This is a genomic window from Bradyrhizobium barranii subsp. apii, assembly GCF_011516635.5.
In the GTDB taxonomy this organism is placed as follows: domain Bacteria; phylum Pseudomonadota; class Alphaproteobacteria; order Rhizobiales; family Xanthobacteraceae; genus Bradyrhizobium; species Bradyrhizobium barranii.
The window spans coordinates 9,777,278-9,940,904 of sequence record NZ_CP096255.1; the positions used below are offsets into that span (position 1 = coordinate 9,777,278).

Here is a 163,627-nt window from a genome sequence, read left to right on the forward strand (position 1 = left end):
ATAGCCGTTGCTCCGGCAGAAGTCGCGCGTCTCGTCCATGTAGGCGCGGATGCCGGGGAAGCGCTCGAAATACTTCTTGATGTAGGCGGAGGCTTCCTCGCGCGCGATGCCGAGCTGGTTGGCGAGGCCGAATGCCGAGATGCCGTAAATGATGCCGAAATTGATCGCCTTGGCGCGGCGCCGGATTTCGCTCGGCATGCCCTCGATCGGCACGCCGAACATTTCGGAGGCCGTCATCGCGTGAATGTCGAGCCCGTCCTTGAACGCCTGCTTGAGGACGGGAATGTCGGCGATCTCGGCGAGCAGCCGCAGCTCGATCTGCGAATAGTCGGCGGAGACGAGCTTGTGCCCCGGTGTCGCGATGAAGGCGCGGCGGATCTTTCGCCCGTCCTCGGTACGCACCGGAATGTTCTGCAGATTCGGCTCGTTCGATGACAGCCGGCCCGTCGTGGTCGCGGCCAGCGCGTAGGTGGTGTGGACGCGATGGGTCTGCGGGTTGACGTAGGTTGGCAGCGCGTCGGTGTAGGTCGATTTCAGTTTCGAAACCTGGCGCCACTCCAGGATCTTCTTCGGGAAGTCGTGGCCCTGCTCGGCAAGCTCGTCGAGCACCTGCGCGGTCGTCGACCACGCGCCAGTCTTGGTCTTGGTGCCGCCGGACAGTCCCATCTTTCCGAACAGGATGTCGCCAATCTGCTTGGGGCTGCCGACATTGACGGGCTCGCCCGCGATCTCCTGGATCTCGGCTTCGACGCGCGCCGCGGTCTGGGCGAAGTCGCCTGATAGCCGCGACAAGACCTGGCGGTCGATCGAGATGCCGCGCCGCTCCATGCGCGCGAGCACCGACACCAGCGGCCGCTCCAGCGTCTCGTAAACGGCGGTCATGTGCTCGGCGACGAGGCGCGGCTTCAGCACGCGCCACACGCGCAAGGCCATGTCGGCGCCTTCCGCCGACAGCGGTGCGGCCTTGTCGATCGGCACCTGGTCGAAGGTGATCTTGCCCTTGCCGCTGCCGAGCAACTCGCTCTCCTTCAGCATGGCGTGGCCGAACCAGCGCTCCGCGAGCGCTTCGATCGCGTGCGAGCCGCGGCCGGCATCGAGCACATAGGAGATCAGCTGCGCATCGTCGGCGTTGCGCAGCGTGATGCCGTGCTGCGCCAGCATCACGGCGGTGAACTTGACGTCGAAGCCGATCTTGAGAATGCCCGCCGATTCCAGCACCGGCCGCAGTGCTTCGATCGCGTCGGCATGCTTGACCTGGTCCGGCGCGAGGCCCGCGTCGAACAGACCGGCGCCGCCACCGGACTGCTTGTGCGCGAGCGGCACGTAGCAGGCCTCGTTCGGCGCCAGCGCCAGCGCGATGCCGCACAGATCGGCCTGCATCGGATCGATGGAGTTGGCTCTCGTCTCGATCGCGACATAGCCGGCGTCATGGATGCGCGCGACGAAGGCGTCGAGCTCCATGAGCGTCTTGATCGCCTGGTATTTGCCGCGATCGACCGGCAGCTTGCGCAGCGCCTCTTCGCGCGCGGCGGCCAGTGAAATCGGCGAGCCCTTGAGACCGGCCGACTTATCGCCCTTGTCGCCGCCCGTTGCGGTCGCGGCTGGAGCGGCGAAAAGATCGCCGGAGGTCTCTGACGTTCTTGCCTTGGCTGCGTCGCCGCCGGCCCTGGCGCCGCTGCTGTTCGACGCATCGGCATCGACATTGGCGGGATCGATCTGCGAATAGTCGGCGACGCGGCGCGTCAGCGTGGTGAATTCCATCGCCTTCAGGAAGGCAATCAGCTTGCGCGCGTCGGGCTCGTGCACCGCGAGGTCGTCCAGCGGCACCTCGAGTTCGACCTTGTCGTCCAGCAGCACCAGCTTGCGCGAAATTCGCGCCTTCTCGGCATTCTCGATCAGCGCCTCGCGGCGCTTCGGCTGCTTGATCTCGGTAGCGCGGAACAGAAGCTGTTCGAGGTCGCCATATTCGACGATCAGCTGCGCGGCGGTCTTGATGCCGATGCCGGGGACACCAGGAACGTTGTCGGTGGAATCGCCGGCCAGCGCCTGCACTTCGACGACTTTCTCCGGCGGCACGCCGAACTTCTCGATCACCTCGGGGATTCCGATACGACGGTCCTTCATGGTGTCGTACATCATGATCTTGTCGTTCACGAGCTGCATCAAATCCTTGTCGGAGGATACGATGGTCGTGTGGGCGCCGCGGTCGCTGGCCTGCCGCGCATAGGTCGCAATGAGATCGTCGGCCTCGAAGCCGCCCTGTTCCAGGCAGGGCAAGTCGAAGGCGCGCACGGCTTCGCGGATCAACGCGAATTGCGGGATCAGATCATCGGGCGCGGGCGGCCGGTGCGCCTTGTACTCGGGATAGATCTTGTTGCGGAAGGTGACTTCCGACTTGTCGAACACGATCGCCAGATGCGTCGGGCGGTTGTCCGCGGGCATGTCGCGCAACAGCTTCCACAGCATGTTGCAGAAACCGAGCACGGCGTTGACCTGCAAGCCATCGGACTTGCGGTTCAGTGGCGGCAGCGCGTGATAGGCGCGGAAGATGTAGCCGGAACCGTCGACCAGGAAGATGTGGTCGCCCTTGCCGGCCACCTTCGCCGCAACCGGTTTGGCAGCAGGCTTGTCAGCAGCGGGTTTGGTGTCGGCTTTGGCGGCGGTCTTCGGGGATGTCGTTGGGGAGCTTTTGGGCATGGCCGCAATGTATGAATTTTTGCGGGCTTTGACAGCCTTGAGCGGGGGATTTTTGGGCCGCTGGTGCCGCTATCCCCACCGTCGTTCCCCACATCCCCGCTGTCATTCCCCGCGAAGGCGGGGAAACCAGTACGCCGCGGCTTCTCGGCTCGATCACTGGCGTCTCGGCGTACTGGGTCGCCCGGTCGAGCCGGGCGACGACACCGAGAGGGCGGCTATTCCGCCGCCTGCAACACCGGCCCTGCCTTCTTCGGCGCGATCCAGAACGTCTGCGGCCGTTCGAACAGGAAGCGGGCATTGAGCCGCAATGCGACGTACCAGATCGCGAGCGATCCGATCACGCCGACGATGGTGACGATCAGCGACACCGTGCCGATGTCGGCAATGACGCCGGTGCGCAGCAGCAGCGTTCGTGTCGCCGCCATCGGCAGGAAGAAGGCGAGGTAGATCACGATCGAATGCTCGCCGCAGAAGCGGAAGAAGTTCAACCATTGTGCGCGGGCGAGCAGCGTGCCCATCGTGATGATGGCGCAGGCGCCGGCGAAGCCGAGCACGAGCGAGACGATCTTCCATTCGCCGGCGCCGAGCGCGACGAGGCCCGCATTGACCAGCGCCCAGGTCGCGAGCGCCGCCAGCGCGAGTGCGGGATGGTTGCGCGCGCGATCGGACAGCGCGAACACGTATGGTGCGAACAGATATCCCGAATAGAAATAGACGAAGCGCGCGCAGAATTCGTCGATCGCGGTCCAGCCGGTCGAGACCCGCGCCGTCTCCAGCGCGGCAGCGATGAGCCAGATCGCCAGTGGCGGAATACGCCGTGTCAATTTTGTGACGACGAAGAAGATCGGCAGCAGGTAGATGAACCAGAGCGTGCCGAACGGTTCGACGAAGGATTCCAGATACAGCAGGCCGGCCTCGCGCCAGCTCGTCTCCGCCGCGAACGCCGGTGCCTTGAAGCCGAACTGGATTGTCACCCAGACGACATAGAAATAGGCGAAATGCACCACCTTGCGGTCGAGATAGGTTCGCCAGTCCCGATCGATCACCAATGGCAGGAACAGGCCCGAAATCAGGAAGAAGTCCGGCATCCGGAACGGCTTTGCGAAGGCCACGGCGACATGCATGAAACCGGTCTGGCCGGCCGCGATCTCCACCCCCAGCACCGAGTGCATCATCACGACCATGACGATGCAGATGCCCTTGGCATAGTCGACCCAGTCGACACGTGCGGGCGAGGGGGCCTTGGAAAGCCCGCTCGCGGCGATTGTGCCTGATAGTGCCATGGTGTCCCGTTTCGAGGCGCGGTCCGCCCGGCTCTGTGCGGACGTGGCGCAGTGTGAAGCCTTGCGGTTTAAGGTCTCTTTACCGGTACAATTCGCGTGCCGGTTTTTGCATCCGGGCTGTTCTCTCCCCTCAGGAAAATGCTAAACCGCTCGAGTTGGGGTTTCGTTAACCAAGCTGGAACAGGGTTTTTCATGCGCATCGCGATGATCGGAACGGGCTATGTGGGACTGGTGTCCGGAGCCTGCTTTGCGGATTTCGGTCACGACGTCACCTGCGTCGACAAGGACGAGAAGAAGATCGCGGCGCTTCATCGCGGCGAGATTCCGATCTACGAGCCCGGCCTCGACGAGCTGGTCGCGACCAATGTGAAGGCCAAGCGGCTCGACTTCACCACCGATTTGTCGAAGCCGGTCGCGGACGCCGATGCCGTCTTCATCGCGGTCGGCACGCCCTCGCGCCGCGGCGACGGTCACGCCGATCTGTCCTATGTCTACGCCGCCGCGCGCGAGATCGCGCAGTCGCTGTCGGGCTTCACCGTCGTCGTGACCAAATCCACCGTCCCGGTCGGCACCGGCGACGAGGTCGAGCGCATCATCCGCGAGACCAACCCCGCGGCCGACGTCGTCGTTGCCTCCAACCCCGAATTCCTGCGCGAGGGCGCGGCGATCCGCGACTTCAAGTACCCCGACCGCGTCGTCGTCGGCACCTCCGACGAGCGCGGCCGCAAGGTGATGGGCGACGTCTATCGCCCGCTGTCGCTGAACCAGGCCCCGCTGATGTTCACGGCGCGCCGCACCGCCGAGATGATCAAATACGCAGCGAACGCGTTCCTCGCGACCAAGATCACCTTCATCAACGAGATCGCCGATCTCTCGGAAAAGGTCGGCGCCGACGTGCAGGAGGTCGCGCGCGGCATCGGCCTCGACAACCGCATCGGCACCAAGTTCCTGCATGCGGGGCCCGGCTTCGGCGGCTCCTGCTTCCCAAAGGACACCAAGGCGCTGATCAAGATCGCGCAGGACTATGACGTGAGCTTGCGCATCGTCGAAGCCGTGCTGGCCGTCAACGAGAACCGCAAGCGCGCGATGGCGCGCAAGGTCAGCCAGGCGCTCGGCGGTAGCTTGCGCGGCAAGACCATCGCCGTGCTCGGCCTCACCTTCAAGCCCGACACCGACGACATGCGCGATGCGCCGTCGATCCCGCTCGTCACCGGCCTGATCGACATGGGCGCGACGGTCAAGGCCTTCGATCCCGTCGGCATGGAGCAGGCCAAGGGCGAGCTGCCGAACATCACCTATTGCGAGGACGCCTATTCCTGCGCGCAAGGCGCCGATGCGCTCGTCATCGTCACCGAATGGGTGCAGTTCCGCGCGCTCGATCTCCACCGGCTGAAGGCGGCCATGACCCAGCCCGTCGTCGTCGATCTCCGCAACATCTACCCGCCCGAAGAGATGCAAGCCGCCGGCTTCACCTACGAGAGCATCGGGCGTCCGCCGGTGCAGGGCTGACGGTCCATTGCCGCAACGATTTCGTCATGGCCGGGCTTGTCCCGGCCATCCACGTCTGTTTCTAGTCGAAGACGTGGATGCCCGGCACAAGGCCGGGCATGACGAATGGATAGGCCTTGCCCCGCAGCTTCGACACGCCCCTCCCGATCGATGCCGTGCTCGACGATCTCTCGCGCACGCTGGAGGCGCATAACGCCGCCGTGCTGGTGGCGCCGCCCGGCGCAGGCAAGACCACGCGCGTGCCGCTGGCGCTGCTGGATGCGCCCTGGGCCGCGGGCAAGAGGATCATCGTGCTGGAGCCGCGGCGTATCGCTGCGCGGGCGAGTGCCGAGCGCATGGCCAAGTCGCTTGGCGAGCGGGCCGGCGAAACCGTCGGCTACCGCGTCCGCTTCGGCTCTAAGATCTCGCGCACCACGCGCATCGAGGTGGTGACCGAGGGGATCTTCACCCGCCAGATCCTCGACGATCCCGAGCTCTCCGGCATCGCGGCTGTCCTGTTCGACGAATTCCACGAGCGCTCGCTCGATGCCGACATGGGCCTCGCGCTGGCGCGCGACGCGCAAACCGGCCTGCGCGAGGATCTGCGCATCCTCGTGATGTCGGCAACGCTCGACGGCGCGCGCGTGGCAAAGCTGCTCGGGGAAGCGCCCGTTGTCGAGAGCGAGGGCCGCGCCTTTCCGGTCGAGACGCGCTATCTCGGCCGCAAGGCGGATGCGCCGGTCGAGCGGCAGATGGCGGATGCGATCGCGTCCGCGCTACGCGCCGACAGCGGCTCGGTGCTGGCGTTCCTGCCGGGCGCGGCCGAAATCCGCCGCACCCAGAATTTCCTCAGTGAGCGCGTCCAGGATGCCTCCATCGAGATCGTGCCGCTGTTCGGCGCGCTCGACGCTGCCGTGCAGGACCGCGCGATCGCGCCCGCGCCGAAGGGCTCGCGCAAGGTGGTGCTGGCGACCTCGATCGCCGAGACCTCGCTCACCATCGAGGGCGTGCGCATCGTGGTCGATTCCGGCCTCGCCCGCGTGCCGCGCTACGAGCCCGACATCGGGCTGACGCGGCTCGAGACCGTGCGCGCCGCGCGTGCGGCGGTGGACCAGCGCCGCGGCCGCGCCGGCCGCACCGAGCCCGGCGTCTGCTACCGGCTCTGGGACGAGCCGCAGACGGCCTCGCTCGCGCCCTACACCCAGCCGGAGATCCTCAGCGCCGACCTCTCCTCGCTGGTGCTCGACCTCGCGCAATGGGGCGTCGCCGATCCGTCGGCGCTGTCATTCCTCGATCCGCCGCCGCTGCCGGCCTGGAAAGAGGCGAAAAGCCTTCTCTCCGAGCTCAACGCGCTCGATGGCGACGGCCGCATCACCGCCGAAGGCAAAAGCCTGCGTGCGCTGGCGCTGCCGCCGCGACTGGCGCGCATGATCGTGGACTCGCATCGCGTGGGCAGCGGTGAAGTCGCCGCCGAGATCGCGGCCATCATCACCGAGCGCGGGCTCGGCGGCGACAGCGTCGATCTCGAGTACCGGCGCGATCAGTTCCGCCGCGATCGCTCGCCGCGCGCCGCGAGCGCGCGCGATCTCGCGCGGCGCTGGGCTTCGCAGGTGGCGGCGTCGGAGACGGCCGCAACCGGACAAGATGATCTCTCGACCGGCCTGATGCTCGCCTACGCCTTCCCGGACCGTGTCGCGCGCAATCGCGGCAATGGCACCTTCGTGCTCGCCAATGGTCGCGGCGCCGCGGTGGAGCAGACCTCGTCGCTCGCCCGCGCGCCCTACATCGCGATCGGCGAGATGACGGGCACGGCGGCGAGCGGCCGCGTTCTGCTGGCAGCGCCGATCGGCGAGGACGACATCGAGCGGCATTTTGCCGAGCATATCGAGACCGTCGACGAGATCTCCTTCGATCGTGGCGCGATGGCGCTGCGCGCGCGGCGCAAGCGCGCGCTGCATGCGATCACGCTGTCTGAGGCAACACTCGCGGTGTCGCCTTCGGAGGAGACCGCGCGCATCTTCGCCGATGGGCTGATTGCCGCAGGTCTCGACCGGTTGCCCTGGTCGAAGGCCGCAAAGCAGTGGCGCGACCGCGTGATGTTTCTGCGCAAGGCCGAGGGCGACAGCTGGCCCGATTTGTCCGACGACGGACTGATCGCGCGGCGCGACGACTGGCTGGTGCCGGCGCTCTACGACAAGATCGCGCTGAAGGACATCTCGGCCGGCGATCTCTCCGACGCGCTGATGGCGCTGTTGCCCTGGGAGATGCGCGCAAGGCTCGATCGCGAGGCGCCGACGCATTTCGAGGCGCCGACCGGCAGCGTGCTCGCGATCGACTACGAGGCCGAGCAGGGGCCGACCATTGCGGTGCGACTCCAGGAATTGTTCGGGCTCAACACCCATCCGTCGATCGCCGCCGGCAAGGTGCCGCTGGTGCTGGAATTGCTGTCGCCGGCGCAGCGCCCGGTGCAGGTGACGCGCGATCTCCCCGGTTTCTGGCGCGGCAGCTACGCCGCGGTGCGCTCCGACCTGCGCGGCCGCTACCCGCGCCATCCCTGGCCGGAGGATCCGGCGAGTGCGCTGCCGACACGGCGGGTCAAGCCGCGCGGGACCTGAGAAGCCACGAAGGCACATTAACCCTCCGCTCATCCTTTTCGTCAAAATAGCGACGCTCTGACCGCAGCGTCGCTCGCGGCCAGACGTGGCGCGTGGTGAAATCGAGCTTTCCGGCTCGGAAGTGGTGTGATGCGTAACATAATGATCCTCGCGGCCATCATGATCGGCCTCGGCACGTTCATGGCGCAGATGGCGGACAGGATGAGTTCCGCCTCCGCGACGTCAACGCCGCGCACGACGATCGCGGTTGCTGCGACGGCGCCGGCCGGTGGGCGCAGCCTCGCCATCTCCCGCGATGGCCGTGGCCATTTTCAGGCCGAAGGCCGCATCGACGGCCAACGGATCGGCTTCATGATCGACACCGGCGCCTCCGTGGTCGCGCTGAACGAGAGCTCGGCCGCCCGCTTTGGCCTCCGTCCCTCGCGCGGCGAGTACAACGCCGCCGTCTCGACCGCCAACGGCACCATCAAGGCGGCGCGCACGCGCATCGCCATGCTCGAGGTCGGCGGCCTCGTCGTGCGCGACGTCGACGCCATGGTGCTGCCGGATGAGGCTCTGTCGGAGAACCTGCTCGGCCTCTCCTTCCTGTCCCGCCTGAAGCGCTTCGAATACGCCAACGGCCAGATGGTGCTGGAGCAGTAAGCCGCCTCAAAGGCGCTCACAGCGCCGACGAACGGTCGTTCGCGCGGATTTTTTCAGGACGGCATTGGCGGAAGTCTCGCGCCGGGCCGCGTTTTCCCGTTACCAAACTGCCGCAATTATAAGCCATAAGCTGCCATTCCCGCCTTCCGCTGCGGCCCGGCATTCGCTAAGGCTGCATCAATTCCCGCCATTTTCACGAGACCGTCTCAATGTTCCCCAAGCCGAAATCCGTCTTGTTGCCCAACACCTATGCCTTCGAATCCGAGCCGATGGTGAAGGCCACGGGTTTTCGCGAATACGACGCGCGCTGGTTGTTCCAGAAGGAAATCAACCTGATGGGGATCCAGGCGCTCGGCATGGGGCTGGGCGCGCTGATTGCGGAGCTCGGCGTCAAGCAGGAGATCGTCACCGGCCATGATTTCCGCGGCTATTCGGCCTCGATCAAATATGCGCTGATTTCCGGCCTGATGGCTGCGGGCTGCAAGGTGCACGACATCGGGCTCGCGGTAACGCCGATGGCCTATTTCGCGCAGTTCGACCTCGACGTGCCCTGCTGCGCCATGGTCACGGCCTCGCACAACGACAATGGCTGGACCGGCGTGAAGATGGGCGCCAACCGCCCGCTGACCTTCGGCCCCGACGAGATGACGCGGCTGAAGGAGATCGTGCTCAACGCCGAATTCAAGAACAAGGCCGGCGGCTCCTACCAGTTCCACGAGAATTATCCGGCGCGCTACATCGCCGATCTCACCGGCCGTCCGAAGCTGACCCGCAAGCTCAAGGTCGTCGCCGCCTGCGGCAACGGCACCGCCGGCGCGTTCGCGCCGCAGGTGCTGGAGGCGATCGGCTGCGAGGTGATCCCGCTCGACACCGAGCTCGACCACACCTTCCCGAAATACAATCCGAACCCGGAAGACATGGAAATGCTGCACGCGATCCGCGACGCGGTGCTGCATCACAAGGCCGATGTCGGTCTCGGCTTCGACGGTGACGGCGATCGCTGCGGTGTCGTCGACAACACCGGCGAGGAAATCTTCGCCGACAAGGTCGGCGTGATGCTGGCCCGCGACATGTCGGCGATCCACAAGGACGCGCATTTCATCGTCGATGTGAAGTCGACCGGCCTGTTCGTCACCGATCCCGTGCTGCAGAAGCAGGGCGCCAAGGTCACCTATTGGAAGACCGGCCATTCCTACATGAAGCGCCGCACCAACGAGACGGGTGCGCTCGCCGGATTCGAAAAGTCCGGCCATTTCTTCTTCAACAAGCCGTATGGCCGCGGCTATGACGACGGCCTGGTGTCGGCGATCGCGATCTGCGACATGCTCGACCGCGCGCCCGGCAAGTCGATGGCCGACCTCAAGGACTCGCTGCCAAAGACCTGGTCATCGCCGACCATGTCGCCGCATTGCGCCGACGAGGTCAAATACGGCGTCATCGACGCCGTGGTGAAGCATTTTGAGGGCTTGCACGCGAAGGGCGCCAAGATTGGTGGCCAGGCGATCCGCGATCTCGTCACCGTCAACGGCGTGCGCGTCACGGTCGAGGACGGAAGCTGGGGCCTGGTGCGCGCCTCTTCCAACAAGCCCGAGCTCGTGGTCGTGGTCGAGAGCCCGGTCTCCGAGCAGCGCATGCACGACATGTTCGAGATGGTGAACAGCGTGCTCCGCACGCATCCCGAAGTCGGCGCGTACAATCAGACGATTTGAGGGGCATCAGGGAGCACAACCCGCGCCGCAAATCTCCGCTGTCATGCCCCGGCTTGACCGGGGCATCCAGTACGCCGCAGCTTCTCCGTATCCAATCGCCGCCTCTGGAATACTGGATCGCCCGGTCAAGGCCGGGCGATGACAGCTTCCTTGTGGTGAGACCTGAGAACTAAGCCTCTAAGCCGCCACCACCGCCGGGATCGGTAGCGCGGTGACCGACTTGATCTTCTCCATCGCAAAGCGCGAGGTGACGTTCTTCAGCGGCACGGCGCTGATGAGCTTCTTGTAGAACACGTCATAGGCCTGCATGTCGGCGACCACGACGCGCAGCATGTAGTCGACGTCGCCGGCCATGCGGTAAAACTCCATCACCTCGGGCATGGCGCTCACGGCTTCGGCGAATTTTTTGAGCCAGGCATCGGAATGGTCGGAGCTTTCCACCGAGACGAACACGGAGATGCCGAGACCGATCTTGTTCTGGTCGACCAGCGCCACCCGCTTCAGGATCACGCCGTCGGCCTCGAGGCGCTGGATGCGCTTCCAGCAGGGGGTGGAAGAAAGCCCGACCCGGTCGCCGATCTCGGCGACGGACAGGGAGGCATCGTCCTGGAGCACCATCAGGATCTTGCGGTCGATCGCGTCGAGGCGGCGGCTGGTCTCGGGGAGTTGCACAGCGAGGTCAGTCATTTGAAGAACTTTGTTCCATTTCAGGGGCTGATTTCCACGATATAGAGAAAATCTTTCCACGGCAAGCCTATAATCTCGGCGTAACAGTGGAACTTCTCTAGAGCCGGCCTCGTAAAAGCTCTTCAACTTCAACACGTTGTGCGGCAGCCATGCCGCCACCATGGCGGGTGCATTTCAGCGCTGCGGCGGCCGCGGCGAATCGCAGCGCCTCGCGCGCCTCCTCGCCCTCGGCGAGGCGAAGCGTGAAGGCGCCATGGAAGACGTCGCCGGCCCCGAGCGTATCGACCGCCTGAACCGGGAAGGCCGGGGTCTCCTCCAGTTCGCCCGCCTCGTTCAGCCAGATCGTGCCACGCGGGCCGCGCGTGGCGGCGAGAAAGGCCGGCGTCAGCTTTGCCAGGTGCTTCAACGCGCCGCCGTCGTCGGCGACACCGGCCGTCTCCTGCACCTGGTCGCTGGCGAACAGCAGGTGCGAGGCGGCCGTGAGCAGGCCGTCCTGCAACGACATCGCGCGATCGACGCCGACGATGATGGGAATGCCGCGCCGGCGCGCCTCGGCGCAGAGATCGATACAAAGGGCGCCGCAGCGGCTCTCGACGAGGACCGCCCGGCAATCGGCGAGCAGCGCGTCACCGTCCGGCAGCTTCACGCTCCACAGGCCGGGATCGCGATAGATCGTCAGCGTCCGCTCGCCCGAGGGCTCGATCAGGATCGCGGAGACCGGCGTGGTCAGGCCGGGCATGCGCGCGACGTGCGTCGTGTCGATGCCTTCACTGGCCATCTGTTCGAGAATGAAGCCGCTCGACGCTTCCCGTGCATCGCCCATCGGTCCTGCGAAGGAGACCCGGCCACCGAGCCGCGCGATGGCGATCGCAGCATTGAGCGCGTTGCCGCCGCAGATCTCGGCGAGATGCGTGGCGTTGGCCTTGCTGCCGCGCGCGGGCACGGCCTCGACGCGAAAGGTGAGGTCGCGCACGGGAATGCCGATGCAGAGGATGCGCGGCGCGGTCCCTGATGTGGCCACCGGCGGCCCCAGCTTACGCGCCGGTCTTGTCGTGCACCCAGCGGCCGAGCAAATGGTGGGCGATCGCGAACGGATGCGGGCCGGCGAGCCCGTCCGGATGCGTCCGCGTCAGCATCAGCGCGGCCTCCTCGCGGGTGAACCAGCGCGCGTCCTCCAGCTCGGAATGATCGACGACGACGTCCTCGTTGAGCGCCCGCGCGCTGCAGCCGATCATCAGCGACGATGGATAGGGCCAGGGCTGCGTCATGTAATACTGCACGTCGGTGCAGCGGATTCCGGATTCTTCGAGGATTTCCCGGCGTACCGCGTCCTCGATGGTCTCGGCGACCTCGACGAAGCCGGCGAGGCAGGAATACATTCCCGGCGGAAACTGCTTCTGGCGGCCGAGCAGGCACTTCTCGCCCGAGGCGACCAGCATAATCACGACGGGATCGGTGCGCGGAAAATGCTCGGCCTTGCAAGCAGGGCATTCGCGCTTCCAGCCGCCTTCCTTCATCGCGCTCCGCGTGCCGCAATTGGCGCAATAGCCGTGGCGCTGATGCCAGCTCACCATCGACTTCGCCATCGCGATCGCCGAGAGCTCGCCGGGCGGAATCGCGCCCTGCATCGCCATGCCGCGCAGCTCGGTGACGGTGTAGTCCTCGCGGCCGATCAGCTTCTCGGCCGCCGCCTGCGACATCCCCATGCCGAACACCGCGGCGCCGTCGCGCAACCCTAAGAAGATCGTGCCGGGGTTGGCGCCGCATTTCAGCGCCTCGTCTACGCCCAGCAGCGCGCGCGCCTTGTCGCCCTCGCGCTTCACCAGCAGCGAGTCGCGGTAGACGACATAGGCGCGTGACGATGGCTTCTGCTCCATCGCGAACAGCTTCTCGTCGTCGCGGCGCAGATGCGCGGCGCGATCGAGGATGTCGGTGACGAAGGCCGGCTGTCCCAGCGGAAACGAGTCGAATGCTGACATTTCTTGTTCTCAACCCAACCAGATCTTGCGGCGAAGCGCGCTGATGAAAGTTTGCACCTCGGTGGCGTCATGCGCCAAGGGCTTCATCACGCCCCACACCGGCCGCGGCCAGGCGGCGTCGCTGGTCCGGCGTGCGATGATATGGACGTGAAGCTGCGGCACGAGGTTGCCGAGCGCGGCGACATTGAGCTTGTCGCATTTGGTGATCTCTTTCAGCGCGCGCGAGACGCGGGAGATCTCCGTCATGAGTTGCGCCTGCTCCACCTCGTCGAGATCGATGATCTCGACCGCATCGGGCCGCCGCGGCACCAGCAGCAGCCAGGGATAATGCGCGTCCTTGATGACCAGTACCTTCGACAGCGGCAGGTCGCCGATGTCGATGGTGTCCTCTTTCAGGCGGGAGTGCAGCGACCAGGCGGGATCAGACATATGCGTTTCCGGATAGCCCGATGGGGGCGGGCGTGTTTGGCCGGACCATACGATAGGGAGTCCCTGAGGGGAAGGTTAGGGGCCGCGGGGGCGGCATGCTCCGCTGTCGTCCCGGGGCGCGCAAAGCGCGAGCCCGGGACCCATAACCACAGGGAGAAGTTTGGCGAAGATGCGTGGTGACCAGCTCGCGCGACAACCACTTCCTGTAGTTATGGATTCCGGGCTCGCGCTGCGCGCGCCCCGGAATGACGGAATTACGCCTCCGCAAGCACCCGCGCATTGGCGCGGACGGAGGCCTCGCTGACGCGGATGCCGAGGCCCGGGCCGTCGGGCACCACGACATGGCCGGCGCGGTTGGCAACGCGCTCTTCCAGCACGTCCTCGGTCAGCACGTGATGCGGCATGTAGAATTCGCAGCCGAGCGAGATGCCCGGCGTTGCCGCGATCAGCTGCGTCCCGGCGGCAAGCCCGATGCCGCCCTCCCACAGCGTGCCGCCATAGCCGGGCAGGCCGGCGATGTCGGCGATCGCCATGATCGCCTGCGCCTCGAACAGGCCGCCGGCCTTCATCAGCTTGATTGAGACGGCATCGGCGGCCTCGCGGCGCGCCACCTCCATCATGTCGCGGCGGTCGAAACAGCTTTCGTCGGCGAGAACGGGTGTTTCCAGCGCTGCGGTGAGCTGCGCCATCACGTCGAGATATTTTCGCGGCACCGGCTGCTCGATGAAGGTCGGCGCGAATTCCTCGACATCGCGCAAAATCTTGATCGCGCCGAACGGCGCCAGCGCCTGGTTGTAATCGACGCGCAGGTCGACCTTGTCGCCGAATTCCTTGCGGATCGCTTCGAGATGATCGAGGTCCTCGCGATGCGGTTTTACGCCGGTCTTGACCTTGTAGATGACGTTGCCGTCCGGAACCATTTTTCGCATGCGTTCGAGATCGGCGGCGAAATCGGGATCGGCGATGGAGAAGGAGAGGGGAATCGTGTCCCGCACGCGGCCGCCGAGCAGGTCGGCGACCGATAATCCTGACGACTTGCCGACGATGTCGAGCAGCGCCATCTCGATTGCGACCTTGGCCTCGGCATGACCGACCAGCGCACGGTCGAGCTCGGCCATCAGCGCGCGAATGCGGCGCACGGGTTTGCCGAGCACGATCGGCCGCAGATAGATGTCGAGCGCGGAGAAGGCTGCTTCCGGCGTCCCCGTGAACACTTCCCACGGAGCTGCTTCGCCCCAGCCGATCACGCCGTCGCTCGCGGTGAGCTCGATCAGCACGCGCTTCACCGTGCCCTTGACGTTGCCGACGCCCTGGAGGCGCGCCATCTTGATCGGGCTCTCGATCAGGAACAGCCTGATGCGTTCGATGGTTGCTTCGGTCATGTCAGGCCTCCATTGACGTGCCAGACTTGGCCGGTGACGTAGGACGCCTTCGGTGATGCCAGGAAGGCGATGATCTCGGCCACTTCTTCCGGGCGCCCGCGGCGGCGCATCGGGATCAGCGCCTCGGTGGTGGCGATTTGCTCGGGCGAGAGCCGGCTCTCGCTCGGCTTGTCCTTGATGATGAGGCCGGGTGACACCGCATTGACGGTGATGCCGTCTTTTGCGAGCTCGATCGCGGTGAGACGCACCAGCGCTTCGAGCGCGGAGCGGCTTGCCGCCGTTGCGGCAAAGGGTGCGAATTCCGGCCGGATCGCATGCGCGACGAAAGAGGACACCGCCACGATCCGCGCATCGCGCCCGGCGCGCAGCAGCGGCAGCGCGGCGTCGACCAGCCGCGTGAAGGCCAGCGCCGATTCGTCCATCGCCTGCCGGAACTGATCCGCCGGCGTGCCGATCGCGCTGCCGCGACGGGCATGACCGCCGACCAGGATCAATCCGTCGAGCCGTCCGAACGCGCGTTGCGCGGCGGCGACGGCGTCGGTGACGGCTGCTTCCTCGGCGAGATCGCCGAGGCACTTTGCGACCACGGCGCCCTTCGCTTCGGCTTCGGCCGCGGCGGCATCGAGACCTTCCGCGTTCGAGCGGGTATGGAGCAGAAGCGCGGTGCCGGGGGCCGCGAGCAGTTTTGCGGTGGCGCGGCCGATGCCGCTGGCGGCACCGGTAACGAGATAGGCGCGATCGATATCAGGCATCACGGTGCTACGTTGGCCGGCGGCAACGCGCCGGTGCAGTGGAAATGGCTGAGGAAGGCGCGCGTCGCGGCTTCCTGCGGATTGTCGATCACCTGCCGCGCCGGACCTTCCTCGACCACGACGCCGTCGCGCATGAAGATGAGGCGGTCGGCGACCTCGCGGGCGAAGGCGATCTCATGGGTCACGATCACCATGGTCATGCCTTCCGAGGCCAGCCGCTGCATGACGGCGAGCACCTCGCCGACGAGCTCGGGATCGAGCGCCGAGGTGGCCTCGTCGAACAGCATCACGTCCGGCTCCATCGCGAGCGCACGTGCGATCGCGACGCGCTGCTTCTGCCCGCCGGACAGCGTCGCCGGATATTGGTCGGCCTTCTCCGCAAGGCCCACCTTGGCAAGCTGCGCGCGCGCGAGCTTCTCGGCGTCCGCCCTGGCCATGCGGCGCACCGTGACGGGCCCCTCCATGACGTTCTGAAGCGTCGTCATGTGCGGGAACAAATTGAAATGCTGGAACACCATGCCGGTGGTGGTGCGGAATTTGGCGAGTGTCTTCACGTCCGGAAGCTTGGCGCCTTCGCCGAATTGGAAGCTTGTGTCGCCGACGCGGACGCTGCCGCCGTCGGGCACGACCAGCAGATTGATGCAGCGGAGCAGTGTCGACTTGCCGGAGCCGGATGGGCCGATCAGCGCCACCACGCCCCCCTTGGCCACGTCGAGGCTGATGTTCTTCAGAACCTCGTTGCTGCCAAAGCTCTTGCGAAGGCTGCGGATCGCGATCTTCGAAGTGTTCCTGGATGGCTCGCTCATTCGCTGACCGCCAGTCGCTTCTCGCCGCGGCGGACGATGATGGTCAGGGGAATCAGGATCGCCGCATAGGCGACCGCGACCGCGGTGTAGGTCTCGAGCGGCCGGTAGCTGTCATGGGCGGCGACCTGGCTCTGGTAGACGAGGTCGGGCACGGCGAGCACCGAAACCAGCGAGGTGTTCTTGAACTGGATGATCGACTGGTTCATCAGCGCCGGGATCATGCGCTTGATCGCTTGCGGCAGCACGATGCGCCGCATGCTCTGTCCGGGCGTCATGCCGAGCGCGGCGCCGGCTTCCGACTGGCCCTTGTCGATCGAGATGATGCCGCCGCGGATGATCTCGGAATAGAACGAGCCGCCATAGAGCGAGAGCGCCAGCGCCGAGGCCGTGATCGGCGTCATCTCGACGCCGGCCAGGATCGGCAGCGCGTAATAGAACCAGATCAGCTGCACCAGGATCGGCGTGCAGCGGAACGCCTCGATGAAGGTGAGGGCGACCAGACGCACCGCCTTGAAGCGCGACAGGCTGCCGAACGCACCGAACAGGCCGAAGACGAGACCGAGCACGACGATGACCACGGTGAAGCCGACGGTGACGCCAAGCCCATTGAGAAAGAGCCAGCGATAGCTCCAGAGGATGCCGAAGTCCCACTGATACATGCGTGTTCTTACTCGTCGTGGGTGTCGTCATTCCGGGGCGCCCGAAGGGCGAGCCCGGAATCTCGAGATTCCGGGTTCGATGCCTCGCATCGCCCCGGAATGACAGTGGAAGCTTACAACGAAACGCCCGGCGGAATGTCCGCTTCGGTCACGCCCACCAGCTCCATGTTGGTGATGATCGCGTTGCGGATGAAGCCGAGGCCCTTGTTGAAGTCGATCCAGGTGTTGACGTAGTCGCGGAAGGTCTTGTCGTTCTCGCGGCGGAAGCCGGCATTCGACGTGGTGGCGAAGATCGGCGTCGGCAGCACGAACTGGCCGAGCGAGGGATTCTTCTTCAGCACGGTCAGCGACAGCATGGTGATCAGGCACTGCGCGTCGACGCGGCCGGTTTGCAGCGCGGCGGTGGCATCGTCGGCGGTCTTCAGTCGCGAGATCTGCGCCTTCGGCGTCAGGCGGCTGACGACCTGGTCGTGCGACGAGCCCTGGTCGACGGCGATCTTGACGTCGGGCGAGTTCAGCTCGGCCCAGCTCTTCGGCTTGAAGTCCTTCTTGCAGAGGATGCCGAAGGCGTTGTTGAAGACCGGCACCGAGAAGTCGACCACCAGCGCGCGCTTCGGGGTCGGGTTGAGGCCGAAGAAGATGTCGATCTTGTTGGACTGCAGATCGAGCACCGAATTGCCCCAGGTGGTTTCGGTGATCTCGAGCTCGGCCTCCATGTCGTCGGCGAGTGCCTTGGCGATGTCGACGTAGAAGCCCTTCCACTGGCCGCTTGCGAGGTCCTTCATGTAATAGGGCGCACCGCCGCCGACCGCGCCGATCCGCATCTTCTTGGTGCGGCGAATGCGGGCAAAGGTCGATTCGTTGGAATCCGCTGCGGTCTGCGCCACGGCCGGTGAGGCCAGCGTGGCCGCAGCCATCGCGCCAAGTCCGACAATCGATGCGACATCACGACGTGTAACCATTTTGAGGAATCGCTTTTCTGGTTGGATGAAGGTGTGTGGTTGATCTCGCGCGAAAAATTCGCCCATCAATCGGCGTCAGCCGGCTGAAAAATGCTCTGGATCGGATTTTCGCGCACCCTTTGTTTCGGTTCCGGCAGGATTTCATAGAAAGGCGCTGCCGGGCGGGCCCTGTCAAGACTCGATTGCCTCAGGGATGTGCGGGGCCTCGAAGATGGGCAGGGAGCCCATCGGCCATGACGCTTTCCGAGGCGAACGTCCGCATCTGCACTTCGCGACAGGCGTGCACGGGGATGCGCGAGGGAAGGTCCGGCGAGGGCGTCGGCTCGAGCTATTTTCGCGAGAAAATTGAGAGGTTTCGGCGGTTCGCTTTAAAAATGCGAACGGCGCCCTGTTGGCGCCGTTCGCCGAAGACGGCGAGAGGTCGGCGCGGATCGACCGACCCTATTCTGCGGCCTTTTCCGTAGCCTTGGCACGAACGGTCGCGAGGCGCGTCAGCGCGTCGCGCACGCCCGCGCCATAGGCGGGATCGGCCTTGGCGCAGTTGGCGATGTGCCGTTCCTGGATCGGGATGGCAGCGGCGCCGACAGCACGCGCCGTGTTGTCGAACAAGGCTTGCCGCTGGGCTGCGTTCATCTTGCGAAAGAGGTCGCCGGGCTGCCGATAGTGATCGTCGTCGATGCGGTGATCCCAATGTGCGGCTGCACCATCGATCTCGAGCGGCGGCTCGTTGAGATCGGGCTGGTCCGTCCATTCGCCGTGGCTGTTCGGGAAATAGGTCGGCGTCCTCCCTTGATTGCCGTCGGTCCGCATTGCGCCATCGCGATGGTAGCTGTGATACGGGCATTTCGGCGCGTTGACCGGGATCAGATGATGGTTGACGCCGAGGCGATAGCGCGCCGCGTCTCCGTAGGAGAACAGCCTCGCCTGCAGCATCTTGTCGGGCGAGAAGCCGATGCCCGGAACGACATGGGCCGGCGAGAAGGAGGCCTGTTCGACTTCGGCGAAGACGTTTTCCGGATTGCGGTTCAGCTCGAAATAGCCGACCTCGATCAGCGGAAAGTCCGCCTTCGGCCAGACCTTGGTCAGGTCGAACGGGTTGAAGGCGAACGCCTTGGCCTGATCGTCGGTCATGATCTGCACGAACATCGTCCAGCGCGGGAAATCGCCGTGTTCGATGCTCTCGAACAGGTCGCGCTGGTGCGTCTCGCGGTCCTTGCCGATGAGGGCTTCGGCCTCGGCGTCGGTCAGGTTTTCGATGCCTTGCTGCGTCCGGAAGTGAAACTTCACCCAGGTCCGCTCATTGGCGGCATTGATGAAGCTGTAGGTATGGCTGCCGAAGCCATGCATGTGCCTGAAGCTTCTGGGAAGGCCGCGCCCGCTCATCACGATGGTGACCTGGTGCAGAGCCTCCGGCAACAACGTCCAAAAATCCCAATTGTTGTCGGCGCTGCGCATTCCGGTCCGGGGATCGCGCTTGATCGCATGATTGAGGTCGGGAAAGCGCAAGGGATCGCGGAAGAAGAACACGGGCGTGTTGTTGCCCACCATGTCCCAATTACCTTCCTCGGTGTAGAACTTCAGCGCAAAGCCGCGGATGTCGCGTTCGGCGTCGGCTGCGCCGCGCTCGCCGGCCACCGTCGAGAAGCGCGCGAACATCGGCGTTTGCTTGCCGACTTCCGAGAAGATCTTCGCTTTGGTGTATCGGGTGATGTCATTGGTCACGGTGAAGGTGCCGAAGGCGCCGGAACCCTTGGCATGCATCCGTCGCTCCGGGATCACTTCGCGATCGAAATGTGCTAGCTTCTCGATCAGCCAGACGTCTTGCAGCAGCGCGGGCCCGCGGCGGCCCGCGGTCATGATGTTGAGGTTATCGCTGACGGGCGCGCCCGTCGCATGGGTCAAGCGTTTCGGCTCATCGGCCATGGGATGCTCCTGAATATGGGGTCATTGGCTATTGCTGCCCGCGTGCGAAATCTCAGGCTCGCATGGGTCCACAGCAGTCGATTTCGAGATCGCACTGTCCTTGCGCGAACGCCGGTCAACCGTGCCAATGCGAGTTGCGGATGACGCTGCAGAAATTGCCGCGATGGAAATGCGGCTCCTTGTCGGCGATGACGTCGGCCTTGACGTTGCCGAACGTCGTGTCAGGCCGATGCTTGATGCCGTCGTAGAAGGCCTGGATGATGTCTTCCTTGAAATGCGCAGTGCGCGGAAACGCTTTCACGACCGTCTCGCGCTCCGCGTCGGAATATTCGCTGTAGGTGAGCCCGAGCACGTCCATCTCGACGCCCGCGGTCACCAGCGCGACGACGGGGTGCATGTGCTGGGGAACGCCCGGTGTGGTGTGCAGGGCGATCGCAGTCCACACCGTGTAGGCGTCGGCTTCCGAAATGCCGTGGCTGCGCAGGAAATCGCGTGCGGCATGCGCGCCATCGACCTCGAACCGCTCGTGCCGGCTGCCATGGCCCGGCATCAGGCCGATGTCGTGAAACATGGCGCCGGCGTAAAGCAGCTCGCGGTCGAATGTCAGCCCACGGCGGACGCCGGCCATCGCACCGAACTGGTAGACGCGGCTGGAATGGTTGAAGAGCAGGTCCGTTTCGGTGTCGCGGATGTATTCGGTAATGGCACGCGCCAGCTTGCTGTCGGGAATGACGGCGGCCTCGGTGATTTCTGACATGAGCAGCTCCTGAAATTTTGGATCGCGTTCACTGTAAATCCGGGCTAGGTTGTCTTAAATCGACGTAATACGTCAAAAGCGGACAAATCCGGATCGAGGAGGACATGGGCGCAAAGCCGAAACCAAGGACGGTTGTGATCGTGGCGCTGCCAGGGGTGCAGCTGCTCGATGTCGCAGGGCCGCTCGATGTGTTCGCCGAGGCGAACGTGCAGGCCGGCTATCCCGCCTATGCCTTGTTCGTGGCGGGCGCGGAGCCAGGGCCGATCCGCAGTTCCTCAGGCGTCCAGCTGATGCCCGACCGAATCGTCGACCGCGACTTCCAGGAGCCGATCGACACCTTGCTGGTGGCGGGATGCCCGAACGCGGCCGAAGTCCCGGCGGACGGGAGCGTGATCGACTGGCTGCGCCGGCGGGCTTCGCGGACCCGCAGATTCGGCTCGGTGTGCAGCGGGGCCTTCTTCCTTGCCGCCGCCGGTCTGCTTGATGGCAGGCGGGTCACGACGCATTGGGCGGTCGCAGACATGCTGGCCAGCAAATTCCCGTCGGTCACCGTGGACAAGGATGCCATCTACGTCACCGACGGAAAGCTCCGCACGGCCGCCGGCGTGACCGCAGGGCTCGATCTGGCACTGGCCCTGGTCGAGGAAGATCTCGGGCGCGATACGGCCATGAAGGTCGCAAGCCAGCTCGTGATGTTCTTCAAGCGCGCGGGTGGGCAGATGCAGTTCACCCGCAAGGGCGAGGCTGTTCCCGCCGGCCGCGCCGCGCTGCAGGAGCTGCAGCGCTGGGTCGCCGCCAATCCCGGGCTCGACCACAGCGTTGCGAGCCTCGCGACGCGCATGGAGCTCAGCCCGAGGCACTTTGCACGGCTGTTCCGCGCCGAGGTCGGGGTCACGCCTGCGACCTGGGTCGAGGAAGCCCGCGTCAATGCGGCGAGGCGGCTGCTCGAGTTTGGCAATGAAGCCCCGAAGCAGGTGGCGCTCCATTGTGGATTCGCCGACGCCGATACGCTGCGTCGCGCGTTCAATCGTCACGTCGGCGTGACGCCCGCCGAGTATCGCAAGCGGTTTGCGCGAATCACGGAGGTTCCAGCTCGCCAACACTGAGCCGGCTTCCGCGTCCAAATGGGCCGGCGGGGGCCGTCCAGCGAGGTGTGCGGGACCCACGGATACCCGCTTGCTTTCCCGACCTTTTGGCCCCAAATAGGGACCGGGAGATTGGCGGTGGACGAGCCACTCGCCAACCGGGTCAGGTCCGGAAGGAAGCAGCCCTAACGAGGTCCGGATCGGGTCGCTCGTCAGTCTCCTACCTGTTTTTCCGAGCGAATTGCGCCGGCGGGCTTCCCGCCAGCGCGCTCCTTTCCGCAAAAGCCGGGCGAAAGACATTCCATTGCGGATCGACCGATGACCGACGCTGGCGCCCCTCCCAACCCCGACAGCGCCGGCCAGGCCAGCACGCCCTACCGGGTGCTGGCGCGCAAGTACCGGCCCTCCAGCTTCGACGACCTGATCGGCCAGGAGGCCGTGGTCCGCACCGTCTCGAACGCGTTCGAGACCGGGCGCATTCCGCAGGCCTGGATCCTCACCGGCGTCCGCGGCGTCGGCAAGACCACCACTGCGCGTATTCTGGCCCGTGCGCTCAACTACGAGATGCCGGACGGATCGGTGAAGGGCCCGACCATCCACATGCCGACCCTGGGCGTGCATTGCCAGGCGATCATGGAAAGCCGGCACATGGACGTGCTGGAGATGGACGCGGCCTCGCACACCGGCGTCGACGACGTCCGCCAGATCAATGACAGCGTGCGCTACGCGCCGGCCAGCGCCCGCTACAAGGTCTACATCATCGACGAAGTCCACATGCTGTCGACGGCGGCGTTCAACGCCTTCCTGAAGACGCTGGAGGAACCGCCGGAGCACGCCAAATTCGTGTTCGCGACCACCGAGATCCGCAAGGTTCCGGTCACGGTGCTGTCGCGCTGCCAGCGTTTTGACCTGCGCCGGGTCGAGGCCGACGTGCTGATGAAGCACCTCGCCAATATCGCGACCAAGGAAAACGTCGAGATCGAGCCGGAGGCGCTCGGCATCATCGCGCGTGCCGCGGAAGGCTCGGTGCGCGACTCTCTGTCGCTGCTCGACCAGGCGATCGCGCACGCGGCAGGCACCGTGAAGGCGGATGCGGTCAGGCAGATGCTGGGACTCGCCGACCGCACCCGCGTCATCGACCTGTTCGATTCGCTGGCGCGCGGCGACATCGCTGCCGCTTTCAAGGAGTTCCGCGACCAGTACGACGTCGGCGCCGATCCGATCGTCGTGCTGTCGGACCTCGCCGAGTTCGTCAATTTCGTCACCCGCGTGAAGATCGTGCCGGCGACCGCCGACAACGTCGCCTATGGCGAGACCGAGCGCGTGCGCGCGCGGGAGTTCGCCTCGAAGATCTCGATGCGCGTGCTGTCGCGGATGTGGCAGATGCTGCTCAAGGGCATCACCGAGGTGCAGGCCGCGACGCGCCCCGCAGCGGCTGCCGAGATGGTGCTGGTGCGCATCGCCTATGTCGCCGACCTGCCGACGCCGGACGAAGCGATCAAGATGCTGGAGCAGAACGGCGGCGGCTCGCCGGTCGTGGGCGGCGGAAGTGCCGCGCGCAGCGGCGCGCCAGGTGCGCCGGTGGCCTCCGCGGCGCCGGTTGCCTCGGCTGCACCCATGCGCGCACCGACTTCGTCACCGTCCGGGTTCGGTGGCGGCGCCGCCCGGCCGCAGATGGCGGCGCCCGCGCCGGATCCGCAAGGGGCCGCGCCCCAGCTGCGCATCACGAGCTTCACCCAGCTCGTCGCGGTCGCCGGGCAGAAGCGCGATCTCATGACCAAGGCCGCGCTCGAAGGCGACATGCGCCTCGTCCGTTTCGAGGAGGGCCGGCTGGAAGTCGCGCTCGAGCCGAACGCCTCCAAGACCATGATCTCAGAGCTCGCGCGAAAATTCGAGCTCTGGACCGGCCGGCGCTGGACCGTGATCGTCTCCAACGAGCAGGGCCAGCCGACGCTGCGTTCGCTGAACCAGGCGGCGAAGCAGGAACATGCGCGCTCCGCCGAAGCCGATCCGCGCGTGCAGGAGGTGCTGTCGCGTTTTCCCGGTGCGAAGGTCGTCGAGGTCCGCAGGCTTGCCCCCGAGGCGCCGGAAACCAATATGAATGCGGACTATGGCAGTGACGATCCGCCCGATGGTTCCGACGGCGACGATCTCTAGAGCATGATCCGGACCCGAAGGGCCGCGTAGCGCAAAGTGTGAAGCGGTTTTCCGATTAGATCATGCTCAAACCAAGAGTTAAGGCGCGATGACGAGTCATCGCGCCAACCAAGGACAGCACCGATGGTCGATATTTTCGGCATGATGAAGCAGGCGCAGCAGCTGCAATCCAAGATGCAGGAGATGCAGGATCAGCTCTCCAACGTCGAGGTCGAAGGCATTTCCGGCGGCGGTCTCGTCGCCGTGCGCATGACCGCGAAGATGGACGTGAAGGGCATCAAGATCGATCCCTCGCTGATGAAGCCGGAAGAGCGCGAGGTGCTCGAGGACCTGCTCGTCACCGCCCTCGGCGATGCCCGCCGCAAGGCCGAGACGGCCGTGCAGGAGAAGATGCAGGCGCTCACGGGCGGGCTCAGCCTGCCGCCGGGTATGTTCGGCCAATAAGATGGGTTCGGTTGCAGGTCCCGAAATCGAGCGGCTGGTCCAGCTCCTCGCACGGCTGCCGGGCTTGGGCCCGCGCTCCGCGCGGCGCGCGGCGCTGCATTTGATCAAGAAGCGCGAAGCGCTGATGATGCCGCTGTCCTCGGCCCTGCAGGTCGCGCTCGACAAGGTCCAGGTCTGCAAGACCTGCGGCAACATCGACACGCAAAATCCCTGCACGGTCTGTACCGATCCGAAACGCGATGATGCAATCATCGTCGTCGTCGCCGATGTCGCCGATCTCTGGGCGCTGGAACGGGCCAATGCGACCCAGGGGCGCTATCATGTGCTCGGCGCGACATTGTCGCCGCTCGACGGTGTCGGGCCGCAGGACCTCACCATCGACGCGCTGGTGGCGCGCGCGCATGCTGCCGAGGTGCACGAGATCATCCTGGCGCTGAACGCGACGGTCGACGGCCAGACCACGGCGCACTACATCACCGACCTGCTTCAGGATGCCAACGTAAAAGTAACCCGGCTGGCCCATGGTGTGCCGGTCGGTGGCGAGCTTGATTATCTCGACGAAGGTACGCTATCGGCCGCGATGCGGCAGCGGACCTTGTTCTAGCCATCCAGACTTACGGAACGGACGACATGACGAAACTTTTCGCCACACGATCGGCTTTGGTCGCGACGATGATAATGCTGGCGACCCCGGCCATCTCCGCGGAGCAGGACGACGGCGCGCCGCCGCCGCCGAAGCCCGGCAAGCCAATCAGTGCCGGCGAGGTGCTCTCGGGCGAGTTGAACGCAATGAAGGTGCGCGACATCAAGAACGCCGGCAAGCGGATTGCGATGTACCAGATCACCTCCGAGCCGCGTCGACTGCCGGCGCCGAACGGGCTGTGCAATCTCGAGACCGGTCCAGAGACGTTCCAGCTCGTCACTTCGAGCGACGCGCAGGCCACGCAGCTGAAATCGTTCGTCGGCAAGGCGATCTCGGTCAAGGTCGACGAAGTCGCCTGCGCCAGCGATCCAGGCCAGATGAGCGAAGCTGTGATCACGAAGTGGAGCTTGATCAAGAAGCAGTAGGGGGCGCGGCTCCAGCCGAGCTACCGTAGGGTGGGCAAAGGCGCAAAGCGCCGTGCCCACCATTCTCCCGGCGACGATTCAGGTGGTGGGCGCGCTTCGCTTTGCCCACCCTACGGCATCGCGGGCGTAGCGCGTGCCGAGTTTACACCCTTACCGGCCCCAGCGTCTCGAAATGCCCGCGCTTCTGCAGCCAGGCCAGCAGCACAAGGCTCGGGATCGCCACCAGCACGCAGATCACGAAGAACAGTGGCCAGCCGGTCGTGTCCGCCACGAAGCCCGCACTCGCTGACAGATATGTGCGCCCGACTGCGGCGAGCGCGGTGAGCAGCGCGTATTGCGTCGCCGTGTGCAGCGGATTCTGGCACAGCGCGGAGAGATAGGCGACGAAGATCACGGTGCCGATGGCGCTGGTAAAGTTCTCGCAGGTGATGGCAAAGGCCAGCGCCCATTGGCTGGTGCCGACGAAGGCCAGCCAGGAGAAGGAGAGATTGGCGAGCGCTTGCACCACGCCGCCGATCCACAGGCTGGTCGCCAGCGAATAGCGCCGCGCGAGGAAGCCGCCGGCAAAGCCGCCGATCAGCGTTGCCGCGAGGCCGACGCCCTTCACGATCGCCGCATAATCGTTGCGGGAAAATCCGAGGTCGATCACGAACGGCGCGGTCATCGTGCCGGAGAAGGCATCGGTGAACTTGAACAGCACGACGAAGGCGAGCGCGGCGAGCGCGTCCTTGCGCGACAGGAATTCCGAGAAGGCCCCGATCGCCGCGTGCAGCACGCGCGCGAACGCCGTCTCGGTTTGTGTCGCAGCTTCCGCCCGCACCGATTGCTCGGGCTCGGTCGCGGCCAGCGCGGTGATCGTGCCGATCAGCACCATCGCCGCCATCACCACGTAGCCCCACATCCAGGCCGACGCGCGCGGAATGCCGGTACCCTCGAAGCCGGACACGATGAACAGCGCGCCCGCGGTCGAGACCAGCATGCCGATGCGATAGGCCGCGACATAGGAAGCCATTCCGGCGGCCTGCTCGCTCTCCGGCAGGCTCTCGACGCGGAAGGCGTCGACCACGATGTCCTGCGTCGAGGACGTCGTCGCGACCAGCAGCGCGCCGAGCGCGACGTAGAACGGCGAGCGCGCGGGATCGGTGAGTGCCAGCAGCAGGATCGCGATGATCAGCAGCAATTGCGAGAACAGCAGCCAGCCGCGCCGCCGCCCGAATGCGCGCGTGAACAGCGGCACATGCAGCGCATCCACCAGCGGCGCCCACAGGAATTTCAGCGTGTAGGGCGTGCCGACCAGCGCAAACAGCCCGATGGTCTTGAGGTCGACCCCGGCCTCGCGCATCCACACCAGCAGCGTCGAGCCCGACAGCGCCAGCGGCAGCCCGGACGAGAAGCCGAGGAACAGCACGATCAGCACCCGCGGTTGCAGGTACACGGCCAGGCCATCGCGCCAGGACGTGGGGGCCGTGTCGGGGCTGGCAGGGGAGGTCGCGTCGGGTGCGGTCATGGGGAGGTGTTAGCAGATTCTGGCTGCCACAAGTGAGGCGTCGTCGCCCGGTCAAGCCGGGCGACGACAGTGTGCCTCAAAACTCACTCCCCCGCCTGGAGCTTCCTCGGGAACAGCTCCGCGGCTCCGGTTGCCACCAGATGCGGCCCCTCCGGCGCATCGGTCTTGCTGAAATCGAGCTCCTCGATTCGCCCGGCGCGCTTCTCGATCTTGTCGGCGGAGATCAGCACCTGCCGCACGTCCTCGTTGGCGTCGGCAAAATGCTTCTGCAATTTCAGCACGCGGTCGCGCAGGCGGCCCAAATCGTCGCCGAGCTTGATCACCTCGGTGCGGATCTGGTCGGCGGCGTCGCGCATGCGCGCGTCCTTCATGATTTGCTGCATCACCTGGATCGCGAGCATCAGCAGCGAAGGCGACACCAGCACGACACGGGCGCGATAGGCCTTCTGGATCACGTCGTCGAAACCGTCGTGGATCTCGGCGTAGACCGATTCCGACGGTACGAACATCAGCGCCATCTCCTGGGTCTCGCCGGCGACGAGATATTTATCGGCGATGTCGCTGACATGCTTCATCACGTCGCCGCGCAGCCGCTGCGTGGCGATGCGCTTCTCCTCGTCGGTGCGCGCATCGTGCAGCGCGGTCATCGCCTCCAGCGGAAACTTTGCGTCGATGCAGAGCGGCCGCTGGTCGGGCAGGAACACCACGCAATCCGGCCGCTTTCCCGTCGAGAGCGTGAACTGGAACTCGTAGGCGCCCTTCGGCAAGCCGTCCTGGACGATCGCCTCCATCCTTGCCTGGCCGAAGGCGCCGCGCGACTGCTTGTTGGCGAGCACGTCGCGCAGGGTTGTCACCTGCGTGGTGAGGTCGGTGAGGTTCTTGTGCGCGTTGTCGATGATGCCGAGCCGCTCGTGCAGGGCGCGCAGGCTCTCCATCGTGTTGCGGGTCGAGTGTTCCATGGACTGGCCGACCCGATGGGTCACCGAATCCAGCCGCTCGTTGACCGCGCGCGCCATGTCGGCCTGGCGGCCGGCCAGCGCCTGGGTTATGGCGTCGGCTCGGCCGGCAGCTTCGCTCTGGGCGTGCAGCACCTGGCTGAGGCGCTCCTCGAGCTCGTCGGCGCGGATGGCATTGGCCATGGCGAGTTCCGCGCCCCGCCGCCCGGATCGCGCGATCACGACCGCGATCACCACCAGCAGGATGACGACGAGGGCGCCGAAGCCGATCAGCGCATCGATCGTGCGGACCGGCCAGTCGCCAGCCAGGAAAATGATCTCGTTCATGGCGGCCCTTGTAGCCGATTCGACACCCTCCGCGAACGAATAGCGAACGCTTATGGTTAATAGCCCCTAATTTTTATGGTTAACGAAACCTGAAGTTCTATGGTTAGCGGAGGGTTAACGGAGTTCCTCGCCGCATTGACCGCATCCGGCATGCGGCTTAAATCGCGGCCATGGCCCTCAGAGAAATCATCATCCTGCCCGACAAGCAGCTGCGTCTGGTCTCCAAGCCGATCGAGAAGGTCACGACGGAGATCCGCAAGCTTGCCGACGACATGTTCGAGACCATGTACGACGCGCCCGGCATCGGGCTCGCGGCGATCCAGATCGCGCAGCCCTTGCGGCTGATCACCATGGACCTCGCCAAGCCTGACCCGGACGGCGAGACAAAGCCGGAGCCGCGTGTCTTCATCAACCCTGAAATTATCGCCTCCTCCGAGGATCTGTCGGTCTACGAGGAAGGCTGCCTCTCGATCCCCGAATATTACGAGGAGGTCGAAAGGCCTGCGAAGGTGCGCGTGCGCTTCACCGACCTCGACGGCAAGGTGCACGAGGAGGACGCCGAAGGCCTCTACGCCACCTGCATCCAGCACGAGATCGACCATCTCAACGGCGTGCTGTTCGTCGACTATCTGTCAAAACTCAAGCGCGACCGCGTGATCAAGAAGTTCGAGAAAGCCGCCAAGCGCGCGGAGTAAGTCATTTGTAAGCACCGGTGCTGCCGCGAACTCCCATGCGCTCCCTCCCCCCTTGCGGGGGAGGGCGGGGGAGAGGGGTAGCCCAGGCGGAAGTCTAACCGGGGCGAAGAACTGGTCCGCGCTCATACCGAGAGAGCGCGTCGTGTGGCACCCCTCTCCCTAGCCCTCCCCCGCAAGGGGGGAGGGAACATACCGAGTCCTTGTCATGCCCCTCCGCCTGATCTTCATGGGCACGCCCGATTTCTCCGTGCCGACGCTCCTCGAGCTGGTCTCGCACGGCCACGAGATCGCGGCGGTCTATACCCGCGCGCCCAAGCCCGGCGGGCGGCGCGGCCTTCAACTGCAGCCGACCCCGGTCGAGGAAGCCGCGCGAAAGCTCGGCGTGCCCGTGCTGACGCCGAAGTCGTTGAAGACGCCCGAAGCGCTCGACGAGTTTCTCGCCTTTGACGCCGATGCCGCCGTCGTCGTCGCCTATGGCATGATCCTGCCGCAGGCGATCCTCGATGCGCCGAAGCTCGGCTGTTACAATCTGCACGCTTCGCTGCTGCCCCGCTGGCGCGGCGCCGCGCCGATCAACCGCGCGATCATGGAAGGCGATGCCGAGAGCGGCGTCATGGTGATGAAGATGGATGTCGGTCTCGACACCGGTGACGTCGCCATGGCCGAGCGCATCGCGATTCCCGACAACATGACCGCGGTCGATCTGCATGACCGCCTCTCCCGGCTCGGTGCCGATCTGATGGTGCGCGCGATGGCCGCGCTCGCCCGCGGCGGGCTCCAGCTCAAGAAGCAGAGCGAGGATGGCGTCACCTACGCCGCCAAGATCGACAAGGCCGAAGCCCGGATCGACTGGACCAGGCCTGCGCGCCCCGTGCTGCGCCACATCCACGGCCTGTCGCCGTTTCCCGGCGCCTGGGCCGAGCTTGAGAATGCGCGCGTAAAAATCCTGCGCTGCGAGTTGGCGAAGGGCTCCGGTGCACCCGGCGAGGTGCTCGACGACCAGCTCACGATTGCCTGCGGCGAGGGCGCGATCCGCATCCTCGAGCTCCAGCGCGAAGGCAAGGCGCGGATGCAGGCCACGGACTTCCTGCGCGGCGTGCCTGTGAAGCCGCCGATGCGGCTGGCCTGATGCCCCGCTACAAGCTCACCATCGAATATGACGGCGCGCCGTTCTTCGGCTGGCAGGTGCAGGACACGCTGCCTTCCGTGCAGGGCGCGTTAGAGGCGGCGGTGAAGGCGATGACCGGCGCGGATCTGCGCGTGCACGGTGCGGGCCGCACCGATGCCGGCGTGCATGCGCGCGGCCAGGTCGCGCATGTCGACATCGACAAGCAGTTTCCGCCGGGCCGTTTTCGTGACGGGCTGAACGCGCATCTGCGCCCGCATCCGGTGGCGGTGTTAGAGGCCGAGATCGTCCCTGACACCTTCGAGGCACGCTTCTCGGCCGTGAAGCGGCACTACCGCTACCGCGTCGTCAACACCCGCGCCAATCTCGCGCTTGACATCGGTCACGCCTGGCGCGTGCCGCGCCGGCTCGATGCCGATGCGATGCATGCGGCGGCACAACGTCTGCTTGGCAAGCACGACTTCACGACGTTTCGCGACACCGAGTGCCAGGCCAAGTCACCGGAGAAAACGCTCGACCAGCTCGACGTGCTGCGCGACGGCCGCGAGATCACGATTCTCACCTCGGCACGCTCGTTCCTGCACAGCCAGGTGCGCTCGATGGTGGGATCGCTGGTCTGGGTCGGCGAGGGCCGCTGGACCGCGGACGATCTCACCGCCGCGCTCGCAGCCCGCAACCGCGCAGCGTGCGGCATCGTCGCGCCGCCTGACGGGCTGTATCTGATGAAGGTGGATTATTAGCGCCCGCTGCCGCCACAGACGTCATGGCCGGGCTTGTCCCGGCCATCCACGTGCGCCAACATGCAACCATGCATGGTGGATGGGTCTACATCCTGGCGAGCGCGCCAAACGGCATTTTGTATGTCGGTGTGACGAGCGACATTATTCGCCGCATCTATGAGCATCGAAACGGACTCGTTCCCGGCTTCACCAAGAAGTACGGCGTCAAGCTGCTGGTCTATTTCGAGCGCTATGAGGATATCCAAACCGCTATCCAGCGCGAGCACAACATCAAGCATTGGTCGCGGACGTGGAAGGTGAGGTTGATCCTCAGGGATAATCCCCAATGGAAGGATCTGTACGAGACGATTGTTCAATAAGTCGTGCCGAGCTCTCGCCACATCGTCATGGCCGGGCTCGTCCCGGCCATCCACGATCTTTCTTGTCAGGAGCGCCGAAGAACGTGGATGCCCGGGACAAGCCCGGGCATGACGGCGGTGGGTTGGGCGGCGATTAGCGCCCTACCCAAAATACCTTGTCAGTATCCCACGATACACCTGCGTCAATCTCTCCAAATCCACCACCGGCACGCGCTCGTCGACCTGGTGCATGGTCTGGCCGACCAGGCCGAACTCGATCACCGGACAGTAGCTCGAGATGAAGCGCGCGTCCGAGGTGCCGCCTGAGGTCGACAGCTCGGGCTTGCGCCCCGTCACCTCTTCGATCGCGGAGACCGCGAGGTCGGTGAACGGGCCGGGCTTGGTCACGAACACGTTCGAGTTCGAGGGCTCCCAGACGATGCGAGCCTTGATGCGGTTGCCGCAGGCTTTCGTCAGGCGCGTCTCGACCAGCTCGCGCAAGGATGCCTGGGTGTGGTTGTCATTGTAGCGGATGTTGAATTTTGCGCGGGCTTCGCCGGGGATGACGTTGTTGGCCTTGTTGCCGACGTCCACCGAGGTGAATTCGAGATTGGAGGCCTGGAATTGCGCGCTGCCATGGTCGAGGGGGTCGTCACTGATCGCCACGATCAGCCGCGAGATATCAGGCACCGGATTGGACGCGCGGTGCGGATAGGCGACATGGCCCTGCACGCCGTCGACATAGAGCGTGCCGGACTGCGAGCCGCGGCGGCCGACCTTGATGGTGTCGCCGAGCGTCTCGACGTTGGAGGGTTCGCCGAGCACGCAATGGTCGAACTTTTCGCCGCGCTCCGCGGCCCATTTCAACAGCTTGATGGTGCCGTTGATGGAGACGTCTTCCTCGTCGCCGGTGATCAGGAACGAGATCGAGCCCTTTCCATCGGCGCGCGGCGTGCCGCCATTCGCGGCGAGATGCTCGAGCACGGCTGCGACCGAGCAGGCGATGCCGCCCTTCATGTCGACCGCGCCGCGGCCGTGCAGAAAGCCGTCCTTCACCTCGCCCGAGAACGCGCCGACGCTCCAGGCGTTCTCGTCGCCGGGTGGCACCACGTCGGTGTGGCCGGCGAAGGTGATGTGCGGGCCTTCAGTGCCGATCCGCGCATAGAGATTGTCGACGTCGGCGGTGCCGGGTTCGGAGAAGGTCACACGGTGACAAGTGAAGCCGGCAGCGTTGAGGGCTTTCTCAAGCACGCCCAGCGCACCGGCATCGGCCGGGGTTACCGAGGGGCAGCGGATGAGATCGCGGGCAATCGAGAGAGCATCGGTCATGCGCCCCGCTTAACATGCATGCCGCCGGGTGGGCTAGCGCTGGGCGGCACCAATTCGAGCTCGCTTTGCTGGTCCCAGCTTTTTGCAGGGGACGGGCCGTCCTCGGTCTTGGCCAATGGATCAGGACCGAACCGGTTATCGCCGACGCTGCCTGATACGATGAACATCTCGACAAATCCCCACAGCCATAGGATGGACGCGACCAGCCAGAACGGAAGCATCCAGGTGGAGTTCGGCAGCAGGTCCGAGAATTGGCTGTACAGGCCGGGCAGGAAGAACAACGGAACGAGCCACCAGCCACTCCTGTCGCGATCATGTAGCCGCTTGATCGCAGTCGCGAGATAGATCCAGAGGAACAGCGACAAGCCGAACGCCTTCAGGATCAGGTTGGTGCGATCAACGGGCGCCAGCGAGCGATAGGCCCGGGGATCGACCAGCTTGAAGAGGTCGTCGAGGCCGAAGTCGAAATCGAGTTTCAGGGATAGCCTCAACGCCCCCTCGGCGTTGATGAGGTGGATCACCTGACCAATGATTCCCAGCAAGGCTGCCAGCACCGCGACGATCAGCAGCGCCTGCCACAGCAAAGCGCGGTTGATGCGGCCGTCGAAGCGAAAGAGGTACCAGGTCCAGTCCATGGCGAAGGTTCCGGGCAGCGGAGGCCGTCCGGTGATTGGTCGCGATGGGGAGAAGGAGGGTTCGATACGGTAGCAAACCCGTCATCCCCGCGCAGCGGCGAAGCCGCTGTCGCTGGAGGTGCGAGTGGCGCGATGCAAAGCATCGCGCCGGGAGCCTCGAAGGATGGGCGGCCGGGATGTGGCGGCAGCAGGCCGTCGCCCTTCGAGGGCCGCCGAAGGGGCGGCCACCTCAGGGTGACGGTAAGGGAATGGCGCTGGTGGCGCCGATCAATCCCGCAGCAGCTCGTTGATGCTGGTCTTCGAGCGCGTGCGCTCGTCGACGCGCTTGACGATCACGGCGCAGGCCGTGCTCGGGCCGATGTGGCCGTTCTTCATCGGCTTGCCGGGCAGGGCGCCGGGCACGACGACCGAATATTCCGGCACTTCGCCAATGAAGATCTCGCCGGTCTCGCGATCGACGATCTTGGTCGAGGCGCCCAAAAACACGCCCATCGCCAGCACCGCGCCCTTGCGCACGATCACGCCTTCGGCGACCTCGCTGCGCGCGCCGATGAAGCAGTCGTCCTCGATGATCACGGGCTCGGCCTGCAGCGGCTCGAGCACGCCGCCGATGCCGGCGCCGCCGGAAATGTGCACGCGCTTGCCGATCTGCGCGCAGGAGCCGACGGTGGCCCAGGTGTCGACCATGGTGCTCTCATCGACATAGGCGCCGAGATTGACGAAGGAGGGCATCAGCACGACGTTCTTGGCGATGAAGGCCGAGCGGCGGACGACCGAACCCGGCACCGCGCGAAAACCGGCATCGCGAAAACGGTTCTCGCCCCAGCCCTCGAACTTCGAGGGCACCTTGTCCCACCAGGTCGCCTTGCCGGAACCGCCGGGAATGACGCCCATGTCGTTGAGGCGGAAGGACAGCAGCACGGCCTTCTTCAGCCATTGGTTGACCTTCCACTTGCCGTCGGCTCCGCGCTCGGCGACCCGCGCCTCGCCCTTGTCCAGGATCTCCAGCGCCTGGTCCACGGCCTCGCGCACCTCGCCCTTGGTCGAGGTCGAGATGCCGTCACGCGCGTCGAAGGCGCTGTTGATGGTGGATTCGAGGGCGGACAGGGACATCGGGATTTCCTCTGGGAAATGAGAATTTTGACGGATTGGGGCGCTTTTTCGGGATTTGGCGGGGAGGAGTCAAGGCATACTCCGCCGTCGTCCCGGGGCGCGCGAAGCGCGAGCCCGGGACCCATAGCCACGGGCAGTCATTTGGCGAGGATTCGGAGTTATCGATCTCGCGCCACAACCACTCCCTGTGGTTATGGGTCCCGGGCTTGCTTCGCGCCCCGGGACGACGGCGGCTATTTGGGCAACAGTCCCGCCAAAAAACCCGCCAGATCATCCGTGACGTGGTCGACATGGGGCGCGTCCCGGCCCTCCAGTTCCCAGTCCTCCCGCACCACTTCCTTGGTGCCGTCAGGCACCACCAGCACGGTGGTCATGCCGAGCGCGTGCGGGACGGTGAGGTTGCGGGCGAGGTCCTCGAACATCGCGGCTCTGGTCGGATCGACCGCATGGTCGGCGAGGAATTTTTGATAGGTCTGCGGCGACGGCTTCGGCTCGAACACGCCGTCGAAATGCGTTGCCAGGCCGAGTCGCGCCAGCACGGCATCGACATGGTCGACCGAGCCGTTGGTCAGGATCAGCTTGCGCCCCGACAGTTTCGCGATGGCTTCGCCGAGCGCCGGGTTCGGCTCCAGCGGCGAGTGGTCGATCTTGTGGACGTAGGCGAGGTAGTCGTCGGCGTGCACGCCGTGCAGGGTCATCATGCCGCGCATGGTGGTGCCGAAGCGCTGATAATAATCCTTCTGGATCCTGCGCGCTTCCTCCGGGCCGACGTTCAGCCAGTTGCAGACGAACTCCCCGATCCGCGCGTCGACCTGCTGCCACAGATTGACGTGATGCGGGTAGAGCGTGTTGTCGAGGTCGAACACCCAGGTGTCGACGTGGGCAAAGGTGCGGGGGGAGGTCATATCAAATCTCTATCGGTTGGGTGCAAGCGCCGCCCCACTCTCCGCTGTCGTCCCGGACAAGCGTAAGCGCAGATCCGGGACCCATAACCACAGGGAGGAATCGTTTGCGGGATCGTAGTTACATCGTGCCCAACAACTGCGGCCTGTGGTTATGGGTCCCCGCGTTCGCGGGGACGACAGCGGAGTTTGTGGCGCGGTCTGACCCATCACGGCATCGCAAAGCGCAGCGTCTTGCCGCCGCTCGACATGTCCACCACGCCAAAACCCGTCGCCGCGAATCCGCGCGCGCCGCAATCGGCCTGCTCGTTGGTCTCGAACTTGGTCTCGCGCGTGCACAGCTGTTTGTCGCCGCCCCAGCTCAGCGGCTTGTCCTTCAGCTTGATGACGCGGTTGTCGGCATCGATGGCTTCCGCGAAGCTGAAAATCTGCTTCGGCTGCCCGGTCACATCGGGGTGCAGGCACGTCTTGGGATCGATGCGGTACCAGCCGCGGCTGGTCACGGACTTGCCATCGTCGGTGGCGACCGCCGCCATCACCTTGTGCGGCGTGTCGTTGCACCAGGTCAGGCCGGTTGCAGAAGGCGTCTGCACCGCATCGACCATGGTCTTGAAGAAGTTCGGCGACGACATGATGTCCGCGGCCAGTCCGCGGCTCTTCAGGAAGGCGGCAAGTGCAGCTTGCGTCTTCGGCCCGTCGACGCCGTCGATCGGCGCTGCGTCGTAGCCCGCGATCACCAGCAGCCGCTGGATGCCGGCGAGGCGCGCCTGCTCGTCGTCATATTCGGAATCCTCGGCAAGATTGGCCGTGAAATTGCCGTCCGCGGCTTGCGTCGGCGTGATCTGGGTGAACGCGGCCTGGGTCTGGCCGCTGCGGCATTGCCGCGCAGCCGCGATGACGAAATTGTCCTGCGCCACGCACAGCATGTCGCTGCCGTTCTGCGGGATCGGCGAGGCGCCGTAGACGCCGAGCGCGCGGGCGTTGAGCAGGATGCGGTCGGCGGAGAGCGTACCCTGCACCACGACGCGGCAGGTGGCGGGATCGATCCTGAACCAGCCGCGCGTCGCGGTCGCCGCCTTGTCGTCGATGCCGATCGCGGCCTCGACGACATAGGACATGCGGTTACAGATCTTCAGGTCGGCCAGGGCGGGCGCAGAGGAGAAGACGAACGAGACGGCCGCGGCGGGCAGTGTCATCAGGAAGCGGGTCAGGGTTGAGCGACGATGTCGCCGAGCCCTCAACTCGTCATGCCCGGCCTTGTGCCGGGCATCCACGTTCTTGGCGCGAGACGAAAGGTCGTGGATGGCCGGGACAAGCCCGGCCATGACGGCTTGCTTTGGCCCGCTCATCATCACTTATGGATCAGCGTTCCCGTGCCGGTGTTGGTGAAGAGCTCGAGCAGCACCGCGTGCTGCATCTTGCCGTCGATGATGACGACGCCCTCCACGCCCTGTTCGAGCGCGTAGATGCAGGTCTCGACCTTCGGAATCATGCCGCCGGAAATGGTGCCGTCGGCGATCAGTTTTCGCGCGTCCTTCACCGAAAGCTGCGGGATCAGCTTCTTCGACTTGTCGAGCACGCCCGGCACGTCGGTGAGCAGCAGCAGGCGCTTCGCCTTCAGCGCGCCGGCGACCGCACCGGCAAAGGTGTCGGCGTTGACGTTGAGCGTCTGGCCGTCCTTGGAGGTCGCGAGCGGCGCCAGCACCGGGATCAGCTCATAGCCGATCAGCTGGTTGAGCAGCGTGAGGTCGACCTTCTCGGGGTCGCCGACGAAGCCGAGATCGATCGCCTTCTCGATGTTCGAGCCCGGATCGACGATGGTGCGCGTCGTCTTCGACGCCTTCACCATGTTGGCGTCCTTGCCCGACAGGCCCACGGCCTTGCCGCCGGCTTCGTTGATGTAGCCGACGATCTGCTTGTTGACGGAGCCGGCCAGCACCATCTCGACGATCTCGATGGTCGCGGCATCGGTGATGCGCAGGCCTGCTGCGAACTCCGACTGGATGCCGAGGCGCTTGAGCATGGTCGCGATCTGCGGCCCGCCGCCATGCACCACCACCGGGTTGATCGCGGTCTGCTCGAGCAGCACGATGTCGCGGGCAAAGTTCTTCGCGGTCTCCTCGTCGCCCATGGCATGGCCGCCATATTTGATGACGATGGTTTCCTCGTCATACTGCTGCATGTGCGGCAGCGCTTCGGACAGGATGCGGGCCTGGTCGAGCGGGGAGATGTCGGTCATGAGGCGGATCTCGCTGGCGGGACTGTCGGTGCGCGTTCTATCCGATTGGCGGGCGCGGCGCAAAGTGGGTGTTGCCTCTTACCCTCCGCTGGAGGGGGAGGGTCGATCGCGCGCAGCGCGAGCGGGGTGGGGTGACGGTCTCTCCGCGATGAGCAGTGCCCGAGTGGAGAGATCGCCCCACCCCGGCTCACATTTCGCTACGCTCAATATGAGCCGACCCTCCCCCTCCAAGGGAGGGTAAGACGGAGCATCACTTCCTCGCCGCCACCGCCGCGAGCGTCACCGCCAGCCAGCTCAAGATCATCACCGTTCCACCGGTCGGCGCCGCGAACGGAAACAGCGAGTGCCCCGCATATTGCCGCAAGGTCAGATCGCCCGCGAACAGCGCGGCGCCGATCACGAAGCCGAACGCCGCGACGAGGCCAATTCCGCTGTGCAGAAGGCCGCGCGCGAGCAGGGCGACGCCTGCGAGTATGGCAGTTGCGTGAAACAGCAGCATCGCGCTGGCGGAGGCGAGCCGGCTGGCGTCGGCGCCGTGGGCGGAGGCGGCGGCCAGCGCGACGCCGGCGGCGCCCATCAAACCGGCAAGCCCAATCAGCAGGCGGAATGCAGGCGTCACGAGGTTCGCTCTTCCAGCAGCTTCGCCATCGCGGCGCGCAGTTCGGCCATGCCGGTCGAGCTCCGCGACGAGGTCGCGAGCACGTTCGGAAACGCCGCCGGGTGTTTTGCCAGCGCGGCCTCGGTCTCGGTGATGCGGGATTGAAGCTCGGACGCCTTCACCTGGTCGGCCTTGGTCAGCACGATCTGGTAGCTCACCGCGGAACGGTCGAGCGTCCCCAGGATTTCGAGGTCGACGTCCTTGAGGCCATGCCGCGCGTCGATCAGCACGTAGACGCGTGCAAGTGAGGCGCGCCCCAGCAGGAATTTGTGGATCAGCTCGGTCCAGGACGCGACTTGCGTCTTCGGCGCCTTGGCGTAGCCATAGCCGGGCATGTCGACGAGGCGCAGGTCCTTCTTGCCGGGGACCTCGAAGAAGATCAATTCCTGGGTGCGGCCCGGCGTGTGCGAGGTGCGCGCAAGCGCGTTGCGGCCGGTCAGCGCGTTGATCAGGCTGGACTTGCCGACATTGGAGCGGCCGGCAAAGGCGATCTCCAGCCCATCCATCGGCGGCAGCGTCGCAATCGAGGGCGAGGCCCAGATGAACTGCCAGTCGCGGGTGAACAGCTTTCGCCCGGTCTCGATCAGCTTCGCATCTTTGTCGTCGGTCATGCGAAGATCTCACCTCTCGTCATGGCCGGGCTTGTCCCGGCCATCCACGTCTGTCCACACGGTACCCTCCAAAACGTGGATGCCCGGGACAAGCCCGGGCATGACGATGTGGAGGCATTTGCGCCCAACAATGACGGCGCTACGTCGCCTTCTTCGCGAACGTCGCCTTGAGATTGTCGAACAGCTCCACCTTCACGCCGTTGCGGCGCATGATGAAGCTCTGCTGGAGCACCGAGAGCGTGTTGTTCCAGGCCCAGTAGATCACGAGACCCGCCGGGAAGCCCGCCAGCATGAAGGTGAAGATCAGCGGCATCCAGTTGAAGATCAGCTGCTGGGTCGGATCCGGCGGCGTCGGGTTCAGCTTCATCTGGAACCACATCGTGATGCCCATGATGATCGGCCAGATGCCGAGCGCGAGGTAGTGGCCGAACACCGGGATCGTCGTCGGATCGAACGGGATCAGCCCGAACAAGGTGAACAGATTGGTCGGATCGGGCGCGGAGAGGTCCTTGATCCAGCCAAAGAACGGCGCGTGCCGCATCTCGATGGTGACGAACAGCACCTTGTAGAGCGAGAAGAACACCGGGATCTGGATCACCACGGGAAGACAGCCGGCGACCGGATTGATCTTCTCCTTGCGGTAGATCTCCATCATCTCCTGCTGCTGCTTCACTTTGTCGTCGGGAAAGCGCTCCTTCAGCGCCTGAAGCTGCGGCTGGACCGACTTCATCTTCGCCATCGAGGCGTAGGACTTGTTGGCCAGCGGGAAGAACAGCAGCTTGACGATCACGGTGACGAGCAGGATCGAGATGCCGAAATTGCCGAAGAAGCGATAGAAGAAGTCGAGGCCGAGGAACATCGGCTTGGTGATGAAGTAGAACCAGCCCCAGTCGATCAACAGATCGAAATGGTTGAGGCCGAGCTCCTTGTTGTAGCCGCCGAGGCCGGCGAACGGGAACACGCCGACGACGCCGGCTTCCTTGGCGCCGGCGAACAGCCGCGCGTTCGCGGTCGCGGTGCCGCCGATCGCGACGGTGACGGGGTCGAGCAGATAATCGGTCTGGTAGGTGTGGACGTTGCCGACCGGGTTCGACGAGAAACGCGCCTGGAGCTGGGCACTGGTGTCCGGCAGCAGCGCCGAAGCCCAGTACTTGTCGGTGATGCCGAGCCAGCCATTGGTGGCCTTGAAGTTCACCGCCTTGGCTTCGTCGATCTTCTTGTAGGCGTATTCCTGCAAGCCATCGAGATAGCCGATCAGGCCTTCATGCAGGATGTAATAGCCGGAGACCTGCGGCGTGCCGTGGCGCGAGATCAGCGCGAACGGGTAGAGCGTAACAGGCGCGTTGCCGACATTGCTCACCTCGTCCTTGAGCGTGAAGAGATAATGGTCGTCGACCGCGATGGTGCGGCGGAAGGTGAGGCCCTCGCCATTGTCCCACTTCAGCACCACCGGCGTCGTCGGCGTCAGGCTGCCGCTGCCGTCCTGCTGCCAGAGGGTCTGGGCGTCCGGCAGCTTGGCCGTCACGCCCGTCGCCGGCACCCAGCCGAACTCGGCGTAATAGGGTTCTGCGGTGCCCGAGGGCGAATAGAGCACGATCGGCGGCGACTTCGGGTCGACCGTCTCGCGGTATTGCACCAGCGCAATGTCGTCGATGCGGCCGCCCTTCAGCGAGATGCTGCCGGCAATCCGCGGCGTGTCGATCTTCACGCGCGGGCTGGCTGCAATCGCGCTTTCGCGGGAAACGACCGGCTGGGCCTGGTTCGCGGCCGGTGTTGCCGGCTGGGCCGCGCTGCCGGGCTGCGGCGCGGCGCCCGGCGTTGCGGAGGCCGTCGGCTGCGGCGTGTTCTTCTGGAGCTCGGCCTGCGCCTGCTGCTGGGCGCGCTGCTTCTCCATCGCCGGCACATTGTAGAAATATTGCCAGGCGATCAGGACGAGGCCCGACAGAATGACGGCGAGGATGGTATTGCGATTGTCGGTCATCACTATTGTCTCGTCATCAATCCGGTTTGCGGCTGGTCGCAGGAGCGGGGCCGGGCCTTGAGCCGTCGGTTCTTGAGCCGCGTCCCTTGTGCGTATGCCGCGCAGGCTTCGTGAACGCTATGCGCAGATCGTCGAGCATGGTGGCGAAGTCGCGCGAGAGCGCGTCCCTTCGGCCGACCAGTACATAGTCATGATGGGGCTGCATCGACACCGGGTCGAGCCGCTTCACCAATTCGCGAAGCCGGCGCCGGATGCGATTGCGCTGGGGGGCGTTGCCGTTCTTTTTGGTAACGGTGAAGCCGATCCGGATCGGGCCGCTGTCGTCGCGGCGGCGGCTTTGCAGGACGAACGCGGGACTATTCGCCCGCGCGCCATTGGCAACGGCGAGGAAATCCGCTCGCTGCCTCAGCCGATCCATGATGAAATCCCAAAAATGGGGGTCCGGCTCAGGCGCTCAGACGCTTGCGGCCGCGGGCGCGGCGGGCGGCGAGAACCTTGCGGCCGCCGGCAGTGGCGAGACGGGCACGGAAGCCGTGACGGCGCTTGCGCACCAGTTTGCTGGGTTGATAAGTCCGCTTCACGGGTTTTTCTCCGCTGACCGGGCAATTTGCCTGTAGAATTGATGATAAAGTCCGGAAGATGCGGCCCAAAACGGGCCCTTTTCGGCCCCAAGAGAGCCGCTCCCGGCGTGCGCACCGGGTCATCGCGGACAATTTGCGCGGCTTATAAGCGAGCGTCTTCTTTTCGTCAACGTCGCAAGAGCGCACTGTTCCGGTGAATATCACTGTTTGTGCGGGGTTTTTAACCCTTGAGGTGGCGACTCGCGATATCAGAGCTTACATCCCACCTTGAGAGATTAGCGATCCGTAATTTGACCGGCCCCCGGCCGGGTCGCATCCTTCATCAGCCAGGCTCTATTACAAAGCCAACAGGGGCGAACTTCGTGGCAGCGACAGACCTCCAGCCGGTCCATGATACGGATCAGCCGGGCCAGCCGGCGATGCGGCCGCGTGGGCCCAGCGGGCTTGGGCTATCCGGCAAGCTGCTGCTGCTCACCGTCCCCCTGGTGATGATTGCCGCTGTCCTGCTCTACGTGCCCGCCATCGCCAACTTCTGGGTCAACCGGCTCAATGACCGCGTCGCGGCGGCTAACACCGCCGCGCTGGTGCTCGACGCCGCCCCGCTCGGCATGGTCCCCGAGTCGCTGTCGCGCGAGATCCTGAAAAGCATCAATGCGCGTGCCGTCGCCATCAAGATGGGACAGCAGCGACGGCTGCTCGCCAGCGACAACCTTCCCACCGCCATCGAGCATGACATCGACCTGCGCGACATGACGGTGTGGGAGGCGATCACCGGCTCGTTCCGGATGATGCTCGAGACCGGCAACCAGGCCATCCGCATCGTCGGGCCCGGCGTCGGCAACGCCCAGTTCATCGAGATCGTGACCGATGAGCTGCCGCTGCGGCAGCAGATGTATCGCTTCTCCCGCAACGTCGTGGTGGTCGCGCTGATCATCGCGGTGCTGACCGCGGGCCTCGTCTATCTCGTGCTGCATTATCTCTTCGTGCGCCCGATGCGGCGGCTGACCGCGAGCCTGGTCGGCTTCCACGAAAACCCCGAAAGCTCGGCGCGGATCATCGTGCCGAGCCAGCGCAGTGATGAAATAGGCGTCGCCGAGCGCGAATTGTCGGACATGCAGCGCGATCTGATGTCGATGCTGCACCAGAAGAGCCGGCTCGCCGCCCTCGGCCTCGCCGTCTCCAAGATCAACCACGATCTGCGCAATCTGCTCGCGTCGGCCCAGCTTCTGTCCGACCAGCTCGCCAGCGTGCCCGATCCGCGGGTGCAGCGCTTTGCGCCGAAGCTGGTGCGCTCGCTCGAGCGCGCCATCGCCTTCTGCCAGTCGACGCTGTCCTACGGCCGCGCCCAGGAAGCGGCGCCCGACCGCCGCATGATCATGATCGAGCCCGTGGTGCTGGAGGTGCGCGAAACCGCGGGCCTCGCCAGCGACGCCTCGATCGCCTGGGTCGCCGCGATCGAGCGCGGGCTCGCGGTCGATGCCGATCCCGACCAGCTCTTCCGCGTGCTGCTCAACCTCGTCCGCAACGCCGCCCAGGCGCTGGAAAGCCATTCGTCGGGCGACGGCGGGGCGCAGCAGATCCGGATCACGGGAAAGCGCGAAGGTGCCGTCGCCATCCTGGAGGTCTCCGACACCGGCCCCGGCGTCCCGCAGAAGACCCGGGACCATCTGTTCGAGGCGTTCCAGACCTCCGGCCGCCCCGGCGGCAGCGGGCTTGGCTTGGCGATCGCCGCCGAGCTGGTCCGCGCCCATGGCGGCGAGATCCATCTGGTCGAGGGCACCATCGGCGCCACCTTCCGGATCGTCATCCCCGACCGCCCCGTGGAACTCCTCTCCATCCGCAACGAGCGGCAGAGGGCGTAGTCGGCCAGCGACCCACCCGGGAAATCGTCACCTCTCTGTAAAATCTCCCCCTCCCGGACCTTGCCAATCGAGGCAAGAGCGGTTAGTCAGAGCGCTCTTTCGCACCCCTCCGGCGCTGTCCGGAGGCTGCCTGCGGGCCCAGCCCGCACTGTTTGCGAAAAACGCGCCCGTAGCTCAGCTGGATAGAGCATCAGACTACGAATCTGAGGGTCGGACGTTCGAATCGTTCCGGGCGCGCCATCATCTCGCGAAGTCCTTGTTTCTCGGGAATAAATCGACAAATCAATAGCTTCGTCCTGCCGCACTGGTATCAAGCGGTGGGATCAATGGTGCGTGTCGTGGGACTTGGACTGATACAGAACGAGCATGGCGTTTGGTGTGTGCGCCGGAAGGTGCCCAAGCGTCTCGAAGAGGCAGTTGCGAGAGTTCAGGGAGCGGCGAGAGCACGACAGCCATGGCTCAAGCGTTCATTGCGCACCAAGGATGAGAAGCGAGCCAAGGTTCTCGCCAAGCCGATCATGATGGAGTTCGACCGCATCCTCGCGCAAGCCGAGGCTCTGCTTGTCGAGCACCCCGTGCGCACGTCGCTGACCGAAGCTGAAATCAAAACCATCAGCGACTACTTTTATGCGCACGAGCTGAACGCTGACCAAGAGCTTCGCGAGGAGGGCGTTGGGTCTGATCCGGTGTTTGCAGACGTTCATCGTCAGCTCACCGAGGCTGGTGTCGAGTTCGCAAGCCCCTTTGATGTCTCGCAGGGCTCCTCCGGCCTCTCAGACAGGATGATGCACAAGATTGAGGAGGACACTTCAGCCGTGCTGCCTGCATTGAAACAGGCTTTGGCGCGCGGCAAAGTAGACTTCATCCGCTATGAGGTCAGCGAGCTGCTTCAGCTCTTCCGCATCAATCTCGATCCCAACTGCCCCGACTTTCGCAAGCTGGCGCTCGCCGTCATGAGGGCCGAGGTCCGGGCCTTGGAGGCCATCCAAGCGCGCCATCAAGGCGAGCCGATTGAGAGCCCCAAGCTGGTCGAACCTGGAGCAACCAGCGTGTCCGCGTTGGGTAGTTGGCGCTTGCGGGCTGCTTACGAGGGTTGGGTCAAAGTGGAGCCACGCAAGAAATCCACTCAGCTCGAATTTGCGCGCGGGATTGATCGCTTCATTGAGCTTCACGGTGATCTTGATATCTCCCAGATCAGCCGCCGCCATGTGCGCGAGTTTCGGGACGCGGCGCAGCTCGTACCGGCAAGGAGAAGTGGGAAGCTCCTCAAGGCCGGTCTGCCTGAGCTTGTTGAATACTCACGCAAGCATCCCAATGAGCCGCGACTGAAGGCGGCCACCATCAACAAATGGCTAAATTGCCTCGGAGCGGTGCTGAACTGGTCGCGGAAAAATGGGCTCATCCCTGATGAGGTGCCGTGGTCCGATCCTGTATCCGGCATGCGCTTGACGGAAAGCAAAAGCAATCGACAGCCGTGGGAAGTCGATGAACTCAAGTTGCTCTTTGGGTCACCTGTGTATCGCAGAGGCGAGCGACCAATGGGCGGAAAAGGTGAAGCCGCATTCTGGCTGCCGCTCCTCGCACTGTTTAGCGGCGCGCGCCTGAACGAATTGGCGCCGTTGACTGTCGAAGACGTGAAGATTGACGCAGCATCAGGGGTGCGCTTCGTGACGGTCATTGAAGACGAAGACGCGGGTAGAGGTGTCAAGACCGAGCAATCGGTGCGGGCCGTTCCGGTTCACCCGGAGCTTGTGCGGATCGGCTTTATTGACTTCGTAGATTACGTTCGTGCGTCTGGTGGGGCCCCCGCGCGCCTTTTCCCGCAGCTCACAGCCGGTTCAAAGGGCGGCTTTGGGGAAGCATTTTCAAAGTGGTTTGGCCGCTACAAGCGCGCACTCGGGGTCGAGAACCCGAGCAGCGTCTTCCATTCGTTTCGACATGGCTTCAAGGATGCGCTGCGCGCGGCGGGCGTGCAGGAAGACGTCAATGACGCTCTGACCGGCCACAGCGGAGGCAATGCCGTTGCGCGAGGTTACGGGTGGCGAGATATGGTTCGCCGCTTCGGTTTTCCGAGGCTGAATGCCGCGGTGGAGAAGGTAGCTTATCCCGGTCTCGACCTCACAGACATCCGGTGGACAGCAGCTCAAATCACATCAAACAGTAGGGCCATAAAAGGACCTGATAGGTCATCCGCAAGGTACAAGAAGTCACTGCGAGCGCGCTGAGGCGGATCGAGGAGGCGCTGAACGCCCGAGGCATACCCATCGAACCCGGAGGGCATGTACGCTCAGTCCGGTGCTAACATCGCCAAATTCCCATGATAGCAATCACGCTTTTACTTCGGTTTCCTTCGAAGCCTTATGGCGCTGTGGCGCGCTTGCACCATTTGGAAGGCGTATGCGGACCTTTTGGAAGCGCCGCCGATGCCACTCCCATCCATTTCGTTTCTTCCTCGCCGCCTTGGCTTCGACTTGGTCAGCATGCAGGACCACCATGAGGAGCCTCTCGACTCTATCAAGGTTTTCCTGCGCCCCCGAAGCCTTGTCTTTCGAACGAAGAACGCCGGTCAGGATGGGTGTGGCCGTTGCGTCCAGCTTCAACCGCTCCTTCCACCGCACGTAGCTTTGCCCCACCTTTGCTCTGTGCTTCGCGTAGCTGGGATGCTTCGGGAACCTAAGTCGAGGCTGGGGCCCCCGAGCTTTCACGACGAACTCAGTGACGGGCGACCCAAACCTTCTCTTGTCCAGCAACCCCCTGTAAGTGACCAGCGTATCGGACACGCGCTCCAACATGCGGGCCGCAGTTTTGTAAGGCACGTCGAGCGCCTCAGCCACCTCGGGCACGCTCACGTTACGACTGTTGGTCTCACTAAGAACGTAAGCCAAGCGCATCCAGTTCACGTAAGACACTCGGGTCCGTTCGAGCGCGGTGCCAACGGTGGCTGTGAATTGTCGGCGACATTCTCGGCAATGACGCAGCCCCGCACGATGGGACTGCTTCTCTCCCCCAATTTCAAAGCTCTGAGCCTTCGCGTGACAGTGGGGGCACACGGGGCCGTCGGGCCATCTCAAGGCTTCCACAGCGGCTCTCGCAGCATGTTCATCATGGAAGACGGGATGGCTGGAAGGGAAAGTCTTCATCGTGGCGAGTCGTTAGCGGACCTGTTTTGTTAAGTCCATTGATTTTGCCGGGTCAAGCCAAGAAGCATAAGAAAAATCAACAGCATGCTCTGGGCTGGTGGGCGATGCTCCGTCCCTGTGTGAACAGGAGGCGTCTTTCGGAGCCCGCAAACGGGCGCAAGGCGGAACTGCCTGTCAGACCACGAAGTAACTACGCAAGGAACTCAAATGAAATTTCCGATGAACGACACCGACTTCGAACAAGAAGAACTGAACTGGGACGACGCGCTCGATTGGCTCTACGGGGAGCTTGAACTCTGCCAGTGCGATCCCGCCGAGAACGAATGGCAGGTTGGCTACGAAACCGCGCTTCGCGATTTCTTCTCGCATCTTATCGGACGTGATCCGAGCGAAACCCTGCACTAGGCGACCAATGCAGAAACCAAAGAGAGAAATGACAACCACGACCAAATCTCGCCCACGAAAGAAGTCTGCACGGGGCAAGGGCGCCCCGAGGGCCACTCAAGCTACATCAGCGCGCCTCAAGGAACTCTGGGCCACTCCTGAGTTTCGCGAGAAGATGAAGCACCGAGATCAAGCGCGGATCGCGGCTGCTAAGGCCGACCCGACCAAGTTCTACAGATACGGTGTGCCCGATGGGATGCGCCGAGCCGAAGCAGAACACCTGTGGGCACGAGCAAACGAACTTGCCGATAGGTTCATCGAAGGCCTGAAGGCGAAAGGTGAACTGCCTGACCTGCCCCGCCAGGTTGCCAACAACAACGACGGTGGGATCTTCGTGCCACCTACTGACGAAGGAAAGGCCGAGGGTGCCCTGCGCGAGGCCTTCGTGCTCGCTGTCGGACCATCGACCCCACGAGTGAAAGCTCAGGCCATCAACATCGTCCTCACGTACACCAAGGCCAAACCAACCTGCAAAGAGGCGCTTCTATGCGATAGGCCCGAAGACTTTCTGAACACGATTATCGGCTCGGGCGACTGAGCAGACGCGAGCGACACCAGCCGCACAGGGCGAACACCAGAGACACCATGGGAGACCTTAGAAGCCTCTGGTGAGCCTTGGGCGACCGACAGGTTCGTGGCCGGAAGCCTGCTGGTCTGCACAAGAGGCGAACGCCGTAGACCAAGATCAACTTATCTCTACGTGTAGATGTTGTCTTGCTGACCACATCCTATGGCTGACGTTAGCTTCTGGGCTTTGGGACGCGCCTTGTCCTAAACACCAACAAACAAACTCAACTACGACATGCCCGGTAAGGGCTCAGGGAGTCCACTGAGGCGTTTTTGATGGGTGATGGCGTTATGCCGCACCAAGGTTCTCAAACGATCCCTCAGGGCTCCCTGTGGCCCACAAGGCAAGCTCCGAGCCCGTTGTGGCTCAAGCTAATCACCTTCAACTCTCCACACCAATCTCCCCCTCAAGCTCCACTTTGATTGTTCTCTTAGTGTCTGTTCCAAAACATGTTGAGTCGAATGAATCGGTTGTGATTCAAGGTGAGCGGCCTGATTCGATGGGGACGCGCCGCCAATGTGGACTACCGAGAACCGTGCACGCTACGACCGCAGCCGCCTGCGCTATCCGAGCGACTTGACCGACGAGGAGTGGGCGCTGATCGCGCCTCGCATCCCGCCGGCCAAGCGCGGCGGCAACAAGCGTACGGTGGACCTGCGCGAGATTGCCAACGGGCTGATGTACATCCTGAGCACAGGTTGCCAGTGGCGCGCGATCCCCAAGGACCTGCCGCCGCGCTCGACGCTGTATGGCTACTTCGATCTGTGGAGCTGGAACGGCACGCTCGATAAAATTCATCACGCCCTCTATGTCGAATGTCGCGAAAGGGCCGAGCGCGAGGCTTCTCCCACCGCCGCCATCATCGATAGCCAGAGCGTGAAAAGCGCTGAAAAAGGGGGCCTCATGATCTCCATGGCTACGACGCGGGCAAGAAGATCAAGGGCAAGAAGCGGCACATTCTCGTCGACACGCAAGGCCTCTTGATGCACGCCATCGTGCATGCGGCGGACATCCAGGATCGCGACGGCGGCGTGCTCCTGATGGCAACGTTGTTCGGCCTCTATCCCTTTCTTCTGAAGCTCTACGCCGACGGCGGATATCAAGGGCCACATTTCCAGAAGGGGCTGCGTAGCGCTCTGAAGCGCGTGAACCTCGAAATCGTCAAACGCTCCGATCAGGCTCACCGTTTCGTCGTCTTGCCCAAACGCTGGATCGTCGAGCGTACCTTTGCCTGGCTCGGGCGATGCCGAAGACTGTCCAAAGATTGGGAATGCTTCAATCACAGGGCGCTCGCCTTTCTCAAGCTGGCCTCCATCCGACTCATGCTGCGAAAGCTATGCAATCCAAGGTAATCTTTCCGGACAGACTCTTAGAAGAGAAAGGGGGAGGTTTTATCAATCATCAAACATGACACTTCCTGACCGTCCTTCGGCCGGATGAGGGGTCGTGTTCAATTCAAGGACAATTCTGCTTTGCAGACCTCTATCGACCAGCACGGGCTTGCTCTCGTGCCGTCGCAAATCTTTCTGAACCGTATGGTTCAACATTGGTCCGAAATCTCTGACGGCAACATGCCCGCCACACCGGCCCTCAAGGAGGCTTGGTGCGTCTTCGAGAGTAGGTCCAGAGAACTGATCATCAACAATGCGAGTGACAGTCCATTCAAGCCTTCTGTGGTGCTTCCCCTGCCGACCGGCTCGGGTAAGACCGAAGGCACCTGTGTTTACGCAGCTCTCCAAGCGGAGGCCAACGCGAAGGAAGGGATGCCAATTGGCACTCTGATCGTCACACGGCTTATCAAGGACGCTGACAGCTTGGTGCAGAAGATCAACGCAATCGCTGGACGTCCTGTAGCGGTCACCAGTCACACCGAGGGTAAACTCAAGGCCCACGAAATGGCCGAGGCGGACGTCTTGGTGATCACCCACGCCGCCTTCATGCGCGCCTGCTGGTCCTTCGGGTCGGGCTCAGAGGAGCGTTGGAACTCGTTCTACTCGTGGGCTGGAGGCAAGCGCCATCTCGTCGTGGTGGACGAGGCATTGCTGAACTCAGTTAGCCACCATCGGGTCAGCAGCAAGGACATTGAATTGGTGTTGCGAGCGATACCGCACGAGGACAGGGACAAGTTCGGAGGTGCTATCAAGACACTGACGAACCTACAGCGCTACCTCGACAAGCGGGAACAAGAGCAAGCCCGCGGCGATGCTCAGACGGTGCCTCTGTGGGCTCAGGGCTTCCCCGAGCAAGCCACGGAGATTGAAGCTCTCCACGAGGCCTTGGGCTCTGTCGAGTTTGATCCCGACCTCTTCGCCGAGGATGCTGCACACAACGTGTCAACCGTGCTTGAGGCGGTGCAGGTCATGCTCGAAGAGTTCGCCTATTATCACCGCAGCGGTGCCCAACACACCCTGAACTCTGCGCGCTACATCATCCCCAAGGGCATGCCGGGTGTTCTGGTACTGGATGCCACAGCGCGCTCAAACGTGACTTACGAGCTACTGGGGGGCGGTGTCATGATCGCTGATGTACCTCGCGGCATTCGCAACTACGAGAACGTGACACTGCACGTCGCACGCACGACCTCGGGAATGGGAAAGACAAAGATGGAGAAAACTAAGCACACGCGCCTACCCCGGCTCGCCGCTGAACTACGAAAGGAACTTCCCGAAGGGAGCAATGTCTTCTTGTGCGTCCACAAGTGCGCCAAAGACCTGGCTGGCACCTACAGCACATCAGAACTGCCGTTGCATATCGGCTACTGGGGCGCTGTGGACGGGAAGAATGATTGGCAGCATTGCAACGTGGCTGTGATCTACGGGCTCTATTGGCAGGACCCGACGCGTCCGATCAACAACGTGTTTGCCATCGACGGGCCGAAGGATGCCTCGTGGCTCAAGGCTCCACGCCACGGCACACACGAGAACATCTTGGCCGTGATCTCTCAGAAGGACGTTTCGGCATCAGTGATCCAAGCCATCAATCGCATTTGCATCAGGCGCGTAACCGATACTGACGGGCGATGCGCAGAGGCGGATGTGTACATCGTCCTGCCGAAGGACTGGCGCGGAGATGCTATCCTGAGAGACATCCACACCAACATGCCGGGCCTGAAGCAGGTTGCATGGGATTTCGAGCCTGATGGCCCGAAGGTCTATGCGCCGCGCAGTAATTCGGTCGCTCAAGCGGTAATCGAACTGATGCGGACACGCGAGCCGGGGCCAACGCCTCTTTCCTACATTCGCACTCAGCTCTCACTGACAGGCAGGCAGTTCGGAAGGCTCAAGGAAGACCTTGCGAAGGTCGCCAGTAACTTGTCCGCCGCGCTTCGTGAGTTGGGAGTTCTCTACAGGGTCGAAGGGCGAGGCTCTGCCACGAAAGGCTATCTTGTGAAGGTCGCGTAAACGGCCTTAGAGCCTGACTCAAAATTGCATTGCTGTTTTTATCGCTGCGATGCGCCTTGTCATGAGTTGGACAGAGGCGAGGAAGAGCCAGGCAGTTGCGCTTTCGATGGTTCGCTCGAAGTCCTTGGCCAATCTGCGGTTGCGGCCGAGCCAGGCGAAGGTTCGTTCGACCACCCAGCGGCGCGGAAGCACCTCGAAGCCCTGTGCGGCATCGGAGCGCTTGATGATCTCGACAGTCCACCGGCCGATCTTTTCCAGCACCGCCTTGAGCTTTTCGCCGGCATAGCCGCCATCGGCGAAGATATGGCGCAGCCAGGGGAAGCGGTAGCGAATGCTGCACAGGACATCTGGCGTGCCGTCACGATCCTGGACGTCGGCAGCGTGAACGATCGCTCCGACCAGGAGCCCTTGGGTGTCGGTGACGATGTGGCGCTTTCGACCCTTGATCTTCTTTCCCGCGTCGTAGCCGCGAGGGCCGCCACTTTCCGTGGTCTTGACCGATTGGCTGTCGATCACGCCGGCCGTCGGCGAGGCCTCCCGGCCGATCGCCTCGCGCGCCAGCATCAGGAGTGCGTGGTTGATCGATTGCCACAATCCGCTGTCGCGCCATTGGTAGAAATAGTACTGCACCGTGGTCATTGGTGGGGGATGTCCCGATCGCTGTTGAACTACGTCGGGTCGACGTTGCCGGAATGAATATTACGCAGCCCTCGTGACGTGGGCAACGGACTTGATTGTCATGCGATCGTGGTGAGCTTGAAGGGCCGCACGCAGAACCGACAATTGCTTATGCGCCTTCAATCGTCGGAAGCCCTTGTTGGCCTCGATCATACCGGCCGCGACCCATCGCAAGGCCATACCGGCATCCCGCCAGCGTTTAACGTTGCGCGTGACGCGGCGAATGGTGCCCATCATGTTCTCGGCGATATTGGTACAGGCGAGCGATCGGCGAAGCTCCTTCGGCAACTTCAACCGGACGACAGTCAGGATTTCGTCGAGGCCTTCGAGGATACTGGCCGCAACGCCGGGCCATTGCTGGTCGAGTCGACGCGCGAGATTGCGGATCAATTTTTCAGCCTTGTCGGCGTCATCGAGCTCCCAGGCCTGGCGCAGCACCCGGCGGGTGGCCGCATGATGCTCTTTCGGCAGGCGTTCCATGATGTTGCGCGCCTTGTGGATCTGGCAGCGCTGGATCGCAGCGGCCGAACCGAAGGTGCGGCGGATCGCCTTCGACAACGCCTTCGCGCCGTCGGCGATGAACAGTCTTGGCACCGTCGGGTCGAGCCCGCGCGAGACCAGGTTGTCCAGCAGGGCCTGAACCGTTGCTGCATTCTCGGTCGCCCCTTCCACCAGCGCCAGCGGATGCTTGTTGCCTTCGCCGTCAACCCCGATCGCGGCCACCAGCACGAGATCGTCGTCGAGATGCAGCCCGTCGATTTGGACCACCAGAAGGTCGAGCGCGGACAGATCGGCAGCCATGAAGTCGGCCAGCCGCGCCGCCGACAGAGCCACGAACCTCCGCGAGGCCGCCGACTTCGAAATCCCCGATCCGGGCGGTGCCGGCACGTCACCCTCGGGCAGCCGGACGGCGCGGCCGAACCGGCGCGTCGACACATTGATCAGCATCAGGTTCATCGCCCAGCGACCGAGCCAGTCCTCCTGCGCCGCCGTTTCCCAGCTCGGGATCGTGACCTCGCGGCCGTCCATGCCCCGGACCCGCGGGCGATCGACCTCGATCTTGCCGCCGTGGAAACCGATCCGCCCCCGCGTTCGGCCCCAACGGTGCGCCCGCCGCGCCGCATCACGACCGTGGCGCGGCCCGCAGGCCGCTGTCACATCCGCCTCCATCATCGTGCCGAGCGCCTCGATTCCTGCCGCAAGGCAGAACCGATCGAAGCTCGCTCGCACTTCCGCAAATGATTTCTCCACAGCCCCGGTCGCCGGCCAACCAGCCGGTGTGATATCTCTCGTCATGGCGTTGCTCTCCTTTGTGGAATCAGCACCCCGAGCCTACCGGCTCAAGGTGGGCAACGCCGACCTCTTCAGAAATTCAACAGAACCCGGGACATCCCCCATTGGTGGAAACAGAGTGGGCGGCAGCATGCGCCACGGCAATCCGCCGCGCAGCAGATAGAGTACTGCCTCGACGATGTCGCGATAGCTCCATTTCGGGCGCCGCCCGCGATTGGCCCGCACAGGAAGCAACCTCTCCAGCACGCCCCATTCCGCATCCGTCAAGTCGCTTGGCAAACGCAGCTCCTCTCGGGCAAACTGTGCCCGGGTGATATCAGTCCACATTCTCGATCCCTTTGATGCTTCGCAACACCGATGGAATCAGAACTCGCTGATATCACTCAACTTATTTTTCGGTCGGACACTTAGGGCCGCACCAAGGCTTACCAATCCGAGCCTCCGGTGCGGCCTCCGCCTCGCCATCGACCGCAAATTACGCCTAAGGCTCGGTTGGCTTATCTGCGCCTGCTTACTGGTTTCAGCTCCGCCAAAAATCCTTGAACCGCGTTGACGTAAGTTCCGTGTACTTCACCGTGTGCTGGATGTTCCGGTGTCCGAGATAGGCTTGCAAGGCACGCGTGTCGTGTCCCTTGTTCGCCAGCGCGAACCCGCAGGCATGCCGCAACATGTGCGGATGAGCCTTGAACCCCAGGTTCACCTGTGCGCCCGCCCTCTCGACCATCCGGGCAAAGCCTGCCGTGGTGAATGGCGCCCCCCGCTCCGATGTGAACACAAAGGGCGACTTGGGCTGCTGCTCGCGCTGGAGCCGCCTCAACCGCCGCAGTTCGTCTCCGAGGATAGGATGCGTACTGGGGCTGCCCTGCTTGACCCTGCGGACGTGCAGGGTGGCCGTTGTGAAGTCGATCTGATCCCAGCGCAGGTCCGCCAGCTCGGCCGCCCGAAGGCCGTGACGGTAGGCCACGAGGATCATCGTGCCGTCCCGGTGACCCCAACGGTTGCCCTTGGTGGCCTCAATCAGCCGCTCGACCTCGGCCTCGGTTAGGTACTCGCGGGTTCTCAGGTCGGCGTTGGGAAGCCGCTTCGGTGTAACTGTCCGTTTTTCGATGTCCGGCGTGATCAAGCGGAGGTGCGATTTGGCCAACGTTTTCACCAGAATGAGAACGAGTACTGTTCGTATAATGTCCGAATTACGAACAGTTTGCAAGAGGCCCTCGGCTCTCCCTTTCGCCCGCGGGGCATCTCAACGGGTCCCCTTTTTCCGGGTGGGGCCCCTTTGGAAAAGCAGGCCATCCCCGTCTTCAAAAAGCGGGTTTAAAGGGGCGCCGCCGCCGCCCGGCTGCCAACTCCGGTTTGTCCGTGGCTCCCGGAATTCGACCTTCTTTCAGGTTGCAGCGCTGCGGCTTATCGCAGATAGATAGCCGCGGGGGCAGGAATGGCGCAGGCTGGCAACTTTCAATTCTTAAAGCTTCACGATGCGCGTTTGGTGGCATATGGAGCTGCCGCCGAGCGTTATCTGCACGACGACCCCAACACGGCAATTTTCAAACTCCGGCAGTTCGCCGAGCTGCTTTGTAAGAGCATTGCCGCTCGACACGCCCTCTACCTTGGGGAGCGAGAGACTTTCGAGGAAACGCTTAGACGGCTTAGTCTTGAACGTATAACCCCCAGGGAAGTCGCGGACGTTTTCCATGCCATCCGCAAGATTGGCAATCGGGCAGTCCATGACGGCGAGGGAACCATCAGGGACGCGCTGTCTGCCCTGAAGTTTGGCTGGCAACTCGCGATCTGGTTTCACCGCGTTTACGGTAAGCAACCTGGCTTCAAGCCGCCGCCGTTCATTGTGCCGGTAGCACCCAGTCAGAAGGAAATCGAGCAGGCCGCTGAACGGCTCCGCGTGACGGAGCAGCAGCTGGAAGACGCGCTCCAAGCCCTCGCACAAGCGACTGGCGAAGCGCGGGAAAACTTCCGCGCACGCACGACCCTCGAAGAAAAACTGAAAGAGCTGGAAGAGGAGCGCTCTGTGTGGGAGGCGCTTGCTCACGAAGCCGAGCAGGAGAAGCTTGGGGGAGTGCCCAAGCGGCAGCACCAAGCATCGGAAGTATTGCTTTCTCGACTTTCCGAGCCGATGGAAGCCTTTAGAACTCAGCGTGATCGTCCTCTCGACAGCCTTCAGGAGGCTGCGAAGCAGGCACCTCAAACCGATCTGCTTGATCTAGTCGCTCGCGGTGAAGAGGCGGCAAAGAACATTGATCTGGACGAAGCTTCAACACGTGACCTTATTGACCAGCAGCTCCGCGATAGTGGATGGGAAGCAGATACAAGGGCGCTTCGCCACAGTGAGGGTGCTCGCCCAGCTAAGGGCCGAAATGTTGCAATTGCTGAGTGGCCGACCGCGAGTGGACCGGCAGATTATGCGCTATTTGTTGGTTTGACACTCATCGGCGTCGTTGAGGCAAAGCGGAAGCGTAAGAACGTATCCGCCGCCATCGATCAGGCCGAGCGCTATTCGGTCGGGATGAAAGGCGACGAGGCATTCTCGTTCGCGGATGGGAGGCCGTGGGGCACTCACCAAGTGCCATTCGTGTTCGCGGCAAATGGGCGTTCATACCTGAAGCAGATCGAGACTGAGAGTGGCATCTGGTTTCGCGATACGCGACGTTCAGGCAACCACCGCCGAGCACTGGTAGGCTGGCCAACCCCTGAAGGCCTTGTCGGGCAACTCGAAATCAAACCAGATGCCGCCGACGCTGCTCTGAAGGATATGCCCTTCGCGTTTGGCTTTCCGCTCCGAGAATATCAACAGGGCGCGATACGGGCTGTGGAAGGGGCCTTAGGCGATGGGCGACGTTCGATGCTGCTCGCTATGGCGACAGGTACCGGAAAGACCAAGCTCGCGATAGCAATGCTTTACCGCTTACTCGAAACTAAGAGGTTTCGGCGCGTCTGCTTTGTCGTTGACCGGTCCGCCCTTGGTGAGCAAGCAGCGGGGGAGTTCACGACGACCAAGGTCGTATCGGGAAAGGCCTTCGCCGACATCTTCGGCCTCAAAAGGCTCTCCGATGTGATGCCGGAAAGCGAAACGAAGGTCCACATCTGCACCATACAAGGGCTCGTCAAGCGCGTCCTATACGCGGCTGATAGCTCGGAAGCGCCGCCTGTGGATCAATACGACCTCATGGTGATCGACGAGTGTCACCGTGGCTATTTGCTTGACCGTGAAATGTCGGACGCTGAGTTAAGCTTCCGTGGTCAAGAGGACTACATTTCCAAGTACCGTCGCGTCCTTGAGTACTTTGACGCGGTAAAGATAGGGCTCACGGCTACCCCGGCACTCCACACGACCGAAATATTTGGCGATCCGATTTTCACGTACTCTTATCGGCAGGCGGTGATCGATGGTTTCTTGATCGACCACGAGCCTCCCGTGCGGATCGAAACCGCGTTGGCGCGGGCAGGTATAGTTTTTTGAAAAGGATAAACAGCTTGATCTGCTGAACACTCGAGCCGGCGAAGTCAACTTAGCTCATGCGCCTGACGAAATCCGATTTGATGTCGAGCAGTTCAACAAGCAGGTTATCACTGCCGAGTTCAACCGCGTAGTGGCCGAGGAGCTTGCGAACCACATCGACCCATCGGCGCCTGGGGCTGGAAAGACATTGATTTTTGCCGCGACCGACGCTCACGCTGATATCGTCGTAGCTGAAATCAAAAAGGCGTTCGCAAAGAAATACGGTGATATCGATGACGCTACGGTAAGGAAGATTACTGGAAGCGTGGATCGGGTGGGAACCCTTATCCGGTCTTTCCGCAACGACGCCGATCCCAAGATTGCCGTCACGGTCGACCTGCTTACGACCGGGGTGGATGTGCCTTCCATCACAAATCTGGTGTTTCTGCGAAGGGTCAACAGCCGCATTCTTTATGAGCAAATGATAGGCCGCGCTACGCGGCTGTGCCCCGACATTGGCAAGGAGGTGTTCCGCATCTTCGATGCCGTCGACCTTTACCCGCATCTGCAAGAATTGACGGACATGAAGCCGGTGGTGGTCAATCCATCCATTAGCTTCGAGCAGCTTTTTGAGGAGCTGGTGACGGCGGATAAAGACGCCCACCGGGAAGCCATCCGCCAGCAACTTGCCGTGAAGCTCCGCCGTGCCTTGAAGAGGCTTTCGCCCGAAACGCGCGCCAAGTTTGAAGCAGCGGCCGGCGAGGCGCCCGAGGCGACACTGAAGCGCTTATTGGAGGTAAAGCCCGCGGAGTTGTCGGATTGGTTCTCGTCTCGGTCGGCGGTCGGGCCGATCCTGGATTGGCAAGGTGACGGCGATGGGCAGCAGCCACGCTTCATGCCTATCTCGCATCATCCCGATGCCGTGATTGCCGTCACGCGCGGATATGGCGCCGCGAGTAAGCCGGAAGATTTTCTCGAGGGTTTTAAGGCGTATGTGCGCGACAACATTAACACCGTCGCAGCCCTGAAGCTCGTCGTCCAGCGGCCCCGTGACCTGACACGGGCGGACTTGCGCGAGCTTCGCGCCGCACTCGATTTGAAGGGTTACTCCGAGGCAAATCTTCGTCGGGCGTGGGCCGACGCCAAGAATGTGGATATCGCCGCTTCCATCATTGGCTTTGTTCGGCAGGCGGCCTTAGGTGACCCGCTGGTGCCCTATACAGATCGGGTGAAGAGTGCGATCCAGAGGGTATTGAGCGGCAAGAAGTGGAGCGATCCTCAGACCAGATGGCTCCGCCGCATCGCCGAACAAGTTCAGAAGGAAATCGTTGTTGATCGAGAGGCGCTTGATCGAGAGCCATTCGCGGCGGATGGTGGCTTTGCGCGCCTCAATAAGGTCTTCGATGGCGAGCTTGAGAGCTTGCTGAGCAGCATCAACGAAGAAATGTGGAAGAGGGCAGGATAATGTCAAACACTGGCGACATCGTCGCGAAGCTCTGGTCACTATGTCATATCCTGCGTGACGATGGCGTTACCTACAACGAGTATGTGACCGAGCTAACTTATTTGCTCTTTCTGAAGATGCTTGAGGAGACCAAGAAGGAAGAGCGGCTCCCAAAGGCGTATCGCTGGCGGGAACTGGCGAAGCGTGATGGTCTTGATCAACTCGACCACTACAAGCGGCTCTTGCTCGACTTGGGTAAACCAGACGTCAAGGACGTGCTAATTCGCGCAATTTTTACGGATGCGCAAACGCGTCTTCGAAAGCCTACCAACCTAAAAGCGCTGACCGCAGCCATTGACCAACTCGATTGGTTCTCGGCTCGCGAAGAAGGGCTTGGCAATCTCTATGAAGGTTTGTTGCAAAAGAATGCTGAGGACAAAAAGTCAGGTGCGGGTCAATATTTCACGCCGCGTCCTTTGATCGATTGTGTGGTTCGCCTCCTGAAGCCCGATGTCGGTGAGGTGGTGCAAGACCCAGCGGCAGGCACGGCCGGTTTCCTCGTGGCCGCCGACCGTTACATTAAGGATCGGACAGATGACCTCTACAAGCTGACCGAACAACAGGGACACTTCCAGAGGCATAGTGCCTTTGTCGGTGCTGAATTAGTGCCCGACACGCATCGCCTCTGCATGATGAACCTCCTCTTGCATGGGATTGAGGGTGGGGTGGATTTGGCTGACACGCTCTCGCCGGATGGCGAACGCCTGCCCAAAGCCGATTTGCTGCTGACCAATCCTCCTTTCGGCACCAAGAAGGGCGGGGGACGACCCACGCGTTCCGATTTCTCCATTACGGCCGATACTTCCAACAAGCAGTTGGCGTTTATCGAGCACGTGGTCCGGGCATTGAAGCCCGGCGGGCGCGTGGGGATGGTCGTTCCGGATAATGTGTTGTTCGAGGACAACACGGGGCGCCGTTTGCGTACCTGGCTAATGGAGCTTTGTAACCTGCACACCATTGCGCGGCTGCCGACCGGGATTTTCTATGCGCAGGGGGTGAAGACCAACCTAATGTTCTTCCAGCGCGGCAAGACTGACAAGGCGAACACGAAGGCTGTATGGGTCTACGATATGCGCGCGAACATGCCAGCCTTCGGCAAAACGCGTCCCCTCGTTGTCGAGGACTTTACCGAGTTCGAGAAGGCCTACGGTAGCGATCCCAATGGAGGCGCGAAACGGAAGGATCAGGGTGAAACCGGACGATGGCGTTGTTTCACCCGAGAAGCCATCAAGGCTCGCAACGATAATCTGGATATTTCGTGGTTGCGTGACACGGAAGTTGAGGCCGAGGAACAACTAACTGAGCCTGACGATATCGCCGCCGCTCTCATCGGACACCTCAAGGCCGCGCTGGAGGCCATCGAAACATTGTCGGAGGAACTGGAGCCGAATGGCGCCGGCGAATTTGCGGCCGAGGCAGCAGAATGAGTACAGCTGCACTTGGATGGACGCAATTAACCTTCGGTGAACTGTTTGATCGCTTGCAATATGGGTTGACCGCGAAAGCGAGCAAAAGCTCAGCGGGAGTGCCATTTTTGAGGATCACCGATATCGCGGAAGACGGCATCGATTGGCAAACCGTGCCTAAGAGTCTGTCCGGAAAGATTACCTTGGATTGCATAGCTTTCGCAGCATGAGTCGGATGGAGGCCAGCTTGAGAAAGGCGAGCGCCCTGTGATTGAAGCATTCCCAATCTTTGGACAGTCTTCGGCATCGCCCGAGCCAGGCAAAGGTACGCTCGACGATCCAGCGTTTGGGCAAGACGACGAAACGGTGAGCCTGATCGGAGCGTTTGACGATTTCGAGGTTCACGCGCTTCAGAGCGCTACGCAGCCCCTTCTGGAAATGTGGCCCTTGATATCCGCCGTCGGCGTAGAGCTTCAGAAGAAAGGGATAGAGGCCGAACAACGTTGCCATCAGGAGCACGCCGCCGTCGCGATCCTGGATGTCCGCCGCATGCACGATGGCGTGCATCAAGAGGCCTTGCGTGTCGACGAGAATGTGCCGCTTCTTGCCCTTGATCTTCTTGCCCGCGTCGTAGCCATGGAGATCATGAGGCCCCCTTTTTCAGCGCTTTTCACGCTCTGGCTATCGATGATGGCGGCGGTGGGAGAAGCCTCGCGCTCGGCCCTTTCGCGACATTCGACATAGAGGGCGTGATGAATTTTATCGAGCGTGCCGTTCCAGCTCCACAGATCGAAGTAGCCATACAGCGTCGAGCGCGGCGGCAGGTCCTTGGGGATCGCGCGCCACTGGCAACCTGTGCTCAGGATGTACATCAGCCCGTTGGCAATCTCGCGCAGGTCCACCGTACGCTTGTTGCCGCCGCGCTTGGCCGGCGGGATGCGAGGCGCGATCAGCGCCCACTCCTCGTCGGTCAAGTCGCTCGGATAGCGCAGGCGGCTGCGGTCGTAGCGTGCACGGTTCTCGGTAGTCCACATTGGCGGCGCGTCCCCATCGAATCAGGCCGCTCACCTTGAATCACAACCGATTCATTCGACTCAACATGTTTTGGAACAGACACTAAGAGTTATTGTATGGGATTGTTCCGGCTGGCGAGGCCGATGCACTCGTGCCCGGCTATCTCAAGGTTCTCGCGACTCGAAATCCAACGTTGCTCACTCGTCCTTCGGACTGCACGCCGTAACGGCTCCCCGCTTCGACTGCATCCGCCTTGCTGACCCAGGAGCCTCCCCTGAGGACACGCTGCTCGCATCGGCCTTTCAGCCAAGGACTCCCGTCCACAGGCGCGCCCTCATAAGTGTCGTTGACGCAATCCTCGACCCATTCCCAGATATTGCCGTGCACCTGATAGAGGCCCCACGGATTCGGCTGGAAGGAATCGACAGGAGCCGTCTTTTGCCCGAAGGCACCCTTTGCATTCTTGTCCTGGCTGGCCCTGTCATCGTAGTTGGCCTGGCCCCGAGACACGGAGACTCCCCACCAGAACGATGACGTCGTTCCCGCGCGCGTCACATATTCCCGCTCGGCTTCGCTCAGGAGGCGGTACGTCTTGCCGGTGCGGGCCGACAACCAGGCTGCATAGCTCTTGGCATCCGACCAGGAAATGTTGATCGCCGGTCGTCTCCCGCGGCCCCAACCGTTGTCCCAGGGCTTGTACCCATTGCATCCCCCATCGGCGACGCAGGCGTCCCATTCCGCAAACGTGACAGCGTAACGGCCAACCGCGAATGAATGGGCGAACGTCACCTTGTGGCGAGACGATTCCGCGGTGCGTTTCGATGCACTCTCCGACGTCCCCATCATGAACGCGCCCGGTGGGACCACAACCATCTCCGGACACTTTTCACATTCCTTGAAGCTGGCCTTCTGCTTCAGAGCCGCCTCTTCCGAATCGGACAACACCTTGATGCCGATCGCAGTCAGTCCTTCGCGCCGCGGGGTCGTGTCTGGAGCCAGAAGCGTGGCGTTGGTGGAGGCCACCTGCACCGCCTGTAACGCCTTGAACCGTTCGCGCGCCTCTGCGGAGCGCGCGCTTTCGGGAAATTTGCTCAGAAACTCTTCGAACATCGCCGGCGAGCGCCCATCCTTGATCGCATTCCAGACGATCTCATCGGTCGCGGGCGAGGCCGGCGGCGGTGCAGCTGCCGCCGCGCGTTCCTTCCACAGCTCGTCACGACGCGACAGCGCGGCAGAGACGTGCGAACTGCTGGAATATTTTGCGGAATACTCCTCGAAGATCGCGGGCTCGTGCGACTCCTTGATCGCGTTCCAGACGATCTCATCTGCAGGCGGAGGTGGCGGCGCTTGAGCAGCAGCGATCTCCTTCCTCAGGTCATCCCCTCGCTGTCGTGCGGCCGCGATGTGCGGGCTCGCCGCATATTTACTCACGAACTCATCGAAGATCGCGGGATCGCGCGATCCCTTGATCGCGGCCCAGACGATGTCCTCGGCGGCGGGAGGTGGCGGAGCTTGCGTGGCGGCAATCTGCTTTTTCAGCTCGTCCCTGCGCGCCTTGGCGTCCGCCAGATGCGGGCTTGCCGGAAACTTGCTGGCGAAATCCTCGAAGATTGCCGGATACGTCGAGCCTTTGATGGCATCCCAGACGACCTCGTCGGCGGTCGGAGGCGGTGGAACGCGGGCGGCAGCGGCGGCGATCTGCTTTTGCAGCTCGTCGGCACGCGATTGCGCCTCGGCTCGATGCTTGCTGGCGGGAAACTTGCTGAGGAAATCATCGAAGATCGCGGGATAGTTCGAATCCCTGATCGCCGTCCAGACGATTTCGTCGGCGGTCGGCGGCGGGGGTATGCGCGCGGCAGCCGCAGCTTGCGCCTGCTTGAGCTCATCACGCCGTGATTGGGCCGCCTTCAGATGTGGCGTCGTCGGAAACTTCGCGATGAACTCCTCGAACACGGCCGGATAGGTCGAATCCTTCACGGCGTTCCAGACGATGTCATCCGTCGTTGGCGGTGGCGGCAGTTTCGGTGCATCGACGATCGAGATGACAGAGCCGCCCAATGATCCATAGACGAACGGCTCCTGGTGACGATTGGTGACCTTCAGCACTTCGTCGCGAACTCGGCCGAATGCAATCCTCAAGTCCAAGCCGGGAGCGGCGATGTTGTGCAGCAGCGCGGCCGTGAAGGGACTGTTTTTGGCATCGCCGTCCAACGCAACCGATCCGGCCTTGGCCGCGAAGGCAATCAGCGTATCGGATATCGCGGGCTCGACCTTCGCCAACCCGCGACCGATCGATCGGGACGCTATGGTTCGCTTCATGGTCTTCAAGAACGGGTTGTCCCGGCACGCATCCAGGATGACGAGGCGAAGCCGCCTGGTGGGCTCGATCGATTTCAGAATGCGATCGAGGGAAATAGCCTCATCCTCGATGTCGAAATCGCGGGACAACTTCGCGTCGACGGGGATGACGTAGTTTGCACCATCGACCTCGATGCCATGGCCGGCGAAATAGACGACGGCGACGTCGGCATCGCTTGCCATCTCGGCGAAATCGCTGATCGCGCGCCGCATGTCTGAAATACCAAGATCACGGCGAGCATCGACCGCGGGGAATCCTGCAGATCTGAACAGGGAGGCAATCTCGGCGGCGTCATTCCGGGGATTCGGAAGGCTCGGGACATTCCGGTACGACGAATTGCCAATCACCAGAGCGACGCGCTTCTCGGCCAGCGCCTGACCCGCGAACCCGTAAAAAACGAGCGCAAGAATGGTAGCCGCCACCCAGCGCATAATTCCCCCCAAATCGCCCTTTGCGAGTATATCGCTGGTTGTAGCCCCTGCAAGCAGCACCACGAGCCCACATCATTCGACGGGGGCAATACCAAGTCCGTGATTCAGGTCACTGAGCGATTGGCGACGGTGGCGACTTAAACCGGCCGCTCCCCCTTCACCGTGACCCGCGTCCCTGAGCGCGTGTGCGGCCAGTAGTCCCACATCGCGCGGTGCTGGGTGCAGCGGTTGTCCCAGAACGCGATGGCGTTCTCGGTCCAGCGGAAGCGGCACTGGAACAGCGGGTTCTCGGCGTGCTGGTAGAGATAGGCGAGCATCGCATCGCTCTCGTCGCGCGGGATGCCGTTGATGTGGCGGGTGAAGCCGCGGTTGACGTAGAGCGCCTTCTTGGCCGTCACCGGGTGCGTGCGCACCACCGGATGCTCGGCGCTCGGATAGGACGGACGATCGGCGACGCCGTAATTGGCGTAAAGCCCGCGATAGATCGGCTCGCCGTCATGCAGCGCGGTCAGCCCGTCGAGATACGCCTTCATCCGATCCGACAGCGCCTCATAGGCCGCGTACATGTTGGCGAACAGCGTGTCGCCGCCGCGCGGCGGGCACTGCTTGATGTAGAGGATCGAGCCCATCGGCGGCTCGAGATCGCAGGACACGTCCGAATGCCAGCCCTCGCCGTTCGCCCGCGGCGAGTTCTTATCGGCGTAGATCTTCATCAGCGCCGGATCTTCGTCCTCGTGCGGTGCGGCGGGATGGAAATGCAGCTCGCCGAACTTGCGGCCGAACGCGAGATGCTGTTTTGGCGTGATGTCTTGATCGCGGAAGAAGATGACGAGGTTTTCGGCAAGCGCGCGGTGGATCTCGTCCATCTGCCGGTTGGAGCGGGCATCGCCATCGACGAGGCTGCCGATATCGACGCCGGATATTTCCGCGCCGATGATGGGGGTGAGCTTTTCGACCGCGATGGTCTCGTAAGCCGCGCCGTCTTCGGCCGTGTGGCGATAGCGCGGGCCCTGCTTGCCGGCGAGTGAGCTCATGGCGTGTCTCCCGATCGTTTGATTGGAGACATCGTAGCCCGGATGGAGCGAAGCGCAATCCGGGAACGGTTGCTCAGGCTGCGAGAGGCTCCCGGATTTCGCTGCGCTCCATCCGGGCTACGACCGCGCAAAAAATAAGGCGGGTTACGCTTTGCTAACCCGCCTTACGATTCGATATTTGGAGACGCTTACTCCGCCGCGGTCACCGGGACCTTGGCGCCCTGACCGTAGCGCTGGTCGATGTAGTCGATCACCAGCGCCTTGAAGTCGGCGGAGATGGTTGGGCCGCGCAGCGTGCGGAATTTCTTGCCATCGACGAAGACGGGCGCGGCCGGCGCTTCGCCGGTGCCCGGCAGCGAGATGCCGATATTGGCGTGCTTGGATTCGCCGGGGCCGTTGACGATGCAGCCCATCACCGCGACGTTGAGCTCTTCGACGCCCGGATATTTCGTCTTCCAGCCCGGCATCTCGTCGCGGATGAACGCCTGGATCGAGCTCGCCAGTTCCTGGAACGTGGTCGATGTGGTGCGGCCGCAGCCGGGGCACGCCGCAACCAGCGGCACGAAGGTGCGGAAGCCCATGGTCTGCAGCAATTCCTGGCCGACCTGCACTTCGCGGGTGCGGTCGCCGCCGGGCTCCGGCGTCAGCGAGATGCGGATGGTGTCGCCGATGCCCTGCTGAAGCAGGATGCCGAGCGCGGCCGACGATGCCACGATGCCCTTGGTGCCCATGCCGGCCTCGGTGAGACCGAGATGGATGGCGTAATCGGAACGCGCCGCGAGATCCTGATAGACCGCGATCAGATCCTGCACCGCCGACACCTTTGCGGACAGGATGATGCGATCCTTGGGCATGCCGAGCTCTTCGGCGCGCGCGGCCGAGAGCAGCGCCGACTGCACCATGGCCTCGCGCGTCACCGCGCGCACGTCGCGCGGATTGGCGGACGCGGCGTTCTCGTCCATCAGCTTGGTCAGCAGCTCTTGGTCGAGCGAACCCCAATTGGCGCCGATGCGGACCGGCTTGCCGTTCTTGTTCGCGATCTCGATGATGTCGGCGAACTGGGTGTCGCGCTTGTCCTTGAAGCCGACATTGCCGGGATTGATGCGATATTTCGCGAGCGCCTCGGCGCAGGCCGGATAGGCCGCGAGCAGCTTGTGACCGATATAATGGAAGTCGCCGATCAGCGGCGTGGTGATGCCGCGCTTGGCGAGGCCATCGCGGATATGCGGAACGGCGGCGGCGGCCTCCTCGCGGTCCACGGTGATGCGGACCATTTCGGAGCCGGCGCGCGCGAGCGCTGCGACCTGGGCGATGGTGCCGTCGATGTCGGCGGTGTCGGTGTTGGTCATCGACTGCACGACGATCGGCGCACCGCCGCCGACGGCGACGTCGCCGACCTTGACCTGGGTGGTCCGGTGCCGGGGCGCCGGGCCCGCGATGTCGGAATCAATGGGGTTTTCGAGCTTGTTCATGGGGTCCAAATATCAGGTTTTGGTGACGTTGAGCAATGCATCGCGCGGCGCCGCAGCCGTTGAGCTGGGACGGTTAACCAGAAAAAGCCCAGCAATTACAAGGATCGCAGCGGCCCCGAATGTCAGGCTCAAGGTGTCGTGCATGATGAAATAGCTACCCACCACGCCAAACAAAGGGGTGATGAAGGTAAAAGCCGACAATTTGCTGGCCGAATAGGTCTTCACCAGCGCAAACCAAAGCGTGAACGTGGTTCCAACCACCCAGATCGCCTGGAAGGCCATCAGGCTGAGCGACAGCGGCGACGGGGTCCGGGTGATGGTCTCCCCAAACAGCCAGGCGGCGGTGCCCAGGATCGGGATCGAGGTCGCGACCTGATAGCCGAGTGCCTTTTCCGGCGCCGCGAAGCGCAGCCGGGTGCCCTTGGCGACCAGCGTGGTCGCCGCCCAAAGCCCTGCGCCGGCCACGATCAGGAGATCGCCGAGCAGGATGTGCGAATCCACATTGGGCTGCGGCACGCCGATCGCGAGCGCAACTCCGGCAAAGCTCACGGCCAGCCCCAGCCATTGGGTGCCGCCGAGCCGCTCGCCGAGCACCTGGTAGGACCCGAGCGCGACGAAGAACGGCGCCGTGTAGAGGAACACCACCGCGCGCGAGGCCGAGGTCAGGCGCAGGCCCTGGAAAATCAGCACGAACTCGACGCCGAACATCAGCCCGGCGATCAGGCCGGCTTCCACGTGCCGTCGCGCTCGAAGAATTTGACGCCGCGCAAGCTGCCGATAATGAACAGCACGGGCAACGCACCCATCGAGCGGATCATCGCCTGGAGCATCGGCGGCACCTCCGGCAGCACCAGCTTCACTGCGATTTGATTGAAGCCCCAGGTCAGGCACAGCATGAGCATCAGGGCGATGGCGCCGGCACTGAGGGGGCGAGCGGCGGACGGTATGGCTTGTGGTGCGGACATTTCTTCCCGAATACCGGCTTGCGCCGTTGTTGCTTTATGCAGCTTTCTGACAATGGGCGCAGACGCCCGTAATCTCCACCACGGACAGTTTTGGTGCGAAGCCTGAGCTGCGCGCCGCGGCATTGAGGTCCTTGGCGAAGGACGCCGACGGGATCTCACCGACCAGGCCGCAGCGCTCGCAGATCAGGAACGCCACCGCCGAGGTCGCGTCGTGGTCGTGGGCGGCGCAGGCGAGATAGGCGTTGCGGCTTTCGATGCGGTGCACGAGGCCGTTGGCCATCAGGAAATCGAGCGCACGGTAGACCGTGATCGGCGCCGGCCGCGGCATCGACTTGGCGAGCTCGTCGATGATCTCATAGGCGCCGAGCGGCCGGTGGCTGGAGAGCAGCGCCCCCAGCACCTGGCGGCGGATCGGCGTGAATTTCTGCGCGCGAGCCTCGCAAACCGTCTCGGCGTGCGCCAGCGCGTCCGCGGTGCAGCGGCCGTGATCGTGGTCAGGCGTCGGAAATGCCGGCTTTGCGAGGGTCATGTGGCCTGCCTTCTAGCATTTCGGCCGTGGAACCCAAAGCGCGACCGGGAATGCGCCTGTCAGCCATGCTCTTGCTGCGGGACAGCGTCCCGCTAATCCGCCACGAAATAATCATAAGCTTGCTTATTATAGTCAAGCTCATTGGAGATAACGTTATGACCCGCGGGTCCGTCGACCAGAACTTCTTGTTCACGCTCGGTGAACTCTACCGCCTCTTGCGGGTCTATGCGGACAAGGAGGCATCGCGCTTCGGCATCACCCGCGCGCAATGGGCGGTCCTGGCCAAGGTCGAGCGCAGCGAGGGCATGAAGCAGTCGGAACTCGCCGAGTTGCTGGAGATGCAGCCGATCACGCTGACGCGCCTGATCGACAAGCTCTGCGACAGCGACTGGATCGAGCGCCGCAGCGACGCCTCGGACCGCCGCGTCAAGCGCCTCTATCTCAAGAAGGCCGGCCGTGCGCTGCTCGGCAAGATGAGCGGCCTGAAATCGGAACTCACGGCGAACGCACTCGACGGCATCAGCCCGGCGGACGCCCGCCGTCTCCTCACCCAACTCGAATCCATCAAGGAAAACGTGCGTAACGCGATCCAGACATCCGGCGCGGAACAAGCGCGTAAGGAGCAGCGCTATGGCTGATCAGGTCCTCAAGTTCCAGCCCGAGCAGAAGAGCGACAGCGGCAAGCCCACCAAGAAAGCCGGCACCGATCCGCGCCGCCGCCTGGTGGCGGGCCTGCGCCGCTATCGCCGCGTCCTGCTCCTGGTCGTGCTGCCGCTCGTCGTCGCCCTCGGCGGCCTCACCTTCTATCTGAACGGCGGCCGCTATGTCGGCACTGACGATGCCTATGTCGGCGCGCAGAAGGTCCTGGTGACGCCCGACATCTCCGGCAAGATCCAGAAGGTCGTCGTGAGGGAAGGCCAGATCGTCAAGCAAGGCGACGAGCTGTTCGAGATCGATCCCGTGCCGTTCCGCCTCGCGGTGGACGAGGCCAGGGCGCAGCTGATGCAGGCGCAGTCGACCTATGACAACCTCCGCGCCAACATCAAGATCTACGGCGACATGCTCAACCTTGCGCAACAGGGCGTCGACCTGAAGCAGCGCGACGTCGAGCGCAAACAGGCGCTGGTGAAGAACAGCTACGGCTCGCAACTCGACCTCGACAACGCGGCGAACGCGCTGGTCACATCAGGTTCGATCGCGCAATACGTCAAGCAGCAGATCTCGACGGCCAAGACGCAGCTGCTCGGCGACACCGACCTGCCGCTGGAGAAATTCCCGCCTTACGCGCAGGCCAAGTCCAAGCTCGACAATGCCGAGCGCAATCTCGACCACGCCGTGGTGCGGGCATCGATGGGCGGCGTTGCGACGCAGGTCGAGCAGATTCAGCTCGGCCGCTACGTCACCGCCGGCACGCCAGTGTTCTCCATCATCGACGTCGCTCACCCCTGGGTCGACGCCAATCCGAAGGAGAGCGACCTCACCCACGTCACCGAGGGACAGCCTGTGACCCTCGAGGTCGACGCGTTTCCGAACCACGTCTTCAAGGGCAAGATCGGTTCGCTCTCGCCCGGCACCGGCGCGCAATTCGCGATCCTGCCGCCGCAGAACGCCACCGGCAACTTCGTCAAGGTGGTGCAGCGCGTGCCTGTCAGGATCTATTTCGACGAGACCGACAAATACGTGCGAAAGCTGAAGGCCGGCATGAGCGTCTACGCCACCATCGACACCGGCCACAAGCGCTCGCTCGCCGGCCTGTTCGGATTGTCGGCGACGGCGAACCAGGACAAAGACCAGGACAAGGACTGATCCGATGTCCGGCCCCAATGCCAGCCTGATGGTCCCCGGCCTGCGCCGGAACATGGTGACGATCTGCGCCATGACCGCGACCATCATGCAGGCGCTGGACACCACCATCGCCAACGTCGCCTTGCCCTACATGCAGGGCTCACTGTCGGCCTCGCAGGACCAGATCAACTGGGTCTTGACCTCCTACATCGTCGCCGCCGCGATCATGACGGCGCCGGTCGGCTGGATCGCCAACCGCTTCGGCCGCAAGCGCATCTTCATCATCTGCGCCGCCGGCTTCACCTTCGCATCCGTGCTGTGCGGGCTCGCGCAGGACATCAACCAGATGGTGCTGTTCCGCCTGCTGCAAGGCGTGTTCGGCGCCGCCCTGGTGCCGCTGTCGCAATCGGTCATGCTCGATTATTACACGCTCCAGGAACGCGCCAAGGCGATGTCGATCTGGGGCATGGGCGTGATGATGGGCCCGATCATGGGCCCCTCGCTCGGCGCCTGGCTGACCGAGACCTATTCCTGGCACTGGGTGTTCTTCGTCAACCTGCCGTTCGGCGCCGTCACCGTGCTCGGCCTGATCGTCTTCATGGACGAGACCCGGAAGGATATCAGCCTCAAATTCGACTGGTTCGGCTTTGCCGCGCTGGCGGTCGCGATCGGCTCGCTTCAACTCGCGCTGGACAGGGGCGAGCAATTGGGCTGGCTCGAATCCAATGAGATCATCGCAGAGTTCATCGTCTCGGCCGTCGCCTTCTACTTCGTCCTCGCGCACTCCTTCACGACGTCGACGCCGTTCATCCGCTTCGCGCTGTTCAAGGATCGCAACTTCGTCACCGGCTGCATGTTCATGGTCGTGATGGGGCTCGTGCTGTTCTCGACCATGGCGCTGGCCTCGCCCTACATGCAGAACGTGATCGGCTATCCCATCATCACCGCCGGCCTGCTGCTGGCGAGCCGCGGCTTCGGCACCTTCTTCGCCATGATGCTGGTCGGCCGCATGATGCGTTATTTCGAGGCACGCACGCTGATCATCACCGGCCTGACGCTGACCGCGGGCTCGCTGTTCCAGATGACCGGGTGGACCGACCTGACCCAGGTGCCGGAGATCGTCACCGTCAGCGTCATCCAGGGCTTTGGCTTCGGCCTCGTCTTCGTGCCGCTCTCGACGGTGGCGTTCCTGACATTGTCGAACGAGCTGCGTACCGACGGCACCGCGATGCTGACCCTGATGCGCAACGTCGCGAGCTCGGTCGGCATCTCCGTCGTCATCGCCGAGCTGACGCAGGGAACGCGACGGACCTACGCGATCCTGTCCGAATACATCAACCCGTTCAACCACGCGCTCCAGATGCCCAGCGTCAGCGGCATGATCAATCTCTCCACCGACGCCGGCCGCGCCATGGCCGACAGGATGGTCAGCGTGCAGGCGCAGATCATCGCGTTCGCACACGACTATATGCTGGTGATGATCTTCATCCTCTGCACCATCCCGCTCGCCTTGCTGATCGGCTCGACCAAGGCCACGCTGCGCAAGCAGGCCGCGGGGCCGGAACATGCGGTGATGGAGTAACCACAGGTGTCATGCCCCGGCTTGACCGGGGCATCCAGTACGCCGCAGCTTCTCCGAATCCCACAACCGTCTCTGGAATACTGGGTCGCCCGGTCAAGCCGGGCAACGACAGCGAACAGGTGGCACGAGCTTCTACAACAACTCCTCGCAGCCCAAATCGTCCACCGCCATCATCACCCGCTCCAGATTGTTCCACCAGATCAACGGCGGGATGTTGATGCTCCACTGCCAGACCGGCTTGGTGATGTGCCAGAGCACCGACAGACGATAATCCTGATCGAGCGCGCCGCGCGTGTAGCTGCTGACGCCGTTGGCTATCAGCGTCTCGTGGTAACGATTGAGCAGCGCCCGCTCGAGCGCCTGCCTGCGATCTGGATACCATTGCATCGCCATCATGTAGGCGAGGTCGGTGGTAGGCACGTTGATGCCCCAGAGGTCGAAATCGAAGATGCGCACGCTATCCGCGACGCTGGCGCGCGGAAGCAGAAAATTCCAGGTATGCGCGTCGCCGTGAGTGATCGTAGCGTGGCGGCGAGAGTGGTAACGCTGGGATAGCCGGGCCGACTGATCGATGAGGCGGCGGTAGAGGATGCGGCGCTCTTCGCTGAGGCGGTCGCCGAGCAGGTCGGCGAAGCGATCGTAATGGCCGGCGAAGGTCTCCATGTGGCTTGTGCTGTCCTCAGTGCTCGCCCAGGTGCCGACAGTCTCGCCGAGACCGGGATGGTCCCACCACGCTGCATGCATGCCGGCCAGCGTGGTGACGATCGCCATCGCCTGCGCGCGCAAGGGCGGCAGCGGCCATTGCGTGGCGATCTCATGGCTGTCGGTGAGGTCCTCGAGCAGTAGATGCCAAGTCTGGCTCTCTTCGTCGAAATGACCGTCGAAACAGCGCGGCACGAGCCCCGGCGGCATCTGCGGCGCAAGCTTCGTGTAGAAGGCCACTTCGTGCCGGCCGCCATTTGCAAGCGTCTTCGCGAAGGCGGAATGCGCGGTCTTCAGGATCAGGGATTGCGGCGCACCGGCAGACTCCCCGACATAGCGCAAGCCGAGTCGCACGATGTGCGACAGGATCGTGTCACGCTCATGCAGCACCTTCACTTCGCGGACAGCGCCACGATCCAGCGCGCCAGCCTTGCGCAGCGCAGCCGTCAGTTGGGCGGGCTCAACGACCGCCGGCAGTTGTGGAGGTGTCATAACCACGATGCCCCTGTCCCGCGCCATACTGCACGATCACGGCCCCACGCACCAGCCGCAGACCCGGCGCCCGACTCAAGCCGCTTCGGTCGAGTCGCGCACGGTCCGGACGACGACCGACCGCAGCGATTCCAGGTTGGCCGCCATGCCCGCGATCGCCTGCCTCACCTCCGTGGCGCGCTCGTCCACCGAGGCGGCGTCGCGGCTGACATTGGCGATCTTGGCCGAGACCTCCTTCGCAGGACGGCTGCGGAGACGCCGAGGAGAAAGTAGAGGATCGAGCTGTCGCGCTCGGCCGCCAGCTTCTCCATGTCGGCATTCTGCTTGTTGGCGCTCTCGACGATACTGTCGATGACGGCGCGGTGCGCGGTGTAGGCGTCCTTGAGCTGCGCATAGGCGCGTTCGGCGCCGGCCACGTCCTTGGCTTTGAGGGCCGGCAGGAGTTGGTCGGACAAAAGCTTCCAGAACTTCTGCACCTCGGCGTCGGATTTCGACACCAGCGCCGTCTTCAGATCGGTGGAGAGGCTGGAGGTGGTCCAGAATGCCTTGCGCTCATCGTAATCCTTGCGGAGCTGGACCAGGCGTTCGCCATGGGCCGACAGCTGGTCCGGCTCGCGCATGGCGAGCGTGGCCTCGAGATAGGCTTCGATCACATATTCGGGCGGCGGCAGGATGTCCGCGATGAGGTCGTTGCCGAGCTTGATGTCGGAATAAAGCGGACCGCCGACCTTGAGCTCGCGCAGGGCGTAAAGGCTGGTCGAGACGACGGCAGTAAAGCCGATGGCGAGCACGATCCCGAATGCAATGACTGCAGAAGAAAGCGAGAGACGAATTTTCATGAAACAATCCAATGGCGCAGGTCGAAATCCGAACGGACCCTAAACAACTGCGGTAAACACGGGATTGCTTCGCGCGGAAATTGTATCCCGCGGGCACCGGAAAATTACGAAAAGAGGACGTCAGTCGGTCGTTTTTGAGTCAGCGAGACCAACTCAGGGCACGGAGAGAAACGTCTCAGGCCCGATGAAACGCAGCAACTAGCTCAGTTGCGCTGGATGAGAAACGCGTGGCGGCTGTCGATATCGCCGCCACGCGTTGCTGCCTCACATGTCGAAGAAGACCGTCTCGTCGTCGCCCTGAAGCCGCAGGTCGAGCCGATAGACCGTCTTCCCCGCCTCGCGCGTCGCGATCAGCGTCGCGCGGCGATCGGCCGGCACCAGTCCCAGCACGGGATCGGCGGCATTGCCGGCCTCGTCGCTGAAATAGATGCGGGTGTAGAGATGCCGCAGCATGCCGCGGCCGAACACCGCAAGCACGATGTGCGGCGCCTGTGGCTTGCCGTCGGGATCGGGCACCGCGCCCGGCTTGACGGTGTCGAAGGAATAATTGCCGTCCTTGTCGGTGCCGCAGCGGGCAAAGCCGCGGAAGCTCGCATTCGGCAATGCGCGCTTGTCCTGGGGGTCGGCGAAGCGGCCCTGCGCGTCCGCCTGCCAGATCTCCAGCATGACGTCGGGCACCACGACGCCGTCACCGTCGAACACGCGGCCTTCGATGCGGACGCGATCCCCGGTGACGTCGGGCGTCAGCGTCGAGTTGGTGAACGCGTCGTTCCAGGCGTATTCGCCGGTCGGCGTCAGGCCGTATTTGAAGAACGGACCGACGGTCTGCGATGGGGTAATACCGTTGTCCTGCACTTAAGTGTTCTCCATTGGCGTGGCGTTCTTGCCGCGCAGCACGATGTCAAAGCGGTAGCACAGCGCCCATTCGGGCTGCGTGTTCTCGAGGTCGAATGACGACACCATCCGCGCCCGCGCGTTCTCGTCCGGCACCGAGTTGAAGATCGGGTCAAACGGGAACAGCGGGTCAGCAGGGAAATACATCTGCGTCACGAGCCGCGTGACGAAGGAATGGCCGAACACCGACAGATGGATATGCGCGGGACGCCAGGCGTTGTGGTGATTGCCCCAGGGATAGGCGCCAGGCTTGATGGTGACGAAACGGTAGTAGCCGTCGGCATCGCTCACGGTGCGGCCCGCGCCGGTGAAGTTCGGATCGAGCGGCGCCGGATGCTGGTCGCGGACATGGACGTAGCGGCCGCAGGAATTGGCCTGCCAGATCTCGACCAGCGAGTTCGGCACGCCGCGGCCGTCCTCATCGCGCACATGGCCATGCACGATGATGCGCTCGCCGATCGGCTCGCCGGTATGCTGGGTGGTGAGATCGGCGTCGCCCTCGCGCACGGTCTCGTGGCCGTAGACCGGGCCGGTCAATTCCGACAGCGTGTGCCGCATCGGGATCAAGGGCTTGTTCGGCGCGCGCTTGATCGAGCTCTTGTATTCGGGCGACAGCGGCAGCGGATGCGCCTTGTTGCTATCGACGGGATAGATGAATGTCATTGGCGAACTCCTCCCCGGCCATTTTGCTCCGGCCGGTCAACGCTTCCCCCGATCATTATAGAACATAACTAATCTAGGGAAGCGGGTTTGGCAGGTGTCCTGCGCCGGCAGGACCACGCTATTTGATCGGCGGACGCGGCAGCACGGCCTCACCGGCCTCCAGCCGGTAGGTGTGGTCGAGCGAATACCAGGGGGTCGGGACGTCTCGTGCGGTCGGATGCGGCGCGTCGTGGCGCTGGAACTTGCCTATCAGTGCCTGCGTCACCCCGAACTGCACGTCGCTGTCGATATGCGGGTCGGCGGGGTCGTAGACCTGCGAGATCAGCACCTTGAATCCGGGCTTGAAGATCAGGGCGTGCAGATGCGCGGGACGAAAGGGATGCCGGCTCTGCGCCTCCAGGAGGCGGCCGACCACGCCATTGGTCGGGATGGGATAGCCGACCATCATCACCGAGCGGAAGGCGAAGCGTCCGTCCTGGTCGGTCGTGAACTTGCCGCGCAGGTTCATGTCGGCCTGATCAGGGTCCTGATTCTCGTAGAGACCGACCGGCGAGGCGTGCCAGACATCGACATCCGCACCGGCGACGGGACGGCCGTCCTTGTCGATGACGCGGGCGCTGACGAACAGCGGCGCGCCGGGCGTCTCCGAGCGGACGATCGAGCCGCCATTCTCGACCCGCGGCGAGTTCAACCGCCAGAACGGGCCGAGCAGCGACTGATCGGTTTCGGTATTGCCCCGATCGCCGTTGTTGAGCAGGCACACCAGCGGCGAGACGCCGAGCGAGCCCGCCATCAGCACGACTTCGTTGTGCGTGTCGGTCGTGAGCTTGCCTAGCTCGGCCACGATCGCGGTCGCGTCCCGGAACTCCTTCTCAGTCAGGCGGACATCGCGGACGAAGGCGTGCAGATGCTTGACGAGGGAGACCATGATCTGGCGCAGCCGCGGATCGGACGTCCGCTCCATCACCGCCAGTGCAGCGGCCGTGACGTCCTGCTCGCGCTCGATGATCATGCTCGTCTCCGGATTACCCGTCATTCCGGGCGCGAGTGAAACGAACGAGCCCGGAATCTTCGCCTCTCCCCGCTTGCGGGGAGAGGGAGAGGAGAGAGTTCAGTTCAGCTTCTCGATCGCAACGGCAACGCCCTGGCCAACGCCGACGCACATCGTGGCCAGCGCGAGCTTGCCGCCGCGCTTTTCCATGCCGTGGACGGCGGTGAGCGCGAGGCGCGCGCCGCTCATGCCGAGGGATGGCCGAGCGCGATGGCGCCGCCATGCGGATTGACGAAATCGGCGTCGTCGGCAACGCCGAGCTGGCGCATGCAGGCAATGCCTTGCGAGGCGATGGCCTCGTTGAGCTCGATCAGGTCGAAATCGCTGATCTTCTTGCCGAGGCGTTCCATCAGCTTGCGGGTTGCGGGCACCGGGCCGATGCCCATGATGCGCGGCGGCACGCCGGCCGAGGCGAGGCCGAGGATGCGGGCGCGCGGGGTGAGGCCATGCTTCTTCACGGCGGCTTCAGAGGCCAGGATCATCGCGGCGGCGCCGTCATTGACGCCGGAGGCGTTGCCGGCGGTCACGGTGCCGGGATTGCGCACGATCGGCTTCAGTTTTGCCAGGCCTTCCAGCGTCGTCTCCGGGCGCGGATGCTCGTCCTTGTCGATCGTGATCGGGCCCGCCTTGCCGCCGGGGATGGTGATCGGCGTGATCTCCTCGGCGAAATAACCCGCCGCGATCGCCGCGCCCGCGCGCTGCTGCGAACGGATGGCGAAGGCGTCCTGGTCGGCGCGCGAGACCTGGAATTCCTCGGCGACGTTCTCGCCGGTCTCCGGCATGGCGTCGACGCCATACTGCGCCTTCAACAGCGGATTGATGAAACGCCAGCCGATGGTGGTGTCAAAAATCTCGGCGGAGCGCGAGAAGGCTTCCTGCGCCTTGCCCATCACGAAGGGCGCGCGGGTCATGGATTCGACGCCACCGGCAATCGCAAGCTCGATCTCGCCGGAACGGATGGCGCGGCCGGCCGCACCGACCGCGTCCAGGCCGGAGGCGCAGAGCCGGTTCAGGGTCTGGCCGGGAACCGAATCCGGCAGGCCCGCAAGCAGCAGGGCCATGCGCGCGACGTTGCGGTTGTCCTCGCCGGCCTGGTTGGCGCAGCCGAAGAAGACTTCGTCGACCTGTGCCCAGTCGAGATTGGGATGCTTGGCCATCAGCGCCTTGATCGGGGCCGCCGCGAGGTCGTCGGCGCGCACCTTGGCGAGCGAGCCGCCGAAACGGCCGATCGGGGTCCGCACGGCATCGCAGATAAAGACGTCACGCATCGTTGTTCTCCCTGAATGCCGCGGTCCGGCCCAAATTCTTCAATGTCCGCGGAGTTTTAGGAGGGCGCCCGCGGCAGGTCAATTGACGGTTTCTTGCGTGTTCCGAGGGGTGCGCACGCTGCCAATGCATGCCGCGGTGCGGACAACGTGGAAAACCCGCCTGCTCTGGCCAAACCGGTAGGAGCAGGAGGCGAAATTTTGTAGGTTGCGCCGCCCATGACAATGCAACAGCCCATCCCCGCGCCAGAACCCGAATCCACGCCCGCACCGCCGGCGGAAGCTGCCGCGCGCGTCACGCCGATGATGGAACAGTACCTTGAGATCAAGGCGGCGCATCAGGGCCTGCTGCTGTTCTACCGGATGGGCGACTTCTACGAGCTGTTTTTCGAGGACGCCGAGATCGCCTCGAAGACGCTCGGCATCGTGCTGACCAAGCGCGGCAAGCATCAGGGCGCCGACATCCCGATGTGCGGCGTGCCGGTCGAGCGTTCCGAGGATTATCTGCATCGCCTGATCAGCGCCGGCCACCGGGTCGCCGTGTGCGAGCAGACCGAAGATCCCGCCGCCGCCAAGGCGCGCGGCAACAAGAGCGTGGTGCGTCGTGGCGTGGTGCGGCTGGTCACGCCGGGCACGCTGACCGAGGACACGCTGTTAGACGCGCGCGCCAACAATTATCTGCTGGCGATCGCGCGCGCCCGCGCCTCCGGTGGCGGCGACCGTTTTGGGCTTGCCTGGATCGACATCTCGACCGCCGAATTCACGGTGATGGAATGCTCTAGCGGTGAGCTCGCCGCGACGCTGGCACGCATCAATCCGAATGAGGCGATCGTCACCGACGCGCTCTACAATGACGGCGAGCTCGGACAGACCTTGCGCGAGCTGCCGGCGGTGACGCCGCTGACCCGCGACGTCTTCGATGGCGCCACGGAAAAACGCCTGTGCGATTATTTCGCCGTCGCGACCATGGACGGGCTGGCGCAACTGACGCGGCTGGAAGCCACTGCCGCCGCCGCCGCCGTCACCTATGTCGACCGCACCCAGGTCGGCAAGCATCCGCCGCTGTCGCCACCCGCGCGCGAGGCCTCGGGCGCCACCATGGCGATCGATCCGGCCACCCGCGCCAATCTCGAGCTGACGCGAACGCTCGCGGGTGAACGGCGCGGCTCGCTGCTCGGTGCCATCGACTGCACGGTGACCTCGGCCGGCTCGCGCCTGCTGGCGCAGCGGCTGGCCGCGCCGCTGACGGACGCGCCCGCAATCGCGCGGCGGCTCGATGCCGTCAGCGCCTTCGTTGCAGACTCCGCTGCGCGTGAAGACATCCGCAGCATCCTGCGCGGCGCGCCCGACATGTCGCGCGCACTGGCCCGTCTCTCGGTCGGCCGCGGCGGCCCGCGCGATCTTGCAGGCCTGCGCGACGGTATCATCGCCGCCGACCAGGTGCTGACGCGGCTTGGCGAGCTCGACCAGCCGCCGCAGGAGATCGCGGTGGTGATGGCGGCCCTGCAGCGTCCGTCGCGCGAGCTCGCATCCGAATTTGCCAGCGCGCTGGACGAGCAGCTGCCGCTGATCAAGCGCGACGGCGGCTTCGTGCGTCAGGGCTACGAGCCCGCGCTCGACGAAACGCGAAGCCTGCGTGACGCCTCGCGCCTGGTGGTGGCCTCGATGCAGGCGCGCTACGCCGATCATACCGGCGTGAAGGGCCTCAAGATCCGGCACAACAACGTGCTCGGCTATTTCGTCGAGGTCACCGCGCAGCACGGCGACAAGCTGATGTCGGCGCCGCTGAATGCGACCTTCATCCATCGCCAGACGCTGGCCGGACAGGTGCGCTTCACCACCTCGGAGCTCGGCGAGATCGAGGCCAAGATCGCCAATGCCGGCGACCGCGCGCTCGGACTCGAGCTCGAGATCTTCGAGCGGCTGGCCGCGAAGGCGCTTGATATCAGCGACGATCTGCGCGCCGCCGCCCATGCCTTCGCGCTGCTCGACGTCGCGACCTCGCTGGCCAAGCTCGCGGTCGACGACAATTATGTGCGGCCGGACGTGGATGACTCCCTCGGCTTTGCGATCGAGGCGGGCCGCCATCCCGTCGTGGAACAGGCGCTCAAGCGCAATGGCGAGCCATTCATTGCCAATGCCTGCGATCTCTCGCCAACACCGGCGCAAAAATCCGGCCAGCTGTGGCTGCTCACCGGTCCCAACATGGCCGGTAAATCGACCTTCCTGCGCCAGAACGCGCTGATCGCGCTGCTGGCGCAGATCGGCAGCTTCGTGCCGGCCACGCGCGCGCGGATCGGCATCATCGACCGCCTGTTCTCGCGCGTCGGCGCCGCCGACGACCTCGCGCGCGGCCGCTCCACCTTCATGGTGGAGATGGTCGAGACGGCTGCGATCCTGAACCAGGCCGGCGAGCGCGCGCTCGTGATCCTCGACGAGATTGGCCGCGGCACCGCGACGTTCGACGGTCTCTCCATCGCCTGGGCCGCGATCGAGCATCTGCACGAGAGCAACCGCTGCCGCACGCTGTTCGCCACGCACTATCACGAGCTGACCGCGCTCTCGGCAAAACTGCCGCGCATGTTCAACGCGACGGTGCGGGTGAAGGAATGGCAGGGCAATGTCGTGTTCCTGCACGAGGTGCTGCCGGGCTCGGCCGACCGCTCCTACGGCATCCAGGTCGCCAAGCTCGCAGGCCTGCCGCCGGCCGTGATCACGCGCGCCAAATCGGTGCTGGCGAAGTTGGAGGCGCAAGACCGCGGCCAGACCGCACGTGCGCTGGCCGACGATCTGCCGCTGTTCGCGGTGCCCTCGCGCGCCGCCGCCGAAGCCGCACCGCCGACCGAGGCCGAGCTATTGATCGACGCCGTGAAGGCCCTCCACCCGGACGAGATGTCCCCGCGCGAGGCGCTGGATGCGCTCTATGCGTTGAAGGCCAAGCTGCCGAAGCAGTGACGATGCCGTAGAGTGGGCAAAGCGCAGCGTGCCCACCATTCAACGACCAATTCGCGGGAAGATGGTGGGCACGGCGCGCGAAGAGCGCGCCTTTGCCCACCCTACGACCTCTGCGCGCTTGGCTTACGCCCTTGCCGCCATCGCGGCGGCTTCCGCGGCGGCGCGCTGCATGCTGGTCGACATCTCGTTCGTGACCGTGCTCTGCTCCTCGACGGCGGCGGCTGTCGAGGTGACGTATTCGCTGACGTTGTTGATGGCCTGCTTGATCGAGCCGAGCGCGCTGACGACGTCGCCGGAGATGCCGTTGAGGCTGCCGATCTCCTGGCCGATCTTGTCGGTCGCCTGTCTCGCCTGATTGGCGAGGCTCTTCACCTCGGAAGCGACCACCGCGAAGCCGCGGCCAGCCTCGCCGGCGCGCGCCGATTCGATCGTGGCGTTGAGCGCGAGCAGGTTGATCTGACTGGTAATGCTGTTGATCATCTCGATGATACCGCTCATCGCCTTCGCCGCCTCGGTCAGCCGCTGCGCCTGCGCGTCGGCAGAGGCAACCTGCTCCACCGCGCTCATCGCGGTCTCGCGTGACTTGGTCATCGCTTCGGAGATCTCGCGCACCGACGCGTTCAGCTCCTCCGAGCCTGCGGCGACCGATTCCATCATGCCGCGGACGCGCTCATTGCCCATGCGGACCAGCACCTGCCGCGTGGTGTCAGTGGCGTATTTCACGACCTTGAACGGCTTGCCGTTGAGATCGAGGATCGGGTTGTAGGAGGCCTGGATGTAGACCTCCTTGCCGCCCTTGCCGATGCGCTTGTATTCAGCCGCCTGGTACTGGCCGCGATTGAGCGTTGCCCAGAACTCGCGATAGGCAGCGCCGTCGCGCTCCGACGGCTCGACGAACATGCTGTGATGCTTGCCCTTGATCTCGGCCAGCGAATAGCCGAGCGTGCCGAGAAAATTGGCATTGGCGGTGATGATCGTGCCGTCCATGTTGAATTCGATCACGGCCTGCGCCTTGTCGATCGCCGATATCTGACCAGCGAGGTCGGCGTTCTTCAGCTTCTCCGCGGTGACGTCGGTCGCAAATTTGGCAACGCCGAACGGCTTGCCGTTCTCGTCGAGCAGCGGGTTATAAGAGGCGAGGATCCAGACCTCGCGGCCGCCCTTGCCGATACGCTTGTATTCGCCCGCCTGGTATTCACCGCGGTTGAGCCTGGCCCAGAATTCGCGATAGGCCGCGCTGTCGCGCTCAGCGGGGGCTACGAACAGGCTGTGATGCTTGCCCTCGATCTCGGCCAGCGAATAGCCGAGCGCCTGGCAGAAATTCTGGTTCGCAGTCACGATAGTGCCGTCGAGCTTGAACTCGATGACGGCCTGGGCGCGGCCGATGGCGGACACCTTGGAGGCTTCCGTCATGGCATTGATCTTCTTCGCGGTGATATCGGTCGCGATCTTCACGACCTTGACTGGCTTGCCGTCGCCGTCAAGCACGGGATTATACGACGCCTCGATCCAGATCTCGCGACCGCCCTTTGCAATCCGCTTGAACTCCGCGGCCTGGAACTCGCCGCTCTTCAACGCGGACCAGAACGCCTTGTACGCCGCGCCGCCTCGCTGATCGGCGGGCACGAACATGGAGTGATGCTTTCCCTTGATCTCCTCCAGCCCATAGCCCAGGGCCTTCAGGAAATTCTCGTTCGCGGTGAGGATGGTGCCATCCAGTGCAAATTCGATCGTCGCCTGCGAACGGCCGATGGCGTCGAGCTGTGCCTGGGCATTTCCATGGGGATTACGACCAAACATCAAAACATCTCCAGAATGGATCGCATGGTGCCGCAGCGCAACGCGCCTCAAAGACAGGCGAGCGGACGCCCTCGGACAGACCGAGCGTTGGAATATGACTAGCTGTGAACTATGTGGGTCCGTTCACGCGTACAGAGAACCCGCCTTGATGCCCATGTCCGCCCAAACGCGGAAACGACAACCGACGAGTAGCTTTACGGGGAATGCACCAAATTTAGATTAATGCACCTATCGGAATCGGGCAGCCCATCTCCGAAGAAATACGGAGTGATGGAACCGAAAATGGCCGGCGGAAGAAACGGCCGAAACGCGAATTAGCAACGATCGAATCGATACTTAGCGACGTCGCGACATGAACGGATCGCGGCCCCGCGCGCGCTTTTCCGCGCGTACCGTCCAGGATGCTGACCCATTAACGCAACGCCTTCCGGCGGCCGTCAGCGGCTTGCCCTGGCAAACGGCTCGATCAGCTTCAAGGTGGCGGCGAGGCGGATGCTGCGCTTGCCGGCGAGCGCGATCGCTTCCATGTCGGCGCCCTTGTCATCGCAGTGGCCGGAGAAGCCGATGCCCACCTCATAGCCACCGAACAAGGGATGCTCGCTCTTTGCCAGCGTGTGTTCCTGATTGACGAATTCACCTTTCCAGCGACCGTTCGCCGAAGAATAGGCGCCGAGATAATAGAAGAAGGCATCGCCGCCGAGGATGCGGCCGTCGCGCAGCAACATCACGCCGGTATGGCCACCGGTAATTCCATCCAGCATCCGGATGTCGATCGAATAGAGTCCGCTGACGATGCCGCCCTCGCCGACCGCACCGGGCGGGGGAACGTCATCGTCGCCGAGCGGCGTCATCACGGCGCGAAACACCGAGGCGTCCTCGACCACTTCTCCCTCGAAGCGGTAGAGCTTGCCCTGCGGTCGACCGCGAATACTGATTGTGACGGCGTCGGAACTGACCAGCGACCTGTGCTGCGGCGACCGGCTGTGGCGCTTCGTCCGGAGCCTGGCGACGATTTCGCCGTCCACAATCTCGTAGGTGCCGAAGTGGGCGAAGGCCGTATTGCCGCCAAGCATTTTCCCGGCATGGGCGTACAGCACGCTGCGGCCGGAGCCGTCGTTGATATCGTATTCGACCTTGTACAATCCCTCCACCGCACGCCCCGATCTTGCTCTGTTGCCAGTTTAGCGGGTCTGCCAGCCCGGGTAACTAACTATCCTGACGCAGGGTTGAGGTCCCAAGCGTAGCGTATCTCGCCTTACGAAGCGCGGCGCGGCTGATGCATCGGCCTCTTCCGTCGTCCCATCCACCACAGCGTCAGGTTCCAGCCGATGCAGGTGGCGAGTGCGCAACTCAAGCCGATCGCCGAGCCGAACTGCGTGACGGCGACGTGCAGCACCGCAATTGCCAGACCGAAGCCGAGCAGGCCCCAGGCGGAGTTGGCGAGCACGGCGGCGGTCGGCGGGCCGCCGATGCGCGGATGCAGGATCACCATCATGCTGGTGAACACGATCGGGTAGAGCGCGATGACGCCGCTTACCCGCGGGCCGACCCAGCCCGAGGTCGAGACCACGATCGCAACCAGCGTCGCGACCAGCGAGGCGCGGAATGGACTGTCGTACCAGCGACGCGTCACCAGCGGCATCTTCACATGGCGGTACCTTGCGAGCAGCGGAATGCAGATGCCGAAGGCGACCAGGTTGACGGCGAGCCCGGCGGTCAAAGTCCAGTCGAACAGGCGGATGATGGAGGCCAGCACGATCCACACCGCGACCGCGCTGCCGGCGCTCACCAGCAGATTGTTCCGCTGCGCCAGCACGACATAGGTGAGCCCAAGGACGATCGTCGCGGCGTTGACCGGAAGGCTCGACAGCGCGCCTTGCGCGATGAAGGCGGCGTCATGGTCGAGCGCGAGGAAGACGTAGGAAGGACCGGCCGAGATCGGCAAGGTCGCCACCAGTCCGCCGATCACCGGACCGGTGCGCTCGGCAATGAACGACGCGGACACGACGAACGCCGCGGCGATCGCCATGCGCAGGACGAGGAAGATGATGAAGTGGAGCTCGGGGGGCATTTTTTGCTTCTTACCCTGCCCTGGCAGGGGTCCGAGACGAGCGAAGCTCGCTCGTGGGTCGGCTCATCTGGAGCGTAGCGAAATATGAGACGGGGTGGGGTGACAGTCTCTCGACGGATACGGTGCCCGAGTGGAGAGATCACCCCACCCCGCTCGCGCTACGCGCGATCGACCATCCCCCTCAAGGGGAGGGGCAGGAAGTCACATCCGCTGCATCGACACCGAAACCTTCGGGCCGCTCTTGATGGTCTGGTAGACCACGCAATAGCGCTCGGTGAGTTTGAGCAGGAGATCGAGCTTGTCCTGCGGCGCGTCGGTGTCGACCTCGAAGCGCAGGCGGATCTCGGCGAAGCCGACCGGGGTCTCCTTGTCGACGCCGAGCGTGCCGCGGAAATCGAGATCGCCCTCGGCATAGACGTTGCCGGTCTTCAGCGGGATCTCGATGGCGGTCGCAACCGATTTCAGCGTGACGCCGGCGCAGGCGACCAAGGCTTCCAGCAGCATGTCGCCGGAGCAGAGCTCGAGGCCGGAGCCGCCGGTGGCCGGATGCAGGCCCGCCATCGCGATGGCGCGGCCGGTCTCGACCTTGCAGGCGATGCCTTCGCTGTCGGTCGAGCCCTTGGCCTTCAGCGTGATCATCGCGGTCTTGGGATCGGTCTTGTAGCGTTCCTTGATCGGGGCCTGCATCTGGCGCAGTGCTGCGGCGTCCATCTTGTTCTCTCCCGGAAAAATCGTCCTTCGATGTACCGGCTCAGAGAGAAAATGTCACCACCACATGGCCTGACCGGGACCCTGGGTTGCGTCACGGTCGGGCACGTTGCGGTCCAGCGAACGGTCGAGTGACGTCAGCACACTTCGCTTGAAATTCTCGAACAGCGGCGAATTGCGGTCGCGCGGCCGGCCCAGATTGATCTCGATCTGGTCGAACAGCCGGCCCGGCCGCGGCCGCATCACCAAAACGCGATCAGCCAGCACCACGGCCTCGTCGACGTCATGTGTGACGAGGATCAAGGTCGGCCGCGTATCGGCCCAGAGGTCGAGCAGATGATCCTGGAGATCCCTGCGGGTGAAGGCGTCGAGCGCCGAGAACGGCTCGTCGAGCAGCAGCACTTCCGGTTGCGGCACCAGCGCACGCGCGATCGCGACACGCTGCGCCTGCCCGCCCGAGAGCTCACGCGGCCAGGCCTGCGCCTTGTCGGCGAGGCCGACGCGGGCGAGCGCGCGCGCCACCTTCTCGCTCCGCTCAGTCGCGGGCAGGTCGGCAAGGCCGAAGCCGATATTGTCGGCGACGCTGAGCCAGGGCAGAAGCCGCGGCTCCTGGAAGATGATGCCGATTTTTGCGTGCGGCGAATTGATCGCCTCGCTGTCGAGCGTCACCGTGCCTGCGCTCGCGCGATCGAGGCCTGCGATGGCGCGCAAGAGCGTGGACTTGCCGCAGCCGGAGCCGCCGATGATGGCGACGATCTCGCCCTGTTTGATCTCGGCGGAGAAGCGCGCCAGCGCCTGCACGCCGTTGGGATAGGTCTTGCTGACCCGGTCGAGCGCCAGCATCGTGTTACGTTCCCTTCGCGCGCCCGAAGGCGTCCTGCCAGCGCAGGAACGGCGCGGCTGCGACCTCGATCAGCCAGTCGGTGAGCTTGCCGAGGATGGCGAAGATGACGATCGCGGCCAAAATCTGCGCGGGCTTGCCGAGCTGCTGGCCGTCGAGCAGGAGATAGCCGAGGCCTTCCGAGGCGCCGATCAGCTCGGCCGCCACCACGAACATCCAGCCAAGCCCGAGGCCGACACGCAACGACACCACATAGGCCGGCAGCACGGCAGGCAGCAGGATGCGGCGGATCATGGCGAACCCGGAGAGGCGGAAGGTGCGACCAACCTCGACGATCTTGCGATCGACGGAAAGGATCGCGCCCATCACGCCGAGATAGACCGGGAAGAACACGCCGACCGCGATCAGCGCGATCTTGGAGGTCTCGAAGATGCCGAGCCAGAGGATGAATAACGGCACCCAGGCCAGCGAAGGGATCGCACGCAGCGCCTGCACGGTCGGATCGAGCAGCCGCCGCGCCAGCGACCAATAGCCGGAGATGGCACCGAGCACGGTGCCCGCGATCACGCCGAAGGCGAAGCCGAGACCGACCCGCCATAGCGTCGCGGCGATGTGGCGGACCAGCTCTCCGGAGCGGGCGAGCTCGGCGATGGTCGCAAAGACGCGCGAGGGCGGCGGCACCAGACGGCCGTTGGACCAGCCGGACCAGACCACCAGCTCCCAGCCGAGCGCGAGGATGAGCGGCAGCAAGATTCCAAGCAACGGCCGCGCATAACGCGACAGCCGCGAGGGCGCGGCGGCGCTCTCGGCCGGTTCCGATGTCTGTTGCAGGACTGGCGCGTCGGTGATCATGGCCGGTAGGGAGCGCGTCTGGCGAGGGAATGCAACACTACTCTTGCCGCGCTTTCTTGCGTCGTCCCCGCGAAGGCGGGGGACCCATAGCCACAGGCAGACATGGCTACGGGGACTCGGAGTGACCGCCTTCGCGTCAAACTACTCCCTGGGCTTATGGGTCCCCGGCTCGCTTCGCGCCCCGGGACGACAGCGGAGTTTGTTGCGCGCACCTGCCTCTTGCGCAGAACTAGTTCGTCGGCAGCGGGACCTGGTCGTCGATCAGGGCATCCAGCGTGGCCTTCACGTCGACCTTGGCGTCGACGACGCCGGCCTGCTGCAGGGCAAGGCCGGCGGCGAGGATCGACTCGCGCTGGGGTGCGCCGATGCGGCTGTGGGTGAGCTCGGTGCGCTCCTTGAGCTGCTTGTCGACGACCGCGTCCGGCAGCTTGGTCACGGCGATGAAGGTCTTCTTCAGGTCGTCGTAATTCGCCAGCGAATATTTGCGGGCCTCTTCATACACCGCGAGCACGCGGCGGGCGGCGTCCGGATAGTCCTTCAAGAACTGCTCGCGCACATTGAGGATGCCCCAGGTGTTGGCATCCGCCTTGCGATAAAACAGTTTTGCACCTTCCTCGACCTCGGCCTGCGCCATCATCGGATCGAGGCCGGCCCAGGCGTCGACGTCGCCGCGGATCAGCGCGGTCTTGCCGTCGGCGTGCTGGAGCAGCACCGGCGTGATGTCCTTCTCAGTCAGGCCTGCACCGAGCAGCGCGCGCACAAGGAAGATGTGCGGATCGGTGCCGCGCGTCACCGCGACGCGCTTGCCCTTGAGATCAGCAACGCTCGCGATCTTGGAATCCTTTGATGTCACCAGCGCCGTCCATTCGGGACGCGAATAGACGTAGATCGACTTGATGGGGTTCCCGTTGATCTTCGCCACCAGCGCCGCCGAGCCCGCGGTCGAGCCGAAATCGATCGAGCCGGCGTTGAGGAATTCGAGCGCCTTGTTGGAGCCAGCCGACTGCACCCAAATGATGCTGATGCCGTCCTTGGCGAACTCCTTCTCCAGCAGACCCTTCTGCTTCAGGACCATCGACACCGGATTGTAGGTCGCCCAGTCGATGCGGATTTCCTTGAGCGGATCCGCCGCCCGTGCCGCGGGGGTCATGGCGAGCGCAACAGCCCCCGCCAACAGAATGCGTCGTGTAATCCCGGTCATGCCCAGCCTCCTCAAAAACTTCATTGTTTTTCAATGAGTTATTTCTAGAGGTCAACGAGAAAATCGCTATCCCGAAAGCCCCTCGGCCGAGAACGATTTTGCCCGAGGCCGGCCTTTTCCAGCATGGAACGACTATTGCCAGAGAATGGCGGGTGACAGCGCCTGTCACCTCTTATATCCGGTGAGACATGGACAGCGTCGCGACTGAGCACAAGCCAGAGGTGGACGATCGCTTCGACACCGCGCGGATCACCGCCGCGGTCGATGCGCTTGCCGAGAAGCATCAGGGACGTGAGGACACGTTCCGCACGGCCATGGCGCAAATGCTGAAGGCCGAGCTGATCGCAGCGCGCGCCGCGGCGCAGGCGATCCTGCTGAAGGACCGTCACGGCCGGCGCTGCGCCGAGCGGCTGTGCCACGTGCAGGACGAGATCATCCGCATCCTGTATTCGGCGGCGACCCGGCATCTCTACCGCTCGCCGATCCCGAGCGGCGCGGAGCGCATGGCGGTGGTCGCGACCGGCGGCTATGGCCGCGGCCTGATGGCACCGGAATCCGACATCGATCTCCTGTTCATCCTGCCCTACAAGCAGACCGCCTGGGGTGAGCAGGTGGCTGAGGCTATTCTCTACTGTCTCTGGGACATGGGGCTGAAGGTCGGGCACGCCACGCGCTCGGTCGATGAATCGATCCGGCAGGCGCGCGGCGACATGACCATCCGCACCGCGATCCTGGAAACGCGCTTCCTGACCGGCGACCAGCCGCTCTATGACGAACTGGTCGCGCGCTTCGACAAGGACGTGGTGCAGGGCACGGCGTCCGAATTCGTCACCGCAAAGCTCGCCGAGCGCGAGGAGCGCCACCGCCGCGGCGGCCAGTCGCGCTACCTGGTCGAGCCCAACGTCAAGGACGGCAAGGGCGCCTTGCGCGACCTGCACACGCTGTTCTGGATCGCCAAATACGTCTACCGCGTCCGTGATACCGACGAGCTGGTCGAGCGCGGCGTGTTCGACGCGCAGGAATACCGCACCTTCCGCCGCTGCGCCGACTTCCTCTGGTCGGTGCGCTGCAATCTGCACTTCTACTCCGGCCGCGCGGAGGAGCGCCTCTCCTTCGATCTCCAGCGCGAGATCGCGGTCCGGCTCGGCTACACCTCGCATCCCGGCATGCAGGACGTCGAGCGCTTCATGAAGCACTACTTCCTGGTCGCCAAGGAAGTCGGCAACCTCACCGCCATCCTCTGCGCCAAGCTCGAGGACCAGCAGGCCAAGCCCGCGCCGGTGCTGAGCCGGATGATGGCGCGGCTGCGCCCCGCGCCCGCGAAGCGCCGCGTCCCCGACAGCGACGACTTCCTCGTCGACAACAACCGCATCAACGTCGCCGCGCCCGACGTGTTCAAGCACGATCCGGTCAATTTGATCCGGATCTTCCGTCTGGCGCAGAAGAACAACCTCGCCTTCCATCCGGACGCGATGCGCGACGTGACGCGCTCGCTCGGACTGATCAACGCGCAGCTGCGCGAGAACCCGGAAGCGAACCGGCTGTTCATGGAGATCCTGACCTCCGACAACGCCGAGATCGTGCTGCGGCGGATGAACGAGACCGGCGTGCTCGGCCATTTCATCCGCGCCTTCGGCAAGATCGTCTCGATGATGCAGTTCAACATGTATCATCACTACACCGTCGACGAGCATCTGATCCGCTGCGTCGGCTTCCTGCAGGACATCGAGCGCGGCGGCATCGAGGAGTTCACGGTCGCCAGCGATCTCTTCCGCAAGATCCGGCCCGAGCACCGTGCGGTGATCTACATCACGACGCTGTTGCACGACATCGCCAAGGGACGGCCGGAGGATCACTCGATCGCGGGCGCCAAGGTGGCGCGCCGGCTGTGCCCGCGGCTCGGCTTCAGCGCGGCCGACACCGAGCTCGTGGCCTGGCTGATCGAGGAGCATCTGACGATGTCCACGGTCGCGCAGTCGCGCGACCTCTCCGACCGCAAGACCATCGAGAATTTCGCCGCCGTGGTGCAGTCGGTCGAGCAGATGAAATTGCTCACGATCCTGACCACCGCCGACATCCGCGGCGTCGGCCCGGGCGTGTGGAACGGCTGGAAGGCGCAGCTGCTGCGCTCTCTCTATTATGAAACCGAACCGGTGCTGACCGGCGGCTTCTCGGAAGTCGACCGCGGCAAGCGCCTCACGGCCGCCTACGCCGAATTCCGCATGGCCTTCGCCGAGTGGCCGGCGGACGAGCTCGATGCCTATATCGGCCGGCACTATCCCGCCTATTGGCTCAAGGTCGAGCTGCCGCGAAAGATCCGCCATGCCCGCTTCGTCCGCTCCAGCGAACAGGCCGGCCACAAGCTCGCGATCAATGTCGGCTTCGACGAGGTGCGCGGCGTCACCGAGCTCACGATCTTCGCCGCCGACCATCCCTGGCTGCTCTCGATCATCGCCGGCGCCTGCGCCTCGGCCGGCGCCAACATCGTCGACGCGCAGATCTACACCACGACCGACGGCCGCGCGCTCGACACGATCTCGATCTCCAGGGAATACGATCGCGACGAGGACGAGGGAAGGCGCGCCACGCGCATCGGCGAGATGATCGAGGACGTGCTGGAAGGCAAGCTGCGGCTGCCCGAAGTGGTGGCGCGGCGCACCGTGCGCAGCAAGGCGCGGCCTTTCACGATCGAGCCGGAAGTGACCATTAACAACCAATGGTCCGACCGCTACACGGTGATCGAGATGTCCGGCCTCGACCGCCCCGGCCTGCTCTACGAGCTGACCACCGCGATCTCGAAGCTCAACCTCAACATCGCCTCGGCCCATGTCGCGACCTTCGGCGAGCGTGCCCGCGACGTGTTCTACGTCACCGACCTCCTGGGCGCGCAGATCAACGCGCCGACGCGCCAGTCCGCAATCAAGAGCGCGCTGACCCACGTGATGGCCGGCGACAAGGCGGTGCAGCCGGCGGCGTGAGGAGAGAGCTAAATCTCTACCCCCTCATGCCGCAGCAGCCAGCGCTTCCGCTCGAGCCCGCCGCCATATTTCACCAGCGAGCCATCCGCGCCGATCAGGCGGTGACAGGGCAGCACCACGCTGATCGGGTTTGAGCCGTTGGCATGGCCGACGGCACGAATGGCTTTGGGCATATCGATCCTTGCGGCCATCGCGCCATAGCTCATCGTGGTACCGGCAGGAATTTGCGCGAGCGCCGTCCAGACCCTTTGCTGGAAAGGCGTGCCGGCGATGCGCCATGCGACGCGCGAGAGCTGGCCGAGATCGCCTTCGAAATAACCCGACAGCGCCGTCCGCATCTCCGTCGGCGCAGGCAGATCGCTCAGATCCACGGCGCCGTATTGCAGGCGCAACAGCTCGCGCATGCGGTGCTCGTAGTCTTCCCAGTCGAGCGCACGCAAGGCGCCCTCGGCATCGGTGACGAGCAGCGCGATCCCGATCGGCGTCGTCAGGCGATCGAGGCCGAATCGTTCAGCCGGTTTGGTTGATCGAGCGGGCATTGCGACACCAGGCCATCGAAACACGCCATCGCACTTGCCATGCCGGCCGTGCTAACGTCCACCCGAAAGCTGACGCTTTGGGGGGCTCAACTTGATTCTGATCACCAATGTCCTGGTGGCGCTGGTCGCCGCACTGCACGCCTACTTCCTGATCCTGGAGATGTTTCTCTGGGACAAGCCGCTTGGCTTGAAGACATTCCGCAATACGCCTGAAAAGGCCGAGATCACGAAGGTGCTGGCGGCCAACCAAGGGCTCTATAACGGCTTCCTCGCCGCCGGCCTGATCTGGGGCCTCGTCCACGGCAACCCGGCCTTCGCATTCCAGATCAAGGCATTCTTCCTGCTCTGCGTGATCGTGGCCGGCGTCTACGGCGCGGCGACCGTCAGCACCCGCATCCTGCTCGTGCAGGCGCTGCCGGCGGCGATCGCACTGGTTGCACTGTTTCTGACCTGATTCTCGTGACCTGAGACGCTACGGCGCAGCGTCGCGATCCTTGCGCGGCGCCGGACCTTCCTCCACACTCTCCGGCAGCGATGGCGACCGTTGCAATCAACGGGAAAAGACCGTCGACCGGAAATTCCGTCAGGAGGAACAACCAAGATGAACAATCGCAGAGCCTTCATAGCTGCCACGGCGGCGCTCGCCTTCGCGTTCTCCGCCAGCCAAGCCCTCGCCCAGAAGAAATATGACACCGGCGCGAGCGACACCGAGATCAAGATCGGCCAGACCGTGCCGTTCTCCGGCGCCTATTCCGTCTACGCCAATATCGGCAAGACCCAGGCCGCCTACTTCAAGATGATCAACGATCAGGGCGGCATCAACGGCCGCAAGATCAATCTGATCCAGTATGACGATGCCTATTCGCCGCCGAAGACGGTCGAGCAGGTGCGCAAGCTCGTCGAAGGCGACGAGGTGCTGTTCACCTTCCAGATCATCGGCACGGCCGCGAACGCCGCCGTGCAGAAATATCTCAACGGCAAGAAGATCCCGCAGCTGCTGGCCTCCACCGGCGCCGCACGCTTCAACGATCCGCAGAACTATCCCTGGACCATCGCCTACAATCCCAACTACGTGTCCGAGGGACGCATCTACGCCAAGTACATTCTCGCCAATCATCCCAATGCCAAGATCGGCGTGCTCTACCAGAACGACGACATGGGCCGCGACTATCTCGCCGGCCTCAAGAGCGGCCTCGGCGAAAAGGCAGCCAAGATGATCGTCGGCGAGGTGTCCTACGAGGTCACCGACCCGACCGTCGACTCGCAGGTGGTCAAGCTGAAGTCGCTCGGCGCCGATCTTTTCTACGATGCGTCGACGCCGAAATTCGCGGCGCAGGCCATCAAGAAGGTGGCCGAGCTCGGCTGGACGCCGGTGCACATCCTCGACATCAATGCGAGCCCGATCTCGGCGACGCTGAAGCCGGCCGGCCTCGACATCTCCAAGGGCATCATCTCGACCCAATACGGCAAGGAGCCGAGCGATCCGCAGTGGAAGGACGATCCGGGCGTGAAAGCGTTCTTCGCCTTCATGGACAAGTATTTCCCCGAAGGCGACAAGCTCAACACGGTCAACACCTATGCTTATTCGGTCGCCGAGTTGCTGACGCAGGTGCTGAAACAGTGCGGCGACGACCTGTCGCGTGAGAACGTGATGAAGCAGGTCGCCAACATCAAGGACTTCACCCCGAGCTTCGCGCTGCCCGGCATCAAGATCAACACCGGACCGAACGATTATCGCGTCAACAAGCAGATGCAGATGATGAAGTTCAACGGCGAGCGTTGGGAGCTGTTCGGCCCGATCATCGAGGACAACGGCCCGGCGGGTTAGTAACTGCGTAGGGTGGATTAGCCCTGCAGATGCGCAAAGCGCATCTGCTCGGCGTAATCCACCTCTTCGACATCCGCGGCAACAGAAGTGGTGGGTTACGCCTGGCGGACTGCGCTTCGCGCAGCCGCAAGGCTGACCCACCCTACGAACTGCGCGTCTCCACCCACCTTGCGTTGCAGCAACGCCTCATCCACAATCGCCCTCAGCGGTGACGTCCTGTGCGCAAGAGCACCCGGGCAGATCATCGACAATAACAAACCGAGGAAATTGCGAATGAGGAATGGAATGCTGCATCTGGCCACGGCAACGGCGCTGGCCCTGGCGCTGTCCGTCTCTGCGGCCAATGCCCAGAAAAAATATGATCCGGGCGCCAGCGACACCGAGATCAAGGTCGGCCAGACCATGCCGTTTTCGGGACCGGCGTCGGCCTATTCGTCGATCGGCAAGACCCAGGCCGCCTATTTCAAGATGATCAACGACCAGGGCGGCGTCAACGGTCGCAAGATCAATCTGATCCAGTATGACGACGCCTACTCGCCGCCGAAAGCCGTGGAGCAGATCCGCAAGCTCGTCGAGAGCGACGAGGTGTTGCTGACCTTCCAGATCATCGGCACGCCGGTGAACGCGGCGGTGCAGAAATATCTCAATTCCAAGAAGGTGCCGCAGTTGTTCGCGGCCACCGGCGCATCGCGGTTCACCGATCCGAAGAACTTCCCGTGGACCATGGGCTTCAATCCCAACTACTTCGTCGAAGGCCGCATCTACGGCCAGTACATTCTGAAGGAGCATCCCAACGCCAAGATCGGCGTGCTCTATCAGAACGACGACCTCGGCAAGGACTATCTGAACGGCATCAAGGCCGGCCTCGGCGACAAGGCCGCCAAGATGATCGTGACCGAAGCCTCCTACGAAGTCTCCGATCCGACCGTCGATTCGCAGGTCCTCAAGATCAAGGACGCCGGCGCCGATCTGTTCTTCAGCGCCACCACGCCGAAGCAGGCCGCACAAGCGATCAAGAAGATCGCCGAGATGGGCTGGCATCCGGTGCAGATCGTCGACATCAACGCCACCTCGGTCGGCGCGGTGCTGAAGCCGGCCGGCCTCGATGCCGCCAAGGGCTTGATCAGCGTCAACTACGGCAAGGAACCGCTCGATCCGACCTGGAAGGACGATGCCGGCCTGAAGAGGTATTTCGACTTCATGGCGAAGTACTATCCGGACGGCGACAAGGACTCGAACTTCAACACCTACGGCTACAGCACGGCGCAGCTGCTGGTCCATGTGCTGAAGCAGTGCGGCGACGACCTGACGCGCGAGAACGTCATGAAGCAGGCCGCGTCGCTGAAGGACGTCGTCAGCGACAGCGCGCTGCCCGGTATCAAGGCCAACACCTCGGCGACCGACTACCGCGTCAACAAGCAACTTCAGATGATGAAATTCAACGGTGAGCGCTGGGAGCTGTTCGGCCCGATCCTGGAGGATGCCGGCCCGATCGATTAGTTCTCGGAAACAACTGCCTCAACGACGTCATGCCCGGGCTTGTCCCGCCTGCGCGGCCGAAGCCGCTTCGGCGCGGCGAAGGCCCGGGCATCCACGTTCTTGGAGCGGCAAGTCAAAGGCGTGGATGGCCGGGTCAAGCCCGGCCATGACGATGGAAAAAGATTCGCCCGACGGCATTCAGGTGGGTATCTCTCCAAAGTTCTTGCCCACCGGCAGCACCGCGTGCCGGATCAGCCGTGAATCCTCCACCGCGGCCTGCCGATGCTTCACCGCTTCGCGATAGACGGGATCGCGGATCATCTCGACGAAGGCGGCGACGCTTGGATATTCGGCGATGAAGCAATGGTCCCAGCGCTCCTCTTGCGGGCCGATCAGCATCAGCTCGAATTTGCCCTGCCAGACGATGCGGCCGCCGAGGCGCTCGAACACCGGGCCGCTCTCGCGGCCATAGGCGGCATAGGCTTCCGCGCCGCTCGCCTTGCGGCCGTCGGGATAGGCCGCCTCTTCGCGCAAGCGCACGAGGTTCAGCATGTGGATCGGGCCGGGACGGTCGTTGTCCCGGAACTGCGCAAAAATCTCCTTGCTCGGATCGATATGGCCCATGCCGGTTCCCTCTTGTTTTATGCGGGCGATCCTAGCTCTGCCGCCTGGCGAGCGGAACTGCGGCAGGCGAATGCCGCACCTCCTAATCGCGCGTTAAGCTCTGGGTAACCGGGCCTTAAACAGCGACCGGTAGCGTGCGGCGGGGCGGGCTGACCGGGCGTTTTGCGTATGGCGTGGGGAAAGAAAAAGGGTGGGCGGAAGGAGCCGTTGATCGGCTTGCCTGCTGCGCTCGCCGATCTGCGCCTGACCGCGGCCGACCGCGTCCCCGGCGGCGAGGACAAGCCGAAGAAATCAACGAAATCATCCGCCAAGCGCAAGAGCGAGGATGCTGGCGACGAGCCGCCGCGCGAGCGGAAGGCACAAGCCGGCCGCAGCGGCGCCAAGCGCCGGTCGAAATCGGGTGGAAGCTTCAGCCTCGGCCGCCTCGTCTATTGGGGTGCGGTGCTCGGCCTGTGGGGCATGATCGCCGTGATCGGCGTCGTGATCTATGTCGGCGCCCATCTGCCGCCGATCCAGTCGCTGGAGATTCCCAAGCGCCCGCCAACGATCCAGATCGTCGGCATCGACGGCAGCATGCTGGCGCAGCGCGGCGAGATGGCCGGCGCCAACGTCTCGCTGAAGGACCTGCCGCCCTATCTGCCGAAGGCCTTCATCGCCATCGAGGACCGCCGCTTCTACTCGCATTTCGGCATCGACCCGATTGGCATCCTGCGGGCCCTCGTCACCAACGTGCTCCATCGCGGCGTCTCGCAGGGCGGCTCGACCCTGACGCAGCAGCTCGCGAAGAACCTGTTCCTGACCCAGGAACGGACCATGGCGCGCAAGCTGCAGGAGGCGGAGCTCGCGATCTGGCTGGAGCGCAAGCATTCCAAGAACGAGATCCTGGAGCTCTATCTCAACCGCGTCTATTTCGGCTCGGGCGCCTATGGCGTCGAGGCCGCGGCGCAGAAATATTTCGGCAAGTCGGCGAAGGACGTCACCGTCGCCGAAGCCGCGATGCTGGCGGGCCTCGTCAAATCGCCGTCGCGGCTGGCGCCGAACCGCAATCCGGAAGGCGCGGAAGCGCGCGCGCAAATCGTGCTCGCGGCGATGGCGGATGCAAAATTCATCACCGAAGCGCAGGCGCAGGCCTCGATCGGCCACCCCTCCTACAACGTGAAGCCGGCCGGCGCCGGCACGCTCAACTACGTCGCCGACTGGATCGGCGAGGTGCTGGACGATCTGGTCGGCCAGATCGACGAGAGCATCAAGGTCGAGACTACGATCGATCCGAAGCTTCAGAGCGTGGCGGAAGCCGCCGTCATCGACGAGCTCGCGGCCAAGAGCGTGAAGTTCAACGTCAGCCAGGGCGCGCTGGTGGCGATGACGCCCGACGGCGCGGTACGCGCCTTGGTCGGCGGGCGGAACTATTCCGACAGCCAGTACAACCGCGCAGTCACTGCGAAGCGCCAGCCGGGCTCCTCGTTCAAGCCGTTCGTGTACCTGACCGCGCTCGAGCAGGGGCTGACGCCGGACACGGTGCGCCAGGACGCGCCGATCGAGGTCAAGGGCTGGAAGCCCGAGAACTACACCCATGAATATTTCGGCGCGGTGACGCTGACGCAGGCGCTGGCGATGTCGCTCAACACCGTCGCCATCCGCCTCGGTCTCGAGGTCGGGCCGAAGAACGTGGTGCGCACCGCGCACCGGCTCGGCATCTCCTCGAAGCTCGAGCCCAATGCCTCGATCGCGCTCGGCACCTCCGAAGTCTCGGTCGTCGAGCTGGTCGGCGCCTATGCCCCCTTCGCCAATGGCGGCTTCGCGGTGGCGCCGCACGTCGTCACGCGGATCAGGACGCTCAGTGGCAAGCTGCTCTACATGCGGCAAGCGGAAGAGCGCAACCAGGTGATCGACCCGCGCTATGTCGGCATGATGAACACGATGATGCGGGAGACGCTGATATCAGGCACCGCCAAGAAGGCGGAGATCCCCGGCTGGCCGGCAGCCGGCAAGACCGGCACCAGCCAGGATTATCGCGACGCCTGGTTCATCGGCTACACCGCCAACCTCGTCACCGGCGTCTGGCTCGGCAATGACGACAACTCGCCGACCAAGAAGGCGACCGGCGGCGGCCTGCCCGTCGAAGTCTGGTCGCGCTTCATGCGCACGGCGCACGAGGGCGTGCCGGTGGCCGCCTTGCCGAACTCGCAAGCGAGCTGGGGCCTGTCGAACCTCGCGCAGGCGGCATCGCAGGTATCGCCGCCGACGGCGACGACAGCACCCGGACCGGCACCGGCGAGCAGTGGCGGCTATCGCCCGCCTCCGACGCGCGCCAATGTGCGGCCGGAAGCCGCAGCAGGCCTCGACGGCTGGCTGATGGACCGGCTGTTCGGCGGAAATCGGTAGCTTCGAGCTGAGGTCCCCAGAGCCTCAAAACAAAAAACGCGAAAACAACCCCATGCACAGTAGACGGTGACTTCAGGCGCGCCGCGCGGTGGATTGTAGGAAACGTTTGATCCGGCGGGACAAATCGAGCGTGCCGCGCAATCGTCGCGAAGTATGGCGGGGATCGCGCAAAGCGCGCTGACGTCGCCCCACTCTCAACTGTCATTCCCCGCCACCGGGTCTCGCCTTCGGCGAGCCCGATGACAGGCTCCAGCGGGGAATCCAGTACGCCGAGACGTCGAGATTCAAAATAGCTGCCGCGGCGTGCTGGATCGCCCGCCTTCGCGGGCGATGACAGTGATGGATGCGGCCAGCGTTTGCTCGGGCTGACATCGCGCCACGGCTTCGGCAAGTCCTGCCCAACAAGTCCTGCCCAACAAGTCCTGCCCAAGACGGCAAGATTTACCGATGCCGAAATATCCCTGAACGGCCAAAACACCAGTCTCTTCAAGGCTCCGACATCGGCCCGGGAATTGCTCTCTTAGGTTGAGTTTCCGAAGACTCGGGTTTAGTGGGAAGGAGCGTTCCATGATTACAGGTCTATCCAGCGCGGCGTTGCCCTATCTGCGCCCTGCATCAACGACCGGTTCCAATGCGACAACGACATCGGATCTCCAGCCGGAGGCGTCGACTGCAACTGACCCTGCGACCAGCAGCCCCGGAATCAGCGTGTCGCAACTCAAGCCGCTGCAAGGCGCCAAGCCGATCTCGGTGACGGATAACCCGGTCCTGCGCGACCTGATGGCAACGAATTGGCTGATGACCCACGGCGCGAACGCGACTCAACCGGCCGTCTCGGACGATGCGCCTGAGAACACCTATGCCCAGGTGAAGGTTGACGGCAAAGTGGTGGCCACACTGTACAATGGCGGGTCCTCGACGATGACCAACGCGGCGGCCGCAAAGATCGGCAAGCTCGAGGATCCTCCCGGTCTGAGTGGACCTGATCTGGCGCAATGGCGAGCCGACAATTACGCCAAGCTGCTTGGCGGCACCGTCGAAAAAGCGTCCACCGCGATCACGCAATCGCAATGGACACCGCGTCAAAGCAGTTCTGCGCCCTATAGTCGCGATCAACTCGACGCGGCCTTCCAGGCGATGCTGGCCGAGGGCCAGAAGGCCGCCGTGCAACTGCAATCGTCCTATCTCGCCTCGCGCGCGCAGCCGGGGACAAGCGCAGATATCAGCGCCTGACCTGAGAGATGGTTTGAGGACGCGCGGCATCCGGGCGACGAGTCAAAGCACATCAAGCAAGATCATCCCGGCTGACGCCGAACAACGAGCAGCCATCGTCGGCGTTCAACGCCCGCGATGTCGCGCGACGAGAGCTGCTCGCCTTAGATAGTCCGATGGGTCGGTCGTTCGGGGAAATCGGAAAGCGTGGCACGAGACGCACTGATGTCGCCCCGTCCTCCGCTGTCATTCCCCCCGAAAGCGGGGAATCCAGTACGCTGCGGCTTCTCGGCTTAACAATGACCGCCTCTGGAATACTGGGTCGCCCGGTCAAGCCGGGCGACGACAGTGAGTGTTGGGCTAGCAGCGAGGCCTAATCTGCAGCGCGCCCTAATCCTCGACGCCGTACCGGTGCAGGTCGTTGCCGTGCGTATCGAGCCACTTCTTGGCGCGCTCCATCGACGGGCAGGCCTTTCCGCAGACGCGCCAGAACCGCGCCGAGTGGTTCATCTCGACGAGATGGGCGACCTCGTGCGCGGCGAGGTAGTCGAGCACGTAGGGCGGCGCGAGGATCAGGCGCCAGGAGAACGACAGCGAGCCAGCCGAGGTGCAGGAGCCCCAACGGCTGGACTGATCGCGGATCGAGAGGCGCTTGACCCTGACGCCGAGCTCGACGGCATAGGCCTCCGCCGAGCGCTGGAGATCGTGGCGCGCCTCGCGCTTGAGGAAGTCGCTGACGCGGCGGTCGACATGCTCGACCCCGCCGGCGACGCAGAGAATGCGTTCACCGCTGTCGCGCACTTCTGTCCATACCGTGCCGCGCGTGCCGGCACGATGAACGATACGATGGGCCGTGCCGCGTAGCGGTATCACTGTGCCGGGTTGGAACGGCGCAGCCTTCGGCAAACGACCAAGACGTGCAGCGATCCACGCGCCGTGACGTTGTGCGAAGTCCTTGGCTTCGGCCAGCGTGCCGCGCGGCGGGATGGTGAGGATGGCTTCGCGATCGCTCGGATGGATTCTGAGCGTGTAGCGGCGCGCGCGGCGGTGCCGACGCAATCGAATCGCAAAAAACTGCGATCCATGGGTGATGACCAGGGTCTTCGGCTCGTGGGGCCGTCGATAGAGGAGTGCGCGAGTGGCCATGTCTGTCAGTCCGGGGGGCAGGAGGGCGCCCGGATTCTGCCATAACCGCCGCCAGGGAAAGCGCTCGGCGCAAAAACAAATCATTTGCCCAATATACAGCGGTCTAGCGTCCGGGAGACCCTACAGACTGGGGCTGGAACCCGGTTTTTTCGCCCCCGTTGGACGCATGCGGCACCCCCAAGGGCTGAGGTGGGACTCACTCCTATAAGGCTACCTAAATACCGCGAATCTGGAGGGAACCAGCCCCTGCCGGAACCTCCGACAGGGCGCCGATTTTCAGCGGGAAAGCCGAAAAACGCGTTTATTCGGCCGCAAGAGCCTGCAACGAGCTCGGATTCGCAGCCGAGACCATGAAGTCATGGATGCGCGGCACGATTTCCGACTTGAAGCGCGAGCCGTTGAACACGCCGTAATGCCCGACGCCCTTCTGGACGTAATGAACGCGTCGGTGATCGGGGATCGAGCTGCACAATGTGTGCGTTGCTTCGGTCTGACCGAGCCCGGAGATGTCGTCGTTCTCGCCTTCGACCGTCATCAGCGCCACGCGCGTGACCTTCGAGGGGTCGACGCGTGTTCCGCGATGGGTCATCTCGCCCTTTGGCAGCGAGTGCTTCACGAACACGGTGTCGACCGTCTGCAGATAATACTCGGCGGAGAGATCCATCACCGCGAGATATTCGTCGTAGAAGTCGCGATGCTTGTCGACGAGGTCGCCGTCGCCCTTCACCAGATTGGCAAACAGGCGCTTGTGGGCGTCCATGTGCCGGTCGAGGTTCATGCTGATGAACCCGTTGAGCTGCAGGAAGCCCGGATAGACGTCGCGCATCATGCCCGGATGCGGGAACGGCACCTTGGTGATGACGGTGTTGCGGAACCAGTCGATGCCGCGCTCCTGGGCGAGCTTGTTCACCCCGGTCGGATTGCGGCGGGTGTCGATCGGACCGCCCATCAGCGTCATCGACGTCGGCACGAAGGGATCGCGCCGCGCTTCCATGATCGAGACGGCGGCAACGACGGGAACGGAGGGCTGGCACACCGCCATGACATGGGTGTTGCCGCCAAGGACGTGCAGCATCTCGATGACGTAGTCGATGTAGTCGTCGAGATCGAAGCGGCCTTCGCTCAGGGGCACCATGCGGGCGTCGGCCCAATCGGTGATGTAGACCTCATGCGCCGGCAGGAACGCCTCGACCGTGCCGCGCAGCAGCGTCGCGTAGTGGCCGGACATCGGCGCCACGATCAGCACGCGCGGCTGCGGGCTGCGCAAGGGACGGGCGAACTTGCGATCGAAGTAGAGCAGCTTGCAGAACGGCTTTTCCCAGACCGAGCGGACCTCGACGGGAACGCGGATGCCGTTGACCTCGGTGTCGTTGAGGCCCCATTCCGGCTTGCCGTAACGGCGCGTGGTGCGTTCGAACAATTCACAGGCCGCGGCGACGGACTTGCCGACCTCGGTGCGCGCCCACGGATTGAGGGGATTCTGAAACAGGAGCTTGGTCGCATCGGTGACCGCACGCGCCGGATTGAGAGAGGCCTGCCCCATCTCGTACATCCAGTACATCGGCGTCGTCAGGACCGGACTGCCTTCGGCCGCCAGGGGCGGCGCGCCGCCGAACTCACCAATAGGCATCGCTAAAATCCTCTTCGCATCGCAACATACTGCCGAATGCGTAATATTGCGTCAATGCATGGTTCCGTACATCTACGGAGCCGGAACGGCTAAATCAGCCTGAATCCACGGGAAAGTGAGATTATTCACCGCTCGAGAGCAGCGAGCCGTGCTTCTTGGCGCTCCGCAAAAGGGCAAGGAATGCCCCAAAAGATGCAACCAGCAGCACCGCATTGATGGCCAACGCACGCAACATCAGATCGATCCGGAGGGTCTGTTCGATCAGGAGCGCCCGCATTCCCTCGAACACATAGGTCGGCGGCAGCGACCAGGCGACGTATTGCAGCCATGCCGGCAGCACGCGGACGGGATAGTAGACGCAGGCGAGCGGCATGATCGCGAACATCAGGGTCCAGACGATGCTCTCGGCGCCAAGGCCGTTTCGTAAGACCAGCCCCGAGACGAAGATGCCGACCGCCCAGCTCGTGAAGATCAGATTGCAGAAGAATGCAATCAGCGGCAGACCGAGGGCGTAGACGTTGAAGTGAAACAGGAACAGCGCGAGCAGCGTCATCGGGATGACGCCGATCGCGAGCCGGATCATGCTCATGATCATCAGCGACAGCAGAAACTCGATCGGCTTCAGGGGGCTCATCATGAGGTTGCCGATGTTGCGCGCCCACATCTCCTCCAGAAACGAGATCGAAAAGCCGAGCTGGCCGCGGAACAGGATGTCCCAGAGGATGACGGCGCCGATCAGCGTGCCGCCGGCGCGCGCGAAGAAATTGGCGTTCTCGGCGATGTAGAGTTGGAGAAAGCCCCAGGTGATGACCTGGAGCGCGGGCCAATAAAGCAGCTCGAGCAGCCGCGGCCAGGACGACATCAACAGGTACCAGTAGCGCAGGATCATCGCGCCGATGCGATGGATGGAAATGCCGCGGTGGAGGGAGAGCTCGGTCATCGCGCCGCCTCCTTCGCACCGTTCGCCCGCCCGCGCGCGACGTCCAGGAACACCTCCTCCAGCGTGGTGCGGTTGTAGCGCGCCATGATGGCCTCCGGCGTGTCGTCGTCCTCGATGCGGCCGCGCTTCATGATGATGACGCGGTCGCACAGACGCTCGACCTCGAGCATGTTGTGCGAAGCCAGAAGGATGGTCGCGTTGTTCTCCTTGCGATAGCGCTCCATATGCGCCCGCACCCAGTCGGCTGTATCCGGGTCGAGCGAGGCGGTGGGCTCGTCCAGCAGCAGCAGCTCGGGCTGGTTGATCAGCGCCTTCGCCAGCGCGACGCGGGTCTTCTGGCCGGCGGAGAGCTTGCCGTTGGCGCGGTCGATGAATTCGGTGAGATCAAGCTCGTCGGCCAGCCTGGCGATGCGATCGGAGACGTTCTTCACCGCATAGAGCTTGCCGAACACGGTGAGGTTCTGCCGCACCGTGAGGCGCATCGGCATGTCGACATAGGGGCTCTCGAAATTCATCCGCCCCAGCACCGCCGCGCTCTGCTCCGGCATCCGATGCCCGAGCACCTGCACGCGGCCGGAGGTCGGCAGCACCAGGCCCATGATCATCGCGATGGTCGTGGTCTTGCCGGCGCCGTTGCCGCCCAGGAGCCCGGTGATGCTGCCACGCGGCAGCGAAAAGGAGATATCGTCGACGGCGCGGGTCTGCTTGTAGACCTTGACGAGGTGATCGACCGCAATGGCCGCAGAGGAGCCGCGCTCCGCGACAGTCGGCGGACTTGAAGCTTTGTCGTTCCCGGTCATGCTAGCCGTTCTTCTGCTATTGCAGCGGATAGCGCAAGGCTTGTAATCCGGGTGGTTCCGCGAGCCCCGCGTTTGTGACCGAGAAGGCACCGCCACATTGGCCGAGATGACTGAGACTGCCGATACCGACTTCCGCCACGCACAGCGGCATATCCGCCTGGACACGATCCTGCGGCTGCGCTGGCTGGCGGTGCTCGGCCAGCTCGCGGCGATCTTCATCGTGGCGCAGGGGCTGGAGTTCAACGTCGAGATCGTCCCCTGCGTCAGCATCATCGCGCTGTCGGCGGCGCTCAACCTGGCGCTCCAGACCGTGTCCAATCCGCTGCAACGGCTGGAGCCGATGCAGGCGGCCGGACTGCTGGCGCTGAACATCGTGGAGCTGGCGGGGCTGCTGTTCTTCACCGGCGGACTGCAGAACCCGTTCTCGTTCCTGTTCCTCGCGCCCGTGCTGATCTCGGCCACGGCGCTGCCGGCCCGCCTCACCTTCGGCCTCGGCCTGCTCGCGGTGGCCTGTGCTTCGGTCCTGTTCTTCTTCCATCTGCCGCTGCCCTGGGATTCGGACGATCCCCTGGTGCTGCCGCCGATTTATCTCATCGGCATCTGGCTCTCGATCGTGCTCGCGATCGGCGTCACCAGTCTTTACTCGTTCCAGGTGACGGAGGAGGCGCGCAAGCTCGCCGACGCGCTGGCTGCGACCGAGCTGGTGCTGACACGCGAGCAGCATCTGACCCAGCTCGACGGCCTGGCTGCCGCAGCCGCGCACGAGCTCGGCACGCCGCTCGCGACCATCTTCCTGATCTCGCGCGAGCTGGAAAAGACGGTGAAGGACCCAAGTTTCGCCGCCGACCTGAAAACCCTGCGCGAGCAGACCCAGCGCTGCCGCGACATCTTGAGCAAGATCACCCAGCTTTCCTCCGAAGGCGCGCCGTTCGACCGCATGAAAATGTCGGAGCTGATCGAGGAGGTGGTGGCCCCGCACCGCGATTTCGGCGTCGACATCAAGGTGCGGATCGCGGTGGCGGCCTTCGCCGAGCCGATCGGCTCGCGCAACCCGGCGATCCTCTACGGCGTCGGCAACATCGTCGAGAACGCGGTCGATTTCGCCCGCACCACCGTCGAGGTGAATGCATGGTGGAACAAGGACACGATCGAGCTCGTGATCTCCGACGACGGCCCGGGCATTCCGCCCGATATCCTTAACCGGATCGGCGAGCCCTATTTGTCGCGGCGGCGCAATCTGGATGACGGCGGCGGCGAGCAGCGTGGGCTCGGGCTTGGCGTGTTCATCGCGCGCACCTTGCTGGAACGCACCGGGGCCAAGGTCTCGTTTACCAACCGGACCTTTCCGGAACACGGTGCTGTGGTTCACATCAATTGGCCGAGAGAGCGTTTTGAGACTATCGAGACGCTCGAAGAAACAATAGGATAGGCCGCGACCTTGCGTCGCACAGCAGGGCCGATCGACTATTTGCGGCCTTGGCACCGCCTGATTGCGACGCCATATGTAGATGTGCAGAGAGAGGACAACACCTTGAACGCCATCGCCGAACTGAACGAACAGACCGACCGCTCGCTTCTCATCGTGGAGGACGACAAGCCGTTCCTGGAGCGGTTGTCGCGCGCGATGGAGACCCGTGGCTTTGCGGTGACGTCGTGTGACACCGTCTCGGATGGCCTCGCGCAGATCGGCAAGGCCGCGCCCGCATTCGCCGTGGTGGATCTGCGGCTCGGCGACGGCAATGGTCTCGACGTCGTCTCCGCGCTGAAGAAGAAGCGCCCCGAAGCCCGCGCCATCGTGCTGACCGGCTATGGCAACATCGCCACCGCCGTGACCGCCGTGAAGATGGGTGCGATCGATTATCTGTCGAAGCCCGCGGATGCCGACGACGTCGTCGCCGCCCTGCTCTCGACCAGCTCGGAGAAATCCGAGTTGCCGACCAACCCGATGTCCGCCGACCGCGTCCGCTGGGAGCACATCCAGCGCATCTACGAGATGTGCAACCGCAACGTCTCGGAGACGGCGCGCAGGCTGAATATGCACCGTCGTACGTTGCAGCGGATTCTGGCGAAGCGCGCGCCGAGGTAACGGTCTCGTAGGGTGGGCAAAGGCGCGTAGCGCCGTGCCCACCGCTTCTACTTCAATCCTGATCGGCTTGGATGGTGGGCACGCTTTCGCTTTGCCCACCCTACGGCGTCCGCGTTCGCCGCGCCGCTATTCCCAAAAATCCGCGTGGCCCTGCGGGTCGACCAGACGGTTGATCCGCAGCGCTGCCGCCATCGCGAAACGCACCGTCATCTGCTTGCGCGTGGCGGCGGCGATCTTGTGCTCGGGCGCCTCGCACTGCATGTGCGCGCCATAGGCGTCCGCAATGATCAGGCCGGTGTCTTGCGGAAAAATCTCGCAGGGCAGATCCTGCGTGAAGGCGAAGAACAGCCGGTCGCAATGGGCGCGGTACTCGTGCCATTTCTGGTCGGCACGCAAATCCTCGACCGATGACTTAATCTCGACGATCCAGATCTCGCCGCGCTCGTTCAGCGCCACCAGATCGGCGCGCCGGCCCGACGGCAGCGGCAGTTCGCTGATGCAGGTAAAGCCGAGCGAGCGCAGCAGCCGCGCCGTGCCGCGCGCGATCGCCAACGCCGTCTCGGACTGGCGGCGGTCGGGCGGCGGAACCAGGGCGATGTTGCGGGCGGTGCTGTCCATGAGGGGAGCTTAGCCGATTCCGGTAGGTGCGGACACTGCCCGATGAACCGCGGCCACAAGCTCATCTGTCGTCCCCGCGAACGGCTAGATGTGGGGCGGCATCACCACCACGCCCTCGTTGCCGCGCAGATCCAGCACGCCTTCCAGCCTCTCGCCCTCGCGATCCAGAAACGTCGACAGCAAGATCTCGCTGTTGAAACGGATCGCGCTGGTGGTCACGGCGATCGGGTCGGGCCCGAGATTGAGGACGATGATGATCGCGATGCCCTCGGCCTCGCGGCGATAGACCAGCAGATCGCCTTGCGCGGCGATCGGATGGTAGTCGCCCTCGACCAGCGCCGGAGAGGCCTTTCGCAACGCGATCAGCCTCTTGTAGAGACTGAGGATCGATCGTGAATCCGCTTCGAGATTGACGACGTTTTCGTGGATGTGGTCCTCCGGCAGCGGCAGCCATGGCCTTACGCCGGAGAAGCCGCCGGTCTGCGAAGAGTCCCACTGCATCGGCGTACGGCAGCCGTCGCGCCCCACCCCGATGCCGGGCACATTCTTCTCAAAGGGGTCGCGCACGTCCTCGGGGGAGATTGCCAGCTGGTGCATGCCGATCTCGTCGCCGTAATAGAGCGTCGGCGTGCCGCGCAAGGTCAGCAGCAGCATGGCGGCGACGCGGGCCTGCTCCGGCCCGACGCGGCTTGCGACGCGCGGACGATCGTGATTGCCGAGCCCCCAGTTCGGCCAGGCGCCCTTCGGCAGCGCCTTCTCGTAATCCTCAACGATTGTCTCGATCGAGCGCGCGCTCCAGAACGTCGAGAGCAGCGCGAAGTTGAACGGCATCTGCGCGCCGGTGAGATCGTTGCCGTAATAGGCCATCAGCCGGTGCAGCGGCAGATAGATTTCGCCGATCAGCACGCGGTCGCGATACGCGTCCGTGACGCGCCGCATCTCGGCGATGACGTCATGCACCTCCGGCTGGTCGGTGGAGTATTGCGTCAGGATCTTCTCGTTCGGCGGTCGGCCCTCGACGTAATGCGGGTTCGGCGGGTTGTCGCGGAATTCGGCATCCTTGATCAGGTGCCAGATCACGTCGACGCGGAAGCCGTCGACGCCCTTCTCCAGCCAGAACCGCATCGCGTCGTAGATCGCCGCGCGGACATCCGGATTGCGCCAGTTGAGGTCCGGCTGCTCGGCGAGGAAGGCGTGGTAGTAATATTGACCTGTCGTCTCGTCGAAAGCCCACGCGCTGCCGCCGAATTCGGACAGCCAGTTGTTCGGGACACCGCCATCGGCGGCCGGATCGCGCCAGACGTACCAGTCGCGTTTGGGATTGTCGCGCGAGGACCGGCTCTCGACGAACCAGGGATGCTGGCTTGATGTGTGGTTCGGCACGAGGTCGAGGATCAGCTTCAGGCCGTTGTCATGCGCCGCCGCGAGCAGCGCATCGAAATCCGCCATCGTGCCGAACAGCGGATCGATGCCGGTATAGTCGGAGATGTCGTAGCCGAAATCGGCCATCGGCGACGGAAAGATCGGCGACAGCCAGATCGCGTCGACGCCGAGCGATTTCACGTAAGGCAGCCGGCGCAAAATGCCGGCGAGATCGCCGACGCCGTCACCGTCTGTGTCCTGAAAGGAGCGCGGGTAGATCTGATAGAAGATGCCGTCGCGCCACCAATTGTCGCCGCCCTGAGCCATGCCGGAAAACCCACCCAAAAATCTGCGTCTCGCGCGAGTGAACGCGGAACGAACGCCGCGGTTCAAACCAGCAGGCGAATTGGGACGGACGTGTGACGGCGGGTGCGGCTGTTCCCGGGCGAGGCACGAATCTTTTGCTTGGCGGCATGACAAAAATCGGCATTGTGGCGCCATGACCGAGCAAAATGACACCCAAGAGTCCTCGCAAGCCAAGGCCGGCGCGATCATCGTCCCCGTGACGCTGTTCGAGCAGAACTGCACCATCATCTGGGACGAGCCCGGCAAGAAGGCCGTGGTGATCGACCCCGGCGGGGACGTGCCGAAGATTCTGGACGCGATCAAGCAGACCGGCGTCACCGTGGAGAAGATCTGGCTGACCCACGGCCATATCGACCATGTCGGCGGCGCGGCCGAATTGCGCGATGCGCTGAAGGTGCCGATCGAGGGGCCGCATGTCGCGGATAAATTCCTGCTCGACAACGTGGTCGAGAGCGGCGCGCGCTTCGGCATGACCGGCGGCCGCAATTTCGAGCCGGACCGCTGGCTCGACGAGGGCGACAGCGTGTCGATCGGCGGCCTGCAGTTCGACATTTTGCACTGCCCGGGCCACTCGCCCGGCAGCGTGGTGTTCTTCAACAAGGACTTGCGCTTTGCCCATGTCGGCGACGTGCTCTTCGCAGGCTCGGTCGGGCGCACCGACCTGCCCGGCGGCAGTCACGCCACGCTGATCAACTCGATCAAGACCAAGCTCCTGCCGCTCGGCGACGACGTCGGCTTCATCTGCGGCCACGGCGCCGGCTCGAGCATCGGCCAGGAACGGATGACCAATCCGTTCATCACCGGCGAGATGTGAGCGCTACTCGGCGGCCTCCGCCAACGCCGCCGTCTCACTGAGGTTGCGCTCGCCCCAGTCGCGGATCGCGGCGACGACCGGCACGAAACTCTTGCCCTTGCGCGTCAGGCGATACTCGACCTTGGGCGGCACCTCGCCAAAATCCTTGCGGTCGATGAGGCCGCTTTGGGTCAGCGCCTTCAATTCGCGGCTGAGCACGCGCGGGGTGATCTCGGCGCTGCCGGCCATGCCGCGCAACAGGCCGCTCCTGATCTCGCCATAGCGCCGCGGACCGTCCCTGAGGTCCCAGACGATGCGCAGCTTGTACTTGCCGCTGATCATCTTCTGAAAGGCCGTAACCGGACAGGTGCGCGCCGGGTTTGCCCTTGCCATGTCGCCTCCTCCATACGCAGCCAGCCATTCTTGTTTTGACGCGTTTTCTTTACGCGAACCGGTATCCACTTCGCTCGAAAACGCTATGCGATAAGGATAGGAGCGACGTCGAAAAAGTCCATACTATCAATTTTGTCCATACTTGCAGGATCGCCCGCAAGGCGCAGATGATGGCGCACATGACGAACAGGGAGCGTCACATGAAGCACTTCATGATCAGGTACGAATTCAGGAACGGCACGACGGAAGCTTGGCACCAGGAGATCCGCCGCTTCATCAAGGCGATCGAGGGCGATCCGGAGTTGAAGGGGCGGATCGGCTATCGGGTCCTGAAGAACCGCGACGACGCCAGCTATTTCCACCTCGCCAGCGTCACCGACGAGGCCGCGCAAAAGGCGCTGCAATCGCGCGACTTCTTCAAGGCCTATCAGGAGATGACGCGGAAGGTCGCCGGCGGCGAGGTGACGGTGGCGCCGATCGAATGGATCGATCAGACGGCGTAGCTCCGTCATTCCGGGCTCGCGACTACGTCGCGCCCCGGGACGACAGTGGGGCTACTTCATCAATCCCGCGGCGGTGAGTGCGCGGGTGATGATCTGGCCGAGATCGAAGCCGCGCGCCGCCTCGCGCTTCGGCTCGGCCGGCTCTTCGGCGACTGCGGCGCGGATCGAGCGGGCGAGATGCGGCGCGGGTGAAAGCGCCGGCTTCGACGTCCCGGGCCCGGCCTTCTTCCCGGCCGCGTCCGGAATCCAGCCGGTGAGGCCGAAGAACTTTGCGATGTGGTACGACGAGGAGATACCGGCCTCGATCAGGAACGCGCCTTCGATGCCGTAACGCTGATCATTATCGGCGAGGCCGAGCGGCGTGCCGTGGGCCATGTCGGTGATGGCGTAGGACTCGACCAGCGTCTCGCCGTCCTTGTTCCACCAGGCCTGGCGCGGATAGCCGTCGACGATGGTCTCCGCCATCGGCACGGCCGGCAGATCGTGCAAGTCGAGCCACTGCTTGACGATCTCGCTGGCGTTGCCGGGATTGACGGTGCGGTCGGCGCTGCCGTGCCACACCGACATCTTCGGCCACGGCCCGCGATGGTTCGAGGCGCGCCGCACGAAGTCGCCGAGTTCGCGCTCCGGCCGCTGCGGCGAATGAAACATGCCGTCGAGCGCCTCGCGCAGATTCGAGGCGATGCCATAGGGCAACCCGGCGATCACCGCACCGGCCGCAAAAACTTCCGGATAGGTCGCGAGCATCACCGACGTCATGCCGCCGCCGGCGGAGAGACCGGTGATAAAGACGCGTTTGGGATCGATGCGGTGCGCTTTGGCCATATGCGCGATCATTTCGCGGATCGACCGCGCCTCGCCGCCGTCCCGCGCAGTGTCTTCCGGATTGAACCAGTTGAAGCAGGTGTTGCCATTGTTGACGCGTTGCTGCTCGGGCATCACCAGCGCGAAGCCGTAATGCTTCGCGAGCGTCGACCATCCCGCGCCGAGATCGTAAGCAGCGGCGGTCTGGCCGCAGCCATGCAGCACGACAACGAGCGCGCGCGGCTTCTGGAGTTGCGCCGGCACGAACGCGAACATGCGCAGGTTTCCGGGATTGTCGCCGAAGCCCGTGACTTCTTCCAACGCGCTGGATACGTCCGCGCTCCGGCCGAATTCGGCAAGGCGCAGACCATCCACCTTTGGCAGATGTCTCAAGAGAGCGAGATTTTTGGCAAGCGACACGGCAACTCCTGGCAGGCGACGTTCAACGTTCACCCAAACCAAATAGTTGCTGCGGTGCAAAATAAAAAGCCCGTGTGCTGTCTATCACCCGAAATCATGCAAAAATCCGCAGGAATACGCATGAATTAACCGCAATGCCTCAACTTCGTGCAGAGACGCGGCGCATCCACGCCAGAAATGCGGCGCAGATCGTGATTAACGCCGCAAACGCGGCGAGCGAAACGAAGAAGCCTGCGCGCGCCGATTGCAACGCTTCAACCGCAAAGAACGCCGCGCCGATTGCGGCCACTCCGGCTGCATTTCCGATCTGCGCCGTCGTGCCGTACATGCCGGACGCCGAGCCTGCCGCGACAGGCTTCACCGTCGAGAGCACCGCACCGGATAGCGGCGCCATCACCAGCCCCTGCCCGTAGCCGAAGATGATCATGACGAGTGCGAGCAGGATCGGCGTCGGCGCATCGATATAGCCCGTGACCAGCGCGAGTGCGGCGAGGCCCGCGATCTGCAACATGCAGCCTTCGATCAACACCTTGGTCCCGCGATGGCGCGCCCGCGCGCCGCTGTGACGCGACGCGACCACGAAAGCCAGCGCGAGCGGAATGAAGGCCATGCCGGCTGCGAGCGGTGGGATCTTCAGGCCGCGCTGCATGAACAGCGTCATGACGAGATAGAACGAGAGATTGGCGACGAAGAAAAAGAACGCTGCGCCGAGCCCACGCAGGAAGGCTGCATCGGACAGCAGCGTCAGATCGATCAGCGGCATGCCGCCGGCGCGCGCCACCGCATGCTCGAGCTTCAAGAAGACGACAAGGATCGCGCCGCCGCTCGCCATCACGGCCCATAGCCACGGCGCCCAGCCGACATCGTGACCGAACAGCAGCGGTCCGATCAGGCACAACAGCCCCGCGAACAGCACCACGCTCCCCTTGATGTCGAGCCGCGTGCCGGCCCGGCGCGGCACCGACGGCATGATGCGCCAGGCGGCGGCCGCAATGACGAGGCCGCAGGGCACGTTGACGAAGAACACCGAGCGCCAGCCGGTACCGGCGAGGTCGATCGTGACCAGGAGACCCCCGAGCAGGAAGCCCGCGGCGCCCGCAAGCCCGAGCACGATGCCGTAGATGGCGAAAGCGCGGCTGCGCTGTTCGTCGGTGAAGAGCAGATGCAGCGTCGCCAGCACCTGCGGCACCATCAGCGCTGCAGTCGCGCCCTGCGCCAGCCGCGCGATGATCAGCTCCGCGCCCGATTGCGCCAGCCCGCACCACAGCGAGGTCACCGTGAAGCCGAGCACGCCGGCCAGGAAGACATTCTTCGTGCCGTGGATGTCGCCGAGGCGGCCGCCGGTGACGACCAGCGTGGCGTAGGCGATCAGATAGATCGCGATGACGGATTCGATCTGCGCCGGCGTCGCATGCAGGTCCGCCGCGATAGTGGGAATGGCGACGTTCACGATGAAGGCATCGACGCCGAACATGAACTGCGCGGCGACGACGATCGCCAACACGCCCCAGCGGCGCGACGAATCGACTTGTTTTGTGACGGTTTGATGCATTTTCGCGCGAGCCTTCGGCGATTTATTTGGGCGCAAAACTCGCAGATCGGCGTCATCGGCGCGATTACCTCCGAGGTAGGACTTGCCGCTTTGGCCCGATTGCTGCATGGCAATTCCCGCTGGTTTTGCGGGCTCGGAAGTTTTCCGGATGTACGACTACGACATGGTGGTGATCGGCTCGGGCCCGTCGGGGCGCCGGGCTGCGGTGCAATGTGCCAAGCTCGGCAAGGCCGTGCTGGTGGTGGAGAAGGGCCGGCGGGTCGGCGGCGTCTCGGTCCATACCGGGACGATTCCTTCAAAGACCCTGCGCGAGACCGTGCTCAATCTCTCCGGCTGGCGCGAGCGCGGCTTTTACGGCCGCTCCTACAAGGTGAAGCAGGACATCGCGGCGAGCGACCTGATGATCCGTCTTCAGAAGACGCTCGACCATGAGGTCGAGGTACTCGAGCATCAGTTCAGCCGCAACCTGGTGCGCACCGCTCCTGATCGCCTGCGGCACGCGCCCGTTCCGCCCGGACTACGTGCCGTTCGACGGCACCACCGTGCTCGACAGCGACGAGATCATCGAGCTGCCAAAGCTGCCGCGCAGCCTGGCTGTGATCGGCGCCGGCGTGATCGGCGTCGAATACGCCACCATCTTCAGCGCGCTCGACGTGCCGGTGACCCTGATCGAACCGCGGCCGACCTTCCTCGATTTCATCGACAAGGAATTGATCGACGAATTCGTGCACGAGCTGCGCGACCGCAACGTCGCGCTGCGGCTCGGCGCCAAGGTCAACTCGATCGAAAAGACTGCGCAGGGTGGCATCGTCACGCATTTGTCGGACGGGCGGCACGTCACCACGGAAATGCTGCTGTTCGCGGCGGGGCGCGTCGGCGCCACCGATCGGCTCAACTTAGAGGCGGCCGGTATCGTCGTCGACCATCGCGGCCGCATCTCGGTCGATCCCGTGACCTTGCAGACCAGCGTGCCGCACATCTACGCCGCCGGTGACGTGATTGGCTTTCCGAGCCTCGCTTCCACCTCGATGGAGCAGGGACGCGTCGCCGCCTGCCACGCGCTCGGCATGGAGCCGCTCGCGCCGCCGGAGTTCTTCCCCTACGGCATCTATTCGGTGCCGGAGATATCGACGACGGGACTCACCGAAGAAGAGGTGCGCACGCGCGGCATTCCCTACGAGGTCGGCATCGCACGCTTCCGCGAGACCTCCCGCGGCCACATCATGGGGCTGAACAGCGGCATGATGAAGATGATCTTCTCGACCAAGACGCGCCGGCTGCTCGGCGTGCACATCCTCGGCGAAGGCGCCACCGAGCTGATCCATATCGGCCAGGCCGTACTGAACCTCAAAGGCACCATCGACTATTTCATCCAGAACACGTTCAACTATCCGACGCTGGCGGAGGCGTACAAGATCGCCGGGCTGGATGCGTGGAACAGGATGACGCGGTAATCTTCTCCTCGCCCTCTTCTCGTCATGCCCGGGCTTGTCCCGGGCATCCACGTTCTTCGTAGCGCCGCAAAGGTCGTGGATGGCCGGGACAAGCCCGGCCATGACGGTGTGGAAGCGTCTGCACGCAAGAATGGGGAGAAGGAGAAGAGAGTGGTCTTCGCTGCGCATGCCTGCATTCCGCTGCGCGGGACATCGCGCGATTGCGTTCAGTGCCCCCAGCACGTAGCCTCCGCACACCCAACAAACAGAAAATTCAGCCGGAGAGAACGCCATGGCGCGCCTGAAGTTCGGAGCCTTCCTTGCCCCGCATCACCCGATCGGGGAACATCCGATGCTCCAGTTCCGGCGCGATCTCGACCTGGTCGAGCAGCTCGACGCGCTCGGTTATGACGAGTTCTGGTGCGGCGAGCACCATTCCTCCGGCTGGGAGATGATCGCCTCGCCCGAGATGTTTCTGGCCGCGGCCGGCGAGCGCACCAAGCGGATCAAGCTCGGCACCGGCGTGGTGTCGCTGCCCTATCATCATCCCTTCAACGTCGCCCAGCGCATGGTGCAGCTCGACCACATGACCGGCGGCCGCGCCATTTTCGGCTCCGGTCCCGGCGCGCTGGCGTCGGACGCGCACACGCTCGGCATCGACCCGATGACGCAGCGCGACCGCCAGGACGAGGCGATCGGCGTGACCCGCCGCCTGTTCAACGGCGAGCGCGTCACCGCGAAGAGCGACTGGTTCACCATGAACGACGCCGCGCTCCAGATCCTGCCCTTGCAGGAGGAGATGCCGTTCGTCGTGGCCTCGCAGATCTCGCCCTCGGGCATGACGCTCGCCGGCAAATACGGCATCGGCATCATCTCGCTGGGCTCGATGACGACGCAGGGCTTGATGTCCCTGCAACAGCAATGGCAGTTCGCCGAGGACGCCGCCAAGAAGCACGGCACCAAGGTGGATCGGGCGAACTGGCGCGTGCTGCTGACCTGCCACCTCGCCGAGACCCGCGAGCAGGCCCGCCGCGAAGCCGGCGCCGGCCTGATGCGCTGGCACAACGAATATAATGTCGGCACGCTGCAGCGGCCGGGCCTGACCGCGTTCGCCTCGCCCGACGAGGCCGTGGACAAGACCGCTTTCGTCGACGGTGCGGCCTCCGTGATCGGTACGCCCGACGACCTCGTCAAGATGATCAAGAACGTGATGCAGGTGTCGGGCGGCGTCGGCGCCGTGATCGGCTTCGTGCACGATTGGGCCAATCCCGAAAATACCCGCCGAAGCTGGGACCTGGTGGCGCGCTACGTCGTGCCGGAGATCAACGGCTATATCGACGGACTGCGCAAGTCGCAAAAGTTCGTGATCGAGAACCGCGCGATCTTCGAACGCGCCGGGCAGGCCGTGATGGCGAAGATCATGGAGAACGAGAAGGCTGCAGAGGCCTTGAAGGTGACCGGCGCCGGCCGCGTCGCCATTCCCGCCGTCAACGCCCCGGATTTGCAGAAGGAAGCGGCGAAGCGGTAGGCCCGTCGGAACTACGCTTGTAACGACGTTCACAAGAAAGTCATACCGGCCTGTGCTATGCTGACCCCGGTCAGCTGGCGCGGGTCGTAGTCATCTGTGTTCGCGCGCCTGTTCGGTCGGTCAACCGGAGCAATCGTCATGTCGATGCAGACTGTCGCCCCTGCGCTTCCGTTCACCGCACCCAGGCGCAACGAGCTGACGCACATCCCCGGCGACGCGGGCTGGCCGATCATCGGCAAGACCTTTCAGGTGCTCTCCGATCCCAAGGGACATATCGAAGCGAACGGCGCCAAATACGGCCCGGTCTACCGCACCCATATTTTCGGCGAGACCAATGTCGTGCTGCTCGGGCCCGAGGCCAACGAGCTCGTGCTGTTCGACCAGCAAAAGCTGTTCTCGTCGACACACGGCTGGAACAAGGTGCTGGGCCTGTTGTTTCCGCGCGGCCTGATGCTGCTCGATTTCGACGAGCACCGGCTGCATCGCAAGGCGCTGTCGGTCGCGTTCAAGTCGGGGCCGATGAAGTCGTACCTGAGCGATCTCGACCACGGCATCGCCGCGCGCGTCGCGCAGTGGAAGGCGAAGCCCGGCGAGATGAAGCTCTATCCGGCGATGAAGCAGCTCACGCTCGACCTCGCGGCGGCGTCGTTCCTCGGTGCCGATATCGGGCCGGAGGTCGACGAGATCAACCGCGCGTTCGTCGACATGGTCGCGGCCGCGGTCGCCCCGATCCGCCGGCCGCTGCCGGGCACGCAGATGGCGGCCGGCGTGAAGGGACGCAAGCGCATCGTGGCCTATTTCCGCGAGCAGATCCCGCTGAGACGCGGCAATCACGGCGGCGACGATCTGTTCTCGCAGCTCTGCCGCGCCACCCACGAGGATGGCGCCCTGCTCTCCGAGCAGGACATCATCGACCATATGAGCTTCCTGATGATGGCGGCGCACGACACGCTGACCTCGTCGCTGACCTCCTTCATCGGCGAGCTCGCCGCCAATCCGGACTGGCAGGACAGGCTGCGCGCAGAGGTTCTTGCGCTGGGGCTCGCACCGGGTTCGCCGAGCAGCTTCGACGACCTCGAAAAAATGCCGCTGTCGGAGATGGCGTTCAAGGAGGCCCTGCGGATCAAGCCGCCGGTGCCGTCGATGCCGCGCCGTGCGATGCGCGATTTCACCTTCAAGGGTTTTACGATTCCGGCCGGCACCGCCGTCGGCGTCAATCCGCTCTACACCCACCACATGAAGGACATCTGGCCGGAGCCGGATCGCTTCGATCCCCTGCGCTTCACCGAGGAAGCCCAGCGCAACCGGCATCGCTTTGCCTGGGTGCCGTTCGGCGGCGGCGCGCATATGTGCCTCGGCCTGCACTTCGCCTACATGCAGGCGAAGTGCTTTGCCCGGCACTTTTTGCAGAACCTCGAAGTATCGCTGGAGCCGGGCTACAAGCCGGACTGGCAGATGTGGCCGATCCCGAAGCCGCGGGATGGCTTGAGGGTGCGGGTGAAGGCGGTGTAGGCGCCCTCGCCGTCATTGCGAGCGAAGCGAAGCAATCCAGGCTGTTTCCGCGGAAACAGCCTGGATTGCTTCGTCGCTTCGCTCCTCGCAATGACGAAAGTTGCAGAGATATCGCGGGCTCAACTCTCGTGCCCCGGACGCGCTGCAGCGCTTGCGCCCCTGCGCAGAGCCGGGACCCAGCAAGCCAGAGGGTAAGCTGCGGATAGATGGGCCCCGGCTCTGCGGAGCGGCACTTCACGCCGCACCGCATCCGGGGCTCGAGACCTATCCGCTACGCCTCATCAAACGCCTTGCGCAACGCTGACAATCCCTGCTGCTGCTGGCTCCAGTTGCGACCGCCGGTGATGGCGCCGTCGATGACGAGGTCGTGGCCGTTGATGAAGCTCGACTCGTCGCTCGCCAGGAACACCGCGGCAAGGGCGATGTCATCAGGAATGCCGGCGCGCGGGATCGGCTGCGCGGTCTTGTAGATATCGCGCATCACCGCCGGCGTCTTCTCGGCGGCCTCTGTCGACAGCCCCAGCGCCTTGCCGAAAATGCCGGTCGCGATCGCGCCGGGCGAGATCGAGTTGACCCGCACGTTGGACTCGCCGAGCTCCATCGCCACGCATTTGGTGAGATGGATCACCGCCGCCTTGGCCGCGCCATAGACGACCGAGGAGGAAAAGCCGGCGAGACGGCCTGCGATGCTGCCATTGTTGATGATGCTGCCAGACCCCTGCTTCTTCATGACGGGCGCGGCATGCTTCATGCCGAGCATGACGCTGCGCACCAAGGTCGCCATCGCCGCGTCGAACCGCTCGACATCGAGGCCTTCGATGCCCCCGGTCTGCGCCGGGCCGCCGGCATTGTTGAACAGGCAGTCGATCCGGCCGAATTTCTCCACCGCGAGCGCGATCAGCGCCTGCATCTGCGCTTCGACCGTCACGTCGGTCTGGCGAAAGATGCAGGCGGCCCCGAGCTGCTTCGCCAGCGCCTCGCCTTCCGGTATGCGCCGCCCCGCGATCACAATTTTGGCACCTTCAGCAACGAAGACTTCCGCGGTACGCAGGCCGATCCCGCTCGTCGCGCCCGTAATCACTGCAACCTTGCCATCCAGCCTGCCCATGGAATGTTCCTGTTTTCGAATGATTTGATGTCAAATGGCGGACGCCGATCGATCTCGGCGCCGCGACAGTCACTATTCCTGCCGGTCTGCGACAAGGCAAGCTTTGCTTGTGCATGCGACATGCGTAACATTCCCGCTCCTTTCTCGATTTACGCGCGCATAGCGCAACCGGGCCGGGCATGGAGAAGCTGATCGACGAATTCCGCAAGGGCTGGCAGGGCGTGGCAGCGCCATCGCTCGCTCTGAGCCTCGGCTTCGCGGTCGCCTGCCTGCTGGTTGCGACGGTGGCGCGCTGGGGTCTCGCGCATGTGCGGCCCGACGTCTACTTCACCCCGTACTTTCCGGCCGTGTTCTTTGCCGCCGCATTCGGCGGCTTGCGGATCGGCATCATCACCGCGCTGGTCGGCGGCGTGCTCGGCGTCGTCGTCAATTTCAGCGACGCTCTTGCCGATCGCTCCAGGTTCACCTTGCTGACCCTTTATTGGGGCGTCTCCGCCCTCACGATCTGGGGCGTCGAGCATTATCGCGGGATGCTGGCGGAACAGCGCCGGATTTCCAAACGCCTGATCGAGGAAGAAGAATACCGCAAGCTGCTGGTCGACGAGCTCCAGCACCGGCTGAAGAACAAGCTGTCGACCGCGCACGCCGTGCTGCACCAGGTGCTGCACGACCAGCCGCAGGTCTGGGCCCGGATCGATCCGCGGCTACGGTCGCTGGCTGCAACCGACGATCTGATCTCGCGGATCGACAAGGGCGGCTGCGATATCCGCGATCTCCTGATCGCGGAGCTCGGACCTTACGGCCATGTCCGCTTCACGCTCAACGGCGACCGGCTGTTCCTGCCGCCGAAGCTCGCGGTCACGTCCCTGATGTTTCACGAGCTCGCCACCAACGCGGGCAAATATGGTGCGTTCTCCGCGCCGCGCGGATTATTGCAGGTGTCGTGGACCGTCAGCGGCGACCGTCTGACCGTCACCTGGGACGAAACCGAGGGTCCGAGCATCGACAAGGTCTCCGAGCCCGGCTTCGGCACCAAGCTGCTGAAGTCGGCGCTGTCGGCTTTCGACGGCAAGTCCGAGGTCTCGTATCTCAAGACCGGCCTGCATTGCATCATGCAATGCCGCATCCCGCAGAACGGTTAGACGCGTCACGAGCGCAAGAGACGCGCGCTCCGCTCGCAGTTTCGCTGCGCGCGTTGACGCTCCGTTAATGACGATGGGTCGGGCGCGTCGCATCGCCGCAAAACACCCCCGTATTTCTCCGTACCCCTTAACCAAACCTAAGAGGGAACTGCGCAAGATCGCGTCCATTGCAAAGGCGCGCTGAAACAACAAGATTCATGACTTCTATGAACGACAACAGATATTCCGGCGCGAGTGAAGCCGAGCTCGGATTTCTCAAGGAAATCGTTAGAATGCTGCCTGCCGGTCTGACCGTGCAGGACGCGCAGGGCGAGCTTCTCCTGGTTAACGATGTCGCGGCCGCCCAGCTCGGCATGGACGGCAGCCGTCCGTCGCCCGATCTGACGCCGCGCCGGGAAGCCTGCCAGCGGGCACTGAGGTCCGGCGAGGCGGTCATCTCCGAGGAAGCGCTCCAGGACGGAGCTGCACGCCAGGTGCTGCTGACCACCCATCGCCCCGTCCGCGTTGCCGGACGCGAGCTGCTGATCTCGGCGTCCTCCGACATCACCGAACAGAAGAATTTCGAGGACCAGCTGTTCCGCTCGGCCTATTTCGACGAGCTGACCGGCCTGCCCTCGCGGCGCGTGATCGAGCATCGCGCCGGCAGCCTGCTCGCGCGCGACGGCAAAGGCGAGCGTTTCGCGCTTGCTTTTCTCGACGTCGACAATTTCAAGCACATCAACGACTATTACGGCCACGCCGTCGGCGACGCGCTGCTGGTCGAGCTGTCGAAGCGGCTCGGGCGCGACCTGCGCGATTCCGACATGCTGTCGCGCATCTCCGGCGACGAATTCCTGCTGCTGCTCTCCCCGATCCAGAGCCAGGAGGAAGTCGCCGAATTCATGCAAGCGACGCTGGAGCGGCTGACCGCACCGTTCTTCATCGACAATTCGGAGGTCTTCGCCTCCACCTCCGTCGGCGTCAGCCTCTATCCCGACCACGGCCGCAGCTTCGAGACGCTGCGCCAGAACGCCGACATCGCGATGTACCGCATCAAGAACAGCGGCAAGGGCTCGGCGGCCTTCTTCGACGCCAGCATGGAGCGCGAGGCGCTGGCGCGGATGAAGATCGAGCAGTCGCTGCGGCTCGCCATCCTCGAAAAGCGGTTCTGCTGCGCGTTCCAGTCCAAGGTCGACATCCGCACCCAGGCCGTGACGGGCATCGAGGCATTGGTGCGCCTGCGCGACGACGAGGGCGTGATCCAGGCGCCGGGCTCGTTCATCAACCTTGCCGGCGAATTGGGACTCATCGACGAGCTCACCCATCTCGTGCTCGCCGAGATCGTCAAGTCGATCGACCTGATCAACGACAGCTTCGGCGCGGAAGCGACCATCAGCATCAACGTCGCCGCCAAGCAGGCCGGCAACCCCGAATTCATGCGCAGTTTCGCGCGGGCGCTGGACGAGACCGGCTTTCCGCAGCGCTTCATGATCGAGGTGACGGAAGACGCCTTCGTCGCCAAGAATCATTTCCAGACCGAGATCCTGCCGATGTTCCGCAAGCTCGGCGTCGGCATCTCCATCGACGATTTCGGCACCGGCTATTCCTCGCTCTCGGCGCTCGCCGACATCACGGCCGACGAGATCAAGATCGACCGCTCGTTCATCACCGACATCCATAAGCGCCCGCGCAGCCAGGGCATCTTGCGCGCGATCGAATCCCTGAGCGAAGCGCTCGGCATGACCGTGATCGCCGAAGGCCTCGAATCCTACGAGGAGCTGGCCTATCTCCAGGCCGCGACCAAGATCCGCTACGCGCAAGGCTATTATTTCGCCCGGCCGATCTTCCTGGAGGAGCTCAAGCTCGCGACCCCCGCCTCCAGCGAATCCCGTCCCGGCGTGTCCAACCGCCCGACGCAGCAGAACCGGCAGGGCTATTCGCGGGCGAGCGGGTACCGGCGGTAAGGCGACAACGGCGCAACGAGTACCGCCGTCGTCCCGGGGCGCGCAAAGCGCGAGCCCGGGACCCATAACCCCAGGGAGCAGTTGTGGAGCGAGGCTCCCACTCCTAGTCTTCGCCAAACTTCTCCCTGTGGGTATGGGTCCCGGGTTCGCTTCGCGCCCCGGGACGACGGCAATTGCTGAGCTGCTTACGTGCCATTTCCCCCTTTGAAATTACTGCCCTTTTGCTAATACACAGGCGGACTTCCCTGAGGTACGCCATGCCCTCCTCCCCCGACGTCAGCGATCCCGCCTATGTCCGCGCGCGGGCGATGGTGACGCTGTTCGAGCGGCTGGAGCATCTGTGCGAGGGCGCGATCGCGATCGATCGCGGCGGGCGGGTGATCTACGTCAACGAGAAATATCTGGCCTCGCTGGGCCTCAAGCACACCACCGAAGCGATCGGCCGGCCGATCGAGGAGATCATCCCGAACAGCTTGATGCGGAACGTCGCCGAGAGCGGCGAGCCGATCCTGCTCGACATCATGGAGCTCGGCGGCGAGCAGCTCGTGGTGACGCGCATGCCGATCGAGGACGAGGACCGCAACGTCATCGGCGCGATCGGCTTCGTGCTCTACGACCACCTCGAAAGCCTCAAGCCGCTGCTCGCCCGCGTCACCCAGCTCGAGAGCGATCTGCGGCTGGCGCGGCGGCAATTGTCCAACGCCCGCGCGGCGCGCTTCACCCTTGCCGATTTCGTCGGCACGACAGCGGCGATCGCGCAGGCCAAGGAGTTCGCCAAGCGCGCGGCGCGGCAGAGCGTGACCGTACTGCTCACCGGCGAGACCGGCACCGGCAAGGAGCTGCTGGCGCAGGCGATCCACAATACGTCCTCGCGCGCGGAAAAGCCGTTCGTCAGCGTCAATGTCGCGGCGATCCCGGAAACGCTGATCGAGTCCGAATTCTTCGGCACTGCGCCTGGCGCCTATACCGGCGCCGATCGCAGGGGACGCGAGGGCAAGTTCCGGATCGCCGATGGCGGCACGCTGTTCCTCGACGAGATCGGCGAGATGCCGCTGCAATTGCAGGCCAAGCTGTTGCGCGTGCTGCAGGAGCGCGAGATCGAGCCACTCGGCTCGGACAAGATCAGCAAGGTCGATGTGCGCGTCATTGCCGCGACCAACGTGGATTTGCGCAAGCGCGTCAGCGACGGCGCCTTCCGCGCCGATCTCTACTACCGCCTCAACGTGCTCTCGATCGACCTGCCCCCTCTGAGAAAATGCCTCGACGATCTGCCCAACATCTGCGCGCGGCTGATCGAGGACATCAGTGCCTCCGGCGATTTCCTCAATGCCAGGATCACGCCGAGCGGATTGTCGGCGCTCGCGCGCTACGACTGGCCCGGCAACGTCCGCGAGCTCCGCAACATTCTGGAACGCGCACTGATCCTGAGCGATTCCGGGCGCCTGACCGGCGACGATTTCGTTCACATCCTGCCGGTCAGCGCGGATGCCGGCCCTGGACCGGCGCCGCAGATCACCGGCTCGGTCGTCCCCTATGCCGAAGCCGAGGCGGAGTTCGAGAAACAGACGCTCGAGCATGCGCTCGCCGCCAGCAACGGCCAGATCTCGGAAGCCGCGCGGATGCTGCGCATCTCGCGCGCGACGTTCTACAAGAAGCTCGCCAAGTTCGGACTGGCGTCGGGATCGCCGCCTGTCTGACTTTCGAGACGGGCACGTGTCCGGAGTCTCGGACTCCTGACACCGCCATATCGGCGCTCGCCTGTGGCATTCGCGCGTGATCCGCCGCAATTTCAGGCATTCCCGCGCCAAGCTCCGGATCTGGCGCAGGGCTTGCTCTGAGGCGGCCTGAGGAAACGCATGGGCTGATGTGAAGCCAGGGATCGTTAACGCGAACGCATCGCGGCCTGCGACGATCCGGCACGCGCACGTCAAGAGACTGTCACATGAGCCTCGTGCAAGCTCCGCCGGAAGGTGGAATTGCAATGTATGCACACTTGTGCAAATCGCTGTGATCAAGGCAGTTCATTCAAGGAGGAAATCATCGTGCGTCGATCGCTCATTCTCACGGCAGCCATCCTCGGCCTGGCCGCGAACACCTCCGCGCAGGCCGACGACCTCAAGGTCGCGCTGATCTACGGCAAGACCGGCCCGCTCGAAGCCTATGCCAAGCAGACCGAAACCGGCCTGCAGATGGGTTTTGAATACGCCACCAAGGGCACCATGATGCTCGACGGCCGCAAGATCGTCGTCATCACCAAGGACGACCAGGGCAAGCCCGACCTGTCGAAAGCCGCGCTCGCGGAAGCCTATCAGGACGACAAGGCCGACATCGCGATCGGCACGACCTCGTCGGCCGCGGCGCTCGCCATTCTCCCCGTCGCCGAGGAGAACAAGAAGATCCTGATCGTCGAGCCCGCCGTCGCGGACCAGATTACCGGCGAGAAGTGGAATCGCTACATCTTCCGCACCGCGCGCAACTCGTCGCAGGACGCTATCTCGAACGCGGTCGCGATCGGCAAGCAGGGCGTCACCGTGGCGACGCTGGCGCAGGACTACGCCTTCGGCCGCGACGGCGTCGCCGCCTTCAAGGAGGCGCTCGCCAAGACCGGCGCGACGCTCGCCGCGGAAGAATACGCCCCGACCTCGACCACCGACTTCACCGCGGTCGGTCAGCGCCTGTTCGACGCTCTGAAGGACAAACCCGGCCGCAAGGTGATCTGGGTGATCTGGGCCGGCGCCGGCAATCCGCTGGCCAAGCTCCAGGACATGGATCCGAAGCGCTACGGCATCGAGCTCTCCACCGGCGGCAACATCCTGCCGGCACTGGCCGCCTACAAGGGCCTGCCCGGCATGGAAGGCGCGACCTATTACTACTACGAGATCCCGAAGAACCCGGTGAACGACTGGCTGGTCGCCGAGCACCTGAAGCGCTTCAACGCGCCGCCGGACTTCTTCACCGCGGGCGGTTTCGCCGCCGCGATGTCCGTCGTCGCCGCCGTCACCAAGGCGAAGTCGACCGACACCGAGAAGCTGATCACGGCGATGGAAGGCCTGGAGTTCGACACGCCGAAGGGCAAGATGGTGTTCCGCAAGGAGGACCATCAGGCGCTCCAGAGCATGTATCACTTCAAGGTCAAGGTCGATCCGAACGTCGCCTGGGCCGTGCTCGAGCCGGTGCGCGAGCTGAAGATCGAGGACATGGACGTTCCGGTCCGCAACAAGCGCTGATATCAAGTTCCCTCTCCCCGCATCGGCGGGGAGAGGCTTCTTCCACATTCCCAGAGTCCTCCCGATGGCCCTGACGTTAGAGACGCGCGACCTCACCATCCGCTTCGGCGGCCATGTCGCGGTCAACAACGTCACCTGCACGTTCCGCCCCGGCGAGCTCATCGCCATCGTCGGGCCGAACGGCGCCGGCAAGACCACCTATTTCAACCTGATCTCGGGCCAGCTGCGCGCTTCACACGGCAGCATCCTGTTCGACGGCACCGACATCACGCAGCATTCCGCACCGCTGCGCACCCGCGCGGGCCTCGGGCGCGCCTTCCAGCTCACCAACCTGTTTCCGAACCTCACCGTGGAAGAGAACGTCCGCCTCGCGGTGCAGGCCGCCAGCGGCACCCATTACGACATGCTGCGGCCCTGGATGGTCCGCCGCGACCTGATCACCCGCGCCGATGCCATCCTCGACCAGGTCGCACTCGGCAATCGCCGCGGCGTCGCGGCGACTGCGCTGTCGCATGGCGACCAGCGCAAGCTCGAGGTGGCGCTGATGATCGCGCTCGAACCCAAAGTGTTCATGTTCGACGAGCCGACCGCGGGCATGAGCATCGACGAGGTGCCGGTCGTGCTGAACCTGATCGCGCAGCTGAAGCAGGACAAGAGCAAGATCATCCTCCTCGTCGAGCACAAGATGGACGTGGTGCGCTCGCTCGCCGACCGCATCATCGTGCTGCACAACGGACAACTTGTCGCCGACGGTCCGCCGGCAGAGGTGATCGCCTCGCCGATCGTGCAGGAAGCCTATCTCGGCGTTGCCCCAAAGAGTGCCGCATGACCGACCTGCTCAAACTCTCCGGCGTGCACACGCATATCGGCCGCTACCACATCCTCCAGGGCATCGACCTCGCGGTCCCGCAGGGCCAGACCACCATGCTGCTCGGCCGCAACGGCGCCGGCAAGACCACGACGCTGCGCACCGTCATGGGCCTGTGGCAGGCCTCCAGCGGCGAAATCACGCTCGCAGGCGAGCGCATCGAGAGCCGCGCCACGCCCGACATCGCGCGGCTCGGCGTCGGCTACGTGCCGGAGAGCATGGCGGTGTTTTCCGACCTTACGGTGAAGGAAAACCTGGTGCTGGCGGCCCGCGACGGCCCGCTCGACGATACCCAGCTCGACTGGATTTTCGGCTTCTTCCCCGCGCTGCGCCGGTTCTGGCTGTCGCGCGCGGGAAGCCTCTCGGGCGGACAGAAGCAGATGTTGTCGATCGCGCGCGCCATCGTCGAGCCGCGCAAGCTGCTGCTGATCGACGAGCCGACCAAGGGGCTGGCGCCCGCGATCGTCATGGCACTGATCGAGTGCCTGAAGGAGATCAAGCGCAAGGGCGCGACGATCCTGCTGGTCGAACAGAATTTCTTTGCCGCCCGCGAGCTCGGCGACAACGTGCTGGTCATGGACAACGGCACCATCGTCCATCGCGGCGAGATGGCGGCGCTCGCCGCCGACGTGGCGCTGCAGGAGCGGCTGCTCGGCCTGAGCCTGGAGGCGCATCAGTGACTGAACTCGCCGCAAATGATCCGCTGCCGAAGCCGAAGCGCGATCTCGCGCCGATCCTGCTGCCGATCGCGCTGGCGCTTGCGATGATTCCACTGGTGGGGTCACCCAGCACCTGGCTGACGCTGACCGCCGCGAGTCTCGCCATGGGCATGATGATCTTCATCATGGCTTCGGGGCTGACGCTGGTGTTCGGCCTGATGGACGTGCTCAATTTCGGCCACGGCGCCTTCATCGCCGTCGGCGCCTATGTGGCGACCCTCGTGCTGGCGCCGTTCGCGGCCTCGATGCAGGCGGATTCGCTGTGGATGAACCTCGCCGTGCTGGCGCCGGCGGCGCTGCTGTCGATGGCGGTATCCGGCGCGCTCGGCCTGGTCGTCGAGCGCATGCTGATCCTGCCCGTCTATGGCCAGCATCTGAAGCAGATCCTGATGACGACGGGCGGCCTGATCGTCGCCGAGCAGACGCTCTATGCGCTGTGGGGACCGCAGATCATCCCGACGCCGCTGCCGACATCGCTGCGGGGCTCCTTCATCCTCGGCGACGTCGCGATCGCCAAATACCGCGTGCTGGCGATGCTGGTCGGCCTCGCCGTCTTCATCGCGATCCAGCTCGTGCTCAACCGCACCAAGCTCGGCCTGCTGATCCGCGCCGGCGTCGAGAACCGCGAGATGGTCGAGGCGCTCGGCTATCGCATCCGCCGCCTGTTCCTCGGCGTGTTCATGACGGGATCGGCGCTCGCCGGCCTCGGCGGCGTGATGTGGGCGCTCTATCGCGAGCAGGTCCATGCCTCCATGAGTGACGACCTCACCGTCTTGATTTTCATCGTCGTCATCATCGGCGGCCTCGGCTCGATCGGCGGCTGCTTCATCGGCGCCATCCTGGTCGCGATGGTGGCCAATTACGGCGGCTTCCTGGTGCCGAAACTCGCCCTCGTCTCCAACATCCTGCTGATGGTCGCCATTCTGATGTGGCGGCCGCGCGGCCTCTATGCGGTGACCAGCCGATGATGCTCCTGTCAGGCGATCCGCCGAAGAGCCGCGTGCTCACGCTTCTCCTCATCGTCATCATCCTGGCGCTGGCGGCGACGCCGTTCCTGTTCCCGGGCGCCAAGGCGCTGAACGTCGCGGCCAAGATCTGCGTCTTCGCCGCGCTCGTCGCCTCCTACGACCTCCTGCTCGGCTATACCGGCTCGGTGTCGTTCGCCCACACCATGTTCTACGGCATCGGCAGCTACGCCATCGCGATCGCGCTGTACGGGATGGGCCCGAACTGGGCCGCGGTCGCGACCGGCATCGTCGTCGGCCTGCCGCTCGCGGCGCTGCTCGCGCTCGCGATCGGCCTGTTCTCGCTGCGGGTCGCCGCGATCTTCTTTGCCATGATCACGCTCGCGGTCGCCTCCGCCTTCCAGGTGCTGGCCTCGCAGCTCTCCTGGCTGACCGGCGGCGAGGACGGGCGCAGCTTCCAGCTGCCGGAGTTGCTGCGGCCCGGCACGGTGCTGATCTCCAAGAACCTGTTCGGATTCGAGATCAACGGCCGCATCCTCACCTTCTACCTGGTGTTCGCCGTCTCTGCCCTGATGATCCTCGCTTTGTTGCGTGTCGTGAACTCGCCCTTCGGACGCGTGCTCCAGGCGATCCGCGAGAACCGCTTTCGCGCCGAGGCGCTCGGCTTTCGCACCGTCTTCCATCTGACCTACGCCAACTGCCTCGCCGCGCTGGTCGCCGCCAGCGCCGGCATTTTGAACGCGCTGTGGCTGCGCTATGCCGGCCCCGACACCTCGCTCAGCTTCTCGATCATGCTGGACATTCTGTTGATGGTGGTGATCGGCGGCATGGGCACGATCTACGGCGCGATCATCGGCGCCACCATCTTCATCCTCGCCCAGAACTATCTGCAGTCGCTGATGGGCGTCGCCTCCAAGGCGGCGAGCGAAGCAGGCCTGCCGCTGCTGCCGGGGCTGTTGCATCCCGATCGCTGGCTGCTGTGGCTCGGGCTCCTGTTCATCGCCAGCGTCTACTTCTTCCCGACCGGCGTCGTCGGACGGCTGCGCAATGCAGGCCGCGACAAGAGCGCGGGCGCTTCGCATTAGGCCGGCATTAATGATGCAGCGCAGCGGTTGTGATGGGCACGGCACAACCGCGACGTGATTCCCGCCCCACTGCATACGGGCGCGACTGCACAACCGGATTAATGCTTAGTGTCTGTTCCAAAACATGTTGAGTCGAATGAATCGGTTGTGATTCAAGGTGAGCGGCCTGATTCGATGGGGACGCGCCGCCAATGTGGACTACCGAGAACCGTGCACGCTACGACCGCAGCCGCCTGCGCTATCCGAGCGACTTGACCGACGAGGAGTGGGCGCTGATCGCGCCTCGCATCCCGCCGGCCAAGCGCGGCGGCAACAAGCGTACGGTGGACCTGCGCGAGATTGCCAACGGGCTGATGTACATCCTGAGCACAGGTTGCCAGTGGCGCGCGATCCCCAAGGACCTGCCGCCGCGCTCGACGCTGTATGGCTACTTCGATCTGTGGAGCTGGAACGGCACGCTCGATAAAATTCATCACGCCCTCTATGTCGAATGTCGCGAAAGGGCCGAGCGCGAGGCTTCTCCCACCGCCGCCATCATCGATAGCCAGAGCGTGAAAAGCGCTGAAAAAGGGGGCCTCATGATCTCCATGGCTACGACGCGGGCAAGAAGATCAAGGGCAAGAAGCGGCACATTCTCGTCGACACGCAAGGCCTCTTGATGCACGCCATCGTGCATGCGGCGGACATCCAGGATCGCGACGGCGGCGTGCTCCTGATGGCAACGTTGTTCGGCCTCTATCCCTTTCTTCTGAAGCTCTACGCCGACGGCGGATATCAAGGGCCACATTTCCAGAAGGGGCTGCGTAGCGCTCTGAAGCGCGTGAACCTCGAAATCGTCAAACGCTCCGATCAGGCTCACCGTTTCGTCGTCTTGCCCAAACGCTGGATCGTCGAGCGTACCTTTGCCTGGCTCGGGCGATGCCGAAGACTGTCCAAAGATTGGGAATGCTTCAATCACAGGGCGCTCGCCTTTCTCAAGCTGGCCTCCATCCGACTCATGCTGCGAAAGCTATGCAATCCAAGGTAATCTTTCCGGACAGACTCTTAGGTAACTGGCTTTCCTAAGGTTTGCGCCATTTGTGCGGTGTATTCCTGTCCTTCCAGGGAGGGGGAATGCGCCAGGTCTTTTCCACGGTGACAGCCGGAATGTCATCAGCCGCGACCAACGGCTGGGCGGCCTTGGCGCGGCGTGGTCCTGTCCTCTGGCTGACCCTGTGCGGCGTGTTGCTGGTCGCCGGGATCTTCGCCGTGACCGCCATGGCCGTCGGCGAATTCCGCGAGCGCACCCTGGCCAACCGCGAGCGCGAGCTGGAAAACACGGTGCAGCTGATAGCACGGCACTTCGATCAGCAATTCCAGGATTCCGACGTCGTCGCCGCCGACCTGATCGGGCAGATGAACCTGCCGGAGATCACCTCGCCGGCGATGTTCCGCGAGCGCATGTCCGGGCTCGCGACGAATCAGATGCTGCGGAGCAAGATCAGCTCCGTCTCCTATCTCGGCGACATCGCGATCTACGATGCCGACGGCGAGCTGATCAACTGGTCGCGGGCCGAGCCGCTGCCCAAGATCAACGTCTCCTCGCGCGCCTATTTCCAGACGTTCAAATCCGATCCGATGGCCGAATCGGTCATCCTGGAATCCGTCCGCAGCTTCATCATCGGCAAATGGACCACGATCGTCGCGCGGCGGCTGAGCGGCGCGGACGGCACCTTCCTCGGCGCCATGGTCCGGCGGATCGATCCGGACAGCTACCGGCAGTATTTCGCTTCTGTCGCGCTTGCCGAGGGTACGGCGATCTCGCTGTTCGATCGCGAGGGCAAGATGCTGGCGCGCTATCCGCATGTCGAAGAGCTGATCGGCAGGAATTTCAAGGACGCGCCGCTGATGCGCAAGATGCTGGCCGAGGGCGGCCGGCACACGCTGCGCGTCAAGGGTCCGATCGACGGCGAGGACCGCCTCGGCTCGGGGGCCTCGCTGTCGCATTTCCCGCTGGTCATCGTCGCGACCCACACCACGAGCGCCGCGCTGGCCGACTGGCGTCAGCAGACCGGCTTCATGGTCACCACGGCAACGCTTTCGGCGATCGTGATCGCATTGATCCTCTTCCTGATCATCCGCCAGATCAGCCGGCAGAACCGGGAAGCCCAGGAGCGGATCGAAGCGGAACGGCTGCGGCTCGACACCGCCCTGAACAACATGTCGCAAGGGCTGATCCTGTACGACGCCGCCGGATTTATCGTCACCTGCAACCGCCGCTACTCCGAGATGTTCGGCCTGTCCGACGACATCATCAAGCCCGGCTGTCACATCCGCGAGGCGATGCAGCATCGCAAGGAGCGTGGCACGTTCGGCGGCGACGTCGAGACGTTTTGCACCGGTGTGATGCGGGTCGTCGCCGAGGGCAAGGTCTCCAGCAGGATCCACGAACTGCCCAACGGCCGCGCCTTCCAGGTCATCAACACCCCGCTGGCGCAGGGCGGATGGGTCGCCACGATCGAGGAAATCACCGAGCGGCGCAATCTGGAGCAGGAGCGCGACCGCAACTACATGTTCCTGCGCGAGATCATCGATCACATCCCCTCGCAGATCACGGTGAAGGATGCTCTGACGCGGCAATATCTGCTGGTCAACCGGACCGCCGAGGAGCAGTTCGGCCAGTCGGGTGACGTCATCGTCGGCAAGACTCCTTTCGACATGTATCCGGAAGCCGCCGCCAGGATCGTCAACGACGACGACAGCAAGGCGCTGCAGGCGCCCGGGGGATTGTTCAAGGACGAGCACGCCTGGCAGAGCCAGACCAAGGGACCGCGCTACATCACCTCGACCCGGATCGGCATTCGCGACAAGTCCGGCGAGCCGCGCTACCTCATCAGCGTCGTCGAGGATGTCACCGAGCGGCGGCGCGCCCACGACAAGATCGCGCATATGGCGCATTACGATGCGCTGACCGACCTGCCGAACCGCACGCTGTTCCGCGAACAGATCGAGCGCGAGCTGGCGAAGGTCGCCGGCGGCGAGCAGTTCGCGCTGCTCTATATCGACGTCGACGAATTCAAGGGCATCAACGATTCGCTCGGCCATCACGTCGGCGACGAGCTGCTGAAGGCAATCGCGACCCGGCTGCGCGGCTGCCTCAAGAAGAGCGACCTGATCGCGCGGCTCGGCGGCGACGAATTCGCGGTGATCCAGAGCGGAATCCAGTCCTCTGCGGACGTGCTGTCATTCGTGACGCGGATCTACGAGGCGATCCGCCAGCCCTATCACTGCCTCGGCCATCAGCTCTCCACCGACGCCAGCATCGGCATCGCGCTGGCGCCGCAGGACGGGACCGATCTCGATCAGCTCATCAAGCACGCCGATCTTGCGATGTACGGCGCCAAGGCCGAAGGACGCCGCACCCATCGCTTCTTCGAACCGGAGATGGATGCGAGCGCCAAGGCGCGCCTGACCATGGAGCAGGATCTGCGCCAGGCGCTGGTGAACGGCGGCTTCGAGATCCACTACCAGCCGCTGGTCGACCTGCGCACCAACGACGTGTCGGGCTGCGAGGCGCTGCTGCGCTGGCGGCATCCCGAACGCGGCAGGGTGTCGCCGGCGGAGTTCATTCCGATCGCCGAGGATACCGGCCTGATCAACGAGCTCGGCGACTGGGTGCTGCGCATGGCCTGCAACGAGGCCGCGACCTGGCCGGCGCATGTGCGGATTGCGGTCAACGTCTCGCCGGTGCAGCTCAAATGCGACACGCTGGCGCTGCGGATTGCCGGCGCACTCGCCGCCTCCGGGCTCTCTCCCTCCCGGCTCGAGCTCGAAATCACCGAGGCCGTGCTGATCCGCGACGACGAGGCCGCGCTCTCGATCCTGCACCAGCTCCGGTCCATCGGCGTGCGCATCGCGCTCGACGATTTCGGCACCGGCTATTCCTCGCTGAGCTATCTGAAGCGCTTCCCGTTCGACAAGATCAAGATCGACCGCTGCTTCGTCGCCGACATCGCGGAGACCAGTGGCGCGCCCGTGATCGTGCAGGCGGTGGTGAACATCGCCGCGGCGAGCCACATGACCACCGTCGCCGAGGGCGTCGAGACCGAGGCGCAGCGCGAGATGCTGCGCGCGCTCGGCTGCACGGAGATGCAGGGTTATCTGTTCAGCAAACCGAAGCCGGCCGCCGAGGTGCGAAAGCTGTTCGGTCCGAACGATGCCGCGCCGGTGGCGGCGGTGGCCTGAGATGGCGAAGCCGAGGAAAACGTCAGCGAAAGCCGTCGACGTCGCGGATTCCTATGCCGTACGGCTGATGCAGCATCTGGTGGTGCCGACCTTCGTGATCGACCCCAAGCGCCGCGTCGTGATCTGGAACAGAGCCTGCGAGCGGCTGACCGGCGTCCCCGCCGCGGAGGTGATCGGCACGACGAAACACTGGCAGGCCTTCTACGAGACCCGGCGCCCCTGCCTCGCCGACCTGGTCGCGCTCGACCGTCCCGAGCAGCTGCCGGAGTTTTATTCGGAATATGCCGCACGCGGCCACAACGGGCTCGGCTTTTCCGCGGAGAACTGGTGCGTGATGCCCAAGCTCGGCAGCCAGCTCTATCTCGCGATCGACGCCGGTCCTATCCACGACGAGGCCGGCCATCTGATCGCCGTGGTGGAGACGCTGCGCGACCTCACCGATCAGAAGCGCGCCGAGATGGCGCTGAAGGAGCTCGCCACCAAGGACGGGCTGACCGGCCTGTCGAACCGGCGCGCCTTCGACCAGATGCTGATGAGCGAATGGGCCCGCGCCCAGCGGACGCAGAAGCAGATGGCGCTGCTGTTCGTCGACGTCGATCATTTCAAGCTGTTCAACGACCGGCACGGCCACCAGAGCGGCGACGAATGCCTGCGCGCGGTCGCTGATGTCGTCAGCCGCCATGCCGTACGCCCGCTCGACCTCGCCAGCCGCTATGGCGGGGAAGAGTTCGCGCTGATCCTGCCCGACATGGAGTGCGATGCCGCCTGCGCCATCGCCGAGGAGATCCGCCGTGCCGTCATGGCCTTGCGGATCGCTCATGGCGCTGCTGGAGCCGGCGACCACGTCACCCTCAGCGTCGGCGTCGCCAGCCATATTCCCACTGAGTGTCTGTTCCAAAACATATTGAGTCGAATGAATCGGTTGTGATTCAAGGTGAGCGGCCTGATTCGATGGGGACGCGCCGCCAATGTGGACTACCGAGAACCGTGCACGCTACGACCGCAGCCGCCTGCGCTATCCGAGCGACTTGACCGACGAGGAGTGGGCGCTGATCGCGCCTCGCATCCCGCCGGCCAAGCGCGGCGGCAACAAGCGTACGGTGGACCTGCGCGAGATTGCCAACGGGCTGATGTACATCCTGAGCACAGGTTGCCAGTGGCGCGCGATCCCCAAGGACCTGCCGCCGCGCTCGACGCTGTATGGCTACTTCGATCTGTGGAGCTGGAACGGCACGCTCGATAAAATTCATCACGCCCTCTATGTCGAATGTCGCGAAAGGGCCGAGCGCGAGGCTTCTCCCACCGCCGCCATCATCGATAGCCAGAGCGTGAAAAGCGCTGAAAAAGGGGGCCTCATGATCTCCATGGCTACGACGCGGGCAAGAAGATCAAGGGCAAGAAGCGGCACATTCTCGTCGACACGCAAGGCCTCTTGATGCACGCCATCGTGCATGCGGCGGACATCCAGGATCGCGACGGCGGCGTGCTCCTGATGGCAACGTTGTTCGGCCTCTATCCCTTTCTTCTGAAGCTCTACGCCGACGGCGGATATCAAGGGCCACATTTCCAGAAGGGGCTGCGTAGCGCTCTGAAGCGCGTGAACCTCGAAATCGTCAAACGCTCCGATCAGGCTCACCGTTTCGTCGTCTTGCCCAAACGCTGGATCGTCGAGCGTACCTTTGCCTGGCTCGGGCGATGCCGAAGACTGTCCAAAGATTGGGAATGCTTCAATCACAGGGCGCTCGCCTTTCTCAAGCTGGCCTCCATCCGACTCATGCTGCGAAAGCTATGCAATCCAAGGTAATCTTTCCGGACAGACTCTGAGACCGACGGCAACCCCGACCGGCTGCTGGGTGCGGCCGACGAGGCGCTCTATGCGGCAAAACGGCTCGGCCGCAACCGCGTCATCTGCTCCGAACGCCTGCTTGCGGAGTTCGCGCGCGCCGATCGCGGCTCGCCCGGGGTTCAAGTCGCCGCCAATCGCCGGTCCAGCCGGGGCTGACGTTCATCCCCCCGAAGGTTCTATTGCGTTCGGCCTCACCAGCAGGTGATGTTGCGCCGGAACAACACGGACATTTTCTTCTCGAAAAGCCGCAATTTCTCGGGCGCTCGTTTGAATATAGATAGGTCGTTGCCTGGAGCCGTACTCGCTTTGAAATATCCCCGCCCATCCCGCAGTGCCCTCCCCACCGCCAAAAACGCCATCGCCTGGTCGCGAGTGACGGCCGAACCCGGCTCGGCCGCCAAGACCAACCGCTGATGACCGAAGCAGCCGGTTCGTTTCGCGGACGTGTCCACCGCGGAACGCAGCAAATTGGTGGCACCTGCATCGAGCTCGAGGCCGCGGGCGAGCGAATCCTGCTCGACCTTGGCCTTCCGCTGGATGCCGACGGCGCGTCCGACGATCTTCTCCCGCCTGTGGCCGGGCTTCGCGTCGAAGATCCAACCCTGCGCGCGGTTGTCCTGTCGCACGGACACGGCGATCATTGGGGTTTGCTCCCCCTGTGCAGACCCAATGTCCCCCTCGCCATGGGCGCTGCGACCGCTCGCATCATGTGTGCGGCAGCTCCTTTCGTGCCCAACGCCTTCGTGCCCAATGTTTCATTCGAGCTGAACGATCGCAGAACCTTCCAGATCGGCCCGTTCAGCATCACGCCCTATCTTGTCGATCACTCGGCCTATGATGCCTATGCGCTGCTGATCCAGGCGGCCGGCCGGCGTCTGTTCTACAGCGGCGACATCCGTGCGCACGGTCGCAAGGGCGGTCTGTTCGAGCGATTGGTGAGCAATCCGCCCCGCGGTATCGACACGATGCTGATGGAGGGGTCGAGCCTCGGCCGTCTCGACGAGCACACGCAATTCCCGACGGAGGACGACATTGAGGCGAGGCTGACCCAGAGTTTTAAACAGCCAGGCTTCGTCATCCTCTCGGCGTCCGCGCAGAACATCGATCGCATCGTCAGTATCTATCGCGCCTGCAAGCGTAGCGGCCGGACGCTGCTGCTGGATCTCTACGCAATGGAGATATTGCGGGCCACCGGCAACGAGCGCCTACCGAACGCCGGCTGGCCCAATTTGTCGGTCTATGTGCCGGAATATCAACGGCGGCAGATCGCAAGGAAAAAGCGCTTCGACCTGCTGGATCCCTACAAGTCCGCACGGATCTACCGCGAGCGCATCACCGAGATCGCCGATCGCACCGTGATGCTGTTTCGCCCGGCGATGGCCGACGACGTGGAGACCGCAAATCTCTGGCCCGGCACCAGAGCGATCTGGTCGCAATGGGACGGATATCTGAAGGATGGTCCCGGCGCCCGGCTGAAGGCGGATCTCGCGACACGCGGCGTTCCCATAGAGATCATCCATACCTCGGGTCACGCCAGCATTCTCGATCTCAAGCGGCTCGCGAACGCAATACAGCCGGACAGGCTGGTGCCCGTTCACACATTCGAAGGCGACAGTTTCGCCAGATATTTTGACAACGTCACGCGACGCAGCGATGGCGAATGGTGGGAGGTATGAGATGAGCTTCAGACGCGGAATCCGGGGCGACGACTTTCGCAAGGCACTCGAGACACTCGCCCAGCAGGATGGGTGGTGGAAAGACGTTCTCACCGATCCCACACTCATCATCGGCATTCGGGACGAGTACCTGAACGTCTATTGGCAGGGACAATCCATCTTCAAAGTGTCATTCAAGGGCGGGAAAGTGACCGCCTCGACGCACGAGAAATATCTGCTGAATCCGGACTTGAAGGATCAGGTCTCGCTGGTCGAGGGGAAGTTCGCCTTCGGCAACGCCGAGCCAAGAATGCTGACGCGCGACTACGAAGGCGCAGCGACGCTGGCGAAGCTCAAAAGGGCGGCATCGCTCTATTCCGGACAGGAGAAGGAAGGCGTCCACGAGATCGCGACGTCCAATCTCTCCGTCGTCGACGTCGAGGTTGCGATCAACGCATCCGGCGTCCCCGGCATCAAGCGGAACCTCCCCCGCATGGACCTGGCGAACTTCGAAACGACGGCGACCGGCGTGGATCTAGTGTTCTGGGAGGCCAAGACGTTCAGCAACCCCGAGCTGGAGAACGGCGACATTGTCGGTCAGATCGCGGACTATCAGAAGGTGATCGACCTTCACAAGACGGAGTTCGATGACAGCTATCGATGCGTTGCGAAGAATCTGGCCGAGATGGCGGAATGGAGCAACGGACTCCGCAATGTGGCTGCGGCGATCAGCGCCGTTGCGAAGGGGGCAAAGATCAACGTGAGCAGCGCCAATGTCGGGCTGCTCGTGTATGATTTCACCGCGGTTCAACGCGATCGGAAGGACAAGGACGGCAAGACGCTGAACGACAGAGTGATTGAATCGCTCGCGAAGGTGGGCGTGGGTCCGGAGCGGATCAGGTTCAAAGGCACGACAAAGGGTCTCACCATCTGAGCCGGCACGCGGGAGAAACCTAATTTGCCGCTTCCCGAGCACGAACTGCTCACCTTCGCGATCGGCGACATCCACGGCTGCTTTGACAAGCTGACGTCGCTGCTCGCCGCGTGCGAGGAGCTTCGCGGCGAGCGGAGCGCGCAGTTTGTGCTTGTCGGGGACTATATCGACCGGGGACCCCAAAGCCGCGAGGTGATGGATTTTCTCGTCGGCAGCGAGGGGAAGCAGGACCGCCCCTTCGTCTGTCTGCGGGGTAACCATGAGGAGATGCTGCTTCGCGCAGCCGACATGGAGCGCACCGACCGCGACCTGATGAATTGGTGGGGCAACGGCGGCGAGCAGACGCTCGACAGCTACGGGATCGACGATCCCGCCGATCTACCGAGCGAGCATCTCGACTGGATACGCGCGCTTCCGCTGACGAGAATCGAGCATGGGCGGCTGTTCGTCCATGCCGGACTACGGCCGGACGTGCCGCTGGCGTCACAATCCGAGCGGGACCTGCTGTGGATCCGGGAACCCTTCCTGTCGTCGGATCACGACCACGGGCTTTTCGTTGTCCATGGCCATACGCCGGTCCGGACCGGGACACCCGATCTGCGGGCCAACCGGTTGAACCTCGATACCGGCGCCTGCTTCGGCGGCCCGCTCACGGCGGCCGTGTTCACCACCTCGGAGACGGGCCCGTCGATGTTCGTGACCGATTCCGGCGAGATCTCGGGACCGGCCGCCCTCCGGGATTGAAGAGCGAAGCATAAGACCAGGAATTGGGCGATGCCGGGCGTCCGGGCCCGGGCAAAGCGGAGGTTGCCCACCCCCCGCCAATCGGCTAAATGAACCTCGACTAGCACCCGTAGCTCAGCTGGATAGAGCGTTGCCCTCCGAAGGCAAAGGTCACACGTTCGAATCGTGTCGGGTGCGCCAGTCTCCTTGCTCTTTACCGAGACTGTGTGCCGGACCGAGATTGTGTGCCGGCTTTTGACGCTGTGACGGCACCATCCATCAAATGTTGCGGCTCGCAATCTGGCCTTCGCAACGTCGCGCGCGCGTCCGGCTAAGCACGTCGAATGGAAAAGCGGTCACAAATCCCTGATCGCCTGCGCAATTGATTGCACCCTTAAATTGTACTATTGTTCATGGGTTGCGGAAAATGAGCCTGATCGCAGCATGTTTCTGGTCGCGATCATCGGGGCAGGTCCGATTGTAGGCGTGATGTCGCAGACCGATATCCGGCTATTGTCGGACTGAATCACCCCGGGAGCGCTCATCCCGCAAGCTATGAGCCAACACGGAACCTGCTTGACGACGTCGGTCCAGTGGCGGCGCCAGGAACAGAGCTTCGCAATCAATCGAGTCGGGAGGGGTGCTTCAGATGAAAACCATCGCCCAGTTCGTCGAGGATCGCATTACGACGCTTTCCGACCTGAAAGACGCACTACAGACCGCGATGCAATTGGAGTTCTCCACCATCCCGCCTTATCTTTGCGCGCAATGGTCGATCAACAGCGACCCGGGCGGCGTCGGCGGTATGATTGAGGACATTGTGGTGCAAGAGATGTATCACTTTGCCCTGGCAGGCAACATGCTGACCGCGATCGGCGGCGCGCCATCCATTGCCAATGCGGCCTTCATTCCGAGCTACCCGACCAATGTCCTGCCCGGAGAAATTCTGCAAAAGTTGCCCGTTGATCTGAAGCCGCTTACGCCAGATCAAGTTCAGGTCTTCATGCAGATCGAGTATCCGGAATTTCCACCGGTTGCGCTCGCCGCAAGAACGGGACCCGCGACGATCGGTGATTTCTACGATGCGATCGCCGAGGGTTTCACCACAGTCAATCCCGCGATCAATGCCAGCGCCTTCGCGGTCAATTCGGGGGAAGCAACGCCGATCAAGAGCATCGCCGATGCGCAGGCGGCGATCCAGCTGATCAAGGCCGAAGGTGAAGGTACGGAAGGCTCTCCTAACCAACCCCCAACCGGCAATGCAACATTCGCCCACTATTATGTCTTCAAGGAAATCTACACCGAGAAAACGCTGGTGCAGGATGCGGCTGGCCATTGGAGCTTTACGGGAGCACCAATCCCGTTTCCGACCTGGTTCGATTTTCAGCAATCGACCGTCACACCGAGTCCGTCGCTTGCGTTCAATCAGGCCCTGTCGCAGCTCTTGATCGGGCTTCAAACGTGCTGGACAAGCGGTACAAGACCCAGCATCGGCGCCATGTTCACACTTCAGTCGCTTGGCACGGACCTCATCCAGCAGGGCATTCGTCCTGAGTTCCTATGGGCGCCTCCGTCGGCATGAACTCCGGATCTGCCGCCTGCCTCTCTCACGTCAGCATCGAGATGATCGACTGGATCTGATCGGAGGCGGACGTCACCAGGGCGTCATACGACGTATGACCGTGCGCGGCAGCTTTCAAAATGCATTCGGCGACAGCGGCTTTCAGACCGAACACCGACTGATGGGCCGGCACGCTCGCCATCACGGTCTCGAGGGCCTGGCGCATGGTCTGAACGAGCTCGGAGCTGTATTGCATTGGCTGTCCTCCGCGCCCCCATGTAGGAACGCGGGCCTAGGCTCGCCACTCACAAGCTTGAGATTGCTCTTTGATGAACCCTGGACAAATCGCCTCAATTCAAGCGCCAGATGGCCGCATTGAGCAGGCCGGCAAAGGCGACCCAGGCTGCGTAAGGCACAAACAACGCAGCGGCCAGCCTGTCCCGTGATGTCTCGAGACTGATGTAGGTCACGATCGCGACGAACAGACAGATGAGGATGACGAGCGCGGCGCCGATCTGGTGCATCGTGAACATCACCGGAGACCAGACGAAATTGAGCGCCAGTTGCGCGGCCCAGACCTGCATCGCTCGACCCGACGGCTCACGGCGAAAAGTCCGCCAGCCCGCAACCGCGATCATGATGTAAAGGATAGTCCACGCCACCGGGAACGCCCAGTTCGGCGGCACGAAACCCGGCTTGGCAAGGGCCGCATACCACTCTCCCGGAAGATTGGTCGCGCCGATCAGCCAGCCGATGCCGACCACACCGACGACGAAGACCAACAACTGAAGCATCCATCACCTCGCGCTTCTCTTCGGGCAATTGTATCATCGTTCCATGAGCGAATCCGGCACGGTGACTGGCGAGGCCTCGCCCGTCCGCAAGATCATCCATATCGACATGGATGCCTTCTATGCGTCCGTGGAGCAACGCGACAATCCGGAGCTGCGCGGCAAGCCGGTCGCCGTCGGCGGCTCCGCGGAACGCGGCGTCGTCGCGGCCGCCAGCTACGAGGCCCGCAAGTTCGGCGTTCGCTCTGCGATGCCGTCGGTGACCGCGAAGCGGCAATGTCCCGACCTGATCTTCGTCAGGCCGCGCTTCGAGGTCTACAAGGCGATCTCCAGGCAGATCCGCGACATCTTTGCCGAGCACACGCCAATCATCGAGCCATTGTCGCTCGACGAGGCCTATCTCGACGTGACCGAGAATTTGCAAGGCATCCCGCTGGCGCGGGACGTCGCCTTGCTGATCCGTGAGAAGATCAAGGCCGAGACCGGCCTCAACGCTTCGGCGGGCATCTCCTACAACAAGTTTCTTGCAAAGCTCGCCTCCGATCATCGCAAGCCCAACGGTCAGTTCGTGATCTCGCCGGAGATGGGACCCGCCTTCGTCGAGACGCTGCCCGTCGGCAAGTTCCACGGGATCGGCCCGGCGACCAGCGCGAAGATGAATGCGCTCGGCCTGTTCACCGGCCTCGACATCCGCAACCAGACGCTGGAGTTCATGAATGCGAATTTCGGCAAGTCGGGCGCCTATTACTACTGGATCTCACGCGGCGTCGACGAGCGGCCGGTCCGGGCCAACCGGATTCGCAAGTCGATCGGCGCGGAGACGACGTTCTCGACCGACCTCGACGAATACGGCGCGCTGGCCGCCGAGCTCAAGCCGCTCGTCGACAAGGTCTGGCGCCATTGCGAGACGACCGGCAACCGCGGCCGCACCGTCACCCTGAAGATCAAGTTCGCCGACTTCGAGATCATCACGCGCAGCAGGTCCGTCACAGCGCCGGTTGCAGGCCGGGACGATCTGGAGCGGCTGGCCTGCAGCCTGCTCGAAGTCGAAATGCCGCTGCCCAAGCGCGTCAGGCTCGTGGGGGTATCGCTGTCTGCCCTCCAGGACGGCGACGATGCGGAGCCGCAGCTGACTTTCGGCATTTGAACCAGACTGGAAAGGCCCTCCGCGAACGCGAGATCCTTGTCCGCGGCGCGGCTCCAAACCAGCCATGGAAGGTGGCGGGATTTTCAGACCCGCCACCCGTAGAAGCCGATCCGCTCGGGCCAATCAATGCCTCACGTGCTCGAACACGACGATCACACCCGTCGGCTCCGGCTCATGGGCCATCAGGCGCGTGAGGTCGGCATCGCTCCAGTCGGCGAGGCTGACGACTTCGCCGGTCTGGCGCTCGGCGCTGACCGACGGCGTCGGCTCGAGCACCTTCAGGCCCGTTTCGTCGACGAAGAAGGTGTGTTCGCCGAACATGCTGTTGAGCTGCGGCATGGCGGGATGTTCGTCGGGCAGCACCTGGGCGCCGAGTTGGTTGACGGTCTGCTTCACCTGTTCGGATGTGAGCTTCATGAGCTGCTCCGTTTCTGTCGTGCCGGGTTTCAGTGAGTCGAGCCAAAACGGGCGTTCCCTGCGCCTGTGTCGCCTGACTCAAATTCCCGAACGGGTGTTGCGCACGAATGTTCCGGAAAAATGCATTTCGTGATCGCGAGTTTCATCTGCCGCGCTCGCGGCACGGGATCGCCACACGATGCACATGATCCGCCTGTCGATGGCGCTATTCGACGGCTTCGACGATCCGGATGTCGCGGTCGGCACCATCGCCGAGCAAGTCGTGAGCGGCCTTGTAGGCGGGACTTTCATACGCCGCCTTGGCGCGCTCGACGCTGTCGAACTCGATGAGAACGACGCGTTCCATCAAGCCGTGCTCGAAGGCTGCGGCCGGCATCCCGCGCGCGAGCACGCGTCCACCGGCGGCCTCGATGGCCGGACGCGACAGCTTGGCGTAGGCCGCCATGGCATCGGGGCTCTTGATCGCGCGGTAGGTCGCAACCCAATAGGCTTTTGCCATTTTGTTTCTCCTGGTTTCTCGTGACTTAGTGCTCGCCTCGGTTCTCGCCAACCGAGAGCGCGCAGATGCGTGACAGATATGTGTAGGGCAGACCGGTCTCCTCGGCCCAGGCGTTGAACTGTGCCTGCACCTTTGCGAGATCGCCCTTGGACTTCACCTCTTCGGCGATGTCGAGGCCGGCATCGCGCAGGCAGGCGACGACATCCCTGGAGGTGACAAAACCATCCCAGCCGACGAAGCGCAGCAGCATCTGCCCGGTGTTGCCGCCGAGCCGGCTGCCGCGCTTGGTCAGGAGATCGAGCAGGCCGACCTCGTTGGATGGCGGCCATTTCGCCAGAAACTTGCCGAAGCTGCCGTGCTCTTTCGCGATCTCCTGGACGAAGGCCGCGTTGTCGCGCACCGACATGATCTTGGCGCCGTTGCGCACGATGCGCGCGTCGCGCACGAGGCCCTCCCAATAATCCTCGGGCTGGAAGGTGAGCTTGGCCGGCTGGAAATGCAGGAACGCCGCTTCAAAGCCGTCCCATTTCGAATCGATCACGCTCCAGGCAAAGCCGGCACAAAACACCCGCCTGGTCATCTCGGCGAGGATGCGATCGTCGCCGAGCTTGGCCAGCCCCTTCAGGTCGGGCTTTTCGGGCATCAGCCTGTCGAGCGCCTTGGGGCCGCCCTTGCGTTTCTCGGCGCGGGCACGAATGGTCTTGAAGGAGGTCATGCGGATACAGGCGGTTGAGGATGCGCCACGACATCAGAATTCGATGACACGGTCCAGCCCTGCGGTGCCCGGCTACTTGCGCACGCCAATGCACCGCAGCATGCTGCCGGCCATTGGCCTGACGAAGAGAGCAGCCATTCTGGTCTGCTTCTTGCTTTATAAATAACGTTTTGGAATTCCCGGACCTTTTCAAACCCGCCACGGATTTTCAATGCGCTGCCTGGTCGTGGCCGATTTGCACTACTCGCTGCCGCAGCTCGACTGGCTGGTCAGCGCGGCACCGCAGTTCGACCTCGTGATCTTCGCCGGCGATGCGCTCGACATCGGCTCGATGGTGGATTTTCGCGCGCAGATCGTGGTGGTGAAGAAATACCTCGCGTTGCTCGCGGCGCAGACCCGCGTGATCCTCTGCTCCGGCAATCACGACCTCGACGAGCGCAATGCGGAGGGCGAAAAGATCTCGCGCTGGATCTCGGAGGTGCGGGAGCTCGGGATCACTTGCGACGGCGGCAACCTCACCATCGGCGACACGCTGTTCACGGTGTGCCCGTGGTGGGACGGCCCGCTGGTCAAGCAGCGCATCGTCGAGCAGCTGCGCGACGCCGCCGCCAATCGTCCGCAGCGCTGGATCTGGGCGCATCATGCGCCGCCGGCGAATTCGCCGACGAGCTGGGGCGGCAAGCGCTTCTTCGGCGATGTCGATCTGGTGCAGTGGATCATGCAGTATCAGCCGTCGATGGTGATCTCGGGCCATGTCCACCAGTCGCCCTTCATCGCCGACGGCTCGTGGTTCGACCGGCTCGGGCTGACCTGGGTGTTCAACGCCGGCCTGCAACCGGGCCGACCGCCGACGCATATCGTGCTGGATCTCACTGCGGACAAGGCGTTCTGGCTGGCAGCGGGCGAAGCGCAGTGGATCGACCTCGGCGCACCGCTGAAGCGGCCCGCAAACACCGTCGAGGAGCCGCCGGACTGGCTCACATCCTTGGATCGGATTGTCGATCCGAGCCTGGCGAGACCTCGAGCGGCGGCAAGTTGATCATGCTCTGGAGCACCTCGCCGACCATGGCGAGATGCGTGCCGTGGCCGGCATATTGCCGCTTGAGATCGGCGAGATAGGTGTTGGCGACGTTGAGCCGCTGCGCCAGCGTGCGCGCGAGCAGCAGCGCGACCTCGGGCCGCTGAATCAGGAATGATGCCGCGTCCTCGAACTCATAGATGACGGAATCCGAGCTGGCCCGCACCGTTGCCGTATGCGGCAACCCAAGCAGCACGGACATCTCGCCGAACACGGCGCCGGGCTCGGTGATGGTCGCGACCACCGTGTCGCTCTTGAGCACCTCGAGCTTGCCCTCGACGAGCACGTAGAGGCGGCCGCTGCTGGTGCCGCCCTCGGTGACGACCGACGTGCCGGCCTTGACCTGCCGCTCCGTTCCGCCGGTGCAATGATCCAGAACTGCGCGCATCGCCGAAGCTCCCATCGCTGGGGAAATCCAGGCGATACTAGAGCACGATCCGTGCCAGGCGGCAACGCGCGGACGGGCTATCGCGACAAGCGCTTTGCGAGATGAACCGACTGCCAGTCTCCGAGGCCGGTATCCCGGAAGCCTGCCCTCTTCGCCAGACCACGCATCTCGGCATTTGTCCGCGCAGTCTCGGCCGCGATCATCTCGTGGCCAAGATCGGTCGCCCGCGTCTCCATCGCCGTCATCATCTGCAAGCCGAGGCCCAGGCGCTGGAACGCATCGGCGACCGAGATGGCGAACTCGCCATGCCGTGCAGTCGCATCATAGGCGTAGTTCGCTTCGCCGATGATGGTGTGCTGCCCTCCCTGCCTGACTTCGGCGAGCAGGGTGAAATGACCGGGACGGCCCGTCCTCGCCGCGCATTCGGCCGCGACCAGGGCGACGTCGGTACGCGCGCCCATGAAGCGCTTGTTGCGCGACGTGGTGGACAGTCCGGTGAAATAGACCGACAGGTTCTCGACGTCGGATACACTGGCGGTCCTGATGCAGACCGTGCCCTTCGCTTCGGCCAGTTCGACAGGCTCGACGACGGCTCCCGGAAACAACAGTGACATGCGTGATGCTCTCGGCAGGTTGCGTGGCTCGCACACCTAACCGAGGCCGCGCTTCCGCGGCTTGGACACCACTGCCAATCATGCGGCTGAAAACGAACAGCTCGTTGTCCCGTGCCGTACATCACACACGGGAGAGTGACGGCACCTCGTCGGGCATGATCGCCTGGAGGCCGCCGAAGCGGCGCTCGCGGCCGTGGAAGGACGCCAGCGCCGCGGAGAGATCGCCCGCGTCGAATTCGGGCCACATCCGCTCGGTGAAGTGAAGCTCGGCATAGGCGCCTTCCCAGAGCAGGAAGTCCGACAGCCGCTTCTCGCCGGAGGTGCGGATGATGAGATCGACGTCGCGAAGGCCTGCTTCACCTGTGACGAGTTGCGAGAAGGCTTCGCGTGTGAGGCTCGTCAGTGCCGCCGCCTTCGCTGCGGCGTTGAGGATAGCGTCGCGCGCGGAATAGTCGACCGCGATGCGCAGGTGAAGCGCGCGGCCGTGCGCCGTGGCGTCCTCCGCGCGCGCGATCGCATTGGCGATGCCGTCGGGCAGACGGTCACGGCGGCCGATCACGGTGAGGCGCACGCCGTTCCTGGCGAGGCTCTGCACCTCGTTGGCGAGATAGAAGCGCAGCAGCGTCATCAGCGCGGCGACTTCGGTTTTTGGTCGTCGCCAATTGTCGGTGGAGAAGGCGTAAAGTGTCAGCGTCCCGATGCCCTGCTTGGGTGCGGCCTCGACGATGCGGCGGATCGCCTCCACGCCGGCCTCGTGGCCGCGCAGGCGCGACAGCCGCGGCGCGTCGCCCACCGGCCGTTGCCGTCCATGATGATGCCGACGTGAAGCTTCTCGTTGCGAGAGGTCATGTCGCTTTGCATTGCAAAGTCTCCGGTCAAAAAAGGGGGATCAAGTCGAGATGATACCGAGACGGCCGAACGGCGGCGCGTCGCGGCCGGCAGCCTTGGCGGCGTCGCGCACCAGCCGCTCGAGCACGGCGAGATAGTCGAGGAAGCGGCGGCGGCCGGCCTTGGTCAGGCGGCAGGTCGTGTGCGGGCGGTTGCCCTCATAGCCCTTGGTCACCTCGACGAGGCCGGCCTCCTGTAGCACGGCAAGATGCCGGCTAAGATTGCCGTCGGTGAGGCCGCAGAGTTGCTTGAGGTCGGCGAACGCCAGACCCTTCGGATGCGCCATCAGCGAGGTCAGAAGCCCGAGCCTCGCCTTCTCGTGGATGACGCGGTCGAGCCCTTCATAGGAGAAGGGTGCGCTGTCAGTCTTCGACATCATGGTCTCCGGACGCGAAATACAGAATGCCCGCCATCACCGACTGCCCGATCACGAAGGGCAGTCCCATGGTCCATGGCGATAGCGTGTGAGTCCGGCTCGCGAGCACCACGACCGCGAAGCCGGAAATGAAATACCAGGCGCCCGCGAGCGCGACGGTGCGCGGCAGCGAGCGGACGGAAGCGAAAATGCCGAGCGACACCAGAATCTGCCACAGGCCGGGCAACAGCCACAGCGTCTCGCTCGCGAACTTCCACATCACCACTGCGAGCAGCACGCCGGCGACGCCTGCGGGCAGGAACTGCTCGACCGCCTGATGGATCATGGCATCGGCCAGGCCAGAATGATGACGGCGCGAGCGCGCGCGCATCTCGATGCCGATCATCAGAACGGAGAGCACCGCGGCCATGAACCAGCCGAGGAAGAAGCCGACCGGCTCGCTTGTGGGATCGCCGAGCAGCCAGAATTGGAGGATTGCGGTAAGAAGCGCGACGGCGCCCGTCGCAGCGATCGTCGCCGGGCCATAGCCGCGGAACGCCGTGCCCGCCGCAATCTGGTTGCGGATCGCCACGATGTCGGCCAGTGCCTTGTCGAGATCGCGCATTGGCAACGCCAAAACCCCGCTCCGCCCAATTAACCGGGACCGCCCGTCCCGTCGTCACTTTGTATCGCAAAGTATATCGCACCGCAAAGTAAAGGCAAGCCCGGAAGTCGCAGCCGGATGGTTCGATCCGCTTAAACAACTGCCGGTTGCGCCGCACGACCTCGGCCGGATAAGATGGCTTCAAAAGCATTCCGGGGGGAAGGAAGTATGTGGCTTAAGTCATTTGTCGTTGCGTCTCTGTTGCAGGTGAGCGTCGCCGGCATCGCGCATGCGAAAGGACCATTCGGCAGCGTCAATGTCGGCAACTGGATCGGCGGCGCCTTCAGCAATGACGAGACGGGCGCTTTCTCCCATTGCGCCGCGACGACGCCTTATGCGAACGGCGTCATCCTCGTCGTGAGCCAAAATGCCGCCGGCACATGGTCGCTCGCCTTTGCGAGTCCCAGCTACCGCTTCAACAAGGGCGAGAACGCCGCGATCGACGTGACCTTTGACGGGCAGGAGCAAGCCAGGCTGTTCGCCACGGCGAACCAGCCCAACATGCTCACGGCCATCATGCCGGTCAATGTTGTGCGCACGTTTCAGAAGGCGAGCCTGATGGTGGCGACAGCCGGCCGCGCCGTTCTGAATTTCGATCTGACATCGACCGGGCCGGTGATCGCCGCATTGGCCAATTGCGTGACCAAGGTGAAAGCCGACGGGCTCGACAAGGCCGGCGACTTCACCAAGATGGCCGCCAAGCCGCAGCCTGCGCCGGACAAGCAGGCGCCGCCGGCCGGCGGCAAAGTTGCCAGGGCCAAGACCGGCACCGGCTTCGTGGTCAGTGCGAACGGCCACGTCGTCACCAACAACCATGTGATCGACGGCTGTGTCGGCGACATCAAGGGCAACCTCACCGGCGAAGCCGCGATGGTGCTGCGCGTCGTATCGAGCGACGTCAACAACGATCTCGCTTTGTTGCAGGCGCCGTCGACGACGACATTCAAGGACTTTGCGCGGATCCGCGATCGCTCGATCCGCTCCGGCGATTCCGTCATCGTAATCGGCTTTCCCTTCCATGGCTTGCTCACGTCGGACTTCACCGTGACGACCGGTATCGCGAGCTCGCTCAGCGGCATGCGCAACGACACGCGTTTCCTGCAAATCAGCGCGCCGGTGCAGCCCGGCAATAGCGGCGGCCCGCTGTTCGACACCACCGGTCAGATCGTGGGCGTGGTCACCGCAAAGATCCCCGCACTGCGCATCGTCGCTGCGACCGGCAACATTCCGGAGAACATCAACTTCGCCATCAAGACCGGCATGCTGCGCGACTTCCTCGACAATTCCGTGGTGCCCTACCAGACCGCCGAACCGAAGGGCGAGCTCAAGACCACCGACATCGCCGGCAACGCGCGGCCGTACACGATGCTGATCTCGTGCAATGGCACGGAGCAGGCCGACGCGAAGCGGTAGGGCGCGGCGGAAGGACAGCTGCCTCGCCGCTCTCCGCTGTCATTCCCCGCGAAAGCGGGGAATCCAGTACGCCGCGGCTCCTCCGTATCACGCCACGGCCTCTGGAATACTGGATCGCCCGATCAAGTCGGGCGATGACACCGTTGGTGTGGGCACAGCGCACCCGCCGTCTCACCCGTGGCAGCAAGCCCCCTTCGCCTGCGGCTCATACTGGTCGCGCAGGCGGACCCAGTCCATCGGATAGGGCAGGCCGTCCTCGTGACGACCGAGCGGGGTGAGGTCGAGATATTGATAGGCCGCGTTCATCATGTCGAGACCGCGCGCGAAGCATGAATAGGTATGGAAGATCTCGCCGGCCTCGTTGCGGTAGAACACGCTGATACCGGGCAGCTCCGGACCGTAGAACGGCGTGGTGCCAAAGTTGTATTTCGGCACGCCCTTGTCGATCTGCTCGCGCGTGAACGAGACCTCGTAGTCGTAGTTGAAGTCGTTGCTCCCTGACGAGACCCAGTCGAAGGTCCAGCCCATCCGCTTCTTGAAGGCCTCGAGCTTGGCGCTAGGTGCCAGCGAGATCGCAACCGTGGAGGTGTCGCGCGCGGCGAGGTGCGGCACCATGCGATCGAGAGCGTCGGCCCAGAACGAGCAGCTCTTGCACGCGGCCTCCCAGTCGGGAGCGAACATCACATGCTGCACCACGAGCTGCGGGCGCCCCCCGAAGAGATCGCCGAGCGTCACCTTGCCGTTCGGTCCGTCGAATACATAGTTCTTGTCGACCTTCACCCAGGGCAATGCGCGGCGCTGCTCGGCGAGGCGCTCGCGGGCCTGGCTGAGCTCCTTCTCATGCGCCAGGTGGGCCTTGCGGGCCGCGATCCATTGCTCGCGCAAGACGATCTGATGTTGCTGCACGGTATCCTCCATGGTGGAGGGCGACGAAGGCGTCGAGCTTGTCGAGGCACGAGCTCCAGCCGCGCCGGTGATTGTCGCGTGCGGTTTCGTCGAAGAACTGGGCGTGATGGAAGATCATCAGCGTGCCGGCGCTATCCGGCTTCAGTGTGATCGTCACCAACGATTCGCGCTCCGGCGTCGAATGCCAGGCCCAGGTGAACACCAGCCGCTCGTTCGGCACGACCTCGCGATAGATGCCGCCGGCCTCGAAATATTCGCCGTCGTCACCGGTGAAGCTGATGCGGTAACGGCCACCGGTACGGACATCGAGCTCGGCGTCCAGCGTCGCCGGCTTCATGTTCGGCGGCCCGAACCACTGGACTAGCTGCGCGGCTTGCGTCCAGGCGGCGTAGACTTTCTCCGGCCGTGCGCGGAGCCGGCGCGTGAGCGTGAGCGTGAGCGTGAGCGTGAGGCTGGGCCGCTCGCTTGGACGTTCGGCTGTGCGGGGATCGGCGTTGACGGCTGCGTTGGCCATGTCTTGTCCTCCACGAAGGCGGCGAGGCGGTCGAACTTCTCGGACCAGAACTGCGCGTAGCGATTGAGCCAGTTCATCGCCTGCTCCATCGGCTGCGCGGTGAGCCGGCAGGACACCGTGCGTCCGGTCTTCTCCCGCACGATCAGGCCCGCATCCGTGAGCACGTCGAGATGCTTCATGATCGCCGGCAGCGAGACCGGAAACGGCGCGGCCAGCTCGCTCACCGACAGGCCGTCCCGCTCGCCGAGCCGCGCGAGAAGGGCACGCCGCGTCGGATCGGACAGCGCCGCAAAGGTCCGGTCGAGCGTCTTGTCTCTATACTTAACCATTTGGTTTAGTATAGACGTGAACGAGAAGGCGTCAAGCAGGAACCCGCGCGTCCGGATCTGCACGACTGCGTGATCAGGCAGTGCTCAGTGTGAGGCGCGACTAGTACGGACGAACGTACCGACCGCGTAGTGACGGCTGAAGCGGAGGCCGTACGGCCACCTGGGCAGGATTTTGCGCGCAATAGCCCTTGCGGCCCGACGCGCTCATCTGACACTGCTCGCGGGTCTGATAGGAGCAGTCGCCGGGATAGCCGTATTCCGAGTTCTGAATGCACCACGCGTAATCATAGTCCGCGCGCGCCGGGCTCCCGCCAGCGAGCCACACAAGGACTATGGTGCCCAGCACAAATTGCGCCTTGCCCATGACCGACCTCCCATGTTCGCCGCGCGACATCCGACCTCACAGAGTGAAAGGCTCGCGGAGCCGGTTTATTCCGGAGCGATCGCGCAAAAATACGCGGCTGCGCAATGCGCGCGCGGCTAGTACGGTGCAACGGGCCGCGCGCGACGGTGCGGCCGAGGTTGCGGCTGCGGCGCCTGGCCATAGGCCACCATTGGATTGGGCCCGCAGTACAGCAGGCGGCCGGAGACGCTGGCCTGGCATTGCTCATAGGTGCTGTAGGCACATTCGCCGGGATAGTCATACTCGCCGCCCTGGGCGCACCAGGGATAGTCGCGGGCCGCCGCGGGCGTGACGGTGACGAAGCCGGCAAGGACCGTCGCGCCCAGCGTCAGCAGCGCCAATTGCGTCTTGCGCATGATCCAGACTCCTCTCTTCACAGGGCGAGATACGCGCCATGTATCATCAGGTTTCGCCGAGCCGTTTTATTCCAGATCAACGGAACGAAGTACGCAAGAAAAAAGCCCTGCCAGGCGGCAGGGCTCCAATCTCAGGGATCACAAGATCGCTACTCGACCTTCAGGCCGGCGAACTCGACGACCTTCTTCCACTTCTCGGTCTCGGCCTTGATCTCCTCGCCGAACGCCTCCGGCGTCTGCACCCGCGGCTCGCCGCCGAGTTCGACCAGTCGCTTGGTCATGTCGGGCTCCTTCATGAGCGTATTGATCTCATTGTTGAGCTTGGCGATGATCTCCTTGGGCGTGTTCTTCGGCGCGCCCATGCCGAACAGCGCGCTGGCCTCGTAGTCCTTCACGGTCTCGGCGATCGCCTGGACGTCGGGCAGCTGCGGCGAGCGCTCCGTGGTGGTGACGCCGATCGCGCGAAGCGAGCCGGAGCGGATGTGCTGGATGATCGAGGGCATGTTGTCGAAGATCACCTGCACCTGGCCGCCGAGCATGTCGGTGATCGCCGGCGCCGCGCCGCGATAGGGCACGTGCTGCATCTTGCAGCCGGTCAGCGCCATGAACATCTCGCCGGACAGATGCACCGAGGTGCCGTTGCCGGACGAAGCCATGTTCACCTTGCCGGGATTGGCCTTCACATATTCGATGAACTCGGCGACGTTCTTGGCCGGAACGTCCTTGTTGACGGTCATCACGTTCGGCACCCGCTGGAACGAGGCCACCGGCGCGATGTCGCGCACGAAGTTGAATTTGAGGTTGGTGTAGAGCGAAGCGTTGATGAAGTTGGCCGGATTGACCAGCTGCAGCGTGTAGCCGTCGGGCTCGGCATTGACGACCGATTCGGTGCCGATATTGTTGCCGGCGCCGGGCTTGTTCTCGATCACAAATTGCTGGCCGAGCCGTTCCGACAGCCGCTGACCGATCAGCCGCGCCAGGATGTCGGTGGCTCCGCCCGGCGGATAGCCGACCACCCATTTCACGGGCCGGGCCGGATAGTCGGCGGCAAGGGCCTTCGACAGCGGGGTGGCTGCAAGCGGACTGGCGGCGAGCAGGCCCAGCGCGGTACGGCGAGTGATCATCTCAAGGGTTCTCCCAACGTGTTGTTCTTGAAAGCCAGATGGCTTCAAAGTCGACGCGGTTGTAACAAAGCTTGCCGCAGGCGGAAAGTGCGCCCGGCGCATCACGACGAAAGGATAAGGCATGCCGGTCAAGGTCGAAGCCCTCGATCATCTCGTCATCAACGTCGCCGACGTCGCAGTGACCTCCGAGTGGTACCGCAAGATTCTCGGCATGGAAGTCAAGGTGTTCGACCCCGGCGGCGGCAAAGCGCCGCGGACTTCGTTGCAATTCGGTAACCAGAAGATCAACGTCCGGCCGCGCGATGCCGACAAGGTGGAGTGGTTCACCGCGGACCATCAGACCGCCGGCAGCGAGGATCTGTGTTTCCTCACCTCTGCCGCGCCCGACGAGGTGGTGGCGCATTTGACGGCACATGGCGTCGCGATCGAGGAAGGCCCGGTTCCCAAGCAGGGTGCCCTCGGCACGCTGCGCTCGGTCTATTGCCGGGATCCGGATGGCAGTCTGATCGAGATTTCGTCGTACGAGGACGGTGGTCGATAGGGCAGCGCTGCCCACCCCATCGTCATTGCAAGGAGCCATTGCGACATAGCAATCCAGACCGCGCCCCTGCGGAGACCGTCTGGATTGCTTCGCTGCGCTCGCAATGACGGCGGGGAGACGCCGCCCCGCCGATTTGCTCCCCGCGTCATCCGATGGCAGGAAGACGCAATCATCAAAAGGCAGCCGCCATCAAGATGCAGGCTGCACGGGGAGGATTCATGCCTATCCAACAGACCGCCGCCGGACTCGTAGGACCGTTCGACGGGCTCGACGTGCCATGGCTGCTGAAGATGCGCGCCGCGGTGCGCCGCGATCATGCGTTCCTGATCTGGGCGCCGTTCGGCGCGCCGGCGCGGCGCTGGAGCTACGGCGAGTTTCACGAGCGCGTCGGCGCGCTCGCGGCGGGGCTGGTGAAGCGCGGCGTCAAGCCGGGCGAATATGTGCTCATTCATCTCGACAATTGCATCGAGGCGCTGCTGGCCTGGTTCGCCTGCGTCGAACTCGGCGCCATCGCGGTGACCACCAACACCCGCTCGGCTCCGGCGGAGATGGAATATTTCGCCGATCATTGCGGCGCGGTCGCTGCGATCACGCAACCGGCCTATGCAGAAATCGTCGCGCAAAACTGCCGCAACATCCGCTGGCTGGCGGTGACCTCGCACGATGCGGGCGCGGCGCCCACGCAAGCGATCTCGCGCGGCGACAGTTTCGAGTCACTATTCGCCGACAGCGCCGACCGTCCCAGGCGCGCGACCGATCCGTTCGCGCCGTGCAGCGTGCAGTACACGTCAGGCACGACATCGCGCCCGAAGGCAGTGCTGTGGACCCACGCCAACGCGCTGTGGGGCGCCAAGATCAACGCCGCGCATGAGGACCTTCATGCGAACGACGTGCACCAGACCTATCTGCCGCTGTTCCACACCAATGCGCTGGCCTATTCGATGCTGGCGACGCTATGGGTCGGCGCCACCTGCGTGATCCAGCCGCGGTTCTCCGCAAGCCGCTTCTGGCGCGTCGCGCGCGAGCACGGCTCGACCTGGACCTCGACGATTCCGTTCTGCATGAAGGCGCTGCTCGAGCAGGAGATCCCGAAGGACCACAAATTCCGCCTGTGGGGCACCGCCATCAACGAACCGCCGGCCTTCGCTGCGTTCGGCGTCAAGATGATCGGCTGGTGGGGCATGACCGAGACCATCACCCACGGCATCGTCGGCGAGGTTGACCAGCCCAACATCCCGATGTCGATCGGGCGCGCCGCGCCCGAATATCAGATCCGCATCACCGACGATGACGGACGGCCGACCGAGGTCGGCGACACCGGCAATCTCGCGATCAAGGGCATTGTCGGGCTGTCGCTGTTCGCCGAATATCTGCACAATGAAAAGGCGACGCGCGAAAGCTTCGACGCGCACGGCTTCTTTCTCACCGGCGACCGCGTCGAGCGGCTGGAAAACGGCTTCATCAGGTTCGGCGACCGCGCCAAGGACATGCTGAAGGTCGGCGGCGAGAACGTCGCGGCCTCCGAGATCGAGCAGGTGATCGCGGTGGTAGCAGGCGTGCGCGAGGCCGCGGTGGTGGCGAAGAAGCATCCGATGCTGGACGAGGTGCCTGTTGTCTTCATCATCCCGCACGGCGGCGTCGCGGGCGCTGCGCCTGATCTGCATGATCGCGTGATGGCGGCCTGCGGCGCGGGACTCGCGGATTTCAAGGTGCCGCGCGAAATCAGGCTGGTCGACGACATGCCGCGCTCGACGCTGGAGAAGGTGGCGAAGGCGGAGTTGCGGAAGATGGTGGGGTGAGCAGCCGCGCCAAACGACGACTCTCGTAGGGTGGGCAAAGCGGCTTGTCCGCCGTAGCTCGAAGAGCGAAGGCGGAAGCGTGCCCAACATTCGGGTCGCAATTGAGGAAGCATGGTGGGCACGGCGCTTCGCGCCTTTGCCCACCCTACGGCATCGTGCTCAGAACGATCCCAGCGCCACCGGCCGGAACGCCTGCAGCAGTTGCTGGTCCAGCTTGCCGCCCATGCCTTCCATCATCGTGAAGGCGCGCGAGTGGGTGAAGGGCATGCGGTAGGCGCGCTTCTCCACCAGCGCCGCGTAGATGTCGACGATCGTCGTGACCCGCACGATGTCGCTGATCTGGTTCGACGACAGGCCGTTCGGATAGCCAGAGCCGTCGAGGAATTCGTGGTGATGCAGCACGACGTCGAGCATCTCCGGCGGGAAGCCGCCCTGCTCCGCGAGCGCGTCATAGCCGCGGCGCGGATGCTGGCGCACCTCGGCCATCTCCTCGTCGGTGAGCTTGCCCGGCTTGTCGAGCAGCACGGAGGGAACGAAGGCCTTGCCGACGTCATGCAACAGCGCGGCGCGGGTCAGGCGACGCTGGTCGTCCTCGCGCATGCCGAGATGCTGCGCGAAGGCGACGGCGAAGCCGGTGACGAACAGGCAGTGGCGGTAGCTGCCGACATGATGGCAGCCGACGGTGGTGAGCCATTCGCGCAGCGAGGAATGCTTGATCGCCTTCAGGATCTTGCTCTCGGCGGCGATGACGTCGTCGAAGGTCAAGGGCACGCCGAGCGGCAGCTTCTCGAACATCTTCCTCAGCACCGCATGCGCCGCCTCGACGCCACGGTTGAGCGTCTTGCCGCGGTCGGTCGCGTCGTAAGTGGCGGTGTCGGGGAATGCCGCGCGGATGCGCTGAAGAATCGCATCGGGCTGCAGCGGCCGCGAGATCGTGTCGGTGGCGCCCAGTGCCCAGGCCTGCATGGTGCCGTGATGCAGGGCATCGGCGAGCACGAACAGCCGCGGCATCGTGCGATAGGCATCGCCGCGCAGCTTGTTGCGCACCCGCTGCACGCTCTCGGGCGAGCGCAGATTGATGTCGACCACGAGACCGGACAGATCGCGCGACGGCTGCTCGGGAATGTCCTGCGTCGTCACCGTCGAAACGTCGCCCACGGCCTTCAGGATGCTGGCAAGCTCGGTGCTCTCGTCGCTCCGGTCGGAAGCGAGCAAGAGCCGGCGTTTGGCGGCGGATTTGGCTGGCGCGTTCATGGCTTCCCCAGAGCACGGGAGTGTATTTGGCGTCAGCCTAAGCCGGATCAGGTTCTCCGGCCCTTAAGAGGCTTGCTCAACGGAACCCTCCGGAATTGGGTGCAATTTTAGGGAATTGGGGTCCCGGCACGGTTCCAATCGAAAACGGCGAAAACAACCCCATGCACAGTAGAACGGGCCTTGATGGGAAAGGGGAATTTGGGGCGCTCTCGCCCACTCTCCGCTGGGTCGCCCGGCTTGACCGGGCGACCCAGTATTCCGAGGCGGCGCGGCCGGAGCCGAGAGGCCGCGGCGTACTGGATGCCCCGCTTTCGCGGGGCATGACAGCGAGATTGTGGAGACGCCTACCAAAACAAATCCGCCGGAAGTTGCCCTCCGGCGGATCAGCTTACTCGCCTCGCCTCACGCCTTCATCGCCCCCTTGACGGCCTCGGCCGTGATCGGCAGGGCCCGGATGCGGGCGCCTGAGGCGTTGAAGATGGCGTTGCCGATTGCCGGGGCGATGACCGTCACCGCGGGCTCGCCGACGCCGGTGGCCTTTTCGCCGTTGGCGATCACGGCGACGGCGACCTCGGGCATCTGGCTCATGCGCAAGGGCGTGTAGCTGTCGAAATTGGTCTGCTCGATGCCACCGTCCTTGAGCGTCGCCTTCTCGTACATCGCCAGCGACAGGCCCCACAGCGCCGCACCCTCGACCTGGGCACGGATGTTGTCGGGATGCACCTGCGTGCCGACGTCGGTTGCGACCGTGAGCTTCTTCACGGTCACCTCGCCCGACGGCGCCACCGCGACATGGGCGACGCACGCCGTCCAGCTCGCGGTCGCGCGCTCCTGCGAGGAGACACAGGCCACGCCCATGCCCTCGCCTTTCGGCAGTTGCTTGGTGCCGTAGCCGGACAGCCCCATCGCGGCGAGCAGCGTGTTGCGCAGCCGCTGCGCGCCGCCGTCGTTCTTGCCCTTGCCGTCGAGCAGCGCGATGCGGAACTGCGCCGGGTCCTTGCCGGTCGCAGCCGCGATCTCGTCGATCATGCTTTCGACCGCCCAGAACGTCCAGCCGGGCGCCACCGAGCGAAGCTGCCCGGACGGCGTCGCATTGTGCGCGAGCTCGTTCTTGATCGCGCGCACATAATGGTTGGGCACGGTGTAGAAGAAGTCGGCCCCGTTCACCGTGAAGGAATCGAGCGGACCCTTCTTGTCGACCGAGGGCGTCAGGAAGTCAGGGATGCCCCAGCGCGCGGTCGGCCAGGCCGAGACGACGTCGTGGCTGAGCGCGACGAGCTTGCCGTCGCCGTCCACGCCGGCCTTGACCTTCTGGTAGGTGAGCGGACGCGAGAAATCCATCGTCATGTCGTTCTCGCGCGTATAGATCACCTTCACCGGCTTGCCGATGGCCTTCGCCGCCTGCACCGCCGGCACCATCATGTCGGCATCGAGCCTGCGGCCAAAACCGCCGCCGAGCCACATCTGGTGCATCACCACGAACTTCGGATCGATCCCGGCGGCGCCTGCCGCAATCGCCCCGGAGCGCGTCGCGAACTGATTGCCGGAATAGATGTGCAGGATGTCGCCCTTGAACTCCGCCGTGGCGTTCATCGGCTCCATCGGCGCGTGGATGTTGATGCTGGTGGTGTACTCCGCCTCCAGCACCTTTGCGGCCGAGCCGAACGCCGCGTTGGGATCGCCGTCCTTGACGAAGAACTGGCCGGAATCCTCGAGCTTCTGAAGCCGCTTGGCTTCGTCGAGCAGCGACTCGCTCGAGACCTTCGCGTTCGGACCGCCGTCATAGGCGATCTTCAGCGCCGCGGCCGCCTTCTTGGCATTGGCGTAGGTGCTGGCGACCGCGACGACCCAGCCGGATGTCGTGCCGGTCTTGTCGTCGAGGGTGATGGCCTTGATGAAGCCCGGCACCTTCTTCGCAGCCGAGTCGTCGACCGACTTCACCGTGGCGCCGAAGCGCACCGGCGGCGTGACCACCGCGCCATAGGCCATGCCCGGCAGCATCACGTCGATGCCGTACTTGGCCGTGCCGTTGGTCTTGGAGGGGATGTCGAGCTGCGGCACCGACACGCCGATCATGGTGTACTGGTCCGGCGTCTTCAGCTTGATCGCCTTCAGCTCGTCCGGCGTGAAGGTCTTGGTCGCCTTGCCGCTCTTCACGACGTCGGCGAACGACATCTGCTTCTTCGACTTCGGATGCGAGATCACGGAATCGCGCACCACGAGCTCTGACGCCGGCACGCCCATCGCGGCGGCCGCGCCTTCCGTCAATGCCGTCCGTCCGGCTGCACCGGCCCGGCTCATCGCGTCAAAGTTCATCATGGTCGACCAGCTGCCGCCGGTGATCTGTGCACCCAGCACGGGGTCGTTGAACTTCGGATCGTTGGAGGCGAGATTGACCCGCATGTCGCTCCACTTCGCGCCCAATTCCTCGCAGATGATCTGCGCCATGGTGGAGGCAATGTGCTGACCCATGTCGGCCTTGCCGCAGGTCACGGTGACCAGGCCATCGGGCGCGATCGCGTACCAGACGCTCGGCTCAAAGTTTGAAGGCGCAGCGAGCGCCTCACCGATGCCGGGCACGCCGGCATAGCCCAGCACGAGGCCGGTCGCTGCCGTGCCGACCAGGAAGGAGCGGCGGCTGAGATCTGATGTCTCGGGCGTGATGGTGTTCACGTGCCTATTCATGTGGGCCTCCGTTCGTTGCCGGAGACGGATGCGGTGCGCATCTCGGTGGCGGCGCGCATGATCGCCTTCTGGATCCGCGAATAGGTCATGCAACGGCAGAGATTGCCGTCCATATGCGCCACGACCTCCTCCTTGGTCGGATTGGCATTCTTGGCAAGCAGCGAGGCCGCCTGCATGATCTGACCCGACTGGCAGTAGCCGCATTGCGGCACCTGCTCGGCGATCCACGCCTTCTGCAGCGGATGATCGCCCTTGGCGGAGAGGCCTTCGATGGTGGTGATCTTCTTGCCGGCGACATCGCCGACCATGGTCTGGCACGAGCGCACGGCTTCGCCGTTGACGTGCACGGTACAGGCACCGCACAGCCCGGCCCCGCAGCCGAACTTGGTGCCGGTCATCTGCAATTGCTCGCGGATCGCCCAGAGGAGCGGCGTGTCGTTCGCCGCATCCACGGACAGACTCCGCCCGTTGATGGTGAGAGTTGGCATAGGCGTCTTCCCCTGCCGGTGCATGAAGCCGCTTACGGCGGCAACTTGAACAGTGGACGCCCACCGGGCTGGCGCCCACCTTGATCGCGAGAATGATCGGGTTCGCAGCCAGAGGCAAATGCAATTTGGAATCGATCGAAACTATCGCGGCAGCTCAGTGTTGTGCGTTGCGACAACGGCACCCGATGCAGCGACTGGACGCAACAGAGAATGCATCAGGCATGCGTGCCATCGCGTTCAGGCAGTTTCTTCCAGGTAACCCGTCGAGCTAGGATCGACGCGAAAACAACAACCAGCATAAAGAGGCGGGAGACATGCCAAAAATCGATCGGGACGGTGTCGGGATCTACTACGAAGTTCACGGCGACGGTCCGCCGCTGCTGCTCACCCACGGCTATTCCTCGACCTCGGCGATGTGGCATGGGCAGGTCGATGCGCTCGCGAGGGACCACAAGCTCATCCTGTGGGACATGCGCGGCCACGGCCAGTCCGACTATCCCGACGATCCCCATGCCTATAGCGAAACGCTCACCACCGGCGACATGGCCGCGATCCTCGATGCGGTCGGCGCCGAGCGCGCCATCATCGGCGGGCTCTCCCTCGGCGGCTACATGTCGCTCGCGTTCTATCGCGCTTATCCGCAACGCGCCCGTGCCCTGCTGATCATCGACACCGGCCCCGGCTTCAAGAAGGACGACGCGCGCGAGGCCTGGAATGCGCGGGCGCTTGCGACCGCCGGCAAGCTCGACCATGAAGGTCTCGACATGCTGAAGTCGGCGACACGCGAGCGCGCCACCGCGAGCCATCGCAACGCCAGGGGATTGGCGCTCGCCGCACGCGGCATGCTGACCCAGCGCGACGCCCGCGTGATCGAGCTGCTCCCCGACATCAAGGTGCCCGGCCTCATCGTGGTCGGCGCCGACGACGCGCCGTTCCTCGCCGCGTCCGACTACATGGCCGCAAAGATCCCCGGCGCACAAAAGGTCGTGATCCCCGCCGCCGGTCACGCCGTCAACATCGATCAGCCCAAGGCTTTTATTGACGCGGTGACACCTTTCCTGAAGAACTTGCCGGCATAGGACGGTCGGACAGGGACACGGGCAATGAAGCAAGCGATATTGGCTGCGAGCGCGGTGCTGCTATCGATGTCCGCGCAGGCCGAGCCGTTCGGCGGCACGCCGCCGCGCCGGCCCTTCGTTGCGACCTTGTCGAACAACACGCCGCTCGCCTTCGGCATGGATGCCGAGCAGACCGCGCGGGCACTCGGGCAGCCGCTGCAATATGTGCGCGGGCGGCCCGGCAACGAGATCTATCTCGCGCTTCGCAACCTCGGCGGCAGCGGACTGATTCCCTACCGCCACCGCCTGTTCCTGCAGTTCCGTCACGGACGGCTGGCGGGATGGAAGGAAGACTACGGCGAGAACTGGATGTGGGAGTGAGAGCGACGCACAGCCGCCTCCCCTCATCCTGAGGAGCTTGCGGAGCAAGCGTCTCGAAGGACGAAGGCCACGCTGCTGCTTCTCGGCCTTTTATCCTTCGAGACGCGCTGACGCGCTCCTCAGGATGAGGGGAGAGATTAGAGTTCGTAGTAACCAAGAAGGACAACCCGCGTGGGACAAGACATCAAGCTGACAGCTTCCGACAATTTCCAGCTCGGCGCCTATCGCGCCGATCCCGCAGGCGCCCCGAAGGGCGCGGTGGTGGTGATCCAGGAGATCTTTGGGGTCAATCACCACATCCGCTCGGTCTGCGACCGCATCGCCAGGGAAGGCTATGTCGCGATCGCGCCGTCGATCTTCGACCGGACCTCGCCGAACTTCCAGTCGGGCTACACGCCCGACGAGATCGCCGAGGCGCGCAAGTTCGTCGCCAGTCCCGACTGGGACGCGATGCTGCGCGACACCCAGGCCGCGATCGACGCGGTGAAGAGCGTCGGGCCGGTCGGCATCATCGGCTTTTGCCTGGGCGGCAGCGTCGCCTTTGTCGCGGCGACGCGGCTGTCGGGCCTCAAGGCCGCGATCGGCTATTACGGCGGCGCCCTGGTGCGCTTCGCCGACGAGAAACCGAAGGTGCCGACGCAACTGCATTTCGGCGAGAAGGACGTCGGCATTCCCCTGACCGACGTCGAGACCGTCAAGGCGAAGCGGCCGGATGTGGAGGTCTTCATCTATCCCGGCGCCCAGCACGGCTTCCATTGCAACGAGCGGCCGAGCTACGACAAGGCGAGCTCGGATGTCGCCTGGCCGCGCAGCCTGGCGTTTTTCGCGAAGCATCTGACGAAGTAGCGCGCGCCACTCAAAGCAGGAATCGGGTGGCTGCATCACGGCACCCGGCGATAGAGCTGGCCGATCAAGCCAAGTCACGCCCGGAGATCGCCATGCAGCAAGCCATCACGCACCTCGTCATCCGCAATCCGTTCGGAACCATGGACGTCCCGGGCCCGGACGATTCTGAAGTCATGGACTACGCGGCGACCGCCACGCTGGCCGGCGATGCGGCCGACATCAACGCGGCGGCATGGACATCCATTGCCGCCCTCTCCGATCCGCTCGAAGGCATCTGGGCTAGCCGCTGGAATGGCGGCGCCGATCCGACCATTGCGGGTGATACGCCGGACAGATGGAAAGAGGGGCGCGCGGATATCCGCATCGCGGGGAGCCGGATCTATCTGCGTTTCGACTGGGACCATGGCCGCCGGCACGGCCTGATCGATGCTGCGCGCGAGGGCGCGCGCCTGGTCGGAAAGTACATCAACCTGACCACGCCTGCGATCACGCGGCCATGGGTCGGGCTCGTGGTCGATGGCACGCGCATCGACGGATGCTTTCCGAACGGACGGCTGGATTTCAGGCGGTGAGCTAGAACCAGCGCTCGCCGACGAACACGGTGTCGCCGGGGCTCAAGGGAGTGCCGAGCGGGACGATGGCGCGCATCGCGCCGCCGGCTTCGGTGTGCGTGACGGTGACCACGTCGCGCTTGGCGCGGGGCGAGAAGCCGCCGGCGATCGCGACCGCGCTTTCGACCGTCATGTTCGGCACATAAGGATATTGGCCGGGTGCCGTGACTTCGCCGAGGATGAAGAACGGGCGGTAGGCTTCGATCTCGACCGCGACCGAGGGCTCGCGGATGTAACCGTTGCGCAGGCGCGCGGCGATTTCACCGGCGAGACCCGCCGGGGTGCGGCCGCGGGCCGGCACCCCGCCGATCAGCGGCATGGTGATCGAACCGCCGGCATCGATGGCGTAGCTGTTGGTGAGGCCTTCCTGGCCGTAGACCACGACGCGCAGCCTGTCGCCGGCATCGAGATGATAGGAGGAGTCGTAGCGCACCGGCGCCGCCATCGGCGCGGCGTAACCGACCGGCATGGGTGCAGGCGACGAGGCAAAGGAATTGCGCAACGCGCCGATGGCGCCGCCACCGTCAGCGACGACGACCGGCTGTGGTGCGCCATAGGGCTGACCATAGGCCATGGAGTCGAGATCGGCACGGGGCTGCATGACCGCGACGGGACCGGCGGTCTGCATGCAGCCGCCGAGGGCAAGCGCGGCGGACGCTGCCAAGGAGGCTGTCAAGATCGACCATCGAAACGCGCGTGCAACCGGCACCGGACCTAATCCCTCGAAACGAGACGGTCCCAGTCTTGCACTGGTTATGGTTAACAAAGCGTTGAGGGGGGCAGCGCGGCAATGCGGATGCGATGACACCGCACACTCCGTCATGCCCGGGCTTGTCCCGGGCATAACGAGTTGTTCGTGGCGAACTTACGCGCTCACACCCACGCCGATCGGGCAGGACACGCCGGTGCCACCGAGGCCGCAATAGCCGGCGGGGTTCTTCGCCAGATATTGCTGATGGTAGTCCTCGGCGAAATAGAACGCGCCGGCGGGCGCGATCTCGGTGGTGATGGCGCCGAGACCTTTCGCAGCAAGCGCCTTCTGATAGAGCGCCTTCGATTCATCGGCCGCTTTCTTCTGCGCATCTGAATAAGTGTAGATCGCGCTTCGGTACTGCGTGCCGACATCGTTGCCTTGGCGCATGCCCTGCGTCGGGTTGTGGCTCTCCCAGAACGTCTTCAGGAGTTTCTCGTAAGGGATCTTCTTCGGATCGAACACGACCAGCACCACTTCGGTATGGCCGGTGCGTCCCGAACAGGTCTCTTCATAGGTCGGGTTCGGCGTGTGGCCGCCGGCATAGCCGACAGCGGTCGCGTAAACACCGTCGCCGAGCTGCCAGAATTTGCGCTCGGCGCCCCAGAAGCAGCCGAGCCCGAACACGGCCTGCTCGAGGCCCGCGGGATAAGGCGGCTGCAACTTCGCGCCATTGACGAAATGGGTGGTCGCGGTGGGAATGGCTTGCGCACGGCCCGGCAGCGCTTCCGTGGCGCTCGGCAATGCGGTGGTCTTGCGCATGAACAGCATGATTGGCTCTCCGAGACGAGCTGTCCGTCGCTTGAGCCAATGCAACAAGCCAAGGGCTCAGGCGGCGCGCTCGCGATCAAGGTGGGAATATAGGTATCTACGCAGGAGGGGGCAGCCCTGTTACGGCTGCCGTCAACGCGAGGTTCAGTCTCGGCGGGAATTGAAAGATCAATCCCGGGAATAACCGATCAGCGGCTTCCGCGGGCGGAACAGGATCATCAGCAGGATGCCCAAGATGCCGAGCACGGCGAAAACCGGCTGATCCAGCACCAGGCGGATCACCGAGGTCCAGAGCCAGGGCGCCTTGGCCTCGACCCAGGTGCGAAACGCCGTCTGGCTGGCCTGGTTGATGTCGTTCCAGAACTGGCCGAACCGGGTGAACCGCAGGGTCTGGTCGGCCACCCAGCGGGCGCCGTCATAGACCATGAAGATGAACCCGCCGGCCAGCAGCAACAGCCCAATCAGTCGGAAAAAGCCGCGGATCATGCCTCACCTATATGGTCGTCCGATCGAACGACCTCTGCAATGCCGCCAGCCAATAGCCGGGCGACGGCAGAAATTCAACCTCTTCAGGGCGTTACGGCGCGCGCTGGAGCGCCCAAGGCCTGTTTTCCAGGCTCGGAAAGCGTTGACGGCGCCGCAGACCCCCTCTATAAGGGCGCCAACTGGCGGTGGGCGCAATCCTGCCGCCGCTGTTCTTTGAGCAGTTGCAGGCTCCATGAGCTTTAAAGGCTTGGAGCCTCAGAGACGACCGCAAGGCCGTCGCTCATGTTCCGGGAACAGCCCAGCAGCCGAACACCCTAAATCCGAGCGTCGATTAAGCGGTCAAGCAGCCGGCGCTACCCGACCAAGACGCGACCGGTACCGCAAAGGATATTGAGACCATGGCCAATACCACTTCCGCCAAGAAAGCGACGCGCAAGATCGCCCGCCGCACCGCCGTCAACAAGTCGCGCCGCACCCAGATGCGCGGTGCCGTGCGTACCGTCGAAGAAGCCATCGCGACCGGCGACCGCGCCGCCGCGCTGAAGGCGATGGCGAGCGCCGAGCCCGCGCTGATGCAGGCCGCGCAGCGCAACATCGTTCACAAGAACAACGCGAGCCGCAAAGTCTCCCGGCTCACCGCGCAGATCGCCAAGCTCGCGAAGTAAGCTCGTCGAGTCATCCGATCGACTGATCGGATCGACATCGCGCTCGTCAATCAGCCCGGCTCGCGCCGGGCTTTTTGTTGCCTGTCACAATTCACGCTTGCGGTCGTTGGGCGACCACTCTTCCGTTGGAAGACTCTTGTCGTCTTCGCTGCGCTGCGCCCGTAATTTCACTGGCGGATGTTTTTGCAACAGCGGAAACTTTCACTGCGCTGCGAAAAACCCCTGCGGGGCGGGCTTAAGTTGAATCCGCGCGCGCGAGAGTTCTGCACACCGTAGTTTTCCCGGAACCGGTTCGCGATGGAGTTACCCTGCGAAACGAGACTCAAAAAGCGGTGTCTCAATAATCACTTATCGACATAGCGCCGACAAGCATTTGGAAAAATTGCCCGCAAGGCGTGCGCGTGACGCTTTTGTAAAAAATCTTTGGCGGTGGCGGAGATTTGTCACATGACGCGCGGCGCCTTCGAATCTGTGCACGGATTCAAACTCTTGCTCGCAAGCCTGTGCACAACTCCCGCGCGCCGTTAACGCTGGTCAAGTTTTTAGTCGCCTCAAGTGTGAATCAATTTCGTTGCGAGTCTTTCCGCATAGTGTATTCCTTAAGTCGTCCGCAGCGCCCACGATCTCAAGACCAGCGCGGTTTTAGAAACGGGGCGAGCGTGCAAATCGGCGGCGGTGTGCACGTAGGCGACGCTTCAACAAGCGATTGTCGGTTCAAAACCCATAGCAATATGGGAACGGTAGCTCTTTGTCTGAATGTCTCCAAGCGGGATCTTCGATCCCGCTCGCGCCAGACGCAAACGAGAGATGTCATGAAACTACCGCGACACACGTGATGGCGTAGCCGAGCGGACGAACAGTGCAGACGGGCGGGACATCGGCGACTTCAGTCGCAGCTGTCTTCAGGACACGCAGGACCTTGCCGTGAGCAATCACGGCAGGACGGGGAGGGTATCATGTCTTACGGACTCAACGCGGTATTGAAACAAGCCACCTACTCCAACGATGCCGGTTTAGATCAGCCCAACCTCCAGCCTCCCGCGTGTGACGGAGCGCCGAGTACGCGCTGACCTCGCGACCCCTCCATCTCTGACATCGTTAGTCCGACCCGCGGCGTTCGCGCCGAACGGCGGAGCTGTGTCCGACGATGGAATCGCTCGAGGTCGTGCCCTTCTAGGGATCCTGGCGGGACCCCTTCATGGCACTCACAACGCAACTTTATCTCTCAATAGAAGTTTTTTGACG

The 163,627-nt window shown here is 64.0% G+C and carries 140 protein-coding genes, 2 tRNA genes, 1 other RNA gene and 13 pseudogenes (1 of these 156 only partly in view); 70 read left to right on the forward strand and 86 right to left on the reverse strand.

The window, feature by feature from the left end; all coding sequences use genetic code 11:
- Window positions 1-2,697: the 5' portion of a DNA polymerase I gene (gene polA, locus HAP41_RS46510; RefSeq protein WP_166068111.1), read on the reverse strand. The gene continues 357 nt to the left of window position 1, outside the view; 2,697 of the gene's 3,054 nt are visible here — the first part of the coding sequence; the start codon lies at window positions 2,695-2,697; its stop codon lies beyond the left edge, outside the window.
- A 215-nt stretch (window positions 2,698-2,912) separates the two neighbouring features.
- The gene (locus HAP41_RS46515) at window positions 2,913-3,980 is read right to left on the reverse strand and encodes an acyltransferase family protein (RefSeq protein ID WP_166068084.1); all 1,068 of its coding nucleotides are present in this window, start codon (window positions 3,978-3,980) and stop codon (window positions 2,913-2,915) included.
- Between the two features lie 192 nt (window positions 3,981-4,172).
- Here HAP41_RS46515 and HAP41_RS46520 point away from each other — a divergent pair, with 192 nt between their 5' ends.
- The 4 genes from HAP41_RS46520 (at window position 4,173) to HAP41_RS46535 (ending at window position 10,434) form a co-directional block, all read left to right on the forward strand.
- Window positions 4,173-5,489: a UDP-glucose dehydrogenase family protein gene (locus tag HAP41_RS46520; protein WP_166068074.1), complete on the forward strand. Its 1,317-nt coding sequence runs from the start codon at window positions 4,173-4,175 to the stop codon at window positions 5,487-5,489.
- A gap of 116 nt (window positions 5,490-5,605) precedes the next feature.
- A complete protein-coding gene (hrpB, locus tag HAP41_RS46525; protein ID WP_166068063.1) occupies window positions 5,606-8,083 on the forward strand; it encodes an ATP-dependent helicase HrpB in 2,478 nt (825 codons plus the stop codon).
- A 129-nt stretch (window positions 8,084-8,212) separates the two neighbouring features.
- A complete protein-coding gene (locus tag HAP41_RS46530) occupies window positions 8,213-8,725 on the forward strand; it encodes a TIGR02281 family clan AA aspartic protease (RefSeq protein WP_175617971.1) in 513 nt (170 codons plus the stop codon).
- Window positions 8,726-8,934: 209 nt separating this feature from the next.
- Window positions 8,935-10,434, forward strand: coding sequence for a phosphomannomutase/phosphoglucomutase (locus HAP41_RS46535; protein ID WP_166068056.1), 1,500 nt, complete (start codon window positions 8,935-8,937; stop codon window positions 10,432-10,434).
- 177 nt (window positions 10,435-10,611) lie between these two features.
- Here HAP41_RS46535 and HAP41_RS46540 read toward each other — a convergent pair whose 3' ends face one another.
- From HAP41_RS46540 to HAP41_RS46590, 11 genes are all read right to left on the reverse strand, one after another.
- A complete protein-coding gene (locus HAP41_RS46540) occupies window positions 10,612-11,121 on the reverse strand; it encodes an Lrp/AsnC family transcriptional regulator (protein ID WP_166068044.1) in 510 nt (169 codons plus the stop codon).
- 97 nt (window positions 11,122-11,218) lie between these two features.
- On the reverse strand, window positions 11,219-12,142 hold the full coding sequence (locus tag HAP41_RS46545; protein ID WP_166068029.1) for a PfkB family carbohydrate kinase: 924 nt from the start codon (window positions 12,140-12,142) through the stop codon (window positions 11,219-11,221).
- A 13-nt stretch (window positions 12,143-12,155) separates the two neighbouring features.
- The gene (gene nudC, locus HAP41_RS46550) at window positions 12,156-13,100 is read right to left on the reverse strand and encodes an NAD(+) diphosphatase (RefSeq protein WP_166068016.1); all 945 of its coding nucleotides are present in this window, start codon (window positions 13,098-13,100) and stop codon (window positions 12,156-12,158) included.
- A 9-nt stretch (window positions 13,101-13,109) separates the two neighbouring features.
- Window positions 13,110-13,529, reverse strand: coding sequence for an HIT domain-containing protein (locus HAP41_RS46555; protein ID WP_063979832.1), 420 nt, complete (start codon window positions 13,527-13,529; stop codon window positions 13,110-13,112).
- Between the two features lie 254 nt (window positions 13,530-13,783).
- Window positions 13,784-14,911 carry a muconate cycloisomerase family protein gene (locus HAP41_RS46560; protein WP_166067953.1) on the reverse strand — a complete coding sequence of 376 codons (1,128 nt, stop codon included), beginning with the start codon at window positions 14,909-14,911 and terminating at the stop codon, window positions 13,784-13,786.
- Entirely contained in the window at window positions 14,908-15,663 is a 756-nt protein-coding gene (locus tag HAP41_RS46565) for an SDR family NAD(P)-dependent oxidoreductase (protein ID WP_166067906.1), read from the reverse strand. Before HAP41_RS46565 ends, HAP41_RS46560 begins: the two co-directional genes overlap by 4 nt.
- Complete coding sequence (locus tag HAP41_RS46570; RefSeq protein WP_166067904.1) at window positions 15,663-16,469, reverse strand: amino acid ABC transporter ATP-binding protein; 807 nt, start codon at window positions 16,467-16,469, stop codon at window positions 15,663-15,665. The genes HAP41_RS46565 and HAP41_RS46570 overlap by 1 nt, the downstream gene beginning before the upstream one ends.
- Window positions 16,466-17,128 (reverse strand): amino acid ABC transporter permease, encoded by a 663-nt coding sequence (locus HAP41_RS46575; RefSeq protein ID WP_028149000.1) that lies wholly within the window; start codon window positions 17,126-17,128, stop codon window positions 16,466-16,468. The genes HAP41_RS46570 and HAP41_RS46575 overlap by 4 nt, the downstream gene beginning before the upstream one ends.
- A 113-nt stretch (window positions 17,129-17,241) precedes the next feature.
- Window positions 17,242-18,090: a transporter substrate-binding domain-containing protein gene (locus HAP41_RS46580; protein ID WP_166067860.1), complete on the reverse strand. Its 849-nt coding sequence runs from the start codon at window positions 18,088-18,090 to the stop codon at window positions 17,242-17,244.
- 441 nt (window positions 18,091-18,531) lie between these two features.
- Window positions 18,532-20,013 carry a catalase gene (locus tag HAP41_RS46585; protein WP_166067838.1) on the reverse strand — a complete coding sequence of 494 codons (1,482 nt, stop codon included), beginning with the start codon at window positions 20,011-20,013 and terminating at the stop codon, window positions 18,532-18,534.
- Between the two features lie 115 nt (window positions 20,014-20,128).
- Entirely contained in the window at window positions 20,129-20,770 is a 642-nt protein-coding gene (locus HAP41_RS46590) for an HD domain-containing protein (RefSeq protein ID WP_166067796.1), read from the reverse strand.
- A 104-nt stretch (window positions 20,771-20,874) separates the two neighbouring features.
- Here HAP41_RS46590 and HAP41_RS46595 point away from each other — a divergent pair, with 104 nt between their 5' ends.
- From HAP41_RS46595 to HAP41_RS46620, 6 genes are all read left to right on the forward strand, one after another.
- Complete coding sequence (locus HAP41_RS46595) at window positions 20,875-21,876, forward strand: GlxA family transcriptional regulator (protein ID WP_166067782.1); 1,002 nt, start codon at window positions 20,875-20,877, stop codon at window positions 21,874-21,876.
- A gap of 106 nt (window positions 21,877-21,982) precedes the next feature.
- An RNA gene (gene ffs, locus HAP41_RS46600) (signal recognition particle sRNA small type) lies at window positions 21,983-22,079 on the forward strand.
- Between the two features lie 94 nt (window positions 22,080-22,173).
- Window positions 22,174-24,012 carry a DNA polymerase III subunit gamma/tau gene (locus HAP41_RS46605; protein ID WP_166067777.1) on the forward strand — a complete coding sequence of 613 codons (1,839 nt, stop codon included), beginning with the start codon at window positions 22,174-22,176 and terminating at the stop codon, window positions 24,010-24,012.
- A 123-nt stretch (window positions 24,013-24,135) separates the two neighbouring features.
- Window positions 24,136-24,456, forward strand: coding sequence for a YbaB/EbfC family nucleoid-associated protein (locus tag HAP41_RS46610; RefSeq protein WP_028148995.1), 321 nt, complete (start codon window positions 24,136-24,138; stop codon window positions 24,454-24,456).
- 1 nt (window position 24,457) lies between these two features.
- Window positions 24,458-25,060 (forward strand): recombination mediator RecR, encoded by a 603-nt coding sequence (gene recR / locus HAP41_RS46615; RefSeq protein WP_063979823.1) that lies wholly within the window; start codon window positions 24,458-24,460, stop codon window positions 25,058-25,060.
- 26 nt (window positions 25,061-25,086) lie between these two features.
- A complete protein-coding gene (locus HAP41_RS46620) occupies window positions 25,087-25,524 on the forward strand; it encodes a hypothetical protein (protein WP_166067718.1) in 438 nt (145 codons plus the stop codon).
- A gap of 142 nt (window positions 25,525-25,666) precedes the next feature.
- On the opposite strand, the gene HAP41_RS46625 is transcribed toward HAP41_RS46620, so the two are convergent.
- Together HAP41_RS46625 and HAP41_RS46630 are read right to left on the reverse strand one after the other, a co-directional pair.
- A complete protein-coding gene (locus HAP41_RS46625; RefSeq protein WP_071909182.1) occupies window positions 25,667-27,031 on the reverse strand; it encodes an AmpG family muropeptide MFS transporter in 1,365 nt (454 codons plus the stop codon).
- An 83-nt stretch (window positions 27,032-27,114) separates the two neighbouring features.
- Entirely contained in the window at window positions 27,115-28,314 is a 1,200-nt protein-coding gene (locus tag HAP41_RS46630; RefSeq protein ID WP_166067665.1) for a DNA recombination protein RmuC, read from the reverse strand.
- Between the two features lie 170 nt (window positions 28,315-28,484).
- Between HAP41_RS46630 and def the strand changes: the two genes are divergently transcribed.
- The 4 genes from def to HAP41_RS46650 all read left to right on the forward strand — a co-directional run bounded on the left by def (window position 28,485) and on the right by HAP41_RS46650 (window position 31,234).
- Window positions 28,485-29,009 carry a peptide deformylase gene (def, locus tag HAP41_RS46635; protein WP_063979819.1) on the forward strand — a complete coding sequence of 175 codons (525 nt, stop codon included), beginning with the start codon at window positions 28,485-28,487 and terminating at the stop codon, window positions 29,007-29,009.
- Window positions 29,010-29,214: 205 nt separating this feature from the next.
- Window positions 29,215-30,138 (forward strand): methionyl-tRNA formyltransferase, encoded by a 924-nt coding sequence (fmt, locus tag HAP41_RS46640; protein WP_166067629.1) that lies wholly within the window; start codon window positions 29,215-29,217, stop codon window positions 30,136-30,138.
- Window positions 30,138-30,875 carry a tRNA pseudouridine(38-40) synthase TruA gene (truA, locus tag HAP41_RS46645; protein WP_166067626.1) on the forward strand — a complete coding sequence of 246 codons (738 nt, stop codon included), beginning with the start codon at window positions 30,138-30,140 and terminating at the stop codon, window positions 30,873-30,875. The genes fmt and truA overlap by 1 nt, the downstream gene beginning before the upstream one ends.
- A gap of 23 nt (window positions 30,876-30,898) precedes the next feature.
- On the forward strand, window positions 30,899-31,234 hold the full coding sequence (locus tag HAP41_RS46650; protein WP_166067595.1) for a GIY-YIG nuclease family protein: 336 nt from the start codon (window positions 30,899-30,901) through the stop codon (window positions 31,232-31,234).
- Between the two features lie 141 nt (window positions 31,235-31,375).
- Here HAP41_RS46650 and dapE read toward each other — a convergent pair whose 3' ends face one another.
- The 11 genes from dapE to rpmH form a co-directional block, all read right to left on the reverse strand.
- The gene (dapE, locus tag HAP41_RS46655; protein ID WP_166067551.1) at window positions 31,376-32,542 is read right to left on the reverse strand and encodes a succinyl-diaminopimelate desuccinylase; all 1,167 of its coding nucleotides are present in this window, start codon (window positions 32,540-32,542) and stop codon (window positions 31,376-31,378) included.
- Window positions 32,539-33,177 (reverse strand): DUF805 domain-containing protein, encoded by a 639-nt coding sequence (locus tag HAP41_RS46660; RefSeq protein WP_166067523.1) that lies wholly within the window; start codon window positions 33,175-33,177, stop codon window positions 32,539-32,541. Before HAP41_RS46660 ends, dapE begins: the two co-directional genes overlap by 4 nt.
- Before the next feature lie 267 nt (window positions 33,178-33,444).
- Entirely contained in the window at window positions 33,445-34,290 is an 846-nt protein-coding gene (gene dapD / locus HAP41_RS46665; RefSeq protein WP_166067497.1) for a 2,3,4,5-tetrahydropyridine-2,6-dicarboxylate N-succinyltransferase, read from the reverse strand.
- A gap of 233 nt (window positions 34,291-34,523) precedes the next feature.
- Window positions 34,524-35,195, reverse strand: coding sequence for a pyrimidine 5'-nucleotidase (locus HAP41_RS46670; RefSeq protein WP_166067474.1), 672 nt, complete (start codon window positions 35,193-35,195; stop codon window positions 34,524-34,526).
- Window positions 35,196-35,401: 206 nt separating this feature from the next.
- The gene (locus HAP41_RS46675; protein ID WP_166067458.1) at window positions 35,402-36,388 is read right to left on the reverse strand and encodes a DUF1036 domain-containing protein; all 987 of its coding nucleotides are present in this window, start codon (window positions 36,386-36,388) and stop codon (window positions 35,402-35,404) included.
- Between the two features lie 155 nt (window positions 36,389-36,543).
- Entirely contained in the window at window positions 36,544-37,431 is an 888-nt protein-coding gene (argB, locus tag HAP41_RS46680) for an acetylglutamate kinase (RefSeq protein WP_063979811.1), read from the reverse strand.
- 250 nt (window positions 37,432-37,681) lie between these two features.
- The gene (locus tag HAP41_RS46685; protein WP_414643357.1) at window positions 37,682-38,050 is read right to left on the reverse strand and encodes a DUF423 domain-containing protein; all 369 of its coding nucleotides are present in this window, start codon (window positions 38,048-38,050) and stop codon (window positions 37,682-37,684) included.
- Window positions 38,047-38,700, reverse strand: a complete 654-nt coding sequence (gene yihA / locus HAP41_RS46690; RefSeq protein ID WP_166067424.1) for a ribosome biogenesis GTP-binding protein YihA/YsxC — start codon at window positions 38,698-38,700, stop codon at window positions 38,047-38,049. Before yihA ends, HAP41_RS46685 begins: the two co-directional genes overlap by 4 nt.
- A gap of 139 nt (window positions 38,701-38,839) precedes the next feature.
- A complete protein-coding gene (gene yidC / locus HAP41_RS46695) occupies window positions 38,840-40,681 on the reverse strand; it encodes a membrane protein insertase YidC (RefSeq protein WP_063979809.1) in 1,842 nt (613 codons plus the stop codon).
- Between the two features lie 16 nt (window positions 40,682-40,697).
- Window positions 40,698-41,099: a ribonuclease P protein component gene (gene rnpA, locus HAP41_RS46700; protein WP_063979808.1), complete on the reverse strand. Its 402-nt coding sequence runs from the start codon at window positions 41,097-41,099 to the stop codon at window positions 40,698-40,700.
- A 28-nt stretch (window positions 41,100-41,127) separates the two neighbouring features.
- Window positions 41,128-41,262, reverse strand: coding sequence for a 50S ribosomal protein L34 (rpmH, locus tag HAP41_RS46705; protein WP_008542748.1), 135 nt, complete (start codon window positions 41,260-41,262; stop codon window positions 41,128-41,130).
- A gap of 362 nt (window positions 41,263-41,624) precedes the next feature.
- Here rpmH and HAP41_RS46710 point away from each other — a divergent pair, with 362 nt between their 5' ends.
- From HAP41_RS46710 to HAP41_RS46720, 3 genes are all read left to right on the forward strand, one after another.
- Entirely contained in the window at window positions 41,625-43,124 is a 1,500-nt protein-coding gene (locus HAP41_RS46710; RefSeq protein WP_094183985.1) for an ATP-binding protein, read from the forward strand.
- Between the two features lie 163 nt (window positions 43,125-43,287).
- Window positions 43,288-43,364 (forward strand) — tRNA-Arg (locus HAP41_RS46715).
- 86 nt (window positions 43,365-43,450) lie between these two features.
- Window positions 43,451-45,349: a site-specific integrase gene (locus HAP41_RS46720; protein WP_321576668.1), complete on the forward strand. Its 1,899-nt coding sequence runs from the start codon at window positions 43,451-43,453 to the stop codon at window positions 45,347-45,349.
- Between the two features lie 102 nt (window positions 45,350-45,451).
- On the opposite strand, the gene HAP41_RS46725 is transcribed toward HAP41_RS46720, so the two are convergent.
- Both HAP41_RS46725 and HAP41_RS50875 read right to left on the reverse strand, forming a co-directional pair.
- On the reverse strand, window positions 45,452-46,024 hold the full coding sequence (locus HAP41_RS46725; protein WP_224581067.1) for a hypothetical protein: 573 nt from the start codon (window positions 46,022-46,024) through the stop codon (window positions 45,452-45,454).
- A gap of 108 nt (window positions 46,025-46,132) precedes the next feature.
- Window positions 46,133-46,264, reverse strand: a pseudogene (locus tag HAP41_RS50875) (transposase); the annotation flags it as partial.
- 219 nt (window positions 46,265-46,483) lie between these two features.
- Between HAP41_RS50875 and HAP41_RS46730 the strand changes: the two are divergent.
- The 4 genes and pseudogenes from HAP41_RS46730 to HAP41_RS46745 all read left to right on the forward strand — a co-directional run bounded on the left by HAP41_RS46730 (window position 46,484) and on the right by HAP41_RS46745 (window position 50,677).
- Window positions 46,484-46,669, forward strand: a complete 186-nt coding sequence (locus tag HAP41_RS46730) for a hypothetical protein (protein ID WP_166067313.1) — start codon at window positions 46,484-46,486, stop codon at window positions 46,667-46,669.
- 28 nt (window positions 46,670-46,697) lie between these two features.
- Complete coding sequence (locus HAP41_RS46735) at window positions 46,698-47,246, forward strand: hypothetical protein (RefSeq protein ID WP_166067293.1); 549 nt, start codon at window positions 46,698-46,700, stop codon at window positions 47,244-47,246.
- A 546-nt stretch (window positions 47,247-47,792) separates the two neighbouring features.
- Window positions 47,793-48,628, forward strand: a pseudogene (locus tag HAP41_RS46740) (IS5 family transposase).
- Window positions 48,629-48,748: 120 nt separating this feature from the next.
- Complete coding sequence (locus HAP41_RS46745; protein ID WP_166067279.1) at window positions 48,749-50,677, forward strand: DEAD/DEAH box helicase family protein; 1,929 nt, start codon at window positions 48,749-48,751, stop codon at window positions 50,675-50,677.
- An 18-nt stretch (window positions 50,678-50,695) separates the two neighbouring features.
- Here HAP41_RS46745 and HAP41_RS46750 read toward each other — a convergent pair.
- From HAP41_RS46750 to HAP41_RS46765, 4 genes and pseudogenes are all read right to left on the reverse strand, one after another.
- A pseudogene (locus HAP41_RS46750) lies at window positions 50,696-51,322 on the reverse strand (IS5 family transposase); the annotation flags it as partial.
- Window positions 51,323-51,376: 54 nt separating this feature from the next.
- Window positions 51,377-52,651 carry an IS256 family transposase gene (locus HAP41_RS46755; RefSeq protein ID WP_166064748.1) on the reverse strand — a complete coding sequence of 425 codons (1,275 nt, stop codon included), beginning with the start codon at window positions 52,649-52,651 and terminating at the stop codon, window positions 51,377-51,379.
- 90 nt (window positions 52,652-52,741) lie between these two features.
- Window positions 52,742-52,975, reverse strand: a pseudogene (locus tag HAP41_RS46760) (transposase); the annotation flags it as partial.
- A gap of 193 nt (window positions 52,976-53,168) precedes the next feature.
- Window positions 53,169-53,792, reverse strand: a complete 624-nt coding sequence (locus HAP41_RS46765) for a tyrosine-type recombinase/integrase (RefSeq protein WP_206706265.1) — start codon at window positions 53,790-53,792, stop codon at window positions 53,169-53,171.
- Window positions 53,793-54,083: 291 nt separating this feature from the next.
- Between HAP41_RS46765 and hsdR the strand changes: the two genes are divergently transcribed.
- The 4 genes from hsdR (at window position 54,084) to HAP41_RS46785 (ending at window position 59,239) form a co-directional block, all read left to right on the forward strand.
- Window positions 54,084-56,120: a type I restriction-modification system endonuclease gene (hsdR, locus tag HAP41_RS46770; RefSeq protein ID WP_224580556.1), complete on the forward strand. Its 2,037-nt coding sequence runs from the start codon at window positions 54,084-54,086 to the stop codon at window positions 56,118-56,120.
- 130 nt (window positions 56,121-56,250) lie between these two features.
- A complete protein-coding gene (locus tag HAP41_RS46775) occupies window positions 56,251-57,564 on the forward strand; it encodes a type I restriction-modification enzyme R subunit C-terminal domain-containing protein (protein ID WP_224580555.1) in 1,314 nt (437 codons plus the stop codon).
- A complete protein-coding gene (locus tag HAP41_RS46780) occupies window positions 57,564-59,030 on the forward strand; it encodes a class I SAM-dependent DNA methyltransferase (protein ID WP_166067257.1) in 1,467 nt (488 codons plus the stop codon). The genes HAP41_RS46775 and HAP41_RS46780 overlap by 1 nt, the downstream gene beginning before the upstream one ends.
- On the forward strand, window positions 59,027-59,239 hold the full coding sequence (locus HAP41_RS46785) for a restriction endonuclease subunit S domain-containing protein (RefSeq protein ID WP_166067212.1): 213 nt from the start codon (window positions 59,027-59,029) through the stop codon (window positions 59,237-59,239). The genes HAP41_RS46780 and HAP41_RS46785 overlap by 4 nt, the downstream gene beginning before the upstream one ends.
- On the opposite strand, the pseudogene HAP41_RS46790 reads toward HAP41_RS46785, so the two are convergent.
- The 6 genes and pseudogenes from HAP41_RS46790 to HAP41_RS46815 form a co-directional block, all read right to left on the reverse strand.
- Window positions 59,208-60,043 (reverse strand): annotated as a pseudogene (locus HAP41_RS46790) (IS5 family transposase). The gene HAP41_RS46785 and the pseudogene HAP41_RS46790 sit on opposite strands and share 32 nt — an antisense overlap.
- 139 nt (window positions 60,044-60,182) lie before the next feature.
- The gene (locus HAP41_RS46795; RefSeq protein ID WP_178132627.1) at window positions 60,183-62,813 is read right to left on the reverse strand and encodes an SUMF1/EgtB/PvdO family nonheme iron enzyme; all 2,631 of its coding nucleotides are present in this window, start codon (window positions 62,811-62,813) and stop codon (window positions 60,183-60,185) included.
- 137 nt (window positions 62,814-62,950) lie between these two features.
- Window positions 62,951-63,847, reverse strand: a complete 897-nt coding sequence (locus HAP41_RS46800) for a TauD/TfdA dioxygenase family protein (protein ID WP_166067194.1) — start codon at window positions 63,845-63,847, stop codon at window positions 62,951-62,953.
- 188 nt (window positions 63,848-64,035) lie between these two features.
- Window positions 64,036-65,319 (reverse strand): flavodoxin-dependent (E)-4-hydroxy-3-methylbut-2-enyl-diphosphate synthase, encoded by a 1,284-nt coding sequence (gene ispG, locus HAP41_RS46805; protein ID WP_063980029.1) that lies wholly within the window; start codon window positions 65,317-65,319, stop codon window positions 64,036-64,038.
- Between the two features lie 12 nt (window positions 65,320-65,331).
- Window positions 65,332-66,284, reverse strand: a pseudogene (locus HAP41_RS46810) (DMT family transporter).
- A 34-nt stretch (window positions 66,285-66,318) separates the two neighbouring features.
- Window positions 66,319-66,813, reverse strand: a complete 495-nt coding sequence (locus tag HAP41_RS46815; RefSeq protein WP_038943833.1) for a Fur family transcriptional regulator — start codon at window positions 66,811-66,813, stop codon at window positions 66,319-66,321.
- Window positions 66,814-66,968: 155 nt separating this feature from the next.
- Here HAP41_RS46815 and HAP41_RS46820 point away from each other — a divergent pair, with 155 nt between their 5' ends.
- The 3 genes from HAP41_RS46820 to HAP41_RS46830 are packed head-to-tail and all read left to right on the forward strand — an operon-like array spanning window position 66,969 to window position 70,180.
- On the forward strand, window positions 66,969-67,451 hold the full coding sequence (locus HAP41_RS46820) for a MarR family winged helix-turn-helix transcriptional regulator (RefSeq protein WP_166067163.1): 483 nt from the start codon (window positions 66,969-66,971) through the stop codon (window positions 67,449-67,451).
- A complete protein-coding gene (locus tag HAP41_RS46825; RefSeq protein ID WP_166067139.1) occupies window positions 67,444-68,619 on the forward strand; it encodes an HlyD family secretion protein in 1,176 nt (391 codons plus the stop codon). Before HAP41_RS46820 ends, HAP41_RS46825 begins: the two co-directional genes overlap by 8 nt.
- Before the next feature lie 4 nt (window positions 68,620-68,623).
- A complete protein-coding gene (locus tag HAP41_RS46830; protein ID WP_166067090.1) occupies window positions 68,624-70,180 on the forward strand; it encodes an MDR family MFS transporter in 1,557 nt (518 codons plus the stop codon).
- A gap of 132 nt (window positions 70,181-70,312) precedes the next feature.
- Here the strand turns inward: HAP41_RS46830 and HAP41_RS46835 are convergent, their stop codons facing one another.
- From HAP41_RS46835 to pcaF, 6 genes and pseudogenes are all read right to left on the reverse strand, one after another.
- Window positions 70,313-71,401 (reverse strand): phosphotransferase, encoded by a 1,089-nt coding sequence (locus HAP41_RS46835; RefSeq protein ID WP_166067066.1) that lies wholly within the window; start codon window positions 71,399-71,401, stop codon window positions 70,313-70,315.
- 212 nt (window positions 71,402-71,613) lie between these two features.
- A pseudogene (locus tag HAP41_RS46840) lies at window positions 71,614-72,213 on the reverse strand (methyl-accepting chemotaxis protein); the annotation flags it as partial.
- Window positions 72,214-72,477: 264 nt separating this feature from the next.
- Window positions 72,478-73,068 (reverse strand): protocatechuate 3,4-dioxygenase subunit alpha, encoded by a 591-nt coding sequence (gene pcaG / locus HAP41_RS46845; protein ID WP_166067040.1) that lies wholly within the window; start codon window positions 73,066-73,068, stop codon window positions 72,478-72,480.
- The gene (pcaH, locus tag HAP41_RS46850; protein WP_166067017.1) at window positions 73,069-73,770 is read right to left on the reverse strand and encodes a protocatechuate 3,4-dioxygenase subunit beta; all 702 of its coding nucleotides are present in this window, start codon (window positions 73,768-73,770) and stop codon (window positions 73,069-73,071) included.
- 118 nt (window positions 73,771-73,888) lie between these two features.
- Window positions 73,889-74,782, reverse strand: a complete 894-nt coding sequence (locus tag HAP41_RS46855; RefSeq protein ID WP_166066961.1) for a dioxygenase family protein — start codon at window positions 74,780-74,782, stop codon at window positions 73,889-73,891.
- A 99-nt stretch (window positions 74,783-74,881) separates the two neighbouring features.
- Window positions 74,882-76,089 (reverse strand): annotated as a pseudogene (gene pcaF / locus HAP41_RS46860) (3-oxoadipyl-CoA thiolase).
- A 216-nt stretch (window positions 76,090-76,305) separates the two neighbouring features.
- Between pcaF and mutS the strand changes: the two are divergent.
- A complete protein-coding gene (gene mutS, locus HAP41_RS46865; protein WP_248577161.1) occupies window positions 76,306-79,041 on the forward strand; it encodes a DNA mismatch repair protein MutS in 2,736 nt (911 codons plus the stop codon).
- 123 nt (window positions 79,042-79,164) lie between these two features.
- On the opposite strand, the gene HAP41_RS46870 is transcribed toward mutS, so the two are convergent.
- From HAP41_RS46870 to HAP41_RS46900, 7 genes are all read right to left on the reverse strand, one after another.
- Window positions 79,165-80,841: a methyl-accepting chemotaxis protein gene (locus tag HAP41_RS46870; protein ID WP_175617970.1), complete on the reverse strand. Its 1,677-nt coding sequence runs from the start codon at window positions 80,839-80,841 to the stop codon at window positions 79,165-79,167.
- A gap of 437 nt (window positions 80,842-81,278) precedes the next feature.
- Entirely contained in the window at window positions 81,279-81,992 is a 714-nt protein-coding gene (locus HAP41_RS46875; RefSeq protein WP_166066833.1) for a hypothetical protein, read from the reverse strand.
- 104 nt (window positions 81,993-82,096) lie between these two features.
- Window positions 82,097-82,912: a hypothetical protein gene (locus HAP41_RS46880; protein WP_166066812.1), complete on the reverse strand. Its 816-nt coding sequence runs from the start codon at window positions 82,910-82,912 to the stop codon at window positions 82,097-82,099.
- 201 nt (window positions 82,913-83,113) lie between these two features.
- A complete protein-coding gene (locus HAP41_RS46885) occupies window positions 83,114-83,623 on the reverse strand; it encodes an OsmC family protein (protein ID WP_166066808.1) in 510 nt (169 codons plus the stop codon).
- 54 nt (window positions 83,624-83,677) lie between these two features.
- Window positions 83,678-84,463 carry an ABC transporter ATP-binding protein gene (locus tag HAP41_RS46890; protein WP_166066789.1) on the reverse strand — a complete coding sequence of 262 codons (786 nt, stop codon included), beginning with the start codon at window positions 84,461-84,463 and terminating at the stop codon, window positions 83,678-83,680.
- Window positions 84,464-84,467: 4 nt separating this feature from the next.
- On the reverse strand, window positions 84,468-85,313 hold the full coding sequence (locus HAP41_RS46895) for an ABC transporter permease (RefSeq protein ID WP_166066780.1): 846 nt from the start codon (window positions 85,311-85,313) through the stop codon (window positions 84,468-84,470).
- A 229-nt stretch (window positions 85,314-85,542) separates the two neighbouring features.
- The gene (locus HAP41_RS46900; protein WP_014491109.1) at window positions 85,543-86,514 is read right to left on the reverse strand and encodes an aliphatic sulfonate ABC transporter substrate-binding protein; all 972 of its coding nucleotides are present in this window, start codon (window positions 86,512-86,514) and stop codon (window positions 85,543-85,545) included.
- A gap of 188 nt (window positions 86,515-86,702) precedes the next feature.
- Between HAP41_RS46900 and HAP41_RS46905 the strand changes: the two genes are divergently transcribed.
- Entirely contained in the window at window positions 86,703-89,492 is a 2,790-nt protein-coding gene (locus tag HAP41_RS46905) for a [protein-PII] uridylyltransferase (protein ID WP_166066760.1), read from the forward strand.
- A gap of 8 nt (window positions 89,493-89,500) precedes the next feature.
- Here the strand turns inward: HAP41_RS46905 and HAP41_RS46910 are convergent, their stop codons facing one another.
- Entirely contained in the window at window positions 89,501-90,031 is a 531-nt protein-coding gene (locus tag HAP41_RS46910) for a methylated-DNA--[protein]-cysteine S-methyltransferase (RefSeq protein WP_166066719.1), read from the reverse strand.
- A gap of 97 nt (window positions 90,032-90,128) precedes the next feature.
- Here HAP41_RS46910 and HAP41_RS46915 point away from each other — a divergent pair, with 97 nt between their 5' ends.
- The 3 genes from HAP41_RS46915 to HAP41_RS46925 all read left to right on the forward strand — a co-directional run bounded on the left by HAP41_RS46915 (window position 90,129) and on the right by HAP41_RS46925 (window position 93,359).
- A complete protein-coding gene (locus HAP41_RS46915) occupies window positions 90,129-90,485 on the forward strand; it encodes a DUF1304 domain-containing protein (RefSeq protein ID WP_206706279.1) in 357 nt (118 codons plus the stop codon).
- Between the two features lie 147 nt (window positions 90,486-90,632).
- A complete protein-coding gene (locus HAP41_RS46920; protein ID WP_166066633.1) occupies window positions 90,633-91,859 on the forward strand; it encodes an ABC transporter substrate-binding protein in 1,227 nt (408 codons plus the stop codon).
- Window positions 91,860-92,132: 273 nt separating this feature from the next.
- Window positions 92,133-93,359, forward strand: coding sequence for an ABC transporter substrate-binding protein (locus HAP41_RS46925; protein ID WP_166066615.1), 1,227 nt, complete (start codon window positions 92,133-92,135; stop codon window positions 93,357-93,359).
- A gap of 177 nt (window positions 93,360-93,536) precedes the next feature.
- Here HAP41_RS46925 and HAP41_RS46930 read toward each other — a convergent pair whose 3' ends face one another.
- Window positions 93,537-93,962 (reverse strand): DUF1330 domain-containing protein, encoded by a 426-nt coding sequence (locus tag HAP41_RS46930; RefSeq protein ID WP_166066578.1) that lies wholly within the window; start codon window positions 93,960-93,962, stop codon window positions 93,537-93,539.
- 168 nt (window positions 93,963-94,130) lie between these two features.
- Between HAP41_RS46930 and HAP41_RS46935 the strand changes: the two genes are divergently transcribed.
- A complete protein-coding gene (locus tag HAP41_RS46935) occupies window positions 94,131-96,347 on the forward strand; it encodes a transglycosylase domain-containing protein (protein WP_166066553.1) in 2,217 nt (738 codons plus the stop codon).
- A gap of 567 nt (window positions 96,348-96,914) precedes the next feature.
- Window positions 96,915-97,580 carry a hypothetical protein gene (locus HAP41_RS46940; protein ID WP_166105340.1) on the forward strand — a complete coding sequence of 222 codons (666 nt, stop codon included), beginning with the start codon at window positions 96,915-96,917 and terminating at the stop codon, window positions 97,578-97,580.
- 369 nt (window positions 97,581-97,949) lie between these two features.
- Here the strand turns inward: HAP41_RS46940 and HAP41_RS46945 are convergent, their stop codons facing one another.
- The 4 genes from HAP41_RS46945 to HAP41_RS46960 all read right to left on the reverse strand — a co-directional run bounded on the left by HAP41_RS46945 (window position 97,950) and on the right by HAP41_RS46960 (window position 102,075).
- Complete coding sequence (locus HAP41_RS46945) at window positions 97,950-98,789, reverse strand: M48 family metallopeptidase (RefSeq protein ID WP_063980051.1); 840 nt, start codon at window positions 98,787-98,789, stop codon at window positions 97,950-97,952.
- A 217-nt stretch (window positions 98,790-99,006) separates the two neighbouring features.
- Entirely contained in the window at window positions 99,007-100,335 is a 1,329-nt protein-coding gene (locus HAP41_RS46950) for a polyhydroxyalkanoate depolymerase (protein WP_071909004.1), read from the reverse strand.
- Between the two features lie 121 nt (window positions 100,336-100,456).
- Window positions 100,457-101,275 carry an ABC transporter permease gene (locus tag HAP41_RS46955; RefSeq protein WP_166066511.1) on the reverse strand — a complete coding sequence of 273 codons (819 nt, stop codon included), beginning with the start codon at window positions 101,273-101,275 and terminating at the stop codon, window positions 100,457-100,459.
- Complete coding sequence (locus HAP41_RS46960; RefSeq protein WP_166066502.1) at window positions 101,272-102,075, reverse strand: ABC transporter ATP-binding protein; 804 nt, start codon at window positions 102,073-102,075, stop codon at window positions 101,272-101,274. The genes HAP41_RS46955 and HAP41_RS46960 overlap by 4 nt, the downstream gene beginning before the upstream one ends.
- Window positions 102,076-102,181: 106 nt before the next feature.
- Here HAP41_RS46960 and HAP41_RS46965 point away from each other — a divergent pair, with 106 nt between their 5' ends.
- Both HAP41_RS46965 and HAP41_RS46970 read left to right on the forward strand, forming a co-directional pair.
- Window positions 102,182-103,504 (forward strand): ActS/PrrB/RegB family redox-sensitive histidine kinase, encoded by a 1,323-nt coding sequence (locus HAP41_RS46965; RefSeq protein WP_085404068.1) that lies wholly within the window; start codon window positions 102,182-102,184, stop codon window positions 103,502-103,504.
- Window positions 103,505-103,606: 102 nt separating this feature from the next.
- Window positions 103,607-104,161 (forward strand): ActR/PrrA/RegA family redox response regulator transcription factor, encoded by a 555-nt coding sequence (locus tag HAP41_RS46970; RefSeq protein WP_014491094.1) that lies wholly within the window; start codon window positions 103,607-103,609, stop codon window positions 104,159-104,161.
- 126 nt (window positions 104,162-104,287) lie between these two features.
- On the opposite strand, the gene HAP41_RS46975 is transcribed toward HAP41_RS46970, so the two are convergent.
- Entirely contained in the window at window positions 104,288-104,779 is a 492-nt protein-coding gene (locus HAP41_RS46975; protein ID WP_028170389.1) for an MmcB family DNA repair protein, read from the reverse strand.
- A gap of 84 nt (window positions 104,780-104,863) precedes the next feature.
- A complete protein-coding gene (locus HAP41_RS46980) occupies window positions 104,864-106,468 on the reverse strand; it encodes an alpha-amylase family glycosyl hydrolase (protein WP_166066442.1) in 1,605 nt (534 codons plus the stop codon).
- 172 nt (window positions 106,469-106,640) lie between these two features.
- On the opposite strand from HAP41_RS46980, the gene HAP41_RS46985 reads away from it, so the two are divergent.
- On the forward strand, window positions 106,641-107,321 hold the full coding sequence (locus tag HAP41_RS46985) for an MBL fold metallo-hydrolase (RefSeq protein ID WP_166066410.1): 681 nt from the start codon (window positions 106,641-106,643) through the stop codon (window positions 107,319-107,321).
- A 3-nt stretch (window positions 107,322-107,324) separates the two neighbouring features.
- Here HAP41_RS46985 and HAP41_RS46990 read toward each other — a convergent pair whose 3' ends face one another.
- On the reverse strand, window positions 107,325-107,693 hold the full coding sequence (locus HAP41_RS46990) for a winged helix-turn-helix transcriptional regulator (RefSeq protein WP_071908999.1): 369 nt from the start codon (window positions 107,691-107,693) through the stop codon (window positions 107,325-107,327).
- 200 nt (window positions 107,694-107,893) lie between these two features.
- On the opposite strand from HAP41_RS46990, the gene HAP41_RS46995 reads away from it, so the two are divergent.
- The gene (locus HAP41_RS46995; protein ID WP_224580554.1) at window positions 107,894-108,196 is read left to right on the forward strand and encodes a hypothetical protein; all 303 of its coding nucleotides are present in this window, start codon (window positions 107,894-107,896) and stop codon (window positions 108,194-108,196) included.
- 51 nt (window positions 108,197-108,247) lie between these two features.
- On the opposite strand, the gene HAP41_RS47000 is transcribed toward HAP41_RS46995, so the two are convergent.
- The gene (locus HAP41_RS47000; protein WP_224580553.1) at window positions 108,248-109,276 is read right to left on the reverse strand and encodes an extracellular catalytic domain type 1 short-chain-length polyhydroxyalkanoate depolymerase; all 1,029 of its coding nucleotides are present in this window, start codon (window positions 109,274-109,276) and stop codon (window positions 108,248-108,250) included.
- Here HAP41_RS47000 and HAP41_RS47005 point away from each other — a divergent pair.
- Window positions 109,253-109,549: a hypothetical protein gene (locus tag HAP41_RS47005; protein ID WP_224580552.1), complete on the forward strand. Its 297-nt coding sequence runs from the start codon at window positions 109,253-109,255 to the stop codon at window positions 109,547-109,549. The genes HAP41_RS47000 and HAP41_RS47005 overlap by 24 nt on opposite strands.
- A 10-nt stretch (window positions 109,550-109,559) precedes the next feature.
- Here the strand turns inward: HAP41_RS47005 and HAP41_RS47010 are convergent, their stop codons facing one another.
- Window positions 109,560-110,972, reverse strand: coding sequence for an MFS transporter (locus HAP41_RS47010; protein ID WP_166066358.1), 1,413 nt, complete (start codon window positions 110,970-110,972; stop codon window positions 109,560-109,562).
- A 148-nt stretch (window positions 110,973-111,120) separates the two neighbouring features.
- Here HAP41_RS47010 and sthA point away from each other — a divergent pair.
- From sthA to HAP41_RS47025, 3 genes and pseudogenes are all read left to right on the forward strand, one after another.
- Window positions 111,121-112,426 (forward strand): annotated as a pseudogene (gene sthA, locus HAP41_RS47015) (Si-specific NAD(P)(+) transhydrogenase).
- A 271-nt stretch (window positions 112,427-112,697) separates the two neighbouring features.
- Window positions 112,698-113,933 (forward strand): LLM class flavin-dependent oxidoreductase, encoded by a 1,236-nt coding sequence (locus tag HAP41_RS47020; protein ID WP_166066343.1) that lies wholly within the window; start codon window positions 112,698-112,700, stop codon window positions 113,931-113,933.
- 138 nt (window positions 113,934-114,071) lie between these two features.
- On the forward strand, window positions 114,072-115,445 hold the full coding sequence (locus HAP41_RS47025; protein ID WP_166066334.1) for a cytochrome P450: 1,374 nt from the start codon (window positions 114,072-114,074) through the stop codon (window positions 115,443-115,445).
- Window positions 115,446-115,716: 271 nt separating this feature from the next.
- On the opposite strand, the gene HAP41_RS47030 is transcribed toward HAP41_RS47025, so the two are convergent.
- The gene (locus HAP41_RS47030; protein ID WP_166066318.1) at window positions 115,717-116,553 is read right to left on the reverse strand and encodes an SDR family NAD(P)-dependent oxidoreductase; all 837 of its coding nucleotides are present in this window, start codon (window positions 116,551-116,553) and stop codon (window positions 115,717-115,719) included.
- Between the two features lie 179 nt (window positions 116,554-116,732).
- Here HAP41_RS47030 and HAP41_RS47035 point away from each other — a divergent pair, with 179 nt between their 5' ends.
- The 12 genes and pseudogenes from HAP41_RS47035 to HAP41_RS47090 all read left to right on the forward strand — a co-directional run bounded on the left by HAP41_RS47035 (window position 116,733) and on the right by HAP41_RS47090 (window position 132,530).
- A complete protein-coding gene (locus HAP41_RS47035; RefSeq protein WP_248577162.1) occupies window positions 116,733-117,695 on the forward strand; it encodes a sensor histidine kinase in 963 nt (320 codons plus the stop codon).
- 206 nt (window positions 117,696-117,901) lie between these two features.
- Window positions 117,902-119,638, forward strand: coding sequence for a putative bifunctional diguanylate cyclase/phosphodiesterase (locus HAP41_RS47040; protein ID WP_166066279.1), 1,737 nt, complete (start codon window positions 117,902-117,904; stop codon window positions 119,636-119,638).
- 257 nt (window positions 119,639-119,895) lie between these two features.
- Entirely contained in the window at window positions 119,896-121,335 is a 1,440-nt protein-coding gene (locus tag HAP41_RS47045; RefSeq protein WP_166066274.1) for a sigma-54 interaction domain-containing protein, read from the forward strand.
- A gap of 345 nt (window positions 121,336-121,680) precedes the next feature.
- Window positions 121,681-122,865, forward strand: coding sequence for a substrate-binding domain-containing protein (locus tag HAP41_RS47050; protein ID WP_166066246.1), 1,185 nt, complete (start codon window positions 121,681-121,683; stop codon window positions 122,863-122,865).
- Between the two features lie 64 nt (window positions 122,866-122,929).
- Entirely contained in the window at window positions 122,930-123,694 is a 765-nt protein-coding gene (locus HAP41_RS47055) for an ABC transporter ATP-binding protein (protein ID WP_166066232.1), read from the forward strand.
- The gene (locus HAP41_RS47060; protein WP_166066215.1) at window positions 123,691-124,413 is read left to right on the forward strand and encodes an ABC transporter ATP-binding protein; all 723 of its coding nucleotides are present in this window, start codon (window positions 123,691-123,693) and stop codon (window positions 124,411-124,413) included. The genes HAP41_RS47055 and HAP41_RS47060 overlap by 4 nt, the downstream gene beginning before the upstream one ends.
- Window positions 124,410-125,420 (forward strand): branched-chain amino acid ABC transporter permease, encoded by a 1,011-nt coding sequence (locus tag HAP41_RS47065; RefSeq protein WP_166066180.1) that lies wholly within the window; start codon window positions 124,410-124,412, stop codon window positions 125,418-125,420. Before HAP41_RS47060 ends, HAP41_RS47065 begins: the two co-directional genes overlap by 4 nt.
- The gene (locus HAP41_RS47070; protein ID WP_028149341.1) at window positions 125,417-126,502 is read left to right on the forward strand and encodes a branched-chain amino acid ABC transporter permease; all 1,086 of its coding nucleotides are present in this window, start codon (window positions 125,417-125,419) and stop codon (window positions 126,500-126,502) included. Before HAP41_RS47065 ends, HAP41_RS47070 begins: the two co-directional genes overlap by 4 nt.
- A gap of 191 nt (window positions 126,503-126,693) precedes the next feature.
- Window positions 126,694-127,529 (forward strand): annotated as a pseudogene (locus HAP41_RS47075) (IS5 family transposase).
- An 86-nt stretch (window positions 127,530-127,615) separates the two neighbouring features.
- Window positions 127,616-130,726, forward strand: coding sequence for a bifunctional diguanylate cyclase/phosphodiesterase (locus HAP41_RS47080; RefSeq protein ID WP_166066176.1), 3,111 nt, complete (start codon window positions 127,616-127,618; stop codon window positions 130,724-130,726).
- A gap of 1 nt (window position 130,727) precedes the next feature.
- A complete protein-coding gene (locus tag HAP41_RS47085; RefSeq protein ID WP_166066174.1) occupies window positions 130,728-131,654 on the forward strand; it encodes a sensor domain-containing diguanylate cyclase in 927 nt (308 codons plus the stop codon).
- Between the two features lie 40 nt (window positions 131,655-131,694).
- Window positions 131,695-132,530: pseudogene (locus HAP41_RS47090) on the forward strand (IS5 family transposase).
- A gap of 233 nt (window positions 132,531-132,763) precedes the next feature.
- On the opposite strand, the gene HAP41_RS47095 reads toward HAP41_RS47090, so the two are convergent.
- Complete coding sequence (locus tag HAP41_RS47095; protein ID WP_248577263.1) at window positions 132,764-133,213, reverse strand: hypothetical protein; 450 nt, start codon at window positions 133,211-133,213, stop codon at window positions 132,764-132,766.
- On the opposite strand from HAP41_RS47095, the gene HAP41_RS47100 reads away from it, so the two are divergent.
- The 5 genes from HAP41_RS47100 (at window position 133,106) to HAP41_RS47120 (ending at window position 137,466) form a co-directional block, all read left to right on the forward strand.
- Complete coding sequence (locus tag HAP41_RS47100; RefSeq protein WP_248577257.1) at window positions 133,106-134,248, forward strand: MBL fold metallo-hydrolase; 1,143 nt, start codon at window positions 133,106-133,108, stop codon at window positions 134,246-134,248. The genes HAP41_RS47095 and HAP41_RS47100 overlap by 108 nt on opposite strands.
- Window position 134,249: 1 nt before the next feature.
- Window positions 134,250-135,161, forward strand: a complete 912-nt coding sequence (locus tag HAP41_RS47105; RefSeq protein ID WP_166066172.1) for a hypothetical protein — start codon at window positions 134,250-134,252, stop codon at window positions 135,159-135,161.
- 24 nt (window positions 135,162-135,185) lie between these two features.
- Entirely contained in the window at window positions 135,186-135,905 is a 720-nt protein-coding gene (locus HAP41_RS47110) for a metallophosphoesterase family protein (protein WP_166066171.1), read from the forward strand.
- Window positions 135,906-136,008: 103 nt separating this feature from the next.
- Window positions 136,009-136,085 (forward strand) — tRNA-Arg (locus HAP41_RS47115).
- Between the two features lie 448 nt (window positions 136,086-136,533).
- A complete protein-coding gene (locus HAP41_RS47120) occupies window positions 136,534-137,466 on the forward strand; it encodes a ferritin-like domain-containing protein (RefSeq protein WP_166066170.1) in 933 nt (310 codons plus the stop codon).
- Window positions 137,467-137,491: 25 nt separating this feature from the next.
- Here HAP41_RS47120 and HAP41_RS47125 read toward each other — a convergent pair whose 3' ends face one another.
- On the reverse strand, window positions 137,492-137,701 hold the full coding sequence (locus HAP41_RS47125; protein ID WP_166066169.1) for a hypothetical protein: 210 nt from the start codon (window positions 137,699-137,701) through the stop codon (window positions 137,492-137,494).
- A 94-nt stretch (window positions 137,702-137,795) separates the two neighbouring features.
- Window positions 137,796-138,239: a TspO/MBR family protein gene (locus tag HAP41_RS47130; protein ID WP_175617967.1), complete on the reverse strand. Its 444-nt coding sequence runs from the start codon at window positions 138,237-138,239 to the stop codon at window positions 137,796-137,798.
- A 43-nt stretch (window positions 138,240-138,282) separates the two neighbouring features.
- Here HAP41_RS47130 and dinB point away from each other — a divergent pair, with 43 nt between their 5' ends.
- Window positions 138,283-139,383: a DNA polymerase IV gene (gene dinB, locus HAP41_RS47135; RefSeq protein ID WP_166066168.1), complete on the forward strand. Its 1,101-nt coding sequence runs from the start codon at window positions 138,283-138,285 to the stop codon at window positions 139,381-139,383.
- A 123-nt stretch (window positions 139,384-139,506) separates the two neighbouring features.
- Here the strand turns inward: dinB and HAP41_RS47140 are convergent, their stop codons facing one another.
- The 3 genes from HAP41_RS47140 to HAP41_RS47150 all read right to left on the reverse strand — a co-directional run bounded on the left by HAP41_RS47140 (window position 139,507) and on the right by HAP41_RS47150 (window position 141,014).
- Window positions 139,507-139,800 carry a hypothetical protein gene (locus tag HAP41_RS47140; RefSeq protein WP_166066167.1) on the reverse strand — a complete coding sequence of 98 codons (294 nt, stop codon included), beginning with the start codon at window positions 139,798-139,800 and terminating at the stop codon, window positions 139,507-139,509.
- A 205-nt stretch (window positions 139,801-140,005) separates the two neighbouring features.
- Window positions 140,006-140,299, reverse strand: coding sequence for a DUF1330 domain-containing protein (locus HAP41_RS47145; protein ID WP_166066166.1), 294 nt, complete (start codon window positions 140,297-140,299; stop codon window positions 140,006-140,008).
- Between the two features lie 25 nt (window positions 140,300-140,324).
- Window positions 140,325-141,014: a DNA-3-methyladenine glycosylase I gene (locus HAP41_RS47150; protein WP_085405091.1), complete on the reverse strand. Its 690-nt coding sequence runs from the start codon at window positions 141,012-141,014 to the stop codon at window positions 140,325-140,327.
- 211 nt (window positions 141,015-141,225) lie between these two features.
- Between HAP41_RS47150 and HAP41_RS47155 the strand changes: the two genes are divergently transcribed.
- Window positions 141,226-142,053 (forward strand): metallophosphoesterase family protein, encoded by an 828-nt coding sequence (locus HAP41_RS47155; RefSeq protein ID WP_166066165.1) that lies wholly within the window; start codon window positions 141,226-141,228, stop codon window positions 142,051-142,053.
- Here HAP41_RS47155 and HAP41_RS47160 read toward each other — a convergent pair.
- The 5 genes and pseudogenes from HAP41_RS47160 to HAP41_RS47180 form a co-directional block, all read right to left on the reverse strand.
- Entirely contained in the window at window positions 141,992-142,480 is a 489-nt protein-coding gene (locus tag HAP41_RS47160; protein WP_166066164.1) for a Crp/Fnr family transcriptional regulator, read from the reverse strand. The genes HAP41_RS47155 and HAP41_RS47160 overlap by 62 nt on opposite strands.
- A gap of 77 nt (window positions 142,481-142,557) precedes the next feature.
- Window positions 142,558-143,094 carry a GNAT family N-acetyltransferase gene (locus tag HAP41_RS47165; protein ID WP_166066163.1) on the reverse strand — a complete coding sequence of 179 codons (537 nt, stop codon included), beginning with the start codon at window positions 143,092-143,094 and terminating at the stop codon, window positions 142,558-142,560.
- A 121-nt stretch (window positions 143,095-143,215) separates the two neighbouring features.
- Window positions 143,216-143,955 (reverse strand): annotated as a pseudogene (locus HAP41_RS47170) (di-trans,poly-cis-decaprenylcistransferase).
- A gap of 28 nt (window positions 143,956-143,983) precedes the next feature.
- Entirely contained in the window at window positions 143,984-144,358 is a 375-nt protein-coding gene (locus HAP41_RS47175; protein ID WP_166066161.1) for a winged helix-turn-helix domain-containing protein, read from the reverse strand.
- Window positions 144,345-144,962 (reverse strand): hypothetical protein, encoded by a 618-nt coding sequence (locus HAP41_RS47180; RefSeq protein WP_166066160.1) that lies wholly within the window; start codon window positions 144,960-144,962, stop codon window positions 144,345-144,347. The genes HAP41_RS47175 and HAP41_RS47180 overlap by 14 nt, the downstream gene beginning before the upstream one ends.
- 207 nt (window positions 144,963-145,169) lie before the next feature.
- Between HAP41_RS47180 and HAP41_RS47185 the strand changes: the two genes are divergently transcribed.
- Window positions 145,170-146,414 carry a S1C family serine protease gene (locus HAP41_RS47185; protein WP_166066159.1) on the forward strand — a complete coding sequence of 415 codons (1,245 nt, stop codon included), beginning with the start codon at window positions 145,170-145,172 and terminating at the stop codon, window positions 146,412-146,414.
- A 171-nt stretch (window positions 146,415-146,585) separates the two neighbouring features.
- Here the strand turns inward: HAP41_RS47185 and HAP41_RS47190 are convergent, their stop codons facing one another.
- From HAP41_RS47190 to HAP41_RS47215, 6 genes and pseudogenes are all read right to left on the reverse strand, one after another.
- On the reverse strand, window positions 146,586-147,320 hold the full coding sequence (locus tag HAP41_RS47190) for a DUF899 domain-containing protein (RefSeq protein ID WP_208012680.1): 735 nt from the start codon (window positions 147,318-147,320) through the stop codon (window positions 146,586-146,588).
- Window positions 147,253-147,669 (reverse strand): annotated as a pseudogene (locus HAP41_RS47195) (SRPBCC family protein); the annotation flags it as partial. The pseudogene HAP41_RS47195 and the gene HAP41_RS47190, both read right to left, overlap by 68 nt.
- Before the next feature lie 11 nt (window positions 147,670-147,680).
- The gene (locus HAP41_RS47200) at window positions 147,681-148,163 is read right to left on the reverse strand and encodes an ArsR/SmtB family transcription factor (protein WP_166066156.1); all 483 of its coding nucleotides are present in this window, start codon (window positions 148,161-148,163) and stop codon (window positions 147,681-147,683) included.
- Between the two features lie 100 nt (window positions 148,164-148,263).
- Window positions 148,264-148,557, reverse strand: coding sequence for a DUF3551 domain-containing protein (locus tag HAP41_RS47205; protein WP_321576601.1), 294 nt, complete (start codon window positions 148,555-148,557; stop codon window positions 148,264-148,266).
- An 86-nt stretch (window positions 148,558-148,643) separates the two neighbouring features.
- A complete protein-coding gene (locus tag HAP41_RS47210; protein WP_071908969.1) occupies window positions 148,644-148,922 on the reverse strand; it encodes a DUF3551 domain-containing protein in 279 nt (92 codons plus the stop codon).
- A gap of 149 nt (window positions 148,923-149,071) precedes the next feature.
- Complete coding sequence (locus HAP41_RS47215) at window positions 149,072-150,046, reverse strand: Bug family tripartite tricarboxylate transporter substrate binding protein (protein ID WP_071908968.1); 975 nt, start codon at window positions 150,044-150,046, stop codon at window positions 149,072-149,074.
- Window positions 150,047-150,167: 121 nt separating this feature from the next.
- Between HAP41_RS47215 and HAP41_RS47220 the strand changes: the two genes are divergently transcribed.
- Window positions 150,168-150,587 carry a VOC family protein gene (locus HAP41_RS47220; RefSeq protein WP_166066155.1) on the forward strand — a complete coding sequence of 140 codons (420 nt, stop codon included), beginning with the start codon at window positions 150,168-150,170 and terminating at the stop codon, window positions 150,585-150,587.
- A gap of 218 nt (window positions 150,588-150,805) precedes the next feature.
- Window positions 150,806-152,386: an AMP-binding protein gene (locus HAP41_RS47225; protein ID WP_166066154.1), complete on the forward strand. Its 1,581-nt coding sequence runs from the start codon at window positions 150,806-150,808 to the stop codon at window positions 152,384-152,386.
- A 159-nt stretch (window positions 152,387-152,545) separates the two neighbouring features.
- Here HAP41_RS47225 and HAP41_RS47230 read toward each other — a convergent pair whose 3' ends face one another.
- The 3 genes from HAP41_RS47230 to HAP41_RS47240 all read right to left on the reverse strand — a co-directional run bounded on the left by HAP41_RS47230 (window position 152,546) and on the right by HAP41_RS47240 (window position 156,813).
- The gene (locus tag HAP41_RS47230) at window positions 152,546-153,640 is read right to left on the reverse strand and encodes an HD-GYP domain-containing protein (RefSeq protein ID WP_166066153.1); all 1,095 of its coding nucleotides are present in this window, start codon (window positions 153,638-153,640) and stop codon (window positions 152,546-152,548) included.
- Between the two features lie 402 nt (window positions 153,641-154,042).
- Window positions 154,043-156,325: a xanthine dehydrogenase family protein molybdopterin-binding subunit gene (locus HAP41_RS47235; protein WP_166066152.1), complete on the reverse strand. Its 2,283-nt coding sequence runs from the start codon at window positions 156,323-156,325 to the stop codon at window positions 154,043-154,045.
- A complete protein-coding gene (locus HAP41_RS47240) occupies window positions 156,322-156,813 on the reverse strand; it encodes a (2Fe-2S)-binding protein (protein WP_014491023.1) in 492 nt (163 codons plus the stop codon). The genes HAP41_RS47235 and HAP41_RS47240 overlap by 4 nt, the downstream gene beginning before the upstream one ends.
- A gap of 314 nt (window positions 156,814-157,127) precedes the next feature.
- On the opposite strand from HAP41_RS47240, the gene HAP41_RS47245 reads away from it, so the two are divergent.
- The 4 genes from HAP41_RS47245 (at window position 157,128) to HAP41_RS47260 (ending at window position 159,670) form a co-directional block, all read left to right on the forward strand.
- Window positions 157,128-157,892 carry an alpha/beta fold hydrolase gene (locus HAP41_RS47245; RefSeq protein ID WP_166066151.1) on the forward strand — a complete coding sequence of 255 codons (765 nt, stop codon included), beginning with the start codon at window positions 157,128-157,130 and terminating at the stop codon, window positions 157,890-157,892.
- 24 nt (window positions 157,893-157,916) lie between these two features.
- Window positions 157,917-158,252, forward strand: coding sequence for a hypothetical protein (locus HAP41_RS47250; protein WP_028151120.1), 336 nt, complete (start codon window positions 157,917-157,919; stop codon window positions 158,250-158,252).
- Between the two features lie 171 nt (window positions 158,253-158,423).
- On the forward strand, window positions 158,424-159,098 hold the full coding sequence (locus HAP41_RS47255) for a dienelactone hydrolase family protein (RefSeq protein WP_166066150.1): 675 nt from the start codon (window positions 158,424-158,426) through the stop codon (window positions 159,096-159,098).
- A 92-nt stretch (window positions 159,099-159,190) separates the two neighbouring features.
- Window positions 159,191-159,670: a hypothetical protein gene (locus HAP41_RS47260; protein ID WP_166066149.1), complete on the forward strand. Its 480-nt coding sequence runs from the start codon at window positions 159,191-159,193 to the stop codon at window positions 159,668-159,670.
- A gap of 1 nt (window position 159,671) precedes the next feature.
- Here HAP41_RS47260 and HAP41_RS47265 read toward each other — a convergent pair whose 3' ends face one another.
- From HAP41_RS47265 to HAP41_RS47275, 3 genes are all read right to left on the reverse strand, one after another.
- On the reverse strand, window positions 159,672-160,418 hold the full coding sequence (locus HAP41_RS47265; protein WP_028151117.1) for a polysaccharide biosynthesis/export family protein: 747 nt from the start codon (window positions 160,416-160,418) through the stop codon (window positions 159,672-159,674).
- A 156-nt stretch (window positions 160,419-160,574) separates the two neighbouring features.
- Window positions 160,575-161,231 carry a peptide-methionine (S)-S-oxide reductase MsrA gene (gene msrA / locus HAP41_RS47270; protein ID WP_166066148.1) on the reverse strand — a complete coding sequence of 219 codons (657 nt, stop codon included), beginning with the start codon at window positions 161,229-161,231 and terminating at the stop codon, window positions 160,575-160,577.
- 168 nt (window positions 161,232-161,399) lie between these two features.
- On the reverse strand, window positions 161,400-161,717 hold the full coding sequence (locus HAP41_RS47275; protein WP_007616084.1) for a hypothetical protein: 318 nt from the start codon (window positions 161,715-161,717) through the stop codon (window positions 161,400-161,402).
- 398 nt (window positions 161,718-162,115) lie between these two features.
- On the opposite strand from HAP41_RS47275, the gene rpsT reads away from it, so the two are divergent.
- Entirely contained in the window at window positions 162,116-162,382 is a 267-nt protein-coding gene (gene rpsT / locus HAP41_RS47280; RefSeq protein WP_028151115.1) for a 30S ribosomal protein S20, read from the forward strand.
- Window positions 162,383-163,627 lie beyond the last annotated feature (1,245 nt).

Excerpts from the sequence above, each read along its gene's own strand:
- HAP41_RS46945 (WP_063980051.1), bottom strand. The coding sequence starts at position 98,789 with ATGATTTGTTTTTGCGCCGAGCGCTTTCCCTGGCGGCGGTTATGGCAG.
- HAP41_RS46620 (WP_166067718.1), top strand. The coding sequence starts at position 25,087 with ATGACGAAACTTTTCGCCACACGATCGGCTTTGGTCGCGACGATGATA.
- recR (WP_063979823.1), top strand. The coding sequence starts at position 24,458 with ATGGGTTCGGTTGCAGGTCCCGAAATCGAGCGGCTGGTCCAGCTCCTC.
- HAP41_RS47215 (WP_071908968.1), bottom strand. The coding sequence starts at position 150,046 with ATGATCACTCGCCGTACCGCGCTGGGCCTGCTCGCCGCCAGTCCGCTT.
- HAP41_RS46595 (WP_166067782.1), top strand. The coding sequence starts at position 20,875 with ATGGGCGCAAAGCCGAAACCAAGGACGGTTGTGATCGTGGCGCTGCCA.
- HAP41_RS46965 (WP_085404068.1), top strand. The coding sequence starts at position 102,182 with ATGACTGAGACTGCCGATACCGACTTCCGCCACGCACAGCGGCATATC.
- HAP41_RS47250 (WP_028151120.1), top strand. The coding sequence starts at position 157,917 with ATGAAGCAAGCGATATTGGCTGCGAGCGCGGTGCTGCTATCGATGTCC.
- HAP41_RS46975 (WP_028170389.1), bottom strand. The coding sequence starts at position 104,779 with ATGGACAGCACCGCCCGCAACATCGCCCTGGTTCCGCCGCCCGACCGC.
- def (WP_063979819.1), top strand. The coding sequence starts at position 28,485 with ATGGCCCTCAGAGAAATCATCATCCTGCCCGACAAGCAGCTGCGTCTG.
- HAP41_RS46800 (WP_166067194.1), bottom strand. The coding sequence starts at position 63,847 with ATGAGCTCACTCGCCGGCAAGCAGGGCCCGCGCTATCGCCACACGGCC.
- truA (WP_166067626.1), top strand. The coding sequence starts at position 30,138 with ATGCCCCGCTACAAGCTCACCATCGAATATGACGGCGCGCCGTTCTTC.
- HAP41_RS46605 (WP_166067777.1), top strand. The coding sequence starts at position 22,174 with ATGACCGACGCTGGCGCCCCTCCCAACCCCGACAGCGCCGGCCAGGCC.
- HAP41_RS47070 (WP_028149341.1), top strand. The coding sequence starts at position 125,417 with ATGATGCTCCTGTCAGGCGATCCGCCGAAGAGCCGCGTGCTCACGCTT.
- HAP41_RS46885 (WP_166066808.1), bottom strand. The coding sequence starts at position 83,623 with ATGGACGCCGCAGCACTGCGCCAGATGCAGGCCCCGATCAAGGAACGC.
- hsdR (WP_224580556.1), top strand. The coding sequence starts at position 54,084 with ATGGCGCAGGCTGGCAACTTTCAATTCTTAAAGCTTCACGATGCGCGT.
- HAP41_RS47085 (WP_166066174.1), top strand. The coding sequence starts at position 130,728 with ATGGCGAAGCCGAGGAAAACGTCAGCGAAAGCCGTCGACGTCGCGGAT.
- HAP41_RS46985 (WP_166066410.1), top strand. The coding sequence starts at position 106,641 with ATGACCGAGCAAAATGACACCCAAGAGTCCTCGCAAGCCAAGGCCGGC.
- HAP41_RS46570 (WP_166067904.1), bottom strand. The coding sequence starts at position 16,469 with ATGAGCGAGCCATCCAGGAACACTTCGAAGATCGCGATCCGCAGCCTT.
- HAP41_RS46995 (WP_224580554.1), top strand. The coding sequence starts at position 107,894 with ATGAAGCACTTCATGATCAGGTACGAATTCAGGAACGGCACGACGGAA.
- HAP41_RS46630 (WP_166067665.1), bottom strand. The coding sequence starts at position 28,314 with ATGAACGAGATCATTTTCCTGGCTGGCGACTGGCCGGTCCGCACGATC.
- yihA (WP_166067424.1), bottom strand. The coding sequence starts at position 38,700 with ATGACCGACGACAAAGATGCGAAGCTGATCGAGACCGGGCGAAAGCTG.
- ispG (WP_063980029.1), bottom strand. The coding sequence starts at position 65,319 with ATGAACAAGCTCGAAAACCCCATTGATTCCGACATCGCGGGCCCGGCG.
- HAP41_RS46565 (WP_166067906.1), bottom strand. The coding sequence starts at position 15,663 with ATGCCTGATATCGATCGCGCCTATCTCGTTACCGGTGCCGCCAGCGGC.
- pcaH (WP_166067017.1), bottom strand. The coding sequence starts at position 73,770 with ATGACATTCATCTATCCCGTCGATAGCAACAAGGCGCATCCGCTGCCG.
- HAP41_RS46815 (WP_038943833.1), bottom strand. The coding sequence starts at position 66,813 with ATGACCCTCGCAAAGCCGGCATTTCCGACGCCTGACCACGATCACGGC.
- HAP41_RS46515 (WP_166068084.1), bottom strand. The coding sequence starts at position 3,980 with ATGGCACTATCAGGCACAATCGCCGCGAGCGGGCTTTCCAAGGCCCCC.
- HAP41_RS46900 (WP_014491109.1), bottom strand. The coding sequence starts at position 86,514 with ATGACCGGGATTACACGACGCATTCTGTTGGCGGGGGCTGTTGCGCTC.
- HAP41_RS47080 (WP_166066176.1), top strand. The coding sequence starts at position 127,616 with ATGCGCCAGGTCTTTTCCACGGTGACAGCCGGAATGTCATCAGCCGCG.
- HAP41_RS47205 (WP_321576601.1), bottom strand. The coding sequence starts at position 148,557 with ATGTCGCGCGGCGAACATGGGAGGTCGGTCATGGGCAAGGCGCAATTT.
- HAP41_RS47155 (WP_166066165.1), top strand. The coding sequence starts at position 141,226 with ATGCGCTGCCTGGTCGTGGCCGATTTGCACTACTCGCTGCCGCAGCTC.
- HAP41_RS46575 (WP_028149000.1), bottom strand. The coding sequence starts at position 17,128 with ATGTATCAGTGGGACTTCGGCATCCTCTGGAGCTATCGCTGGCTCTTT.
- HAP41_RS46890 (WP_166066789.1), bottom strand. The coding sequence starts at position 84,463 with ATGCTGGCGCTCGACCGGGTCAGCAAGACCTATCCCAACGGCGTGCAG.
- HAP41_RS46755 (WP_166064748.1), bottom strand. The coding sequence starts at position 52,651 with ATGACGAGAGATATCACACCGGCTGGTTGGCCGGCGACCGGGGCTGTG.
- HAP41_RS46530 (WP_175617971.1), top strand. The coding sequence starts at position 8,213 with ATGCGTAACATAATGATCCTCGCGGCCATCATGATCGGCCTCGGCACG.
- HAP41_RS47260 (WP_166066149.1), top strand. The coding sequence starts at position 159,191 with ATGCAGCAAGCCATCACGCACCTCGTCATCCGCAATCCGTTCGGAACC.
- HAP41_RS46825 (WP_166067139.1), top strand. The coding sequence starts at position 67,444 with ATGGCTGATCAGGTCCTCAAGTTCCAGCCCGAGCAGAAGAGCGACAGC.
- HAP41_RS46940 (WP_166105340.1), top strand. The coding sequence starts at position 96,915 with ATGATTACAGGTCTATCCAGCGCGGCGTTGCCCTATCTGCGCCCTGCA.
- HAP41_RS46880 (WP_166066812.1), bottom strand. The coding sequence starts at position 82,912 with ATGCCCCCCGAGCTCCACTTCATCATCTTCCTCGTCCTGCGCATGGCG.
- mutS (WP_248577161.1), top strand. The coding sequence starts at position 76,306 with ATGACAATGCAACAGCCCATCCCCGCGCCAGAACCCGAATCCACGCCC.
- HAP41_RS46560 (WP_166067953.1), bottom strand. The coding sequence starts at position 14,911 with ATGACCGAAGCAACCATCGAACGCATCAGGCTGTTCCTGATCGAGAGC.
- HAP41_RS47235 (WP_166066152.1), bottom strand. The coding sequence starts at position 156,325 with ATGAATAGGCACGTGAACACCATCACGCCCGAGACATCAGATCTCAGC.
- HAP41_RS46905 (WP_166066760.1), top strand. The coding sequence starts at position 86,703 with ATGGACAGCGTCGCGACTGAGCACAAGCCAGAGGTGGACGATCGCTTC.
- HAP41_RS47165 (WP_166066163.1), bottom strand. The coding sequence starts at position 143,094 with ATGTCACTGTTGTTTCCGGGAGCCGTCGTCGAGCCTGTCGAACTGGCC.
- HAP41_RS46990 (WP_071908999.1), bottom strand. The coding sequence starts at position 107,693 with ATGGCAAGGGCAAACCCGGCGCGCACCTGTCCGGTTACGGCCTTTCAG.
- HAP41_RS47060 (WP_166066215.1), top strand. The coding sequence starts at position 123,691 with ATGACCGACCTGCTCAAACTCTCCGGCGTGCACACGCATATCGGCCGC.
- HAP41_RS46720 (WP_321576668.1), top strand. The coding sequence starts at position 43,451 with ATGGTGCGTGTCGTGGGACTTGGACTGATACAGAACGAGCATGGCGTT.
- HAP41_RS46795 (WP_178132627.1), bottom strand. The coding sequence starts at position 62,813 with ATGCGCTGGGTGGCGGCTACCATTCTTGCGCTCGTTTTTTACGGGTTC.
- HAP41_RS47225 (WP_166066154.1), top strand. The coding sequence starts at position 150,806 with ATGCCTATCCAACAGACCGCCGCCGGACTCGTAGGACCGTTCGACGGG.
- HAP41_RS46980 (WP_166066442.1), bottom strand. The coding sequence starts at position 106,468 with ATGGCTCAGGGCGGCGACAATTGGTGGCGCGACGGCATCTTCTATCAG.
- HAP41_RS46670 (WP_166067474.1), bottom strand. The coding sequence starts at position 35,195 with ATGACCTCCCCCCGCACCTTTGCCCACGTCGACACCTGGGTGTTCGAC.
- nudC (WP_166068016.1), bottom strand. The coding sequence starts at position 13,100 with ATGTCAGCATTCGACTCGTTTCCGCTGGGACAGCCGGCCTTCGTCACC.
- HAP41_RS47025 (WP_166066334.1), top strand. The coding sequence starts at position 114,072 with ATGTCGATGCAGACTGTCGCCCCTGCGCTTCCGTTCACCGCACCCAGG.
- HAP41_RS46650 (WP_166067595.1), top strand. The coding sequence starts at position 30,899 with ATGGCCGGGCTTGTCCCGGCCATCCACGTGCGCCAACATGCAACCATG.
- HAP41_RS47000 (WP_224580553.1), bottom strand. The coding sequence starts at position 109,276 with ATGTTCGCGTTCGTGCCGGCGCAACTCCAGAAGCCGCGCGCGCTCGTT.
- dapD (WP_166067497.1), bottom strand. The coding sequence starts at position 34,290 with ATGTCCCTGTCCGCCCTCGAATCCACCATCAACAGCGCCTTCGACGCG.
- rnpA (WP_063979808.1), bottom strand. The coding sequence starts at position 41,099 with ATGGATCGGCTGAGGCAGCGAGCGGATTTCCTCGCCGTTGCCAATGGC.
- HAP41_RS47125 (WP_166066169.1), bottom strand. The coding sequence starts at position 137,701 with ATGCAATACAGCTCCGAGCTCGTTCAGACCATGCGCCAGGCCCTCGAG.
- HAP41_RS46835 (WP_166067066.1), bottom strand. The coding sequence starts at position 71,401 with ATGGCGCGGGACAGGGGCATCGTGGTTATGACACCTCCACAACTGCCG.
- HAP41_RS47035 (WP_248577162.1), top strand. The coding sequence starts at position 116,733 with ATGGAGAAGCTGATCGACGAATTCCGCAAGGGCTGGCAGGGCGTGGCA.
- HAP41_RS46520 (WP_166068074.1), top strand. The coding sequence starts at position 4,173 with ATGCGCATCGCGATGATCGGAACGGGCTATGTGGGACTGGTGTCCGGA.
- HAP41_RS47200 (WP_166066156.1), bottom strand. The coding sequence starts at position 148,163 with ATGGTTAAGTATAGAGACAAGACGCTCGACCGGACCTTTGCGGCGCTG.
- HAP41_RS46580 (WP_166067860.1), bottom strand. The coding sequence starts at position 18,090 with ATGGTTACACGTCGTGATGTCGCATCGATTGTCGGACTTGGCGCGATG.
- HAP41_RS47275 (WP_007616084.1), bottom strand. The coding sequence starts at position 161,717 with ATGATCCGCGGCTTTTTCCGACTGATTGGGCTGTTGCTGCTGGCCGGC.
- HAP41_RS47095 (WP_248577263.1), bottom strand. The coding sequence starts at position 133,213 with ATGATCGCCGTGTCCGTGCGACAGGACAACCGCGCGCAGGGTTGGATC.
- HAP41_RS47180 (WP_166066160.1), bottom strand. The coding sequence starts at position 144,962 with ATGCGCGATCTCGACAAGGCACTGGCCGACATCGTGGCGATCCGCAAC.
- HAP41_RS47055 (WP_166066232.1), top strand. The coding sequence starts at position 122,930 with ATGGCCCTGACGTTAGAGACGCGCGACCTCACCATCCGCTTCGGCGGC.
- HAP41_RS46610 (WP_028148995.1), top strand. The coding sequence starts at position 24,136 with ATGGTCGATATTTTCGGCATGATGAAGCAGGCGCAGCAGCTGCAATCC.
- HAP41_RS46590 (WP_166067796.1), bottom strand. The coding sequence starts at position 20,770 with ATGTCAGAAATCACCGAGGCCGCCGTCATTCCCGACAGCAAGCTGGCG.
- HAP41_RS47120 (WP_166066170.1), top strand. The coding sequence starts at position 136,534 with ATGAAAACCATCGCCCAGTTCGTCGAGGATCGCATTACGACGCTTTCC.
- msrA (WP_166066148.1), bottom strand. The coding sequence starts at position 161,231 with ATGCTGTTCATGCGCAAGACCACCGCATTGCCGAGCGCCACGGAAGCG.
- HAP41_RS46830 (WP_166067090.1), top strand. The coding sequence starts at position 68,624 with ATGTCCGGCCCCAATGCCAGCCTGATGGTCCCCGGCCTGCGCCGGAAC.
- HAP41_RS46955 (WP_166066511.1), bottom strand. The coding sequence starts at position 101,275 with ATGACCGAGCTCTCCCTCCACCGCGGCATTTCCATCCATCGCATCGGC.
- dinB (WP_166066168.1), top strand. The coding sequence starts at position 138,283 with ATGAGCGAATCCGGCACGGTGACTGGCGAGGCCTCGCCCGTCCGCAAG.
- fmt (WP_166067629.1), top strand. The coding sequence starts at position 29,215 with ATGCCCCTCCGCCTGATCTTCATGGGCACGCCCGATTTCTCCGTGCCG.
- HAP41_RS46735 (WP_166067293.1), top strand. The coding sequence starts at position 46,698 with ATGACAACCACGACCAAATCTCGCCCACGAAAGAAGTCTGCACGGGGC.
- rpsT (WP_028151115.1), top strand. The coding sequence starts at position 162,116 with ATGGCCAATACCACTTCCGCCAAGAAAGCGACGCGCAAGATCGCCCGC.
- HAP41_RS47220 (WP_166066155.1), top strand. The coding sequence starts at position 150,168 with ATGCCGGTCAAGGTCGAAGCCCTCGATCATCTCGTCATCAACGTCGCC.
- HAP41_RS46675 (WP_166067458.1), bottom strand. The coding sequence starts at position 36,388 with ATGACACTGCCCGCCGCGGCCGTCTCGTTCGTCTTCTCCTCTGCGCCC.
- HAP41_RS46935 (WP_166066553.1), top strand. The coding sequence starts at position 94,131 with ATGGCGTGGGGAAAGAAAAAGGGTGGGCGGAAGGAGCCGTTGATCGGC.
- HAP41_RS47230 (WP_166066153.1), bottom strand. The coding sequence starts at position 153,640 with ATGAACGCGCCAGCCAAATCCGCCGCCAAACGCCGGCTCTTGCTCGCT.
- HAP41_RS46730 (WP_166067313.1), top strand. The coding sequence starts at position 46,484 with ATGAACGACACCGACTTCGAACAAGAAGAACTGAACTGGGACGACGCG.
- HAP41_RS47030 (WP_166066318.1), bottom strand. The coding sequence starts at position 116,553 with ATGGGCAGGCTGGATGGCAAGGTTGCAGTGATTACGGGCGCGACGAGC.
- HAP41_RS46960 (WP_166066502.1), bottom strand. The coding sequence starts at position 102,075 with ATGACCGGGAACGACAAAGCTTCAAGTCCGCCGACTGTCGCGGAGCGC.
- HAP41_RS46870 (WP_175617970.1), bottom strand. The coding sequence starts at position 80,841 with ATGTTTGGTCGTAATCCCCATGGAAATGCCCAGGCACAGCTCGACGCC.
- HAP41_RS46660 (WP_166067523.1), bottom strand. The coding sequence starts at position 33,177 with ATGGACTGGACCTGGTACCTCTTTCGCTTCGACGGCCGCATCAACCGC.
- HAP41_RS47160 (WP_166066164.1), bottom strand. The coding sequence starts at position 142,480 with ATGCGCGCAGTTCTGGATCATTGCACCGGCGGAACGGAGCGGCAGGTC.
- HAP41_RS47210 (WP_071908969.1), bottom strand. The coding sequence starts at position 148,922 with ATGCGCAAGACGCAATTGGCGCTGCTGACGCTGGGCGCGACGGTCCTT.
- HAP41_RS46950 (WP_071909004.1), bottom strand. The coding sequence starts at position 100,335 with ATGCCTATTGGTGAGTTCGGCGGCGCGCCGCCCCTGGCGGCCGAAGGC.
- HAP41_RS46555 (WP_063979832.1), bottom strand. The coding sequence starts at position 13,529 with ATGTCTGATCCCGCCTGGTCGCTGCACTCCCGCCTGAAAGAGGACACC.
- HAP41_RS47150 (WP_085405091.1), bottom strand. The coding sequence starts at position 141,014 with ATGACCTCCTTCAAGACCATTCGTGCCCGCGCCGAGAAACGCAAGGGC.
- HAP41_RS47140 (WP_166066167.1), bottom strand. The coding sequence starts at position 139,800 with ATGAAGCTCACATCCGAACAGGTGAAGCAGACCGTCAACCAACTCGGC.
- HAP41_RS47040 (WP_166066279.1), top strand. The coding sequence starts at position 117,902 with ATGAACGACAACAGATATTCCGGCGCGAGTGAAGCCGAGCTCGGATTT.
- HAP41_RS46785 (WP_166067212.1), top strand. The coding sequence starts at position 59,027 with ATGAGTACAGCTGCACTTGGATGGACGCAATTAACCTTCGGTGAACTG.
- HAP41_RS46855 (WP_166066961.1), bottom strand. The coding sequence starts at position 74,782 with ATGATCATCGAGCGCGAGCAGGACGTCACGGCCGCTGCACTGGCGGTG.
- HAP41_RS47130 (WP_175617967.1), bottom strand. The coding sequence starts at position 138,239 with ATGCTTCAGTTGTTGGTCTTCGTCGTCGGTGTGGTCGGCATCGGCTGG.
- HAP41_RS47185 (WP_166066159.1), top strand. The coding sequence starts at position 145,170 with ATGTGGCTTAAGTCATTTGTCGTTGCGTCTCTGTTGCAGGTGAGCGTC.
- HAP41_RS46895 (WP_166066780.1), bottom strand. The coding sequence starts at position 85,313 with ATGATCACCGACGCGCCAGTCCTGCAACAGACATCGGAACCGGCCGAG.
- argB (WP_063979811.1), bottom strand. The coding sequence starts at position 37,431 with ATGACCGACATCTCCCCGCTCGACCAGGCCCGCATCCTGTCCGAAGCG.
- HAP41_RS47245 (WP_166066151.1), top strand. The coding sequence starts at position 157,128 with ATGCCAAAAATCGATCGGGACGGTGTCGGGATCTACTACGAAGTTCAC.
- HAP41_RS46540 (WP_166068044.1), bottom strand. The coding sequence starts at position 11,121 with ATGACTGACCTCGCTGTGCAACTCCCCGAGACCAGCCGCCGCCTCGAC.
- HAP41_RS46930 (WP_166066578.1), bottom strand. The coding sequence starts at position 93,962 with ATGGGCCATATCGATCCGAGCAAGGAGATTTTTGCGCAGTTCCGGGAC.
- yidC (WP_063979809.1), bottom strand. The coding sequence starts at position 40,681 with ATGACCGACAATCGCAATACCATCCTCGCCGTCATTCTGTCGGGCCTC.
- HAP41_RS47175 (WP_166066161.1), bottom strand. The coding sequence starts at position 144,358 with ATGTCGAAGACTGACAGCGCACCCTTCTCCTATGAAGGGCTCGACCGC.
- HAP41_RS47240 (WP_014491023.1), bottom strand. The coding sequence starts at position 156,813 with ATGCCAACTCTCACCATCAACGGGCGGAGTCTGTCCGTGGATGCGGCG.
- HAP41_RS47010 (WP_166066358.1), bottom strand. The coding sequence starts at position 110,972 with ATGCATCAAACCGTCACAAAACAAGTCGATTCGTCGCGCCGCTGGGGC.
- HAP41_RS47045 (WP_166066274.1), top strand. The coding sequence starts at position 119,896 with ATGCCCTCCTCCCCCGACGTCAGCGATCCCGCCTATGTCCGCGCGCGG.
- HAP41_RS46780 (WP_166067257.1), top strand. The coding sequence starts at position 57,564 with ATGTCAAACACTGGCGACATCGTCGCGAAGCTCTGGTCACTATGTCAT.
- HAP41_RS47105 (WP_166066172.1), top strand. The coding sequence starts at position 134,250 with ATGAGCTTCAGACGCGGAATCCGGGGCGACGACTTTCGCAAGGCACTC.
- HAP41_RS46585 (WP_166067838.1), bottom strand. The coding sequence starts at position 20,013 with ATGGCCGATGAGCCGAAACGCTTGACCCATGCGACGGGCGCGCCCGTC.
- HAP41_RS47145 (WP_166066166.1), bottom strand. The coding sequence starts at position 140,299 with ATGGCAAAAGCCTATTGGGTTGCGACCTACCGCGCGATCAAGAGCCCC.
- HAP41_RS46535 (WP_166068056.1), top strand. The coding sequence starts at position 8,935 with ATGTTCCCCAAGCCGAAATCCGTCTTGTTGCCCAACACCTATGCCTTC.
- HAP41_RS47020 (WP_166066343.1), top strand. The coding sequence starts at position 112,698 with ATGGCGCGCCTGAAGTTCGGAGCCTTCCTTGCCCCGCATCACCCGATC.
- dapE (WP_166067551.1), bottom strand. The coding sequence starts at position 32,542 with ATGACCGATGCTCTCTCGATTGCCCGCGATCTCATCCGCTGCCCCTCG.
- HAP41_RS46625 (WP_071909182.1), bottom strand. The coding sequence starts at position 27,031 with ATGACCGCACCCGACGCGACCTCCCCTGCCAGCCCCGACACGGCCCCC.
- HAP41_RS46820 (WP_166067163.1), top strand. The coding sequence starts at position 66,969 with ATGACCCGCGGGTCCGTCGACCAGAACTTCTTGTTCACGCTCGGTGAA.
- HAP41_RS46925 (WP_166066615.1), top strand. The coding sequence starts at position 92,133 with ATGAGGAATGGAATGCTGCATCTGGCCACGGCAACGGCGCTGGCCCTG.
- HAP41_RS46920 (WP_166066633.1), top strand. The coding sequence starts at position 90,633 with ATGAACAATCGCAGAGCCTTCATAGCTGCCACGGCGGCGCTCGCCTTC.
- HAP41_RS46910 (WP_166066719.1), bottom strand. The coding sequence starts at position 90,031 with ATGCCCGCTCGATCAACCAAACCGGCTGAACGATTCGGCCTCGATCGC.